A 230,686-nucleotide genomic window follows, 5' to 3' on the forward strand; every position below is an offset into this window, starting at 1 on the left:
GGTGTATTGCTTTTGGCCCAAGGCCAGCGGGGAGATAAGCAGTAATAGCGGTAAAGTAAAACGCATCCAGCGCATAAGGCGTCCCTGAATTATGGAATAAGGATGCTAGCAAGAGGAGGATTGCGCGGCAAGTAGCATATGCCTGAGTGATTACTATTGCTTAACTCTGTCAGCCTAAGGTTTTCGGAATATAAATTATCAACGACACTGACCCCATCGACTAGCATACATTAACGCATTGCGCCGATTTAGATTATCTGCAGCATAATTTAGACAGTTTAACGCCCAAATAAAATTCCCTCAGCGTAACATTGACAACTCTAGAGCCAACATCAATTCTCTGGTGATCATTTACAGCAACGCGAGGAAATTATGAATAAAAAAATATCAGTTATTGCCGCCGTCGTATTATCTATGGTCAGCGCAGCTGGGCAAGCTCAAGACATCGGGACTATTGCAACAAAAACAGTAGATACTTTTACTGAACTTGCCTCAGGGCCACATCATGGCTTTAGAGCTAACCATGCAAAAGGCACATTTCTGACAGGCAGCTTTACGCCCACTGCAGAAGCACAGCAGCTGAGTGTTGCACCGCATTTTCAAGCAACGGTTCCAGTTGTTGTACGGTTTTCTACTGGCACTGGTGTGCCTGCACTACCAGACGCATCTCCGCATGCACGCCCATATGGGATGGCCATCCGCTTTAACTTAGCCGATGGCGGCTTTACCGACATCGTCAGCATATCTCATAACGGTTTTCCGGTAGCGACACCTGAAAAGTTTCTGGAACTGTTAACTTTAATTAAAAATGCGCCAGCAGACACTGCCATACCTTCAGCGCTGGATAAGTTTATGGCTGCACATCCTGCGGCTGCAGCTTTTGCTGCCGCATCGAAACCGGTACCGGTGAGTTTTGCCAACCAACCGTTTTTTGGCGTTAACAGTTTTATCTTTGAAAACCATTCAGGTAAGCAGCAGTACTTCCGCTACCGGATAATCCCCAAAGCTGGTGAGAAATATATGGAAACGGCCGAAGCAGAAAACGCAGCAACCGATGTACTGATGCAGGAGATCGGTCAACGAGTGCAGTCAGCAGCTGTAGAATATATATTACAAGCGCAATTACCCAAGGACGGCGACCCGTTGTTGGATGGCAGCCAGCCCTGGCCAAATGACCGCAACATCGTAGAACTTGGAACATTGCGGCTAAACGCAGTACCGCAGGAGATATCTCACCTTGATAAACAAATGTTTAACCCTCTTGCTTTGCCAAAAGGCATAACGGCAAGTGCAGATCCAGTACTACAATTTCGCCCGGTAGTTTATGCAGTAAGTTTCGGCCGCCGCTTGTAAAAGCAAACCGCAGAGATAGTCAAAGCAGCACCTGATTAATCATCGTTGATCAGGTGCTCAAGCTCTTATCAGACTATAGTTATCGCTTTTGCGGCTTTCACCGCAAACGTTGTGCTCAAATAACGCAATACAAATACTTTGATGAAAAACCGCTAACGGCTAAGCAACCAAAGCCCCAGCGCGCTACTATGCCCAAGCGGCTTTGCAGTAATGTTGCCCTGCCTATCAATAACATAATAGATAGGAAATGCCTGAATCTGATAATCCGTTGCCATTTGCTGATTGCCCAGTAATACCGGCACCTGTAAGTCTAAATCTGCGATAAAGTTAGCAGCCTGCTCAGAGGAATCATATTGCATGGCGCTTAAAAACAACAAAGGCCGCATTCGCGGCCTTTGTGTTAAACACTCAACTCAGAAAAATTACTTTTTCTTCGCTTTCGGGTTTGGCAGGTCGGTGATTGAGCCTTCGTAAATCTCGGCGGCTAAGCCGATAGACTCGTTCAGCGTTGGGTGAGCATGGATGGTTAACGCGATATCTTCAGCGTCGGCACCCATTTCTACTGCTAAGCAGATTTCACCCAGCATTTCACCGGCGTTAATACCAACAATAGCGCCACCCAGAATACGGTGGGTTTCTTTGTCAAAAATCAGCTTGGTGAAGCCTTCAGTACGGGCAGAAGCGATTGCACGGCCTGACGCTGCCCATGGGAAGGTAGCAGTTTCAATTTTTAAGCCCTGCTCTTTCGCTTCTTTCTCGGTAACGCCTGTCCAGGCCATTTCCGGGTCGGTATACGCTACTGACGGAATGCAGCGCGGGTCGAAGTAGTGCTTCTGGCCGGCAATGACTTCAGCGGCTACATGGCCTTCGTGTACCGCTTTATGCGCTAACATTGGCTGGCCGATAACGTCACCGATAGCATAGATATGGCCAACGTTAGTACGCAGTTGCTTATCTACATTGATAAAGCCGCGCTCGTCTACGTTAACACCGGCTTTAGCGGCATCTAACAGGTTGCCATTTGGCTTACGGCCAACTGCTACCAGGATTTTGTCGTAACGCACTGCTTTTTCTGGCGCGTTTTTACCTTCGAAAGTTACGTATAAACCGTCTTTTTTCGCTTCTACACCAACAACTTTGGTAGACAACATAATGTTGTAGTTGTCTTTGTTGTACTTGGTGTAGGCTTTAACGATGTCAGCGTCAGCCGCTGGTACTAACTGATCAGCAAATTCTACTACTGATACTTTAGAACCCAGTGCGCGATACACGGTACCCATTTCCAGGCCGATAATACCGCCGCCTAATACCAGCATTTCGCCCGGAATGTCTTTTAATTCCAGCGCGCCGGTAGAATCGATAATACGGTCGTCATCTTTTGGAATAAACGGCAGTGATACCGGCTCTGAACCAGCAGCAATAATGGCGTGTTCAAAGGTAATTTTAGTGTCGCCAACCTGTAAGGTGTTAGCACCGGTAAATTTACCGTAACCGGTAACTACCTTCACTTTACGCATTTTCGACATACCGGCCAGGCCGTTAGTCAGTTGGCCAACTACTTTGTCTTTCCAGCTACGGATTTTGTCTAAATCAATTTTCGGCTCACCAAAAGTAACGCCGTGCGACGCCATATCGCGGGCATCGTCAATAACCTTAGCAACGTGTAATAAGGCTTTAGACGGAATACAACCTACGTTTAAGCACACACCGCCTAAGGTGCTGCGCGCTTCAACCAGGGTAACGTCCAAACCTAAGTCTGCTGCACGGAAGGCTGCAGAATAACCACCAGGGCCTGCGCCCACAACTACTACCTGAGTTTTGATATCGTTGCTCATCGTATTACCTTTTCATTGAGTCGGTGTTCTGACAGCGTCACTTTGTAGGGTACGGCTATCAGGCGAAAAAAGTGGCAGAATTTTAACATCCTGCCTGAGCGATGTCCCGTAACTTTTCAGCACGGGACACAAAATTCGCTCTTAGCTGTTACATAATGATCTGGCGAATATCGGCCAGATAGCTGGCCAGCGTCGCGGTAAAGCGTGCTGCCAGGGCGCCGTCGATAACGCGGTGATCGTAAGATACACTTAGCGGTAGCATCAGCTTGGGTTCAAACTCTTTACCGTTCCATTTCGGTTTAATGTCTGATTTCGACACCCCTAATATGGCGACTTCCGGCGCATTTACAATAGGCGTAAACGCCGTACCGCCAATGCCACCTAAGCTTGATATGGTAAAGCAGCCGCCCTGCATATCAGCAGCAGTTAACTTACCTTCGCGCGCTTTTACCGAAATGTCCTGCAACTCGCGTGACAGCTCGATAATGCCTTTTTTGTTTACATCACGTACTACCGGCACTACCAGGCCATTGGGCGTATCGACCGCTATGCCTAAATGCACGTATTTCTTCAGAATTAAGCTGGCGCCATCTTCCGACAATGAGCTGTTAAAGGTTGGAAATTCTTCCAGCGCCTTAGCCACTGCTTTCATAATAAACACCAGCGGGGTGTACTTCACGCCGAGTTTTTTCTTCTCGGCCAGTGTATTTTGCTCTTTACGGAAGTCTTCCAGGCCGGTGATATCGGCTTCATCAAACTGGGTAACATGCGGAATACGTACCCAGTTACGGTGTAAATTATTGCCGGATAACTTCTGAATGCGCGACAGTGGCTTGGCTTCTACTTCACCGAACTTGGCAAAATCAACTTTTGGCCAGGCAATTAAGTCAAAGCCCATGCTATTGCCTGAGCCAGTACCTGCAGTTGCACCGCTTTCAACCTGTTTAACCAGTTGCTTCACGTAGTTTTGCACGTCTTCTTTAACAACGCGGCCTTTGCGGCCTGTGCCGTTAACCTTGGCCAGGTTAATGCCAAACTCACGCGCTAAGCGACGGATAACCGGCGAGGCATGGGCATAGGCGCTGTTTTCAACAAAGCCATCGGCCGCTGTTGTAGAAGCTGAGGCAACTGGCGCTGTTGCAGTAGCAGCGGGTGCAGCTTCAGTTTTGGTTTCCGCTTTAGTTTCAGCTTTTGGCGCTTCAGTTGCTGCCGCAGGTGAAGCATCGGCTGAACCTGTGGTTTCAAACACCATTATCAGGCTTCCGGTAGAAACCTTATCGCCTACGCTGATTTTAATTTCTTTAACCTTACCGGCGAACGGCGCCGGCACTTCCATACTGGCTTTGTCACCTTCAACACTAAGCAAAGACTGATCTTCGCTTACCGTATCGCCAACTTTCACCATAATTTCAGTCACTTCAACGGCGTCACCACCAATATCCGGTACTTTTACATCTTGTACACTGGCGGTTTTGCTTTCAGTTTTGGCTTCGGTTTTAGTTTCAGCCTTGCTGTCTGCTTTGGCTTCTTCCTTTGCCGGTGCAGCATCTGCTTTGGCAGCGCCTTCGCCTTCAAAGGTCATAATCAGGCTGCCGGTTTTAACCTTGTCGCCTACTTTTACTTTAATTTCTTTTACTACACCGGCGTCATTGGCCGGTACTTCCATAGAAGCCTTGTCACCTTCTACGCTTAGCAGCGATTGGTCGGCAGCTACTTTGTCACCGACTTTTACCAGAATTTCGGTTACTTCAACTTCATCAGCACCAATATCCGGTACATGAATTTCAATAGTCATGTGTAATCCTCTTATGCGTACAGCGGGTTGGTTTTGCCGCTGTCGATGCCGAATTTCTTAAGCGCATCTGTCACTACGGTTTTCTTCAACTCGCCCTGCTTCACCAGCTCGCTCAGTGCGGCCACTACGATATAACCAGCGTTCACTTCAAAGTGGCGGCGCAGGTTTTCACGGCTGTCAGAACGGCCAAAACCGTCGGTGCCCAACACTTTGTAAGACGTAGCCGGAATAAAAGCACGTACCTGATCGGCGTAGTTTTTCATATAGTCGGTAGCAGCAATGGCTGGCGCTTTGTTCATTACCGTAGCAATGTACGGCGTTTTAGCCTTGGCATCCGGGTTTAGCATATTAAAGCGCTCAGCGTCCTGGCCGTCACGCGCCAGTTCGTTAAACGAGGTTACTGAGTACACGTCTGACGCTACGCCGTAATCTTTGCTTAAAATTTCTGCCGCTTTACGCACTTCATTTAAGATAGTGCCTGAGCCCATCAGCTGTACCTTACCGCGATCGCCATTTAAGCTTTCCAGCTTGTAAATACCACGGCGGATACCTTCTTCGGCGCCTTTTGGCATAGCCGGGTGATGGTAGTTTTCATTCATTACGGTGATGTAGTAATAAATGTTTTCCTGATCTTTACCGTACATGCGGCGGATACCGTCTTGCAGAATAACCGCCAGCTCGAAGGCGTAGGTTGGGTCATACGAAATACAGTTGGGTACTGTGCCGGCCAGAATATGGCTGTGACCGTCTTCGTGCTGTAAGCCTTCACCGTTAAGCGTGGTACGGCCCGCCGTAGCACCTAACAGGAAGCCGCGTGCCTGCTGATCACCGGCCAGCCAGGCCATATCGCCCACGCGCTGGAAACCAAACATAGAGTAGTAAATGTAAAACGGGATCATCGGTAAGTCGTTAGTGCTGTACGATGTGGCCGCCGCTACCCAGGACGACATCGCGCCCAGCTCGTTAATACCTTCCTGCAGTACCTGGCCACCCACGTCTTCTTTGTAATAGCTTACTACTGAGCGGTCTTCCGGCGTGTAGTTCTGGCCACCCGGGTTATAAATACCGATTTGGCGGAATAAACCTTCCATACCAAAAGTACGGGCTTCGTCGGCAATAATTGGCACTATTTGCTTACCGATATGCTCGTCTTTCAGCAGAATATTCAGCGCCCGCACATAGGCCATAGTGGTAGAAATTTCGCGTTTTTGCTCTTCTAACAAACCGTCAAAGGCGCTTAATTCCGGCAGCGTTAGTGGCTTGGTAAAGTTAGGCAGGCGCACCGGCGTATAACCGTGCAGCGCTTTGCGCCGTGCGTGCATATATTCCAGCTCTGGCGAGCCTTCAGGCAGCTTAATGTAAGGCAGATCAGCAACCTGTTCTTCGCTAATATAGTCTTCCAGGCCTAAACGCTTGCGCAGTTGCAGCACGTGCGTCATATCCATTTTCTTCACCTGGTGGGCAATGTTCTTGCCTTCTGCCGCTTCGCCCATGCCGTAACCTTTTACTGTTTTCGCCAGGATAACAGTAGGTTTGTCGGTGCATTCCTGCGCTGCTTTAAAGGCCGCAAACAGCTTAGATGGCTCGTGGCCGCCGCGTTTTAAAGCAAAAATTTCTTCGTCGGTCATGTCAGCAACCAGTGCTGCGGTTTCCGGATAACGGCCGAAGAAGTGCTTACGCACATAGGCACCGTCGTTGGCTTTGTAAGTCTGGTAATCACCGTCGATGGTTTCGTTCATCAGCTGTAACAGCTTGCCGGTGGTGTCTTTGGCCAGCAATTTGTCCCAGCCACGGCCCCATACTACTTTAATTACGTTCCAGCCGGCGCCACGGAATAAGCCTTCCAGTTCCTGGATAATTTTACCGTTACCCATTACCGGGCCGTCGAGGCGCTGCAGGTTACAGTTAATTAAGTAACACAGGTTGCCCAGTTTTTCGCGGGCAGCAAAGCTGATAGCACCGCGTGATTCCGGCTCGTCCATCTCGCCATCGCCCAAAAAGGCATAAACGCGCTGGGCGCTGGTGTCTTTTAAACCGCGGCCGTGTAAATACTTTAAAAACCGCGCCTGATAAATAGAAGCAATAGGGCCTAAACCCATAGACACAGTAGGGAACTGCCAAAACTCCGGCATTAATTTCGGGTGCGGGTAGCTGGATAAGCCTTTGCCGTCTACTTCCTGACGGAAGCTGTCCAGTTGCTCTGCCGTTAAGCGGCCTTCAACAAAAGCACGGGCATAAATACCCGGTGAAATATGGCCCTGGTAATACACTAAATCGCCGCCGTCTTTTTCGTTCGGTGCGCGGAAGAAGTGGTTAAAACAGGTTTCATAAAACGCCGCAGAAGACTGGTAAGACGCCATATGGCCGCCTAAATCCAGCTCTTTTTTTGAGCCGCGCAGTACAATCATAATGGCATTCCAGCGGATCACCGAGCGGATACGTCGTTCCAGGTTAACATCGCCGGGGTAAGCCGGCTCTTGTTGCGGTGGAATGGTGTTAATGTAGTTGGTAGTTACACCGGTTGGCATAGCAACGCCTTCTAACCGGGCTTGCTCCAGTACCTGCTCCAGCAGGAACTGCGCGCGCTCTACCCCTTCAGTGCGAACAACCGATTCCAGCGCTTCAAGCCACTCTTTGGTTTCCAGAGCGTCGATGTCAACTTTACTGACTTCAGACATATCGAGGTTTCCTTTGGTTATGCACGCCTGTGTTTTAAATGCACAGCTGCGTTAAAAATAATGATCAGCCTTGTTGGGTGCGCCGTAGCGAGCGTTCAATACGCGAACGCTCTTTACCTACATCCAGCAAAGCTTCTTCGATAAAGGCCAGATGGCCATTACTGGCCTGGCGCGCCTTCTCCGGCTCACCATTTATGACCGCTTGCATCAGCCGTTGCCGATGCGAATTCAGCTGGCCGACTATGCCTTCCTTCTGCTGCAGGGTTTCCAGGTTAACCCGGATATTCTGCTCCACCAGTGGCGTTAAGCCACGCACTAAATGCAGTAAAACCACATTGTGTGACGCCTCTGCCACTGCTAAATAAAAACTGCCTACTGCTTTGGCTTCTGCTTCCAGATCATTTAACTGCTGCGCATCACAAATAGCATCATAGTGGCGCTTAATCTGGTCAAAATCGGCCGTTGTGCCACGCAATGCGGCGTAATAAGCACATATACCTTCCAGCGCGTGGCGAAATTCCAGTAAATCAAACTGCGATTCAGGATGGCGTGCTATTAATTCAAACAATGGATCAGTAAGGCCGGCGGTCATATTGTCGCACACATAGGTGCCACCACCCTGACGGCGGCTAAGCAGGCCTTTGGCTTCCAGCTTTTGAATGGCCTCGCGCAATGACGGGCGCGATACGGCAAACATTTGAGCTAAATCACGCTCGGGTGGCAGCTTTTGGCCCGGTGCAAAACTGCCCTCCAGCAACATGTTTTCCAGTTGCTCAACAATGCGATCAGAGAGTTTAGCCGGTTTAATTTTAAAATCTGCCATGCCGTGTTGAGGTTTCCCGTGGGCTGTAAGCCTTTTTGTAAATTGGTATTACCAATTTGTTTTTAGTGGCGATAAGGTAACAGTTTCTGCTTAGCAAGTAAATAAAGCAGAGATTACCGGCAAAGGCAAAAGCAGAAAATAGTTAGAGTAATAACTCAGTATGCAGCCGCTGGCAACGCTGCCGGAAGAATTGGTCTGACCAGGCTAGTTTGACGGAAATTTTAAACTGATACAGGTGCCGCACGCATCGCTATGCAGCTGATAGCCTATATGCCATTTATCACACAAGCGCTTTACCAGTGACAAGCCAAGGCCCATGCCGGTGCTGTTACTGCCTTTAATGCCGCAGTCAAATATTTGCTGTTGTAGCTGCGCATCGATACCGCTGCCACTATCCTGTACCGTTAACACCTGAGCGGCAAAAGCGATGCGGATAACCCCTGCAGCGGTATAGTCAAAGGCATTACCTATAAGGTTGTTTAGCAGCATCAGTAGCGACGTCGGATCTATTGTCAGCTGTGCCGCTGGGGCAATATCCAGTTCGAGTTCAATCGCCTTGCCAGCTAACTTTATCTGCTGCTGTAATACGCTTTGTTCTACCACTGGTAGCAGTGTTACCGGCACTGGCGCTGGCAAATCTTCCCGCGCCAGTAGCATCAGGGTTTCGATAGTCTGGTTTATCTGCAACTGTGCCTGTTGCAAGCGTTCGACATACTGTAATTGCTGTGGCGTTAAAGGGCTATGTTGTAGCAAGGTAAGGGCGCCCTGCATTACCGTAAGTGGTGTACGCAGCTCATGTGACACATCCTGGGTAAATTGCTGTTCACGGCCAATAAACCCGGCCAGCCGCTGCCAGGCGGCTTGCAGTGCGCGCGCTAAGCGGCCAATTTCGTCGGCGGCAAAATTGTCGGCAAAACTGCTGGTAACTGGCTTGGCTGGCTGCAAGCCCGTGCTGTCAACCAACTGCGTCAGCTTATATAACGGTTTAAGCAGCCGCCTTGCCAATAAATAAGCAAAGACGGCAGAACACAGCAGTACAACGGCCAACAGCAGCATTAAAAATTCAGCCAGTTGTGGCCGCATCGCTCTGACTACCAGTTGCCCGGTTACATCTGCCAGCAAAAAGCCACGCGACAACCGGATAAGGTGGTAATGCCGGCCATTGTCCAACGCGAATTCGCTGCGTTCAGGCGCCTGTTGTAATCTGGTTTGGATCTGCTTTGGCAACGCTGAAATATCACTGGCATAAGTTACAAACTGCAGATGCGTCTGTATTGTGCTACCGGCTGCTAATTGTTGTTCAGCGTAAGCCGCTTCCGCTTGCAGTAAGGTTTCAAACAGTTGATCTTCGGTATGGTAAGCAAAAATAATGGCACTGACGCCAAACAACACCCCAACCAGCATGGAGCTGGCGATAAAGGTCAGCAGAATACGCCGTTGCAGCGATAACACTGTCATAGTGCAGGCTCTGTTTTTAACGCAAAACCCACTCCCAGCCGGGTTTCAATCATCACTGAAGCCCCATGCTGTTGCAAGGTTTTGCGTAACTGATACAGATGGGAGCGCAGCGCGTCTGACTCTGTTGGCTCATCGCCCCAGATTTTACTGCACAGTTCAGCACGGCTTACCGGCCGCGGGTGGGTTTCCAGCAGTATACTAAGCAACTTAAAACCTACCGGCTTTAGCGCCATCAGCTTACTTTCGCAGTGCACCTGATGCAGATGCCGGTTAAGCCTGATATTGCCCAGCACCAGCTGATGATGTTGCTCAAGGTAACGCCTGGCCAGCACCTGCACCCGCACCCACAACTCTGCTAAGTCAAACGGCTTTACCAGATAATCGTCCGCCCCGGCAGCAAAACCATCCAGCTTATGCTGCAGGCTATCACGTGCTGTTAACATCAGAACAGGAATATGCCGGTTCGCCTTTTGCCGCAGCAGGCTACATACGTCCAGGCCATCCAGCTGAGGCAGGGTTAAATCCAGCACTATCACATCGTAATAGTGCTGCAGCGCCAGCGTTGCTCCCTGACGGCCATTTACGGCGAAGTCAACCACCGCCCCCTGCAGGGTAAAGTAATCGGCGATATTGGCCTGTATCGCAAGGTTATCTTCGATAACCAGCACCGTTATCGCACTAGACTGTGTCATTACAACCAGGTCTCGAAATGTTGTACATAGTCTGCCGGCAACACATGGCCGCCCCCGAACACGTAATGCTGTTTATCAGTATTAGGCAAGGCATTAAACAAGGCTTTATTCTGCTTTTTACTGGCATATTCATCATCATTAGCACTAAACAATAGCACCGGGTTATCAGCCAAACCAGTTAGCATATTCAGCGGTGCCACAATTGCCGTGTAGTTGTTGATATGTGGCGGCACCACAGCGGCAACCCGTTTAACCCTGTCGTCTACGGCCGCCAGCAATAAGCTCACGTGGGCGCCCATACTGTATCCGGTTATATCAATCCGCTCAGCATCAAACTGTGGTTGTGTACTCAGCCAGTCCAGCAACACGCGATGATCGCGCACTGTATCAATCAGCATGGCTTCGTAGGGTTCACGCTTTCCCCACCAATGCAGATTATGTAACAGCTCGGCGATACCCAGATCAGGGTCTTTACGCTCACCGTGATTTCTGGCATCGATAGTCACTACGGCATAACCTTTTGCCAGTGCCATGGCAGTGATTTTGTCGGTGCTCTCCCGCGTTGGTCTGTCTTTGTAACTTTCATGCCACCAGCGTACATGAGAACGCCCCATGGCATGGGCACCTATCAGTACCGGCACTGGCCGGGAGATGTTGTTACCGGCTTCAGGTAAGCGCATATAGCCATTTACCCGGGCACCGTCAAAGCTGGTGTAGGAAAAGTGGTAGCCATTGCTGTCATCGCTTTGCAGTGTTAGCTCGACCGGCTGCGATAGCGTATACGCATAACGCTGGTTAATTTCAGTTGCGGTAACACTGTAAGGTTTTAAGCCAAATAAAGCATACCAGCCTGCGGCCAGTGCAGTAATAGCAGCCCCTAAGGTTAGCAGCATTTTTTTCACTCCGGTTTTGTTCATCTTAGTCACCTGTTTCAGGTTGTATTTAACGCAAAACCCAGCATGAGCTGGCAGTTGTGAAATCAACGTGAAATGGAAAAACCAGAATAAAAAAAGGCGCCCTGACGGCGCCTTATAAATAAACCAGTGTTTTAACCTAACCAGCCTGTCAACGTTAATATGGCAGTAAAGGCAAGGAAAAACAGCATATTACGCTTAGCAAGCTGTACCATATAACTGGTGTCGTCCAGCGTGTTAATACTTTCAGTTGGCAATGGCTCTGCAGCTGTGGCTACCTCTACGACTACCTGCTCGTTGCTGGCGGTAAAATCAAGAAAATATCCCAGCAAGGCGGTAGACGCTCGGGAGAAATGCCCCACCAGCGCAAAACCCAAACCAAATAACCGCGCCGGAAACCAGTTAGCCCAATGCGCTACATAATGCACAGCTTTGTTATCGTCGCCCAGACAGACAGCATAATTGGCGGCGTCTTCTTCTGCTACGGCTTCCTGTAAATGCCGCACCAGGGCATAGGTAATTACGCCAAAAACCCCCAGCAGTAAAAACCAGAACACCACAGCAGCGTAATAACGAAAATTCAGCCAGATCAGTAACTGGCCATAACTGCTTTGCTCACGCGTGCTGCCCATATCTGTACGTATTTGCTGCATGGCAATAAAAGCAGCTTCTTCGTCGCCTCTGTCCATCGCATTTAAATACTGCTTATATAACTGACGGTAATGCCAGCAACCAATAGCCACCAGCAATACCAGAGTGTTAACCACCAAACTCAGTAAATGGCTGTCAAGCAGGCACAACACCAGCATAACCACGCTACCTGGTAAAGCCAGCCACAAATATTGCCCCAGGCTATGCGCAGACAACCTGCTTAATGCAGAGCCCGCCGTAAAGCGCACATAAGCACGGCAATAGCCGCTGGCTTGCCATTTATTGCTACGCACAGCCAGGCGCTCAATAATTAATGCCAGCAACATACTGATTAACGTCATACAAACAACTCCTTTATCGCGCGCTTTAGCACACTCTTTTCCCGCACTCTTTATTGCACTTTTTTATTGCGCTTTTTTATTGCGCTTTTTTACACTCTTATTGCATGCGCTATTGCGTTACGGTAGCGCATCCAGTCAAACGCGATGCCGGGGTCGGTTTTACGCCCCGGCGCAATATCACAATGGCCAACAATACGGTCTGGTGTAATAGCCGGATACTGCTGCATTAAAAAACCGGTCAGCGTAATAAGGCTCTGATATTGTTGCTCAGTATACGGCAAATTGTCAGTGCCTTCTAACTCAATACCAATAGAAAAATCGTTACAGCGTTCGCGGCCGTCAAACTGGCTAACGCCGGCATGCCAGGCACGCCGGGCAAAAGGTACGTAATTAAAAATACGGCCATCGCGCCAGATCACGCAGTGCGCCGACACCCTAAGCCCCTGCAAACCGGTAAAACTGCTATGCGCAGTGCAATCCAAGTTACCCATAAATAAGGCATCAACAAAGCTTTGCTCAGGTATAGCCGCAAACTGCCCGGCCGGCAGGCTGATATTATGAATTACCAGTAAACTGATGCTTTCAGCATCGGGGCGCGCATCACAATGCGGGCTTGGGCGGGTTAACATGGCTGGCGGTTTAGCACTCATCGGAAGTTTTGCCTTTGCAGGTCTGTGCCAGTAAGCTATGGGGCTATTGTCAATGCTGGAGCCTTTTAATGCAAGCGCCTGAGCCAACGAACAAATATGGTAAGACCTTTGCTATTATCGCCTGGCTTATTTTAATGGCACTGCTGTTTGTATTTTTTCAGGACACCATCGGCAAGCAGCTTAACCCCAACCAGCAACTAAGTAGTGTACAGGGCAGCGCCGGTGAAATACGCACTGTGCTTATCCGTAATAAAAGCGGCCACTACGTTGGCACAGCACTGGTTAATAACAGCCCGGTAGACTTTATGCTGGACACCGGCGCCACCACTGTTGCCATAGCAGCCAGCACGGCAGAAAAACTGGGCATGCCGTTTGGTGCCGCCATACAGGTAAGCACTGCCAATGGTTTAACCACCGCCTATCGCAGCCGTATTGACCAGCTACAGCTGGGCGACATAGTGCTGACTAATATTCCGGCCAGCATTGTGCCCAACCTTAGCGGTACCGAGATATTGCTGGGCATGAGTGCGCTTAAACAGTTAGAATTCCATCAACAGGGCAATCAGCTCACCCTGATCCAACACAGATAAACGAGCACCACTAACTTTTGTATACACAACGACTATGCCAACTGATTACTCCACACTGCTGCAACAGGAAATTATCCGCTCGGTATCTGCTGCTCTGGCAGAAGATTTAGGCTTTTTACCCCTTAACGAAGGCGATATTACCGCCTCGCTGATACCGCAAAACCAGCAGGCCACCGCCACCATTATTACCCGGGAAAACTGCGTAATATGCGGCACCGCCTTTGCCGACGAAGTATTTCGCCAGTTAGGTAACAACGTTAAGCTGCAATGGCAGGTAAAAGATGGCGACAAGGTAGCCGCCAACACCACCCTGTGTACCTTAAGTGGCCCGGCGCGCATATTATTAACGGGCGAGCGTACCGCACTTAATTTTCTGCAACTGCTAAGCGGCACTGCTACTACCACAGCGCACTATGTGCAGTTTTTGCAAGGCAGCAATACCCGCCTGCTGGATACCCGCAAAACCCTGCCCGGCCTGCGTTTTGCACAAAAATATGCGGTAACTGCCGGTGGCGGCAAAAACCACCGTATTGGCCTGTTTGATGCCTTTTTAATTAAAGAAAACCATATCGCGGCTGCAGGCTCTATCGCGGCCGCAGTTGCCAGCGCCCGGCAAAACTTCCCCGGCAAACCGGTAGAAGTAGAAACCGAAAACCTGCACGAACTGCAACAGGCACTGGATGCCAAAGCCGACATTATTATGCTGGATAACTTTAGTACAGCCGATATTGTACAGGCCGTTAGCATTAACAACGGCCAGGCCAAACTGGAAGTATCGGGCAATATTACCAGTGAACGTTTAACTGAACTTGCAGCCACCGGTGTTGACTATATTTCCAGTGGGGCCTTAACCAAGCATGTACAGGCGATAGACTTATCGATGCGTTTAAGCATTAAACAGGAAACGCTGTAGCAGAAAATTATTCTATACTGCACACTAACTGAAAAAACCCGGAGACTATTATGCGGCCATCGGATGCATTGTCACACAACAGGGCACTTATACACACTCTGGTAGCACGCTATAACGCAACTAATCCGCGTATTTTCGGCTCCGTAGCCATGGCTAAAGATACTGAAGGTAGTGATCTGGATATACTGGTAGATACTTTACCGGGCACAACACTCTTTGATTTAGGCGAACTACAGTTAACTCTGGAAGAAGCTCTCGGCGTACCGGTAGATCTGCTAACGCCAGGCGACTTGCCAAAAAAAATACGCTTATCAGTACTCAGGCAAGCCATTCCGGTATGACGTCAGAAAGAATACTTACCTATGTTGAGCAAATGCTGGAGTCTGTATTTCTGGCTTGCTCTTACATTGAGGGTTTAGAAAAGTCAGACTTTTTGGCCGACAAAAAAACTCAACAAGCAGTAGTGCTAAACCTGCTTGTTTTAGGTGAAACCGCAACAAAAATACTACAAACCCAGCCAGATTTTGCTTCGCAACATGCTGAGATCCCCTGGCGAAGCATGAAAGGTATGCGTAATAGAATTGCACACGGCTATTTTGATATTAATTTAGATCTCGTCTGGGATACCACCAAACAAGCATTGCCCCAGCTACATTTGCAGTTAAAACAGTTAATAAGCAGCTTAAACTAGGGCTTGTTGATATTTCGAGATTAATACGCACCGTTAAATAAACTTCTGTTACAGTGTGCCTGTTTTATTACGCTGTAAAAGCTAACAGGAACACCCGATGCAGTTAACCGGTAAAGTGGTGTTCTGGCGCGACGATAAAGGCTTTGGCTTTATTGTATGCAACCAGACCCGGCAAAAACTGTTTTTTCATATCCGTGATCATGCCGGCACCGCAGGCCGCCCGCAAATGGGTGACACACTGCAATTTAGCGTAAAGCAGGATAAACAAGGCCGCGACATTGCCGCCCCCTGGCAGTTTGTTACAACCCAAAGCACTGCATCAGCTGCGCCACCTAAAGCCGCAGTGCATTCTGACAGACTTAGTATTCAGTACGCCAACCAGATAGCGCTGTTGTTTCGTATCAGTTTTCTTATTGCCGTTATTATTGCTCTGCTGTTTGGCCGCCTGTTGTATATTTTGCCGCTGCTGTACCTTGAAGCCAGCTTATTTACCTACTGGCTATACAAAACCGATAAAGAAGCCGCCATCGCCCGCCACGGCAACCGCCTTACCGAAGAAAGCCTGCAGCTGTTTAGCCTGATTGGCGGCTGGCCCGGTGCTTATATTGCCCAGCAACAACTGGCACATAAACGCAGCAAACAATCGTTCAGGCGTGAATTTGGCTTTGTTATTCTGGGTAATACCTTATTGGTTGTCTGGCTGTTATCGCCGTGGGGAGAGCAATTTTTAGCCCGTATGGCGCTATGGGCAGGGTAATTTAGGCCGGTTAACAATTAGCCCTCAGGCCCATCTGGCTTTTGCCGTATTAATAAAATCAAGCAGCAACTGATACTGCTGCTCTTTGATAATGCTGATAAGAATTGCCGGGCTGAAATTTAAATAATCATGTACCAAAGCGTTACGCATACCTATAATTTTGCGCCATTGCTGTAAATCAGCATTACTCAGCTCCCCCAACTGGTTCAGCTTGGCAAATACACTATAAGCATCTGCCGGTACCACTTTATCCAATTGTTTAAGCCAATGCTTAGCCACGCCGATACAAGCTTCGGCTAAAACCTGTAATTGCCGCTCCGCTGCACTTTGTTCTATGCTGCTCCAGGCGCGTTGCTGCAGAATTTGCTGCAGTTCAGTGAGTTGTTCTTCACATTCTGCTGTATGCTCGCTAATACTCTGCAAATAGTGTTTAAGCATAATTCGCCTGATGATATTGGTAATCCAGTTCCCATTTCGACATTAACCTTGCCTCTGCTAATAATCTTGCGGTGTCATCACGACAATACAGTACGGTATTATCTTCCAGCACACTGATAGCCAGTGGTAAAGGTACCTGCATTATATTAATCACGCTTAGTGCCGGGCAAGCTAATAGCTGTTGCCAATCCAGCGCTAGCAACTCTGGTTGTAACCGCCGCTCCAGCTCGTCAGTCGGCGAGCTGGCAAACAATACCGCCAAATCATAATCACTATCGGTCCGCGCATTACCGCGCGCACGCGAACCGTACAACCATAATGCCAGAATATTTGAATCGGCCGCTGCCATAGCAGCTAGTTGTAGAGTTATCTTGTCAGTCATAACAGCAAATGCCTGTGTTTTATCAAGCAGGTAAGTATGCTTATAACCATATCACATATTCCATTATTTAAGACCTCAAAACGGCCCGGCCTGCCTTAAACGCTCCATAGCAAGGGTTAACAGGAGAGCAGCTATTAATTGCTGTCATATACCACACAGAAATTGAAATATAGCCTCTTATAAAAACCTGCATAACAGTGGTCATTAACTTTGGCCAATAAAGAGCCTCCCACTTTATTTTCACCAAACTCCGTAACCTTTATTGCTTAATAAATGCACTATACTGTCGGTGGTTACACAGTAAATTGCGATAAACAAAACCTGTCTCAGCTGCGTAATCACTTTATTAGAGCTGTAAAACTAGTACTTTATTACTAATAAACATGGTACCAACCTTTATCAGGAACATCTAAAATATTTTTACATTCAAAGCATTACGTGTTTTATATAAATTTAGTTACATTTCACTTGCGGCTCTAAATAAATTGCTCAAAATAACATCTAGCCTTAAAGGCTAAATAAAAATCAGGAGAAGTTAAAATGACTAATATGAAACGTACACAACAAGGTTTTACCTTAATTGAATTAATGATCGTAGTAGCAATTATCGGTATTTTGGCTGCAGTAGCATTGCCAGCGTATCAGGACTATACCCGGTCAGCCCGATCTGCTGGCTTGGTTTCTGCTGCAATGTCTTATAAAACAGCAGTTGATGTTGCTGTTGGCACTGGCGCTATTACAACGGCCGCTGGCATTACTTTAGGAGCAAATGGCGTTCCAACAGCTGCTGATATGCAACGAGATGTGAACGTGGATTCTGCCGCGGTAGCGGCTGGAGTATTGACCATAACAGGCAGTGCCGCTGTAGGTACTGCCTCTAACACATTGACATTAACTCCCGCCATTGATGCAGCAAATTTGACCGTAACATGGACTTGGGGTGGTAACTGCGTTACGACTGGAGTATGTAAAGGTATACCTAACTAATAACCTTCGTGGCCAGATCCAGATGTTAAAAAAGCCAGTTAAACATGCTGGCTTTTTCTATTGCGTTGAACAATTGCCGCATTTAGCTTTCTGCAAAGTCTGGTCTATATACTACTTACTGCACTACCCCACTGACCTCCAAATATAACTTGCCGCAATTCCACTTATTATCATGCCGTAGGCCGATATAAAAAACCACGCAGCGAGTATCCAGTCTTTACGGCTCGCATATTTTTTTACCTCTACCGGATTTAACAATGGATCGCGGGAATTATTAAAACCGCATATGGGTAAAAATATTGCCCAGGCGTACCACATTACCCGCCAACCCGGCCCATCCCATTTGCTGATAGTGTCTTTTCGCGCTGCACGCATTTTTCGCTCTATCGGCCTCATACTGAACTGAGCAAATACCAACCAGGAAATGATGGCTGAAACAAGCAAAAATAAGCTTAGAAATGCAACTGACTGCTCTAAAACAGTGCGCTCAATCATTAGCGTCGACTCCGGATCACATCGTAACCCCAGCCTGACATATCCTTAAATGAACTATCCATTGTTTTTGATAACTTATAGCCAGCATATAAACCTGCTCCAATTAAGACAACCCAACCTACCGGGCCCAGTGCTAGCTTAATAACCTCTGGGATGAGATCCAGATGTTACAAAAGCCAGCTAACGATGCCTGTCTCTTATACACAAATCCCACCGGTATTGTCTTGATCAACTGAACCCCTTTTCTGGTTACCCGCGCTCTGCTTATAACGCCTTCGATTAAAACAGTGAAAATATAATTTTGGCTTGCAACTCGTATGAACAATACGCAAAATAACCAAATTTTTAACCAAAAAGTAAAATAAAAATTCACAAAAAAATAAGGGAAATACAATGCAAAATAAAGTTAGGCCAATTCTGATAAAGAAAAAAGCATCAAATGTTGCCTCTGGCAAATCTGATGAAGCGGTACTGGATGCAACATCAGTTAAGCTCGCCGCCGCACGTTCAAAAAAAGCCATAATGGACGAGGCTGTGCGCTCCAATCAAATATTTATCATTGAGGAGGACTAAGCCTTGAGCAAGGATGTTAAGGTATTTGCCTACAAGCCTTTTAAAGATTCGATTCCAGCCGAAATATACCAGGCTCTGAAAAATAAATTTATACACTACAAAAGCACTGGAGAAACGCCAACTGACTTTGGCAGGGATACGACATTTGACTTTCCGGCGCAGCTAAAAAGCTCTGGGTTGCGGCATATTCATATCAAGGATAATACGTCAAAGCGCTGGAATCTTAAAAAGTTTGCATTCGACAAAACCAGCAATACAGCACTTATATACTGCTCCAATTATTTCAATCCAAATTGCTATTTATTGATAGGTTTGCTGGAAAATGCCCATCAGGTGTATGAGAATAACGTACTTTATCTTTTAGAAATGTCCGATATTGCTGACCGCTTTAGCAATCGCAGTTTTTAAGGAGTAGAAAATGCATACAGAATTACCGTGGGAGTTTGAGCTACCCACAAAGCCAGGCATTTATTTTGTTGCTATTAAACTTGGGCCTGCGGCTGGTGTTTATGATTTTCTTTTATGGAGTGGCAACCAATGGGAAACAGACCAAAAAGGGCGGGTAATTGCTCATGTTGAAGCAAACAGGTTGAAGGAAGCATTGGATATTGCCTGGCCGGAAAAAAGCAGTGTTGAATACCAAAAAAAGCCAAATACAGAAACTGACGATGATTTATGGACCGAAGCATAACCCGTAAAGACGGAACCCTCAGGGTCAGATCCAGATGTTACATTAGCCAGCTAACCATGCTGGCTTTTTCTTTTAACGGCTCGCCCCCTTGAACCATAACTCAATGATGTGTACATTTAATACACACCCTCCCAACAGGATACAACTATGTTAAGCACTGGCCCTGAAGCAACTCACAAAAAACGCACAAATCTCTCTATCGACAGTCAGTTATTGCAAGAGGCAAAACAACTGGGTATTAATGTGTCGCAATCCGCCGAGGCCGGGCTTGCACAAGCTGTTAGTCAGCAAAAACAGCAGCGCTGGCTGCAAGAGAACAGCCAGGCAATTGAAAGCTCAAACGATTTTGTTGCCCATCATGGCTTACCGCTCGCACAGTACCGGCATTTCTAATGGCTCGCTTTGACGTTTATCTATCAGGTAGCGCAGGCCTTTTACTTGATGTTCAGACAAATTTATTAGCAGGCCTGAACACCCGGGTGGTTGTACCTCTATTACCTTTGGACACAGCGCCAAAAGCAGCGAAACGCTTAAACCCTATTTTTGATATTGAAAATCAATCGTATCTGATGGCGACTCAGTTTATGGCAGCCATTCCAGAAACCGAGTTAAAGCAGAAAATAGGCAGCCTGATTGAGCAGCAACAGGAAGTATCCGAAGCACTGGATATGCTGTTTGTTGGTTTCTAGAACCTTTAGAATCTTCGTAACCTTCGGGGGCAACTCCAGATGTTACAGACTATTACCCCCCCCCTTTTACTACAACTGTCCCTTAGCCGCTGTTTAACTTGAATAACCGGCATTTAGTGGCATAATCAAGCAATTCAGAGAAATCTTATTAGCAAAATCAGGATGTTTTCGTTTAATGGCCGTTACCACTACCTCAACACTTTTCAGGCGCCTGGTACAGCTTGGCCTGTTAAACTCTGAGCGAGCCACTAAAGCGGTTGCCGACAAAGGCGGCCAGTATAAAAACCTGCCTGAATTACTGATTAATGAAAAGCTGATTACCGCCACCGCATTAGCGCAAGCTGCGGCCGGCATTAGCCAGGCTATCAGCCTGGATCTGGAGCACTACGATGTTGCCAGCATTCCTGAAGATCTGCGCAACGAAAAACTCATCCGCAAAACCGATATGCTGCCACTGGGCAAACGTGGCCGTAATATTTTTTTGGCAGTGGTTGACCCTACCAATATTCAAACCATTGAAGATTTTGAATTTAATACCGGCTTAAATGCCGAGGTAGTGGTAGTTGAATACGACAAACTGCATAAGTTAATTGATAAGGTATTTGATAGCAGCCTGGGCGGCGACTTTGCCGAAAGCGACTGGGATTTAGGCTCTATGGGCATCGTTGAAACCGACGACGATGACAGCCCGGGTGCCATGCCCGATAAAGAAGACCAGCCGATAATTGCCTTTATTAATAAAATGCTGCTGGATGCCATACGCAAAGGCGCATCCGACTTACACTTTGAACCCTACGAAAAAGTTTACCGCATCCGCTTTCGTATTGACGGCATTTTACACGAAGTTGCCAACCCGCCAGTGGCACTGGCTACCCGGTTATCTGCCCGGTTAAAGGTTATGTCACGGCTGGATATTGCCGAAAAGCGCGTACCGCAGGACGGCCGTATTAAACTAAAGCTGTCGGCGAAAAAATCGATCGATTTTCGCGTTAGTACCCTGCCCACCTTGTGGGGCGAAAAAGTAGTAATGCGTATTCTGGATTCTGACAGCGCCATGCTGGGTATAGATATACTGGGTTATGAAGAACACCAGAAAAAGCTGTATTTAGACGCCCTGGCCCAGCCTCAGGGCATGATACTGGTAACCGGCCCGACAGGCTCTGGTAAAACAGTATCGCTGTATACCGGTTTGGCTATTTTAAATACCAGCGAAACCAATATATCTACCGCGGAAGACCCGGTAGAAATTAACCTGCCCGGCGTGAACCAGGTGCAGGTTAACCCGCGCGCAGGATTAACTTTTGCTTCAGCGTTAAAAGCTTTTTTACGGCAAGACCCCGACGTAGTAATGGTAGGCGAAGTACGCGATTTAGAAACCGCCGAAATTGCCATTAAAGCCGCGCAAACCGGCCACCTGGTATTGTCTACCCTGCACACTAACTCAGCGCCGGAAACCCTTACCCGCTTACTGAATATGGGCGTGCCGTCTTACAACGTGGCCAGTTCAGTGTCGTTAATCATTGCCCAGCGCCTGGCCCGGCGTCTTTGCAGCCACTGCAAACAACCAGAAATACTGCCCGAGCAGGAATTGCTGAAACAAGGTTTTACACCACAGCAACTGCCAACCGTTAAAGTGTTTAAGCCGGTAGGTTGCGACCACTGTACCAACGGCTATAAAGGCCGGGTGGGTATTTATGAAGTTATGCCGGTTAGCGGCAAAATGGCCGATATTATTATGCAGGGCGGTAACTCGCTGGATATTGCCAACCAGGCCCAGTTAGAAGGGGTTAATAACCTGCGCCAGTCGGGCCTGATTAAAGCAGCGGCCGGTTTAACCAGCCTGGCTGAGATAAACCGGGTGACGAAAGGCTAAGCACAAGTGACAAGTGACAAGTGACAAGTGACAACAGATTTTGACTTTTGGCGCTAAGGCGCAGCAACAGGAAACCAACATGGCTCAGGCACAACAATTTAAAATAAAAGAGCTGGAAGCATTTACCTATAAAGGCGTTAACCGGCGCGGTAAAAAAGTTGACGGTGAAATAAAAGGCACCAGTATTGCTGAAGTAAAAGCGCTGCTGCGCCAACAGGGCATTACCCCGTCGGGCGTTAAGAAAAAACCTAAATCGTTATTTGGCGACGGTAAACGCATTACGCCACTGGATATTGCTATTTTTACCCGGCAAATTGCCACTATGCTTGGCGCCGGTGTGCCACTGGTACAATCGATAGACTTAATTGCCAATGGCGCAGACAACAAAAGCCTGCGCACCCTAATGCAAAAAATTTCAGTTAAAGTGCAGGCCGGTTTGCCCTTATCAGAAACCCTGCGCGAGCACCCGAAATACTTTGACGATTTATACTGCGATCTGGTGAAGTCGGGTGAAGCCTCAGGCGCGTTAGATGCCATTTTCGACCGCTTAGCCATGTATAAAGAAAAGGCCGAAGCACTTAAATCTAAAATTAAAAAGGCCATGTTTTACCCGATAGCCGTTTTAGTTATTGCCGGTATCGTTACCTCTATTCTGCTTATTTTTGTAGTACCGCAATTTGCCGAAATTTTTGCCGGTTTTGGCGCACAATTACCTGCCTTTACGTTGTTTGTGCTGGGTATATCAGAGATGATGCAGGCTTATTGGTGGGTAGTACTGGCAGGCTTGATAGCCACTTTTTTTATGGTGAAAAAAGCGTATAGCAGCAACCTGATGTTTCGTACCTGGGCCGACGGCCGTATTATTAAACTGCCGGTAATCGGCAATATTTTAAATAAAGCTGCGGTAGCGCGATATGCCCGCACATTGTCTACCACCTTTGCTGCCGGTGTGCCGTTAATTGAAGCGCTGGAGTCAGCCGCCGGGGCTTCCGGCAACGAGGTATACAAAAATGCCATTTTATTTATCCGTGAAGAAGTCTCTTCCGGTAATCAGATGCATATAGCGATGAAGCAAACCAAACAGTTCCCCGAAATGGTTGTGCAAATGGTGGCTATTGGTGAAGAATCCGGCTCGTTAGACAGTATGCTGGCAAAAGTAGCTAATATTTACGAGCAGGAAGTAGACGACGCCGTAGATGGCTTAACCGCATTGCTGGAACCGATGATTATGGCCGTACTGGGCGTGGTCATTGGCGGCCTTATTATTGCCATGTATTTACCAATCTTCCAAATGGGTTCAATCATCTGATGCAGCAATTAGCAGAACTATTCAGCCTGTATCCGGCATTATTTATTACTGCCACAGCAATATTAAGCCTGATTATCGGCAGCTTTTTAAACGTGGTTATTTACCGCCTGCCCAAGATGATGGAAAACGAATGGCAGCAGGAATATAAAGCCTACTTTCTTTCCACCCCGGCTACAGCGGCAGCACCGGCTAAGTTTAACCTGGCGGTACCACGCTCAAGCTGCCCTGCTTGTAATGCACCGGTATCGGCGCGTGATAATATCCCCGTGCTTAGCTGGCTGCTGCTAAAAGGCAAATGCCGCAGCTGCAACACACCAATAAGCATACGCTACCCGGTGGTAGAAGCCTTAACTGCGGTACTGTCGGCTCTGGTAGCCTGGAAACTGGGTTTTGGTTTGGCGGCCGCAGTGGTTATTTTTACCACCTGGACACTTATCGCCCTTACCTTTATTGATATAGATAAAATGCTGCTGCCTGATCAGCTAACCCTGCCGCTGCTGTGGCTGGCGCTGTTATTCAGCCTTAGTAGTTCAGCCTTTGTTAATCCGGGGCAGGCTATTGTTGGTGCCGCTGCCGGTTACCTCAGTTTATGGAGCGTATACTGGCTGTTTAAATTGCTTACCGGCAAAGAAGGCATGGGCTACGGCGACTTTAAGTTGCTGGCAGTATTTGGTGCCTTGCTGGGCTGGCAACAGTTACCGCTTATTATTCTGCTGTCGTCCTGTGTGGGTGCTGTAGCAGGCGTAATACTGCTAAGTGTGCAGGGTAAAAATAAAGCCACGCCAATCCCCTTTGGCCCTTATATTGCTGCTGCCGGTTGGATAGCCCTGCTATGGGGCGAGCAGATAACCGGCACCTATTTGCGCTATTTGGGCCTGTAATGTCAGCTTTTGTTGTTGGCCTTACCGGCGGCATTGGTTGTGGTAAAAGCACGGTAACAGGGCTGTTTGCCAACCTGGGCGTGCAATATGTTGACGCCGACATTGTAGCGCGTGAAGTGGTAATGCCCGGCACGCCGTGCCTGGCAGCGATAAGCGCACATTTTGGCCCGGATATTTTACACAGCAACGGCGAGCTTAACCGTGCCGGTTTGCGCCAGCGTATATTTAGTAACAACGCAGATAAACTCTGGCTAGAACAACTGCTACACCCGGCCATACGGCAGGAGTTACTGACACAACTGGCTGCGCTGACATCGCCTTATGCATTATTAGTGGCGCCTTTGCTGTTAGAGAATAAACTTAACCACTATGTACAGCGGGTACTGGTAATAGATTTACCTGAAAACCTGCAGCTACAACGGGCTATGGCACGTGACAACGCCAACGAACAGCAGATAAAAGCCATTATGGCGGCGCAAATTTCGCGGCCACAACGGTTGAAACTGGCTGATGATATTCTTAAAAACGACAGCAGTATTGCTGATTTAACACCCCGCGTTGCTGCCTTGCATCAGCATTATTTGCAACTGGCCGCCAGGCTGTAAACGGGGCTTTCAGTCTGCTGTCACAACAGGTGTGACACAGCAAACTCATGACAGAACTTATCTACGAACATCCGCTTAATGAAAAACTGCGCACTTACCTGCGTCTGGAATATTTACTGGCCCAGCTGCATAGCCTCAATGATCTGGATTCTGAGTGGCAGCAGCAGGCATTCTTTAATGCGTTGTTTGATCTGATAGAAGTGCTCGACCGCAACGATATCCGGCCCGATTTAATTAAAGACTGCGAACGCTGCGAAAGCGCACTGGTAGCCTGGGCCAGTCACCCGTCGGTATCCGGCGACAAACTAAAACCGGTGCTACAAAAAGCAGTTCGCTTACAAAGCGAGCTGCTGCGCAGTGGTAAATTTGTTGGTAATTTAAAGGAAGATAAGTTTCTGTCGCCGCTGCGCCAGCGTTTTTCTATTCCCGGTGGCACCTGTTATTTTGACGTACCCCAACTGCATTATTGGTTTAACTTACCGCTGGAACAGCGCCAGCAAACGGCCGCAGCCTGGTGCCATGAATTTGGCTTGCTGTTAGAGGCCATCAGCTTTGTGTTAGGTTTTAGCCGGGAAAAGGGCCACTTTACTACCGTAGTTGCCGACAACGGCTTTTATCAAAGCAATACTGATCAGCACGAATTGCTGCGTATTCGCTACCCGATAGACGCCGGAGTTTACCCTACTGTAAGTGGCAATAAGTACCGTTATGCTATCCGCTTTATGCAGCTGTGTGACGAAGCCGGGCGCAGCAACAGCGACCAAAGCATCAGCTTTGAACTGGCCTGCTGCTAACTGCAGCACTTTGCTGCAAGTTGCCGTGCCGTGACAGCCTGAAAATGCTAACATTGGTACAAATTAAGCCGGAGCTAACGCATGAACGTAAAATGCCCAACCTGTGATAAAGATGTAGTCTGGTCGGCTGCGTCACCCTTTCGCCCTTTTTGTTCAGAGCGCTGCAAATTAATTGATTTGGGCGACTGGGCCGCAGAAAACCACCGTATACCCGACAAAACGCCAATAGATGCAGCCTTATCAGAAGAATATCTGGCTGAGCTGGAACAGGAGTTTATCGCACAGGATAACGAGTTTTTTAAGCATTAAACGCCAGCCAATAAACTGGCATTGCGACAGTATTACTCTGTTGCAAACAACTGCTGAATACGTGCCACTATCGGCTGATTGGCATCCGGAAACGGAATTTCTGTCAGCTCTGCCACTGTAACCCAGCGCAGTGGCTGGCCTTCCCGGCCGTGTGGTTCGCCACTAAAGCCGGTTACCAGCCAGATATCCAGCAATACGGTTTTCTCCGGGTAGGCATATTCTAACTGCATTAACGGGCTGCTTTGGGTCACACTTATTGCTACCTCTTCCTGCAGCTCGCGGTTAAGCGCCTGTGGCACTGTTTCGCCGGCCTCTACCTTACCGCCGGGAAACTCCCATTTACCGCCCTGATGCTGTTTGCTGTTACGCAGCGCCAGTAAAATTTGCTGCTGGCGCACTATTACCCCAACTGCCACATGCACGACTTTATTTTGCACTGTTGTTTGCATTATTACCCACCTGCCTGACACCCAAACAAAAGAGCCAGCCTAAGCTGACTCTGTGTTTATATTACTGTGTAACCGTTATACCAGCTTACCGTGGCACTGTTTGTACTTTTTACCTGAGCCGCACGGGCACGGGTCGTTACGGCCTACTTTGTCGTGCTCACGAAATACCGGGCTGCGTGGGGCATTTTCCGGGAGCTCGCCACCAACGTGTTCTGCCTCTGCGTGCTGATAGTCATGCGGTACTGCATCGGCTTTGCGACGTTGTTCTTCTACTGCATCTACGTCTTCTGCGGCCCGCACCTGTACGCGGCTTAATACGCCTACAACGTCAATTTTCAGGTTTTCCAGCATGGTTGAAAACAGTTCAAAGGCTTCGCGCTTGTATTCCTGCTTCGGGTTTTTCTGTGCATAACCGCGCAGGTTAATACCCTGACGCAGGTGGTCCATCGCCGCCAGATGCTCTTTCCAGTGTGTATCCAGGCTTTGCAGCATAATGGCTTTTTCAAACTGACGCAGTACCTGTGGGCCAACCATTTGTTCTTTATGGCTGTATGCCTGCTCAACTTCCTGCTGAATACGCTCGCGCAGTTTTTCTTCAAACAGCTTTTTGTCATCAGCCAGCCACTGCGCAACAGGCAGCTCAAGATTAAAATCGGCTTTTAAACGCTGCTCTAAACCCGGGATATCCCACATTTCGTCCAGCGATTGTGGCGGAATATACTGGCTGATCACACCGTCAATAACGTCAGTACGGATGGCACTGATGGTTTCGCTGATATCGGTAGCGTCCAACAGTTCGTTGCGTTGCTCGTACACCACTTTACGCTGATCGTTGGCAACATCATCAAACTCAAGCAGTTGCTTACGAATATCAAAGTTACGCGCTTCTACTTTGCGCTGTGCGTTTTCAATAGCACGGCTAACCCAGGGGTGTTCAATCGCTTCACCTTTTTCCATACCCAGGCGGCGCATCATGCCTGCCATACGGTCTGAGGCGAAAATACGCATTAAGGCATCGTCCAGCGACAGATAAAAACGGCTTGAACCCGGATCGCCCTGACGGCCTGAGCGGCCACGTAACTGGTTGTCGATACGGCGCGATTCGTGCCGCTCAGTACCGATAATATGCAAACCACCGGCGCTTATCACGGCATCATGCCGTACCTGCCAGTCGGCTTTTGCTTTGGCGATCTGTTCAGCGCTGGCGTTTTCGCCAAGTGCCGCCAGTTCTGCCTGTAAACTGCCACCCAACACAATATCGGTACCGCGACCGGCCATATTGGTGGCAATAGTTACTGTACCGGGCTGCCCGGCCTGAGCAATAATCTGGGCCTCATTGGCGTGAAACTTGGCGTTTAGTACCTGATGCTTAATTTTGGCTTTATTAAGCAGGCCAGATAAATACTCTGAGCTTTCAATTGACGCCGTACCTACCAGCACCGGGCGGCCGCTATCACGGGTTTGGGTAATATCTTCAATAATGGCCTGGTATTTATCTTCAGCATTTAAATACACCAGATCGGCCATATCTTTACGGATCATCGGCCGGTTAGTTGGCAGTACTATGGTTTCCAGGCCATAAATTTGCTGGAATTCAAAAGCTTCAGTATCTGCGGTACCGGTCATACCCGACAGTTTTTCGTACAGACGGAAATAATTCTGGAAGGTAATAGAGGCCAGCGTCTGGTTTTCGTTCTGAATTTTTACGCCTTCTTTAGCTTCTACTGCCTGGTGTAAACCTTCAGACCAGCGGCGGCCTTCCATAGTACGGCCGGTATGCTCATCAACAATAACGATGTCACCGTCTTTTACCACGTAATCAACATCGCGCTTAAACAACTGGTGCGCACGCAGGGCAGCATATACATGGTGCAGCAAGGTTATATTGGCTGCAGAGAACAGGGTATCGTGCTCGCCTATCATGCCTTGCTCGCGCAGCATGTCTTCTACTTTAATCTGGCCTTGTTCGGTTAAATAAACCTGACGGGCTTTTTCATCTACGGTGAAGTGGCCATCGCCATGCGCGCCCTCTTCGTCTTCTTTTTCCTGCTTAACCAGCTGTGGTACCAGCAGGTTAATTTGTTTGTACAGCTCTGAGCTGTCTTCGGCCGGACCGGAAATAATAAGCGGAGTACGGGCTTCGTCAATTAAGATTGAATCGACTTCATCGATAATGGCAAACGCCTGATCGCGCTGCACACGGTCTTGCGGTGAAAACGCCATATTGTCGCGCAGGTAATCAAAGCCAAATTCATTATTCGTGCCGTAGGTAATATCAGCAGCATAAGCTTTATGCTTTTCCGGGTGCGCCATGCCTGGTACGTTAACGCCAACGCTTAAGCCAAGAAAAGAAAATAGCGGTGCGTTGGTTTGGGCATCGCGCCGGGCCAGATAGTCGTTTACGGTGATAACATGCACACCTTTACCGCTTAACGCATTCAGATAAGCTGGCAAGGTTGCGGTTAAGGTTTTACCTTCACCGGTGCGCATTTCAGAAATTTTCCCCTGATGCAATACAATACCGCCCAGCAATTGCACATCAAAGTGGCGCATACCAAACACACGTTTACTGGCTTCTCGCACGGTTGCAAAGGCGTGCGGCAAAATGTCATCCAGCGTACTGCCGTTGGCCAGTTGCTGTTTAAACTCTGCGGTTTTTTGTTTCAGCTGGTCGTCGGATAAGGCTTCAAGTTCTGCCTCTAATGCATTGATCTGCTGTACTTGTTTTTCTAGTTTTTTTAAGAAGCGGTCGTTGCGGCTACCAAATAATTTGGTAAAAAGTTTTCCAAACATTATCCAAATACCATGTTAAGTTAAAACTGCAGTGCAGCCCCGGCGGCGCTATGCCCGGCCAGTAAAAAGTATGAAAGCTTCAGCATCTTACGCCAGATATGGTGCCCCACGCCAACGCTTTCAAGGTACAACATTCTCTGTATCTGAAGAAGCTGTTACACTGCACAGATGTTTTACTTGTTGCAGGCGCATAAAGGCAATGGCCCGTTATACACAAAAGCCTCTGGATATCAGCAAAGTGCTGGCGCACAGTACTCTGGCATCACAGCAGCAACAGGTAGGCCTGGTGCAACAACTGAACAAAGTGCTGGCTGAAGTATTACAGCTGGAGCAACTTAGTTTCTGTCAGGTCAGCTGTATTCGTGACGGTCGGGCGGTTATTTTATGTGCCTCGGCGCCCTGGCTGACCAGTTTAAAAATGCAGCGCGACGCCATTCTAGACAATTTTCGCCGAAAAATCTTGCCTGATTTAGCCGGAATTGAGATTGAAGCCTCACCTAACGGCCAGATCAGCAGGCTGCAACTGCCTGTAGCGCAGAAAAACAGTCATCAGTTGTCTGACAGCGCAGCCTCAGCACTGCGCCTGCTGGCTCAAAACAGCGAAGGGCCATTAAAGCAGGCGCTGTTAAAACTGGCACAGAACGCTGATACGCAACAGCCAAATAGCAAAAAAACAAAACCCGGTTAAACCGGGTTTTGTGTATAGCTTAAGTGCTGATTCAGGCCAATTGGGGTGCCAGATAAGATATCGGCATCTGGGCTTTGTCTTCAAAGGTAACAAATTCCCAGTTTTCCTGATTAGCCAGTACAGCACACAGTAGCTGGTTATTCAGCGCATGGCCGGTTTTAAAGGCTTTAAACTCGCCCAGTATGCTGTAACCGGCCATATATAAATCGCCGATAGCATCGAGAATTTTATGTTTAATAAATTCGTCTTCGTAGCGCAGGCCGTCCTGGTTTAATACCCGGTATTCGTCCAGTACTACGGCGTTGTCGAAACTGCCACCCAGCGCCAGATTATTTGCACGCAGGTATTCTACTTCATGCAAAAAGCCAAAGGTGCGGGCACGGCTGATATCTTTAATAAAACCAGCGGCGGAGAAATCCATTTGCATATGCTGGGTAGTTTCTGCAATCACCGGGTGGTTAAATTCAATGGCAAAATCAATTTTAAAGCCATGATGCGGTTTAAATTCGGCCCATTTATCGCCGTCTTCTACCCGTACAGATTTTTTAATGCGGATAAACTTTTTCGCCTGGCGCTGCTCTGCCACACCGGCTTCAAGCAGCAGATAAACGAAAGGATTGGCACTGCCATCCATAATAGGAATTTCAGCTGAGTCTACTTCAACCACCAGGTTGTCGATCCCCAGCCCGGCAATGGCCGCCATCAGGTGTTCAGTGGTAGATAAGCGCACGCCATTTTCATTAATTAAACAGGTACACATCACCGTATCACCTACTAACTCAGGTGTTACTTTGAAATCGACCACAGGATCGAGATCAACACGACGGAACACGATACCCGTGTTGTCCGGCGCAGGTCGGAGAGTAAGCGTAACCTTTTCGCCTTTGTGCAATCCCACTCCAATGGAGCTGACTGTTTTGTCGATGGTACGTTGTTTAATCATAATTTCTTCCTGCTCAAATAATAAGCAATCACAAAATGGTGGCGAAGCATAGCACAATGAGGCAATTATGCCAAATTCCACTGAACAGCAGCTTAACCCTGCTGTCGGCCCTGCCTGCAACTAAAACTGTACTGAGTACAGCCTTAGTCGGCTTGTTTGCGTAAAAACGCCGGTATATCAAAAATGTCGATATTTGCTTTGCTTTCTGGCTGTGCTTTCACGGCTGCCGTGGGCTGCTCTTCACGCATGGCCTGCGGTGCAGGTTTTTGCATGGTGTTACCGTGTTGCACGTACACAGGCATTGGCTCAGCGCGGTGGTTTTGCACCAGGCTGATATCCGGGCGGCGGTCTGCACCTATACCGGTAGCCACCACAGTTACACGCAGCTCGTCCTGCATGTTAGGGTCGATTACCGCGCCTACTACCACAGTAGCATTTTCAGACGCAAAAGCTTTTACGGCATTACCGACAATTTCAAACTCTTCGATGCTGATATCCAGGCCGGCAGTGATATTAACCAGAATACCCTTGGCGCCAGATAAATCAATATCTTCCAGCAATGGGCTGGAGATAGCCTGTTCGGCGGCTTCTTCTGCCCTGTCCGGGCCGGAAGCGCGGCCGCTGCCCATCATCGCAGTGCCCATTTCTGACATCACGGTACGTACGTCGGCAAAGTCAACGTTGATAAGGCCCGGCCGGGTAATTAATTCAGCAATACCCTGCACAGCACCCAGCAACACGTTGTTGGCGGCTTTAAACGCATCCAGCAAACTGGTGCCTTTACCTAACACTTTTAACAGTTTGTCGTTTGGAATGGTGATCAAAGAATCAACGTGTTTGCTCAGTTCCAGAATACCTTCGTCAGCATAAGCGGTACGCTTTTTACCTTCGAACGGGAAGGGTTTGGTTACCACTGCCACGGTTAAGATACCCAGCTCACGCGCTACTTCGGCGACAATTGGTGCTGCACCTGTACCTGTACCGCCGCCCATACCGGCTGCGATAAAAATCATATCAGCGCCCTGCAGGGTTTTCTTGATAGTTTCGCGATCTTCCTCGGCTGAACGGCGGCCGATTTCCGGGTTGGCACCGGCACCTAAACCTTTAGTAACATTAGCGCCTAACTGCAGCGTAATGTTGGCTGATGAATTACGCAGAGCCTGGGCGTCGGTATTGGCCGCAACGAACTCTACACCTTCGATATTGCTGGCAACCATATACTCAACAGCGTTACCGCCGCCGCCGCCAACACCTATTACTTTAATAACAGCTTCTTCGCTGTGATTTTCCATTAACTCAAACATAGCTCTCTCTCCGTTTCTACGCTTACTAACTTAAAATTCGCCTTTGAACCAGCTGCTGATCCGTTTGACGAAGCTACTTACTGAATCGCGCACATCAACAGATTTTTTCTGCTGGGTGCGTGCATCTTTACCGTACAACAACAGCCCTACCACGCTGGCATAAGCCGGGTCCTGTACGTACTCTTTTAAACCGGTAACATGCATAGGTTGCCCTACCCGTACCGGCATCTGAAAAATGTCTTCGGCAAATTCCACCGCACCTTCCATCTTGGCGGTGCCTCCGGTCAGTACGACACCGGCAGCAATTTGCTCTTCCAGGCCAGAGCTGCGAATTTCTTCCAGCACCAGCTCAAATAATTCCTGATAGCGTGGCTCTACCACTTCGGCTAGCGTATGGCGCGACATAGACCTTGCTGGTCTGCCACCAACGCTTGGCACTTCAATGCTCTCTTCTTTACCCACCATGCTGCGCAGCGCACAGGCATACTGCACTTTAATATCTTCGGCATGGCTTAACGGCGTGCGGAAAATTTTGGCAATATCGCTGGTAACCTGATTACCGGCTACCGGGATCACGGCGGTATGGCGCAGCGCACCATTGGTATAAATTGAGATATCAATAGTACCGCCACCCATATCCACTACACAGACACCCAGCTCTTTTTCATCATCAGTTAACACCGCAAAGCTGGAGGCCAGCGAGGTAAAAATAAGTTGATCGACCTGCAGGCCACAGCGTTCAACACACTTTTCAATATTTTTTGCCATGTCGTTGGCGCAGGTAATAATGTGCGCCCGGGCTTCCATCCGCACGCCAGACATGCCCACCGGGCTTTTAATGCCTTCCTGCATATCTACCGAGAATTCCTGCGGCAGCACATGCAACATGCGCCGCTCGGCCGAAATAGGCACAGATTTGGCAGCATGGATCACATTGGCAACATCTTCTGCGGTCACTTCTGTGTCGTTAATCGGTACCATGCCGCTTTCGTTCTGGCAGCGGATATGTTTACCGGTAATACCTAAATACACTGACGATACACGGCAATCTGCCATCAGCTCAGCTTCGTCAATAGCGCGCTGTACCGCCTGCACTACCAGGTTCAAATCGTTTACGCCGCCTTTATCCATACCGCGGGATACATGGGTACCAACGCCGACAATGCTCAGGCGGTCATCAGCGGTAATTTCGCCCACCACCGCTTTTATCTGGGCGGTACCGATATCCAGGCCAACAATCAGATCTCTATCCAACGACTTTGTCATGCTTTTCTCTTTTCTTCAGTGCTGTAACGCACTGCTATACCGGTGTCGTAGCGCAAATCTACTTCAGCTACGGCTTCGGTTTTGTGTTTACTGATCACCGGATACAACTCAATAAAGCGTTGTAACCGTTTTAAGGTATCTTCACGCCCCAGCTTTAGTGCAACACCATTGCTCAGGCTTACCTGCCAGGAAAAACGCTCGGTTAAACCCAGCGCCACGGCATTAAATTTATGCAGGGCCAGCAAGCCCTGCATATGGCGGAACATGGCAAGTGCATCCTGCTGGCTGCCTTCGGGGCCGGTTAGCATTGGCAATGCTGTTTTCAGCTGTTCTACGGGCGCCTGAAACACCTCGCCCTGTGTATTAAGTAATTGCTGCTGATTCCAGATTGCTACCGGCCGTTGTTCTGTTACCACCACAACCAGAGCATCAGGCCATTGTTTGCGCACGGCCACCTGATATACCCAGGGTTGCTGTAACAGGAACTGCTGCACCTGATCCACGTTCACGCTAAAAAAGTTACCTACGTATTGCTGTTGCAAAGTCTGGTGCAGTGCAGTGGCATCAATATGATGAAAATCACCGTACAACCGTACCTGACGCACCGGGGCACTTTGCTGGCTTTGCATCCAGTCGCTTATTTTCGTACCTGCCCACGCCAGCGCGGCTACCGCAGCAATAAAAAACAGCACTCCGGCATAAAATGCCGGGCGTTGTTTAAATTGCAGCTGAGGCAGGCGCCAGTTCATGGTTATTTTGTTCCTTCGGTCTGGTTAAGTATTGCCAGAACTAATTGCTGAAAACTCAGGCCCGCGGCTTTAGCCGCCATTGGTACCAGCGATTTTTCTGTCATACCCGGCACGGTGTTTACTTCCAGCAAATAATGTTGGCCGCTTTGGTCCAGCATAATGTCTACCCGGCCCCAACCTGATGCACCCACCGCATTAAAGGCTTTAAGTGCTGTGTCTTGCATGGCGGCGGTTTGCTCTGCGCTTAATGGCGCCGGGCATAAGTATTCAGTACTGTTGGCCTGATATTTGGCTTCATAATCGTAAAAGGCTCGGGGTGTGCGCATCTCCACTACCGGTAATACCTGGCCATTTAACAGAGCGACAGTAAACTCGCGGCCGTTTATCCAGCGCTCAACTAAAATTTCGCTGTCGTATTTCAGCGCGGCGTGAATGGCCTGTTCAAGCTCTGCTGCCGTGCTGGCGGCACTCATACCAATACTGGAACCTTCATTGGCCGGTTTCACCATAACTTTGCCGCCAAGGCTGGCCAGCAAACCGGCAAAATCAGTGTCGTTGTTGTGCACTACCGCAAAAGGCGCTGTTGGCAATTGCTGGGCCTGAAATAACCATTTACAGCGGATTTTATCCATCGCCAGCGCTGAGCCCAGTACACCACTGCCGGTGTAGGGTAAGCCCAGTTGTTGCAGTGCGCCCTGCATGCTGCCGTCTTCGCCGCCACGGCCATGTAATACAATAAATACCCGCTGTGCAGCACTGGCAGCAAGCTCAGCCAGCGACTGTGTTTGCGGATCAAAAGCAAAAGCATCTATACCGGCATCTTGCAGGGCTTTTAATACTGCCTTGCCAGAGCGCAGCGACACCTCGCGCTCGGCGGAGTTGCCACCAAACATCACGGCGACTTTGCCAAAAGCATTTACATTGATACTCATGCCTGTACTCCTGCGCTGGCTTTAAGTTGTTCAATATTCAGCTGCATAGCAGCCAGCTTTTTTACTAAAGTGCCGATATTGCCGGCACCTTGTGTCAGCACTACATCACCATCCTGCAACACGCCCGCCAGGCTGGCTGCCAGTTCGGCGGGCTCGGCAACATAAATTGGATCCAGCATGCCGCGGGCGCGGATAGAACGACATAAACTGCGGCTGTCGGCACCGGCAATAGGCGCTTCTCCGGCTGAATACACCTCAAGCAATAACAGCTTATCTACCGTGGACAGCACTTTGGCGAAGTCTTCGTATAAATCACGGGTACGGGTAAAACGGTGTGGCTGATAAGCCATAACCAGGCGGCGCTGTGGCCAGGCCGCCCGCGCCGCAGCGATAGTGGCAGCCACTTCAGTTGGATGATGGCCGTAGTCGTCCAGCAGCAACACTTTGCCGTTACCGGTATCAAATTCACCGTACTGCTGAAAACGCCGGCCTATGCCTTCAAACTTACTCAGCGCAGCCAGTATGGCCTGCTCACTGATACCTTCGTCCAGCGCCAGCGCAAAAGCAGCAGTGGCATTTAACGCATTATGTTTGCCGGGTAAATTCAGTATTACTTCACGCTGATTGCCGCTGCTGTCGCCGCTGGTGTTGCCGGTTATCACAAACCGGCTTTGGGTGCCGCTCTGGCTGAAATCGCTGATCACAAAGTCAGCATCGTCACTAAAGCCGTATGTCAGCACAGTGCGGCCGATTTGCGGGATCAGCGCACGCAACACCGGATCGTCGATACATACCACTACCACGCCGTAAAATGGCAGGTTGTGACAAAATTCCAGATAGGTGGCTTTTAGCTTTTCAAAATCGCCCTGATAGGTGTCCATGTGATCAGCTTCGATATTGGTGATCACTGTTGCCAGGGGCTGTAAATGCAGAAAAGAGGCGTCGCTCTCGTCGGCTTCGGCAATTAAATAACGGCCGCTGCCCAGCCGCGCGTTAGAACCGGCTGAATTAAGCAGACCACCAATAACAAATGTAGGGTCGGTACCGGCTTCAGCGAAAACAGACGCCAGCAAGCTGGTAGTGGTGGTTTTACCGTGCGTACCGGCAACAGCAATGCCATGGCGAAAGCGCATCAGCTCGCCCAGCATTTCTGCGCGGCGCACCACCGGAATACGTAACGCACGTGCGGCGGCAACCTCCGGGTTGGTGTTGCTAATAGCACTGGAAACGACGACTACGCTGGCACCGTCAACATGGTCGGCATTATGACCAAACAGCACACTGGCACCCAGTGTAATTAAACGCTCGGTAACAGCATTAGGCGCAATGTCAGAGCCCGATACGTTGTAACCTTCATTAAGCAGTACTTCGGCAATACCGCCCATACCGGCACCACCAATGCCGACAAAGTGAATACGCTCAACGCGGCGCATGGCTAGTTTTTTCTGTTGCGGCGTACTTATCATAAATTCTGTCCTGCTACTTGCTGACCTACTACCTGCTGACATAGCGCCACTACCTGTGCGGTTGCATGTTCCAGAGCACAGGCACGCGCTTTGACGGCCATTTGCTGTAACGGTGCTTTACTGTGTAACCATTGCTGCAGCAGCGGCAGCAAGCGTTGTTCTGTTAACTCGTGCTGCGCCAGCAACAAGGCTGCACCCTGTTCTGTTAACCAGCGGGCGTTAGCGCTCTGGTGATCGTCTATTGCGCCTGGCAGCGGCACAAACACCGCCGCCACACCGGCACAGGCCAGCTCACTAACCGTAGAGGCCCCGGCACGGCAAATTACTACGTCGGCCCAGGCATAGGCCTGCGCCATATCGTCAATAAATGCGCTGGCCTGGGCGGTTAAATTGGCACTACCCAATTGCTGATACTGCTGTTCTGTTTGCAGTTGCATGGCCTTACCGGTTTGGTGGCGCACTTCAAGTACACCGGTTTGCGAGGCTTTGGCAAAAATGGCCGGTAACTTATCGTTTAGCACCTTAGCCCCCAAACTGCCGCCCACCACCAATACTTTTAAACTACCGCTGTAATCATGTGCTGCGGCAATATTAATAAGCTCTGCCCGTACCGGGTTACCTACCAGCTGTTGTTTGCTGTTACCGGCAAAAGCCGCAGGAAAAGCCACCAGCACCTTACGGGCCAGTTTTGCCAGCAGCCGGTTGGTGCTGCCAGCTACGGCGTTCTGCTCGTGAATAAACAACGGCAGCCGTTTTAACCAGGCGGCCACACCACCGGGACCGCTGGCATAACCGCCAAACCCCAGCACCAGATCCGGTTGCACCGCATTAAGTACCTGGCGGGCCTGCAATAGTGATTTAACCAGCATCCAGGGCGCGGTTATCAGAGACAGCACACCTTTACCACGCAGCCCGGCAACATCAATAGTGTGAAATGGCCAGCCAAATTGTGGCACTAAAGTGGCTTCCATCCGGTTAGCTGTACCCAACCAGTGAATTTGCCAACCGGCAGCAGACAATGCCGTCGCTACGGCTTGCGCCGGGAAGATATGCCCGCCGGTGCCGCCTGCCATAATCAAAATACGCGGTTTAGTCATTACGGCCTCCGCTGATGGCGTGCTTGCCTTTTAGCCGCACCTCAAAATCTATCCGTAATAACAATGCGGCAGTAGCCAGCATAATAATTAAACTGCTGCCGCCAGAGCTGACAAATGGCAGCGTTAAACCTTTAGTAGGTAAAGCGCCGGTAGCCACACCAATATTTACCGCCGACTGAAAACCAATCCAGATTGCCAGCGCATAAGCTAAAAAGCCGTGGAAGCTCATATTTTTTGCCAAAGCACGCTGGCCTATCCACAGGGCGCGGTACACCAGCATAAAAATCAGCGCTAGCAGCAGGGTTACGCCAATAAAACCAGTCTCTTCGGCGATTACGGCCAGAATAAAATCGGTATGGGCTTCAGGCAGGTATTCCAGCTTCTGAATGCTGTTACCCAGGCCCTGACCAAACCAGCCGCCCCGGCCAAATGCCATTAACGACTGTGTTAACTGATAACCACTGCCAAAGGGATCAGCCCAGGGGTCTAAAAATGCGGTTACCCGTTTCCAGCGGTATTCGCTGTATACAATCAGTACGCCAATCGCCATTAACCCGGTAAAAATAAGGCCAAAGAACTGCCATAATTTGGCGCCTGCCAGAAACAGCAAGGCCACAGCTGTGGCAAACATCACAATTACGGTGCCTAAATCCGGCTGCATCAGCAGTAGCACCGCAAAGGCAAATAACACCAGTAAAGGTTTTAAGAAGCCTTTCAGGTTTTCGCGTACTTCTTCATGGCGCCGTACCAGATAACTGGACAGGTAAACAAAGAAAAACAGCTTGGCAGGTTCAGCCGACTGCAAACCAATAGGGCCAATGGCTAACCAGCGGGTACTACCGTTAACGTTACGGCCAAACAGTAATACTGCTACCAACAGCGCCAGCCCGGTAAACAGCAGCAACATATTGCTGTTGTGCCACCATTGTACCGGAATATTTAGTACGACCAGAGCTGCAGAGAAACCCAGCCCCAGGTACACCAGATGGCGGATAGTAAAATGCAGTTCATTGCCATGCAGCCGGGCAGCAACCGGCACCGATGCGCTGGTAACCATTACCACACCCACCGCCAGAATAAGCAGCAGCAAAGTAAGAAACAGCTTGTCATAAGCGGCGCCATCATCGGCATTCCACCAACTGGTAATAATGTGCAGCGGGTTTTGCAGCTGATTTCTCAGCGTATCCAGTGCCAGCTGTTTCATAGCACCTCCGCCTTAACAGCGGCGGCAAACTGCTCGCCACGGTCTGCATAACTTTTAAACATATCCAGGCTGGCGCAGGCCGGTGACAGCAATACCATATCGCCGGGCGCAGCCAGCTTTGCTGCAGTTTTTACCGCTTCCTGTATGGTTTTTACCTGAATACTGCCGGCTTTAAGCGCGGCTATCGCCGGGCCGTCCTGCCCCAGTGTAATCAGCTGCTGTACATCGCTGTCTAACACCGGCTTAAGCTCGGCCATATCTGCGCCTTTACCATCACCACCGGCAATTAAAATCAGCTTACCGGTTACAGCCGGGCGCAAGCCGGCAATTGCCGCCAGCGTAGCGCCGATATTGGTGGCTTTGGAGTCGTTGATCCAGCGTACGGCGTTTTTGTCGGCCACTAAAATGCAGCGATGCGGCAAAGATACAAACTGCTTTAACGCACTGATTAAACCTGCACGGTTGGCTCCGGCAGCCAGTGCTAAGGCGCAGGCTACCAGGGCATTAAATTCGTTGTGAGCACCAAACAGTGTCATTTCGCTAACAGGTAACAGCGGTTCACCTGCCACGTTTAACCAGCGCTGACCGTCAACAACAGTAATGCCGTAGGCAGAGTCAGCCAGCTTAATACCCAGCGTATGCGCGCAGTTTTCCGGTGTGGTGGCGCTGTCGGCTAAATTAAATACCGCCAGTTGGGTATGCTGATATACCCGCTGTTTAGACGCGGCATAAGCTGCCATATTCCGGTAGCGGTCTAAGTGATCAGCACTGACATTTAAAATGCTGCTGGCAACACTATGCAGGCCCGTTGTGGTGTCCAGCTGAAAGCTGGACAGCTCCAACACAAAAACATCAATGCCTTGCTGAGCTATAGCATCAAGCACCGGCAAGCCGATATTGCCCGCTGCCAGTGCTTTTATACCACTGCATTTGAGCATGGCTTCTACCAGCATTGTCACGGTAGATTTACCGTTAGAGCCGGTAATGGCCACCACCGGCTTATTATTAAAGCGGGCAAATAACTCAACATCGCCCAGCAGCTCAACGCCTTGTGCCACCGCAAAACGGATAGCCGGATGTGTTGGCGATAATCCGGGGCTTAAAATAATCATGTCCATCTTGGCCAGCCGGTTGGCATCCAGCTCGCCTAAATAAATACCATCTACCTTTTCAGCGGCAATTTGTTCAATACCGGCAGGTTTGCTGCGGCTGTCCATCAGCACAGGTTTAACGCCCAGGCTTAACAAAAAACGCACAGTAGCCAGACCTGACAGGCCCAGCCCTACAACTGCAATGCGTTTTTTTGCTAAATGCTGCATCATTAAACTCTGTGTCTCCGTTAATGTCATCGTTATCTCAGTTTCAGGGTGGCCAGGCCCACCAGCACAAAGATGATGGATAAAATCCAGAACCGCACAATTACACGTGGTTCAGGCCAGCCTTTTAATTCATAGTGATGGTGAATAGGCGCCATGCGGAAAATACGCTGGCCACGCAATTTGTAAGAGCCTACCTGCAAAATTACCGACAGCGTTTCCATAACAAAAACACCGCCCATAATAAACAGCACTATTTCCTGCCGTACCAGAATGGCAATAACGCCCAATACCGCGCCCAGCGCCAGTGAGCCCACATCGCCCATAAACACCTGTGCCGGATAAGTGTTAAACCATAAAAAGCCCAGACCTGCGCCCACTAAAGCCGCGCACACTACTACCAGCTCACCGGCGTAGGGCAGATAAGGGATATTCAGATAACCGGAGAAATTCACGTTGCCGCTGGCGTAAGCAATAATGGCAAACGCTGACGCCACCATAATAGTAGGTACTATGGCCAGGCCATCTAGGCCGTCGGTCAGGTTAACAGCATTGCTGGTACCGACAATGACAAAGTAACTCAGCGCAATAAACAATAAGCCCAACTGCGGCATAACGTCTTTGAGAAACGGCACCAGCAGCGCAGTTTCAGCCGGGCGCTCGGCGGTAAAATATAAAAAGGCAGCGGTAGCAATGGCAAACAGCGACTGCCAGAAGTATTTCCAGCGGGCTATCAGGCCTTTGGGATCTTTGCGGATAACTTTACGGTAATCATCTACAAAGCCAATCAGGCCGAAGCTTATCAGCACAAACAGCACTACCCAGACGTACTTGTTATCCAGATCGGCCCATAGCAAGGTGCTTAACAGCACTGAGCCTAAGATCAGCAGCCCTCCCATGGTTGGAGTGCCTTTTTTCGAGAAATGGCTTTGCGGGCCGTCGTTACGTACCACCTGGCCAATTTGCATCAGTTGCAAACGCGCAATAAGCTTAGGCCCCAGATACAGGCTTAATAGTAATGACGTTAAAATACCCAGTATGGCGCGAAACGTCAGGTAACTGAATACATTAAAAAAGCTGTAGTATTGGGTTAAATACTCGGCCAACCAAACTAGCATGGGCTGTTCTCCTGCTGACATCTTTCTAGCAAGTCTTGCACGACTAATTCCATTTTCGCGCTACGCGAACCTTTCACTAGCAGGGTGACTTCCTGTTGTTCTGACACTATCGGCAACAGGCGCTGTAACAGCGCCTGACGCGAACTGAAATGAGCACCTTGTCCATTGAACAAGTCACTGGCGCTCTGTGATAACACGCCAAGGGTGAACAACAGATTAATACCTGATTTTTTTGCGTATAAACCAATCTCTTCGTGGTATAAACGGGCATCTGCGCCCAGTTCAGCCATGTCGCCTAATACCAGCACCCGGTAGCCGGAATACGACGCCAGCAGATCAATAGCAGCCTTCACCGACTCGACATTGGCGTTGTAGGTATCGTCAATCAGCCGCAACTGCGGGTTAACCATTTTGATATTAGTGCGGCCTTTTACGGCCTGCATTTGTGCCAGCCCCAACTGAACATCGGTCAGTGTGGCGCCAACAGCGATACAGGCTGCAGCTGCAGCCAGTGCATTAGCGACATTGTGCCGTCCGGGGATTGTCAGTTGAATAAACTGGCGGCCTGCCGGGCAAATAAGCTCAAAACCGGCACAGCCCTGTGTATCCAGTACTATGCCCTGGGCATAATAATCGGCCGGCCCGGTAGCCGAAAACTGCATTACTGTTTTGCCTTCAAGCCGTTTTAACCAGTAATCGCGGTATTCACTGTCAGCCGGCAGTATGGCAAGGCCGTTTGCTGATAAGCCGTTAAAAATCTCGCCTTTAGCACGTGCCACACCATATACATCACCAAAGCCTTCTAAATGCGATGCCGCAACATTGGTAATAATGGCAACATCCGGCTTAGCCAGTGAGGTGGTGTAGGCAATTTCGCCCTGATGATTTGCCCCCAGCTCCAGCACCGCATAGTTATGTTTTTCTGTCAGGCGCAGCATAGTAAGCGGCACGCCGATGTCGTTATTAAAATTGCCCTGGGTCGATAACACCTGGCCACGGCGGCTTAAAATAGCTGCCATCATTTCTTTAACAGTGGTTTTACCGGCACTACCGGTAACCGCAATAGTTTTGGGCGCCAGCCTGGCTTTTACCGCCGCAGCCAGTTGCCCCAGCGCCAGACGGGTGTCTTGTACCACAATCTGGCTAATAGCTTCAGATACCTGATGCTCTGTAACTACGGCAACCGCGCCTTTGGCTTTAACTTCGGCAACAAAAGCTGTGCCGTCAAAATTCGGCCCCTTTAAGGCAATAAACAACTCGCCTGCACTGATACTGCGGCTGTCGGTACTGACTGATGTTACTGTGACATCGTCACCGTGCAGACTGCCGTTTAAAATTTCAGTTATGTCGGAACAGCGTAAGCTAATCATAATGACATCTCCGCAACCAGTTGCTGCAAATAAGCGCGCTCGTCGTACTGGCGAACTTCTGCGCCAATAATCTGTACTGTTTCGTGTCCTTTACCGGCAACCAGAACAATGTCGCCGGGCTGCGCACTGGCCAGCGCCAGCTTAATGGCGGCTTTACGATCTGGCTCTATCTGGTAACTGGCGTCCGGGCTCATGCCGGCGGCAATTTCTTCGCAAATTGCCACAACCTCTTCGCTGCGCGGATTATCGGCGGTAATAATAATATGGTCGGCAAACAACTCTGCCAGTTGGCCCATTAGCGGCCGTTTACCACGATCTCTGTCACCACCGCAGCCAAATACGCACCACAGGCGGCTGGCACAGTGCATACGCAGTGACTGTAATGCCTGCTGCAGTGCGTCAGGCGTGTGGGCATAATCAATAACAGCAGTAAACTGCTGTGGAAAAACAAACTGTTCCATCCGCCCTGGCACAGCTTTTAACTGCCCGGCTGCGGCAATAAGGCTATTCAGCGGCTGGCCCAGCATGTGCAGGGCGCCAATAGCGGCCAGCACGTTCTGAATATTAAACTCACCCAGCAGTGGCAGTTGCAGGCTGAAGTCACCTAAATGGCTGCTAAGACGGACCTGATAGCCATTTACCGTTGGTACCACATCTGAATACGCCAGATAACGCTCAAAGCCGTTACAGTCTTCTGCTTTGCCATAGACAAACAGCGGATTGACACACTGTGCCGCCAAAGCACGGCCAAATTCATCAGAAACATTAATAACTGCTGTCTGGCTCAGTTCCGGTTTAAATAACAAAGCTTTGGCTGCACCGTATTCGGCCATAGTGCCGTGGTAATCAAGATGATCGCGTGTCAGGTTGGTAAACACCGCCACATTAAAATGTAAACCGGCAACCCGTTGTTGTACTAACGCATGGGATGACACTTCCATCGCTGCCAGTTTAACGCCCGATCGAACAAATTCGGCCAGAATACGTTGTAAATCAACAAAGTGTGGTGTGGTATTAGGTAAGGTTGTCAACTGTTGGTAATAGCCATACCCCAGAGTACCGATAACCGCAGCATTAGTAGCCAGCAATTCTGCCAGTTGATTAATAAAAAACGCTATGCTGGATTTACCGTTAGTACCGGTAATACCCACCAGTTGCAGTTGTGCAGCCGGTTGCTGATAAAACGCGCCAACCAGTTGCGGCAGTATTTGAGTTAACTGCGGTAACACCAGAATGCGTTCGTCGGTGTAGCTGCCGTTGTCAGTTAATACCAGGGCAGCTCCCTGCGCCAGCGCTTTGCTGATAAACTGGCTGCCATGCTGCTGCACGCCAGGTATAGCCAGAAACACATCACCGGCACCCACTTTGCGGCTATCCAACTGTAATTGTTGCACCTGAACATCGGGAGCACTGATATTATAAGCAGCTAACCAGCTGCGGGCATTAACCGGCATTGCGGCCTCCCGTTACGGCAGAGAGTTTAGGCTGGCTGTTGCTATCCGGGGCCAGGTTAAGTAGTTGCATGGTTGCCCCCATAATATTGGCAAACACCGGGGCAGCAATTTCGCCGCCGTGATAAAAATCACCTGCTGGTTCGTTAATTACCACGACACATGCCAGCCTGGGGTTAGACACCGGGCCAACGCCAGCGAATGAAGCAACGTAGTCATCACCGTAGCCACCGGCTATAGCTTTACGTGCAGTACCCGTTTTACCACCAACACGGTAACCCTTAACCTGCGCACGGGTGGCAGTGCCGCCCGGCATAATATTAGCTTCCATCATTTCCAGCATGGCGGCAGCATGCTCGGGGGCCAGCACTTGCTCGCCCGGATGAGGCTGATCTGATTTTAAAATAGTCAGCGGCCGGCTGATGCCGCCATTGGCCATAGTGGCATACACCTTTGCCAGCTGGGCTGCGGTAACTGACAAGCCATAACCGAAAGATAAGGTGGCACGCTCAAAGTCGGACCAGCGCCGGCGATGGCTTAACATGCCACCACTTTCGCCATTCAGGCCAAGGCCGGTATCTATGCCCAACCCCATATTGGCGTACAGGCCAATAACATGCTCTACCGGCATATCCAGCACCAGTTTACTGACACCAATATTGCTTGATTTCTGGATAATACCGGTCAGGCTGAGGTTGTTATAGTTGTTGGCATCGCGCACCCAGCTACCGCCAATGCGCATATAGCCCGGCGACGTATTAACAACCTCATTTAGTTTGGCTGAGCCAAACTCCAATGCACTTAATACTGCCAGCGGCTTCATGGTTGAACCTGGTTCAAAGGTGTCGGCAATGGCGCGGTTACGAAACAGGTAAGACGGTGTATTACGCCGGTTGTTAGGGTTAAACGATGGGCTGTTTACCATCGCCAGCACTTCACCGGTTAATACATCCACCACTATAGCTGAGCCTGAAGTTGCACCATGTGCCAGTACGGCTTTTTTCAGCTCGCGGTACGTTACCGACTGAATACGCTGATCAATACTTAACTGCACATTACCCGGCGCCTGCGCCTGGGCCCGCTCAATCACTTCTATTTCCCGGCCTTTGGCATCTTTACGGAAAACTTTGCGCCCGGCAGTACCGGTTAACAGCTCATCAAAGCGTTTTTCAATACCTTCTACGCCAACGTCATCAACATTGGTAAAGCCCAGCAGTTGCGCGGTAACTTCGCCTGCCGGGTAATAGCGGCGTGATTCCTGACGAAAATAAATACCCGGTACTTTGAGTTTTTTCACATAGTCGACTACTGCCGGATTAACCTGACGTTGCAGGTAAACAAAACGGCGCTGCGGGTTGTCGCCAATCCGGCTTAGTAACTGTGCCGGTGTCAGTTGCAGTATTTCTGCCAGGGCATGCCAGCGCCGCTCATCGGCTGCGGCATTGCGCTCGATAACCACTTTGGGATCAGCCCAGATAGCCTCAACCCCAACACTAACGGCAAGTTCTTCACCGTTACGGTCAACTATCATGCCGCGCAGCACGCTGTTAGACTCTACCCGCAGGCTGCGGGCATCGCCCTGGCTTACCAGCATGTCTGGCTCTATTACCTGTAGCCAGGCAGCACGTACTACCAGGGCGGTAAATACGGCAGTTAAACTCAGCAGCACAAAAGCAAAACGCCAGCCCAACACTGAAGGTGATGTTCTGGCTTTAGCCTGAGGTACTTTCTTTGCCCGGCTCATGGCTGTGTCACCGCGACATCCCGCTCACCGGCAGGACGTAACATTTGTAATTTATTGCGGGCGATATCTTCTACCCGGCTGTGCTCAGACAACGCCCGTTGCTCCAGCAGCAGGTTGCGCCATTCAATATCCAGCTGATCGCGTTGCTGGTACAAACCGTCCTGCGCTATGGTGAGCTGCCGGTTTAAATGGGCAAAATGCACCACTGTCAATGCCGAGGCAATACAGGCCAGCAGCAACAGCGCCAGCCACTTTTGTGCCCGCCAGTCCTGGCCAATTAAGCGATGTAGGCTGATATTACTCATGACGCTGCTTCTCGGCTATGCGTAGCACTGCGCTACGCGCTCTGGGGTTGGCTTCAAGCTCTTGCTCAGATGGCATAATGGCTTTACCAATCAACGTAAGCGCAGTGCGCTGTTGCATTTGAGCCGCTGTCAGCGGTATACCGCGAGGTACAGGTTCACCTTTGGCATGGCGGCGCATAAACTGTTTAACCAGCCGATCTTCCAGTGAATGAAAACTGATCACCACCAGGCGGCCGCCGGGTTTTAGCACCTGCATGGCAGCTTGTAAGGCCAGGTTTACTTGTTCCAGCTCACTGTTAATGTAAATACGGATCGCCTGAAAGCTGCGCGTAGCCGGATGTTTTTTCTCTTTATTGCTTTTGGGCACGCTGTCACTTATCAGTTTTGCCAGCTGTGCCGTACGGGTTATTTGCGTTTCTGCACGCGCAGCCACTATGGCCTGCGCTATACGCCAGGCAAACTTTTCTTCGCCGTATTCCCGCAAAACAAAACTGATGTCCTCTACATCAGCCTCAGCCAGCCATTTGGCAGCACTGATGCCTGAGCTTGGGTCCATCCGCATATCCAGCGGGCCGTCGCGCATAAAACTAAAACCACGATCAGCGTCGTCCAGTTGTGGGGAGGACACACCAAGATCGAGTAAAATGCCATCGAGTGCACCGTTGATGTGCAACTGCTCAGCGATAGTTGCCAGGGCGGCAAAGGGGCTGTGGGTGATATGAAAGCGGGGGTCTGCCTTAAGTGGCTCGGCAGCGGCTATCGCGGTGGGGTCGCGATCTATAGCAAATAAACGGCCTTGCGGGCCCAATAAAGATAAAATAGCCCGGCTGTGGCCACCGCGGCCGAAAGTACCGTCAAGGTAGCAGCCGTCTGGTTTTATTGCTAGCCCGTCCAGTGCTTCTTGCAGCAGAACGGAAATATGCGCCACAGTAGTCATTTTACAGTGCAAAATCCTGTAATCGCTCTGACAATTCAACATCACCGGCCTGAGCTTGCTCTAATGCGATATCTGCAGTAAGCCGCTCATGCCAGGCAGTTTCATCCCAGATTTCAAATTTATTTAACTGGCCAACCAAGCGGATACCTTTGGTCAGGCCAGCGTGTTGCCTAAGCGGAGCAGGCAATAAAATACGGCCACTTTTGTCCATATCGCAATCAGTAGCATTACCCAGCAGTACGCGCTGTAAGCGGCGCTCCTGCGGATTTAAGCTGGACAGGCGTTTCAGTTTTTCTTCTATTTCTTCCCACTCTGCCAACGGGTACAACAATAAGCAGGGGTCGTGCAGGTCAATTGTACAGATCAGATGGCCCTGACAATCAGACAGCAGAAATTCGCGGTAGCGCGCGGGTAGCGCTAACCGGCCTTTCTCGTCCAGTGTCAACGTAAATGAGCCACGAAACATTAAGCTTCCTGAGTATGTTATTTAACAGCTTTGGCTTACGGGTAACCCAATTTGATCCACTATTACCCACAAATCCCCACAATGATACAGTTTAGGGTGCCCCTTTCCCCCTTGTCAAGGTAAAAACAGCGTGTATTGATCGATTGCAACCACAGTAAAAACAAGTGCTGTAGCAAAGGTGATGATTTTGGTGGAAAAAAGTGGAGCGTCGATCAGGCAGTGAGATCAAGCCAGCACAAACATAGCCAGGCTGATATTGTATTAGTGCTTTTTGCAACAGTGACTTGCCAAGTCAGAATAAATTATTCAATACTGAAGCTAAGTATTAATAACAAATTCCCGCTCACTGTAGCAGCCGGCAAAAAGGAAGATCGTATTATGGTGTGTTTACTGAAAATTCGCGGCATGCTGGAGCAAATGTCAGTGATTGAGCGTAAGCTGGCAGATTTTATTCTAGACAACGCACATTTGCTGCGCGATTACTCTTCGCAACAACTGGCCGACGCCGTGGGGATCAGCCAGTCGAGTGTGGTAAAGTTTTGCCAGAAGCTGGGCTATAAAGGCTACCCCGATTTAAAACTGGCGGTAAGTGAAGCGGTTATTACGGCATCGACCCTGCAACGTGATACCCATGAACATCAGCCTCAGCCCAATACATTACTGACACTGGTAGAGCAGCTGCAGTTTAGCCTGCAACATCATTTTCGTGCCTTGCTGGAGATTAACACTGAGAAAACGCTGCTTGATGTGGCCGATTTGCTGTCGCAGGCGGATAAAATTCTGATAGCGGGTTTTGGCCAGTCCGGCATTGTAGCCCATGATATGCAATACCGTTTGTTGCAACTGGGTAAGCTGGCTCTGACCAACAGCGATCCGGCCGTTACATTGCAGCTAACCAGTATGCTTAGCACTAACAGTGTGTTGTTGCTGGTGTCAGAATCTGGCCAGAATAACGATTTGTTGAAACTGGCCAAATTTGCCCGTCAGCGGCAAATCCGTATTGTCAGCCTTACCAGTTATAAAACCAATGCGCTTAGCCTGGCGGCTGATCTGGCACTGTTTGTGTTACATGGCGATGAAAATGTGCGGCTTAACCCGATATTGGTGCAACTGGCACAGCAGCACCTGTGCCATATTGTGTATTTACTGCTGTGCCAGCGGCTGAATAATGATTATCAGTTGGAAGAAAACAGCAAGCTGGCAGATTTGCTGGAAAAGCTGTAACAGGCTTAAGACAGCATTTCCAGGCCTTCTATAGCAGTAATGCCAAGCCCCGGTGCATCTTCAATGGTAATATCGGCATCATTAAACTTCACACTGCTTTTTACCGGATCAAACAGGCACAGCGACGGTCCGTCCAGGTCAATTTTGGTAATAACATCAGATTTTGCCACCGCCACATGCACGGCAGCCGCAACGCTGACACTGCCTTCAAGCATACAGCCTATCATGCACTGCATATCGTAAAATGAGCAGATATCAGCAATTTTAATGGCATTGGCAATGCCGCCGGTTTTCATCAGCTTAATATTAATAATGTCGGCAGCACGCATTTTAATAAGGTCAATGACCTCACGCGGGCCAAAGCTGCTTTCATCAGCCATTACCGGCGTATGCACACGCTCGGTAATGTACTTTAAGCCTTCCAAGTCATAGGCTTTAACAGGTTGCTCTACCAGTTCCAGCCGGACACCGGCGTCCTCAAGTTTACGTAGTGCATATACCGCTTCTTTTGCTGTCCAGCCCTGGTTTGCATCCAGCCGGATTAACGCTTTGCCTTCAACTGCGGCATAAATCGCTTTAACCCGCTCAATGTCAACACCAATATCTTTGCCTACTTTAACCTTTAAAGTTTCAAAACCACGGTCAATCGCGCTTAACGAATCAGCCACCATTTTGTCGATGTAATCTACGCTGATGGTAATATCCGTAGTTATTTTAGGTACGCCGCCGCCAAGTATTTTATATAGCGGTGCTTTGTACAGCTGTGCGAACAAATCATAAACTGCCATTTCTACCGCCGCCTTAGCACTGTAGTTTTTCATAATGCAGTTTTGCACAAGGCGGATAATATGATTTAAATCAGCTACTTCCTGCCCAACAATTTTCGGTTTAATCACTGTGCGGATAGCTTCAATAATAGAACCATGAATATCACCGGTGATCACTGCTGTGGCAGGCGCTGAGCCATACCCAATGTGACCGGTATCGGTTTCTACCATTACCACCACATCTTCGATGGTATTTACGGTGCGCAGCGCAGTTTTAAACGGGGTTTTCAGAGGCACACGTAACATACCCAGTCTGATATCAGTTATTTTCATAGTTGCCTCTGTTAACGCAGTGATTTAATAGCATAGAGCGCATCCAGATAAGATTGCTCCGGATTCGCATTTAATGGCAGTAATGGCGTAACCACTACACCGTTCAGGGTACCGACATACAACCCGCTATCGGTAGTTGGATACACCAGAGTATTTACATCGTGGATCATAAACGGCTGTTCATCCACCATGCCCAGATACAGTGATACATGGCCGGGAAAATACAGCAAATCGCCAACCTGTGCCTGTTGTATGGCCGTTAGCTTGTCATCCTTACTGCTTTGGCTGTCAAAGCGGATATTGCTGCCATAAGTTCCGTTGCCCTGCTGGCCGGAATTACGCGGCATTAAAAAGCCGAAGCTGCGAAAAATTTCTGAAATAAAGCCGGTGCAGTCGCGGCCATTGTAATCATGGCCCCAGCCATAGCGCTCACCTAAAAACTTAAACGCCTGTGCCACAACATTACTGGCAGTAAACGGCAGATACCCCTGATGCAAATCCTCTGATCGCGGAATAAGCGCAGCCGTAAAAGCCAGGCTGCCATCTGCACGGCGTAGCGGTAACTGCACTATATAGCTGGCTGCCGGGTTCTGACCATGCACTTTAAAACCGGTATCTGCTGCGCTAAGTTGCGGCAAACGAATGCCCATATCCAGCTGTAATTCAGAAATAGCAGAAATTTCAGGGTTATAAGCAGTACGAACCTTAGCACCGGTAGTAACAATAAAAGGCGCCTTAGCGGTATAGGCAAACACCTGCTCTTTGCTGCCAACAGCAATATCAGCCGCCCTTACCCAGCCGGTATAATTGAAACTGTGCACCAGCAGCCACTGTTTATCCTGGCTCTGGTGTAATACTGCTACGGCATCAGCCACAAACAGTGCGGTTTCGGCAAAGCGATCAAGGTCGGTATTTAACTGCGCATTAAAAACCCGGTCATCGGTAGGGAAGGCTCGCAGTGCGGTGCGTTTCACTACCAAGCCAAACTGTATTGCCGTTTTCGGCTTGATCTGTTTTTGTGCCAGCAATGCCGTGTAGCCTTGCCACTGCTTTGGTGTTACCTCTCTGCCATCTGCATAAAAACGTGGTGTTTCAGGTACACTGCTGACAGCCTGTAATATAGCCGTCAGCTCAGCTTTGCTGTAGTGCGCAGGCAGGTTTTGCAATAGCCGCATTTCACTCTGCTGGTTAAACGTTTGCTGGTTACGCCCGGCTATCTGCTCAGTACTTAACAGCAGTTTGTCGGCACCGGTGAGTTTCGTCTGCCAAAATGTGCTGTTCAGCTGTTCCTGCCGCAGCAAGGGTACATCGGTACTAAACTGTTCCTCAGCAACGGCTGCAACAGTAGCACTGCACCAGCAACACAGCAGTAATAACAGCTTTCTCATTCAGACTCCTGAAAATACGTTGTTTTTCAAGCTTTTTTCACTCACCTCTTGGCATAACCATACTGCCAAAGAATGAAATATTCCAATTATTTTGAAAAATCAGCATAAATTATTTTCAAAAGAAATAAAATATTGCTATGTTAATTTTGAGCAGAAAATAAACATCTGCCAACAAACATCAGAAACGGGCAATCAGAACCCGACAACCGGATAGCGATAAAAAATAAGACACAACTGTAAATCCAGGAGAGAAAGTGATGAAGTCAACACAGCATACCCTGGCTAAAAGCCGTCTAGCCTGCGCAACACAGCGCGCTTTTAGCTCACCGAAAACCGTATCGGCGTTTGTACTTGCTGGCATGTTAGCTTGTGCTCCGGCCTTAGCTCAGCAAGCAGGTGGTATCAGAGGTAAAGTAACGACCGAGCAAACAGGCATCTCAGTTGAAGGCGTTACCGTTGTAGCATCCAGCCCGGTACTGCCACGCCCGCGTACGGTACAAACCCGTGAAGATGGCAGTTTTAACTTACCGCTGCTGATCCCCGGCCGCTACACGCTCACCATTACCGCAGCCGATGGCTCTGTCAGAACCATGGAGGTTGATGTACTGCTGGACCAGACATCTAATGTGAACGTGGATCTGCAACCTAAAGTGTCTGATATTGAAACTATTCAGATTGTGGGTTCACCTTTTTTTGCTCAGCAGGGTAATTCCTCCCTGAGTAACTCACTGGGTTCAGATGTTGTTGAAGCTTTGCCAGTTGGTCAAACTTTCCGGGATATGCTGAAAATTATTCCCGGTGTGCAGTACACCGAAAACGGCACTTTAGGTCCGTCAGCTGGTGGTTCTGGTGCCCATAACAAGTATGGCTTCGATGGTGTAGACGTGTCTATGCCACTATTTGGTAACCTGGCTTCTGAGCCTTCAACACATGATATTGAAATGGTATCGATGGAGCGCGGCGGAGCCAAAGCAGTAGGCTTTAATCGCTCCGGTGGATTTGCCATTAACACCAAATCAAAGTCCGGTACCAACGAGTTTAAAGGGTCTGTTGAGTACAAAATAGAAAACAAAAACTTCAGTGCCTCACCTAAAGATGGCGTTGAGCAAGATGTTGACAAAACCTGGATGACTGCAGCCGTAAGCGGCCCGCTTATTCAGGATCAGCTGTTCTTCTATGGCTCTTACTATGGCCCGGAAGAAAAAGGTTCAAATAAGGTTACTGCGTACGGTCCAACCAAAGCCTATAAAAGCGATCGCGATGAGTACTTTGGTAAGTTAACCTGGGCACCAACCGATGATTTACTGCTGAATCTTAGCTACCGCGATTCTGATCGTATTGAAACAGGTAGTAGTATTGGCCAGTTTGAAGCTGACTCAGTTTCTGCAGGCTCACAGGCTACACAGAAGATTTTTACCTTTGATGGCTCATACATTCTGGGTGATTACACCACGCTAAGTTTTAACATTAATAAATTTGACTATAAAACCGGTGGCAAGCCCGACGTAGAATTAAGCGTAGTGCCTGAGTTGGGCGGCTCACTTGATATTACCAACTTGGAACAAATGGGTTACTTCAACGTACCGGATCTGCTGGCAGATACTGAGACAGATGCTGCCCGTTTTAATGTTGGTGCACAAGAGCTGATTAACCGCTACGGCTATACTGAAAATGGCGTAATGACAGGTGGTGGTGGTGTTGGTGCGTATTTTCAATACAATAATCAAAACTTCTTTCGTGACAGCTTTGAGTTGGCGTTAGACCATGAAATTATTGGTGATGTGTTAGTTCATTCAATTCATATCGGTTTGAAGTATTCCGAAGCAGAAGAGGAATTAAGCCGCTTTTCCAACGGCTGGGGTTCTATTAGCTACCATGGTGGCCGAAACACTGCCTTGGAAAGTGCGGTAGCAGACCTTGATCCTACTTCAGTTTATTATATTGCCACCACTGAACAAATGAGCTTTATTAATGAAGCTGGTCAGTCTGTGTCTGCAATCCACTCTTTCTCAAAATCATGGAATCTGGAAATTAACGATACCATTGAGCATGGCGATTTTACCTACAATATCGGTGTACTTATTAGTAAAGATACCCTGTACGGCCAAGGTTTACGTGCTAATGCAGCAAATGGTTCTGGCTGGGAAATTGCTATGGGCGAGAAGTACAAAATGTACTCTGTTGACTGGAAAGATATGATTCAGCCAAGGTTGGGTATCGACTGGAAGTATGATGGTAAGAACTCTGTGTTTGCCAACTACGCCAGCTATAACCCTGAAGCTAGTTCTCTAGCCCGTGCGGCATCATGGGATCGTAATACTCAACAATCATTAAAAGTTTACTTTGATGAAAACGGTAATTACCTGGATTCAGGCGCCGCCAGTGGTTCATCCGGTAAGCTATTTGCCGATAATATGAAGCCACACCGTATTGATGAAATTACACTGGGTACCACTAAGGCGATTACAGACCGCCTGCAGTTACGCGGCCATACCCGTTACCGTTATGGCTCGCATTTCTGGGAAGATATGCCTAACAATGGCCGTATTGCCGCTTATCCGGAAAGCAGCCAGGCACCTGGTGTGCCTGCACATATCGCGGAGAAAGGCTTGTATATACCTGATTTAGCAGAGCGCTATGACGGTATTGGCAGTCCATCGGGCGGTACCTATGTGATTGCTGAGATAGACGATGGTCAAACAAAGTACTGGGAAGTTAGCCTGGAGGCTGAATACTTTGGTGACCGTACCTACTTCAATGTTTCATATGTCTGGAGTCACTATTACGGTAACTTTGATCAGGACAACACCACCACAAATCCGGATCAAAATATCTTTATCGGCTCATCTAACTATGGTGACGGGCCAGGCCGTTATTCCTGGGATAACAAATACGGTACCTTGGCCGGTGATAAACCACACCTGTTAAAAGCTTTTGGTTATTACACTACAGATTGGGAAGCTAATATTGGTGCTTATTTTGTATACCAGTCTGGCCAACCATGGGAAAACTGGGATGGAGGTTACTACGGCTACAGTGCTGGCACCATCCGTTATTCTGAACCAGCCGGCAGCCGTCGCAGTGCTAGCCACTGGCAGTTAGATTTAAGCTACAATCAGAACTTTACGTTCGCTGATAAGTATGTGCTGAAGTTCCGCGCGGATCTATTTAACGTGTTTGATCGCCAGACAGGTTATCGGATAGACCCCCTGGTAACGTCAACCACATACGGCGAACCGACTAAGTTCTATAACCCTCGTCGCCTGCAGTTATCTGTCGGTTTCGATTTCTAAACCACCTGTTCCTGGTGATTTTTCAGCCCGCTTTATGCGGGCTTTTTTCTGCCGGTACACTATAGAAACAAAAAACCGCAGCCTGTTACCGCTGCGGTTTTTTAGTGTTTGGTGTGAGCCAGCCGTTAAGCCGGGTTCTGTGCTCTGTTGCCAGAGTGACAATCATTCCTCTAGGACTTAAGTCACCTTAAGCCTCAAGCAATCTACCCGCCCCCAACGCGGGCCGCGCCAAAGGGGGCCTATTTGATCTTGCTCCGGGTGGAGTTTACCGTGCCACGAACTGTTACCAGTCGCGCGGTGCGCTCTTACCGCACCCTTTCACCCTTACCTGATCCCGCTTACGCGGGCCATCGGCGGTTTGCTCTCTGTTGCACTGGTCGTAGGCTCACGCCCCCCAGGCGTTACCTGGCACCCTGCCCTGTGGAGCCCGGACTTTCCTCCCCCTGCTTGCGCAGGCAGCGATTGTCTTGGCCAACTCACGGCGGCGATTATACCGGTTTTATTCGGTTTCACCAGACAATTGCAGTGCCACTTTATATAAAGCGTTTTTCTTGCCAGCATGAATTTGTGCCGTTAATGCCGCAGCCTTTTTCAGTGGTAACTCGGTTAGCAACAGTTTAAGGGTATTAAGTTCAGCAGTGCTTACTTCGCTTTCCGCTTTGGGTGTGGGGGCTATCATTAATACCATTTCGCCCTGGCAGCGCTGCGGGTCGGCGTCCAACCAGGCAGTAATTTGCGCTGCTGTACCATATTCCAGATGCTCAAAAGTTTTGGTCAGCTCTTTGGCCAGCACCAGTTCGCGCTCAGCGCCAAACACCTGCACCACATCTTGTAGCGTGTCTTTAATCCGCCGCGCAGTGTCGTAACAAATAATAGTGCCGACACCGGCCGGGATATCTGCCAGCTGGTTTTGCCGCTGCTGGCTTTTGGGCAGTAAAAAGCCGATAAAATGAAATTTGTCGGTCGGTAAACCCGCGGCGCACAAGGCGGTAATTAATGCACAGGGACCAGGAATGGGGATCACCCGTACACCAGCCTCGCGGCACTGGCGCACTAAACTGTAGCCTGGATCGCTTATCAGCGGCGTACCGGCGTCAGACACCAACGCCACATGCTCTCCGGCCAGGCATTTCTGGATAATACTGGCAGCGCGTTGTTTTTCGTTATGATCATGCAGTGCTATGGTTTTGGCACTGATACCAAGATGCGATAACAAGCGCCCGGTATGGCGCGTGTCTTCAGCAGCTATCCAATCGGCCTGCTTTAAGGTGTCAATAGCGCGCTGGCTGATATCGTCCAGATTGCCTATTGGTGTCGCCACTACATATAAAAAACCGTTATCTTTTGCCATTTGATGATTAATGTACGCTATTTAATTGAGCTTAACCGGCAGTCTCAGTAAGATAAGACCATTGTTTCGCTATGGTACTGTGCATTGTGACTTCCAGCAAATTAAAGCCTTTGTTATTTCTCTGCGCCGCAGGCGTGTTAAGCAGTTGCGCGCAAGGCCCGCAACAACGCCAGACAGACACCCCTTTGCGCAGTGAAGCTGCTGCCGAAGGCGAGGTGAAAACCAGTGTTGCTGCCCGCCAGCTATACCAGCTAGCGGCAAATTATCAAGCCGAGCCGCAACATTATCATTTGCTTAAAGCAGCGCGTCAGGCTCTGATTGAGCAGGATTATCTGCTGGCACTGGCCATTTGTGAAAATCTGAAACAAAGCCCGTTTGCACAGATCCGTCAGCAAAACCTGCTGCCACTGTTACAGGCTTATATTGCAACCGGCCAACACGCCAACCTGAGCAACCTGCTGGAAAAAACCGACATAAAAGATGTTGCCCGCGCCGATCAGGCAGAGTTTCTCTGGCTAAGCGCAAGCTACCACAGTGAACAACGCCGCTACCTGGCTGCCAGCCGCAGCTTGCTGCAACTGGAACAATACAGCGATATCAGCACCCTTTACCCACAGTATAATGATTTACTCTGGCGTAATTTGAGCGCGCTTAGCGATAGCCAGTTGGAAAGCCTGAGGGTAAATGCCCGGCAAAATACACTGGCCTGGATTAATCTGGCACAGCTAAGCCGGCGCCATATTGGTAACCCGCAGGCATTGCAGCAGGCTTTTACTGACTGGCAGCGGCGCTACAGCAGCATGCCACAGTTACAGCAGCTTCCCGAAGCCGTACAGCAGCTGTTTAGCTTACAACCGTTTCAGCCGGCCAAAATTGCCGTGTTGTTACCGCTGCAAGGGCAGTTCCGCCAGCATGCTCAGGCTATTCAGTACGGCATTCTGGCCGCTGCCAGTGCCCATAATGCTGAATTAGTGTTTATCGACAGCCAGCAATCAGCCAATGCACTGCATGAGAAAATCAGTGCCCTGCAGGCAGAGTTTGTTATCGGGCCTTTGCTAAAAGAACAGGTTGACGCTATCAGTAATGAAGCAGACTGGCCCTGGCCGACGCTGTTTTTAAATACGCACGACTCAACTAAAACTAACACCAAAGATAAATTTTACTTTGCGCTTAGTATGGAAGATGAGGCCTCCCAGGTAGCTGAGCTGTTTCAGCAAAAAAACTACCGCCGCCCGGTGGTGATCAGTGCCGCTAACAACATCGCAGTGCGGATGCAGCAGCACTTTAGCCGCCAGTGGCAGCAACTGGGCCACCAACCGGCAGAAAGCTACCAGTTTAATAGTAAAGAAGATCTGGAAGCATTGATCGCCCGTTTACTGGAAACGGATCGCAGCCGCGAGCGCTTAAAACAAATTAATAGCCTGGTACCGCAAAAACTGGAAACCGAACCGCACAGCCGGTTAGATATCGACGCCATTTACCTGATTGCTGATCCGGTGCAAACCCAGCTGTTTAAACCCTTTGTTGATGTGTCTGTCAGCCCGACAGCACCAAGGCTGCCTATTTATGCCAGCTCGCGCAGCCACAGCACCAGCCTTAGCAGTACAGATTTACGTGATTTAAACGGCCTGACCTTTACCGAAATGCCCTGGATGCTGGGCGAGCAAAGCTCAGTTGAACTGCGCCAACAATACCAGCAACTGTTTAAAGAGCAGGATGAAACGCTGCAACGTTTATTTGCCATGGGATATGATGCCTATAAACTGGTGGGCAGCCTGCGCCAGCAACAACAATTACCATCTGCTGTGTTTCCCGGCCTTACCGGACAATTGCGGCTTAATGCTGATGGCAGCATAGTACGCCAGTTAAGCTGGGCCAGTTATCGTAACAGCCGGTTAACGCCGGTGCAGGAGCCCTGATTAGCTTATGAATAAACTGGGCCAGCTGTATGAACAACTTGCTCTGGCATATCTGCAACGCCAGGGGTTACAGCTGGTACAACAAAATTATCAGTGCAAAGCCGGTGAAATAGATTTAGTAATGCGCGACAGCAGCACGCTGGTATTTGTTGAAGTAAAATACCGCGCCAGCAGTGCTTTTGGTGGTGCCATTGCAGCGGTTACTGTAGCCAAACAGCAAAAACTGCTGCGCGCCAGCCGCTGGTATTTGCAACAACACAAATTAAGCGATACCGCATGCAGGCTTGATGTGCTGGCTATTGAAGGCCAGCCGCCATATCAGTATCAATGGATAAAAAATGCGATTACGCAGTAGTACAACAAGCAGGATACCCTGATGCAAGAGCATATTCGCCAGCTGTTCAGCGAAAATATTCAAACCATGATAGCCACCGGCGAAAGCCTGGCCGGCCCGCTGGAAAATGCCGCCTGTGTTATTGTTAATAACCTGATTAGCGGCGGCAAAGTTATTTGTTGTGGCGACGGCGCCACCAGTGCGCTGGCAAACCACTTTGCCCAGTTATTGCTGGACCAGTTTGAAACCGAACGCCCCACGCTACCCGCGCTGGCGTTACAACCACACAATCATAGCCTGCAACATTGCCACCAGCAGGATTATCTGGCGCGGCAAATTAAGGCTCTGGGGCAAAGTAATGATGTACTGCTGGTTATTTCGCTTACCGGTGCCGAACCAAGTTTGATAAAAGCCGTCGAAGCAGCATTAACTAACGACATGAAAGTAATAGCCCTGACGGTAGATACCAGTGGCGAGCTGTCAGGTCTACTGAACCAACAGGACGTAGAACTGAAAGTACCGGTACACCGGCCAGCGCGCATTTTTGAATGCTATACCTTTTTACTGCACAGTCTGTGCGAACTGATAGATATGACGTTGTTCCCACAACAAGGAGATTTATGAATACGCTAAAGTTAGTCTGTGCCTGCACCTTATTGGCGTTATTACAGGGCTGTGCCGCTGCCGTGGTAGCCGGTGGTGCATCAGCAGTTACATCAGCCAACGACAGACGTACCCTGGGTGCGCAAATTGATGACAAAAACGTAGTGCTAAAAGCTAAGCGTGCACTATCTGATGACGCCACCACAGCTGAAGGCAGCAATATTAACGTAACCAGTTATAACGGTGTATTACTGCTTACCGGCCAAACCCGCAGTGAAGCCATCCGCCAGCAAGCACAGGCGCTGGTTGGTAAAATTGATGGCGTGCGCGATGTACAAAATCAGATCCGCCTGGGTAACAACACCGCCATGACTACCCGCACCCGCGACAGCTGGATTTCTACCAAAGTAAAAACACAGTTGCTGGCAGATGAGCAGGTAAGCGGCCTGAATATCAAAGTGGTAACAGAAAACGCCGAAGTGTTTTTAATGGGTTTGGTTACCGAACAGGAAGCAGCTAAAGCGGTGGATATTGCCCGCCATGTTGATGGCGTAGCGCGTGTCGTGCGCGCTTTTGAAATCCGCCAGAACTAAACAAGTTAAGCTGACTATCAGTTTGTTCAAATGCCCGGTGTTGCAGCTGCAGCCCGGGCATTTTGCATGCTAACTCAGCACTCCTGTAACGCTTTTAACACCTTAGAATGAAACTCACGGTGCTTCATAACCAACATTACCACCACTGACGCCACCATAAACAGTATCGGATCGATAAACCAGGTCAGTGCCGATAATGAAAAATAGATCGAACGCAAACCATAGTTAAACGAGTGCCCGGCCTGATCAATAACTTTGGCAGCGCGATTGGCATATAGTTTTTGGTCGTCAGCAGTCATATCGCGGCCATCAGGCGCAGCACCAATTAATACACCACAAAAACCATACTGGCGTAATGACCAGGTAAACTGAAAAAAAGCAAATACAAAAATAAATGCCAGCAGCAACAGCTTCAGTTGTACCGAGCTTTCACTGTAGCTGGCCCAGGGCACCAGATTAGACAACATCAGGCTGAGTTTTTCTGCTGACGCCATCGCCGTGAGCAAACCCGCCAGTATCAGCAGAGTGCTGGAAGCAAAAAAAGTGACATTACGCTCCAGTGTGGAAATAAGCCCGACATCGGCCATTTTGTTATCACGTAGTAACATCTTTTGCATCCAGTCATTGCGTTTTCGCCGCAGCTCAAACGACAGGCAAGACACCACTTTCGCACGACGTTTGGCAAATAACGTATAACCGACCCACAGGCAAAAAAACCAGACAACGGCAATTACATCAATGCTACCAGCCATCAAAGACCCCTTATTTCAGCTGTTTATACCCTTCGTCTTTCAAGATGCACGGTTGTTGGCTGCGCTCACTCACCCCAATCACATAGTATTACTATGCTCATGGGGATTCATTCACTTGCCGCCTACGTGCATCTTGAAATTCATTGGGTATACAGCTTACGTTATTTTAGTTTTGCCTGCTGCCGGCGCTGGCGGTTAAATTGCCACGCATCAGCGGTGTATAACAGTAACGCCAGCCAAATTAAGCCAAAAGTAACAAAACGATCTGCCGCAAAAGGCTCGTGATACACCCAAACACCAAATACAAACATAAAGCTTGGGCCTATGTACTGGAAAAAACCCATAGTGGATAACTGCAAACGCCGGGCAGCAGCGATAAAGCACAACAGCGGCACGGTGGTAACCAGGCCGGCCGCCATCAGATAGCCATTTAGCTGCCAGCTGTTGGCTAATAAATTTGCCGCGCTGCTGTCAGCAAACTGCCACCAGTACCATAGGGCCAGCGGTAGCAATAACACAGACTCATAAAACAAACCGGTAATCGCATCTACCGCCAGTTTTTTACGCATCAAACCATAAATAGCAAAAGAGCCGGCCAGTGTCAGTGCTATCCACGGCAGTGAGCCAAAAGTGATCAGTTGGATCAGCACACCGCTGGTAGCAAGCGCTACCGCCGTCCATTGCATTTTGCGCAGCCGCTCGCCTAAAAACAGCATACCCAGCAGCACGTTAAGCAGCGGGTTAATATAGTACCCCAGGCTGGCATCCAACATATGATGATTGTTTACCGCCCAGATAAACAAGCCCCAGTTACCGCCAAGCAATAAAGCCGACAACAGCAACCAGCCAAGCATTTTAGGCTGGCGTAAAATAGCCAGCACTTTATCGCCCTGGCGTAGCGCCAGCACTATTAATGACAGCAACACAAAAGACCAGACAATACGGTGCAGCAGAATTTCTGTTGCCGGAATAAAATCAATCTGTTTGAAATATAGCGGGGCCACACCCCATAAACTGTAAGCACTGGCGGCGAAGATGCCCCCAAGTTTTTGTTCACGACTTAACGACATGCAGGCAGGCTCCGGTAGATGAAGCGCCATTATACGCCCAAATAAGCCCGTCCAGCAGCTCACTTAACGACAAAAATGAGCCAGTTGGCTAAAGCTCCGGCGCAGATAAGTTTAATTTACTGTTTCTGAACACCGCATTTGCCATTAGAATGGCGGCTTATTTCAGCTGCCCGATGGTATTAAGTGATAGACGTTCTGCTACCCCTGTTAAAACAAGCCTTTGGTTACAGCGAATTCCGTGACGGCCAACTGGACGTGATCCAGGCGGCCTTGCAGGGGCAGGACAGCTTTGTGCTGATGCCAACCGGTGGTGGTAAATCGTTGTGCTATCAATTACCTGCATTATTGCTGCCACAGATCACCTTAGTGGTATCCCCACTGATGTCACTGATGAAAGATCAGGTTGATGCTCTTCAGACTAACGGTATTGCCGCTGCATTTATTAACAGCAGCCAAAGCCGTGAAGAAATACTGCAAATATTTGCCCGGCTACGCCGGGGTGAACTCAAGCTGCTATACGTAGCACCCGAGCGCCTGTTACAACCACAATTTCTTGACCGCCTGCAGGATTTGGGGGTCAGCCTGTTTGCCATTGATGAAGCCCACTGTATTTCTCAGTGGGGCCACGATTTCAGGCCAGACTATATGGCACTGGCACTGCTAAAACAGCGCTTCCCGGCGGTACCGGTAATGGCCTTAACCGCCACCGCAGACGGCGCCACACGCCAGGATATTCTGCAACAACTGAACCTGCAGCACCCCTTAGTGTATCTGGGCAGCTTTGACCGGCCGAATATCCGTTACACCGTACAGGAGAAATTCCGCCCGGTGGAACAACTGGTCAGTTACCTGCAACAGCAGGACGGTGCCAGCGGCATAGTATATTGCGGCTCCAGGCGCAAAGTGGATGAACTGACCGAACAGCTAAAACAGCGTGGTTTTAACGCAGCCGCTTACCATGCCGGCCTTAGTAGCGAAGAGCGCAATAAGGTGCAGGACGCCTTCAAGCGCGACGATTATCAGTTGATTATTGCCACTGTCGCCTTTGGCATGGGGGTAAATAAATCGAATATCCGTTATGTGGTGCACTTTGAACTGCCCCGCACCATTGAAGCTTATTATCAGGAAACCGGCCGTGCCGGGCGCGACGGTGTTGCAGCTGAAGCCATGCTGTTATTTGACCCGGCCGATATAGGCCGGATGAAGCGCTGGCTGGATGCCGAAGAAAATGCCCAGCGCGCTGAAGTAACCTGGCAGCGCTTTTTAGCTATGGCCGCCTTTGCCGAAGCGCAAACCTGCCGCCGCCTGGTATTGCTGAACTACTTTGGTGAAGCCCGGCAAACCCGCTGTGGCAACTGCGATATTTGCCTGCAGCCACCACAGCAATTTAACGGCACTGAGTTGGCGCAAAAAGCCCTGTCCTGTGTTTACCGTGTTGGCCAGAGTTTTGGTATGCATCATGTTATAGATGTACTGCGTGGGGGCCAAAGCCAAAAAGTGCTGGAGCTGGGCCATGACAAACTGTCAACCTGGGGCATTGGTAAAGAATTAAGCCATGATTACTGGCTGAGTATTTTACGTCAGCTGATCCATTTTGGCTTACTGCAGCAGGATATTACTGCCCATTCGGTATTAAAACTACAGCCGGCAGCCCGCCCGGTATTGCGTGGCGAAACTGAACTGTCGCTGGCCGTGCCCAGGCTACAAAGTGTAAAACGCGAACCAGAACGCCTGAGTAAACAGCAATACGACCGCGCTTTATTTGCCCGGCTTAAAACCCTGCGTAAACATATTGCCCAGCGCGACGATGTACCGCCTTTTGTGGTGTTCAGCGACGCCAGCTTAATTGAGATGTGCCAGCAACTGCCAACAGACAATCGCAGCCTATTGGCAATATCAGGCGTTGGCCAGACAAAGCTGGCCCGTTATGGTGCTGACTTTATTGATGAGATCAGCGATTATCTGGCCGCAGAGAATCAGCCGCCGGCCGGTAAGCTGGCAAAATAAGCGGCGATATTCGCCACATCAGCATCGGTTAAACCTGACGCCATTGGTGACATGATTGGGTTTTTCCGCTCGCCATCGCGATAAGCCTTAATTGAGCTTTCCAGATATTTTACTTTTTGCCCGGCCAGATTCGGGTAGTCAGGAATAATAGAAATGCCATTCGCGCCATGACAAGCTGCGCACACTGCGGCTTTGGCTTTACCGGCCGCAACGTCAGCCGCATTGGCAGATCCTGCCAGCAACAAAAGCCCGCACATCAGTAACAGTGGTTTCATAAAGTCTCCGAGTTGTTGTTTTCTTATTTAGTTATAACCTAAGTTGCTGCTGGCTCAAACCAGATAAAGCAGCCTTTAGCTGATCCGCATCAAAAGCAGGCCAAACAATGTTTTTTGCTGACACCATAGCACAGCATATGTTACTGTTCACAGCTCATTTCATTAACATTTTAACCTGCTGCGGAGAAAGCTGTCAGTGAGAACAGGCACTTACTGCTTATTGCTATTGATCTGGCTGTGTACCCTGCCTGCCCATGCATTTCATGCTGAAGTTAACATGCTGCACAGCCCGCTGCCGGAACAGCAGCGCCTGCAGCAGGTTTATTTTCAGGTTACGCCGCAGCAACTGGGTCTGGACGATATCCTGGCAGATCCGGAAAAACAGCATGCATTTAGCTTACTTGCGCCCTCGCAGCAGGTTTTGTTTGCCGAACATCAGGTAGTATGGCTATTTGCCCGCTTGCAGAATAACAGCCATCTGCAACGCCAGGTAGTGCTGGAATATGATTTTCCGATGGCTGATAAAATTGAAATCTACCAGCGCAACAGACAAACGCAAGACGTTCGCCTGCTTAGCCGCTCGGGTAATGATTACCCCTACACAGAGCGTGCGTTACCCTATCGCAGTTATGCTGTCAGCCTGAACCTTGCCGCGCACGAACAAACCGATATTTTTATCCGCGTACAGGATGCCGCCATAATACCCAGTGACTTATTACTGTGGCGTTATAACAGTTTTATTGCTTACGCCCAAAAAAGTGCCATTCTGGATGGCCTGCTACAAGGCATATTATTGCTGCTGGCGTTTTATAATCTGGTACAATTTTTCCGCCTAAAAGCAAAAAATTATCTGTACTACAGTGCCTTTTTTGTCAGCTTTGCGCTGGTTATTGCCGTACTTAACGGTATGGCCTTTGCCATGCTGTGGCCAGGCCACCCGGAAGTCAATCAGGCTATTTTGTATATCAGTGTCGGTACAGCGCTATTGTGCCTGAACTTATTTATTCACCACGCGCTACAGCATTTATATACACCTTTGTGGCGCAGGCTGAGCCACGCCAGCAGCTTTGCCGCTATGTTGCTGTTGTTCAGCCCGTTGTATGCCTCTGGCCAGTACCGGCTGTTGTTGTTGTTTCTGGCTTTGGGCTGGGTACTTGGCAGTAATATTATATTAGCGGTCCGCTTTACGCTGGCAGGCCAGCCACAAGCCCGCTCTTTTGTCTGGGCTTGCGTGTTTACGCTGTGCAGTGCGCTGTTACTGACCCTAAGCCAGGCTGGTTATCTGAACACTGGCTTTGACTGGCTATACCTGCTGCAATTATTAATGTTATTCAGCCTGGCATTAACCAGCTTTGGTTTGCAGAAAATACCGCGTCAAAGCGATGCAAACAGCTTAAGTATTAGCCAGTTACAACAATACCATGATATTTTTCATAACGCTGTTGAGGGTATGTTTACCACTACTTTGGATGGTAAATTGTTAAATGCTAACAATGCCCTGCTGGGTATTTTGCGTTACGACACCCTGGATGAACTTAAACGGGCTGTCAGTGAAAGCGGTATGGCACGTTTTTATGCCGATCCGGCCGAACGGCAAATGCTGGTGCAGCAATTGGAACTTGGCAACAACAAAAGTTTTGAGATTCAGGGTTTAAGATCCGATAACAGCCCGTTCTGGGCCTTGATGTCGGCACGGCTGGCGCGTTCAGTGAATAATCGCGATGCTTTCGTACATGGCTCAGTTATTGATATTACCGAACAAAAACTGGCCCATGAGCAGTTGGCCTATCTGGCTAACCACGACAGCCTTACTGCACTTTATAACCGTTTTTATTTTGAACAGCAGTTACAGGCCGTATGCCAGCAAGGCGGCACTACGGCTGGCTGCATGCTGTATATTGATATCGATCAGTTTAAACTTATCAATAACAACTGCAGCCATAGTGCAGGTAATGCTTTACTGAAACAGTTGAGCGAAGTGTTTAAACGTACACTTGGCCGTAACGGCCCGCTGGCCCGGCTCGACAGCGACGAGTTTGGTGTTTTATTAACCGGTAAGAATGCTAATGAGGCCTTTGCTCTGGCCTACCGTTTGCTGGATGCTGTAAAAGAATTCCGTTTTATCTGGCAAGATAGCATTTACCCCATCAGCGTCAGTATTGGCATCGCTGAAATCAGCGGCAGCAATATTGTCGCCGATGATGTTATAAAACAGGCCGATGCCGCCTGCAGCATTGCCAAAGACAAAGGCCGCAACCGTATTCAGCTATTTGATAGTAACGATCTGGAAACCCAGCGCCATCAGGCAGAAATGCAATGGGTTGCGCAACTGCGTGATGCCATAGCACAAGACCGTTTTGTCCTGTACCAGCAACCCATTCAGGCATTAAAACAGCCAGGCAATGGTATGCATTACGAAGTGCTGTTACGTCTGCATGGAGAAGACAATAGCCTGATTGGGCCCGGCAGCTTCCTGAGCTCTGCCGAACGTTTTGGTTTGATGCCGCAAATTGACCTCTGGGTAATCCGCCATTACTTCCGCTGGTTACAGCAGAACCCGCAGCATCTGCAACAACTGGAACTTTGCTGTATTAATGTGTCTGGCAGCTCGCTGATTGACAGTGGCTTTAAAGACCAGGTGCAACAGCTATTTACTGACTATCAAATTCCTTATCAGCATATCTGCTTTGAAATCACTGAAAGTGTGGCCATTGTTAATTTACAAAACACGCTAAGTTTTATTCAGTTTTTTCGTGGGCAGGGCTGTTTATTTGCGTTGGACGATTTTGGCAGTGGCTTTTCATCTTACAGCTACCTGAAGCACTTTCCGGCCGATTTTATTAAAATTGACGGCCACTTTGTGCGTGATTTACTGGACGACCAATACGATAAAGCCATAGTAAAATCTATCCACGAGGTTGCTAAAGCCGTAGGTATGCGAACTGTTGCCGAATATGTGGAAACCCAGGCCGTATGCGATGCCCTGCAACTGCTGGGCATTGATTATGTGCAAGGCCATGCCATAGCAAGGCCGATGCCCTTATTAACGTTATCCGGGTAACCCTAATTATATTTCTCCGCGCCTATTGCTGACAGATTGAACAACTCAGTACAATGGCGCTGCAACATTTCGTTGCTCCTTAACAGGCAAACCCAAATTAATAGTTATTTCGTTCGGAGTCTTTATGCAACGGCTGCGTGAATTATCGCGTCGTGTTGAGGCTGTGTATGGCGAAATAGCGGAAACATTTTCAGTGTACCAACAACAGCGTGGCTTAAATTGTCGTTCCGGCTGTGGTGAATGCTGTTTGCAACCGACGATAGAAGCGACGGTGCTGGAAATGATGCCGCTGGCATTACACTTGTTTGATCAAGGTAAAGCAGAACAAACACTGACACAACTCGAAGAGTTAACAGAGCCTCAGGGCTGTTTTTTTTATCAGAAGCTGTCATTTGACGGCAAACAGGGCCAGTGCAGCGTATACCAGCAGCGGCCCAGTATTTGCCGCTTGTTTGGCGCTTCAGGCTATCGCGACAAACAGGGTAAAACCTCTTTGTCGGTGTGTAAGGTCATTAAAACTGACCGGCCACAGCCATATCAGGACACACTGATAGCGCTGGAGTCTGATCCGCCGCCGCTGATGATTATGGCTAAAGAGCAGGTAAACGAGCTGGACTATGAACTGGGTAAACAACATTTACCCATTAACGATGCCTTGCAACAGGCGCTTGAAAAAGTGTTATTTAAAGCCTGGTATAGCGGCATGAACGACGATCAGCAGATTGCATAGCGCCGGATTTAACAGCAGCCAGATTTGGCTGCTGTACAGTCTAAACCTGCTAGTTCCAGCCTTCCAGCACCACTTTACCAATAGCAGTACCGCTTTCCAGCAGTAAATGAGCCCGGCGCAAATTATCGGCATTGATAGTGCCCATCGTTTGCTTTAGCGTGGTTTTTATCTGGCCTTGCTGAATAAGCCTTGCCAAATCAGTTAGCAACTGATGCTGCGCATTCATATCCGGCGTACCAAACATGGCACGGGTAAACATAAACTCCCAGTGCAGCGAAATACTTTTTTGCTTAAGCGGCATAATGTCAAGGCCGCCAACCGGGTCATCTATCAACGCCAGCTTGCCCTGTGGCGCCAGCAGTTGTACCAGCTCAGCATAATGCTGGTCGGTATGGGTTAAACTGGCAACATGGCTTACACAACTTAAATCAAGTGCTTTTAACTGCGGTAACAACGGCTGGCTGTGATCCAACACGTAATGTGCCCCCAGATCGATGACCCATTGCCTGGTTTCCGGCCTCGATGCCGTAGCAATAATGGTTGCCGTGGTTAATTGGCGGGCCAGTTGCACCAGTACTGAACCTACGCCACCGGCCGCACCGGTTACCAGCAGCACCGGACGCGGATGCTTTAAACTTGGCTGCTGAATTTCCAGCCGGTCAAACAATAGCTCCCAGGCGGTAATGGCAGTTAATGGTAAAGCTGCCGCTTCGGCGTAACTTAAACTATCCGGCATCACTGCGGCCAGGCGTTCATCAACCAGTTGCAGTTCACTGTTGCTGCCGGGGCGGGTTAATGAACCGGCATAAAATACTTTATCGCCCACTTTAAATAAACTGACATCTTCGCCTACCGCTACCACTTCACCGGCTGCGTCCCAGCCCAGAACTTTATGTTGTCCGGCTTCGGGCTGAACCCGCTTTCTGATTTTAGTATCGACCGGATTAACCGATATTGCGTGCACCCGTACCAGAATATCCCGGCCACTGGCTACCGGATCGGCCAGTTCAATATCAACCAGCGCTTGTGGATCGGTTGCCGGTAGTGACTGCTGATAACCTACTGCTTTCATTTTTATTCTCCAAGTTTTGCTGCCTACCTTAATCTGCCAGTTGGTAGCGGTCAATTTTCTTTAGTAACCCCTGCCGGGATAACCCCAGTTGGCGTGCAGCCTGGCTTTTATTACCGGTACATTGCTCAAGTGCTTGTTTAATCATGCGTATTTCTAATTGCTGCACAGCCTGGTCTAACAATTGTACACCTGTCTCTGTTACCACTTGTGTAGTGTCCGAAGTACCGGCCTCCGGGTGCAACAAGCTGATATCTGCCATACTGATCACTCCGCCCTGTGCCACTGCGGCGACGCTTTCCAGTGTGTTTTTCAACTCACGGATATTACCCGGCCACTCGCGCTGTAAAAACCAGCTTAGTGCAGTGCTGTCCAGTTTTAAACGTTGCCCCTGCTGCTGCGATAATTGCTCAAGAAAAAACTGCAACAGCAGCGGTATATCCTGACTGCGGCTGCTAAGCGCTACGGTTTCCAGCGTAATGCCTTTAATACGGTAATACAGATCTTCACGAAACAGGCCTTTTTGTACCAATTGTGGCAAATTAGCATTGGTGGCAGAAATAAGCCGTAAGTCAATTTTCTGCTGCTCACGCCCGCCAACCGGGAAAAAAGTGCCTTCCTGCAACACCCGCAACAGCTTTACCTGCATCGGTAACGGCATTTCGCCAATTTCATCGAGAAACAAAGTGCCACCATCAGCCAGTTTCAGCAACCCCGGCCGGTCTTTATCGGCCCCGGTAAAAGCACCTTTAACATAGCCAAACAGCTCACTTTCGAGCAGGTCGGCCGGAATGGCGCCACAATGCACAGACACAAAGGCTTGCTCTGCACGCCGGCTCAGCTCATGCAATGCCCGTGATACCACTTCTTTACCGGTACCGGATGGCCCGGTTACCAACACCCGTACATCAGTAGGAGCAATACGCTGGATCAGCGTTCGCATAGCCTCCATCGCCGGTGATACGCCAATTAAACGCTGTACAGCGTTACTGGCCTGGCGTTGTTGTTTCAGTTGGCTAAGCTCTTGTTCAAGCTGATGCTTACCCAGCGCGCGCTTTATTACTACGGCCAGTAAATCCGGGTCGACCGGTTTGGCAATAAAATCCCAGGCACCAAGCGCTATGGCATCCAACGCCAGTTGCCGCTCAGCATGGCCGGTTAAAATAATTACCGGCCTGGCAATAAATTCCGGCAGGGCCTGTAGAGTGTGCTGCGGGTTAAATTGGGGCGGTAATGATAAATCAAGCAAAATTAAGTCAGCGTCAAATTGCTGTAATTGCTGGCGTGCCTCGGTTAAATCTGCCGCCGTGACGACCTGATAACCACTGTTTTGCAACCAGCTTTGCGCCAACTGGCGAAATGCCGGTTCATCGTCAATCAGTAATATGCGGCCTTTATTCATTTTTGCTGTCTTCTGTATTTAAATTAAAACGTAATTCAAAGCTGACCGGCCAGCCAAGATCAGTACGGTGGCTAATTTCGCCACCATGCGCCTGCATAATGCGCCGTACTATCGCCAGCCCCAGGCCGCTACCGCCAGCCCGTTTGCTGACAAAAGGCTGAAACAGGCTGCTATGCTGTTCAGGAGCAATAGCCGGGCCATTATTGTGTATATACAACAGCAACTGCGCCCCCTGTTGCTGCGCCTGCAGCTTAATAATGGCGCCATTCTGATTACGGCAAAACGCCAGCGCATTATCCAGCAGGTTTACGATTACCTGCTGCAAGCGGTAGACATCGGCGGTGATCAGCAGTTGTTCATCAACCTCTAACTGACAACTTACACCTTGCCAGTCGTGTTGCTGTATCAGGCTTTGCAACAGTGCATTAAGTGGTACTGTCGTTAATTGCAACTGCAGCTGGCCGGAATAACTCAGTAAATCGGCAATTAGCCGGTCGGCACGTTTTAACTGCTGCCGAATATGCCGGCGGGTATCGTCTGCCGTACTTGCTGCGGCCATGGCAATAATATTCAGCGGATTTCTCAGCTCATGTGCCATCGCGGCCGATAATGCGCCAAGCTCAACCAGATGCTGTTGATCCAGCCGTTTCCGTTCAGCCTCGGCCAGCTTTAATGATTGCTCCAGAATACGGCAACTACTCAGCAATAAGGCAGCAAACACCTCGCCTTGCAACCTGTAACCAGGCGTAACATCATCCCAGCCTTTGAGCTCATAATGCCAGCCTCCGCTGCCGCGCTGGCAGTGAATTTGCAGTTGGGCCGCCACGGCCTGAGTCTGCGGCAAATGCACAGCAACACGCATACGCAACTGTTGTGCTAATAATGTGCTGCCAAGCGCCGCCAACTCTGTCCAGCTTTCACTTTGTTGCAACTGCGAGCGCCAGCGCTCCAGCAAAGCTTCATTTAATGTAACGCCGGGATATATCAACCGCCTGGCAAGTGCCGCCACAGGCTGATAACAGGCGGCCGATAATAACAGTAACAAAGCAGAATACAGCCACAGCTGCCACGCCGGAACCGCCGACAGTGCCCGCATACCAAACTGCCCCAACATAGCGCTGACCAGTGCCATCAATGCCAGCACCACCAACAACATGCAAAACCACAACAATGCCTTATTGGCAAAAGCATTAATAGCCAGTACCTGATACCGCACCACACCATATACCAGCAATAACAGATAGCTGGGTAATAACAGCATCGGGTACGGATACCAGGTCAGGCCAAGAGACGGAAATATAAAACTGGTCGCCAGCAATAAGCCCCAACCACCGGCGATAAACATCGCACCGATAGAACGCTTGCGGTTACCGGAATGATGGCGCCAGCCATACAACAACACGCCATGGGCGGCAATACCCAATAACACGGTGTACACCAGGTTTAACCAGCCCAGCCCCTGAAAAGCAAAAAAGGCATTAAAACCGGTAGTAGCAATAATTTTACCACCGTTAAACAGCCAACTCAGGGCAATTAGCAGACAAGTGAAGCCATAGAGCACAGGGATCTGCCGTTGTAACATCTTTAGCCGTGATGACAATGGCCGGCCTGCTGCGACAAATTGCAAAGCAAAATGTAAAAAACACATTGGCATTAGCGGGTTTGCCAGTACCAATGCAATGCCCAACTGCGGCCACTGATGCAAAATGGCAATATGACCCGCGCACCACAAGGCCATCATGGCGGCAAACCCTGCCAATGCCGGCATACCCGTTTGGCGCTGGCCCTGCCAGAGTAACCAGCCAGCCAGTAATACCGCACAGCCACTGGTCAACAGCATGCTTATTTCAAATATTAAGTACAGTGGCACTGTAAACCTCGTTTACATTAACCTGAAGTGCGGATCGTAAACCTTGTTTACACGCCAAACAAGGGAAATATAAAAATTGATATAAATCATAAAGTAATAAGTATACTCACAAAGTGGTAAGCATCTTGCAAATCTTGTTGCATAAACCCAGTTATATAAACCAAGCAGATGTCGCAGTAAGAGAGTACGTTATGAATAGTAGTTTATTAATCACTGAAGTTTTGGCACTAAGCCTGATGGTGGCCGTAGCGCTGGCGCCTGCCCTGTACTGCTATTTGCAGCAGCGGAGACGCTGATATGGAACTGGATGCTGCGCTGTTATCCCGTTTGCAGTTTGCGTTTACCGTTAGTTTCCACATTATTTTTCCGTCTATTACCATCGGCCTGGCCACGCTGATTGCGATTTGGGAGGGCCTATGGCTGAAAACCGGCAACCCTGTGTATTTGCAACTGGCTAAATTCTGGATCAAGCCTTTCGCCATTACTTTTGGTATGGGAGTGGTATCGGGCATAGTGTTGTCGTACGAATTTGGCACCAACTTTTCTGAGTTTTCCCGCATTACCGGCGCAGTACTGGGGCCATTAATGGCGTACGAAGTATTGACCGCGTTTTTCCTTGAGGCTGGCTTTCTTGGCATTATGCTGTTTGGCTGGCAGCGCGTTGGGCCTAAGCTGCATTTTATGGCTACGGTGGTAGTAGCAGTAGGCACCTGGATTTCGGCGTTTTGGATTATTGCTGCTAACTCCTGGATGCATACACCGGCCGGCCATATTATTGTTGATGGCGTATTCCAGGTAGACAGCTGGTGGCAGGTCATTTTTAACCCGTCAATGCCATACCGCTTTACTCATATGTTACTGGCGGCTTTTATTACCGGCACTTTCGTTGTGCTAGCCACCAGCGCATGGCAACTGCGGCACAGCGAGCACAAAAATATGGCCCGCAAAGGCTTGTCGATGACACTGTGGCTGGCACTGATTTTAACGCCGCTGCAGGCTTATGTCGGTGATTTGCACGGCCTGAATGTAAAAGAGCATCAGCCGGTAAAACTGGCCGCAATGGAGGGTATTTGGGCCGAGCGTGAAGCCGGTGCGCCGCTGCTGCTATTCGCTATTCCTGACAGAGTGGCGGAAAAAAACCATTTTGAAATAGGTATCCCAAAACTGGCCAGCCTGATTTTAACCCACGACCCCGATGGCGAACTGATGGGCTTAAAGGCAGTACCGGCGGACGAGCGGCCTAACGTTGCTGTCGTGTTTTTCTCGTTCCGCGTTATGGTCGGTATTGGCGTGCTGATGATTTTAACTGCATTTGCCGGTGCGTTCTTACGCTGGCGCGGCACCTTATACCAGAGCCGCTGGTTTTTAACTGCCTGCAGTTATCTGGCGCCAAGCGGTATTATTGCCGTGCTGGCGGGCTGGTATGTGGTAGAAGTTGGCCGCCAACCCTGGCTGGTACATGGCCTGGTACGTACCATTGATGTGGTGTCGCCTCTGCCGGCAGAACGGGTGCTGTTTTCTCTTACCCTGTTTGTGCTGACATACAGTCTGCTGTTTGGTGTTTACCTGTACTTTATGCGCAAGCTTATTCGTAAAGGGCCGCCACCGATGGAAAAACTGTCACAGCAACTGATTGGTGTTAAAGCATCGGGCTATGCCGTAGCGCTGGCCAAACATATAAAACCGGAACAGGAGCAACGCTAATGGAACTACAAATAGGTCTGCCTTTGTTTTATTTCCTGTTGCTGGGTTTTGCCATTTTAATGTACGTGCTGCTGGATGGCTTCGATTTAGGCATCGGTATTTTGTATCCGTGGTTTAACACCGACGCTGAGCACGATCATTTAATGCGTTCTATTTCGCATGTCTGGGATGGCAACGAAACCTGGCTGGTATTTGGCGGTGTGATCCTGTTTGGCGCTTTTCCGCTGGCGTATGCCAGTATCGCTTCATTACTGTACCTGCCGATTATGCTGATGCTGATAGGCCTGATCTTTCGCGGCGTGGCGTTTGAATACCGCTTTAAATCCCATACCTCTAAAATATGGTGGAACCGGGCTTTTGCCATAGGTTCCAGCCTGGCAGCGTTTTGTCAGGGCCTGATGCTGGGTGTGTTAGTGCAAGGTGTTGATGCCGACAGCATAGCCTCGTCCAGCTTGCAGTGGTTAACGCCGTTTAGCCTGTTTACCGGTTTAGCCGTTATGGCAGGCTATGCTTTGCTGGGTTGTACTTACCTGACGATGAAAAGCAGAGGTGATATTCAGCAAAAAGCCGCCCGCTACGGCCAGCGCCTGCTGTTATTTGTGATGCTGGCGATGTTGTTAGTGAGTTTATTTACGCTTTACAAGCAACCGGAAATTCGCGAGCGCTGGTTTGGCGGCGCCCACAGCCTGATCCTGATGTTACTGCCGTTGATGGCTATACTGGCAGCCAGGCTGTTGTTCCGTGATTTAGGCCGGGTACAGCGCCAGTTTGCTGCCGAGGCAGATATCAGCATCCGCCACGAAAGCCGCCCGTTCTGGCTGGCAGCCAGTTTGTTTTTGCTGGCTTTTGCCGGTTTGGTTGCGGGGCTGTTTCCTTACTTACTGCCGCATCAGATCAGCTTTTATACCGCAGCAGCACCTGACAGCAGCTTAAGCTTTATGCTACCGGGCGTACTGATCTTTTTACCGCTGATCCTGGCGTATACCTTATGGGGTTATCATATCTTTCGCGGTAAGGTGGAAGACTATGAGGAGGGCTACTAATGGTAAAACTATCGCTGCCTAACGGACGGCCATTGCCTAAAATAGTCTGGTTTATTCTGCTGTATCTGGTGGGTTTAGGCAGCCTGACATTGGTTGCACTGTTACTGAAAAGCCTACTCTCCGGCCTGTAAACGCCACTGTGTCGTGCAAAAATAGTCGTTAATCGCAATTTCCGGCTATTTTTGCAGCGCCCCCTTGCGCAAGGTATTACAAGCGCTCATTATCAAATGACATCGTGTTACCTTAAAACGGTGTATTAAGTGAATGAGGTTGTATGCGCTGGCTAAGTAGTTTTGCCTTACTGTTGTATCTGAGTTTATTGTGCACGCCGCAAGCCTTTGCTGTGCATGATCAGCGGTTATCGCCGCTGGCAGATACTCAGTTTCATGCGCTTACACCGTCTACTTCGCACCACACAGTAACAACAGAACAAGACAGCACTGACGAACCACAACCTGTGCTGCCGGTTTCTGCCGGTACTACCGCCTTAGCTTTTTTCAGCACAGTTTATGCTGTGCGCAGTGTATTTAACAAAGCACCGTTCTTAGTTTCGCTGCAGGCCCGTGCCCCGCCGGTTTTGCCCTCACATTAAGTTTCAGCCAGAACAGCCTTGCTGTTCATAGTTAAATTATTTTTTAGCCGGTATGGCCTCTGCGTGCCGGCATGTGAGGAACACCATGAAAACATTAGCATTATACTCTGTTGAAGCCATTGATCATTTAGTACAACCTACAGATTTTGACGGTATGACATTAAACTCACCGGCACTGACCGTAGTGACCGACTTTAAACACAGCCAGCCTAATACTGTAATTGCATCTACCACAGCACGTGATGCGCTGGACATGATGCAACAGGAACAAACCAAGCTTAAGCTGGTAGTTGATCACGACGCCGAATTGGTGGGATTACTACACCTTGACCAGTTGTCAGATCAGTCGATTATGCGCCGTATTGCCTTTGGCGACAGCCGTGATGATATTACTGTAGCTGACTTAATGCGCCCGCGTGAGCGTATTAAAGCACTGGCGTATCAGCAACTGCAGCACTGTAGCATTGCTGATGTGGTTAATACGCTGCAATCAAGTGGTGAGCAACACTGCGTGGTAGTAGACCGTGAATCACACCAGATCCGCGGTGTAATAAGCGCGCAGGATATTGCCCGGCGTTTACGTATGCAGTTGCATATTCAGCAAGCCCCCACCTTTTTGCATATCTTCGACAGCTTATCTGCCTGATGCTAAAACGGCTGGCCTTAGCGCCAGCCTTTTTCTTTGCCGTATTACCACAGCATATTAGCTATGCCGCTTAAAACCTGCGCTTTGCCGCTGTGGGGTTTGTACTCACGTCTGGATCGGGTTAGGTTTAAGCAAAAATAAACTTAAACTACATTATCCGGGAGCATTATGCGTACATTTACCCGCTCAGCGCTGGTGATCGCCACCAGCTTATTACTGAGCAGCCCTGCCTTACTGGCTGAAGAGCCTGTTGCCGTATCGGGCGCAGCCCACGCCACTACAACAGCCAGCAGCCGTTATTTTGAGGCCGAAGATATTTTCGCACTGGAGTATGCCGCTGATGTGCAAATATCACCGGATGGCAGCAAAATTGTCTATGTACGTGCCAGTAATGACATTATGACTGACAGTACCCGCAACAGCCTGTGGTTAGTGGATGTAAAAACCGGCCAGCAATTACCGCTGTTTGCCGACCAGTTTAATTACAGCCAGCCACGCTGGTCTGCTGATGGCAAACAGCTGGCATTTATTTCTGACATGAGCGGCTCCAGGCAAATTCATCTGCACTGGCTGGCAGAAAATAAAACTGCCCAGTTATCTAAATTACGGCAAAGCCCGTCTAACCTGGTTTGGTCACCGGATGGCAAACAACTGGCTTTTACCATGAATGTCGATGCCCGTGAGGCCGCAGTAAAGCAAAGTGTTAAGCGGGTAAAAAAACCTAATGGTGCCAAATGGTCTGAACCTGCCGTAGTGCTGGACCGGGTGCGTTATCAGGCTGACGGCCAGGGCTTTTTAAAGCCGCAGTTCCGGCAAATATTTGTTCTGCCGGCCAGTGGCGGCATTGAACGCCAGTTAACTCAGGGTGACTTTAATTACGGTAGCGATTTAAGCTTTACACCGGATAGCAAAGCGCTGGTGTTTTCTGCCAACCTCGACCCCGACTGGGAATATCAGCCACGTGACAGCAATTTATATAAGCTGGATTTAGCCACAGAACAGTTAACAGCCCTTACTACTATGCCAGGCAGTGAATCATCACCGGTGTTTTCGCCCGACGGTAAACAACTGGCGTTTTTATGGCAAAACAATGCTCTGGTGCCTTACAGCAACAGCAAGCTGAAAGTTTTAAACCTGAGTTCAAACAACATCAGCGACATTGCTGCAGACTTTGATCGCAGTATCGACCAACCAAACTGGCTGAATAACTCCAGCTTTGTGGTGCAATACGATGATCGCGGTCAGCGCAAGCTGGCTACCTTGAGTAGCAGCGGCAAAATTACCGAGCTTACCGCCAGTTTAGGTGGTGTATCCCAGCCGCAGCCTTATTTAAGCGGCTCATACTCGGTGGCGAATAACGGCACCATCGCCTATACCCATGGCACCAGCCAGCGTCCAAGCGAGGTTGCCGTCCTGCAAAAGGGTAAAACTACGGTACTTACTGCCCTGAACGACGATTTGCTCGGCCATAAAAAGCTGGCACAGGTACATGAAATTACTTATAAGTCATCTTTTGACGGCGAAGAAATACAAGGCTGGTATATGACACCGCCGGACTTTGACCCGGCGAAGAAATACCCGCTGTTGCTTGAAATTCACGGCGGCCCGCACTTAGCCTATGGTGCCCAGTGGAGTGCGGAAATGCAGCGCTATGCCAAAGAAGGTTATGTGGTGTTTTATGACAACCACCGCGGTAGCTCATCGTACGGCGAGCGTTTTGCCATGTTGCTGCACAATAAATACAGCTCACCGGAAGACTACGCCGACCACGACAGCGGCGTAAATGCGATGCTGGCACTGGGTTTTATTGATGAAAATAACCTGTTTATCGGCGGCGGCTCAGCCGGTGGTATTGCTACCGCTTATGCCATAGGCCTGACCGACCGCTACAAAGCCGCAGCAGTGGTAAAACCGATTATTAACTGGTTAAGTAAAGTGCTAACCGGCGACACTTATACCTATCAGACCTTTCACCAGTTCCCCGGCGTGCCATGGGAAAATGTCGAGCACTACTGGCAGCGCTCGCCGCTAAGCCTGGTGGGCAATGTAAAAACCCCGACTATTCTGATCACCGGTGAAGCAGACCGGCGCACACCTATTTCAGAATCAGAGCAGTTTTATCAGGCGCTGAAACTACGCCGGGTTGATACTACTCTGGTGCGGGTACCGGGCTCACCGCACGGTATTTCTAACCGCCCCAGCCGGATGATTGAAAAAGTAGAGTATATGCTGGCCTGGTTTGAAAAATACCGCACGCCTTCTAACTAAGTTACGGCTTACAGTGCCGGCTAATCAGAGCCGGCATGAACCGGTTTAATTACTATTGTTGTTTGAATAAAGGCGGCATGCTACCTTGCCGCCTGTTGTATTTGCCGGAGTGCCTGTGATGGTGGCCAAGCTTATTATTTTTAGTATCCGCTCGCTTATTTCCCTGCTGCTGGGCGTGGCGCATGTGTATTTTGTGATCTTGTGTTTTGGTTTTATCGCTACGATAAACCCGGTACAACTGTGGATCATGGACTCCGATACCTTACGCGGCTCTGCACTGTTATGGCTTTCCATTATGGATTTAGTGCTGCATCTGCTGCTGGCGGTTCCGGTTGTAATCGCTCTGCTGTATCTGCAAACCCAGCTACGCCGTTACCACCTGTGTCTGGTTGCTGTGCCAATGCTGGGTTTTGGTTTATATAGTTTGTGGCTGTTGTTTAGCCAGCGGCACGAGCTTAGCCTGACCTACCTTAGCTATATCAACACCCTGCTGCCGGCTTTTGCATTACTGCTTGTTGGCTTTTTGGCGCTAAAACACTTTGGTCATATTAAACCTGCAGCCGCGTCCTTGCGGCTGTAACAGTTACGGTTTTAACACCCTACGACGTAAAAAAATAACGGTCTAATATCGCCAGCGTATCGCGGATATACCCCATGCGTTGCCTGATGTCGGCGCTATGTGGCCGGATACCAATTTTTGCCCCTAACACCGGCAAGCCTGCGGCATCGTTGCACGCAGCCAAACAACTGTGCATGGCCTGTTCTGTCATCCAGCTGCCGGGTTCACCATTTACTACCAGCCCGCTGCTCTGCGGTGGTTGATGGCTATCGCGCCAGGCACCGTATTCGCTATCCTGATCCGATACCCCGGAAAACATCAGCCCGCTTAGTACACCTGCAGCCTGTACTGCCTGAATATGCTCAACAGCACCTGCCACCCGGCGGGTTTCAAATACCGAGCGCCCCCAGTTAATTACCATACCTAATTGCTGCTCTTTGCCCAGCTCGGTATTTAACTGCGTGATAACGTCCAGCTCATCACTTAGTGCTAAAAAGCCTTTTGATGGTGTCTGGCTGGCAAGGTATGCATCGCAGTGTTCAATCACAATACGGGCGCCATGCCAGTTCCAGCTAAGCATAGTGCGCAGCGATGCCATCAGCGCCGATTTAGAGGATGACGCTTTATGCCTTGCCGGTGCCGTCTGGATTTGAATTGCAGTAACTGCCTGGCGCCCCAGGTGGGCATTTAATTTACCAATTGCTGTGCAGGCTTGCTGCATAAAGTTAAGAGCAGCCAGGCGCCCGGCTTCATCATCAGAGGCAATACCAAACATTGGGTTTTGCCCCAGTGCATTCATAATGCCGGGAATACAGGTAAATACGTAATGCCACTGCGGGTCGATATTGGCTAAAAACCAGTTGTCATCATGCTGATGCAAAGCACCTAAAAACGGGTGCTCCAGGCCTTTGATATTCGGCAGCGCTTTTAATTCGTTGTAATACGCTGTTTCCAGCATAGGATCCCAGCCACTATGGTTGGGAGAAGCGGCATAAGCGCCCAGATAATATTGCACAATAAATTTCCTTAGCTGATGCGGTAACTGACAAAAATACAGGCCGGATAAAACGCCAAGATTACCATGTTGCCAGCGTTTTGCCTGCAAAGGCCGCAGTATTTGTTGCCGGTGGCAATTTTAGCGGCCAAATAATAACGGCCAGCTAAGCTGACCGTTATATTAGAGAGGCTTGTTAAAAGCTGTAGGTTAGCCAGCGCGTTTACCCTGTGGCATAAAACGCAGCAGCAATAACATAGCTAACCAGTACCAGGCCAGCGCGCCACTGCTGTTTCTGGCCGGTGCGGCAATGCTGATACTGGCATTGGCCGTTTGGCTTTGCCCCAGAGCATCGGTTGCCGTTAAGCTAAGCACTACCGTCTGAGCAGCTTGCACTTCGGGTAGTGTAAAGCTAATTTCAGCGGCTGTTGGTTGGCTAAGTGGTACAGCAGGCCCGCTGCTTTGTTGCCAGTTCAGGCTGGCAGGCGTATTGGTTTGCGCCCGCAGGGTTACTTTATCACCCGCCTTACCACTTAGGCTAAACGCGGCTTCGCCATTAATTAAAATGGCCAGTGGCGGAATAATATCTATTTCCGGCGCATAAACTGCTTCAGTCTGGTTAGCCGCCAGCTGGTAATTAACTTTAAGCAGCACATTACCGCTGGCCTGTGGTGTGCTGGCAAAGTGCAGTGTCAGGTTTTTCGCCTCAGCCCCGGCTGGTTGCGCCAGCGCAAACGTAATAGCGCCAGCTTGCTGACTATACTCTGCACCGTCTATTGCACTGAGGCTAAGCCCTTCAGGTACAGCCAGGCTAAATGCTACAGAGCGCGCTGCAGCTGTATTGTTTGCCGCCAGCGTTAGCTGATAACTCAGCGTTGTACCGGCCCCTACTTTTTGCTGGCTCGTGCCTAATGCCACAACAGGCTCAGCAATGTGAATATCCAGTGCGGTCAGGCCAAAACGTTGCCCTATGCCTGTTTCAGCAGCGATGACGCCAACATAGTCATCACCCGGCTCGGCGTCCGCTAATTGCCAGCCAGCCCGTAACGAAAATTGCGATGCCGTATGTGGTACCACAGTCAGTGCCAGGTTGGCTTCATCTTTATCGCTGATCACCGCCACCGATAAGCTGACATCATCCATGGCACCGGGTGCTGAACCCTGAAAATTGTGCAGCGCAATATAGTACACACCGGGCGCAGGTGTCAGCAGGTCGCATATCTCATTGGAATCAACACCGGCGCTCATGCACAACAGATTGTGTATGTCATCAGCGGAACTAAGATCGCCATCCAGATTTTCATCCGGACCAATATACAAGTCTAAATCAGGGCTGCTGGTACTTTCTACTTTTACCCGAACCCGTTGCGTACTGTTGGTAACGACTAGCGGCAGTACAAAGCGGTTATCTTTGTTGTAAGCCCATTCCAGATCATAGGGTTGGGTAGTGGGCGCTAACAACTGAATATTATAGCGTTCAGGTTTTACCAGACCGCGGGCAAGCGGTTGCAGTTGGTTTATGTTTGCACCACTGTTAAAACCACCTAGCAGTGTTTCACCTTGCGGGCTGCTCACCGTCAGGCTGGCCTGCTCTGGCCCGGAGCCAGCGACAAATTCCGCTACCACAGGTAAAGTCAGGGTTTGCTGCGGATTGCCGTTACTTAACACCAGTTGGCCAAATTGCCATTTGCTGGCCGAGGTATGGCCTGAACTGGCGGTAATAGTAAGTACCTGAGTTTCCCCCTCTGCCAGGCTAAAGCTGGCAGGGCTGGCGCTAAGAGTGATATCGCCCAGCAACGTAGCAGTTCCTGTGCTCCAGCTACCACTTTCAGTAGCGGTAAAGGTGCGGGTCCATGAGCAGGTTAGCACGCAGCGGCTTTGTACCAGGCTGGCCAGGTTCAACTCGCCGGGGTTACCGCCAAGTTCAGGGTTCGCAGCCAGATAATTGTCGCCGCTTTCATTCAGCAATAAACCGGCATTTACCGCCTTATCTACCCGCATCATGCCAGCGCCCATATCAAAAAAACTGGCCTGTTGTTTGTTGCCGCTTAACTCATCATCTTTATAAGCCTGGCTGTTCGCGGTCATCATCAATGCTGATTGCGCCTGAGCCGGTGTCCAGTGCGGACGCACCGCCTGAATAAGCGCCAGCGCTCCTGCCACATGCGGGCTGGCCATAGAGGTGCCATCTAAAAAAGCGTAAGGTACTTCGTTTTTCTGGTTGCTAAACGGCTGATATGGCGTATAAGCGGCATAAATGCTGACACCCGGTGCGGCAATGTCCGGCGATAAGTAGCTATCATAAGGATAGCCGGGGCCGCGGGACGAAAACACACCGGCAATTGAACCCAGTTCATCATCCTGGATCAGCTCTGATGCACTGATACTAACCTGTTGCCCGGCATTTGCTGCCAGCCAGGTTAATAAGGTTTCACCGTCGTCTGCGCTGAGGTTAATGCCGGGCAGCACATGAAAATCATCATCTACACTGCTAGCCTCACCTGTTACGTTCATCAATACTAAACCCGCAGCACCACCGGCTTTAACATTAGTACCTTTTTCAACCCTGGCTATCTCACCGCGGCGGCAGAGCACAATTTGGCCATCAAAGGTACCGGCAGCAAAAGGCGTCAGGCAGTCGGCATCACCGTAATCAGCAGCATTAACCAGCGTTGCACTAACGGCGCCGCTGGCACTGCGGCCACTAAGCGCCAAACCATTAGCGGTAAGTGTTTTAGCCGAAAACGCACGGTTGTGGCTAAAGGCCGCAACAGTAGTAACCCAGGGTACATTTCCCGGTGAGCCTATCGTTTCGCTGTCAGGTCCGGCATTACCGGCAGAAGTAGCCACATGGATACCAAAATTGCGGGCATTAAGAAATACCTGGCCTTCCAGCGAGCGCCACGGGCTTTCTGCCGGCCCGCCGACAGAATAGTTCAGCACTTTTACACCATTGATGATAGCGTGCTCAACGGCATCCAGTAACAGCTCTGGGAGGCAGCCTGCCAGATAATCATCACCATTGCCCGGATAACATACCTGATACGATACGATATTAGCATGCGGCGCCATGCCGCTTATTTGCTCAAACAGGTATGCAGACTCTTCACCTACTGCATTGTAGGCCGGTATGTTTTTCAGTACGTTACCCGCTACAGTACTGGCCACATGGCTGCCATGGCCGTTAAAGTCGAAGCCGATTTGTAACCGGTCGCCCAGATCCGGGTACTGTACGGTATCTACCGGCACCAGCGAATAAGCATTGATAATATCGGGGTAACTAACAATACCAATCAGCTTGCTGTTACAAAACTGGCTGTATGTCTGGCAGTCGCCCAGATAATTGCCTTCACCCAGCGGGTTAACATGCTGATAACCATCTCCCCCTATAGCAGCAAAACTGGGATGATCAGTATTAATGCCGGTATCCATAATACCTACAACAACGCCCTCACCTTTGCTGGCAACACCGGTCTGGCTTTGCCAGATAGCCGGCGCACCGGTATAAGCCGGGCCGGAATCGGTATGCAAATAGTGAATTTGCCTTTTTACTACCGCTTTTACACCCGGTTGCTTTGCCAAAGCCGCAGCGCCCTGCGCCGACACCCTTACCGCAGCAGCGTTAACACTGTACTGGTACTGGAACAAGGTCTGTACCGGCTCACCAATATGGCTGCTGGCACGGCTTAGTACACGTGTCTGGTTAGTTCTAAGGCTACCGGCATAATGCTGTACGTTAGTCGATTTAGCATTAAGCAACTGCCCTTTAGCAGCAATACCTGCGGTAGCCACGGCAGGCTCGTCAAACAGGACAAAGTAAACATTATCGTCACGGCTGGACAGGCTTTTTTGCGCCGCTTTTGGCACATAGTTCAATTTATTCTGACCATCGTCAGGTTGTGCTGCCACGGCTGACAAACTCAGCACAGCAGCCAGTAATAAAGTTTTTTTCATTACAGGGATCCTTTATTAGCGGGGCCTGCAGCCCCGCTTAAATCAATTGTGGTGAGCGAACCTGCGACGTAGCGCAAGCAGTAGTATCAGCAGCATGCCGGGGCCGAAAGTACCGCTGCTGCTGCCGCTTGAGGGTGCGGCACTCAGGTTCAGGGAAAAGGCGACAGCAACCTGATGCCGGCCATCGCTGACATTAACCACAAATTCGTAGTTTCCGGCGCTGGTAATATTGCCACTTAGTCTGCCGCTACTATCCAGCGTCAGGCCTTGAGGCAAAGTGGCTGCAGTAAAGCTCAGTTCGTCTCCCTCTGCGTCATCAAACAGTGCAGACAAATCAAAGAGCAGGCTGGCTCCGGCAGTACCGTTTAGCGTTGTGCTGGCCGGGTTACTTAGTTCCGGTGGCGAAATATTACGGCTGTTTACCTTTATCAACACGTCAACGGCCGGGCTGATGTATATTTCAGAGTTATCAATCTGCCCAAACACCTTTAAGTGATAACTGCTGATACCATCAGCATTAAGTACAGAGGCATCATCAACCAGAATTTCACCCTTTTTGGTTACCCGTAGTGCATTGTCTGGCAGTGGGTTAACCAAATGCAGTGCATAGCCTTCAGCACCTTCGCTACCCGCCATATTAAAAAATGCATTAGATTCAAGCTGAATAACCCCTACTAACTGGCCGGGCTGAGCATTATCCATCACACTAAACTGCTGGCCCCGGCGCGGAGTGGCGACAAAGCCATGATCATTGCCTAATGTCAGAGCCGACCACATATGGTAATCCGCCTCTTCGGCCAACAGTACAAAGCCTTTACCGCACTGCCCCGCATATTCACAAAAGCCATCTACCACGCTCGTTAACGTAGCCCGCTCTCCCGGAGCCAGCGTTATTTCATTGCTGTAACCACTGACCGGTGTACTGCCCCCTTTTTCGCTTAAGGCAACATAGTTAGCCTGATTACTAATCACCTCTATCAGATTGCCATACCAGTCATACTCATAGCGTACTTCTACCGGCCCCATATTTACCGGGTTAAAAGCAATAACAGGTTCTCTGTTTGAAGCCGGCATCGCATCACGGTCAGTCTCTATCATGTAACCGAGGTTTTGATTCAGATCCTCCAGCGTCAAATCGTCACGCAGCAGTTCTTCCAGGCAGTAATCCACCATTAAGTTGCGGCTATCGGTAGCAAAACGTACCGGCAATTTACTGGTTTTCAGGCTGGCGGCAGGGTCGGCAGGGTTAATGGGAATATTCAGATCATGGTAGTAATTTACCGGTACCCCGGCTTCATCCAGGCTGATAAAACTCTCTAAAACCAGATCTTTATCTTCAATAAAAGTAAACAATTGCTGAATTGACATCCCCGGATAATCGGTCAGGATTTCATTACGCACAATAAACATATCCAGCGAACCGTTTAGCGTTTTATCAAAATAACTGCGAAATGGTAAAGCGCGCGGGTTAAAAAACGTGATAGCTAAAGTCAGCTTCTGGCCTGCTTCACAGCGACTGTCAGCTATTACCGCACTGGCCAGATTTTGCAGTACCATCCCGCCTTTAGCCCCCACTGTGCTGTCACGGGGTTGAACGTTACGTGCTACCACTGGCAGCGCAGTAAAAGTCATATCATAGGCTGAGATATTCTCAAACTCCTGTTCGCGGCTAAAGTAATTGCCGGGAAACAACGCTTCACCTAACGGGAAGTCAGGCCCGTCTGTAGTAAACGACGGCAATACCTCACGGTAGGTATTAAAATGTCTTTGAATATCGGCAGCAGGCCGTGGCCGTACTAACCAGGGCAGTTGAATAGCAGGGATATTGTCACCTGCGTTTAGCCTGAGGTAGCCATCCATTTCACTGGCACGCCACTGTTCGTGAGTGTAATCAGCTGCATCTATCAGTGGCCATTTGGGCAATAAGCTGCCGTCAATAGTTAGGGTAACCGGCACTGTTACCGCACGTTTGGCCGGAACAACCACCTCGGCTGGTAATTGCCAGCTTAGCGCCCGGCTATCAGGCCCGCCTTCCCGGCTATGTGCACTAAGCGTATAGGTTAACGGCTGTTCGCTTAGATTGCGGATATACAGCTCCCGGCGCAGCTCTAACTGCTTACCCGGCAATACTTCGGGGTTGCCTAAATGCAGGCTGGGTAAACCCGATGCCAAATCCCAGGCCACCGCAGGGCTGGCCGCAGCGGCGCTGCTATCTTCCAGGCCTGCGCCGATCCAGCTTATTGCGGCCAGTTTTTCTGCATCCGGAGTGTTTACCTGATTATTAGCTGTGTTTACCAGTAAAGCTTTTAGCTCAGTGCCGTTAAGCGCAGGCCGGGCACTTTTAAGCGCCGCCGCAGTAGCAGCAGTTCTGGCCAGTGCAAATACGTTATCGCTGGCTATGCCTTCACCCGAGCCGGTACCTACCAGTGCAATGTGTTGTTCCTGGTACAAACCAACAAGATCAGGTTTAATCGCATTTACATCGCCCCGCACAGGCCCATGCAATGAGTTAGCCAACACTACCGGCAGTTCATCCGCATCAGTGCCAGCCTGTGCTACACCTACAGCCAGAGCCGCCGGTGCTACAGCCTGAATAGGGGTCATATAACTGCTGCTATGTTCAGCAACCCCCTGAGGCACCAGTACCAGAGTACCTAACGCCGCCGCTTTTTGAATATTCTGTGCCATTACTGCGTAGGTGTCGGTCCAGACATCCTGCTCAGAATAAAAACCCGGCCCAAAACCAGCCAGATCCAGCACAATAATATCGGCTTTGTCGCTGGTATCACCATCGCGGTTTGGATCAAGCGCCCACTCCAGGGCATCTCTTAACTGGTCGGTATTAGGCCCAAGCGGGTATACTGAACCGCCAATACGTGATGCCCGGTAAATTTTACCAGCCCAAAGCTCGGCACCGGGTGCCAACTGATGAATAATCGAAGCCAGCGCCGTACCGCGGCCTCCGCTACTGCCACTGCTGTCCAGAGCCGAGTCGATCGGGTTCATATCCGCAACAATCATCCGCGGCTCCCGTTCACTGAAAAAATCCCAACCTTTAGTAACTACCTTTGTTGGAAAACCATCAAAAGGCACACCGGCATACTGCCAGGCCTTTTGATACGCCTCTGGCGTACCTACGCCTCCCAGGCTGGCATGGGTATAGTCAACCCCCGTTGAAATCAGCGCAATTTTCACGCCTTTGCCAACGCTGGCATCAGCTTTTGCGGCAATACCGGCAGAGCTAAACTGCGGCTTTGCAGACACACTTAACGGAGCCGGTAAAGGCAAGGCATCACTGGCAAGGCTGATACGCTTAACCCCCTCCATCCGGCTAACTTCCAGCGCCTGTGCTGCCGTCAGGCTTACCGTAATACTATTGCCCAGCAATTTGCTGCGGCCATGCAGCTCCACTTCAGCAAAACGTACATACAACTGCTGCAGTAAATCTTCCTGTTGCCGCAGTAATCCAGCCTGCGTATTCGGATTAACACTGCCACCTTCCACAGCAGGGGCTGCGCTGAGCTGCACAACATAGAGGCTTTGCTTTGCAGATTCGGCCTGCGGCCGGGTTAAACCTGCGTTGTTAGCAGGAACAGGTGTTGCAAGCACCGGCAAACTAAGCAGGCTCAACCCGCCAAGAGCCAGGTAGCGAGGCAACCAGGGAAATAACGCTTTATACATGACAGTTTCTCTTATCGTTATGGTTAATACCCTGCGGCCAGGGCAACAGGCAGAACTGTCAGGATTAATGCTCCGTTGCTATAACAAAGGCTATCTTTTGAACATTATTTATTTATCTTTTTTAAATTTATTCATCTAAAACAATAACATAATCAATTCAGGCAGTTCTGATCCAGGTTTACTAATATCCGACAAACGCAACTATTTGTAACTGCAATTGCTACTTTGTAACCGCAGTTGATACTGACATCTAAATGTAATAGAACGTATTGCAATAATAACAATCTGAGTCACGCCCTTGCCCCGCCACACCCGCACCAGTCAATACTGTTATCAGATAGGTCACTGGACTATTACTCCTGCCAAGCTACAGATCCACGGGCCAATGGGCCAGGTAACGCTGCCAGCCAAAGCTTTTGAAGTAATAAAACTACTGATCGCCCAGCCGGGCGAAACCGTAAGCCGCGACCAGTTTGTTGCTGCCATCTGGCGGGGCCATAAAGATGTGGGTGACAAAGCGCTAAACCAGGCTATATGGCAGTTACGTAGAGCCTTTGCCGACACCGGCGGCGACAGCGAAGTTATTGGCACCGTTGCCAGAATAGGTTATGTGTTGCTGCACAGTGTCACAGAAACGGCAGACCACACCGCTCCAACCCGCGCAGCACATAATCAGCCATGGTGGCTGCTGGCAGCTTTGGCACTGGTGCCGGTGGCAACAGTTGTATGGGCATTAAAACCACAAACGTTGCAGCCAACACCATTACAGCCGCGCCCGGTGATCCTTAGCCATTATAAAGGTGCTGAAGAAACCCCGGCTTTTACCGCCGATGGCCGCTTTATGGCGTTTCAATGGGACAAAGGCAGTGGCTTGCCGGGTATTTATACTGTTGATTTAGCGCAAACAGGCAGCGAGCCACGACTGGTATCGGCCGATGATGAATTTGGCGCCTCGCCGACATTCTCGCCAGACGGCAGCCAACTGGCCTACACGGTGATTAATGACAAAGACTGCCGCGTGAAAATTCAGCATTTGTCTGATGGCACCAGCCAGTTTATTGATAACTGCTACGGCAGAAATATTGTTAACACCTTAAGTTGGTCCAGAACCGGTAATCAATTGGCCTATGCCTATAGAAATACTAAGGGTGGTGTCAGTATTAAGGGCTACAACGCTGACAATGCACAGTTTAGCCAGTTAACGTCCGAGCAAAGCGACTTTGAAGATTACCCGCTGGCATGGGCCAACCACAGTGATACTCTGGCCTATGCCAGCCTGAAAGGTGGCCTGGGTAATATTTACCTGCGCACTAAAAATGGCCGGATCCGGGCGTTGCTGAAAGAACCGCAAGCCATCTACTCGCTGGCATTCAGCCCGGACGATTCTCACCTGTATTTCGGCACCGCTTGGCACTCTGAAGTGACCATTTTACAGGTATCACTCAAAGACGGCAGCATATCTCCTCTGTCATTTGAAGCCACCCCCGGCCGCATTGCAGTGCGGCCCGGCCAGCAACCGCAGCTGGTGTATCCACGTTATACCTCGATGGAACAGCTGGTTAAGCTGCAGCCAGATGGTACAACCAAGCCGTTGCCGTTTTCATATGGCCGCGAGCTTTATCCGCTATACTCGGCCAGTGCGGATAAACTGGTGTTCTTCAGCAATAAAAGTGGCAGTTTTCAGCTTTGGGCTGCCGCTGCCGACAGCGAATTTGCCAGCAAAATTGCCGATATCAGTGGCTCGGCTTATATACATGCACTGTCAAATAGCGGCGATAAGTTTTTGCTGCCGGTAAAACAAAACGGCGACAATTATTACAGCCTGTATCTGGGGAATCTTGACGAACAACCACTACAGCAACTACCGCAAATTAATTACCCGGCCAAAAACTTCAGCTGGGGAATTAACGATGACTCTATCCTGTTTAGTTCTGACTTAAACGGCCAATGGCAAATATGGCGCCACTATCTGGCTACCGGTATCCGGGAACAACTAACCTTAAGCGGCGGGCTGTTTGCGCAGGAGAACAATAATCACGAGCTGTTTGTTGTTAAACCTGACGGGGGAATATGGCGGCTGAGAACCGGCCAGCCTGCCGAACTACTAATAGAACAGCTTAGCAGCAAAGACTGGGGCAACTGGCTGTTGGGCGAAGATGGTATTTTGTATATACAGCGCACCGCAATAGCAGACCTGATAAAGCTGCAAAGCTGGACCGGCGAGCAACAACTTATTGCCAGCCTGCCACCGCGGACAATAAAACCGGGCCGTTCTATCACCCGGTTAGCGGATAACAGCCTGATCTTATCAATGTATCAGTCAAAAGAAGCCGATATTGTCGCTATTGACCTTGTGCAACCTTAATCTTCAGGGCTCGCTAATCATCGGGGGAGCTAAGCGTAAACACCAGGTGCTTGCGCATATCTTTTAGCACTATGCCCTTTTTCAGTAACAAGCCGCTAAGCCGCTTTTGCCATACCAGCAACTGTGGCTGTGCTGCATCCAGCATAGCTTGCTCAGTAAACTGCAAGCGCACCAGGAGCGAGACAGGAAAGGCTTCATACTCCAGGCTAAACCAGCACTGCACCGCGCCGGGTAAATCTGCCTGCGCCTGCTGCTCCAGCTTTGTTACCGCATCCAGCACCGCAGCCTGTTGTTTAAGTTGTACTACAGAGAGTTTTTTCATATTGATATTTACCTTAACAATACTGCCCTGCCACCCAACCAGACGCCCAGGCCCACTGAAAGTTATAGCCACCGAGCCAACCGGTTACATCGACCACTTCGCCGATAAAATACAGGCCGGGTTGCTGCTTGGCTTCCATGGTTTTTGACGATAAATAATCGGTATCAACACCGCCGATGGTCACTTCTGCAGTGCGGTAGCCTTCAGTGCCGTTGGGCTTAAATACGTAAGCATGCAGGTTGTCGGCAAGCTGCTTAATGCTTTTCGGGTTTAACGCTTTAAGCGGCTGGTTAGTAAACACCTTTAGCTCCAACAGCTTTTCTACCAGCCGTTTCGGTAGCAATTTAGCCAGCGCGGTTTTTACTTCCTGCTCGGGGTGGGCTTGTTGTTGGGTAGCCAGAAACTCAGCCACATCGGTTTGCGGCACCATATTTACAGTTACCTCATCGCCCGGTTGCCAGTAGCTGGAAATTTGCAGTATTGCCGGCCCGCTTAAACCGCGGTGGGTAAACAACATATCTTCCGGGAATATGGTACCGTTGGCTTCAGCCGTTACCGGTAAGGATACGCCGCTGATTTCCTCAAACACGGCTTTGTCGCTGGGTTGCCAGGTTAACGGCACTAAAGCGGCGCGCAGCGGCAGCACTTTTAAACCAAACTGCTCGGCCAGCTGAAAACCAAAGGCGGTAGCGCCTAAATTTGGCAGGCTTAAGCCGCCACTGGCCACCACTAAGCTGTGGCACTGGCGACTAAGCTCTGCCGTGGTAACGGTATATTGGCCATCGGCAAAGCTGACGCCGGTAATAGTTTGCTGCAGGGCAATTTGCACATTGGCGGCTTTGGCTTCGCTTAGCAGCATATCGACAATATCTTTGGCGGAATCATCACAAAACAGCTGGCCGAGGGTTTTCTCGTGGTAGCTAATACCGTGCTTTTGCACCAGGGCGATAAAATCCCACTGCGTATAACGGCTAAGGGCTGATTTACAGAAGTGTTTGTTTTGCGACAGGAAGTTCTCCGGCCCGGCATACATATTAGTAAAATTACAGCGGCCGCCGCCGGACATCAGGATCTTACGGCCCACCCGTTTACCATTGTCTAACAGCAACACCCTGCGGCCACGTTTTCCGGCTTCAATAGCACACATTAAGCCAGCTGCACCAGCTCCTATTATTATTACATCCCACTGCTGCATAGCGCTTGCACACCTGGTATTTGCAAAGGCGCTATTGTCGGCGACATTGGCTGTGGGCGCAATACTGTAAAATATTATGACACTTATAAATGCCATTTAAGCATAATATATAACTAAAAATTATTTGTTACACTTGTAACTATTTGTAAAACAACTGAGCCTGATTAACCTTTACAGAGATATTTAACAAATTGTAAAAATTAAAATTAAACCTTTTTCAGAAACAATCATTTACAACCTTACCTTTGTTAGAAAAATGCGCAAAATACCACCAGTTTACTTCTCGATAGCAGCCAGCTAAAAATCAACCCCTGGCTGGACGACGTTCCACCAGACACCAACTTCCAACAATAATCCAGGTTTTAATAATAATATGAAAAAAGCATCCTTTAAATTATCCGCGCTGGCTGTGCTGTGTCTGTCTGCCGCGTTTTTATCTGCGTCCAGCATCGCAAACGACTCTGACATAACCGAAGGCCCGGCTACCCGTTTTATTATCAAGTACAAAAGCTCCGCCGCTGATATTAGCTCAGCATTACCAGCCAGTGCCAGCCAACAGATCAAAGCAGAACGTATGGCACAAAAAGCACAGCGCCTGAGTAGCCGTGCCGGCGAGAATATGCGCTTTGTCCGCGATATGGGGCTGAACAAACATGCAATATTCCGTGCCGAGCGCAAATTATCCAGACAAGAAACGCAACGTATGCTGCAACTACTGGCGCAGGATTACGAGGTTGAGCTGGTAGAAGAAGACGTGATGTTACAGCCTACAGCCACACCAAATGACACCCAGTACGGTAATCAGTGGCATTACTTTGAAGCCACCGGCGGCCTGCGTGCGCCAGCAGCCTGGGACAATGCTACCGGCCAGGGCGTGGTAGTCGCAGTGCTTGACACCGGTTACCGGCCACATGCCGATTTAAATGCCAATATTCTGCCCGGTTATGACATGATCTCTGACAGCTTTGTTGGTAATGACGGCAATGGCCGTGACAATGATGCCCGCGATCCGGGTGACTGGACCAACGCCGGTGAATGCGGTAATGGCCAGCCTACATCATTTCGCGCTTCCAGCTGGCATGGTACCCATGTCGCTGGCACCATTGCCGCAGTAACTAACAATAACAGCGGTGTTGCTGGTGTGGCTTATAACGCTAAGATCGTGCCGGTACGGGTGCTGGGTAAATGTGGTGGTTATACTTCAGATATTGCCGACGGCATTATCTGGGCATCCGGCGGCACAGTATCCGGTGTACCGGCCAATGCCAACCCGGCCAGCGTCATTAACATGAGCCTCGGCGGCAGCGGAGCCTGCTCCAGTACAACGCAAAACGCCATTAATCTTGCCCGCAATAACGGTGCTGTAATTGTGATAGCAGCCGGCAATGACAACAGTAACGCCAATAACTTTAATCCGGGTAATTGCGCTGGCGTAGTAAATGTAGCTGCAACCAATCGCAGCGGTGGCCGCGCGTATTATTCCAACTATGGCACCTCGGTTGATGTGGCCGCCCCCGGCGGCGCGATGAGTTCGGCTAATGATCCTAACGGCGTGTTGTCAACCTACAATACCGGCTCTACAACACCGGGCAGCGACAGCTATGGTTACAGTCAGGGCACCTCTATGGCAGCTCCGCATGTGGCCGGTGTAGCCGCTTTAATTAAGCAGGTAAAACCGTCAGCCAGCCCTGACGAAATAGAACAGATCCTGAAAAACACCGCCCGTAGCTTCCCTGCGGCGTGTTCAGGCTGTGGTACCGGTATTGTCGATGCCAACGCAGCAGTGTTGGCGGCTCAAGGCTCTGGCAGCAGTGGTGCCAGCAGTACGTTGAATAATCTCAGCGCGACCAGCGGCAACTGGTTACATTATACGCTGGCTGTTCCGGCGGGCATGGCCACCTTAAACGTGACAATGTCCGGTGGTACCGGTGATGCAGATCTGTATGTACGCCGCGGTGCCCAGCCCACTACCAGCAGTTATGACTGCCGGCCTTATAAAACAGGCAACAACGAAAGTTGTGCCTTTACCAACCCACAGGCTGCAACCTGGTATATCAGTATACGGGCATACAGTACTTTTAGCGGCGTAACCCTGGTTACTGAATACAAACCGTAATATTGTTTGGCAGGTAGCTATTGTATGGTAAGTCACAAGGCCAGCATACGCTGGCTTTGTTTAACCGTTTAACTGCTGGTTGTAGCCCTGCAGCAAGAGGGGCCAGTGTTCTGGCTGCCAGCTAAATTCAGGATGCAGAGCACGTTCTTTATTTAAAGATCGTAATAAGCGGGCTAGATTAGCCTGTATCCAGTCTCCTGCGGTACGCCGCTGACATTTATCAAAATCGATCAGCCATACCTTCCCCGTGTTATCCAACATGATATTGCGACAATTCAGATCCGAATGATACACACCAAGCTTATGTAATTGTGCAATCGCGTCACCAACAGCGCACCATTGCTCTGCTGTTATACCGCCCTGAAGCAAAATAGCTGCAAGGTCTTTGCTATCAGGGATCAGCTCAATTAATAAGTCTGCCCTGTAAATCAAACCACTGCGCTGATAACGCGCAGCTACCGGCCTTGGCACTGCCAATCCCTGCTCACGCATCCAACTTAACAACTGATATTCTTGCATAGCGCGGCTGTTGGCTACCGGCTGCAACCAAAACTGGTCATGTAATATTTTACCAACCAGGCCACCGCGATAGTAATGCCGCAGCACCAATTTATGCTGCTGATATTTCACGAAATACGCCGTGTTTCGCCCTTCAGAGCTGCCAATCACTGCCTGTTGTTCTAACCACCAGTCACTCTGAAAATGTTGTGTTGAAATCTCTTCGAAAAACGCCGGATCAAACCAGAATATTTCTGTACCCTGCTGTTGTTTGACAAGCTGCATCTGTGCTCCGGTAACGGTTTGTATAGCCCGCAACGTGCGCGCTGTTGCGCCCTGCTGCTGTAAGAAAAAGGCTTGCGCCCGCAGCCCCTGCGCCTGGCGAGCCTTGGCGTCGGCCAATAATAGGCGACTATTGTCTAACAACTGACGGCTATCTGCCACCAAAGTTACCGCCTGTTGTTGCTGCAATTGCCGGTAGGCCTCTTTAAAGTTAAAAATATGCGGCCCGCTTTGCACTGCTTTAGCAAAGCAAATGGCTTCTAATGGGTTATGGCCACCACGCGGTATCAGGCTGCCGCCAATAAAGACCAAATCGGCCAATTGATACCACACCAGCAACTCTCCCATCGAATCGCCTAAAGCAATATCGATATCTATCGAGGGCTGCGTGGATGGTTCAGCCAATATAGCTCTGCTACGCCGCCATAAGCTTAGGCCTGCCTGTGTAACCATCTCCGCAACTTTGTCAAAGCGCTCTGGATGGCGCGGAACCAAAAACAGCAGTAATTGCGGAAATTGCTGCTTTAATTGTGGATAAAGCGCCAGTAATTGTTCATCTTCACCGGCATGGGTACTAGCCGCCACCCATACTAAACGCCGTGCAAACGCCGGTTGGAAATGTGTGACCAGCGCTGATGTCGTCGCCGGAATAGCGAGCTCAAATTTTAAATTACCGCTTACCTGCAAAACACCGGTATAGCCAAGAGCACGAAAGCGCCGGCTACTGGCGCGATCTTGCGTTAGCAACAAACTAATATTACGCAGTAGAGGTTTGCTGATAGCTGCGAAGCGGCGATAACCTTGGGCTGAACGCGCAGATAAACGGGCATTAACGACGACGACCGGAACAGCCTGCTTAGCACAGGAATGTAACAAATTAGGCCACAACTCAGTTTCCAGGATCACCAACAACTCTGGCTGTAGTGCCTTTAAAAAACGCCTGATAGCGCCGGGGTAATCCAGCGGTAAATAACAATGCTGTACACTATTGCCAAAGCGGCTTTGGATTGTGGCGGAGCCGGTTGGCGTAGTGCAGGTTACTGTGATGCTTTTTCCCGGGTACTGCTGCTGTAACTGTTGAATCAATGGGGTTGCCGCGATTACCTCGCCGACCGATACCGCATGCACCACTATGCCACCGGGTTGTAGCTGTTTCGCCTTTAATCCAAAGCCAAAACGCTCCGGCAAACGCTGCCGATAGGCTGGATCTTTGCGCGAGCGCCAAAAAAAATAAGCAAGTAGCCATGGGCAAGCAAAATACAACAGCACGCGGTATAAAAACAAAGTTACCACCGTCACCTAAGCACCTTTGCTACCATGCTCTGGCCGCACCAACTTCATAAACAAGGCTTCATACTGCTGATTCATACGTTCACGACTAAATTCTGTCAAGGCTCGTGCACGCCCGGCATCTGCAACGCTTTGCAATTGTGCGCTGTGTTGCAGGCAGTATTTAATTCGTTCTGCCAACGCACAGGCGTCATTCTCAGCCACTAAAAAACCATCTTCGCCCTCATGCAGCACTTCCTGAATACCCGGCACCGCAGAGCCTATGGCGATGCAACCTGCGGCCATACCTTCCAGTAGCGCAAGCGGCATCCCTTCATAGTGTGAGCTAAGCACTGCCAACTGGTTTTGCTGCAACAACTCAGGCACATTACGCACAACCCCTAAAAATTGTACTTGCTCAGCAATACCCAATGTGACGGCTAACTTTTCCAGTGGTTTGCGATGCAAAGACTTACCGCCTCCCGCCAGTAACAGTTTAGGGGTTAAACCTTGTTGCTTTAACAACGATAAAGCCTGCAACAATGTAGCGTGATTCTTTTGCTTAGAAAAACGCGACACCATAACGATATTAGGGCTGCGCTCAGCCAAGGGAGGCACAGCCGCACGAAATGGCGCAGTATTAATGCCATTAGAAATTGCATGGCAACGTTCGGCTGGCATACCTTGCGCTAGTAGCACAGCTTTTACCCCCTCTGAACAACCAATAATGGCCGCAGTTCTGAGGCTCAGCCAGCGTGATTGGGCTAAACGCCAACGGTTATAGCGTTCTTTGGTATTATGCTCAACGTGCACAAGCACAGGCACCTTTGCCAGTAAGCCAGCGTAACGTCCCCATAAATGCTCACTAAACCCATGCGCCACCAATACATCAGGTTGTACCTGCTTACACAGCTTTACCAGCGCAAGAATGGTTGCTATTTTATTCCAGCCAGGCACTACCGCAAACGGTATACCTTGTTGTTGCAGTTCGGTGATACGGGCAGGGTCGCCCCGACGCTTTTTACGCAACACCAGTATGGGATTAATGTGCTCTGACGGTAATGCCGCTCGCACTAGCGAAATAGCAACCTGAGTAGCGCCACCGGAAAAACCGCCAGTAACAAAATGCATTACTTTAACCTTGGGTACAACAGGTGCAGAACCAATAGAATACACAGTTACTCCGTTAACTTACGGGCTGTCAGCAGCGACTTAAGACCATAGGTCTTTAAATTAAACAGCTGGCTTTGAAAAAAATAGCTTACCCTGTTCATTAGAAACAACCTTTGGTTTTTATCAGCTTTATCAAGGGTATAAATACTACTATCAAAACTGTGTTCTGGGCAAAATGGCTGGGGTGAAATCCCTAAAGCTTTAATACCTAAATCAAAGTGATACTGTAGCATCACATCAACCGGCCGGTAAAATGGTACGGCTTTCTCCAGTAGCAAATTAGCCCCCGCCAAACTTACAAATTGTGCGACTGTAGACACTGGGTGCTTTTTATAGTGTACCAGCGAAAAACCACCACCAAGCGGCTGACATCGCATGACCGGCTGCGCTTTATTTGGCATAGCCAGCTTAATATAATGCCACTTCTCGGTAAGTTGAGATATCTCGCTAAGTAACGCTGACAGGTTACTTTTCACTACAAAATCATCTTCCAGAATTAGTGCAAAATCGAGCTGTTGTGCCACAATTTCCTGCCAACACCATATATGACTAATATAACAGCCCTTTTCACCAGGCTTGAGTATTTTGTGGTAATACTGCTGATTTAGGCTAAACGAATAATACTGATTTAGCTCAGCTTCGCTCATTTGCCGCCCATCAGCCGCACTAACCCTCTCTATCGGTAAATCAGGCCAAGGCGCTAATTGCTCCAGCGCATGCTGGTATCGCTCAACTGAGCGATCCAGATTAATAATAAATATTTTGTATTTCATAGGCGGCCTTACTGCCACATATCCTTAACCCATTGCACCGGTAGTACCCGTCGATACCACTTACCACTTACCCCTGCAATCACATCTGGTGGGTTGGGTTTACCATGAAAAGCAACAATTTTCGCGCCTTTAGGGATAACCGCTGGTTTAAACCAGTTCATAATGCCTTTAGGTAAGCAATGCCGTTTAAAGCTCACACACCAGCCTTCTGGCCAATATTGCAACTTGCCTTGTTTGGCAAGATTTTGCGTCACAAACTCTTGCTCGTTACGCACTTTCGCCAGCTCACGCTCTTTGTGGTTTTTAAGTAAGTCAATTAAATCGCTGTGGGCACCTATCTCGTAGCGATAAACCGAAGTATTACCGGTATCGTCTGATTTATCCCACTCTTTGATAACGTAAAACTCACCTTTAGGTTCAAAGAAACTATCGATATTATCAACAATCACGACGTCTAGATCGATAAACAGTGTAGTGCCGGTTAAGTCATATAAAGGGTCAGCAAAACTAGTGACTTTTAACCAACCATGGCCGAAACTCCAGGGTTGGCGCTCATCAAAATCTTTAAAACCGACCAGAGGGATCTCTTTGACTTCAATGTTGCCATTTATACCTGCGGCATCATCCGTCAGACAAATAAAGCGAAATGGCAAAGTCAGATTACGGCTAACCATCGAATGTAGCTTGTTAACATACTCTGGACCATACTTCTTGCCCCATTTAATACATAACACATTTACTGTTGTCATAGAATCCTCGGTTTAAGACAGCGCGGTCAATTCCCGTCTGCCGCACCATACTTAGTTAATTTTCCCGAGCGTTTTTTGCTAAAAATACGCTGCTGCTTGCCTTTAACAAAAGCTGTCAAACTGCTTTTGCTAAAATAGTATCGCAGTTGGGCAAAAACTCTGAATTTATTTTTAAAACTACGCCGGTTAATATCCAGTTGCAGGTAGAGCTCAGCCAATTTTAAAACATCATTTTCAGGATGTAACTCCGGATTCCGTTTATATAGCTCTCCCCCTAACGGACGTGTATGTACGACAGCAACGGCATCAATCACAGCGATACGGGCATCGGGTTCCAGCAAATTCGGCCATAAATTATCCAATCCCCAACCCGATGGACTCTGTATAAAAGTATGCTTTAGCTTCGCAAGAGTCTGGCAGGAAAACACGGGAGCCATCACCTCCACAAAATTAGTTAACCTTAGCAGCGTATTTTTTTGCTGTAACAAACCGGAATGTGAAAAATAGGAATTCATCGTTAATGCTGGTTGTGCCAGTGACAAATCAAAGGCTAATATAAAACTAAACATACGGTTGATATCATTAGCATTAATCAGCAAATCGTCATCCGGAAACCATACGGCCTGATACTGGCTTATTTGTGCCCAGTTTTCACCAACGATACGTGCTATCTCTGGCCATTTACCCCCTTTAGCCTGCTCATAATAAGTAGCCTGCTCACGATATTTATCAGTTTCATCACCAAAGTAACTGAGAAAAATATCAAACAGGGGCGCACCACCTTTCAGCCAGTGAGAGTGTAAAGAACGGTCGCCCACTCTGGCGATAATTAAAAAAGGTTTCATAACAAGTACCCGTTACAGAGGAGAAATAATAAACGCAGGCACGACCTGCTGCTGAGCATGTGCCTGCAAAAAAGCGTCAGCCGTTTGCAAAGCTTCATCAATAGTGACATCCATATCAAGGTAACGATAAGTGCCTAACCGGCCAACGAAAGTCACCGCGCGCTCTTGTTGTGCCAAAGTAACATACGCAGACAATAGCTGTTTATCATTAACCAGCCTTACCGGATAATATGGCTCATCCTCTGGCTGCGCTTGCCTGCTGTACTCTGCAAAACAAATAGTATCCTGATGCTGCTCCCAAGGGGTAAAGTGCTTATGTTCACTGATCCGAGTATAAGGTACATCGGCATCACAATAATTAACCACAGCTCCGCCCTGATAATCCCCGGTTGCTCGGATCTCACGAAAGTCCAGAGTGCGATAGGGTAAACGCCCCAGACGGTAGTCAAAGTAAGCATCTAACGGGCCAGACCAGAACACATGAGTAAACTCTGAGCATTGATCGCGACTTAGTTTCTGCTGCAAATGCACTTTAATATTTGGATGATTCAGCAGTTTCTCTATTATCGGTGTATAACCTTGCTCAGGCATTCCCTGAAACTGATGATTAAAATAATTATCATCATAGTTAAAACGCAGAGGTAAGCGTTTCAGAATGCTGGCTGGCAATTCAGCCGGTGACAAACCCCATTGTTTCTGTGTGTAGCCGGCAAAAAAGGCGTTATAAAGCGTTTTACCAACAAACTTCATGGCTTGCTGTTCAAAACTGACAGGCTCTGTAATATCTTGATCTGCCTGCATACAAATAAACTCCTCCGCCTCTGCCGGAGAAAACGCTGTACCAAAAAACTGATTAATCGTATGCAAATTTATTGGTAACGAATATATTTTCCCGCCACTATTCGCTTTTACTCTGTTCACGTAAGGTTTGAAAGATGCCAGCTTATTTACGTACTGCCAGACATGCTCTTTGTCGGTGTGGAAAATATGTGGGCCATACTTATGCACCATAATACCTGTACTGTTGTCTCGGGATGAAAAACAATTCCCTGCAACATGCGCCCTTGGTTCAAACACATCGACTTTAAATCCGGCATTTGCCAGTTTATTGGCAATAATTGCCCCAGAAAAACCTGCTCCGGCTATTCCTATTGAGTTAGACATAAAAATCCGCTACTGAATTATGTTCAAAATAAGTTAACTTTTCTATCGATGATAGCCATAAGCACGCAAGAAGCGCCCTCTTGCATCAATATCAACAGAAATTTAAAAGGCAGCAAAAAAGGGCTTTGCCGCCCGCTAGCGTTATTTTATTCCAGCATCAGGTGCCGTCTATAGACAGTTACAAATTAACACCTTAATAATAAAATTTGGGCAAAAAACAGGCAGGAGCATAAGCAATACTTACCTTACAGTAGTGTTAACCAAGTATCCTCCCCTCAATTAACTATTCGCTATGAAGCGATACCATGCCTCTATCAAATGTCACTCTTAAATGCTTCAAGAGATAAGTGCTAAATACGCATTGGCACTGTGTTCGGGTGAAAACAAATTGGCTTTAGGCCAACTAAACTGAGGTGCAGGCTGTCGCAGAAAATCAGCTAATTTCCGGGCTAAATCTTCGCCACTGCCTGCAACAGCTAACCAATCAGGTTGCCAATCTGCTAAAATTTCTTTAGGTCCATTTGGGCAATCGTTCGCAATAAAGGGGGTGCCTATTAATAATGATTCAACCATCACATTAGGCAAACCTTCATAGTCTGATGATAAAACTACGCAGCGCGCATGTTTCATATAACGATAGGGATTAGATTGAAATCCAGCCACCACAACTCTATGCTCCAGACCGTATTTCTTGATAAGCTTCGTGAGTTTGTTACTTTGCTTAATCAACAACACTAAAATTTCAGGCCCTGTTAATTGAGCAAAAGCTTCAAACAAACGGTCATGCCGTTTGGCACGGCCAAAGCGGCCAACATGCAACAGATAAGGTTGATTGGGAAACGGATTTTCACCTTGTTGGCTCTGAGCAATGATCTCCTGCGCATCAAACGGGTTATAAATCACCTGACAACTTTTTACAGGCAACCATGGCAAGGTGAATTCAGATGCAGAACCTTGAGATACACAAATAACATCTTTATTTTTTAACGCTTTCAGTCGTTGTTTCAGTTTAAAATATTTAAAAGGTCCCCGTGATTTCTCGCATAACAATTCTTGTTGGATAGAGTTGTGATGCACATAAAATACCGGACAGGTGAAACCTGCTGCTGCTACTATCGCATTGGTTACTTCTAAATGGGAAAATATGACATCAAAAGCACCGTGCTCCTGCTCAATGTTCGCGATTGCTTGCTTCAGTAAATAAATTACCTTGCCCCGCTTAAAAAAGCTATCTAAAGACTTACTGCTTGCAACAGGTAACATTGTTACCTTGGTCGGGTCAACATTCCCGTAATCATTTTTCTGGCTCAGTGTAATTAAATGCGCAGACGTATCTGGGACGGCATTGAAAGCTTTCAACATCCGCAGCACTGCCATTTCTGCCCCGCCACCATTCAGCGAACTGATGACAAGTAGCACTCTCTTAGACATAGTTACAACTCGCTCTACGTGTCCTACTGTTGAATACATTAGGTGTAGCCTACCAAAGGCATACACCTTCCCGTTATTTTCGCAAAAAACAGGTTATTTACTAAATACTGCTAACCATCAGAAACATTGCTTCTGAGCTAATTCACTATGGGAACTATTACAGCGCTGCCAATACCACTTCGGCTTTACTGACTTCAAAAGTTTTCGGGGCTTCTACATTTAACAGTTTAACTACGCCGTTTTCAACGATCATGGCATAGCGCTGTGAGCGTACACCGCCAAAGTCACCGGTTTCCATGGTCAGGCCAATCGCTTTATGAAAGGCAGCGCCACCGTCGGCTAAAAACACAATTTCTTCGGCATTCTGGCTTTTGGCCCAGGCACTCATCACAAAAGCATCATTTACTGCGGTGCAAACAATGGTATCAACGCCTTTGGCTTTAATCTGGTCGGCCAGCGTAATATAACCCGGTAAGTGCGCAGCTGAGCAGGTAGGTGTAAAAGCACCCGGTACAGCAAACAATACCACTTTTTTGTTAGCAAAAATCTGGCTGGTGGTAGGGTTCATTACACCTTCTTTGGTCAGCTGCGAAAAACTCACCTCAGGTAACTTGTCGCCGGTTTTTATCATGTTATTTCCCCTGTTTAATTTATCTGTTGTTAAAAGTATCACTAAATTGCTGCATTAATATACACATCAAAGCGGTTATTCTTACCGCTGACAGACATTGTTGGTACTTTTTGCGCTAAAAAGTCAGCATAACCGGGCCGTTTTACCACCACGCGTTTTTGCGCCAGCATAAGTGCCGGCGCCAGTAAGGCATCAGCATCGGTATCACTGCCCACTACATCATGAAAAGCGCGCATTTCTTTTTTCACCAATGCCGTTTTATCCCGTGGCGGAAACATCGGATCCAGATACACCACATCAACTGCCGGATGCTGCTGCAGAGCATCCAATGCACTGCTATGCAGCAGTTGCATACGTTCGCCCAGCCAGTTAAGTTCCGTTATAACCGCTGCCCGGCGTAAACCATCAAACAATAAAGCCGCCACGACAGGGTTACGCTCAACCAGGGTTACCTTAGCCCCCAGGCTGGCCAGTACAAAAGCATCCCGGCCCAGGCCCGCAGTAGCATCTAATACGGTGAGATCGCGTTTTTTGTTCAACCCACAAGCTTTGGCAATCGCCTCACCTTTGCCACCACCATGCAAGCGCCGGTAACTGGCGGCACCACTGGCAAAGTCAACCAATATATCGCCTTGTTTGGGTAGCTCTGTGTGGCGCAGTACCAGCGCATTATCCTGCCAGGCCAGGTGCCAGCCACTGGCTTTAGTGGCTAAGGTTAAACCAAACTGCTGACAGAGGCTGGCAGCATAGTCTGTATTAAGCTCAGGGCTGTGTAGTAAATTCAGCGGCATTATTGCTGCATACCAACAATATTTTCGCCAACACTTAACGCAATAATCTGGCTGATGTGTGCCAGACTGCGGCCTGATTGCTTATGCCACAGATTAAACTGCTGCTGGATCTGATTTAAACTGCGTTTGCTGTTTATGCCGCCATCAAATATGTGAGTGGCCCGCAGGTAAGCTTCAACATCAGTGCTTAAAATAAAGGTATCTTTACCAATAGCCCGCAACGCATAAGGCCCGGTATTGCCACCCAGACGGGCGCCATGCTGCTTAAGATAAGCCCATAAACCGACAATATCAGATGTTGGCCAGTCGGCAATAAAGCGGCCGAAGCTGCCGTGTTTGCGGGCAATATCATCAATCATCATCGCATTGTGGCGGATGGTAAATACTTTGCCGGCGTTGCGGATAATACGTTCATCACGGGCTTTAGCCTCAAGCATCTCATCGCTCATCAGCAGCATTTTTTCGATATTAAAATCGAAAAACACTTCACAAAAGCCCGGCCACTTTTGCCGCACCACGCGCCAGACAAAACCAGACTGAAACACTTTTTTGGTTAGCTCGCCCAGCAGCAGGTTGTCTGGTATGGCGGCGATATCATCGCTGCCGGCACTTTGCCCCAGCAAAGCTTCAAGCGCTACAGCGCCGCCTTTGCGCTCACAGGCACGTTGATAAATACGATCAAAGGGTTCAGCGGTAGTCAAAGTTGTACTCATCTTCAGTGAAAAAATAAGGCAACACGGTAACGGTTGCCTTTATGCTTATATTGTAACCGTTGCTGCAGGTTAATAGGCTGTGGTTTCGCCACCCTCTTTTAGCGTACAAACGCCGTTTTGCAGCACTACAGCTGGTTTGGGCACTACCGCACAGTCAGACATCAGGCCAATGCGCTCGTTCTCTGCTTTGGCAGCAGAGTTATACCTGGCTATCAGAGCCATAATTTCAGTTTCATTGCCGCCTTTGGTAGACACTGCTATGTAGCTGGCCGGGCCGCCACAAGGTTTGCTGCCAAAGCCTACTACCCGGCACTGTTCAACATTATCTGCTTTTGCATCGCCAACCAGTGCCATAATTTCAGCCCGCATGGCGCTGAGGTTTACTTCATCTGCCATTTGTTGCTTCCTCGCTTTTACCGCACTTACCGGATCTTTGCTTGGGTCTATCGGTTCTATTAATGGTTTGGGTGGCAACCGCTCTGCAGTGGTATCACTACCTGCCTGGCCCTGCTGGCACGCTGCCAACGTTAAGGCCGCCATGATTGCTATCAATACCTTAGTGCGCATATTTATTCCTCCGCGTTCGGCTTCAGCTTGGCAGAGCTGGTCTGAATTCGCAATAAATTGTTAAGTTTAAATTAACCATGCAGGTATTAACCGGCAATGCCCATATGGCGTAGCAAGGCTTCATTAGATGGCTCACGGCCACGGAAACCTTTAAATAACTCCATTGGCTCGGCACTGCCGCCGCGTTCTAAAATCCAGCGTAAAAAATCGCGGCCGGTGTCGGCATTAAAAATGCCTTCTTCCTCAAAACGGCCAAAGGCATCCGCAGATAACACTTCAGCCCACAGGTAGCTGTAATAGCCTGCCGCGTAACCACCGGCAAAAATATGGCTGAAACCATGCTGAAACCGGTTAAAGCGCGGCGGTATAATAACCGACACTTCATTGCGTACTTCATCCAGTAGTTGCTGCACACGACCACCCTGCGCCGGATCATACTCAGCGTGTAAACGAAAATCGAACAAGGCAAATTCAAGCTGACGCACCAGAAACATTGCCGACTGAAAGTTTTTCGCTGCCAGCATTTTATCCAGCAAGTCCTGTGGTAATGGCTCGCCGCTTTCATAATGGCAGGAAATAATGGCCAGGGCTTCACTTTGCCAGCACCAGTTTTCCAGAAACTGGCTGGGCAGCTCTACTGCATCCCAGGCGACACCGTTAATACCCGCTACAGCGGCTGCATCCACTTTGGTAAGCATATGGTGAATGCCGTGGCCAAATTCGTGGAATAACGTCACTACTTCATCATGAGTAAACAGTGCTGGCTTGCCACCCACCGGCTTATTAAAGTTACAGGTTAAATAAGCCACCGGCGTTTGCACGCTGCCATCGGGCAAAATACGCCGGCCCTGGCAATCGTCCATCCAGGCACCGCCGCGCTTTTTCGCCCGGGCGTATAAATCCAGATAAAAACTGCCGCGCAAGGTGCCTGTGGCATCAATAATGTCGTAAAACTTAACGTCGCTGTGCCATACATCTACACCGTTGCGCTGCTTTACTTCTACGCCAAACAGCTTATTAAGTACGGTAAATAAACCAGCTACCACTTTGTGCTCAGGGAAATATGGCCGCAGCTGTTCATCAGAAATAGCGTATTTGGCCTGTTTCAGCTTTTCGGCATAGTAAGTAATGTCCCAGGCCGCCAACTCTGTTATACCGTATTCGCTTTGGGCAAACGCACTTAGCTCGGCTAAATCCTGCTGCGCCTGAGGCCTGGCCCGGCGGGCTAAATCCTGCAGGAAATCCAGCACCTGCGCCGGGCTTTGTGCCATTTTGGTTGCCAGTGATTCTTCTGCAGCATTGTTAAAGTCCAGCAATTGCGCCAGTTCATGCTTAAGTGCCAGGGTTTCTTCAATAATAGCGCTGTTATCAAACTGGCCGGCTGTCGGGCCCTGATCCGACGCACGGGTGCAGTAGGCGCTGTATAGCTCTTCGCGCAGTGCACGTTTGTCAGCATAAGTCATTACGGCAATGTAGCTGGGAAATTCCAGCGTAAATACCCAGCCTTCCAGCCCACGGCTTTGTGCTTCTTCAGCGGCAGCCAGTTTGGCATCATCCGGTAACCCCATCAACGCTGCTGCGTTGGTAATATGTTTAAACCAGGCCTGGGTTGCATCCAGCGTGTTGTTAGAAAACTGCGAACTTAAATCGGATAAACGGCTTTGAATTTCGCCGTAGCGTTGTTTCTTTTCGGCTGATAAGCCAATACCCGACAGCTTAAAATCCCGCAGCGCATTTTGAATCACTTTTTGTTGGGCCGCAGTTAGCTCCGCGTACTGCCCGCTTTGCGCCAATTGCTGGTACTTCTGGTACAGGCCCTCATGCTGGCCCAGCCAGGTACTGTACTCAGACAATAATGGCAGGCAGCTTTCATAAGCTTCCCGCAGCTCAGGGGTATTCACTACCGAGTTCATATGCGACACCGGCGACCACAATTTACTTAAGCGCCCACTGTCCTGTTCCAGTTGCTCTATCAGTGTGTGCCAGCTAACGTCCGGCAGTGCTACCGCAGCTTCAACCGCAGCCCGGGCCTGTGCAATAGCCTGCTCAACCGCAGGTTTAACCTGCTCTGGCGTAATCTGGGAAAACGGCGGTAAATCCGCAAACGATAACAAGATATTCTGGGTAGCAGACATGGCAAACCTTAAGCAAAGTGACAAAGAGTAGTCATAATGTTGGGGCAAACACCGCTATTGTCAATGCTAAAACGACCTTATTGGCAGTAACTAATGCTGTTGGCTATACTGTGCAAAATTTGTTAATCAAAGGAATGAAACCCAAATGAAAATACTGCAAAAAACCGCTGTCAGCTGCCTGTTATTTACCTGCCTGAACCTGACCGCCAGCGCCAATGAAATAGACGAAGCCATAGCAGCTGCTACTAAACACTATAAAGCCGGAGAGTTGTCGCAGGCGATATCTCAGCTGGATTATGCCAGCACCTTAATCCGCCAGGAAAAAGGCGAGCAGGTAAAACTGGCTTTCCCACCGGCCCCCAGTGGTTGGCAGGCGCAGGATGCCAATGCTGAAGTAGCCGCAGCAGCGATGTTTGGCGGCGGTATCAGCGCCTCACGCAACTACTACAATGACAGTGACAGCATTGATATTGAACTGATGATGGATTCGCCCATGTTACAGGCTTTTGCCATGATGCTGAGCAACCCGTCGATGATTGCCATGTCAGGCGGCAAACTAACCAAAATTCAGGGGCTGCAGGCTGTGCAACGGGTAGATGGTAATAGCCTGGAAATTCAGTTTGTCACCCAAGGCGGCGCCATGATTACCGTGCGCGGCAATAACGCCAACCAAAGCACCATGTTAGCGCTGGCCAACAGTATTGATTTAAAAAAGCTGTAACGACGGCCCTACGCCCTGTCGCCGGTATAGCTCAGTCTGGCAACAGGGCTTGTAAAACACCACACTAACCCCTATAACCGCAGTAATGTCTACTTTGCGGAATTGTCTGATGTCTCGTCATTTTAACTATCTGTCTATTGGAGGCGGCAGCGGCGGTATTGCCAGCGCCAACCGTGCGGCTATGCGTGGTGCCACTGCTGCAGTAATTGAAGCAAAAGCTGTCGGTGGTACCTGCGTAAATGTCGGTTGCGTGCCGAAAAAAGTAATGTGGTACGGCGCCCATGTTGCCGAAGCGCTCAAATACAGCCCGGCTTATGGTTTTGACATCACACAAAACAGCTTTAACTGGGCCACGCTGGTAAAAAACCGCGAAGCTTATATCCAGCGCATTCATGGCAGTTATCACAAAGGCTTTGATACTAATGGCGTAACTTATATTGAAGGTTTTGCCCGCTTTATTGACGAGCGTACCATTGAAGTTAACGGCGAGCGTATTACTGCCGATCATATTACCATCGCCACCGGCGGCCGCCCGGTCCTGCCTGATATTCCGGGCGCAGAGCACGGTATAGATTCAGACGGCTTTTTTGCCTTAACAGAGCAGCCGAAAAAAGCACTGGTAATAGGTGCCGGTTATATTGCGGTAGAAGTTGCCGGTGTATTGCATGCACTTGGCACAGATACACACTTGCTAATACGTGGCGATAAACCACTGCGCAGTTTTGACTCTGACATTACCGATATGCTGCTTGAGCGGATGACACAGGACAAACTCAAACTGCATAAGCAAACCAACGTGATTAAAATAGAGAAAATCAGCGATGGTAACTTAATCGTGCATTGTGATAACGGCGTTGAGTTTACCGGCGTAGACTGTGTAATCTGGGCCATCGGCCGTGAACCTGCCAGTGACAAACTCAACCTGGCAGCAGCCGGGGTAACAACAGATAAAGATGGTTTTATCAGTACCGATAAATATCAGAATACCAATGTAAAAGGCATTTATGCCGTAGGTGACGTTACCGGCGAAGCACAGCTTACCCCGGTAGCCGTTAAAGCCGGCCGTTTATTAGCAGAGCGCCTGTTTAATAAAAATATGCCCGATGCACATATGGATTACTCATTGATCCCAACCGTAGTGTTCAGCCATCCGCCTATCGGCACTATCGGCTTAACCGAAGCAGAAGCCATTGAAAAGTATGGCGCAGCCAATGTAAAAGTGTACCGCTCTGGCTTTGCTGCTATGTATAACGCCATAACCGAGCATCGCGCTCTTAGCCGCTTTAAACTGGTATGCACAGGTAAAGACGAAAAAGTCGTCGGCCTGCACGGCATTGGCGAAGGTATGGACGAAGTGCTGCAAGGCTTTGCAGTCGCCATAAAAATGGGTGCCACCAAAGCTGATTTTGACGCCACTGTGGCACTGCACCCTACCAGTGCAGAAGAGTTTGTTACGCTAAGAGGCTAGGCAGGAAAGCGCAAACTTGCCGTTATTTACTTATCTGATGTACTCAACAGAGAACTGCGGCTCGCTTTGACTACTCAGCACAGTTGCCATAACCGTATTTTGCCAATCGAAATAGGGGTTAAATGTCAGGCGGGCGTGGATCTTGCCATCCTCACTATAACCCCAGTCTGAATACCACACTTTAGCCCCTTGCTCACAAGCCTGCCGCCTGGTGCTGTTAAGGCCGTTTGCACAGATGCGCTGACTGCCCTCTCTGCCGTATAGCGGATTGTCTGGTGCAAACAACAAACCCATATGCGAAAACTGGCTAATACGCTCTTGCGGTAGCTTATCCGTGCGGATAAAAATGCGCTTTTCATCGATAAGGTTGTCTGGTTTTGCACCGTACCATATCAGCCGGCTTTGCGCATGCACGAAGCGCTGCTGAAATACATCCAGCAGGTAGCGGGTATTAAGCACTGAATCATGTTCTGCTACAACCATAAACACCGGTTTGTTGTATGGGCGGTCCAGCAGCCGGCGTGCAGTAACACTGGTGCGGTAAAACTGCGCAAAGCCGTTTGCCGGTACATTCAGATAACGTAGCGGAGTTTGCATGGCATCTCCCTGCTCCGGTGATCTTAGCCACGGCCGCACTTTGGCAATAACAGGGGCCAGCCAGTCAAGCGATGTAGTTTTAAAAGCAGGCGAAAACAATACCAGCCCGGCCACATCAGGGTGGCGATAGGCGTACTCTAATGCCAGATTAGCCCCTGTGGAAAAGCCTCCGAGAAAGATCTCGCCGTCCACATCGTCTTGCAAAACCCTGGCTTGCTGATAAACCACATTTTGCCATTGTTCGGCAGTGGCGCTAAGCATGTCATAGGGTGTAGTGCCATGGCCAGGCAGTAAAACAGTACGGACAAGAAACCCCTGTGCCGCCAGCTCCCGGGCAATGTCATGGAACGACCATGGCGAATCCCCCAGCCCGTGTACCAGCAAAATGCCCCGCTTTGGCGCTATATTCTCAGGCTGGTTAACCGGCCACCATTGCCGGGGAGCATTCCAAAACAGTTCTGCCTCTTTATCCGGCAACTGAAAACTACGCTGCTGCCACATGCTTTTGCGTGTTTCATTCTGGTAATCATTAAAACTTACCGCTGCTACCGGCTGCTGAATTTCTTCAAGTGAGGCGCATGCTGACAAAAACATAAAGCTAAGCGCCGACAGCACGCTTAGCATAAGCAGGCTAACCAGCCGGACACGCCCGGCCTGTTGTGTTAACGGCAAATAAGGCGCGCTTGTTAGGTGATAAATTAACGTGCTCATGCTGAAATCCGGATATAACCCTTAAGTTAAAAGCTATACGTTGTGCACAGGCACACCGTTGGTTGTCTGCAACTGCAACCGGAGCATCAACCCCGGTTGCATTTTATGGGCTGATAACACCCAGCCATGTGCCAGAGCAATTTCACGGCAAATGGTCAGGCCAAGCCCGGCTCCGGTATCACGCTTGTGTGCACCGCGCCAGAAGCGGTCAAACAACTTTGGTAATTGTGCATCTTCAATGCCCGGGCCGTGGTCGCGCACGGTAATATTGTCTGAGAACACATCTACCGACACAGTGCTGCTTTCAGGTGCATGTTGTATGGCATTTTCCAGCAGGTTTTTTAGCAACGTAAACAGCGCACCTTTATCAGCCTGCGATATGACGTCGGAAGCATGCAGTTCCAGATTAAGCTGCACCAGTGCGGCGTCTGCCATACGCTGCAAATAAGCAACTGCCTCTGCTACCTGTTGCGGCACATTAACCCGGATAAACTTATAGTTCTGCCGTTCACTGGCCTCTGCCAGCAATAACAATTGCTGCACCTGGCGCGACATATAGCTGACATCATGCAGTAACCAGTTGCGCGGTTCTGTCTCTGGCATCAATTCAAGCTGGGCGCGGATTAATGCCAGCGGGGTTTTTAGTTCATGCGCGGCGGTGGCCAGAAACTCCTGCTGTACACGATAACCTTGTTCCAGACGTTCCAAAGCCTGATTAAAGCTGTTTACCAGCGGGATAAGTTCAGTTGGCACCCCTTTAACCGGCAAACGAATATCCAGAGAATAAGGAGAGATAGTGGACGCAGACCGGGATATCTCTTTTAGCGGCCGGAGGGTATAGCGCAACGTGATGTAAGCACACAAACCAAAAGCAAGCAACAGCACCACGCTAAACAGCGCAACACCCGCTCCCACCAGCGGCAGGGCAATATGGCGATGCATAAGCTCCATAAATCTTGTGCTGGCGGTAAGCTGCAAGTGCCAGATTTTACCATTGTGTATTATTGGCTCAGTTGCCCCATGCATAGTCAGCCCGTTATGCTCAAAATCAAACAGGCCACGCACCGGTCTGGGTGACGCTTTGCCCTCAGGCCAGATAGACTCGCCGGTACCCGATTGCAACACCACATTACCGGCTTCGTCCAGTATACGATACGCCGTTTCACGCGGGACACTTTCAAACAACCAGGTCACATCCTCTACCTTCGCAGCAAATCCAACCGGCATACCATTGTCGTCGTACCTGATATCATCAGATATCCCTGCCGCTGCGTCAGCCAGATCCATTCTGGCAAGCGTATTATCGTGCAACACCCAAACCGCAGCCAACACCAGCAATATTACGCTCAGAATCATCCCGGCGAGATACGACAGTAGCACCTGCAGGCGTAAACTATTGAAATGAAGCATCGTTACGAAGCGCATAACCTATACCTCTTATATTTACTATCCGCTGCTGCGAACCAATGGCCTGCAGTTTGCGTCGCAGCCGGTGTAGCACTACATCCAGTGCGTTGGGCGTAACAGCCTCACTAAAGCCCCAACCGGCGGCTTCAAGCGCACTGTGGCGCACAGATTCATTACATCTGCGTACCAGTAACAGCATAATTTGCAGCTCGGCCTGCGCCAGTGTCTCGCTTTTACCATTGCAGCACATAAGGCTGTCAGCCGGGCGCAAGGTTAAATCGCCACACCGGGGTTCCAGTGGCCTTACTTCAGCCGGCCGGCGTAGTAGTGCCCGCACCCGCGCCAGCATTTCTTCCATGGCAAAGGGTTTGGCCAGATAATCATCGGCACCGGCATCCAGCCCTTCTACCCGATCATTTAGTGCCGTGCGCGCAGTCAGTACCAGACAGGGAATAGTATTGCCAGCCTCACGTAAACGCCGCAACAGCGATAAGCCATCACCATCCGGTACGCCACGGTCTATCACCAGTGCCTGATAAGGCACCTGCTGTAAAGCTACCCAGGCATGGTCAATGCGGCTAAATACATCGGCGACAATACCAGCCTGTGCCAGCCCTTCGCCTATCAGCCGGGCTAAGCGCTCGTGATCTTCAAGTAACAGGATGCGGTTCATCAGAAACGGTATATATAACCGAGTATCACCCGGTTTTCTGTTGAGCTGTCTACCAGAGGGCTGTCTTTTATTTCTGCTGCCAGGCTGGTAACGCTAACATCCAGAAACACAAAATGCTTTTGTTTAAACATATAACCTCCACGAGCGCCAACCTCAAAATTTACTGCCGACTCCCCCTGATAATAAGCCCGGTCAGCCGTTACTTCATTGGCGCGCACGCCATAGTAGTAATCAACATACTTTTTATCCAGTAAGCTCACTACCAGCCGCGGAGTAAACGTAAACTGCTGTCTAAAATGCCAGGTTCTCTCTAAACCCAAATTAACTGCGCTACCTTCGCTGTCTCCCACCACTTCAGTAGTATATTCAGCACTAATATTAACCAGGCTGTTTTGCCATTCTGCTTTAACTCCGGTCCAGAAACCACCGTCGCGATCTTCCATACCGTTAAGGATTGGCGCATCGCTTTGTTTATAGTCAGTAAAGTCGTATCTGCCGAGAATACTGAAATTAATTTTATTCGACTCGCTAAACTGATAACCCGGTAACTTTACGGCTAACTCTGGCCCGGCCACCCGGATATAGCGGTTTTCATAGCTTAGTATCGGCAGTACTCTGTTGTTGCGGTCAATATCAGTGTAAGCCTGCTGGCGGCTGCCTGCTGCCACACCCAATCCCCATGAAGTCCCCTCATCCGGTTGCTGTGCAGCAACAGTTAAAGGTAAGCCCGCAAGCAACATAACCAAAGCAGCTGCTTTAACATAAAGCAGGGTTGAGATACATAAGCGCATAAATCAGTTCCTTTCAGATGATATTTATGTAAAAGAACCACCATCATCCACCGCCTGACTTACTTAAAACTTACCAAAACTTTTTTTTGCTGTTTTTGTGTCAGTAAGTTTGCTGAAAGACAACTTACCGGAAAATAGCTGCTATGCCCGATCGAATAAGGAAGCAGAATATGAAAAGGTCACATCAGGTTGTTTTAATAGCCACAGTGTTTGTGGTGGCCATTACTGCGGCAATAGTCATCGCTGCTGATACGCCAGCAAACAACCCCGGCATTGCAGCCGCTAAGCCAACGTTGACAGTTAACCTGGCAACACCGCAACTTATAGCATTACCTCTGACAATATCAGCCAATGGCAGTATCAGTGCCTGGCAGGAAGCCATTATCGGTAATGAAACCGACGGCTTAAGGCTGGCACAAGTCAATGTAAATGTTGGCGATGTTGTACAGCGTGGCCAGGTGCTGGCGACCTTCGCCGCAGATACTGTTAAGGCAGAACTGGCCCAGAGCCAGGCTGCCGTAGCAGAAGCCGAAGCGGTACTGGCTGAGGCTGCCGACAACGTAAAGCGTGCTATTGAATTGCAACGCAGCGGCGCGCTGTCTGCACAGCAAATTCAGCAATACCGCACCACAGAGAAAACCGCACAGGCCAGGCTTAAATCGGCACAAGCTAATCTGGATACACAACACCTACGCCTGAAACAAACGCAGGTACTGGCACCTGATAACGGCATAATTTCTGCCAGAGCTGCCACTGTCGGAGCTGTGTTGCCGGTAGGCCAGGAGCTGTTCCGGCTGATCCGCGGCAGCCGGCTGGAATGGCGGGCTGAAGTGTCCTCCCAAGATTTGGCAAAACTGCAGCCGGGGCAAGTGGTACAGGTTACACCGGCCGGCGGTAACACCATCACAGGTTCACTGCGAATGATAGCCCCGGTCGTCGATACCCAAACCCGTAACGCTTTGGTCTATGTTGACCTGCCCGCCGATAGCACCACCCGGGCCGGCAGCTTTGCCCGCGGCCAGTTTGACCTGGGTACCGCTGAGGTACTAACACTGCCGCAAAGTGCCGTGCAACTGCGGGATGGGTTTAGCTATGTGCTGCGTGTAGGCCCGGATGGCCGCGTCAGGCAAACCAAAGTCAGCACCGGGCGGCGTACTGCTGATTTTGTCGAAATTACCAGCGGCATTACTCCGGCCGATCAGGTAGTTGCAACGGGCGGAGCCTTTCTCGGCGATGGCGATTTGGTGCAGGTTGTCTCCCTCCTGCCTGCCACACGGCAATCTGCAAAACCCAGCGCGACAACAGCGGCGCTAACCGCTTCATCAGACGAAGCGATGTAGCCGGAGTATAAAATGAATTTAAATATCTCTACCTGGGCCATACGTAACCCTACGCCGGCTATTCTGCTGTTTATTCTGCTGACCTTTGCCGGAATTATTAGTTTTCGCGCGATGAAAGTTCAGGATTTACCTGATCTTGATTTACCCACTGTTACCGTAACAGTAGAGTTACCAGGGGCTTCTCCGTCGCAACTTGAAACCGATGTAGTGCGTAAAATCGAAAGCTCTCTGGCTACCGTACAGGGCGTTAAACATATTTACAGCAACCTGACCGACGGTGAAGCCAGTATTTCGGTAGAGTTCCGGCTGGAGCGTCCGATACAGGAAGCCGTTGATGATGTGCGTGATGCGGTATCGCGCATCCGGGCCGATCTGCCATCAGATTTGCGCGATCCGGTAATAAAAAAGCAAGAATTGTCCGGCTCACCTATTCTGACTTACAGCCTGAGCTCAGCACAGATGGATAACGAAGCTTTATCCTGGTTTGTTGATAACGATATCAGCAAAACTCTGCTGGCAGTTAGGGGCGTAGGTGCTATTAGCAGAGTGGGTGGCGTTAACCGTGAAATACGCGTTGATCTGGATTTTGCCGCCCTGTTGGCATTCAATACCACTGCCGCCGATATTTCACGCCAGTTACGGTTGGTACAGCAGGAAGCCGCCGGTGGCCGCGCCCATTTTGGCGGTATGGAACAATCGGTAAGAACCATTGCTACCGTGCAATCGGCTGCAGAATTCGCAGCAATGGAAATTACACTAACTGATGGCCGCAGGCTGCGGCTGGATCAAATAGCCACAGTGTCTGACACCGTGGCTGAGCAACGTTCTGCGGCCTTTCTTAATGGCGAAGCTGTGGTCGGTTTTGAGATCACCCGCGCCATCGGTTACGGCGAAATTGAAGTAGCAGAAGGGGTACGGGCGGCGCTGCAACAACTGCAAGCACAGCGGCCGGACATCAGCGTAACAGAAGTGTTTAACCTGATTGACCCGGTAGCAGAGAATTATGCCGGTTCCATGCAGCTATTGTATGAAGGTGCCTTGCTGGCGGTACTGGTGGTATTTCTGTTCTTACGCGATTGGCGCGCTACCTTTATTTCTGCGCTGGCACTGCCTCTGTCTATCATTCCCACCTTTATGGTGATCCACATGATGGGCTTTTCGCTCAATACCGTCACCTTATTATCGTTATCTTTGGTGATTGGTGTGTTGGTTGACGATGCTATCGTTGAAATTGAAAACATCGAGCGCCACTTGCTAATGGGCAAAACGCCGTACCAGGCAGCTATGGAAGCTGCCGATGAAATAGGTCTGGCAGTGGTTGCCACCACCTTTACACTGATAGCGGTATTTTTACCCACCGCCTTTATGAGCGGCGTAATAGGCAAGTTCTTCGTACAGTTTGGCTGGACAGCCGCCATAGCAGTGCTGTTTTCCCTGCTGGTGGCCCGCATGCTTACGCCAATGATGGCTGCGTACCTGCTGCGCTCACCTCAGCAGCAGGTTAAACCAGAGCCGGGCTGGATCCGCCACTACCTTAATCTGGTGAACTGGTGTTTGCAGCACAAAAGCACCACCCTTGCTGCTGCATCAGTATTTTTTGCTGGCGGCATTATGCTGGCAATGGTGCTGCCCGGCACCTTTATGCCGGCAGATGATAATCAGCAAACCCAGGTTAGGCTTACACTGCAGCCTGGCACTAAATTGCAGGACACCATCGCCCTGGCTGAACAGGCACGCCAGATACTGCAGCAAAATGAGCATGTAAAACAGGTTTACACTGCTATTGGCAGTAGCAGCTCGGGGGCATTCAATGACGCAGGCAGCACAGCCGCCAGTGTGCGCTCTGCGGTACTGACGCTTAGCCTTACCCATCGGCATCAGCGGGCTGGCTTACATAAACAACAAATTGAACAGCAATTGCGCGAAATGTTAAGCACCTTGCCAGGTGCCAGGGTTAAAGTCGGTATGGGCGGAAGCGAAAACTATATGCTGGTGCTGGCTGGCGAAGATAGCCGTATTCTACAGCAACATGCACTGCAGGTAGAGCGCGAACTGCGCACTATCCCGGGCATTGGTGCCGTTACCTCAACGGCCAGCCTGGTAAGGCCGGAGCTGATTGTTACCCCTGATTTTGCCCGCGCAGCCGACCTTGGTGTGACCTCTTCGGCCATTGCCGATACGCTACGGGTTGCCACCGCCGGCGACTATGATCAGGACTTGCCCAAACTGAACCTGAGTGAACGCCAGGTGCCGGTAGTAGTGCGCCTGAACGATATCGCCCGCGAAGACTTTGACACCTTTAAACGCTTACCCATACCCGGTGCCCGCGGTCCGGTAGCACTGGAAAACGTCGCCCGCCTGGAAATAGGCAGTGGCCCGGCTGAAATTGCCCGTTTTGACCGGATGCGTAATACTAACTTTGAAGTAGAGCTAAACAACCTGCCGCTGGGTGTGGTTGAGCAGGCTGTACTAGCGCTGCCAAGCCTGCAAACCCTGCCGCCCGGTGTGTTCCAAACTACATTGGGCGACGCTGAAATGATGGGTGAACTCGCCAGCGGTTTCGCTGTGGCCATGTTAACCGGCGTGATCTGTATTTATATGGTGTTGGTATTGTTACTAAAAGATTTTATTCAGCCGCTAACTATCCTTACCGCGCTGGTTCTTTCTGTACCGGGTGCCTTTCTGGCGCTGTTTTTAACTAATGCCGCCCTGTCGTTACCGGCGATGATTGGCTTAATTATGTTAATGGGCATCGCCACCAAAAACTCTATTCTGCTGATTGATTACATCATCATTGCCAGACGCGAACACCAGCTAAACCGCTGGGACGCCGTTATCGACGCTTGCCGCAAACGTGCCCGGCCAATAGTGATGACAACCATTGCCATGGGCGCCGGCATGATGCCGATCGCCTTAGGTATGGGCGGCGATCCCAGCTTTCGCGCCCCGATGGCAATTGTCGTTATTGGCGGCCTGATCACCTCTACCTTTCTCAGCCTGCTGGTAATACCGGTGGTGTACAGCTGCGTAGATGATGTTTTGCAATGGCTAAAACCACAGCTACGCCGGGTATCATTGCTTAATAACGCTTAACAACTGGCAAAGCCAGCAACGGATCTGTTTAACTGCAGAGTGCAGAGAAACCATTATCGATGGCAAAGCCCTGCGCTTTGCCCAGCAACACGGCCAACACACGAGACAAAACCAACCAATTGACATAAATTAAAAATATAAATAACATAGGTGCTCAACAATAAGGAGATAAAAACAAAATGAGAAGTATTTTTAGTAAAATGTTATTTTTAATTTCAATCTTATTACCCTTCCAATCCAGTGCTGCTTGGTTTGGAGAATATGATACCGACTTTGATTTTAATTTTCTAAACCCTTATTTATATGTTCATTTTGGAGGCATGGAGTCTGGGAGACAGATGGATATGTTTTATTGCACAGATATGAGCGAACGCAGAGTTCCTGGAAAGCTTATAGAGGGCGTGTGCTATGTTGAGTGGAAAGGAAAAGAGCATGCAAACCGTTCTTTTTATGTGCTTAAAGGTAATAACTATGAGGCTGTGAGGCTAACTGCTGCCAACAAAAATTTTATTTTACAGAATGGCGTTACTCCCGGAACTATTGATGAAGGAAATTATGTGTATCACTGTTCCATATTAATTAATGACAACCTTAACAGAACGCTTGGTAAATACATTCCGAGTAGAGACGGATGTTATTACAGCTGGCATGGCAGAGGACACTTCAAACATATGAATGACAATTCAGCAACACTACATGTTCTTGTGAAACGTTACATTCCATAAGAACATACTACATATTTTTTCTAAACTATGGCTGTGTATCGAACAGATTTACAGCCATCATTTAATATAAAAATCACATCCTTGATAGCCATTACAAATCTTGAGATAGGCGTTTAAGAGACTTAGAAATACCCCCTTCAATTCAACAGCCTAACCCTGAGCAAATAACTGCTGGCAGTAATATACAGCCAGCTGTTGTCACGGCTTAACGCCACATTGGCCGCGGCTACGCCGGTTTGTATTGTGCCAAGATGTTCGCCCTGTGGCGATAACACCCAAACACCACCCGGCCCGGTGGCAAGCAATACGCCTGATGGCAGCACTTTTAAGCCATCGGGCAGGCCGCTGGCAGTTTTAGTGGCTGCAGTGGCATCAAAAAACAGCTCGCCAGTGGCCAAACTGCCATCGTCGTTAACGGCATAACGCCACCACTGTGCCGCTGCCGGATCAGAATTGGCAACATACAGCCATTGCCCGTCCGGAGAAAACACCAGGCCATTAGGCCGCGTTAAATTATCAGCTAACAGCGTGATCTGGCCATCTGCGGCCAGCCGGTATACGCCATTTACGCTTTGCTGTTTTTGCGCTGAATCATCACCGCCTTTTAAGCCATAAGGCGGATCAGTAAAGTAATAAGCACCGCTGCTATGCTGCACCAGATCATTCGGGCTATTAAGCAATTTGCCCTGATAATGGCTCACCAGGGTCTGATAACGCGGTAATTTACCGGAGGCGTCCTGCAATACTGCCAGGCGCCGGTCGCCATGCTGCGCCAGCACTAACTGGTTATCAGCATTAAAAATCAGGCCGTTGGCACCTTCCTGTAAGTTATTGTCCGGGTACAGGCCAGTGTAACCGGATGGCTGCAAATACACCGTTAAGCCCTGTGTTTTATTCCAGCGGTAAACGGTATTTTCGGGCACATCAGAAAACAGAATATCGCCGGTTTCCGGTTCGGCTACCGGCCCTTCTGCCCAGCGAAAGCCTTCGGCCAGTTGTTCCAGCATTGCATCTGCAGCCACTACCTGTTGCATCTGAGGCTTTAACATTAATACCGGCTGTACCGGCCAGGGCGTGTTAGCTGCCAGCGCCGGGGCAATAAGTAAACACAGTGCAAAAGCTGAAAAACGCATAAAAAGTCCGCTAAGTCAGAGCAAGTGCTTACAGGCTAACATTAGTACCCGTTTGATGAAATGCTCAAATTTGCTGTTTTGTTTATGTTTATTAACACAACTGCGCTTGTTCTTCCGGCCGCAACGTTAATACTTCTACCCCGCTCTCAGTTACAGCAATAGTGTGCTCCCACTGTGCCGATAATTTTTTATCGCGGGTTACTACTGTCCAGCCATCTTTTTTGGTTTTTACTTTAGCACTGCCCTGATTCAGCATGGGCTCTATGGTGAATACCATACCGGGCTTTAACTGCATACCGGTTCCGGCGGCACCATAATGCAGCACCTGCGGTGCTTCGTGCATTTCACGGCCAATGCCATGGCCGCAATATTCGCGCACCACGCTATAGCCTTTGCTGCGGGCAAACTGCTCAATAGCAAAGCCGATATCGCCTAAACGGGCACCGGGTTTTACCGCCTTAATACCTAGCCATAGCGCGCTGTAACAGTCATCTATTAACTGGCGCGCCGGAAAACTCAGCCCGCCAATGCCGTACATTTTGCTGGAGTCGGCAATAAAGCCGTGTTTTTCCAGCGTAATGTCCACATTAACAATATCACCGTCTTTCAGCACCTGTGTAGCTGATGGCACGCCATGACATACCACATCGTTAACCGAGGTATTAAGCACATAAGCAAAACCATACTGGCCTTTGCTGGCCGGGCGCGCCTGTAATTCATCAACTATATAGCGCTCGGCTAAATCATTGATCTGCAGAGTAGACATACCCGCTACGATGTTGTTGTCCAGCATAGCAAATACTCTGGTCAGTAAGCGGCCGGCTTCACGTTGCAGCGCCAGCTCGGCGGCAGTTTTAAGCTGAACGCCGCTCATCTGTCTCTCCTGCCAGCTTAAACTCTGCCTGCTGCAGCAACATCTGCACTAATTGCTGATAATTGTGCGTTGGGTGCAGCTCGGCCAGCATGCCCATTTTCAACCAGAATTCGGCCTGTGCATTAATAGAGCGCGACATAGCGCCGCTGGCTTTACGAATTTCTTCATGCAGTTCATCTGCAATTTTAACAATACCCAAAGTGATACTCCGCTACTAAGGCTTAATATACGAAGTATATATAAATCATATAATCCGGTAAAGCCAGCTTTGTCATTCCAGTTGCCCTGATTTTCAGTTGCGCTTTTGATTTAAGTTGCACTGCGGCAGTTATTTTCGCAAAGTAACCGGCTTAGTATTTAAGTGTGAGAGCAAATGCCAATGGCTTCAGAACTGCGCACCCTGCTGGTAGGTTATGGTTATGCCGGTAAAACCTTTCATGCCCCGCTGCTACGGGCAACACCGGGCCTTAAGCTAACGCATGTCGCGTCATCGCAGGCGGCACAGGTTCGGCAAGAGCTGGGGATTGATATTACGGTACTGGCCGATTACACCGCCGCCGTGCAACTGGCAGAAATTGATCTGGTGGTTATTGCCAGCCCGAACGACAGCCACGCCCCACTGGCCGAACTGGCACTGCGCGCCGGTAAGCATGTCGTGGTAGACAAACCCTTTGCGCTTACCTTTAAAGAAGCCAAAGCTTTAACGGCGCTGGCTACAGAGCAAAAATTGCTGCTGTCGGTATTTCATAACCGCCGTTTTGATGCCGATTTTCTCAGCCTGCAGCACCTGCTAAATAGCGCTCAGCTGGGCCAGGTAGCGCATTTAGAGTCACGCTTTGACCGTTTCCGGCCGCAGGTACGCCAGCGCTGGCGTGAACAGGCCGGGCCTGGCGCCGGTTTATGGTTCGACTTAGGCCCACACCTGCTGGACCAAAGCCTGGTGTTATTTGGCCTGCCACACAGCATTACTGCCAGCTTAAAAATGCTACGGCCAGAAGCCACCGCTACCGACTGGTTCTCGGTGTTACTGGATTACGGCCACTTTAGCGTAACTCTGGGTGCCTCTATGCTGGCCGCTGCACCTGCCCCACGCTTTACCTTGCAGGCCCAACATGGCAGCTGGCAAAAGTTTGGCCTGGATATACAGGAAGAGCAGCTAAAGCAAGGTTTAACCCCTGCTGATACCGGCTGGGGCATCGACCCCAAACCCGGCTTACTGTATCAGGCAGATCACGTTACCCCCTACAGCACAGCAGTAGGTTGTTATCAGCACTATTACGCCGCCATTGTTGCGGCTATAAATGGCAAAGGCGCAAACCCGGTACCGCCACAGCAGGCCTGTAGCGTAATGCAGTTGCTTGAACTGGCTGAGCAATCGGCAGCGGTGGGAAGAACATTGCCAGTTCAGCCGTTATAGCTAACACTAAAAAGCAGCGTTATTAAATAAGAGTGTTATTACACAAGGAGATACTATGGCCCGTTTTGCCCTGCATAACCTGTATTTGCTGCCGTTACTATGTACGCCGCTATTGGCAACAGCGCAATTTAACCAATGTGACATCGACGCCCCTGCGGCAGTTTACGGTGCCCAAAACTGGCTGGAAATGGGCCATCCGCTCAATATGACTATAGAACGGCTTGGCCGCTTGCCAGACAGTGCCGGCGCTAAACTGATCACATTGGCGTATCAGGGCTGGCAGCAAGGCAAAGCCGAACAGCAAATCAACACCGAAGTTACCGCACGGTGTAAAACCTTTACTACCGACGCGCTGCTGGCAGATGTAATAGAAAGCCCCTGGCCGGTGCTACGCACAGTATGCGGCGATGCCAGTGAAAACCTGGTAACGGCGCTAAACGACACCGGTGGCGTTAATGCCAGTGCAGCTGCAGTGCTGTTTTATCTTAAAGGTGAAGAGCCAGCGCCGAATTTACTGCCACTGGCCGAACAGGCTGTAGCACTTAAACGGCAAAATCGCGCCGATATGCAACTCCTTGAGCAGTTGTATGCCGGCTGTGCTGCAAAAACCGATGCCTACAAATTAGCGCTGGGTAAAGAAATGTATGTTGAATAGCCGGCACTGTATAAAGTACTGATTAGCTACCGGCTTAAATCGCTGATACTGCCATTGCTTAAATCCAGCCTAAAGTGCATATCGCTGTCACCATGGCGAAAGGCCTGTAGCAGCTGAAACAAGTCACCAAACTGCCGGGCAAAGCTGTCGCTGTTGCTGCCGGTTTCAGCTTCAGCTTTCGCTGCCAGTAAACGTGTAAGCAGCTGATACTGCGCCAGCCGCAGTGGGCTGATATCCTGCAACGCCAGGCTGCCGGCATTACGCAGCCGGTAAAAATCTACCGCTAAATCAAAGCCATTCCAGTTGGCAAAATCCTCTGCTACCAGGCCAGCCTCTGTTGCCAGAGCATCAGCAGCCGTCGCCGCTTGCTGCCAGTTCTGGCTTTGCTGCAAAGTGACTAACTCTGCCAGTAGCTGCGTTAACTGCAATGGGCTTTGCAGTTGTGATAACACCAGCAGTTGCCAGCCATTTAATGCCAGCAGGTTGTCACGCAGTGGCGCGGGCCAGTCTTGCGGTAAAAAGCGCTGCCGGGTTAATTCACTAAGGTGCCAGTTGGTAAATTCGCGGTAATTATTTGCCGTTAAAATCGCTTTATTCCACAACGGTGCGCCCTGCTGCGCCAGAGTGTTATGCTCTTGCAGATAATGTTCAAACAGCTCGTTATAACGCGGAATATCGTGCAGCACCACGGTTTGCACTTCAACGTTGTGCTGCGGTTTTATTGTTACCAGCTTATAGGCCGGTACATAAGCCGCCAGCGATGGTGCCTGTACATTTACCAGCACTTTACCATCGGGGCTACGGCTGATGCCGGTGTCGTTAATATGCATATGGCCGCCAATATGCAGCTTTAAACCGGTAGCGGCCAACATATTACTGACACTGTCGGCCGGGCGGCGGGCCAGCTGAAAACTATCGGCGCCAAACTGCATGGCTATCGCATCCGACTGGCCATTATAAAACTCGCTCATCGGGTAATGGCTAAAGGCAATCAGAGTTTTACCGGCTTGCTCAGCGCGCTGTACTACCCGGGTTATCCAGTCTGTTACCTGGGTTTTATGGCTGAACATGCGGTTATAACCGGCGTTGCCGGCCCCGGCATAACCGTTGTCACCGGCCTGCGGCAAATAGACATTGGCATCTATTGCCAGCAACCATAGCCCCTCTACCGGCTCTACCAGGTAACTGCTGTCGGGCACCATACTGCACTGGCTGTAACCTGGCTGCTTATAGCGCCCGCCGGTACCTTGCAGGCATATTTCATACTGGCGCTGAGTGTATATAGCCTGTTCACTGGCCTGGCTGAAGTGATAATTACCTTCGTTGTAATTGCTGTACGGCGTTTCCCAATACAAATAACCCGGCTGCGGGTAAAAACCAAACGGCGCCAACTGCGCCATAATCTCTTTATAGCCCAGCTCTTTTACCTCTTCGCTGCAAATGGTACTGAGTTTGCTGTGGCGTTGTACTGCGGGTAATTTACCGGAACACGCAGCACTGCCGGGGCTGTAGATGGGCTGCTCGTAGCCATTAATCCCTAAATAATCACTTTTACCGGCCGGGCGGCTAAAGGGGCGTACCGGGTCATGGTTACCGGGGGCGGCAAAAAACTGCATGCCGTAAGCGTTGCTGTAATGCTGCAAAATAGCCGCCAGGCCACGAATATGCAGCGGCTGGCCATCGTCGCTAAAATCGCCCGGCAGGGCTATCAGCTTAATGCCACGCGCGGCGGCATCGTCCAGTGCGGCCAGTAAAGCAAAGTAGTTTTCATTAAATAACCGGGTAGATTTAAGCTGGGCTGCCATGCTGCGGATAGTGGCGTGTTTACCGCTTAGGCTGTTAGGTAAACCGGCAAAGGCGCCATCGCTGAAATTAGCGTAAATATCGTGGAAATGAATATCCGGCATAAAAGCGATTTGCAGCTGTTGCCCGGCGGCTAAATCAGCTGTTGGTAATGCTGTTGATACTGATGTTAAAGCTAGTGTTGGGTCTGGTTGCTCAGAGCAGGCGCTGATCCCCAGCACGATACCTGTTGCCAGAAAAAAACCGGGAAAATGCTTAAACTGCATACTTTTGCCCACTGCTATATAGATTAAAACAGTGTACCGCCAACGCTGTAACCGCAAAGCTACAGCGCCGGGGTGCTTATTGCGCTTAGAAATCCGCGCGGATACCTAAACTGATCCGGCGACCGGAAAACTCATTCATTACCGGGAACAACGGGCTTAACGTATAACCGGTAGCTTCTTCGTCGGTAATATTAATACCTTTTAAGCTCAGCTTGATATTGTCGGTAAGGTTATAGCCAATAGCGATATCTATCTGGCCATACGCATCACGGTATACCGGGTACATATTCAGGTGGATATACTCTACGTATTTATCTTTGTAGTTATAAGAAATGCGGGTATCGAAGCGGTCATTCTCATAATACAGCGTAAAGTTGTAGGTTTTATCAGCCAGGCCTTCCGGCGGGGTGGGAATATCCAAATCCGAAGCGCCGGTTAACGAGTTATCCAGCATGGTGTAGTTGCTGTTAATGCCAAAACCTTCCAATGCCGGATGCAGCACATTCAGCGGCAGTTGGGCAATCAGCTCCAGCCCGGTTACCTTGTACGAGCCTTCAGCATTTACCGGCTGGAAAACATCAAAATCGTAGTAACCATCTAAAGTGCCGTTGGCATTGCGTTTTTCAACGTTTTCTACCACACCGGTCAGGGCTTCACGCACCACACCGTCAATTTCTTTCCAGAAGTAAGACGCCGCCAGAATACCACCGCTTTCCAGATACCACTCCACACCGGCTTCCCATTGTTTGGCCGTGGTGGGTTTAAGATCCGGGTTACCGTCTTTAAAGCGGAATTCACTCCAACTAACCGAGCGTTTGTATGCTATATCGCCCAGCGCCGGGCGCATCAGGGTTTCTGAGGCTGCAGCGCGCAGTAATACGCCGTCTGCCAGCTCCACTGTCATATTCAGGCTGGGCAGTAAGTCGTTATAACTGCCTTTTTTCGAAATTGGCGTATCGGTGTAACCATTAGAGCCATCTTCGTTTTGCACCTGGTGGTAACCAAAAGACAATACCGAGGTATCTACCGCCCGTACACCGGCATTCAGAGTTACCGGCAGGCCGGCCAGCTCAAAGTCCAGGTTTGCCATACCATACAGGCTGATAACTTCTTCATCTACGCGGTAGTAGTCGCCCTCGTTAAACGGCGTGCTAAAACCGGCGTAGCGGAAGGTGCTGCGGGCGTAGTCGTTAGCTACCTGCATCCAGTTCAGATCTTTAGCTTTGTACGCACCGCCTGGCACTATATCCGTTACCCACTGCAATTCGCTGTCGGCCAGAGTACGGGTATTTACCCAGGATGCATCACCGGCAGCCGGGCCCTGAATTTTAGCACTGCCAAACTGACGCTCTTTTGATTTATCAGTGTAACGCACACCAAACTGTACACTGCTCAGAGCTGGCATAAATGTCAGATCCAGCACTTTTTTAAAGTCGAGCTGGGCGGCATATTTATCGTCAGTCACCCGTTCCAGCTCGGTTTCGTATGCCTCAAACAAGTAGCTTTGCGGCGAGTTGTACATATCAATACTGGCCGGGTTAGCACTAACAATGGTTTCACCGCCGCTTGCTGTCCAGCGTGTGCGTGACGGTGCATAGGCCACATGCTTCAGGTTGGCGTAATCCCGCTGTTTTTTCGCCCCCGAGTAACCTATCAGGCCGTTGATATCCCAACCATTGGTTTGCCAGTCCAGCGTCAGGCTGTACTGCGAGTAATCGGTTTCGTTAATGCGCTGTTTGCTTAAAAACTCGTGCTGCGTAGCGGTGTAAGACACATCGGTCAGTACTACTATGCCGTATTGCGCTAAGGTGGTGTCGTCGTAATCGTGAATGGTTTCCAGCGTACTGCGGCTGGAGGCAGAATAAGCTGCCGCATCGTATTCATCTTCTGTTACATCGTAGCCGCCTTTCATCGCATCAAAGGTCAGGCTGAAATCATTGCCTGGTTTGTACTGCAGCGATGCAGTAGCGCCCCATTTATCCTGATCATTCAGGTATAGCCGGTCGCCTACTTTGTCCTGAAAGATAATCCGGCTGGTTTCGTTTTTATCTCTGCGATCTGCTACCACTATACCGGCATCACGTTCCAGCACGGCAGCGGCCTGATCAGAGCGTACACCGGTTGCTTCCAGAAAACGGCCCATTGGCCTGAAGTTAATACCGGAGTTGGCGTCGGTCCTGTTAGTGCGGGTAGCTTTAGAAAACGAGACCAAAGCGCCCCAGTCACCAAATGTGTCGCTGGCTAAAAAAGAAAACTTAGGGTCAATTTCTTCAGAAATAGAGTTGTGCGCACCTTCTGCCGATACAATCAGCTTGCGCTCGCTGTAATCAAAGGGCCGCGCGGTTGAGATCATTACCGAACCGGCAATACCGCCTTCTTCATCTGCTGCCGTTGGCGATTTTTGCACCGTAACGCTTTGAATAATTTCTGAGGCAAAAATATCAAATTCCACATCGCGGCCACCACTGCCTGATGCTGTCGCCAGGTTATTTATCGACACATGGGTAAATTCACTTGGCAGGCTGCGTACGTTAATTTTACTGCCCAGGCCTTTATTGCGTTCTATGGTAACGCCCGGCATCCGCTGTAGCGCTTCAGCCAGGTTTTGCTCAGGAAAGTCGGCTACGTCGGTAGCGACGATAGAATCAGAAAAACCGATATTGGTTTTTTTCAGATCTACGGCTTTTTCCAGGCTGCGGCTATAACTGCCGGTAACTGAAATCACCTCAACAGCTTGCTCTGCGCTGTTGTCTGTAGTTTGCGCCAGCACTGGTGCAGCAGCCACCAGCGCAGCACTAATTAAAATGTGCTGTACTGCACGGCTTAATGGTTTTTGTTGTAATTTGCTGATGTCGTTGTGTTTAAAAGAGGACTGCATCTGTGTACCCACTGCTAATAGCTATCGCCGACCCGGCCGCTATAACAGCAACCTGGCCTGGCGCGCACGGTTATTATCGGATTGGCTAGTGCTCCTGAGCCACAGCAACTCAGGTAAAAACCGTGGCACTGCATCCTGCCATCAGGAACGCCGCTACACTACAGCAGCTATATGATGGTTTTCTTACAGTAAAATTAATGATTTACGACAGCGAAGTGCTCCGGCAATCCGCAGGCAGCTGGCTACTCGGCCCAGCGTTGACGGATAGCCAGAATGTCTGGCAGGTGTTGCTCCAGCAGATCGACCAGCCGGGGCTCAAAATGCCGGCCTTTTTGCGTCCGCATATACTGCAGTGTTTCTTCAATACTCCAGGCTTGTTTATACGGCCGCGCACTGGTTAGGGCATCAAATACATCCGACACCGCCACAATACGGGCTTCAAGCGGAATAGCCTCACCCGCCAGGCCATGCGGATAACCGCTGCCATCCCATTTTTCGTGATGATACAGCGCTACCACTTTGGCCATACGCAGCAGCTCAGAATCACATTCACCGATAATTTCTGCCCCTATCAACGGATGCTGTTGCATTTGCTGATACTCTTCTGCGGTAAGCTTGCCGGGTTTTAGCAAAATACTGTCGGCAATGCCTATTTTGCCAATATCATGCATTGGCGCAGCATGCAGCAAGTCTTCCGCTTGCTGCGCAGATAAGCCGTAAGCCAGTGCCAATACCTGAGCGTAGTGGCTCATACGCATTACGTGTAAACCGGTTTCGTTGTCTTTATATTCTGCCGCCCGGCCCAGCCGCTGAATAACCTGCAGCCGGGTTTGTTTCAGCTCGTCGGCCCGTACCAGCGACAAATGAGTTTTTACTCTGGCCCTAACCACAGCAGGCGACACCGGTTTGGTAATGTAATCTACCGCCCCCACTGCAAAGCCTTTGGTTTCGTCTACTTCGTCTTTTAGCGCGGTAACAAAAATAACCGGCAGCCGCTGGGTCGCCGGGCTGGCTTTTAAGCGGGTGCATACATCGTAGCCGGTCATGCCCGGCATCATTACATCCAGTAAAATCAGGTCCGGTTGTTGTTGCTGTACCAGTTGCAGCGCTTCTTCACCACTTTTGCCAAACAGCAGCCGGTAGTCGTCCTGCAGTATAGTGCGCAGCACCCGCAGGTTGGTTGGCTCGTCATCTACCAGCAGCAAGGTTTGCTTATCAGCCATTAGTGTTGTCCTGTGTTGATATGCTGTTGCAACTGCTCCAGCACAACTAAAGCATGGCTGAAGTCAAAATCGTTTACTGCATCCAGCAACAATAAGACCTGTGCCTCATGCGTTCCGCTGTAATTTTCCAGCTGTTTTAGTACTTCATCATCCAGCTCATGACGCTGCAGTGCCTGTTGCAGGGTAGTGAGCAACGCGGCAAGGGTATTATCGTCTAACTGTTGCAGTGGCTTAGCTGCGCCGTTACCGGCCTGTTGTTGCAATTGCTGGCAGGCCGCCTGATATTGCGGCCAGCTTTGCATAATCTGTTGTAAGGTTTTATCTGCCCGCTCATGCTGTTGCTGCCGGGCAGCCTGTTCTAACTCAGCACAGAGTTTACTCAGCTGTTCCAGTGCCAGGTTGCCACTCACGCCTTTAATGGCATGCGCCACTTTTTGCAACTCGTCAAAGCGCTGCGCCTGCAGATACCCGGCGGCTTTTAGCAGCATGGGCTGTTGCTGTTGCAAAAATTGCTCAAGCTGCGGCTGATAGTGTGTTACCGAGCCCCACAGTTGCATGGCCTTTGTCATATTCAGCAGTTGCAATGGCGCAGGTTTTGCCGCTGCGCTAACAGCCGCGGTACCGGTAGTAAGTTGCAGCACCCGCGCTATTTCACTACTTAGTGCAGTAAAATCAACCGGTTTACTGGCAAACCCCTGCATACCGGCTTCTTTGGCGGCAACTTTATCTTCGTCCAACACGCTGGCGGTTAAGGCAATAACCGGCAATGGCTTACGCTGCTGTGCAACTTCCCACTGACGGATCAACCGGCATGCCTCTAAACCATCCATTACCGGCATCTGAATGTCCATCAGTACCACATCAAAATGCTGCTGTTGTACCGCCGCTACTGCTTGCTCACCATCTGCCACCGCCACCACAGTATGCCCGGCGCGCTCCAGCATCAGTTGCAGCAATTCCAGATTTTGAACTATGTCGTCGGTGATCAACACAGATAACGCCGGTAAAGCCAGCGTGTGGTCGGTATGGTGTTGCACCTGTGCCACACCGGGTTGCAACGGCACAGTAAAGCTAAAACAGCTGCCCTCGCCTTCGGTGCTTTGCACACTAATCTGGCCGCCCATCAGCTCAACTAGCTGTTTGCTGATCGTGGTGCCAAGCCCGGTGCCACCGAAGCGACGGCTCATTGAAGCATCGGCCTGGGTAAAAGCATCAAAAATGTATGGCAAACGCTGCGGTGAAATACCAATGCCGGTATCAATAATGCTGAATGTCAGCTCTGACGGTGCGGTTAGCTGCACTTTTACCCTGACACTGCCCTGTTCAGTAAATTTAATCGCATTGCCCAGCAGGTTAGTCAGCACCTGGCGTAACCGGTCAGGCGCACCGTAGTAGAACTCGCCTGCTGCCGGGTCCAGCTCCAGCGTGAGCTGCAGCTGTTTTTTGCGGGCCTGCAACCACAGGGTAGATACCACAGTATCCAGCAGTGCAGGTAACGAAAAATCGGTATACTCAAGCTCCAGCTTGCCTTTTTCCAGCTTGGCACTATCAAGAATATCATTTAGCAGGTGCAATAAAGAGCGCGCCGCACTGTGGATGGTTTGCAGGTGCTTATGTTGCTGCGGGGGTAAATCTGCCGACAACATTAAATCGCTAAAGCCAATAATGGCATTCATGGGTGTGCGGATCTCATGGCTCATATTGGCTAAAAAAGCGGCACGGGCTTCAGCGGCCTGTTCTGCCGTGTCTTTGGCCAGCATCAGCTCTTGTTCCATCTGTTTACGCGCGCTGATATCCATTAAAAAGCCGTCTAACCAGATAATATCGCCGCTGTCTGATTTTATCGCTTCGCCATGCTCTAAAATCCAGCGCCAGCTGCCATCCTGATGGCGGATACGGTATTCCAGCGTAAAACTGCCCTGATACAAGTCCAGTTGGGTAGTGGTAGCTTTATCGGCCGGGTGCACTAAATCAGACCAGCTGCGTCTGGGCGACGGCAGCATAAAATCGCTGGCCGGATAACCGGACAACAATTCAACGGCATCGCTGATAAACAGCATGTCCCAATTGTCATTGTGCAAACAACGGTAAGCCGCACCGGGAATATTGCTAATTAACGAGCGGAACTTGGCTTCATTTTCTTTGGCCAGAGATTCTTTGGCATTAACCTGCAGATTTAGCTCGCGGTATTTAAACAACAAATTCACTGCCACCACCAAACCTGTGATCATCAGTGTAGTAAAGGCTACCGCCAGTGCCAGTTGCCAGGAAATATCATTGTTGTCGTTTATCGCGGTAAAACCCGGCGGCGGTACAAAACGGGCAGCCGCCATACCGGTATAATGCATGCCGCTTATTGCAGCCCCCATAACCACACTGCTTAGCAACGTAAGCCAGTGCGATGCCAGATTAAAACGGCGCAGGCCAAAACGAACCCACAGCGCAATGATGGCCAGTACCACTGCCACCAGAATAGACAGTAAAAACATCGGCAAGTCGTAACGCAATGCCACCGACATTTGCATAGCGGCCATGCCCATATAGTGCATGGTACCAATACCGGCCCCCACCAATACGCCGCCGCTCAGCAGTTGCAGGCTACGCAGCTGTTGTTTACTGATCAGATCAAGCGCCACCCAGGAGGCCGCAATACTGGGTAACATAGATAAAAAGGTTAAACCGGGCTGATAACTGACATCGGTACACAACGCAAACGCCAGCATCCCGATAAAATGCATTGACCAGACACCGCCGCCCAGTGCAATACTGCCGCTGCCCAGCATCAACAAGCGTACGCTTTTTTTCTTAACGCTGATGGCCTGGGCTGTAATATGAATGGCAATAGCAGAAGAAAATACTGCAATCAGAAAAGACAGCAGTACCAGGCTGGGATCATAACTGCCGGCAAGCAGTAAAGGATCGGCCGGATGCTCAAACCACTGACTTAACCACTGCAACATCTCTACCCCTACTGCCTATGCTTTGAGCAAATGTTAACAGATTACAGCCAGCCAAGGCTATGTCAGTTGCGCTGGTATAGCAGTATCCTCCGTCAAATAACGGCCCAAATCGCTTAAAGTGCTACTGGCAAGCTTATAACCTCAGCAACTGGCACAGTTTCTGCTTTATTTCGGTACAGGCAAACCTCTATCTTAAGCGGAGCACAGCAAATGACAGTGTCAGGCCTTAGTATTAATAACTACCAACTGCAATATCAGTTGCTAAAACCCGAAGCAAAAGCCGCTGATGGCAGCACCCAGCGGCAGGAAATTGCCGCCATAGCTGCGCCAGCGGCAACTGTGGCAACACAACAAGCACCACAGCAGGATGAAACCAGCAAACAGCAGGAGGCATTTTTAAGCCAACTAATGGATCAGATGCTGGCCAACCGCATCGGGCTGGATAAACAAAAATACGATGAAATAAAAGCGAAAATGGAAGAAGCCCAGGCCGAAAAAGACGCCCTGCAACAGCAACCACAAAGCCCGGAGCGCGATGGCAAAATAGCTGCACTGGATGCCAAGCTGGATAAACTCGGCAAAGCGTTGGAAGGCCTTATTGAACAAGCCAACCGCAACCGTGAAAACAGCGAGCGGGAAAAGCAGAACACCGATGCCGTGGCGCAATATCAGCTAACAGCGGCAACCGGTAAAGAACCGAAGCTGTTTTTGTAAAACAGCGCTCAAAATTGTCTGGCAGAAGGTGTAACGCACCATTAGCTGCCAGATCAAGTTTGAGCCATTACACATTAGTACTATCTGAAACACCGGATATTTTCTGTTACCCAGGCTTTAAAAGATTTTGCCGGCCGGCCAATAATCTGCTCCACCGTTGGCGTAATAGTGAAACCTTGCGCCGGGGTATTGCCATACCACTGATATAAGTAATCCATAGTGGCTTGCGGTAAGCCCCACTCTTGCCACCTGGCCCGGGTTTGTTGCTCATCCAATTCAATAAAGGCTATATCCCGGCCTAAGGCCGAGGCAATTTGCTGCACTTGTTTTTTTGGCGTAAGCACTTCCGGCCCGGTTAGCGTGTAGATCTGTTTCGCATGTCCGCCGTGCAGTAGTATTTCCGCAATTACCGCCCCGACATCGGCTTCATGAATTGCAGCTGTCGGTCTGTCGCCGAATGGCTCCCGCACCTGAGCCTGATGTTTAACCGATGCTACCCAGCCAAGCGCATTCGCCATATATTCCTGCGGCTGCAAGATGGTCCAATCAAGGCTGCTGCGCTTAATGGCTTTTTCAAGCGAGCTTTCGTTGCCTTCGCCATTCCAAAGCACAGTAATGCGCTCAACCCCAGCCTGTTCTGCCAGCTTAACCAACTGCCCGCCATTGGCTAAAGGCGTGTAACTTTCGTCACCAAAGGATATCAGGTGCAGGCCTTTTACCCCTTTAAGCGCATCTTTTAATGTATCCGCCTGGTTAAGATCGCCGGCAACCACTTCTACACCCTTTGCCACCTTAACTGCAGCAGGATCTCTGGTTAACAACCGCACTTTGCACGGTGCTTTTAACAGCATTTTTATAACCTGGCCGCCAATGGTGCCGGTGCCTCCTGTGACTAAAAATATCGGCTCTTTCATGCTTTAAACCCTTGTTGTCGATTAAATGCCTATGCTGTGTGCCGCAATCTGCGACATTACAGCTAACAAGCGTAAAAGCTAAACATAAGTTGAGGTCAACTATTGGAGGCAACACAACCGCCGATGTTGTTGCTATGCCACCAAACTCAGAGCGCAGCCGCCCGTCGTGTGACCTCGGTTTCAGTCAGGCCAAGTGCTTTTTTTCAAGCGGCCGTCGCGGAATTTCTCATACCCGACACGGCCAAACGCAACACTATACGGGCTAATAAAGCCGAACATGTCCACATACTCAGTTTAAAGCGCCGGTTTTAATGACAGTAACTGCCGCAGCCGTGCGCTGCGCAGCCACAGCCCGCCCCACATCAACACAGCCAGGTAAACGCTGAACAGGATATGGCTGAACAGCGGCATTTCGGCGCGGATCTGTGTCGCCATAGCACCGCCAAACAATGCCATCGTCAAAATAGCACCGTGAATACTGCTGCGCGGCCACAGATAAAGCAGTACACACAACAGTTCAATAGCGCCAATCAGCAAACCATAGCCAGCAGGCCAGCCCAGTTGTTGCAGGGTTTCTTCAACCACTGCGGCGCCCATCAGTTTAGGGCCTATAGATGCAGCCAGCATAAAGAGGACGAATAATCCCGACATCAGGCGGCCCAGCCATAAGCGTTGTTGATCATTCATTGTTGTACTCCTTTGTGCACTGACACCCGTGTTTCAGGTTTGGAATTCGGTGCCGCTGCTAAGGCCAGCGTATGGGCCACCAGTGCATTGGCATGGCCATGGCCGAGGCCATATTCGGCTTTCAGCCAGGCAACCAGCGCCATATGTTTGAGTTCAGGTCGGCTCTGAATCAAGCTGATCCAGTCGCTGATCGGCCGCCCATATTGACGTTCAATTGACGGAAAATAAGAAGCCGGGCCTTTGACAGCCGGGCCTTTCGCCGGATTTGCTGCACTTTTTGTCATGATGTTCTCCTTGCTGAAATGATGCAGGCTGCTGCCCTGACGGGTTTAGCGGCACTGTTTTTAACCCGATGCCGTTGCCTTCTCCGGCCTGTTGATTTATCTTACCATCAAGATAATTTATTTTATCTTAATGTCAAGATATTTATCTTACCGTTAAGATATTAAGGAACTAAGCATGCCAGATGACAAACCAGACCATGTGGAAGCCCGCCAGCGGCAATGGGCACAGGAACTGCCGACGGTAGATACCCGCGGCATGGCGGTGCTGGGGCGAGCACGCTGGATCAGTATGCAGGTGCGGCCGCCGATAGAAGCAGTGTTTGCCAAACATGGCATCGACACCGGCGAGTTCGATGTGTTATCCACCTTGCTGCGCGCTGGTCCGCCTTATCAGTTAAGGCCAACCGAGTTGTTTCAGTCGCTGATGATTACATCGGGCGGTCTGACCAACCGCCTGACTAAGCTGGAAAAATCGGGTCTGATCGACAGGCCGGCCAACCGGGATGATGCCCGCAGTCTGCTGGTCCGGCTGACCGAAAGCGGCCGTCAGACTGCGCAGGCAGCTTTTATTGAAGATATGCAGGTGGAAGCTGCCTTATTGGACGGCCTCAATTCAGCAGAATTTGCCCAGTTGGCCGCCTTGCTGAAAAAGCTGGCACATTCAGTGGCAGAAAAATGCGCGACGCAGTCAGTGTATTAAAGCTGTTGATCAGGTTGCGGTAAAACTAATGCAGGTATTTGCCGTCGTCTTACCGCTAACCAGCCTGCGTATGCCAGCACAGCGGTGCTTATAGCACAGCTGCGCCTTTAACTGCGGTGTTCAGCAATTCATTGCGCACAATTTCTGCCCCTGCCGCTAAGGCATTTAGCTTGCCGGTGGCAACATGGCGGGATAATGGCGCCATACCACAGTTAGTGCAGGGGTAAAGCTTGTCGGCATCGACATATTGCAGCGCTTTTCTCAGCGTTGCCGCTACTTCCTCCGGCGTTTCAATGCTATCGGTTGCTACATCAATGGCGCCTACCATCACTTTTTTACCGCGGATAAGCTCCAGCAGCTCAAGCGGCACATGCGAGTTATGGCACTCCAGCGATATAATATCGATATTAGATTGTTGCAGCTTGGGGAATACCGCTTCGTATTGCCGCCACTCAGAGCCCAAGGTTTTTTTCCAGTCGGTATTGGCTTTAATGCCATAGCCATAACAAATATGTACCGCCGTTTCGCATTTAAGCCCTTCGATGGCGCGCTCTAAACACTTAATGCCCCAGTCATTAACCTCAGCAAAAAACACATTAAAGGCCGGCTCATCAAACTGAATAATATCCACACCGGCAGCCTCTAAGTCTTTTGCTTCCTGGTTTAGTATTTTGGCAAATTCCCAGGCCAGTTGTTCGCGGCTTTTATAATGGTCATCGTACAGGGTATCGATCATTGTCATCGGCCCCGGCAAAGCCCATTTTATTGGCTGCGTGGTTTGCGCCCGTAAAAACTTAGCATCTGCAACAAACACCGGTTTGGGCCGCGACACCGGGCCCACCACCGTTGGTACACTGGCATCATAGCGGTTACGGATTCTGACCGTTTTACGCTGGTTAAAATCCACACCGCTTAAATGCTCTATAAAGGTGGTGACAAAGTGTTGCCGCGTTTGCTCGCCATCACTGACAATATCTATGCCCGCCAGTTGTTGTTGCTGCAATGACAACCGCAGCGCATCCTGTTTGCCATCAGCCAGTTCGTCACCCTGCAATTTCCACGGTGACCACAGTGTTTCCGGCTCTGCCAGCCAGGATGGTTTAGGTAAACTGCCTGCCGTTGACGTAGGTAATAATGTTTTCTGTAGTAAAGGCTTGTTCATAATAAAATTCTGCTATCCAAATGATGAATTAAGCGTAGTTAGCCGACCATTGTTCCAAAATAGCCCGGTGCGGTTTAATAAAGTGCTCTTCAGCAAACCTGCCCTGGGCTATAGCTAACTTGCTGCGCTCTTCGCGGTCGTACACAATTTGCGTGATGGAATGATCCGGGTTTTTTAAATTGGGTTTATAGCTTTTGCCGGCTACCGCATTGGCGTTATAAATTTCCGGCCGGTAAATCTTTTGGAAGGTTTCCATCGTACTGATAGTGCTAATCAGCTCGAGGTTGGTGTAATCGTTAAGTAAGTCACCAACAAAATGAAAAGCCAAAGGCGCCACACTGTTTGGCGGCATAAAATAGCGCACCTGCAAACCCATTTTTTTAAAGTATTGCTCGGTTAATGACGACTCGTTTGGCAGGTATTCCACCCCCAATACCGGATGCTGGTTTTCCGTACGCTGATAGGTTTTGTTATCCGACACACTCAGGCAAATAACCGGCGGCTTGCTAAAATGCTGCTTGTAAGCCTCTGAGTTAACAAAATATTTGAACAGCTTGCCATGCAGCTCGCCAAAGTTCTCCGGAATGCTGAATTGCGCTCGCTGCTTATTATGTTCCAGCAGCAATACGCTAAAATCATAGTCCCGCACATAAGAGGAAAAGTTATTGCCAACAATGCCTTCAATGCGCTCGTTGGTTTTATGGTCAACAATATTGGTTTTTAATACTTCAATCGACGGGAAGCTTGAGCCATTGCCATCAATATCCACATCAACAGAAATAATGTCCAGCTCAACAGCGTAGCGATCACCTTTGGGGTTATCCCATTGCGCCAGTGCGTTAAAACGGTTGTTAATCATCGTTATAGCATTACGCAAATTCTGCTGGCGGCACTCGCCCCGTGCCAAATTGGCAAAATTGGTGGTAATGCGGGTGCTGTCTGCTGGCTGATAATGCTCATCAAACCGGATACGTTTAATGGTAAAACTGAAATCTTTGTTCATGCTCTGCTATCCCCTGTGCTAACCGTCGATAAAAACATCTAGACGTCTAGACTTAAAGCCATGTGTAATTTATACACCCGGGACTGCATGAATAAAAATGATATTATTTCATTAACCCATGAGCAGAACTCATAGTTAACGCGTGTTGAACGCTTAGCACCGAGGGTTTATAAAAAAATTCGTGTGGTACAACAACTAAAATTAACTTATGTTTAACGTTAATTATCCATATCAGCAAAGGAACTGTTATGAACCTGGCTCATCAACATGCCGAGAATAAATACCAATCATTGAGAACACATGCCATCGCGACAGCTCAAGCTGCGCTACCACAGAGCTTTCAGGATTCAGTGTCACTAAAAAATATTGATACCGAGGCGTTACAACAGGCCAGAATCTGGGAAGCTCGCAGGCAAATGTTGGGAACTACAGTGCCATGGTCTTTTGTCAGAAGTTATCCTGCGTGGAGCGCTCGTCACCCGAACAGACTGGATGTTGCCACCTGGAGCAAAACGACACTTTGCGGGCTGGCTATTGGCATTCCAACGAAAACCGGAAAATCAATGCGGCTTGATGTGATAGAAGCCAATCCTGATAAAACACTCCTTTCAGGCCAGGTTTTTACTGTTGCGATGATAGCCTTTCAAGCATATGCTCGCGCTATAGGCGCCACACAAATTAAAATTATGCGTCCGCTAAATCAAAAGCTTATTTCGCTGTACCAGCAAAAAGGCTTTATTTATCAGAAAAGCAAAGGTAGCAACCCCGAGCATTTATGGAAATGGTTATGAGTGACAAAAGCCCCGTAAAACCCAAACTGGTGCATTGTAAACAGCCTGAAACACGCCCTGAACCTGGCACTCCAGAATTTGATGCCTGGCTACTTAAGCGCGCCAAAGAAGACGCTGCTAAGTATTTAACGGATGAGTACGATTTGGGTGATGATGAACGCGGCATACTTGCCGGTGGTTATGACCGTTTATTGATGTCTGATGAAGAGCTTGCTGAGGAAGAAGAAGCCATGGAGCAAGCACAAAAGCAGGAACGGCGTAAACACCTTAAGTCTGTTGATAAACCTCGGGGATCAGAATAACCCCGGGGTTACACTAATGACTCCGGGAGGCTAATGGCTTCCCCTGAGGCCTACAACCTGAAATCAGCACAGTTAAATATCGCTCTGCCGCGACTAACTTATGTCATCGAGTGCAGGCCAATTAAATTGCCTTCACAGTCGCGCACCACAGCGCAAAAGCCATGTTCACCAATCGACATTTTCGGCTGCTGTATACTGCCGCCATTGGCTTTTGCACGCTCTGCCTGTACTGCACAATCTTCGCAGCCAAAATACACCAGAGTGCCACCGCCGCCAGGGGTAAAACCGGCCATTTTTACCAGGCTGCCACCAGCACCGTAGTAGTTCATGCCGTTTTCTTTATCCATCGGAAAAAACCACATCTCCATCTCAAACTCCGGCGTGGGTGATGGCATAGGTTCCAGCTTGATATCAAACAGCGCCTGATAAAATGCTTTGGCGCGTTCCATGTTTTCTACGTAAATTTCAAAATGCACTACCGGGTTAAATTTCATCGCGTTGCTCCTAAAATTGGCTATACCCTGCCACAGCCAGTTGATGCAGCAGTAAAGATAGCAGTGATTGATTCACGGTACTTAGTCGGATGGGGAAGGAGAAGATCGACAAGCTTCTGGCAGAATTTTACTGATTTTAGGCCAAGCAGTTGTTTTGTATTAATTTATCAGATGTATCTTGTGTTCTGGCCACTTCGGCGCCAGCGACCAAGCACTTATACTGAGAGCTGATGCAAAGAGCGAAAAGCAACTGAGTAAGTTAGTTTTGTTATGCCCTTGATAATTCCAAATTCGAAAATAGTACTTTCATCAATAAGATTAGCATGTATGATGCACAACTGTTCATTTTATGTACTATTATTGAGTATAGCTTCGCCCGCTAAGGGCTATGTTGAAACTAACTAAACTGTGAAAACTACCACTCACACAATCTAAGGACAGTTTGTGATTAACAAAATATTTTTTACACCCGTTCTATCTTTTGGGCTCCTACTGTCAGCATGCGTTAGCATTCCAGAAAAAGTTCCCGAACTTATCACAATCTCAAGTAACCAAATTGAGAATCAATCGGCATATGCAGCCAGAGAATGGGAGAAAGCAATTTCCGCATCTCGATCTGCCTATCAACTGTTAGAGCTTATCCAACCCCTGCTTCAAGGGCTCGACCCATCTACACTATCTGACGATGAAAAAAGAGCATTAAACAATTTCACTATTGCAATAGTGACAGTAAAAAGCCAGCTCAAAACAAATATCGACAATGCTCACTTACCGAACAACCACCTACAAAACATAACCAAGATTACCGGAGCAATTAACTTAGCAAATGAATATGTTTCAAAAGCCGTAGATGAAAATAGTCGCATCGAGGCTGTCATTAAGAATATTAGTTCACTCAAAACTGAAATAGAGGATTAGTAAATGGACGCAGCTATTAAAGAATTATCTGATCAAATGCATAAGCTATTTTTGGAAATCATGCAAAAAGATCCTTGGGAGCCAGGATATGGCGAAGTGGTTGCAATTCACGAATTCCTATCAAAAGTTCTCAGAGACAAAGCTCAAAAAGGTATGGACGAATTTTCCAGTTATCTGACAACAGCAGCTGAAGAAATTAATGAAACTTGGCAAAGCAATAAATCCATGCTCAAAAATTGGAGCACCCAATTAAAACCCGTTTTTGAAATAGTCGAAAGAATTACTAAAAATGCAGTTCCTTTGCTGCGTTTAATTCTTTAAAAGAATCGACTTTATAACCCATGGAATGGCAATAATATGGAAATCTTATCATCAAGTACTTGGCTGTTTTATGCCACGAAAGATCAGCGTGGAGCAAAATGGTTAGATCAAGCGAGAGAAGGCAGTTTTGTATTTTGGCGGCATGGCTCCGATGCGCATACTCGCTCAATGCAACCAGGAGATACCGCAATTATTTACATTGCGGGAGAAAATATTGGTGAAGGACAAATCGTTGCCATCGGCTTAATTCCTTCTGTACGCCGACCATTTATTTTGGACAATAAATATCGGGTTCAGCGTATCCCATGTTTATTAGTCAAAGACCTTCGCAATCAAAACTTGACTTGGCAAGATGTCAGAAGATTTGTCGACGAAACTCCAACCAGCAATCAAGGCGCAGTGCATCCAGTTAAATCAAATGTTGTCGCGGTCATTTCTCAACTTACTCAGACTCCATTACCTCTTTCATCGACAAACTATAAGGAACTGTTGTTAGATGGTCATTTATGGAACGAACTTCAGAGATACTCTGACTACTTCACGATATTTCCGGATTTCATTACCCGAAATAAGCGCAAAGCCATAGAACTGAACAATGAAGACCAAGTTACGAGCGAGTCAGAATTTGACTCGATAATAAGAACTAGCCTGGAGAGTTTCTCATCAGAAACACATGAGAATTTTAAGGATCCCGTTAAAAACGCACTTTCATCCAAAATACATAGTGTAAATCCGGAGCCCTTTGAAACTTCATTTTCTACGCCAGGGATTATCGCAGCGCGGAGTTTCCCCGATACAGTAGCTCCCCGAACAGATGAATACACAGATGTAGATAATGAAGCTACTGCATTTGCGAGACTGATTGCCTCTGAAGAATCTAAACCTCCATTAGCTATTGGTGTTTTTGGGCGTTGGGGCAGTGGTAAAACGTTCTTTATGACTAGAATAGCGCAAGAGTTAGACAAAATTAAAAAGGCTAAAAATGATGATTTTAAAAGAGGTATCGTACAAGTTGATTTTAACGCTTGGCATTACATGGAAACCAATGTTTGGGCAAGTCTTGTAGATGTTATTTTTAAGGCCTTGGATTCTGAACAAAGTAAGCAAGGAAATAATAATCAGGAGTCCTTGTTTGATAGACTCTCAACGGCACAAAATATGCGCATGGATGCCATTGTAAACTTGGCTGACCGTCTTCATCAAACTAGTGAAGCCAGAAAAAATTTACACAGTGCACAACGCGAATTCGAAGAAAAAGGCCCCAACGGAGATGCTCTTTGGCGTACAGTTGCTTCTAGTATCGCAGAGGAAAACGGAGAAAAAATTAAAGATGCCGCGGTTATGCTTGGTTTTGAGGGTATAGATGTTAACGGTAGGTCAGTTCGCGAAGTAACGGCAGATCTTCGGAAAAGTATAACTGGCGGAACAATTGCCATCCGAGTACTACGAAATAAGTTTACCGACCCCAAACTGTTACTGTTACTCTCAGCCATGTTAATCGGTGTTCCCTTAGTCATAAATGGCATAATGAATGAATATGAGAATTTCCTTTCTACTTTATTTGCGATTACTGCAGCTTGGGGGGCACTGGTAGCAAACGCTGCGCGTAGAGGACTAAAATTATTACACCAGTTAAGCAATACAATAATGACCGCAGAACAAAACGCTCTAAATACACATCATAATGAAGTAGAAGCAGCAGAATCTAAACTTAGTGAAGCAAAACAAAGCTTGCAAGCAGCCGAAGAGAATGTTGTAAGTGCATTCCAAGCACTAGAGGAAGAAAGCCCTGGCTCGAGATTAGCTTCATTTATTCGACAACGAGCGGAAAGTGAAGATTACAGTAAACATTTTGGAGTAATTGCCACAATTAGACGTGATTTTGAACAACTATCGGAGCTTATGAGGACCGCAGAAAACCCAACTGACCAAGACAAAAATAATAAATTTCGTAATGAAATGAATAATAGGATTGAAGCCTTTAAAGTCAAACATCCAAATCTTTTTCCCTCTGAAAATAGTACGCAAAAAAACAGCGAATTTGATTCCTCTATGAATGAAGAAATTTTTGGCATACAAAAAGCTGTAAAAAAACTTTTAAATAGCTTAGACGATAGAAAAACAGTAAACAAACCATTTACTCGCATTGTCTTGAAGATCGACGATTTAGACCGGTGTCCTCCTGAAAAGGTTATAGACGTTTTACAAGCAGTTCATTTGTTTCTTAACTTCCCTCTCTTTATTATCTTGGTATGCGTGGATGAGCGTTGGTTATCAACCTCTCTAAGCGAAAAGTTTTCTAACTTGGTAAATGGTAGTAACGGTGCAACTACAAGCGATTATTTGGAAAAAATTTTTCAAATCCCATACTGGACGCAGCCAATGAATGAAGAGGCCACAAGCAAACTTGCAGGGTACCTGCTTGCAGATATTGCTGTTGAACCTGAAACACCACAAGATAGAAATTCAGCCATTGATATAAAACCAAGTTTAAAATGGAATACCGACCCAAGTATGGAACAAGATGTATACGCAAGCATGGAGCTAAATATTGACGCAAGTGAAACTCCAGAGAACTCCCTACATAAAGACCTAATACATCAACAAATACTAAAACCCGAAAAAGCAGACTATTCACCTTTAACACTTACCAATGATGAACTGAAAACAGTTCAGCGTGTTGCTGCTCTGGCAGGTGATACCCCCCGACGTACGCTACGATTTATTAACGTATACCTATTGCTAAAATCAACTAACATACTTAGCCAAGGAATTCAAATCACTGAAAAAGATAGCAAAAGTTTTAGCTATCAAGCCATGTTGATTCAGCTAGCTTTGGCAACTCGGGCTGATAGGATCTCACATTTTTATTTTGCGGCATTGGATAGCTATATACAGGGAGAAGTTTCTAAAGACCAGCTTAGCGCAAGCAAGTTTTTAAGCAGTATTCTTGCAGAGCTTGACAATTCGCTAAGCACTATGAGCCACAAGGACAAAAACATTTGTAGAAAAGTAGTTGATATGTATCTAGTTATAAGCATTAACACTACTGGAGCTACTAAAGATAAAATCGTTGCTTTATCAAAATCCGATGCCGACAAACAATTGATGGCTGATATCCTTCATACAGAAAAACCAGCACGTAGATATACATTCATACCTTCTTAAAAAGAAAAAATAAATCAGTTAAATTTAAATACTTCACATTTAAAACAATTCAATACAAAATTAGGAAAATCAAACCACCACACAACAAAATTGATCAACATTTTCTCAAAAATAAAAAAACAGGAGAACTTGGACATGTGTATCACTTAAAAACATGAAAACTTCAATCAATACCACTAAGAAGGCCAACTGACAGATGAATGCAAAAATCAGCGTAATAAAAACAAAGAAATTGGAGCTGTCAATTTCACTGATAGCGATTTTAATTTCATTCATATCACTGTACTACTCTATTTTCTACAAATCCCCTTCACTTAAAATATTAATTAGAGATATTAATTTACATGGTTACATATCACATTGTAAAAATGAAAACCATGAAGGCATCTGCTTGAAATTTGAAACAGATGCAAAAGTTTTACTATTAAATAGTGGTAATACTACAACAACATTTTACAATGCCGTCGTAAACGTACCAGATCCCAAGATTTTTATCACACAAGGCTGCAATGGAGAATCTGGAAGCAATATTCCTACGTCCAAAGACATTCTTATAATTTTACAACCAAAAGAAGGAAAGGTAACAAATTTTAAGTCAGCATCGCATGAATTTATAGATGATCCAAAAAATTATGACTTTACTTTTACCGATAATGATTACAAAATTTATTTATGCTTGGAAACTGTTTCTATCGACCATATCGGAAGAGAACATAAATCTAGAGCATATCTTGGTGAGTTTTATATAGAACGAGATAAAGAACAATTCCTAGTACATACGTCAAACGATAACTACATCAACATTGAATCAATAAAATAAATATAGCTCAGTAGTTTTAGATTACTTTATATATAGTTCAGCGTACAAAAGCTGACCGCTCGTAAATTTTATGAGGAAGGTAAAAAGACACTGTGGTGTGACAGCAGAAAGTAAATAGATGTCGCGGAGCGGCAAAAAAGTTCAGCGTGCCAAAGCTCCAAGTATACAACTTTTTATCTTGCCTCCTTAGCCATTAGCTGCAGACCACTCACACAGCAACTCGTGCAAAACTCTTAGCAAGCAAACTTTATATCTACGATGAATTAGTTTGGAGCGGAATAGTAACTTACTAAGAATATTGGTTCCCAGAAGCAGACTCCAACCGACACGAAATTAACCATGCAGACTTTAAATCCACTGCATCTAGCACTTTCGTCACTCAGGCAATAAGCTAATACACCAAAACTATATCTGCACCAACTAAGGCTTTTTGCTTAATAACACAAACCCGGCAAAGTACACGGCCAGTGCTATAAGCGGCAGGGTGAAGATCCAGTAGCCGCTGCTGTCTGCTTCATTTTGGTAGTTAATAATGCCTAAAATTATGCCCACTATGCCCGAGCCGGGTAACCATAGCCAGGCGCTTAGCATATAGGCGTGCAGTAAGCGGCTGCGGTGCTGTATGCCCATCGACGTATAAAAGCCTATAGCAAACACGATATAAGCGGCAAAAAAGGTGGCGATGCAGGCGAAGATGGTCCAGCCTAATGTCATATCCTGTCCTTGGTTGGTTAGGCCTTTAATGGTGCTTAAAGGCCTTAAGTGGGTACAGCTGGCGTTATTTTGCGATACTTAGCGGCAGATGTAAAACACTGTAGCTTAGTTACACTCAGCTATTTGCCAGCCGCAGCCTGGGGCCAGGTTAACTTTGTGATACGCTCTGGCCGTCCTGCAGGCGCTCGGCACCGCGGGTTACTACCTTTTCACCGGCCTGCAGGCCTTCATCTACCGTAACCCAATCACCCTGGCCATCACTGATTTTCACAGCCTTGCGCCTGGCAATGTTATTGTTATCTACGGTAACAACATAGGTGCCGTCACTGCGTAGCAGCACCGCATCGCGGTGTATTGTTATCGCGGCCTTGCTATTACGGGTGGCAACTTTTACGTTAACCAGCTCCCCTGCCAGCCACTGCGTAGATGCGGCTCCCAGTTTTAACCGCAGTTCAGCACGCTGGCTTTGCGCATCGGCCGCCGGGATCACTGCTGTTACGGCTGCACTGCCCTGATATTGCGGGTTACTGATCTGCAATATATCGCCCGGTTTTACATAACGCAGATATTGCAACGGCACATAAGCGCGCACTTCCAGCTGATAAATATCCTGCAGCCGTAATAACGGCGTGCTGCGGGAAACATCGCCGCCGGCTTCACGCAACCGCTGGGCTACCACACCGGCAAAGGGCGCGGTAACCTGGGTGCGGCTTAGCTGATCATCCAACTGGGCAATACGGGCAGCGATGATATCGGCATCGGCCTGAGCCAACTGATAATCGGAGCGGGCTTTATCCAGTTGTAACAGCGAAACACTCTGGCTTTGCTGTAAATTCTGTAGCCGCTGATACTCGGCCTGAAAATAGGCGGTTTGCAATTTAGCGCGTTGCCACTGTGCCGTTAGTTCGGCTTTTTGCAACTGCAACGGCACCGGGTCTAATTGTGCCAGCAAGTCGCCGGCCTGTACCAAAGTGCCCGCTTCGGCAACCCAACTTAGCCTGCCATCAATGCCGGCGGTTATTTCGGTATTGTTGATACTGTATACAGTGCCGGCTGCATCTATTGTTGGCACTTCATAAGATAACCGGGTTTCACTTAACTGCACTGATGTGGGTGCTGGCGTGGGCACAGCAGTTTGCGCTAGCAGGTTAAAGCTGCAGCACAGTGTGATAACCAGCATAGACTTACGCATGATGAGATCCTTGAGCCGAAGCAGATAAAGTTGCAGGTTGAACCACCTCAGGCCGCTGCATTTGCAGCACCGCTGGTAGTAAGATCAGAGTAAATATGGCGCTGATAGCCATACCGCCCACTATCACCGTAGCCAGGCCGCGATAAATTTCAGCACCTACGCCGGGGATTAACATCAGCGGCAGCATACCGAATAAACTGGTCAGCGTGCTCATATACACTGGCCGGGCGCGCAGCAAAATGGCTTGCCGCACGGCTTCTGGCCGGCTTAAACCTTCACGCTCACTACTGCGGGTTTGATCGACCAGCAAAATGGCATTATTTACCACCAGGCCAAGCAAAATAATAAAACCAATCATTGTTAGCAGATCCAGCGACTGCGGCGTAAACAGGTTTACCAGTGCCAATGCCATAACACCGCCGGCAATGGCCAGCGGCATAACCAGTAATACCAGCAGCGCATCGCGTAATGATTTAAACAGTGCCGTCATTAATAACAGCAAAATCAGCAGCGCCAGCGCGAAGTTCAGCAACATCTCGTCAATGGCAGAATTCATCTGGCTGGCATTACCACTTAGCTGCAGGCTGGCGCCATCAGGCAATACCCGCTGCATGGCGGGCATAACGTGTTGTTGTAACAGCTCCATGGTTTCGTCCAGTGACATCCCCTCCGGTGGCCGTACAATTAAACTGATAGTACGTTTGCCGCCAATACGCCGTAACTGCGATGGCCCGACCGTCTGGCGGATCTGTGCCATATCTGCCAGTGTTTGCACGCCCGCGCGCGGTGTTACCAGCGGCATGGCCGCCAGCTGCTCTGGGGTGTGCCATTGCTGGGCGCGCAGAATAACGTCCATTCTGTCATTGCCATCAAAATACTCTGAGACAAATAAACCGCTGGTAAAAGAGCGTACATAGTTAGCCACATCGGCGCGGTTCAGGCCTGCCTGGCTGATGGCTCTGTCGTTGGGCAGCAATTGCAGTTCTGGCTCAGCCATGTCCAGCGCGGGTATCGGCTGGGCACTGCCACCGGGCAGGTGTTGCTGTACTGCTGTCACACCAATGCGTGCTACCTGCAGCAATGCCGCTAAATCCGGCCCTTGCAGGTTCAACTCTACACTGCGGCCATCGCCACCGCCTGATACGTTAATCATTGAGCCGCGAAATAAAAATACCTGGGTGTCGGGAATACCGGCAAAGACGTCGTTACGTACTACGTCCATTAACTCCTCTACCCGTGTCGGGTCGGCCGCGTAAACAAAACCACCACTGGCATTGGGGCCAAAAGTATAAAAGTTATAGCTTTTAATGCCCGGTAACTTGCCACCGCTGTAATATGGCTCCAGCCGCTGTACCACACGGTTAGCCAGTTCCTGTTCCAGAAAATCAATATTACCGCCCGGTGGCAGGCTAAATGAATAAAAGAAGCCGTCTGTCGGCGCCCGTGGCATAAAGTCAGTGCGCGGCATCAGCAGCAGTGTCAGCAGCACCGATCCCAGCGTCAGCCCTGTTAACCAGCTTAAGCGCTTAACGCTGTTATTGGTCAGGCGCATAATCAGCTGACTTAAGCGTTGCCAGTAGTGTACAAAAGGGTCGGTGCTGACGCTGCGGCCCAGCCAGTAGCGGCTGGCCAGCGGAATAACGGTAGTGGCGGCAATAAAGCTGCTGCATACCGCCACCGATAACGTTAGTGCCAGATCAGAAAACAGCTGGCCTTCGATGCCTGCCATAAACAGAATAGGCAGAAAAATAGCTACTGTTGTTGCAGTAGAGGCCAGCAAAGCCCCACTAACCTGGGCCGCGCCGCGCAGGGCGGCCTTTTTGTCGTCCAGGCCTTCGCTTTTTAGCCGTAGAATATTTTCCTGCACTATGATGGCCGCATCCAGCACCAGGCCGACAGCAAACGCCAGCCCCGCCAGTGAAATAACATTCAGGCTGCGCCCCAACAGCTGTAATGCCAGCAGCGCAATAGCCAGCGACAGCGGAATGCTCAGCGCAATAATGGCGGTAGCGCGCCAGCCACGCATAAACAACCACAGCAAACTCAGCGCCAGCAGCACGCCTAAGCCCAGGTTACTTTTTACCAGCGCCAGCGCATTACGTATGTGTACGGAAGCATCAAAGCTTAAATCCATTACCAGGCCGGCTTCCAGTAACGGCCCTTCGTTCAGTTCACGCAGCGCCAGATTAATGTCATCAAGCAGCGCCACTGTATTGGCATCGTTGTTACGCGCTATCGTAATGTAATAGGCATGGGCGCCGTTACGCAGTGTAAAGCCGGTACGATCACTAAAACCGGTTTTTACTGTGGCCACATCACGCAGGTAAATTGGCCGCTCGCCACTGTAGCTGATGATCATATCCAGCAGTGATGCCGGGTTAAACTGGCCGGCAAAACGCACGGTATACTGGCGTCGGCCAACATCGGCAAAACCACCTGAGGCATCGGTAGCGGCACGAATTTGCGCTGCCATGTTATTTATATTCAGCCCCAGTGCGGCAGCGCGTTGCGGATCAAAGGTAATGCGCAGCTCACGCGGACGCTGGCTGTTTAAATTAACCTGGCCTACGCCCTGAATACGGCTTAACCGCGGGTAAACCACGTCTTCAATCAGTTGCTGGTACTGCGCTACATCACGCACATTGTTACCCGGTAACGGCCGGATCAACAGCGATGCGGCATTCGGCGTATTCTGGCCACCGCCGGCGACAACGGTAGGCTCAAGCGCATCAAGCGGCAGTGCCGGTGCCTGGTTCAGGTTGTTAATAACATCCAGTGTTGCCTGCTGCATGTTAGCGCCAACGTCAAATGTCAGTGTAATAGAGCCAAAGCCACGCTGGATATTGGTTTCTACCTTAACCACACCTCGGGTATTTTTTATGGCGTTTTCAATCGGCTCAATAATAACGGCTTCGACTTCCTGTGGCGCTGCCGAGCGCCAACCGGTAAAAACAGAAATTTGGGGTTGTTCAATGTCAGGCGTGATCTGGATCGGCAATTTTAGCAAGCTGATCACGCCAAACAATAAGATAAGCACAGACAGCACTACAATACTGGCCGGGCTTTTTAATGCCGCGCGGGTTAAATTCATATAAGGCAATTCCATGCACTGAAGTAACAAAAATCTATCCTGAGGCAGGAAAAAAGCTATGCCGATAGGTTAAGCGGAGGCAATTTTGCGCCAGGCGGGGCGCTATTAATAAAGACTTACAGGCTGTAACAACCGGTTACAGCCTGTAGTGGCGTTTAATTGGTGGTGTTTAATTACCGCCGCCGAGTTTATCCAGCAGCTTGTCTTTTAACTTATCTTTGGCCTGATCTTTTACATCCGCCATTTTAGCGCTAAGCATAGTTTCAATGCTGCCGCTGATGTCGGCCACTTCACCGTCTTGCTGGGTCAACAGTGCCGCCCAGTCCTGCTGGCCGGCCAGGCCGGTTTGCAACTGGCTGTTTAGCTTTGCCTGTAACTCAGCCTGATAAGCGGCAACTTTTTGTTTGGCTTCACCCAGCAGCGCATCGCCGAGTATTTTGTCTAACGACGAGCGGATACTCACCTCTGGCGCACTGATAAGGCCGGTGGTGGCGATATTAAGCGGAATTTGCTGTTGCTGGTTAAGCAAGTTTGCCAGTTGTTGCAGGTACTTATTGCCGGTGCTGTTAAAGTTAGCGGCGTTTAATACCACGCTGGCTTGCTGGGTGATTTGGTTATCAGTAAGGTTTAACTTACCGCTGGAGCTGATTAAACCGGCAGCTAAATCGAGCGCAGTATCACCTTTGCCTAAGGTAAGCGGCTGTAGGTTTAAGCCGTCCAGTTGCCAGTTCAGGTTAGTCACCATTTGCTGCAGCACAGCAAAATCGCCACTGAGGTTAAACGCGGCCAGTTGCGGCAGTTGTTTTACATCCAGTGAAAACCTGGTGGCACTATTGATCAGCGCATGCTGGGCAGTAATATCCTGCAGTGCTATGGTGGCCTCGCCGCCGCCAATCAGCCAGTTAACCCTGGCCGTTTTTACCCAGAAATCCGGATAAGGCTGGCCCGGTAATGGCAAAATACGGTTTGGCAACACTACTTCCGGCTCAGCTGTTGCACTACCCTGCCCTGATGACAAACCGCCTTCCGGTATATAAGGTTTAGCCAACTCGTACAGGGTTTGTAACTGCGCTACGCGCTCGCCCCAGACATCGCCGAGTAAAATCTGGCTGATACCAGCCAGGCCGCCGTCACTCAGGTTAGCCAGTTGCTGCATTTTGGCGTAGTCGGCTTTGCTTGCGGCCTGCAGCTCTTCTACCGCGCGCTGCAGGCTGTTTTTGCTGTGTGTTAGTTGCTGCTTTACCTGCTCTACTTTGGCTTTTTCGCTGTTAAGTTTATCTTTCAGTTGTTGCAGTTGCTGCGCCTTAGCAGCTAAATCGGCAGCGTTGGCAACTTTACTGTCGGTTAAAGCTTTAATATCGGTTTGGTACTGCGCCAGCGAGTCTTTGCTGGGCAACTGGGTTTGCAGCGTTTTAAGTTGTTGCTGCTCAGTAGCAGCAAGTTGTTTTAGTGCTTCAGCTTTGGCTGGCGTTTGCAGGTTAGCACGGGCGATAAGCTCATCGGCATCTGGCAAGTCTACCTGCAGCAACTGGGCAATATCGACTTTTTCACTGTCGACGCCAGGCACGCGGTATACCTTGCCTTCACGGCTACGCTCGGCGCCATATTGCAGGCCATCTACCGTTAGCTCGTCAATAACGTAATAGCCTAACAATGCCGGCCATACTTCCAGTGCCGCGCGGGCATGGCCAAAACTGAGGCTGTTGTGGGTGGGTTTTGCGGCATCAGTTATTTGCAGGTTATTAATACGCAGCGCCAGCGGTGCCAGCTCAAGCGATACCTTGCTGATATTTACCTCAGCCCCGACGGCTTTTTCCAGGCTGTATACCATGCCCAGGCGAATGGCCGGGCCGGCTACCAGATAAACCAACGCCAGCAGAGCAGCAAAGAAAACAATAAACACTAACCAACCGGATTTACGGATCATGCGCAGCTCCTTAATTCAATTTTTCGTACAGCGCAAACAGCTTGCTGGCTTTTAACATTTGAGTGAGCTTCCATTTTTGTACGCTGCTCATCACACGGCTGCGGTATTGCATCACCAACACTTTGCTGAGCCAGGCTACCGGCAGCAGTAATATTGCCCCCAGCACAAAAGCCCCCAGAGTTAAGGTGTGGTGTAAATGCAGCAGTTGCAGCGTTTCGGTGTTGGCCAGCAGTTTAAGCAGGCTTTCGTTTTGCGCGTATTGCCAGGTCAGGTTTTCCAGCGGTGTGGCAAACAGCAGCATTAAGCCTTCTGTAAGGCCCCACACCACAATAAAAGTAGACAGGTTAATGGTTAGCAGACAGACAATAAGTACGATAAGCAGTGTCAGTAAACCAAACGGCAGTATGCCGGCAAACAGGCCCAGTGCAATAGCCCAGCCAATTTGCCAGGGTGACGCTTGTGAGTTCAGTACTTTAAGAATTTTAGCCAGTATGGTAAGCATAAAAACTCCGGTAAACAGGCTGTATAAGGTTGTTATAGAGGGTTGCTATATAAGGTAACAGCCTGACAGCATTTTGTCAGGCGTAAAACAGTGCAGCAGTGCTGAAAAATAACCTGTTGAAAAATAAAGGCGCTGTAATAAGCGCCTTTAACAACCCGCGTATGGCTGAGTATTATGCTAATGCAATAAAGCCAAAGAATGCCAGTACCGCAGCCGCAAACGCATACGGAAACTGTGTAATAGCGTGGCTCATCAGGTTACAGCCTGAACCCTGCGCGGCCAGCACGGTAGAATCACTGTAAAAACAGGCCTGGCTGCCAAATGAGCTGGCCGATAACAGGGCACCAATTACCAGTGGGATGTTGGCTTCAACCGCAAACGCCAGTGGCATAACAATAGGAATAGACACCGCAAAAATACCCCAGGACGAACCGGTAGCAAACGCCAGTACTGCCATGGATAAAAACACCAGTGCCGGTAGCATTTGTGCGCTCATATAAGGCGCCAGATTCTCAATAATAAACTGTGGCAGGCCCAGTTGATCGCAGACATCTTTAAACACAAAAGCAGCGATAACGGTACAAATGGCAGGCAACATGGTTTTAAAGCCGTGGATCATTACATCCATCATCTCTGAAATATTCATCAGCCGCTGTACCAAATACAGCGGTAATGTCAGCAGGAAAGTCATTAACAGGCCTTTCCATACATCAATTTCAAACCAGATGGTAAAGCCAACCAGCATAATCATTGGCAGCAAAAAGTTATGTAACTTGCCGGTATTGCGATTGCTCTGCTCAAACTCTTCATCAAACGACTGCACAGCAAAATCATCAGCTGAATGTGTGTCTTGTGCAGTAGTTGCCGAATTAGGTGCATCTTCTGCCGCCACCAGTGATTGCTGCGCTGCCAGTTCAGCCTTTTTCATCGGGCCAAATACCGGCACTACGCCAATAATAACCAGAATAACCATAATCATTGCCAGCCAAGCGTACAACATATAAGGAATGGCAGAAATATAAGTTTGAATACCGCTGGCGTCGCCTGCCGGAGTTACATCATTAGCTACCAGCAAACCACCAAAGAACACCGCCCAGGTAGAAATGGGAATAAGCACACAAATAGGTGCGGCGGTAGAGTCGACAATATAGGCCAGCATCTCGCGTGATACTTTGTATTTATCGGTAATGCGCTTCATGGTTTCACCCACTGTCAGCGCATTTAAGTAGTCATCAACAAAAATAACGATACCCAAAAAGCAGGTCATCAGCATGGAAGACTTACGCCCGGTAGCCACGCGTTGTGCGGCGCGGCCAAAAGCAAAAGCCCCGCCAGTGTGCACCAGCAAGGCGATAAGTGAGCCAAAACCACCACACACCAGAATTAACCAGCCAATGGTTTCGTCCTGCATTACCCGCAGTGACGTGTCGGCCATATTGCCTAAAGCACCCGCAGGCGACAGCATTAACATACCGGCAATAGCGCCCATGATCAGCGCCAATATCGGCCGTTTTAGCCAGATAGCAATAGCCAGTACTACAACAGGGGGTATTAAACTTATGATGGAAGGTTCGATAGTGACAACGTCGGCGGCCGCTTCGGCCGCCGCTGCAACAGGTTCGGCGAGGCTCTCTACCAGGGTATCTGCTGACATCATTTATTATTCTCTGAAAAAGTCCGGCAGGCCGGATAAAATTAAGTGAACCGTTGCAGCAGATAACCAAACTCAACGGAGCGTTTACTTGCTATATCAGCCGTGCTGCGCTGAAAAAGTAAGCGCTAAACACCAGACTTTACTGCATAAATAAGCAGTGCAAGTGTATTTACAGCCAGTTGCCGAAATACCGCGCAATCATAGCAAAAATTATTTTTTCTACAAACGGAATCTTTCTGCCAGCCCTTGGCAGGTAATGCTTTGCTGCAGCTCGCAAGCAAAAAAAACCGGGCACTAAGGCCCGGTTTTTTGGCACAAGTGCTATTACAACGCGGCAATCTCGGCTTGTTGAGCTTGCAACTTAACCACGGCTTGCTCCAGTTCGGCTTGCTTGGCACGCTCTTTTTCCAGTACCGCCTCCGGTGCTTTGGCAACAAAACCTTCATTGCCAAGCTTGCCAGCCACACGGGCCAATTCTTGTTGGGTTTTCTCCAACTGCTTGGCAATGCGGCTTAGCTCAGCGTCTTTATCAATTAAACCGGCCATTGGAATAAGTAAATCCATGTTGCCGATTAACTGCGTGGCGCAGGTAGGTGCTGTTGCACCGGCTGCCAACACGGTGATGTGTTCCAGCTTGGCCAGATTCATTAAAAAGCTTTCGTTTTCGCTTAAGCGGCGCTGCTCTTCGCTGCTGAGGTTGCGCAGTAATATGCTAAGCGGCTTACCCGGCGCAATATTCATCTCGCCGCGCACGTTACGAATGGCAGTGATCACCGCTTTTAACCATTCCAGATCATTAGTTGCCGTAGCATCCACCAGGCTGTCATCCACTTGCGGGTAGGCTTGCAGCATAATGCTGTCAGCGCTGATGTTCGCCAGTGGTTTTACCGATTGCCAGATGGTTTCAGTAATAAACGGCATTATCGGGTGCATTAAGCGCAGCAGGCTTTCCAGCACGGTAACCAGAGTATGCCGCGTTGCACGTTGTTGGGCATCGTTGCCTTTAAACAGCACCGGCTTGGTCAGCTCTAAATACCAGTCACAGAACTGGTTCCAGGTAAATTCGTACAAGGCGGTGGCCGCTAAATCAAAGCGGTAGGTATCAAAGTACTGCCGCACTTGTTTAATCGTTTGCTGGTACTGCGCCAGGATCCACTTATCGGCCAGCGATAACTGCATATCGCCGCCGTTAAAGCCGCAATCCTGGCCTTCGGTGTTCATCAGTACATAGCGGCTGGCATTCCACAGTTTATTGCAGAAGTTACGGTAGCCCTCTAAGCGCTTCATATCCCAGTTAATATCCCGCCCGGTAGACGCCAGCGCGGCTAACGTAAAGCGCAGCGCGTCGGTACCGCTGGCGCTGATGCCGTCAGGGAATTGCTTGCGGGTACGCTCAGCAATTTTTTCAGCTTCTTTGGGCTGCATCATATTGCTGGTGCGTTTGGCCAGTAACTCGTCCAGCGTAATGCCGTCGATCATATCCAGCGGATCAATAACATTGCCCTTGGATTTTGACATCTTGTCGCCGTTTTCATCGCGGATCAGCCCGGTAACATAGACGGTTTTAAACGGTACCTGCGGCTTGCCGTCTTTATCTTTAATAAAGTGCATCGTCATCATTATCATTCTGGCGACCCAGAAGAAAATAATGTCAAAGCCGGTTACCAGCACATTGGTAGGATGGAAAGTACGCAACGCCTCGGTATCGTCCGGCCAACCCAGGGTAGAGAAGGTCCACAGCGCTGAGCTAAACCAGGTATCCAGTACATCGTCATCCTGTTTCAGTACTATGCTGTCATCCAGTTGATGCTTAGCACGCACTTCAGCTTCATTGCGGCCAACATAGACTTTACCGTCCTGATCGTACCAGGCCGGAATACGGTGGCCCCACCATAACTGGCGTGAGATACACCAATCCTGAATGTCGCGCATCCAGCTGTAGTACATGTTTTCGTACTGTTTGGGCACAAATTCAATCTGGCCGCTCTCTACCGCTTCGGTGGCGGTTTTCGCCAGTGGCGCAACCCGCACATACCACTGATCGGTGAGCAGCGGTTCAATCACCACGCCGCTACGATCACCGTATGGCAGGGTGTTGTTGTGATCTTCGACCTTTTCCAGCAAGCCGACCGCATCAAAGGCGGCGACAATAGCTTTACGCGCGGCGTAGCGGTCCAGCCCCTGATACTCTGGCGGAATAACACCAACCAGCGCCGGGTTTAATTCACCATTGCTGTGGAAGCCCTCGCCTTCGCTGCGGATAGTGGCGTCCGGTGTCATCACGTTAATCATTGGCAGCTGGTGGCGCTTGCCTACTTCATAGTCGTTAAAATCATGGGCCGGGGTAATTTTGACGCAGCCGGTGCCTTTTTCCATATCGGCATGGTCATCGGCCACTACGGGAATACGGCGGTTTACCAGTGGCAACAGCACTTCTTTGCCAATCAGTGCTTTATAACGCTCATCTTCCGGGTTTACTGCAACACCGGTATCACCGAGCATGGTTTCCGGCCTGGTGGTGGCTACTACCAGATAATTTTTACCATCGGCAGTAACGGCACCATCAGCCAACGGATAGCGCAGGTGCCACATCTGGCCTTTTTGTTCTTTGTTTTCTACTTCTAAATCAGAGATGGCGGTGTGCAGTTTCGGATCCCAGTTTACCAGGCGTTTGCCGCGGTAAATCAGCTCGTCCTCATACAAGCGCACGAATACTTCCTGCACCGCATTGGATAAGCCTGCATCCATGGTAAAGCGCTCACGCTGCCAGTCTACCGAGTTACCTAAACGGCGCATTTGCGAGGTAATAGTACCGCCCGATTCTTCTTTCCACTGCCAGACTTTTTCAATAAAAGCATCGCGGCCCAGTTGGTGGCGGCCGGGTTGACCTTCTGCGGCCAGTTTACGCTCTACTACCATTTGGGTGGCAATACCGGCGTGGTCGGTACCTACCTGCCACAGCGTATTTTTACCCTGCATGCGCTGGTAACGGGTCAGGGCATCCATAATGGTTTGCTGAAAGGCATGGCCCATATGCAGGCTGCCGGTAACATTCGGCGGCGGGATCATAATGCAGTAGTTGCCGTTGCTGTCATCGCCGTGTGGCGCAAAGTAGCCTTTAGCCTGCCAGGCGTTATACATCGCCTGCTCTATTTCACTGGGGTTAAACGTTTTTTCCATGATAGTACCTGTGCTCAGTTGGCGTTAACGGTTTGCGGGTTAACGCCCAACTGACGATATTGCTTAAAACGCTCCCGCGCCTGAGCTTTTAGTTGCTCGGCGGCGGGAACAAATTCGATGATTTGGCTAAAGCGGTTGGCAAAAGCCGGAATTTCAGTGGCTAAATTAATCAGCACCTGGCGGTTTTGCCGTGGCGCCTGCCAGCTTATTTCTACCGGCGCACCGTATTTCGGGCCTTCACCGCTCAGGTTATGTGGCACAAAGCGCTGCGCATCAAACTGCCACAGCAGTTCGTCAAATGCTTCGGCCTGTTGCTGGTCGGCAGTATAAACGAAAACCCGTTGTTTGGCGCGGTACAAGTCGGCACACAGCCGGCAAGCTAAAGTAAAATGAGCTGGCGTGCTGCTCAGCTCATTTTGTATTGCTTGATCTTCTGCCGGCGTGTCGCTTAGCAGATAAAAGCTAACTTGCATTAATGATCCTGTTGCTGACCAACCCGGTTAATTAAAAACTGAGTTAGCAAAGGCACTGGCCGGCCGGTGCTGCCTTTATCTTTGCCACCACTGCGCCAGGCGGTACCGGCAATATCCAGGTGTGCCCAGTTATATTTGCGGGTAAAGCGCGATAAAAAGCAGGCTGCAGTAATAGTACCGGCGGCGCGGCCACCTAAATTACTAAAATCAGCAAAGGGGCTTTCCAGCTGATCCTGATAGTCATCCCACAATGGCAGGCGCCAGGCGCGATCGCCACTTTGCTCTGACGCATTTAAAATTTCATGTGCCAGCGGGTTATGGTTACTCAGTAAGCCGGTTGCATGCTTACCCAGGGCAATAACGCAGGCACCGGTTAAGGTGGCTACATCTATTACCAGTTCCGGGTCAAAACGCTCAACATAGGTTAATGCATCGCACAGCACCAGGCGGCCTTCAGCGTCGGTATTTAATACTTCTACTGTCTGGCCCGACATAGTGGTTAAAATATCACCCGGCCGGTAAGCGTTAGCGTCTGGCATGTTTTCAGCGCCAGCCAGTACCGCAACAATATTAATTGGCAGGTTTAAATTGACTACCGCATGCATAGTACCCAGCACAGAGGCGGCACCACACATGTCGTATTTCATTTCGTCCATGCCATCGCCCGGTTTTAAGCTGATACCACCAGAGTCGAAGGTTAAGCCTTTACCTACCAGCACGACCGGCGCGCTGTCGTTACCGGCGCCGTTGTATTTAATTACTGCCATACGCGGGCCGTTAACCGAACCCCGGCCTACTGCCAGATAAGAATTCATACCATGTGCGGCCAGCTCTTCCGGGCCTAATACGTCAACGCTGATTTTGGCTGAGCTTTCGGCCAGCAGCAGTGCCTGGTCGGCCAGATACTGCGGCGTACAGATATTCGGCGGCATATTGCCAACATCTTTACACTGTTTAATACCGGCTGCGATGGCTAAACCATGCTCTACGGCTTTTTCACCAATGGTCAGGTCGCGTCTGGTTGGCACATTAAACACAATTTTACGCAGCGGGCGGCGGGTTTCATCTTTTTTGCTTTTTAAACGGTCAAATACGTACAGGCAGTCTTGCGTGGTTTCTACCGCATGGCGCACTTTCCAGTAGGTATCGCGGCCTTTTACGTGCAATTCAGATAAAAAGCACACCGCTTCCATTGAACCGGTTTCGTTTAACGTGCTGATCGTTTTGGCAATAATCTGCCGGTACTGGCGTTCGTCCAGTTCACGTTCTTTGCCGCAGCCTACTAATAATACGCGTTCACTCAGTACGTTAGGCACATGGTGCAGTAACAGCATCTGGCCTGGTTTGCCTTCCAAATCACCACGGCGCAGTAAGTTGCTGATATATCCTTCACTGATTTTATCCAGTTGTTCTGCTACGGCGGAAAGACGGCGTGGTTCATACACGCCAACCACAATGCATGCACTGCGTTGTTTTTCCGGACTTCCGCTTTTTACGCTGAACTCCATACTAACTCCTGATTCTAATAGACTGTGCTAACATAACCGGCACATACATGGCCAAATTCTACCGTGAATTTATAAAAAAGCTCGGTTTTCTGCGCCGTTTGGTCGATAATAATTGCTATAAATATCAAGTTTACTGAAAAATCGCCAGGGTTCCAGCAAAAAGGCAGGTTTTTAGGAGGCGTTTTGATTATTTTTCGTTACCTGTTAGCTGAGGTATTTAAGTCACAGCTGGCGGTATTTGTCATTCTGATGGCTATTATCATCAGCCAGCGCTTTGTCAAAATTCTGGCCGATGCATCTGAAGGTGAACTTCCCGGGCAACTGGTTATGAGCATAGTTGCGCTGAAATTGCCGCAACTGGCCGTTATCATTCTGCCGCTCAGTGCCTTTGTTGGCATCTTGGTGGCGTATGGCCGCGTATATGCCGACAGTGAAATGACCGTGCTGCACGCCACCGGCGTAAGCGAATGGTATGTTACCCGCCTTACGTTATTATTGTCGCTACTGCTGGCCATAGTGGCAGGCTCAGTTACCTTATATCTAAGCCCCTGGGCTACCGAACAGGAATACCGCTTGTTAGAAAAAGCCGATGCCAATGCCGGGCTTATCTCTTTGGTACCGGGACGGTTTCAACATACCTCAAACGAAAATGCGGTGATCTTTGTCCAAAGCATTAGCCGTGACAATGGCGAATTGCAAAAAGTATTTGTGGCACAGAATAATGCCCGGGACACTCAGGGTGGCCATTCTATCGTGTATGCCATGTCAGGTAATGTTAAGGAAGATATCAGTGGCGCCCAGACAATGCAGCTTGAACAAGGCCGCCGTTATGCCGGTGACGTGAAATCATCGGCCTTTGAAATTACTGAATTTGCCCGTTACCAGATACAGATCCGCGAGCAGGAAGTAGAACAACGCAGACGCAAACTTGGCAGCCTGCCAACAGCCGAGCTATATGGCATGGACAGCAACGAAGCTCTCGCCGAGTGGCACTGGCGTATTGCCATTCCGTTATCTATTCCGCTGCTGGCGTTAATCGCAGTACCGTTAAGCCGGGTTAATCCACGCCAGGGTAAGTTTGGCCGCTTATTACCGGCCTTGCTGCTGTATTTGGGGTATTACTCTTTACTGATTATCGCCCGCTCTGCACTGGAAGACGGCAAGATCCCGCCAGCCCTGGGTATGTGGTGGCTGCATCTGAGTGCCCTGCTAGTTGGGGTAGTGTTAATTATGCGCCACCGTTCCAGCGCACAACGTTTTCAAGCCTGGTTAGCGGGTAGAACTTAACATGCTGAAAATTATTGATATCTATATCGGCCGCACTATTTTAACCACCACAATGCTGGCATTAAGTGTGTTGCTGGTTATTTCGGCCATGTTTAAGTTTATTGATCAGATGCGCTCTGTGGGCCGCGGTTACTACGACATGGTACACGCCGCGCTGTATACACTTTACAGCGTGCCCGGCGATTTAGTCACTTTTTTTCCGATGGCAGCATTAATAGGCGGTTTAATTGGCCTTGGCATGCTGGCCAGCAACAGCGAGCTGGTGGTTATGCAGGCCGCCGGTTTATCGCGTTTTAATATTATCAGTTCGGTAATGAAAACCGCTGTTATCATGATGCTTATTATAATGGCAGTAGCCGAATGGGGTGCACCAGTAAGCGATCGTGCCGCCCGTGAACTGCGCACCAAAGCTATTTCAGACGGTAATCTGTTTGCAGCGCAACAAGGCATCTGGGCCAAAGACGGTGATCAGTTTGTCAATATCGGCAAGGTAGATGATCTTGGCAACCTGACCGATGTAATAATTTATCAGTTTGATACCGATCTTAAGCTGGTGTCTATCGTCAGCGCAGATAGTGCAGTATATCGCAGCGATGCCTGGCAGTTACAACAAGTGGTACGGCAGGACTTTACTGCCGACAGAATATTAAAACAGTTAACAGCACAGCAAAGCTGGCGCTCTTCATTAACCCCCGACAAACTAAGCGTAGTTACCATAAAACCGGAAATGCTTTCGCTAACCGGTTTGAATGATTATGTAGACTATCTGCAACAAAACGCTCAGGAATCCAGCCGCTATGAACTGGCATTCTGGCGTAAAGCCCTGCAGCCCCTGACAATAGCCGCAATGTTGCTAATGGCATTGTCGTTTATTTTCGGCCCGCTAAGAAGCGTAACGATGGCGGCAAGAGTGTTGATGGGTATTCTTACCGGCTTTGCCTTTTATATGAGCAACGAAGTATTCGGCCCGGTAGCGCTGGTGTATCAGCTGCCACCGCTGGCTGGTGCCATGGTACCCAGCCTGCTGTTTATCGGCCTGTCGGTGTATTTTATGCGGAAGAAAGTCTAACGCGCAGAAATAAACCAGATTGTGCTAAGCCAACCGTTGAAGGCATAGATGCCTGACAAATTCGCAGGGAGCGAATTTGAACAGCGCCGCTGGTTCGCAGGATGAACGCCAGGGAGGAGGTTCATAATCGAGCCTGTAGGGACATATTTACGGCGTGTTGGCGTGTACAATCTGGTTGTTATGTTTTACCTCGCTGCCTTATGCAGGTTTAGCAGTTTACTTTGCTCTTTTGTCAGCACCACTACCTGGGTATTACTGAGCTGATCCTGCAACGCCAGGCCTTTACCCCAGCGCAGCCAAAGCCATAAATTACCGAGGCCAAAGAGCGCAGTAACTGAACGCACCACTGCCTGTTTAAAGCTAATGGCCGTACCATCCTGTTGCACCAGAAACAAGCGCCAGGCCCGCATGCCCAAAGTTTGGCCGCCTTTATACCAGAAATACAGGTAAAACCAGAAAAACCATAATACCGAGTACAACTGAAACCAGATTTTATGCCGGGTAATAAAATCGGCATGATCGGTATAGTTAGCCAGCGAAATTACACCAACGCTGTTTAACAGTGCCACCAGCAACAAAGCCAACGCCATGGCCGCCATCCACAGTGCAGCCAGAATTAACCAGTCATACATAATAGCCGCCAGACGGCGAATTAAACCCGCGCGGGGTGCATTAGCAAACATAAGGTTGTCCGATAATCAAAACCGCGCAAGTGTAGCATGCAGCAATGCTTTTTCGAAGCTGCTGCAATTTTGTCCAACTAAAAGCCAGACGGATAAATTCGCTTGCGCTGCCAGAAACGCATCGTATAATGCAGGCGTTTACCTCCAAATATCCCTCAGTGCCTGGGTGGCGAAATCGGTAGACGCAGCGGATTCAAAATGCAATGCGTCTTTGATAGTGGTAGACATAACACGTTGAATAGTCTACGATTCAACTGTTATTAAAAGTGCAAAAAGCTTGCAAAGATTTGCAAAGTTTTCAAAAGACCTCTCAATGCCTGGGTGGCGAAATTGGTAGACGCAGTGGATTCAAAATCCACCGTTAGAAATAACGTGCCGGTTCGAGTCCGGCCCTAGGCACCATTATTATCAATAGGTTATACACGATACTATTGGTATTATATAACAACCCCTTGAAGCGTTAATCTAGTTTGCAAATGAAATTCTCTTTAGATTTAGACGAGATTCCATCAGTTGAATATATTTTTCATCCTGATCACAAAGAATAGATTTAAACCCCTGTTCCTTAGCTACTGCTCCAGTTGTTCCAGAGCCGGCCATTGGATCAAAAACTAAATCACCAGTCTGCATGGTGATTTTGAATAGTGGTTCATATACCTTGATTGGCTTCTGTGAAGGATGCCCGGTCTGCTCTTTTTTGCCAATAAATCCGATATTAAGAGGAACCTCTAATACGCTGGTAGGCCCCGGAATATAGCGTAACTTTCCCTCACTTTTCTTTTGTAATTGTTTTTCGTTTAAAAATGGCTCAAGGTACATTTTGCTGTTTGGTTTAGACAAATGCAGACATGTTTGTTGGGCGGATCGCCAACCTCTAATAACAGATGGGTTGTTTTTATAGAACCAAGTCAGCCAACAGTTGTACTGGAGTGGTTGAGGGATTTTACTTATAAACAGTGCGACAATTTCCGGAAAACCCCAAAGATAAACATGTTCAGATGTATCTGCAGCTTCTTGTAAAACTTGGCAAATAAAGTCTTCATAATCATCTCTGACTCCACCAATGCCTTTGTTGTACCAAGGATCTAACATGCTTACTTTAAAGCTAAACCCTAGAGTTTTCATAAGGCGGTACGATTCTAAAACATCCATTGGTGGCAGTATTGCAGTGCCTTCAGCTTCTAGGGATGCAGAAATGGCTTTTTTTAAGTCTTGAATATTAATGTCAGAGAATTTGTTCACATTCATATTTTTAATTAAGCTTATATTTTACTGAATATTTTTTACTTGAAAGGTGAATCCGCTTTCACGATTAGCTATCCATTCAAGTCTGGCTTTGGTGATATCACTGATTTTTCTAAATCCGTGTTTGAAAGCTAAATGGTCAGTTTTGATGGTTTGATCTTGCTCCATCAATATAACTTTTCTTTTTCCTTTGTCTCTTTTATTCAAATTGTGAGCAGCGTGAGCAGTCGTACCTGTCCCTGCAAAGAAATCTAGAATTAGGGCCTGCTCATGGGTGTGGCTTTCGATTAAGTCTTCAATTAATGATATTGGCTTAGGGGTTTCGAAAATTTTGTCTCCATAAATTTCTTTAATTTCGTTTGTCGCTCGCTCAGTCAAGTATCTATTATCTATCCATAAGCTTTTAGGCTTGACTCGCTTTGACATATCGAAATAGTTCTTAACGTAAACCACTCCTTTTGCGCTTGCATAAAGTTTCCATGACTCTTCCCGTGCTTTATCTTTGCCCCAGAGCCATCTCCTTTCTACACCTTTACTATCTACAGGAAAAACCTCTTTTAGATCGTCACTTAATCTTTCAGTAAAAACATTACCGTTTCTATCGAAATAAAGTGGGAAGTACATATTAGGTCGATCTGTTCTTAAGCTGGCATCACCTTTTTTTCTGAACAAACCATCAATTCTGTATTTTCCATGGGTATCAGTTTTGTCGTAGGATGCATCGTCATTCTCTAGGAACCCTCGAATTTTTGATTTCTTCGACTTGCCATAAACCACTATATACTCGTGATTTGTAGCAACATTCCCTCTCGCACTTTTTCCATTGTTACTTCTACATGTTGCTATGCAACTAATAAAATTCTCTTGCCCAAAAATTTGATCCATTAGAACTCGTAAATACGGCTGCTCATAGTCATCTATGCTGATAGCTATTATTCCTGTTTCAGCAAGCAGTGAATTAACTGTCTCCAGCCTAGGACGCATAAACTCCATCCAACCCAAGTGAGTTCCCCAAATGTTATCTTTTTGGGATACCCGCTGATCTTCATAGATGAATTTACTGCCAGTGTTGTATGGCGGATCGATGTAACAAAGGTCTACTTTACCTACGAATTCGTCTGCAATTTTTTTCATTAAATGTAGGTTATCTCCAACGTAAAGAACGCACGTGTCCCCTGAAGGTAAGTGAGCTAGAGGCACTTCCAAAGCATTTATTTCGCAGTGAATATCCGTTTCTTCTATCTGATTGATCTGGTTAAGCATATTGCATTTACTCGATTTATTTGGTGTTATCATAACAAAGAGCCAAGTGAATAATAAGGAAATCCGGAAATGAGCAGTAATCCATATCCGAAAGGCAGCATTGACAAGATTTATGGTCAGAGAAGTATCAAGGCCAGATTAGAGGCCTTCTTCCTTGATAATATTGGAAAAACGGTCACTAGGGAGATGATTGTCGAAGTTGCTAGAGACCCAAAGACTGGTAAAGATCCCGAAAATTGGCACCAGCGCTTATCAGAACTTAGAACCGATTCTGGTTATACAATTTTATCAGGCAAAGACCGTAGGTTTTTGAGCGTTGCTGAGTATGTATTAGTAAATAATGAAAAAAGAGCAACAGCCGGTAAACGAGTTTTGCCAACGAAAGCAACATGGTCGTTAGTTTTAGAGAAAGCTAATGGTAAGTGCCAATGGACTGAAGGTGGACACCACTGCAATCTTGCAAATGGTGACATTGATCCTGTTGGTGGCGGTACAGTTAAGCTAACTCCTGATCACATGCAACCGCATTCCATAAATCCCAATGCTGATCCTGAAGACCCAACTCAATGGCAAGCCCTGTGCGGTCGGCATCAAGTAATGAAGAAAAACTATTGGGATTCGAGAACCGGAAAAATTAATACGATAGCTGTTATGCAGTCTTTACCTCAAAAGGAAAAGGAAAAAGCATATTCATTTCTAAAAGAGTACTTTGGGGATGAATGAACCAAACTTTAGCCTAGCCAGCCGAATTGCTGGCTATATTTTCAGGTTGCTACTTAAACCTTACTATCCAATTTAATGCTGAATGTACCTCAATACTGTCCAGCCGCATAGATCGATAAACTCAAGCATATCTAGCCCCTGCTGAGCCTGTTCGATTCTACCCAAATAGCTATGCGGCTTGCCGATGATCTCACTAAGATCGCGGATAGTCAGGCCTTTAACTTCCGGCTGTTCGTGTAACCAGCGACTAAGAGCCGCACATTTGGGAATCGTCCATGCCGTGTATGGGGAGCTCGGCATGGACTATCAGTGTTAGAAAAAGTTGAATTGATTTCAGGATAATATATGTATAAAGTTGACGGACATTCTAGCTGTTTTGTGGCTGCAGCATTAGCAGAAAATAACAAAACATGCGTCTTCTGGCATATAGAGCATGTTTTGCATTAATAGCTAATTACTCAAATACCTGAAATTATCTGTTTTAAAATATACGCCAATAACTTCTTCTGGCGCTCTTTAAACCAAACTTCATTAATATTAACCTTATATCGCTCCATGTGCTTTCTCACCGTTTTTAGTGATAAAGTTCGGATTTGCTGCTTATTCCCCAATTTTATACGGCGTTTCTCACCACTCAAATCATCGTTAAATTCGAATTCATATGCACTAGCAGATAGCTCTAACATTGCTTGGAACACTCCAACTCTCAAAGCTCTGTTTTTTGCCTTCAGAGAATCTAGCTCTCTATAGGCTAGCGGACTATAAACCTGAGCCGCCTTAAATATATACGGAGCGTTAGCTAGGTCTTTTAGCTTTAGTGTAGTTCCATTTTTTTGTGGTTTATAAACACGCTCAATTCGAGTAACATCGATTGGTTTATTATCAGGACCTATTAATGAACAAACATGTTTTTGGCAAAGATCGATTTTCTTCTCATTTTTGTCATATATTACAAAGTGAGAAGTCAATTCGGATCCTACATACAGTGTTTTGGCAAATAAAGCATCCGTATTATCCTCCTTCGGCCAGAAAGTATAATTCTCCACTTTTATAGAGTCTATTATGACCATTGGTGTCACCACACCAATTAAATCTACGGCCATATCCAATCGAGTTACATTGGCATCCAATAAAGATGAACTAAAATTGTTGAATATTTTAGCTTCACGCAATTTTGAAAATATCATTTTCAGATCTTTTCCAGAGAATCTCGCAGGATTGAAAGATATCCGCACTGGTCGTTGTTTTACAGCTCTAGCCGTGCCTTTTAGTCCATACGATATGTATATTGGTGAACTACAACCTTTAATGAAAATATGCTTTGTGTTCTTGTAAAGGTTTCTTATCCTACTCTCCTCTTTATATTTTTTTTCCTTTTTTTTATTTTCCTTGCTTTTAACAGCTGGTTTTACTATCAACCCTGATTTTGACCAAGAACTTTTTGAACTAAGGTAACCTGAAAGCCTATTGAGTTCATCTTTGGAAGCTTCTATAGTAAAGCTCAGAGAATCTGCTATTGGAAGCATACCCCATGCTTCTGGATGTGATAGCTGTCCAGCAACTAAATTATGCGCATGGTACAGATTACGTGCTTTTATAAGGTCATTTGGATCTACTGTCTTATGAACCACCCCTATAGATTTAAAATCTTCTTGATTTACTCTGGTTTCAGAAATAAATTTATTCACTACTTTTGTTTTATGCATGTTATTCATACTATTTCTGTAATTAGGTAACACCTCTACGAGGCATTCAAAACTTGGAGAAAATATAGCATTGATATATAGAATGTCTTCTACTGTAGTACTATTACCAGATTTTACTAAATTTACTTTTTTCATAAAATATCCCTCATCAATTCATGGTTAACTAAAAGTCTTTGTTTAATCTAAATACAACAAGAGGTTTTCTGTCGTATTTAGACGAACTATACGCTCTTATAAAAAATACAAATCCGACAGAATCATTGGAGATAAAATTTCTAAGAAGTATTTCTCAAATGCGAGGATTCACGCGACTTGCAGCGTTGCTGTTCGTAAAAAACTTGTTTTTTTAAAGAGAAGATGGGATATTTCTGAGAATTCCCTAAGAATTATTTACAGCATATAATGCTATATGCCATTGTTTTAGTTGATTTATTTCAGACAAATAGGCCGCGCGAAAAATGTCGGGAAATCTGCAGTATGGTACGGAAAGAAATCCTATAAGATTAATTAACGATAATTCTCCTCGGGCGTTATTCGAAGTTTGCCCTTCTCTGGAGCTTGCGATCTTAGAAGCCGTAAAAGGGATAGATTTAGGAAAAGTAAGAGGCCGAGATGACGTAGACCTAGATATGGCTTACGTGCTTAATCTTATTAGCAACCCTAATCTCGATGATAAGACGGTTCGGCTAGGATGCTTGCTCTTCTCTGACCATCAGTATAATTTTTCTGATGTAATATACGACCTGACAAATAACGACGAAATCTCATGTTTGGATGACGTTGGAGAGGATGGTTTAATTTGTGTAGGAACGCCGAGAAACTTTTCTTGTTTGGAAATGCCTTTATCCAGTCTTTCAAAAAAGTTGGCAAAGCATGGTATCCAAATGGATAGAAGTGAAATACTGCGTTCTATGAAAATCCTTCACGAATTTTACTACATTACTTCAACAGATATTTGCTATGAAAACAGCTATTTATCTAAAAGCACAGGCTGCGTGAAACTTAGTGATAATACAAGACTGGTTAATGTGCATATTACTACCTCCATGATTAATAAGTGCATATCAGGTAAATGGCCATCGGAGACTATAAATGTTGATGATTTTATTAGTTAACTTTTCTCAGCAGTATTTACGCTTTTTGTTTTTAAACAACTATGGCAATTTACCTAGGTTGCCATAGTTGTACAGCAACCTAGACTTGAAATTAAAATTTTTTTACCGTTCGAATACTGCGCTCAGCGTCAATCCCCAACCATGCACAGAGTTCTAAAAATTCCAAAATGTCTAACCCGCGCTGGGCCTGTTCTATTTTACCAAAGTAGCTATGCGGCTTACCGCTAAGGCTTTGCATCTCTCGCATTGTTAAACCTTTAGCCTGGCGTTGTTGTCGCAGCCACTTGCCAAGTGCTACGCGTTTTGGGCTATTTTTTAAGTCTGCAGTGCCACGGTTGGGAGTGTATCGCTTAGTCATGATAGTTCTACCTCATAAACTGACATATGTTGCCAGTAGGTCAAAAAGTTTTCTTCCCAGATTGGATAAATCATCAGGGCGGTTTCAATCGGGTAATAGCCTGTTATGTCCTGAAACGTGCCGGCCTGAAAATCAAAGTCCAGATCTTTAACCAGCTCTGAATCTAAGCCCGCACCAACAAACCGAAAGTCAGTGATGTAGCACAACTTCCACTGAGAGCCCCATTTCTCCAGTCTGATTTCAACAGGGTGATAACCTCCCTTTTCAGCTGAATAGCTGGGATCTCGGAAATTCAGTACTGCCGTGTTCTCATTCGATTGCTGGTAGCTGGCCAGTAACGTACTGATGGCGTCAGCCAAATGGCTACTTACAGGCAAAGCTAGGCCCTCGTATTGGATACGCATTGTTTTTACTCCAGGGATTAGGTGTGGTGGTTAGTCGAAGATGTAGGGGAAGCTTTTCTTCATGCTACTGAACTGATTTAAGCCAATAACCACATGGTCCAGAACCTCGATATTCAGTAGCCTGGCAGCTTCAATCACTGTTTGAGTGAATTTTATATCTGCACTACTGGGCTCTGAATGGCCTGACGGGTGGTTATGGATCAGCATCACCACCTTTAGGTTGAGTATAATGGCCGTTCTGAGCACTTCGGCTGGCCGTACACTGACGGCATCTGTACTGCCTGTTGCCACGACCTCAAAACAGTTAATGTCATGCTGCTTTGTCAGATTAACAACGATAAATACCTCTTTGGTTTCAAGCTTCAGGTAATCAAAGAGCTTTGCGATAATTTCAGGTTGTGTGACGCATTTACCGGTAATATCGCAGTCCACTTCTTTAAAGCGGTACTTCACATCAATTTCGCGCAGGGTTGTCATAATCAACCTCCCAAACCCTTAAAACAGACTGGCCGATGGTTAGGCGGCCAAGGCTCGTTACTCTTTGGATGCCGTAGCAGCTGCTTTAGGTTTTCGTAATTTTGGCGGTTTTGGCGGTGACAGCAACAGGATGTGCGGATCCAACTCCCCTTTCTCTACAGCTTCAATCAGCGTTTTAATGATGGCTGGCAGGTCCTCTTTTTTGCCGACATCAATAGCCGCTTTGCCTTTGTCTAGTTCCAGCGTTTTAAGCCCAACTTTTATTTCAAAGTAGTAATGCTCTTTGTCATCAAAGTACCAGGGCCGCACGGCTTTGCGTTTACGTACTGTCGTGCGCTCACCGGTATCCGGGTCTTTGACACGCTTGTCTTTAAAAACTTCAAACGGTTCATTTTTTAGGTTGCACTGCACCATCATCAGCTGCTCTTCCAACTTTTCAATTAGCTTCATGCGCTTGCCGAGAATAGGTGGTTTGGGCTCAATTTTTGGACGAGCGATAACCTTGAGTGAACTCAATAAAGTAGTCATGTTATTTCCTTTTTGTGTGATTGGTTAAAGCGGAGCTGTTGCTCTATTGCACAAAGCCAATCGTGGGGTTGGTGTGTTTTCTTTGGTTTTCTTCTGCCAATATGGAAATGGCAGAAAGTCGGTGTTGCTGCTTCGGCTGAAATAGCATCCGGCGCGAGAGAATTGCAAAATCGCCCGGAGTGAGTTTGCTCAGTCGTTGCAGTTGCTGACTCTCATCAGCAGTTAGCTTAGAAACGCCCAGGGTGCGCTTGTACAGCATGTACACTTGCTCAGCTGTCAGATAGTCGCATTCAAGCTTGAAATCGAACCTACGAAGAACGGCTTTGTCTAGCAGTGTTTCGAAATTAGTCGCAGCAAACAGCGGCTGAGTAAAACACTCAATCTGAGCGAGCAGCTCGTTCACAACTTGACGTTCATGCTGCAAGCTCAGCTGGTCCCTGCTTGTCAGTAGGCTATCCACTTCGTCAAGCAGCAGGAACTGGTTTTGCTGTTCAGCCTGATGAAATAACTCGGCAATCCGCTGCTCTGAGCCGCCAACATATTTATCCAGCACATCTGAGCTCAACACGCGTTTAAGCTCCCTCTGATTTTGCTGTGCTAAGTGATGGGCGAAGGCCGTTTTGCCAGAGCCAGGCGGCCCACTAATGAGCACCCGCACTGGCAAATCATTTGCCACTGCCTGGCTAATTTCTTTTAGCACCGTTACAGGTTGTTTGATGTTCAGTAAATCGATATTAAATACCAGCTGAGGTTGATAACGTGAAGTGTCATCCCATAGCCCACATGCGCTAAGCGTGTGTTCTATCACCTCCCCAACAACCCTTTCTGCCGCCTTACGTGTAAAACCGAGCGTTTTAGCGATATAGCCTGCGTTAGCGATAATTGCCGGTGTCAGATTTTTGGTTTGGCCTAACTGCTGATGAAATCCCTGCGTCACTGATAGCCCTTTTAATGTGGCTTTGCTGATAGCCGCAAGCGCTGCTTTTTCCGGTGATTTGACTTCTATCGCTAGCTTAAAACGTCTTATGTAGCTGTCTTCTAGTTGATCAATATGGTTGGTTATCCAGATACACGGCACCTGATTTGTTTCCAGCAGCCTGTGAACTGTCTCTTTTGAATAGTGTCTGTCAGCATTACTAAAGAGGCTTTCGCATTCATCCACCAGCAATAGCGTGGCACTTGTGTCTTTCAGTAACTTCTGGATTGCAGCGACATACTGTAGCCGCTGGGTATCAGCACTTTTTGCACCAAACTCATTGCTGACTTTGCCATCTTCAATCAGCAGGTTCCTACCTTCGTATAAGGTAAGCTGAAGCTCTCTTGCCAGCACCCTTGCGAGCTCAGTTTTGCCGCTACCCGCTTCACCATACAGCAGAATATTAACCCCCGAGTGCGCGCTATCTGCAGCTTCAGCCAGATAACCCAGCAGCAGTTCGGTATCCACATAATCAAATTGCGAGCACGACAACGTACTTGCAGGACTTTTGGATAATACGTTCTGCAGCAACGATACTTTTGAATCAATACGCTGTGTGGTCACCACCGATAAGACTGCTAAAGGTATCTCAATATCTTGCGGCTCTGTCACCCATACACGGCTCTGGAAAAAGCCTTGTGCATAAAGCTTATTCAGCAAGTGCGCAACTTCTTCAATCTGCATGCCGGATAAGGAGGCTAACAGCCACTCTAAAGGCTTGTCTTCAAGTGGATCATCGAGATTGATAATCAACCGTTTCAGGCCATAGTTGATGTTGATTACTGTAATAAATTCCAGCACAGGGGCAAACTCAACCGGCACGCCAAACAGATTGCAGAGTACTTTTATATTGGCTCTGAGCATTGCAGTCTGTTCAGGCCGGGCATCCTTTCTGTCTATGTGCTGCATGACGTGCCGACAAGTCATGCGTGTTATGCCAGCAGCAGAGCGCCCTGAAATGTTACGCAATATGTTCTTGTTAATCGGCAACTCATTAATGGTATCGCCGAGATATTCAATCAATTTTCGGGTGTAAAACATCGACAGAAAATGGTGCGGGTTAGACGTCTGATCAGTTCTTTCTGGCATCATGAGGTTGTGTCCTGGCATCGTAGCTAAGGGCCACTGCCGCGCGTTGCATGAATTGATGATCACGTTTATCGTAAGTCGTGGTGGTGCTGATATCCGCATGACCGGACATCTTTCTCACGGTATTGATATCCACGCTTTGCTCAAGCAATCTGGTAATAAACGTACGGCGCATATCGTGTGGTGAAGCGTTGGGAATGCCAATCGCAGCCAGTTTGGTTTTGATAAGCCGATAAATAGCTGAGACGGAAACGCCCACATCCGTCACCACCCTGCCATTTTCATAGGTCTTACAAATCAAAAAGCCATCCTGCAGTTTTCGGACAGCAAGCCATTGAGCCAGGTATTCCTGACACCATTTAGGTAGAAAAAGGAGCCGACTCTTATTGCCCTTCCCGTGTCGAACTAACAACGTATGCTTGCGCCGATCATAATCATCCAGGATCAGTGCAACTAACTCACTTCGGCGCAAACCTGTACCAAGCAGCAATGCAAAAACCGCCAGATTACGTTTTGCACTGACTGATCTTCCGTATTCTAGCAACCTGAATAACTGACTAACCTGCCCAGCTGTCAGTGGCGAGCCTTGATATTCAGGAGACTTTAGCTGGCTGATAGTAGAAAGATATGCAACATCACGCTGCTCCGCATTCCCGGTCATCACTGCCACTTTCATAATGCCTTTGATTGCAATCATCGCCCTATTAATAGAACGGGGTTGCCAACCTGCCTGAACAAGTACAGCCCTGATGAGCAGTGCCTGCTGATAATCGATTTTGGCAAAATTAGAGCCGTATTCGTCTGGCCAGCTCATCAGCCTTGCGATGCTTGTAAGCTGAGAACGAATAGAATTGCGACTGTTAGGCGATAAGCGGCCTAGATACAGCGCGCAGGGGCAAGCTGTACTCATTGAACACCTCATAGTAATTAGCAAAGGAGAGAATGTAATTTCTGTTTTAAATCAATTGGATGGTACAAAATAGGGTATAGAAATAACAGGACAAACCCTATCGCCAATTGTTCAGTAAAAAAGTCAGATATTAAGCTCTGACGTGGATAGACAGATATTGTCTATGAAGGATATGAAGGTGCTTCCTAGTAAAGCTATCACAACAAAATACGGATTATAATCCGTGGAAATATAGTCCTCAAATTTCCATAGTGCACTTCCGCCAAGTAAAGGAAGTGATATGTCTGAAACTGCTAAAAAGTTAGGTATAAAACTAAGAGCTCGTAGAACTGAATTGAAGCTGAGTCAGGACGAATTAGCTCTTAATGCAGAGATCGACAGAAGCTATATCGGCCGGATAGAACGCGGAGAAGTAAACATAACTATTGATATTCTCTATAAAATAGCTTTTTGCCTGCAGTGTCATCCTCGTGACTTCCTGCCTTAATGCAATCTCAAACACGTCTTTATTTTAGTTACAGCTAATTCAAAGCCCTAACATTCTGTATTGAAGTGAATTGCCTCACATTCAGGAACTACGTATACTCAAAAATGAGGACTATAATCCTCATTTTAAAATACTACTTTCTATTAATTGATGTGGGGTATGGGATGAAAGATAAATCACTAAAAATTATTTTCACTGGCGCGTTAGCGCTAACTCTATTTGGTTGTGGTGGCTCTGATTCAGGGGATAACGGTAGTCAAGAAACACGTTTTACAATTACTGCAAGTGCTCAAGACGGCGGAACGATAACCCCCTCAACGCAGCAAGTGGTTATGGGGCAAACCGCTAACTTCATGTTGGCGGCTGCAAGTGGTTATAGAATTACCTCAGTAACTGGCTGCAATGGCTCATTGAACGGGAGCAATTACACGACAGGCGAAGTAATCGCAGATTGCTCGATTTTGGCGAGCTTTGGGCCAGAAAGTTACATCGTAGAAGCCCAAACATCGCAAGGTGGCTCAGTAGAGCCCGAAGGATTAACAGTTCAACATGGGGATAGCGCTGAGTTTACTGTAAAACCTGAACTTGCTTATCAAGTTAGCGATGTACAAGGCTGTAACGGAAGTTTGGCTGGCAACATTTATACAACCGGAGCAATCGTTTCTGATTGCAAAATCAGCATCACCTTTACTCCCCTTGCCGGAGGTGCGGTATTGGGGCGTTACTTCGACAATAACGATGGCACTATTACCGATCCACAGCGTAAGCTTATGTGGATGCGATGCAGTTTTGGCCAAACCTGGCAAAACGAAAACTGTACGGGCAGTGCTGCTTGGGCCTCCAGTGGATATGCTCTCAATCTAACGGCTTTTTATAACGATGGGCAATACAGTGACTGGCGTTTCCCTACCTTAGAAGAACTTAGAAGCCTTGTGTTTTGCTCTTCAGGTACTCCGAGTTATTGGCTCGAGTCAGACTTTGCATCTCAATGTACCGGTAATTCCTCCTCCCCTACCATTGTTGGGAATGTATTCCCAAGCACTCATGCTGGCGCAAATACTTACATCACTTCGACCGCAGAGGGCACCGGTTCTGGCCGACTGTTCTACCACGTCAGTTTTGCTAATGGTGTTGTTCATGGCCCAAATCAAGCTCATGGCATCCATTGGCGCTTGGTTCGAAATACAGATTAACAACTGACACTGTTACCAATATAAAGAGGCCAATTATTATGCAAAAAGCTATCAACTACTGTGCGCCAGCAAGCTTAAAGGTATTCAGATACTGGAAGTTACTGGCACTATCATGCTTCCTTACCGGGTGTGACACTTTTTCAGAGCAATACAGCATCGAAAAAGTAAGGCATGCTTACTATGAGGAAATGCAACAACTCTCTATAGGCTCAGCTTTTGATAGTTGGTCTTTGTGCTCAGAACGAGCGTGGACTAGAGAAACAACGCCAAGGGGCGAAAAGCATGTTGTGTTTAACTGCACTATTGCGCCATCTACGTTGTTTAAAGTCATCGAATTTTATACGCCAGTTAGTAAGCCTTTAAAAGGTGATGAACCCTACCTTCAGATACAAGTTGCTAAATTTCATGTTAACTGGTTACTCAATAACGACGGTTCATTTAGTGATGGGCAAGGTGTGCTTACGGTAAGATGGCAGGATGGAAAGGAAGACTATACTGCTGTTCCGTTGTATCCGCTTGTTCTTCAAGATGTGTACTCAGATAACTATAACTTCTCAACTGCGGCATTTGGTCAGAATGTCCGTACGTACTATAAAAATGCAAAAACGGTGTCTAACTAATTGCAAGACACAGAAACACTTGCAAGTTGCATTTTTGTAAAAACCGTTTGTTGTAATAACAAGAGATAAGTGGTTAGCGTTGCCTCAAGCGTCAAACAACACTTGAGCTCGTTAATGAATTCGGAAGGTTCTGAGCGTTCGATACGGGTGCAAGCCATTAACATAAGCTTTGTCTTCTGCCAGGAAGTGGCTAAGCTCGTGTTAATGGCCTTCACTTCAGGACGTAGTTTACGCTGGAGAACTCTAATCGGGAATGCGCCTAGTTTAAGGGATGCTTACACTATCGCTAATGAATATATCGACCCTTAACGATTTTTGTATTAATGCCACAGTTATCCTGCTCTAGAGCCGCCTTTGGACATTTCATTCTTTTCCCTAAATCTCCTGAGGGCGTTTTCTCAAAACATGCCCTGACAGAGGTCAGCTCGCTATTCTTGCAACGTAAGACTACTGAGCCATCATCTTCTTGAGAAATTGAAAAGGCTGCACGAATCTCTTTTGAGCTGCGTGTGTTACCTACTGTGTTACTTAAAAATGAGGGATTGCGAAGTTGGTCACTAGCTACAACTGTCGCGATATAATAATCATTAGGATTTAAATCACTGCATGTACCGTGTTTTTTCCACTCATGGTCTGTAAGAAACGCATGCCCTGGCATGCGGTCTATCAATGCTTGGTGGGTATCTATGTTTAGGTCATCAAGCTTTAGAGAACATGCATTTGCACTACCGCAGTATGGGTTGGTAGTACAATTCACTAAATGTCTTCCATCGTTTCTATTCGGCCAGAGCCCATGAATAGCCAGGTCAGATGTTGACCATTTGGAAGCCAGCGGTCGACATTCTGATGGCGTATAATTTTTGCTACCACAAAAAGCAGGCATCCAGGACATGTCAATCAGCCAGTAGTCCCAATTTCCCTCAACTAGGGTCTCTTCAAATGGAATTGATTTAGAAAGCTTTGATAGATTTTCGTGAGACCAGCTCCACCAACGCTCAGGCATTATCGCAACTTGAACATCGCAATTATTATCGTCGTAGACATAATCAACAAATAGTTGCCCATCTTTGGTAAGTTTTATACTAATGTCATCATCACCTACAGAATCTGGATTGTCGGCCATCCAACCGTCCCATTCAAGTGGACCGGCAATGCCACACCGATCAGTTCTCAACATGGCACTCGGAGTAATCCCTGCGTTAATAAATCGTTTTACAGTAACTGCTCGAGGGTGATCGTAGAGGTTTCCTGCAGAAAAAATAACTGCCCGAGGAAGAACAGCTTTAATAAAAGCTGAAGAATTTGAATTGTCAGCTCCATGGTGTGCTGCGATCAAGACGTCAGCTCTGATACTGCGTTGTCCAGAGTGGTGGTCAAGCAGATACTTTTCATCTGCGATTGGTGTGTCATATTCTTTGGTTCTACTTGATGCTTTTTTGCCAACAGCATCACCAGTGAAAAGCACGCTGTTACCTGAATAATCCATTCGGACAACTAACGACCCAGCATTTCTATGCTCACTGGAATTAGTATGTATATGCCAACTATCAGGCGGTGCAGAAAATCCGCTGAGTAGGGTGAAAGTAGCATTCCCTAATTTCCATTGATGTCCATGCTGTAAACTTGGTTTTTCTGCGAGACTTGAGACGGTTGCTTCCGTGCGGCTAAGTGCCAATTGCATGTTATTCCATGCTTGAGTGGGATGGTATGAACGATCATAACCGGTGTGAACAACTTCTCGTATGTCAAAGTTTTCAAGCAGCCATGGCACTGCACCAATGTGGTCTCCATCGGTATGACTAATAAATAAAATGGCTATCTGAGCATTTGGTGGTAAGGCTCGTTGGAAACTCTGAATAGTGGGTGTAGTTTGATTTGGAAAATTCCCACTACGTCCGGCATCAAAAATGACATATTCATTGTTTGGAAGCTTGATAATCGTTGCCAATCCCGCACCAATATCCAGTACTTTTATTTCTACATCTGCTACCGCTCTAAAGGAAAGAACTGTCAAACACAAACATACGGTAAATATATATGCTGCTCGTCGCTTCATAGCAAGACCTCCGCTGTCTACGCTGCTCATGACTGAATTATTAAATAAGTATTGGAGAAATGTAGGCGGTATTTTTAGGAAGTCAATTTAGTTAAGTTGTATCCCCCAAAATTGTTACGGAACAAGATTTGCAAATTTATAATATGGTGTCTACTTTAACTACTCGTAAGATCGAATAAATAATATATTTATAAAACCGCAGCAGACGTTTCCTTTTTAGTCAGTAGTTCGGTGGTATGGATTAAACGTCAAATACTACTAATAGACGAAGAGGTAAGTTATGTGTACTGATCCAAACATGTCTAGCGCACTAATAACAGTCATTTGTGATTTGAGTGATTTCTTATTGCGCTATGCATTGCTTTTAACTGCCACTAGTGTACTGGCCATGGCGCTTCTAGAAATGTGGAAGAATATCTTTAATAGCAGGGAAAAGTTCCACATGCGTCAAATTCACAGATGGATTACTAAAGCACAGTTCCCTCTTGAAACATCACAAAATCAGTCTGAGCATCCCGTAGAATTTCAAAACAATGTATATCGGCAACTTATCTTGCTTACTACTGGCGAACGTCTTGATGCTAGTTACACCCTAGGCAGGACTAAAGACGTACATTTTCAACTAATGCCGGAAAATGCTCTGTTTGCGCTTGAGCTTGAAAAAATGATGGGCCAGATCCAGGAAGCGGCGGATTCAGCACTCTCAGACCCAAACCTTTACCCTCAGCTGTATCAATTTCTCACCCAAGGCGCTCATAAGGAAGATATTTTACAATGGCTTACGGATTCAACATTTACCCCTGCTGCAAAGAACCATGAGCACCAGGTCATGAAGAGGCGTGCAGATGTATTTAGCCGACTGAGCAAGCTTGCGAAGCGGAGATTAGACAGTCTGCAAATAGAAATGAAGTTTCTATGGAGTCATAACAATCAGAAATGCTCACTTATTTTGGGAGGCGTCCTGCTTTTTATTAGCCTAGCCTACCTTGAGCTTACAACAAATGAAGCAATTGAACCTTTGGGTTGGTTACGAATACTGATCGCATCCCTGATCGGTGGCATAGTCGCCCCTGTTGCGAAAGATTTAGTAGTAGCACTTAAAAAGGTACGTCAAGGTGGCTAGATACGTTGGTGTTCCTAAAGGTTATCCCTCGGGGGTGGTCTATCAGCTCCGTCAAAGTTTTGAGGGAGGGGGACTTCGGCAAAGGTTGTTGGTGGAACCGAGTAATAAAGGTTTAAATCGGCGCGAGATAGTTATTTTGGTGCATGGATTTAATAACCATTACGGCGAAGCCGCTGTTGCTTATGAGGGGTTTCGCAAACGGCAATACAACCTGAACTCAAGTCTGCAACCGGCGTCTCTTCAATCGATTTTGGCTGACGTACATTGGCCGGGAGATGCTGCTTGGGGCTTGTTCGATATTGCTGATTTTTTGGTATATCCTTATGCAGTTGGTACAGCTAAGAAAGCTGGTGCAATACTCGCTGAATTTCTTATGCAAATGCCAAACCTTGAAATTGTACACTTCATTGGCCATTCCCTCGGCTGCAGAGTAGTACTCGAAACAATTAGGAAACTTGGGGGTCGGCCACAAGTCGGGAAACTATGTTTAATGGCAGCCGCTGTGCCTGTTTTTCAAGTGGAATACGGGGGGCGCCTTGCTTCAGCAATAGCCCGTGCTAAGCATGTATTAGTGCTTCATTCTAGCAGCGATTTAGTTCTGAAAGCGGCCTTTCCTCCCGGCCAATTTGCAGCGGGGCGTGGTGAGGGGGTTTTTCCTGTGGCACTAGGTCGTGATAAACCACCACCAACGGTTGCGGGAATGTTGAGTGAAAAAGAGGTTGAGAGGGCAGAGCATAGTGATTATTGGGGTCATAAACTTACTAAGCCATCACAGGATGCTGCAGCATATACTGCAGAGTTTATAGGCTTTGACATCAACTTCAGAAACATCGGGAAACGTAATTCAGCTAAGGCTATGAAATCTTGTGCATCACGTAACGTAAGTTGTGAAAGTAGAACTCTTGGTTGATATTTTGGTTCATGATTATTATCTGTCTTAGCCCACTTGTATATGTGTGTTTTTACAATCCCTCGATCTGGATGAGATTTGCAATTTAAATACCTTATGAAGAAAGCACCTGTATATACCAACCTATTTTTAGTTTGCAGTGCATGTTTTATCTATTAATGCCCCAAGACTCGTCAGTGCATCCGTATAGCAATTGTAGGCATCACCGACTTGATACCATTGGTTACAACGGTAACCAGGTAGCATTAACACGATCAGCTTTTTACTAGTGTCGGGTTGTAGTTTAGCCAGTGACGGCAAATCCCGGCCAAGGCCGTTCCACACCTTTAGCATGGCAACAGCCTGCTGCTCTGTAACCCTCTGATTATCCATATTCAGATCCAAAAAGTGAATTATTGGTTAAAAATAGATTTACAAATGATTGATGTCAACCTCCGTAATAACTAAAATACTTCCACCTGCTGAAACAAATGAGGGAGTGAACTTCATGATGAAACCGAGCACTACACACAATTTTCCGACTTTGCCTATGCCGCAACGTCCTTTAAATCCCAGCCCGCTCGAAATGGTTATTTATAATTATGAACTCAAGGCTCGGGCGTTTCACATTGAACGAAATAAGGCCACTCCCGCCAATGAATGTGAAAAAGCACGACAAGCTCGGATTGCAAAATGCGAAAGAGACTGGGAACATCTTCGAATAGAACGCAGAAAGATTGGAGTTCAGGTTAAATTACATGAACATCTGCAGTCATATAGAGACGCATGTTCCTCTATGTCTCAGGAAGAATTAGCTAGAGAAAAGCATCACCCCACTAAAACGTTGAGAAAAAACCTGTTTGCTGCCGGAGAGCCGAAGCCTAGCCCAATACATGAAGCCCATCACATAATTCCAGGCAAAGGAAGATACTTACAGTATCAAATGATGATTTGCCGTCTCAATTTACACTCGTATGGGATTGGTATTAACGATCCGAAAAATGGTATGTGGTTAAGAAATTATGAGAAAAATAAACCTGATGATTGGGCTACGCCTGAAGCCTCTGGTCATCGGTCATTACATTGCACAGAGTACGAGCATTGGATATCACAGAAGTTTATGAATGATAACGTACCCGAACATGTTTATGTAGGCTGGCTGAAAGATGTAAAACGGCGATTAAGGTACGGCGTTTTTTCGTTAGATGATGCGGGCTCCGGAGTTCGCTCATGATATTCAGAATTGCAGCCCCTAAAAATACTCACGAGCTTATCGATTTTGATGTTATTTCAATGGCTAAAATGCTTGGAGATAAAGACTTCAAGTTAGTGAGACGGCTTTCAAACTCAAATGTAAGCATTTTGGACAGGTGGGTGAAACCCAGTTGTGGTTTCAATAAAAAATATAAGAGTGAACCTAGTGATGTTTCGCTTTGGGGGAGTTTCTTGCTTTTGAGTCCATTAGCTTATGAGTCACTATCCCCTGATTTATCTGCTCATGGTGAGTTTTTGCCTATTGATTTGAATGGCACAGATTGGTGGTTGTTTAACTGTCTGGAGTTAGGCAAAGAGTCTCTTGCTGACTGTGTTAGCCATGAGGCTGCACACTCAACTGAGTTAGAGAAATTAGTTTTTGATGAGCGCGCGCTGTCTGGCAAGCTAATTTTTAAATCTGAGCTCGAAGGATGCAAAACTTTGTTTTGCGATGATCGCTTGAAGATTGCGGTTACTCAGCTACCCGTGTGTGGGGTAAATTTCAATAACAATTTGGTAGAGCAATTTTTAGTATTGTGATGTATTGGTAGTCCAAATAGGCATATGGTTTGATGAGGACTTGTTGGGTTGGTCTTAATTTCATCTGACACTTTTCATGATCGAGCTTGATCAAATCTGACAGTCCGCTTAGTGCCCAGGCTGTGTAAAAACTCGTTTTTTGTAGCATCTCAGTATTATCCCAGGCCTGTGATGTAAGAATTTCTCTGGTGTTGACCGTACAATCTGATTTGTTTTCTGTCGGTTTGGGGGCTTTAAAAGCGGGGGGGGATTCGGTGCTATTGCATGGTTTTCAGGGGGCTAAAGCGTCTATATCCGCCAGCCCCAGTGCTCTTGCAGCTTACTGGCGAGTCCTTCAGTACCCCAGATTGATATCATCCGTTTCAGGTTATAGGCCAGTACATGCAAATTTATTTCGGTGCTGACATTTTTCAACCTTCGTGTCAGTAAGTGAGTCGCACCCATCCACATTTTAATTGTTCCAAACGGATGCTCTACCGTTTGCTTTCGGATAACTGCTGTTTGTGGAAGTGCATCAAGCCTGGCTTGCATATCTTCCATTTCAGCTTCATGAACCCATCGTCTGATACGTCTGGGATCTCGCTTGGATGTTGTGCATTTTGACCGTTGGGTGCAATCTCGGCAGGCGATATTATTAAAGTACATTTGCAGTTCCAGCCCATCTTCAACTGCTGTAAACCTATTCTGAAGCTCGCTGCCAGCCGGGCAAATATAGACGTCCTTTTCGCGGTCATACCTAAACAGCGAACGGTTAAAAATGCCTTTACGATCAGCGCCGGAAGTATCACCCTTTGGCACCAGCGCCACAGCACCGGTATCGAGTACTGCTTTGATATCACTACGGCTGTAATAACCTTTGTCGGCCAGTACGGTTATGTTCTCTCTGCCAACGGCTTCCTGAGCCAATGTTGTCACGTAACTAAGTTGGCCTCGATCTGTTGTATTGGTCACTTCATGTGCCACGATCAGGTGATTCTTCGTATCCACAGCAGTCTGCACGTTGTAACAGACTTGTCGATTCATGTTATTTGTTTTCATTAACCGGGAATCTGGATCGGTTAAAGACAGTTGCTTGTCTGGCTGTTGCTCAACTGTTTGTTGGATGTCCTGAAGTTCACCCAAACGTTTTTTTAACCATGCAAGTTTAGTTGCGGTTAATTCTGCACTGGTATCAGGTTCTGAGCTTTTGTCAGCGTCGTCCAGCTTATTCAGATAATTGCTGATGCTTAACTCAACCCGCGCAATATGGTCTTTCGCTTTTTGAGGCGTAAAGTTGTTGGCTTTACTGTTTACTGCTTTGAACTTGCTGCCGTCGATGGCAACAACCACATCCGTGAACATTTGCATCTGCCGACACAAGTCGATAAAAGCCCGGCAAGCATTCTTGATACCTTTACCGTTACTTTTTCTGAAGTCTGCGATGGTTTTAAAGTCTGGGGTTAATCTCTCCAGTAACCACATCAGCTCAACATTCCGATGTGCTTCTTTTTCTAACCTGCGGGAGGATTGAATGCGATTGAGGTAACCATAAATGTAAAGCTTTAACATGGTAGCCGGGTGATATCCTGGCCGCCCTGTCTGCTTAGCGCTGACTCGCTCGAAACCCAAAGAATCAAGTTGTAGACCATCAACAAAGATATCGACTACCCGGACAGGATTGTCTTCAGTAACGAAGTCATCCAGCGCTTCAGGGAGCAAGGTTACTTGATGTCTGCCTTGGCCTTTAATATGGTGGGTCATATCAGCACACTTTGTTCTAATTCGTATGCTATTAATTTTAGTAAAGTGGCAGCTAACCGCCTGGCTTTATCAAGAATGATTGATCATATAAATCTGTTGCTTAGACCAAAAGGTGATCAGCAGTTTTCACACAGCCTGGGCCAAAAGCAGACTTTTGCCTCGCTTCAACCGTCAGTCATGCGCTTTTCCGCTGTTGATAAATTTATAGCGCGACTAATTAAATCCTAAGTTGCTGCGTGTGAGTTAATTTAAGAACAACTTGCTTATTGCCAGTATAAATCTTTGTTTGACATAAATTTAGTTATTTCATAAAGATTAGTTGAAATAGAGTTACGTCAGGGCTAGTTTGGTATGGATAAAAATTCGGAAAGATAGCAGAACAACGCACGAAGTTCGGGCTGACTATCTTGTAAAAAATTCTTGGCCGGACGCTGGGAGAGTATGGATGCGAGATTTGAAGTATTTGTTAAAGCAGAGCTATGAAAATAGCAGGGCTCTGATCATAGGTATAAATAAATACCTGAAGAGCCCGCCGCTTGGCTATGCAGTAAATGACGCAAAAGAGATGAAAGATATTCTTATTGATGAGTTAGGCTTTGAAGCTGAGAATGTTATTTATCTTACTGATAGTGAAGCAACTAAATCTAACATTCTAAAATCATTTCTTTCCTTTACGTCTGAAAGTGTAAAGGTCGACGACAGGTTACTTATTTTTTTTGCCGGGCACGGGCACACAAAGACAGGATCTCGGGGAGAAGTTGGCTATTTAGTTCCTTACGATGCTGACATGAGTGATTACTCAACATTCATACGATGGGACGAGCTGACAAGGAATGCAGAATTAATACGTGCGAAGCATATATTATTTATTATGGATGCATGTTATGGCGGTTTGGCCGTAAATAGGGATATACAAGCTGGAAGCTCTCGGTTCCTAAAAGACATGTACCAGAGATTTTCTCGCCAAGTAATAACTGCTGGAAAAGCAAATGAAGTGGTATCAGACTCTGGCGGCCCAATACCGGATCATTCAGTTTTTACTGGTCACCTTATAGAGGGTATTCGGGGCAAAGCGGCAAATGAACATGGCGTAATTACAGCAAGCGGCCTTATGGCCTATGTGTATACAAAGGTAGCCAACGATCTCAGCTCTGATCAAACTCCGCATTATGGGCAATTCGATGGAGATGGTGACTTTATTATTGCCGCTCCAAATATTGGAAAGCTCTCAGATGATGAGAAGAAAGACATTGATGAACTTATATCAATTCCTTATGTTGAGGTCATTAGGAGTGAATTAACACTGGATGATAAAGTCGAATACATTAAAGAGCTATTATCTTCACCAAAGTCACACATTAAGATCCATGACTTTTCTATAGAAGAAGTACGACTGTTTCTTGCGGGGACTAGCGAAGATAATTTTTCCGTGAGCGGCAGCTATAGCGATGAGGAGCTTCTAAATAGAATTTCCTCTTATGAAAAATACACTAAAGATCTCGGAGCAATATTTGCTGTAATAGCTTATTGGGCTACTGAATCAGAACTTGATGTTCTAAGAAAAACTATATCCAGAGCCAGCGATAGGCTGATTGGATCTCAAGGGGGATTAAATATTTGGTTAAATTTGAGGTGGTATCCTTTACTATTGCTGTTGTATCAAGCCGGTATCGCGGCAGTAGAAAGTAAAAACTACCAAACGCTGTCGACAATTCTCTACACAAAATTAGGTGATTCAGACTACGGTAACGATGAACTATTCTTTGCTCAAAAACTATCTAGTGGAATTGGTGAGTTAACCAGGAATGAAATATTTAAGCGAATTCCAGGGCACGAGCGACAATATACACCCTTAAGTGAATATTTGTTTAAGCAGATTCAGCCCGTAATAGATAACTTGTTTTTTTTAGGAAAGGGTTATGAGACAAGTTTTGATGAGTTTGAAGTTTTGTACGCTTTAGTGATAGCTGATCTTAGACTGCAAGCTGGGCATAATTGCTGGGGGCCAATCGGTAGGTTCGGATGGAAATTCTCGAACAGAGGTGACTACTCTCCGTTTGTTAGGTTAACCAAAGAGGCAGCCTCTTTGAAAGACAATTGGCTACCAATCAAGGCTGGTATGTTTGGAGGTTCATATGAGCGGTTTGAAAAAGCAGGAAGCGAGTTAAGGCAAACCCTCGGACGACTTAATTGGTGGTAGCACTTATAATGGACGTGTTCAACCAGCATGTTCAAAAGATCACCCTACCTGTGCTGTTATGCGTTATATGGAAGGATTTTAATCTTGTACCAAGTTAGATACTGGAATCTTCTGAAAGAACTGAAAGCCCAGGTTGCATATCTACATGGGTATGCTGCGAGTGACGAGCTGTTCGATAAATCAGTAAACATTTTTTTAGCTGTTACTTCGTCTGCTAGCATTGCAGGATGGGCTTTATGGAATGAATATCAGCTGGTTTGGGCTTGTATAATCGCTGCATCGCAAGTAGTAACAGCGGTTAAACCCTTTCTTCCTTTTAGAAAAAGGTTAAAAGCTGTCTCAGATTTAAATGCACAAATGCAGGCGATTTTTCTGGAAGCGGAGACTGGGTGGTATAAGGTTGCTGAAGGCTGCCTTACTGAAGAGGAGATTCACGAAGAAACAGTGAGGCTCAAAGGAAGAGTTTTGAGTGCAGAAAGAAGTTCTTTGAATGGCCTAGTTCTTCCAAGAAAACGAAAATTAAAAGAAATTGCAGAAATTGCAGCAGACGAATATTTTACGGTCAATTACTTAGGAGTAGCATGATGAGCAACAAGCCATCTCAAGATAAAAGGCGTGGGGAAATTACACCTAATACTGGTCGAAATTTGCCTAACATGACAGTGAAGACTCCTATGCCGCCAGTCAAACCACCAAAGTCTTCAGGTTCAGGAAACGGCAACAATCAAAATAGCTAACAAAAAAAGGCAGCTGACGCGTGCCGCGAAGCTGCTTTTGCCGTTATCCTTCTAGGGAGTATTGTGTACCTATTAGATAGATCAAAATTGATTCCTGGAGACATCATTCTCACTCGTTCGAATGAAAAGAACAGCTCTCTTATTTGTAGAATCACTAACTCAGAATACTCACATGCGATTTTGTATGTTAGCGAATCGAGCTATATTCATTCTGATCTCTATGGGGTTCATTCTGGTAATACACAACGTTTACTAATAGATGAGCCTCAATACGTAAAAGTTGTGCGAGTGGACGATCCTGTTGCAATAGAAAAAGCATTAACTTATGCACGGCTACAAGTTGGAGCCTCATATTCTAAGGTTAGTGCTGCCAATGCGTTCGCTAAAGTTTTTACAAAACTGGATGCGAAAAGGCAGTTTTGTTCCCGCTTAGTGGCAAAAGCCTTTGAGTCGGGAGGTGTAAGACTTGTTACAAACAGTGATGCATGTTTGCCGCAAGAAATCGCTGATTCTAAATTTGTACATGAAGTGAAAGATTGTGTGTATCAAGCTGAACAAAAAGAAATCAAGTTTGCCAACAGTTATGACCCGATAAAGAAGCAAGCTGAAATTACAAACAGTATACTCAAATCTGCTAGAAAGTTGTTAGGAAACGAAATTCAATCACTTTCAGATATTACTTCAGCTCTGATCGCCGACCCTAAATACGATAATGAGATCACAGAAATTTATGAGTACTCTGGCTACTTAACCATGTGGAAATATGAGCAAGAACGAAATCCATGGCGATATAGCATTGACTTATTTAAGGCTTTGCCATTGTCTGAAAGTGAACAATATGCACTAGCTACGAAAGAGCTGGAAACTGCTAATAGGCTACTTGATTTTTACAAAAGTAACTTTGAACAATTTTTTTATATCAAAGAGTTATATGGTTTGAAGTATGCTAGCCAACAATTTTTCTTATACAAGAAGTTAGTTGAAAATGCTCTTGATCATAAGTTTACAGCCGAAGAAATTCTCGGAAAATAACCCTAACAAACTGGTTAAGAGAGATGCGCAACGCGTGGCACTTTTACTTAGCGTTGCTCACGCTTTGGCATTAACTTCCGCTTTTCGCTCATAACTGTCTGTCGGGTTAGATTGGAACCTATAGGCTAAACTGTCAGATCAGATATGAGCCACTACAACTTAATGAATATCTTAAGTTCAGTGTAAGTGCTTCATCTAACGATGGCCCAAGGCTAAAATCCCTAGGGCCATGTTCAATTTTTCAGCAACCCAGCTTAGCTTTCAGACCACCAACCTGCCCCTCCACCGCGGGCTCTTTGTATGAAGGTAAACTCGGCATTATATTAAGGCCGGTTCGGGACTCTACCTGATTAATGGTGACTTCACGCGGACAGTAGCTGGCAGAACGACTTAGGTTCTGCTCCATAATATATGCGGAAGCCTCAACCCAGCCTGCGTTATCCGTAATAACCACTTTAAAATAACCTGACGGAATAGTATGGCTCTCATCTGCGCCAGGCAGTGTGCCAAAATACCACTCGTACAGTGGACCTGTAACCACATACACGTCCTGGCCCGTGCGGGCCAGGTTTCTTACTGCAGTCTCTAAGTTAACCCATGCGCCTTGGTTTAGGTTGGCAGATTGTGGTGTGATGTTAGACAGGTAATTTGTCATCGCCCAGTAAGCGGTATTACTGAATGCGGCAAGCGGCACTTGATGGCCGCGGTCAGTACCCAGCACGGCATTGGCGTCAGTGTAATCTGCCGGCTCAAGGGTGTAGGCAGAGTTAATGTCAGGGTCAGCTTTCCAAGTACGGGTGCGGGTTGGGCCATCAATCGTATTCTGAGTCACTTTGTAAGCGACCCAGTTAGCGAATTTTGTGCTGTTATTGTTGTGTAAGGTGTAGATAGGACGTTCAATTGTTTGTCCAGATTTACCAGTCGGGCAGCCATAAGCACAGTTCGCAGCGGATACCATACCGGTAAAGACGAAAGACAGTACTACTAACGTAAAGGTAATTGTGGTTTTCATTGTGATGCCTTCTTTTGATTAACTACACGGCATCGTGCATTCCATTTATTACCGTGTTATGACCAATTTCCGACCAAACTTTAATGAATACCACTAAGGTGTTAACAAACACACGACCATAACAGCAAGCTCTAGAAAGTTGATATGCGGCTAAGTGAATAAATTCCATGCAAGTAGTTTAAGATTATTAATACACGCTGAATAAATAAATTAATAATAGGCATCCTAGATATTTTAAATCTTTATTTTAATTGAGAAATTGATTACGCTCTATGGTTGATTTATTGAAGGAAACAACCATGTCAATTTTATTAGATAAGCGTGAATTAAAAAAAGCAGCAAAGGAACTGACGCTGGTTAAACTAACGGAAGTAATCGAAACGCTAAACAGTATCATAGCTGAACGGCAGAACGAAGTTGAGGTGATTAACCAGTTAGAGCAACTGGCAAAATCCCAGGGATTTACCTTAGAACAGCTAGGCTACAAATTAAATAATGATGCTGTGGCAGAACTGCAACAAGATTCTGAAAAAGTTGATAAACGCCCAACTAAGCCAAAGTTTAAGACTATAAACAAAGACAGCCAGTACTTCTATGTCGAGAACGGCGAGCTACACTTACTGCGCACTCACACAATGAAGAAAGGTTTGCAGGATCGTGGTGTTGATGTAGTGCCAATATCCAAGGTCGATAAAAAATACGCTAAACAAGTTGATACATTGATCGCAGATGCCTCTGAACAAGCTTTAGATAACTACAACTCTAAGGTAGATGCCTGGAATGAATGGGCAGCAGCTAATGGCGAAGAAATCCTGACTAAGAAATAACACCTGATATTCGAAGCCCAGCCAGACTGGGCTTTGCTCTTACCCCTCTCTGCTGCAACATGACTAAGCATGTTACTTATCTATCTGACGAGCTTTAAGCTAGCACGCGCTCGTCTGCATAATCTGCAATAGTTACGACAATGTAAATTTTAACTAAAGTAGTGACAACATGTTGAAAGTTAACTAAGTTAGATACATATGCAGCACTTTGTCTCTAAATAAGAGCAAAATTTGCTCTTTAATGCATATTAAAGTGCCATTATGGTGGTTTACATAAGTTAAAATTAATTTTCTATTTAATGCTAAATTCCTTTCTGAGTATAACCCCGCTCACAACGAACATTAAAGTGCCTATTATTAGAGCAATGAAAACCCAAAATGCAGTATTACAGTCAAACTCTTCTACGTGTTCAGCCGTTTTTTTCATGATTGGATACTTAGATGACACTAAAATTATTGGTACAGATAATATCCCAAAGAATATGCCTGCAATTTTTTTTGGCCAATGTATCTTTGTCAAAATATCAAATCGTAAATGCGCTCCGGTGGCATAAACCGAAGTATTTTTAGAATCATCTTTTGTTTCAATTTCTAACGAACCAAATTCATTATATATATGATTTTTTGTTAGTGCTTTAACTTGAAACGATGTCTGCGAGTAAGGCCTTAGCTTAATGCGCTTCTTGTTGGGAATAATATTTTCAGAGCTCTCAATCAATAGCTCTCTATTTTGAACTTGACTGTCGTGTGAGCTTATGTAGTGAATGTCTAAAAATATTTTAGCTTCATCATATGTTTCTAAAAAGCTAACAGTTGAGCTATTTCTGTCTTGATTAGATAAGAATTTTACTTTTTTTGTCTTCAAAAAATCGTAATAAAAGTCAATCCTCCAAAATGAATCTCCGCAAAATTGGAGCTTTTTTAGCTCTTCAACAATTAGTGACCAATTATCTTCGTCTCTAGTTGCTTCATTTAAAAGTTTTTCAATTAATGAGTTTTCTTCTATATATGTATGCCAAAATTTAAGTGGTTTTCTGTCACCAATTATTGTCCTAAATTTTTTTTCATAAAACCTATAAGACTGCAAATCTGGGTAACCAAGTATTTCAATATCATATATTAGTTTCGACTTGGTTGGATCTTCATTGTTTTCAATTTGTTTGGCAGATTTCACTTTTCCAAGTCGAAAGGGTACGATAACTGCTATGTCTTCTTTAATGCGAGACTTGGCTTTGTCGAATTGAGACTGTTCACCGTAACAGAGTAATACCTCTATATGGTCAATTTTTTTGTTTCTAAGTTTATCAAATAGTTTCAAACTTTCGGGATCGAAGTACTTCCGCGAGTAGTCATACCGTAATACGGTTCCTGCAGGACTAGCGAGAACGTTATGTAGATCTGCATAATACTCAGGTTCTAGGCATGTGTCCCAAACTATAACAAAGCTCATCTTACTCTCCTTGTTCACTGCAATCTTTTTAATTCCGAATTTTTCCACCACTCGAAAAGGTCGTTCCAGGGTATGGACGCAGGAGTTTCATTGTCATCGATATTACCTTGAACCAATTTGCTTATGTAATCATTTCTCAAAAGTCCAATGTAAATTCCCCTATTCACGGTAGGAAATATGCTTGTTGAAATCCCGCAGAAACTAAACGCTCGATTTAAAGCTGCCTTTGCAGAGTTCATTTTTTTAAAGGAAGTGCTTCCATTGCAGAGCGCCTTAGCGATATCCATACTCTCTTCCGACACCATTAATACAGGGCTATCCTTAGTAATAGCTTCTCTCTGAAAAATCCAGTGTTTAGAGTTTCTCCTGCTACCGTTGTTAAATGAGGGGTTGAACCAATGCGAATGTGCATCAGATTGATTTCTATCATTCTCAATAAGAATTGGGTGAAGGCTGCCAAATATTGGATTTTTTTGTTTCACACTTCTAAGTAACGAGTTCAACGAAGTCCGGTCAAATAAATGAGCGTGTTCTCCGAAACCTGCAGATGATATTGCTGCTAATAGAGGTGCACGCCTTGTTTTTTTGTAATGATTGACGATTACATCTGAGAAAACGGATAAAGCGAAGAGCTTGGTGAGCCTGATATCTCCAAGTAAGTTATAAGGAGGAGATGCGGCAATACAATTCAGTTGGACGATAGATTTCAAAGCTTTATCTTTTTTGTCTTTTGCCGATTTTTCACTGGAATTGGACAATGGCCACCCGAATAAGTTATCCCTTACTCCGCTAGAGTAAGCAGTAGAACCAACGCCCAGGATGCCAACAACATGCTTTCCATCACTGTCCTCATGGTAAATAATTGCGTCGCATGTTTTTCCAATACTCCTATGACTCGGGATATTTTGATGCTGTCTAACGTAGAAATGAATGTCTTTTTCAAACTCTGTTGATACTGGCTCAATTACAAGATTGAGATTTTCTAAAGGCATTGGTTGATTAGATAGAAGTTTTTTATTATGCAATTCTTTTTCTATTTCAATTAATTTTTCTGCATTAAACTCTCTATTTTTAGCTTGAAGTTGTCTAAAGCCGTTATTTAATTTCCTCTTCTGTTCTGCGCTTTCTTTATCACCATCAATGTCTTTATAGCTTAGAAGTCCGTCCTTACCTGCATTTAATATCTCAAGTTCAATACCGAAGAAACTCAGATCTTCAATCAAAGACTCAAGAAATTTCTTTCTGTCGCTCAAGGATGGTGGAATTAAAGTTCTATACGATGATTCTTTGACAAAATCTTCTGCAGAAAATAAATGCTCTGATTTAACCCATATTATCGTACCCGGCTTATTGCAGTATTTAACCGGTTTCTTTAACAATCGAGGATTTTTAAGTATCCAAGAATAAGTATTTTTATAAGGCAGTTTTTTGGTATCCTCTTCATCCCTGTGAAATTTAAAACCGGCTGCCAGCTCTTGAAGAGTAAGAGGCCCGCTACACCTTACTATGTCTATCACACCATAGATTAGACTTTCGCCTTTTATGCCGCTTTTAGTAATTCCTACTGTTCCGAAGCAGCTTTCAGGGACTTTATTACCTCTTACTTCCCAAGTTTTATGGCCGCTTAAAATCAAACTTGCCCAAGGGTCCCGTACTTTTAATAGTCTATAAACAGCAATTTTTTCATCCATAAGGTAAGTCCTTGAAGAGCTGGGCATTTACACACTACTTATATTAGAACGCAGATAATTAATCAAATTTTATCAGACAGTGTAAAAAGTAGAGGATAATTCGCATATCTGACAAGTGTATATGGGTCATGAATTTATCGTTTAATGGAGTGCAGAGATAAGGCGGCTATGTGTAAAGCTTTTGAAGGATGAATTATTAATCCCTCTACATTCATTCAACTGACAAAGGATTTGAGCCAGAGCATCTGAGTTTTCTAGTGCTTTAAGCATGCCAGTTATCACCGTAGTTTCAAGTTTCTTAATCTCGTTTGGGCCGATTTTACCTGCTCTTGATTTGATTAATTTCATTCGCAGCTTCACCATAATTGGGAAGCTGCAAAACTGAGGTGCATAGACGTCAGTCAGAACTTTTGCATAGTGCAAAAAATCTGTGACTGTATGGTTGTAAGTTATGTCGTCTTATTAATTGTTTAAGGATGACTAAATATCGTCTATCACTGGGTGAAGAGGAAATGACGATAGTGAGTGCAGTAAAATCTGCCGTCAATTTGCCATGCTTTTTACCTCTGGTGAACTCCCATCCCTGTTTGATTAGGGTCTTGATAAATTTATCGACGTCTTTGTCGGCACAATAGGTTGCCATTCGTATACTCCTTAACTAAGCCTACTGAGAGCAGGCTGTGAAGTTTTTACTTGGCGGACAGTTATGTCAGAGTAGGAGCATCAAGATCCAGTACACCAAATGTTTTGAAGTTTTAATTATGGATTACGTAAGAGCTTGCGGCGCGTTTGCACAGCAGCTTCATGGTCAATAGGTAATTTTAATTCCTGACGCTGACAAAGCAGTAACCACCACTCAGCGGCAATGATTCCGCGTTTTATGTCTTCTAAAGTTTGTGTTGGTGATGATTGGCGTCGAACCGTTTTATAAGCTTCCTTAGCAATAGCACGTACATCTGGATCCGGGTCTGATTGCTTAACGAAGTTAACTGTTTTGTGGACTTGCCCATTCAAGTCATATCCAATTTCACTCAGGACTTTCAAATACCCTTGTCGCCAGGCCGAGGACTGCTCGACGGTTTGAGTTGAATCATACTGACCATCATTGGCTTTCTCACCTTTGCGCAGGCGCAACCGACTCAGGCAAAATTCTGCTATTTGTTTTGAGAATTCTATATAAAAAGTCTCTAACGCTGTGACTAAATGTTGCTCAGGACTTGTGCGTCGTTCAAAATTAAAAAGATCTCTGCATAGCTCCTTAAGGGGTTTATACCACAAGCTGTCAGGCTGACCATTACGATAATTAAGGCCCTCATCGGAAAGCGAAACTTGTGACGACCTCATAAGCATAAGGCGGTGCCGTAACGACTTTTGCTGATTCACCTCGTCCATCCACCCCAATAATGTTGTTAACTGTGCTTGATAGACCTTCGTTTGTTTCTCGGTAGCAATTTCCTTGCTCAGTTCACCACGTAAAAAGCCAATACTGTTGTCTATATATGGCAGTAATTCTGCAGCACTGCGACTATCTCGAGCTGCAATAGTCCAGGTAGGTAATAAGTATTTGGGGAAATTGCTTATTGAAACCAAGTTAAAGAATAGGTTGTTCCACCACTGCTTGTGCTCGCGCCAAAACGCGACTACCTCATCCGTATCGACATTTCTCGGGAAATCCGGGAATGGAGCCACGAGCGATAGCACATTCAGTTGCTGCTCGATCCTCAATGCTTGCAGCGATTTTAAGAAGAGTGATTGCCAAGGTTTGTATGTAGCCCCAAAACACCACTTACACTGTTTTTCTAGCCGGCGAGTTGCCTTGTAACTACTGTTTTCTAGAGCGTCATTAATATCTCTATCAATGGTGTACTGCATCCAAACCTCATGATTTAATGGTGAGAGTTTGGTCATTAATTCATTCAGGTATATCTGCTGGTTTACTAAATGCCGTTCGTTGCATTCGCTTTGTGGCAGATGAGCAAGTTCTCTCCAATCTGAGGAGTGTGAACTGTAGTGAGCTTCCAGTCCTTCAGCCCACTGATTCTGAATATCATCTGAGGCATTGCTTAAATCGACATTGGTGTAGCACAGTAGCTCAAAAACTTTTCTTTGTTCTTTTAACCATGAATGAAACTGAGCTTCGCGTTCATCACCCTTGAAGTCCACCGCTATCGATTGCAGGCCATAAAGCATTATTGTAACTTGGTCAAAAAGTGGATTATGAACAGTATGGATAAGTCCCAACTTAGCGTCATACTCAACCCATGCTTTCAAAAATTCCATCCCTTTTAAAAAGCGATAAGTTTGTTGGGTTGGTGGTCCCTCACGAAAACGCGTATTAAGTATCGCCGACAGATCATTCGCGTCAAGACGCAACTCAGTTGGCTGGATTCTGTGCGTATGTTCACTTCGGCAAACTATCGCGCAGAAAAAACGCCAAAGCGTATCTGCTCTCTTTTCAGGACTTAACGATTCAAGAGTTGGAGTATTGAAAAAATTCTCTGTGAAATAGTCATTCCCATAGACAATTGAGACAAAGAGCATATTGCCAAGCCCTAAGTCTTTTCCCAGTCCGGATTCATACAAACTAAAGGGAGAGTTGCTGCAAAATGCTCGTACAGCGTCAATTGCAAATTCGAATATTGGGTGACGTTCGCTTATAGAGTTATCTTGTAAAAAACAGGCGACAGCAAGGTCAAATTTAAAACTCATTGCATCAGATTTTAAGAATGCTACAAGCTTTTCGAGATCGCTTTCAAAAGGTTTAGTTGCTGCTAAGGCTTTTTCTATAGAGGTGACTTCACCCAAAGATTCTCGCCAGTTCGTAGCGAAATTTTTCGTTAGTAAAGCGCTGAAAGTGTCACTGACGGTTGATTCATCAAGGGCTTGCTTGAAGCGTTCTTCAGGAGTTGATTTTTCATCAAGAGATAAGCCGGCTAATGCCGCATCTATTTTGCACATTTTTTGCTCCAAAATTTCTAGGCTCAGATTTATATGTTAGGTATACCGGAATATTCCGTTCTGGCAGCAAATCACCCTGTGCAATTGCGAGGGCCGGAAAAATTTGAGTATCAGACTCAGTAGCCGACTGCTAGACGACCAAATAGTATGGAAAGATTTTTATGCGGTCAATCAATTGTTTGAAAAATAGCTTGGCTGTAAAGGTTTAGGTAGCGCCAAAACCAGTTTTGGTATGTCGAAAAACGCCTAACTTCGTTAGTAGAGCTTAGTAGCCACTATAGTTGCATTAATGTAAATTTTAACTAAAGTAGTGACAGTCTAATGAAAATTAACTAAGTTAGATACAAGCAGGGCAGCATGTTGCTAAATCAGTGATAATTCTGAACGTTAACATCTATTAAAGAGCAAATATGCTGATAGCAGCACTTAGAGCTGCAAGTTCAAATTTTTTTTGATTACTATTCATGTTGTCGTAGATGCATAAAAAGCGAAAGTATTAAACTCAGGAGTTAGTTAGCGCAATGCGCTATATGTATTATGAGCAAATTAAATAGCTTAGATGACGAACTACTCAATTCAGATCTTCCACTTCACGGTAAAATGCTTGACTACTTATCTTGGGCTTATTCGGACTTATGCGACGATGTGAACAAGGGCATATTCGCAGAATGGTTGGTAGCAAAAATTTTGGGGCTCAATAGTACTAGACGCTACCTATGGGCCGACAGCGATCTAAAAAGTGAGGATGGGGTTAGAATTGAAGTTAAAGCCAGTGCATATTGGCAGTCTTGGAAGGCATTGAATCCTGATGGTACTACTAAAGATCTTTCCAAGGTCGTATTTCAACCGGATAATAAAATCCGGTTTTCGGGTTTGATTGCTAAAAACACAATTGACAACCACAGCCAGGAATTTGGGGCACTCAAGTCAGACTACTACTGTTTCTGTTTCCATACGGAAAAAAATTATGATGCTTGGAACGCAATGGATCTATCGAAATGGGAGTTCTATCTCGTTGTTGCTGGAGATATCAAAACCAAAAGCGTTAGTCTGAAGTGGCTAAGAGAAAACGGATATGGGCCTTTTTCACCAGCTGAGTTGCGTAATTATTGGACGTCCTGCAATCTCAACAAGGTTAACGAGTGCCTATGAGATTGGGGAAGTCCAGTAGATAGTGAAAATCACAAATAGAATTCCGCACTGATCTATATTTAATTGTAGGATTGATACATAAAGTTTGCAGATTCATAAAAAATATTCTATACCTTTCATAAATGTTGTCTGGTCATGAGATATTACGTTGGTATAGAGCCTTAGTGTGGACTAGAATTATGAATGCAGATGCAAAAGATGAACTCAAACTAACTCAGGAAATTATTACAACACAAGAACTGCTGTGCTTTAAAATATTCAGCTGGGCTATGGGCTTAATTACAGCTTTAACTATAGGAGCTGCGCACAAGAGAGTGGACATAGACATATGGCTATATCTATTCGCTGGTCTATTCATTACTTTTACTTTTTTTAATGTTGCAAAAAGCCATTGGGTCGCTTTTCAAAAGGCTGTGTCACATTCAGAGAAGATAGAGGCGAGTTTGATAAGTAATAGCTATGGCTCATATGGGATAAACAAAACATTAAGAGATGATAGCGTTGATGTTAAATTGACATTTAGGTTTTACGGGCCATATCTTGTTCTTGTTGCAATCGTTATTGGTTATTTCATCTCTGAATCTCCTATATTAATAACATTTGCTAAAGCATGCTTCTGAATGTTGATCGCATAACTGGTAATGCCCCCTAAAGATAACTGACGCCAAAAATAGAACTCTTCTATATTACGCGATGCCTGCAATGTTTAGATTTCTGCCACACGACTAATTAGCTGCTTAACAATGGGTATCAACACAGCAATTGATTACATTGCATAATTGTGATTTTTAACTAAAGTAGTGACAAGCTGCTCGCAGTTATCTAAGTTAGATACAGAACTTGCAGAATTTCTCTGATACAGAGCAAAATCTGCACTTTAATGTATATTAAAGTGCAGAATAGATAAGTGTCTAGACAACTCTGGTCGATTCAGTTAGGGCGCTAAAGGCGCATACGCGATGTTAGAATGTTAGGCATCAAAGGGAACTTATGTCTGGAATTATTATTAAATCTGAAGAGTATTTGGAACGCTTTGATAAAATTCAAAAAACTGAGTCATTCAAAGCTACGAAGTTACTCGTAGCCAAAGGTAAAAGAGTTAGAAATATTTTTAAAAAGCATACTCTGCCAACGGGTGAACAGTGTGATTTTATAAAAGAATTTATCTTGGAAATAGAAGAGTGGAAATATGGCATGGAAGCTGATAATTGTAATCCATATTATCAGCGACATGTGGCAAAAAATTGTGCCGCTTCTATCGTAATTGCTCTTACTAAGGTTCACATATCTATTGCTAGGAATGAACCTGATGTAGTAGTGCTTAGCCACCTTAATTATTTAAAGGGAATGGGAAGTGTCAAGGAAGGAGCTAATACTTCTTCTGCCAGACAAAAGATGGCTTCTTCAGTACTACGTCTAATATATCCGGAAAAGTATGGAGTGGTAGATTGGCGTGTTGCTGCGGTTGTTAATGCTGAAAAAGGATCCAGAAAAAAATTAAGAGAAAAGTATGACGTAATCAACGCAGAGCTGTCATCAGAAATGTTTGAACTATATAGGCAAGAGTCTGAGGCAGTATATCGAGAAACAGGGAAGAATATTTTGCCGGGTGACATAGAGTCAGTTTTATTTTACTTGTCTCTCGAACTGTATCCACCGAAAAATGCATAACAAGCCACATTAGTAAACAGCACACCATTGGTTGCATGAAAGGTTGCCAGTAAACTAGAAGCAATTCAAAAGGCTAAAACGTGTTTAATGTATTGGTGGCAATTCATGCTTTTGCAAAGCATAGTAACCAACATATCCGAAATAAGCGGTAAAAGCGGTAGCGTCGCTATAATATGCTCCACTGTACTAAGTATCAAAGGAATTTCAAAAATGAATTGGCTGTTTCATTTCAAAAAAATCATCAAAAAGTTAAACCTGACTAGTCGAGCGAAGAGAAAAAACACCGCTGACCAATTTAAAGTCCACTATCGTAAGCTGGGATACGCACTAGGGTACACCAAAGCAAAGGATGAGCTTACTTCTGTTATAGAACATGCATATGCGAAAGAGCCAGAATATAGTGAAATTCATCAAGATCATGTAGTTCCAGCTTCACTCATAAGTTTTCAAAGGGAAGACATTATCTCGTTTCACAGACAGGTCTTTGGCGACAAACCAAAAGACAGGCAGCCCAACGAGGACCAAATAAAGCTAATATTCTCTCAATCCAGAAATACACTGGCTATTGCTGGTGCAGGTTCAGGCAAAACAACATCGCTCATTAACCGCCTTCTCTTTTTACATCTGAAATGTAAAGTTCCGCTAGAACAATTAACCGTATTCTCATTTACACGCGCATCGGTAAGTGATTTCAGAGAAAAACTCATTGAAGTCTTCAGTGCTAATGGGATAGAAGTAACGAAAGATAAAAGTGAACAGATCATAAGAACCTTTCACTCGAAAGTATTGGAGATGTCGAAAAATTCTTTTATGAAGGGGAAGTTTAGAATTTTTGAGTTTCTCAAAGACAAAATTGACAAAGATCTCGAATCTAAAGATGACGAAGCCCAATACAAGGCTGCACTTAAAAAAGCTAATGAAGAACTTGTAGTTGTTTCAGAGTTAAATAACGCTCAGAGTGATTTACTTTTTGAGGCGCTTGAAAGATGCTATTGCGAGGACAGCACCTTTAGAAGAAAAATAAACAGTTTAATTCTAGAAAAACTTAAATTAAAGATGGGAGAAAATGACCCAAGCTTAGACCCAAATATAATAAAAAAAACAAACGCTTTTGAACAACAACTAGTCCCTTTCATGTCAGGTTTTTTTAATTTAAATGAAAATGCTAAACCTGGAAAACAGCTCGATTTAAGCAGATCCGATTTCAACAAGTTAATTCTAACAAGTGATGCTTACTATCCTGCCCACAATATTCATATTATTTATGCACCAAACAAAACATTACTTAAAAATAAAAATTTGGACAGACAGCTTGATGTTGATGGCTTTAAGCAAGGGATAGGCGCCTTAGCAAAACGCAAAGCATTTATTGGAGTGAATTACGCTAGCGATAGAGTTTTTGTTGTAACAGAGCAGCAGGATGTTTCAGCTCTCGAAAGTCTACTAAGCAACGCATCTACAAATCGAGAAGCAGATCAAGAATATATGGCTTGTCCGAGATTCAGCGCAAAGTTTGACGGTGACTATACTTTTAAACCTATCACTGACGTGTTCTTTGAAATTGCTACCTTCTCAGAAAGTGTTGGTGTGAAACCAGAACATCTTGCTCCTCATACTGGAAAAACCCAAATGAGCAAAACTGATAAGTTGTTGCTTGAGGCTGTGGGGCCATTTTGGAAAATGCTCGACAAAGTTCTTGCTGAGGAAAATATCATTCGTTTCAATAATATGTTTCAAACATTTTCCACACCTCATAACCGAGCGTTCAAAGCGTTGTCTCCCAAAGTAAAATACAGCCTTACTAACATCATCATCGATGAGTTTCAGGACATATCACCTGAAGTAGCTAAGTGGGTCCAAGCTACACTACGTACTCTTACTCAAGAAGGGATTAAGACCTCTTTGATGTGCGTAGGTGACGACTTCCAATCCATTTACGGATGGAGAGGTAGTTCGCCAGAATTCTTATCTGACTATGAAAACAGATTTCCATCTGAGAATATTTTTAAAGTTTTTATGAGTCAGAATTATAGAAGTTATCAATCTATCGTTGACACGGCGGAGAGTTGTCTTAAATATCAGAGAGACTTCGAGAAGGCTGGTAAGTGCCAACTCAATGACAACCGACCTAGACTTTCATTCCAACAATCACCAGCGTCAAAAAATAAAGGCATAAATACTACAATAATTCCTGCATCGGAACTTCTTGTAGATATTCAGAAAAAACTACTTGATGAAAATAAGCCCGGACGAGATACGGACCTCCTAGTGATGGCCAAGACAAATAATGTATTAGACAGCTTAAAAAAAATGTATGAAAAAAATCTAAAAGTCCAAACGAAAACAGAAAGCGGTGTTGAAATTAAAGTTCAGTTCCAGACATTTCACCGCAGTAAGGGACTTGAGGCAAGATACTGTTTATTGGTTGAGGATTGTGAGTACGACAATCAGCACCATGCAAAAAACTATCTTTACAAGCTCGCTGGCTTTAGTAAAACCTTTGATGAATCACAAAGTGAAGAAGCGATGCGTTTGGCTTACGTTGCAATTACCCGCGCAAAGGAAAAGGTATGGTGGATTACATCTGAGGGTGTAGATGGTAGCTTTGTGGTCGCCAAGAGCTATGCAGAAAAACACGGACATGCACTAAAAAAAGAAACACTATTACTTTTGGCTTAGCAAAAATACTATGCGACTTTGCTGTTATCAATATAACTATTGAGCTACACTTTAACATTGATTAAAGTGTAAATTAATAATTTTTAGGAACTATTCACTATTTAACTTCCAAAAATAAGTTGATATTGTATAATTGGTTTTATTCACGTTGTTTATTACGCAATACAATTCCGAAATCACATTAAGAATAGAACAGTATTACTTAGATATTAATTAAAACCAGATGGTTAAAATAGTGTTTTGCAAAACACTGGGAATCCCGGAGAACACATTGAATATGAATAACATCATCAAAAAGTCAATTAATCATGAATTAAAATATGACTTCCATTTTATTGATATAGAAAATCACGTACCTGAAGAAATTTGGAAAGATAGGAATGGTGAATTTATAAATATGGAAGATATGGGATTAGACCATCTGAATGCTTGCATTCATATTGTTAAGAAAGCGATAGGCAGATTAGCCGAATCTGCAAAAAGAAAAGAAGTAAAAGAAATGATAATACCACTTGCTGAAAAAAAACTGAGAGAGCTAAATTTTATTTTCAGTAAAAAAAAGATACAAGATTAACCTCAAGTCGAAATTATGATATTCGTAGGTATTAAATAATACAATACCATTTAATATCAAGATATAACTATAAAGCTTTTACCGCATTTACTTTAAAAACTTACATGCAACTTAATGACAACAAAGAAATTCAACCTTATTTTGTAAGAATGCGCTCTTATTGAGCCCTACAATATTAGATAGATTAATGAGTGTCGATCAAATTGCAAGATCCCACTTATCTAGTTTAATTAGAGCTGAGAAAGAAGTATGGAAAAGAAAATTGGAAAACATGCTTGCATCAGTATGGAAAATATTATTATTGATTATTTCGTTCACGCCATCAGAGATCTATGTGACAAAGACAGCACTTTCAAAAATAACATCCCAGGTTTTCTGCTCTCTCCTAAAATAATAACTTTTTACTGGTTTAACAACCATATTGCTATATCATTCGAGGGGGATGCTCACAAAAAAAATCCGATGGCAAAATCCAAGCCACAATTCATTCATCAAGCACTGTTCTCAGAGAATGAGAAAACATATGTATTTAGTGCTGTTTCAGGGCTAGATCTTAAAAAATCGAGCAGCAATAATGAAATTGAAGCAACAGTATCATTGGAAGTGATCTCTGGCAACATAAGTAGGCGAGGATTCTTATTTTCAGAATCTTCATTCACAGAACTAAAAAATCTTGGCTGGCGTATTGAAGAACTCAACACGACAGGACTTATTTTGAGATTTCAAGAGCATGCAATCCCTGTTGATAGAGCATATAATTTTCAAAATATATTTATATTTCACAACGCCACAGGTTCTGGCGTCTCATCATGTCATATAAAATGGCTGGAAGTAATTCCATACAGGTTAACATTCAATGATAATGGTGAAATTAATGGCATTTATTCCAGTCGCTCTTTAATTGACAATGCTGCACTAAATGCTGGTTTAAAAAAGTTTTTCATTCCTACTTCCTACGAGCAACTAAAGTTTAAAACAATAAACCGTTTCATTGAACTTTGGGGATATTCTTCTACAAAGGAAACGACGATTACTCGGTTCCTTGAAAAGGATAGCCACAAATTCATACTAACTATGAATTTTGGCGCCAAAGATATCCACACCGAATTAATCTGCTCAAAGTTTGATGGCTCAAACGAATCAATTCGCCCAGACTTCTTTATTGAAAAAACTAATGGATTTTGCGATATAGTTGAATTCAAACTTCCCCGAGTCACAAAGCCGATTATTGTAGGGAATAATAACAGAAGGCGGTTTGCCAGTTGGTTCAACACGCATCTGGCACAAGCTAAGGCATATCAGCGGTACTTTGCCACCCCGGCGCATCGGAAGGAGGTACACAAAAAGTACGGGATAATGGTCGATAGACCTACAGTTACCCTCGTAATAGGTAGAAGGCTTGATATAAATACTGATGAAGTAAGAGAAATGATGTCGGAGTTCCAAGGAATAAACATAATCAGCTATGATGAATTAGTGGATGGTGTAGTAGCTCAGCTTTATCTGTGATCAAGAGAGAAGTACGCTCTAGAATATTCCGAACTGATATTCTAAACAGTGTCGCCACTGAAAAGAAAGGTTTCAATGAGCTACTTAGAAAATATGAACTCCCTCCATAGCTCATCGAAAAACTTAATTGGCTATATTTGATATGCATTAAGTATCAAGGATTTGAAAAATAGATGGCTACAACTGAGACAGTAGAAGACCCATTAAAACTATTAAGTGATATTACATTACCTGATCCTAGACAAAAGCATTTTACGGGGTCACTAAGAGATCGCCATGCAGTACTTTGCCGAATTAATCTACATGAAGGTGTGCCGGTTGAGGTTCGGCAGTCATTTGAAACTGCAAAAAATTTATCACTGTATACCTGGTTCGTATATAGGTTTCATCAGGTTTCTGAGTTGATGGCTTATGTGACATTAGAAATGGCTTTACGAAATAGGTTCTTGTTAGATTATTCAGACTTACCTGTCCCAACTTTAGCAAAACTTTTAAAACTTGCCAGCGAGAAGCAGTGGATAAAAAATGATCGGTTCCCGAGCTTATTATCGAAGGCAAAGCAACACGCATGGGATTTAAAAAATTTTAAATTAGCTTCTGAACATGACTTTGAAAAAGAACCCGAAATGAGGTGTGTTGGACCAACAGATACCGAGATTGCCGAGGCATTGGCTGAAATTGACTTAGTTGGTGGGATAACAAACACGGCCAACAAATTACGCAATGATCTTGCACATGGGTCTACAACTCTTCATCCGCAAAGCATGTCTACGCTTAAAACAGTATCAGAAGTAATAAACCAGCTGTTTGAAAAGCTCTAAAATATGGGACATCCGTGTCCACATCTTTTATCTGGTATGGCAACTAGGACTGCAGTAATAGCACCCGTCAAATTTATTACCAGGAAACTTCCGATACGCCTCCTGAACAGCCGACTGACAAGTGGCATGCTCACCAAGAGAAACTCGATTTTCTGCATTAGGTAAGTACTGACACGTATTTTCATTGTGAACTTCATGTTCGCCAGTTGATTGAGGATTCTTGTTAACTATATATTTAGCCATTTTGGGCTCCTAAATTGTACAGATTAAAAATAAAGCCCCCTCAGAATTCAAGGGGCTTTTGGTGCAGATCAATTGGGAGTTGATCTGTAATGTTCAGGAACCTTCGTACCATCTTTTTTGGTATGCGCTGGAACGTGAACTTTCTTTTTACCGCTCTGTGTTTTAGCCATGCTAAAAACTCCTGGCTTGAAAGTTAATATTTGGCTGATACAATTCAGGTCCCACGTCAAAGGGAGTAGCAGCCGCTTAGGTTGAAACTTTGACCTATAACCGTTTCGACGGCGGTTATAGGTCTAACCACACACCTGAAACACAATATATAGTTTATTGCACTCCGGCAAACACAAGATAGTGTGTCTAATTTGATTTGGCAAGGCTTTTGACTGGTAAAATAAACAGTAGTATTTTCGTTAATGTGAGTGAACACTAACTTGTTAACATCTGTGCTTAAAAGACGCACAGGAAAGGCAAGTGTTTGTGTTGGATCTAATCAATCTATCAAAAATTTTCTAATGCTAAATTGGTCTAAAAAGCACATTCAACTCTTTGTTTTTAAGACCGTATTTCGAAAGGAAGTTTGTTTGGGAGCTAGCCTAAGCTGTTTAGGCACTATTTTGAGAGGTAGCGCCTGATTCAAAGCTCAGATGCACTTCCTGCGTTTATAATTTTGCTCCCATTGTAGATAGCGTTTTGCCCACCTCTCGGCAACTGAATCACTGTATTGCCATTTTTTCTCGACTTCTTCTTTCTTGGGCAAAATAACACCTGATAGTTGCTGGCTGTACATCCTAGGGATGGCATGGCTGTAGTGCCTTTCTATCATCTCAATGCTTGTACCACACTGGCGAGCCAGTACATCAATTGGTACTGTTTGAGCGACCAGCTCCCACGTGATATATGAGTGTCTCAGGGAATACAGGGTTCTGATACCTTGCGAAGCTTGTTCTAAGTCCGATATTTGTAATGCTTGCTTAAAATGCCGGCTGATTTCATTTGTGGTACTGCCATCAGGCAGCCTAAAAAGCAGGTCGGTTGCTTTTCGGTTTGGGAACATTTGTGTTAATCGATATATAGACTGCTGTAACGGCTTTTTACATACGACTTCACGCGTTCCTGTATAAAGGGTGGTCTTACCTTTGCGTACAGTGATATAGAATGTTGCAACGCCACTTTTATGCCTCTCGATATGGATGTCACCCCATGTCAGATTATCCATCTCAGTACCGGGCCGCATACCGGTGTATATAACAAACTCAGAATACTCATATGCCAGTAACCGGATGTCTTTAGTTACCTGTTTGCGACTGTTGTCTTCCATATCGCTCAGCGTTTCTAATATTTTTTCATACTCTTCAGGGGTAAATGCTGCTCTGCGAGAGTGAGAAACACCGTTGGTTGATAGCGATGGCACCTGCATAGGTAACAGCCATTTGTTTTCGACAGCTTCTTTGAACACCATCTGCATTGCGGCGTTATGTGTAAGCAAGGTGGACTTAGAAGGAACCTTTTTCATTAGGTTAATACGCCAGGTATCAAATTCCCGGAGTTTCTCTGCATCGACAGAGGTAATATAAGTGCGGTCAAAGAATGGGATGTGGTAACGTCTCAGCACACCAACATAGTCATTGAACACGGCTTTACCGGTGCCGCGTTGCAGCTCGGTCTCCATGTGCTGAATGGCTTTTTCAGCGACGTCACGAAACCGTTTGCTAATGGTAAGAGTATTGTTCTCTGCTTTAATCTGGTGCTCTATAAACAGGCGATGGGCAGCGTGGATAGCTTTATCTTTATCAGTATGCTTGGTGGCTTTGGCGTACCATTTACCATGCAGGACAAAACGAGTGTACCACTTCTTGCTATTGTCCTGTAGGTAGATATAGTGTTCATCGGATAAATTGTGGCGCTCTAATTGTTTGCTCATAGATTACTGTTTCTGAAAGTTGATTTTGCAAAGATTTTGCAAAGTGTCTAGTTATCGCTTATAACTCATTGTATAGCAACAAGTATAGTACACACAAAACTTTCAAAATCCGCCGGGGGAAACTCCGTGTCGGTTCGAGTCCGACCCTAGGCACCAAATATATCAATAGCTTACTTCATCTTATACACTTATCAGTTCTGTTTTCACAGCAGCTACTGCGCAACTTCTGTTAGCATTTTTATCACTCTGTGCCACACTTGTTTACTCAAATGCGTACCGCAGGTGCCCGATGAATCGGTTTTATATTACATTACTGCTGTTGGTTACAGTATTTTGTAACCCCCTGCCTGCCCAGACTGACACAGTGCTGTTGTCGAGCAGCAATTATTACCCGCATTATGCGGAAGATCTGCCACAGCAAGGCACTGTAAGCGAAATAATCCGCCAGGCATTTTTACTGCAAGGCATAAGTATTGAAATCGATTTTATGCCCTTTGCTAGGGCTTATCGCGAAAGCCAGCAGGCAAATTATATTGGCCTGGTAGCGGCCTGGTATGACGATAAACGCGCTGAGCACTTTTATTACTCCCAGCCTTTATATGCAAACCAAATAGTATTTTTTAAACGTAAAGATATCACGGTCAGTTACCGTGATTATGCCGATTTGGTGCAGCAAAAATTACGTATGGCGGTGGTGCAGGGCTACCTGCATTTGCCTGGTTTACTGGAAAGTGGCATTACCACCGTGCAGGTAGCAACCGACGAACAGGCATTTCAAATGCTGGCACGGGGCCGGGTTGATTTAGTACCGGCAGACAAACTTAACGGCCTTTATTTAATTGACGAAAAATTACCGCAATACGCCGGACAATTAGACTGGATGACACCAGCACTGGAACAACGGCCAATGTACCTGCTGTTATCGAAGAAAGACCCACGCTCAGAAATGCTGATACAGCGGTTTAATACCGGCCTGCAGCAGTTACGCCAATCGGGCCAGTATCAGCAAATTATTGATAACCTGCTCCCCCTCCCTGACAGCAAAAAATAAACTTTAATTGACATTTTTGCATCAATTTGGAACAATTCACCAATTGTAAATTTATTGTTTATATAAATCTGCTGTTTTAACAGCAAAGCAAGGTGGCAGGATGCTGGACAAACAATACAGCGGCGTAGTACTGGAAGATAAATGGGGTAATACCTATTTATGCAGCAACAGCTTGCTGGCCTATTCAGATTTAGGGCAGGATTATCTGTGGAAAGTACAGGACAGTATATACGGCAGCTACTTTTTACATGACTTAGAACCCCACTGGGACTTACGCCGGATATGGGGCGAGATGTACCAGCACGCCAGACCATGGGAACATAACTTAACCAAATATACCGACTTTCAGCTGCGTGACAGCCTGCTAAGCCTGTTTGCTGAGCGCAAAATGTGGGTATGGCAACTGACCGAAGGCTGGAGTAAACCACCTACAGACAACGGTATAGGCGACGGCGGCTTAGCCCCGGCGGCCAGTAGCAACACCAGCACAACACCGGCAGGAAAAGCTAATAAACCCGGTGGCGGTGTTGCTGCGGAACAACCAGTTGCAGCCAAAGCAGCAGTTCATGGAACGAAAGCTGTGCCTGTAGCTGTAGCCAAACCTGCAGCATCAAAGAAAGTGGAACCTGAAAGTCTGGAACACGCCCAGCAAATTCTGGCCGAACGTCGTAAGCAAATAGAGCAATCTGGCTATCAACCGAAGTATTCAGATGCAGAGCTACTAGCCATAGCGGAAGCTGGTGATATTGCGAACGATCGTTTTCATGTCCGTTTGGTATTCAATAATGCTGAAAAAGCCATGGGTTCAACTCTCGGATTTAGACGCAATTCAGGCAGAGCACCTTATTGGGCTACGACTTTTGACATGGCTGAAGCAGCTGATACCGATCCAGAATTACTGGCTTGTATTTTGGGTATTGAAAACTACTCCCCAGACAGCGAATTTAGTCTTGTTATTATTGATACTCATAATCTGCCACCTCAAGCAGAAAGGCAGAGTTTTGTACCAACATTCGATAACATGACTGCGTTTTGTAACAGTGAATTCACCGTTGAAGAATTGGGCAACCTTCAAGACGTGTCGGCAGTTCTAAATGAAGAATGTGCTGAAGAGTATGCTGCGTTTATGACTGAATATAAGGCTACCGGGCAAAGCGAGCATGATCCAGATGCTGTGAAAAGGTATCTTAAAATCACGGGCGCAGATAAGCAGGCTACAGAGAAAATGGTACTGCGGCACAAAGTACAATCCGAATGTGGTGCAAATACCTTGTTCTCTGGCAATGGTTTAACGAAAGTGAATAACAAAAATCGTTATGCTGAGGATGTCCCACAACAATTTGGCGTGGCCGAAACCTTTACTTTTGAGCGAGATCCTCTGACGCTTAAAGAGCTAAGCCCTTCTGTTGCAATGATTCCAGCAAAACCTATAAAAGGCTAATAAATGTTGCTTAACACAAATAGTTTACCCTCAGGCTATAAGAATATTGCTGAGCTAGATTATCTCTTGTTCGCAAAGCAGAGATTATTCATTGTTTCATCAGATAAAAAATTAGTATTGATCAAAAAAGCCCCCTCGCCTTACCCTAATTATGAAGACGAGCCAGGACTTCTGGTATATCAAACTGAATTCCCAAGAACTGCTGCAGCCTGGATAGTTGATGCAATCGAAAACAGATTGTGGCGCTCGGCAGCGGAAGGCGGTGAGCCTTCCGGTAAAAACTCTGTAACTGAATCTGTCGCTGGTGAAAAACTTACGTTACGCCGCACCATGGCAGTCGGTGACGCCCGCGAGAAAGGCTTTATATTAATTAACGCCAGCCGTAAAAGTGTAAATTTTGATGAAGATTATCAAGAGATCGAGTTTTCAGATCGCTTGCTAAAAGAAGGTGGTTTACTGGATGTGCTACGCAAACTGTAATGGCATTAATTATGGATTACCAAGCACTTTACACTGCGGCAAACAATGTTGTTGTCGCTATCGATATTCGGACGCTGCAACATGCATCGCCAGATATACTCGCGTCGATTAAAAATCAGATGATTTTCATTCGCGACAATGCCGCGGCGGGAAGGAATCCCTCTGATGAATTGGCACCAGGGGCCAAATTTACTTATGCAATTTTGGCATCACGGGAGTTCGCAAGCCCAGAAGAATTGGTGCTACAAGATTTAATAGACAAAGTAACCAGCATCCTGATTAGAAAATGATACTTCAATCAAAGTGCCTACTCCTTGCTATCAGCCCAATCAAGAAGCTTGTTTCTATGCGTAGCTTCCTTGTATTAATGATTATGCTTGTTGGCCTGCTTAGCAGCTGCAAGTCAGAAGGAAAGGATATGAAAGCCGAACTATTTTTCTCTGCTGAGATGGTTAATTTACTGCACGCAATTCAGCGCAAAGACGAAAAAACAGCAACATCGCTTATAGAGCGCGGTGTTAATCTGAATGTGCAAGGTGATGAAGGTATCACCCCCCTGTTATGGCTGATTATGCAAAAAGACCCTGCAGCGGTGGAACTTGCACTGCAATTGGGTGCCGATGCCAACTTTCCGGCGCTGGTAAAGATTAACCGTGAAGGCCCCAAACCAGCCCAACCACTGGCCATTTTAGCCGGTGATGGTGACAACAAGTTATTTAGCCTGTTGTTAAAATACGGCGCTGATCCTGACTCAAGAGATGAATCAACCGGGCGCCCGGCCTTATTTAACATTGTAGGACACGACAACTGGGAGCAGTTTCAGCTTTTGCTAAAAGCCGGCGCAGACATTAATGCACGGGATAACACCAACCGTAATGCCGCATTGTATGCCGCCACCTTACTGAAATATGATTTCGTCGTTAAACTGCTGGAACTTGGTATAGACTTCAAAGAGCCCAACAAAGGCGGCGTTACTCTGGCTCACGCGATAGAAACCGTATTTGAAGATAACCGCAGAAATTCAAATTTTAAAATAAGCGAAAACGTGTATACCGCTAAAAAAATGCTTGAAACAAAAGGCGTTACTTTCCCCCCACCAACACCCAAAGAAGTTAAAGCACAGCAGGGTATAAAGTAGCTGCAGCTAAGTTACAGCCACCTTAACTGCGTGGAAATAATACCAGATGATCCAAATCGAGCCGGATGCCAATTTGCTCGCCAATAGCGTGGTTATGGTGGCTGAGTGCTAAGCATTGCACCGGCTCGCCACTTTGCAGTTTTAGCTGATACATAATGTGCGAGCCGCGAAAGGCTTTATCTGTTACCTGCGCAGTAATACCACTGCTGTCGTCGTGTACTATGTCATCCGGCCGGATCAGCACGTCTACTTTATCACCCGGTTTTGCTGTGCTGGCATAACGCTGACGAAACAGCCCAAGGCTGGTTTGCACCTGTTGTGAATCGAGCATAGTACCGGGTAACAGCACACCACGGCCGATAAAGTCGGCAACAAAACGGTTTTGTGGCTTGTGGTATAGCTCATACGGCGTAGCCCACTGTTGCAGGCGGCCATGCTCCATTACGCCTATCATATCGGCCATGGCAAAGGCTTCGTTTTGATCATGCGTTACCATTACCGCAGTAATATGCAATTGTTGTAAAATTTGCCGTATTTCACGTGCCAGGCCTTCACGCAGCTCGGTATCCAGGCTGGAGAAAGGCTCGTCCAGCAGTAACACTTTGGGTTGTGGTGCTAATGCCCTTGCCAACGCCACACGCTGCTGCTGGCCGCCGGATAACTGATGAATATAACGCTGGCCCAGATCAGGTAACCCAACCAGTTGCAACAGCTGTTTTACCTTAGCCGCTTTAGTTGCCTTTGATGTTTTCAGTAAACCAAAGCTGATATTGTCGGCCACGCTAAGATGGGGAAATAACGCAAAATCCTGAAATACCATACCAACATGGCGCTGCTCTGGTGCCAGTTGCACAGTTGCGCTGCTAACCGGTTGCTGTTGCAGGCTGATACTGCCCTCGGCTACCGGCTCAAAACCGGCAATGGCACGTAATAAAGTGGTTTTGCCGCAACCGGACGGGCCAACTAAACAGCCTATCTGGCCCTGTGCTAATGACAGACTAATGTCTTTCACCACAGTATGGCCAGCGTACGCTACCGCTACCTTTTGTAAATCCAGCATTAAAGTTTTCCTTTCAAACTCGAATCTACTGAGCGCGCCAGCAGGATCACCGGCAATAAACTTACCAGCACAATAGCCAGTGCAGGCAGCGCTGCATCAGCTAAACGCTCATCTGATGCCAGCTCATAAGTACGTACCGCCAGCGTATTAAAGTTAAAAGGCCGTAAAATAAGCGTGGCTGGCAGTTCTTTTAATACATCAACAAACACCAGCAGTAATGCCGCCAGCACACTGGAGCGCAGCAGCGGTACATGCACCTTTTGCAATACCTGTAACGGCGTATAACCTAACGAACGCGCAGCGTTATCCATACTGGGCTTGATCCGCTCCAGCCCTGCTTCAACACTGTGCAGTGACACCGCTAAAAAGCGCACACTATACGCCAGCAACAACGCAAACAAAGTACCGGAAAAAATAAGCCCGGTGCGGATACCAAACCATTGCTCAGCCAGTAAATCGATGCGGCCATCCAGATACGCCAGCGGTAACATTACACCAATCGCAATAACGGTACCTGGTACGGCATACCCCAACGCGGCCACACGCACCGGTGCCTGCACCAGTACATCAGCGCGCAGCCGTTTACCATAGGCAAACAGCAAGGCCAACAATACAGAAATAACCGCCGCCATCGCTGCCAGCGAAAAGCTGTTCCATACCAGTTGACCAAACTGCGGCGTAAGGGCTTGCGCATAATTGCTAAATGCCCAGCTAACCAACTGTACTGCAGGAATAACAAAACCAAATAATACCGGCAGCAGGCATAGCAGCAGCAGTAACACCTGGCGCCCAACGCTAATATTACGCCTTGGTGCAGCGTTATTGCGCTGGCCCTGATGATAGTAACGGATTTTACGCCGTGACCAGCGCTCCAGCAGCAGCAACAATAAAACAAAACCGGTTAACATAGCCGCCAGTTGTGCGGCAGCCACCTGATTTCCCATACCAAACCAGGTACGGAAAATACCGGTAGTAAAAGTCGTCACACCAAAATACTGTACTGTGCCGTAGTCAGCAAAAGCTTCCATCATTGCCAGGGCAGTACCGGTTAAAATAGCCGGGCGTGCCAGCGGTAATGCAACTTTCCAGAAGTGCTGCCGTGGCGTTAGCCCAAGGGTGCGGCTGGCTTCAAACAAGGAGGCCGATTGCTCACGAAAAGCACTGCGCGCCAGCATATAGACATAAGGATACAGCACCAGCGACAGCATAATAATGGCGCCACTGAGCGAGCGTATTTGCGGAAACCAGTAATCGCCATAGCGCCAGTCGAACTGAGCCCGTAGCGCAGTTTGCACCGGGCCGGCAAAGTCGAGCATACCGGTGTAGGTGTAAGCAATAATATAGGCAGGCATAGCCAAAGGCAGCAGTAACAACCACTCCAGCACACGCCGGCCAACAAACTGATATTGGCTGATGATCCAGGCAGATGCCGTGCCCAGCAATAAGGCTCCTAAACCTGTACCACCGGCCAGCACCAACGAATTGATGACATAGTCGGCCAGTACGGTCTGGCGTAAATGCTGCCAAACCTCAGGTTGTGGGTTAAAAACACTGGCAAAAATTACCAGTACCGGCAGCGCCAGCACTAGGGCTGGCAGCAATACCGACCAACGCCAGACGTCACGCCAACCATGCTTCATCCGGCGCCTACCGCATTACAACAAATTGAATTCAAAGATTATTTCCAGCCAGCGCGATCCATTACACGAATGGCTTCAGCGTTTAATTGCCCTAATTTGTCCAATTGTAACTGGTCTGCTTTAAATTCACCAAAACCTTGTAAAATAGCACTGGCTTTAACACCTTCGCGCACAGGGTATTCGTGGTTTACCTCGGCATACCATTGCTGTGATTCTGCCGTTGTCATATATTCCAGCAATTGAATAGCCTGTGCCTTGTTTGGCGCATATCTGGCCACGCCGGCACCTGAGATATTAATATGAGCGCCACGGCCATCCTGATTTGGCCAGAACACTTTTACTTTCTCTGCTTCTGCTTTATCACGCGGGTCGGCCAGCATACCGCCTAAGTAATAAGTGTTGGCAAGGGCTATATCACATACACCTGCTGCTGCCGCTTTAATTTGATCACGATCCCCTCCTTTTGGCGGCATCGCGAAGTTGGCGACCAGACCTTTGGCCCAACTCTCTGCGACAGCAGAACCATCATGGGCAATTAAACTGGCAGTCATCGACTGGTTATAAATATTGTCAGACGAGCGCACACAAATACGGCCTTTCCATTTCGGGTCGGCTAAATCTTCGTAAGTTGACAGCTGTTCTGGTTTTACTTTGCCGGGTACATACATAATGGGCCGGGCACGCATGGTAAGGCCATACCATAAGCCGGCAGGGTCGCGTAGCGCCTCCGGAATAGTGTTGCTTAGCACATCTGATTCCACGCTTTGCAACACGCCCTGCTCTTTGGCACGGTATAAACGGCCAACATCGGTGCTAATCAGTACATCAGCCGGGCTGTTACGGCCTTCACTAACCATACGGCTAATCAGCTCATCAGGCTTACCGGTGATCAGATTTACTTTAATGCCGGTATCGGCGGTGAATTTATCCAGCAACGGTTTAATCAGCTCTTCCTGCCGTGCTGAATAGATATTGACTTCAGCTGCCTGCGCCGCTGCTATATTCATAAATGCGCTGGCAATACCTGCGCCAAGTAAAGTTAATGCATAAGCTGATTTCATACTGCCACTCCCAAAAGTGTTGAGCTAGAAAAGACAGGCTATATAAGCATAAATACGAATTATTCTCAATGAGATAAGGGGCAGACAGACAAAAAAAGGCCGTTAAATTTGCTTTAACGGCCTTTGCTATAACGCTAAAACGAACTAATGTCTGGCGGTATTAGTGATCATGCGCTTCGGCAGGCTCAGCAATACCCAGCCATACCAGCTTATGCGGCATAAAATTAAGTTGCTTGGTTGCCACAACCTCGGCATCAGCCGTGTCTACTGTCAGCAGTGTCCGGTCAATGGGGTTAATAACATAGACTTTGTCATCACTGGCAGAAATAGCCAGTTCAAACCGGCTGCCTTGTGGCATAGCGGTAACATCGGCAGTGGTTAGCTGAACTTTGGCCGCAAACTCAAACGCGGCTTCGCCGGTGCCTTCATGCTCATGGCCGTGATAGTTCAAAATGGTTAAATAACCCAAACTGTCCAGCAACACAAACTTACTGCCTTTGTCGGCAAAACCATAACCGGTTAGTGTTGCACCAGCTGTCGCTTGCCAGTCTATTAGTTGCATTTCGCCGTCGTGGGCGTGAATAGCAAAAGCACTGGTACCGGCAAAACCAACAAAGTGTCCGGCATGCATATTACCCACTAAAGTACCTATGCGCATGCTGCCGGTAATATCTGCAGTATTAGCCAGTTTGCTGGCAGTAAAGGTTGTGCCTGCCTGCTCTATCAGCAATACACCGTCGGTACAGCCAAAGCTGATAAAGTGTTCGTTTTGCGCGCTGCCATGCAAGCCAGGGCATAATTCGTCAAATACCAGTTCCTGGTGATAGTGGTCACCATGTTGCTCGTATACGGCTACTTTGTCTGGCAAGGTGGTTGCACTGTTGGCATCACGCACTGTTGATAACAGGTAATCACCGCGTGGCTGGGCTGCGCCGTGCATATTAACGCTGTAATTTAACACCGGATAACCATTGCTGTCGGTAGTAATATCTGCGTCGGTAATTACCGCTACCGCAGCGGGCGTGCTGCTGGCGGCGTCACCGTCAAAAAACACCGCTAGCTGGCTGTCACTGGCGGTGATATGTGTTGGCCGGCTATTGCTTAAGACAAAGCTGACTAACTCAGGATCTTGCTGGTAGTCATGCAGGTGATCAACATGATCTTCCTGATACAGGCCGCCATCGATAAATTCGACTCTGTCCGTGGTGCGTTGTATTGCCAGCGCATAACGGTGCGCTGGCGATGCGGCCAGCGCTGATGGAATATCCGCCACAGCAAAACTGTCCAGCAGGCTGCCATCACTCAACTCGTAAACTGACAACAGGTTTGAATCTTTGGCAGAAATAACCAAACGACCAGCTGCGCTAACGTCATCATGGTCATGATCGTGATCATCTTCCACCGGGATAGGATCTTTTTCGACAATATTGGTTGTGCTGTCACCACAGGCACTAAGTAAGGATGCACCGATCAGCAAGGCTGCCAGGCTTAATTTTGTTTGTAACATTACCACTCCTTGTTATAAGTAAAAGGTGCAACAGGCCAGGAACCAGAGTTAACCTGCTGCACAAAAAATCAAAAACTACCGCGTATACCCACGGCTACCGAGCGGCCGGGTAAAGGGGTTAAATCTTTTAAAAATGAGGTGTGTACCCGAGCTTCTTCGTCAGTCAGATTCTGGCCTTTGATATAAGCCGTTAACTGCTGGGGCCCCAAATCAAAGCGGTAACTGACACTGGCATCGAGCAACGTATAACCTGCTGTGGCTTGCTCCAGTTCAGACACTTTGTCTTGTTTAAAATAACGGGTAGCGCGTACATCAGCGCTTAGTGCATCCAGCTCGTAAGCCAGTTCTGCGGCCAGCCGCAGTGGTGGTGTGCGCGGCAGATCGCCGCCATCCTGGATCCGGGCCCGGATATAATCGCCCTGTAAGGTTAGTTTGAACGGATCATTAATCTGCCAGCTAAACTGTGCCTCCAGGCCATGCAAGGTGACATCAGCAGTGGTAAACAGATACACCGGCAACTCGGCGTCGTGGCTATGGCCGTGGTCATCATCACCGTGGTCGTGGCCCCCGTGATCATGACCGGATTCGGCAAACAGGCCGGTATTTTTCTGGTAATAGTAGTTGTCTATGCGGTTGTAAAAGGCATTCAATACAAAACCGGTATTACCGCTGAATTTACGCAGCGTAATATCCAGGTTGTTCGCTACTTCCATTTCAATTGGCTGGGTGTTCAGCACAAACTCATCGTCATCCAGCACAAACAAGGCTCCAACTTCATAAGAAGCTGTGCCGATATGTGCGCCAAACGATAATAATTCTGACGCTGCAGGCGCACGCTGTGAACGTGATACCGACAAACCAAGGTTATAGCCTTCGGTAAAATCCCACACTGTGCCGGCCGACACACTGTAAGGCGTAAAACGCTGGCTGACATCAAACACCCGGATAAACTCAGCACCGTGGTCATGATCGTGGCCATCGTCATCATGGCTATGGGCGCCAATATCAGGCAGCAACACATCGGCAGCGTCAATCGTTACCCGCTCTACCCGTGCACCTAATTGCACTAACCAGGGGCCAAAATGCCGCTCTTCCATCCAGCCCAGTGCCAGCATTTGCGTTTCTGATGGCGGGGTAAACGCTTCTTCGCCCACAGCTTCAAAATCACTGAATTTATAATGCAAACTTAAGCCACCGCGCCAGTCCTGATAAGGCCGGTGTAACAGCTCCAACCGGGCTTCCTGGCTGCGGTTTTTAAACCTAGTACCTACTGCTCCCCCTTCGATTTCGCTGTGCTCATAGTCGGTAAACGCCAACCGGGTATTTACTGTACGGATAAGGCCGGAGGAGAAGTTCAGCTCACTTAGCAACTGATAACGGTTTTGCGTTAAGTCAGCATAAACCTGCTCGTCGGCCGCGTGGTCATCGCCTTCTTCATGGCCACCATGCGAATGGCCGGGAATACCATATTCACGCTCTAAACGGCCGTAAGACCCCCCCACATAACCATTGTCGAGTAAATAACTCCCACCCAGGGTAAAACCTTTAGCGGTTGCAGCACTGCTGGCTACACGACCTTTTACTGCGTCGTCATCCGGTTGTGCTTCAGCAAAGCCCGGAATACGGTAATCGTCGCTGTCGCGCCAGAAACCATCAACATAGAGACCAATATTGTCAACGCCGGTAACCAGTGAACCTGCGGCCAGCTTTTCATTATTTACTGATTCACGCTGTAACATCCACTCGGCGCGGGTGCTATTGTTGGTAGGAATACGCTCATCTACTACGTTAACCACGCCGCCAATAGCACCGCTGCCGTAAAACAGCGTAGCCGGGCCACGTAGTACTTCAATCTGGGTAGCGGTGCTGGCCTCGCTTGCTACGCTGTGGTCAGGGCCAACGCGTGATGCATCACCGGCATCTAAGCCGTTTTGGGTAATTAAGACCCGCGGGCCATCCAAACCGCGGATAATAGGACTACTGGCAACGCCGCCATAAAAATTAGAATGCACGCCTACTTCGTTTTTAAGTGTATCGCCCAAGGTTCCGGCCTGACGCATTTTCAGTGCATCACCGGCCAGTACACTGACCGGTATAGCCGACTCGGTGGCGGATGCATGAAACGGGCTGGCTTTTACATCTATCACTTCTATTGTGCTGTTAAGCAACATCAGGCTGACATTACTCAGCCCCTGCTGCGGCACAGTGAAATGGAAATTACGGTGAGCATAGCGCGGTGCTTCAATATGCAGCTCAGCATCCTGCATTAGTAATTGGCTTACACTAAAGCGGCCAGCCTCGTCAGTAATGGTATGTTGGTTTTCACCCACCACCGTAACTTTAGCACCAGCCACAGGCTTGCCTGTGCTGTCGGTAACCACACCGGAAATAGACTCAGCACTTACCTGGCCGGATAACAGGCTACCAGCTACCAGACAGGCCACTATCGTTTTCTTAAACATCTTATTCCCCATAAATACACACGCATCGCAACTGCAACAAAGCGCAGCAGCATTTGACGGCCTAATTGTTATGTTATAACATCTTCCAACTTTTTGTTATGTTATAACATTATTTATCGCTATTGCAACGCTGACAGGCAAATAAGGTTGTTTTGCCCCAGCGACTTACCAAAGGAAGCTTATGAAAGATCTTATTGCCGCCGCCTTATCAGGTTTGTGCGTGGTGCACTGTATAACTACACCACTGTTACTGGCGCTGGGCAGCTCGGGCTTGCTGCTGGGTGTATTTAGTTCAGAATGGTTTCATTACCTGATGTTACTGCCCATCAGCGCCATGCTGGCCTGGAGTCTGCCCGGTGGCTGGTGTGTACACCGCCGTAAAACCCCTTTTGTACTCGGGCTTAGTGGCTTTTTATTATTAATTGCCTCGCTATTTTCCGGTCATGATGCCGAGGCTGCATTGGCGGTTACTGGCGGCTTACTGTTAATTGGCGCCCATTTGTACAACAGAAAACTGCTCCATAACCTACAGGTCGCTGAACATGCAGCACGCTAACCCCACAACAGATAAACGCCTGCCGGTTACCGTGTTATCCGGCTTTCTCGGTGCCGGTAAAACTACTTTGCTCAATCATATTTTGCACAACCGTGACGGCTTGCGCGTAGCAGTTATTGTTAACGATATGAGTGATGTGAATATCGACGCCAGAGAGCTGAACACTGATGTCAGCTTAAACCGCGCCGAAGAAAAACTGGTAGAAATGAGCAACGGCTGTATCTGCTGCACGTTGCGTGAAGATCTGCTGTTAGAAGTGGGCAAACTGGCCAAAGCCGGCCGCTTTGACTATTTGCTGATCGAATCAACCGGTATTTCTGAGCCACTGCCGATTGCTGAAACCTTCACCTTTGAGCATGAAGACGGCCAGAGCCTGGCCAACATTGCCCGGCTGGATACACTGGTAACTGTGGTTGATGCGGTTAACTTTATGGCCGATTTTGAGGCGGCGCAGGATTTAGCCGAGCGCGGCGAAAGCCTGGGCGAAGACGATGAGCGCAGTGTAGCTGATTTACTGATCGAGCAGGTCGAATTTTGCGACGTGTTAGTGATCAGCAAAACCGATCTGGTAACAGAGTTACAATTACAACGTCTTAAAGCCATTTTGCGCAGTTTAAACAGCCGCGCCCGTATTGTTCAGGCGCAGCAGGGCAAGGTTGAACCAGCGCAAATACTTAATACCGGACTGTTTAATTTTGAGCAGGCGCAACAGGCCCCCGGCTGGTTGCAGGAGCTACGCGGCGAGCACAAACCGGAAACCGAAGAATACGGCATTAGCAGCTTTGCCTTTACTGCCCGCGCTCCGTTTCACCCACAGCGCTTTCATGCCTTTTTACATCAGAACTGGCCCAGCGGCCGCCTGCTGCGCTCTAAAGGTTACTTTTGGCTGGCCAGTACCCCCCAATACGCCTGGTTGTGGCATCAGGCTGGTGGCATTGCCCGTTATAATATGGCGGGCTTATTCTGGCAGGCCGTACCGGCAGAGCAGTGGCCGCAAGAGCCGGAGCTACAAGAAGCTATTATGCAAAGCTGGACAGAGCCCTACGGCGACCGGCGTCAGGAACTGGTGTTTATTGGCCAGCAGTTGGATAAAACCGCTATGCTGACCCAGCTTGAAGCCTGTCTGCTAAGCGCTGACGAGTTGGCATTGGGTGAGCAACAATGGCCGCAGCTACCCAGCCCGTTTGCACAGGAACAAACGGCATGAGTGCTTTATCGTTTTCTGAATTTAAACCGCTAAACAATCTTCCGGCGCGTCAGCTTAGCGATAACAGCGCCGACGTATTGCCACAGATATTTGCCCCCGATATCAATCTGGTGAGTTGGCAGCGCGCGGCAGATCCGCTGATTAGCGCCTACTGTGCCGGCCTTACGCTGGCAATGCCGTTAAAACGTATTGTTAATATAGATACCGTACAAAGCGATATTGCCGCAGCATTACCAAGAGTATTACTGACGCTGGACCCAATATATCGCTGACTGAACCAAATGCAAAAAGCCGCTTGGCAGCGGCTTTTGGTCAGGCGTTAACTGTTACTCTTCATCATCGTCCAGATCCAGTTCGTCTTCGTCACCTTCAAAGTAGGTGCCCCAGCCGTCGTACTCAACTTTATGCTTGTGCGCCAGCTCTTCTAATTTAATGGCATCAGCAACAATGCTATCTGCATCCAGAGGCTGTTCACGAATAGCGTCAAACACCCAGGCGCTGCCGCCTTCTTCAAACTCGACTTCTTCGGCATCAGTTACTTCATAGCCCAGCTTAAACAGCTCTACCGCCAGCTTTTCCAGCTTGGCGAAGTCTTTGTCGTAAAAGTGATGCTCAATAGTGTAAAGCGCATCCGGATCGCTGCCATCTTCTAATAAGGCGGCGATGGTGTCTTCGGTAAATTCCTGCCAGTTTTCCATAAAATTACTCTTTAGCTGCAATATTTCTGGCAGTGTAGTCGTTGCCCAGTTCGCTATCAAGTAAAGCGATTTTCTGTAGCATCTGTTGGTGGGTATTTTCGGCAAACTGGCGGATATTAAGTTGCTCTGCCGGCAGTTCCAGAGGCGCCATCAGCTCTACAATCACTTTGCCGTTGTTCCAGCGGTTTAGCTTAAACTGACTGTGGGTGCTGCTCATGCATACCGGCACCAGAGGCACCTTTGCTTCCAGCGCAATGTGAAAAGCACCGGCTTTAAACGGCAATAAACCGCGGCCGTAACTGCGCGTACCTTCAGGGAACATCCATACCGAGATACTATCACGGCTGATACGCTCGGCTGCGCCCAGCATAGCGCCCAAAGCGCGGCTTTTATTTTGCCGGTCTATCAGTATATTGCCGCTCAGCCAGTACAACTGGCCAAAAAACGGGATGTACTTCAGGCTTTTTTTTCCAATAGTGACTGTACGTGGTTGTACCCCATTACTAATAGTGAATAAATCGAGGTTATTCTGGTGGTTAGCAATATAAACATAGGGTTTACCAGGCTCGATAGCTTCATGGCGGCGAACTTCAACACTAATACCGCAAATACGTGACATCCAGCCATACCAACGGGAAAATACATAAACATTATTCGGATGAAATGGCCGCACCAGACAAATAAGTAACCCCGCCAGGGTGCTGATAATAAAAAACAGCACCAATAAAATTAACCTTACTACCGCTATCACTGCTATCTCCGCTTTACCGCCACAGGCAGTTGTTGTCACCGGCACAAAAAAGGCGCCGTAAAAAAGGCGCCCAGTATAGCGGCTTTACTCGGTACTGCTGGTTTGATCACTGCTGGCTTCGGCTCCCTGGTTAACCAGTACTTCATCAATACGCTGTAAGCCCCGTGGTAACTTATTGCCACGCCGGCCACGTTCACCATGGTAATGCGCTAAATCGTCTGCTTTTAGCCCTAATTTACGCTTACCCGCCACTAAGGTAACGCTGCCATCTGCCGGCACTATCGCCAACTGACAAACGTACTCTTCACGGCTGGCAGCCCGGGCCGATGGTATAGACATCAGCTTATTGCCTTTACCTTTACTTAATTTGGGCAGGTCGGCAACCGGGAATACCAGCATGCGGCCTTCATTAGAAATACACAACACCAGATCCGTTTCAGGCTGCTTTACCACTAACGGCGGCAGTACTTTAGCCCCCACCGGTAAACTTAGCACTGCTTTACCGGCTTTATTACGGCTGAGTAAATCACTATATTCGGCAACAAAACCATAACCGGCGTCAGACGCCAACAACAACGCCTGTTTTTCATCGCCCAGTAACACATGATCAAAGCTCTCTCCTGCCACCACAGCAAAGCGGCCACTTAAAGGCTCGCCCTGGCCGCGGGCAGAAGGCAGTTCGTGCGCTTCAGTGGCAAAACTGCGCCCGGAAGAGTCTATAAATACCGCCATCTGGTTTGACCGCCCTGTTGCCAGGGCCTTGAAAGCATCACCGGCCTTGTAACTCAGGGCATTGCCATCAACGTCATGGCCTTTGGCACAGCGTACCCAACCTTTTTCCGACAACACTACGGTAACCGGTTCACTGGGTAGCAGCTCTTTTTCACTTAACGCTTTGGCTTCACCGCGCATAACTATGGGGCTGCGGCGCTCATCACCATATTTTTCAGCATCGGCTAACAGCTCGTCACGAATGAGTTTGGTCAGCTTTTTCTCTGAGCCTAAAATGCTTTGCAATTTGTCCCGCTCTTTGGCCAGTTCGTCCTGCTCGCCACGGATCTTCATTTCTTCCAGTTTGGCTAAATGGCGTAACTTCAGCTCTAAAATGGCTTCAGCCTGGCGTTCTGTAACGCCAAAAAAGGCTATCAACTCGGCTTTAGGATCGTCAAAGGTACGGATAATACGGATCACATCGTCGATATTTAAAAAGGCAATTAATAAACCTTCCAGTACGTGCATACGATCCAGCACTTTATCCAAGCGGTGCTGCAAACGCCGGCGCACAATGTCACGGCGGAATGTTAACCATTCGGTCAGAATTTCCAGCAGGTTTTTTACCCGTGGCCGTTGGTCCAGGCCAAGAATATTAATATTAACCCGGTAGCTTTTTTCCAGGTCGGTGGTAGCAAACAGATGCTGCATTAACTGTTCAACATCAATACGGTTAGAACGCGGCACTATCACAATACGGGTTGGATTTTCGTGATCCGATTCATCGCGTAAGTCGCTGACCATGGGCAGTTTTTTTGCCTGCATCTGCGCGGCTATCTGCTCCAGCACCTTAGAACCCGACGTTTGATGCGGCAATGCCGTGATCACAATATCACCGTCTTCCTGGCTGTACACTGCGCGCATTTTTACACTGCCACGGCCGGTTTCATAAATGGCAGCAAGATCAGCTGCCGGGCTGATAATTTCAGCATCAGTCGGGTAGTCCGGGCCTTTTACATATTGCATTAAGTCCGTTACGCTGCTGTGCGGGTTATCCAGCAAAGCAGCACAGGCATGGGCTATTTCACGCGCGTTGTGTGGCGGTATATCTGTCGCCATACCCACGGCGATACCGGTAATACCGTTCAGCAATATGTGCGGCAGGCGTGCCGGCAGTACTTTTGGTTCTTCCAGCGTGCCGTCAAAGTTCGGTAGCCAGTCGGTAGTACCGGCGCCAAGCTCAGACAACAGCACTTCGGAGAAGCGCGATAACTTGGCTTCGGTGTAACGCATCGCAGCGAAAGATTTCGGATCGTCCGGCGCCCCCCAGTTACCCTGACCGTCAACCAGCGGATAACGGTAAGAGAACGGCTGAGCCATCAATACCATAGCTTCGTAGCAGGCACTGTCGCCGTGTGGATGAAATTTACCCAGTACGTCACCGACAGTACGGGCAGACTTTTTATATTTAGCCAGATGCGACAAACCCAGCTCAGACATGGCATAAACAATACGCCGCTGTACCGGTTTTAACCCATCACCTATATGTGGTAAGGCACGGTCCATAATAACGTACATGGAGTAATTTAAGTAAGCTTCTTCGGTAAAACGACGCAGTGGTAACTGCTCAACACCATCTTGTGAAATTACGGTTTCTGTCATAGCTTATCCTGTCTGCTCTGAGGCATTACCGGCTACAGAGCGGTTTTTCGCTTTATGCCGGGTGAGTTGCCACAGCAATAAAATCAGTAATATTAACGTTGAACAGCCCAGAATGCCGAGCCACAACAGCTGCACCTGGCGTTCGCGCTCAGCCTGGTTTAGCCGCAGCGCTTTTAGTTCATTATCCTGCACCAGCAAGCGGTTGCGTTGCTGTTGTTGTTCGTGATCAAAGTTAAGCCGCATTTGCTCTATCGCCAGCTCATTCTCTTTGTTACGCACATTCTGAAACAGTAAAACAAAATCATGCAGTTGCCGGTAAGCCCGGTCAAACTGGCCCTGTTCAGCCTGTAGCTCGGCTTTTAAATACATAATACCAAGCCGGATTGGGCTATCATCTTCAACCCCATCATTGTTTAAGCTTTGCTCAGACAGGATTAACTGCTGCATAGCCAGCGAGCTTTGTTTTAATTTCTGATAAATAAGCGCTTTTTCGTAATAATGAGTAGCAATATGTGCTTTGGACTGCAACTGCGGCAGATACTCCTCTGCTTTGGCAATATAACTTAGTGCTGCATCACCGCTGTTACTCTGGCTACTGGTGATCGCCAGACCAAGATAGGCATGATACAAATTCACCTTATCTTGCGACTGCTGACTTTTTTGCAGCATTTTATTGTAGTGTTGCAGTGATAATTCGTACTGCTCTAAAAAGCCGTAGGTACGGGCCAGATTAAACAATACGGTGATTTGATTTTTCTGCCAGCCCAGTTGTTCATATAATGTCAGCGCGGTTTGCAGCAACGGGATACCGTCTTTCTCGTAAGCCAGTGACGCATAAAGTAACCCCAGTTCGGCGTTAGCTTCGGCCAGCACCTCGGTATCATCCAGCCGTTGTGCGCGCTGATAGGTATCTTTTAACAACGCCAGCGCCTGCTGGTTCTGGCTCCGGTTGCTAAACACTGCAGCCTGATTAATCTGGCCGAGCAAGATAAGTTTTTCATCATCAAGCAGAGTAGCCAGTGCTATACCCTGTTCATAATGCTGCAAAGCGCTGGTATCGTCGGCCTGCATTTCTCTGGCAAAGCCCAGCGTATATAACAGCTCCACTTTAGACAATGATTGCAACTCACCTAACAAGGCCAGCCCTTGCTCTGCCGCTTGCTGCTGCTCCTGATGCCGGCCCAGTGCGGCAAACAGTGCAGCTTGTTCGGCATACCACTGCGCCTGCACCGGCTCAGGTAAGCCAGGCAAATCGGCCTGGTGTTGCTGCAGTAGCGCCAGCATCTGTTCTGGCTGCTGGCGTTTCTGTTCAACCACCTGCTGCAACCAGCCAGGTAGTGGTGCACTATACAATCCCTGACTAAACAACAGAGCACTGCCCAGAAGTATTACTGTAATGTGTTTTGTCACCGTTATAGCGCCTTATTATTGTTACTGCAGCCTATACAGTAATGGCGGCTTTATCGCCTTTTAATTCCAGCCAGTCGCGCCGGTCTGTGGCGCGTTTTTTCGCCAGCAGCATATCCATTAATTCCATCGTTTGTGTTACATCATCTACCGTAAGTTGCACTAAACGCCGGGTATTGGGGTCCATGGTGGTTTCACGCAACTGCAACGGATTCATTTCACCCAAACCTTTAAAGCGCTGCACATTAACCTTGCCGCGTTTTTTCTCTGCTTCTATCCGGTCCAGCACACCATTTTTCTCATCTTCATCCAACGCATAGTACACATCTTTACCGATATCAATGCGGTAAAGCGGCGGCATGGCAACATAAACATGGCCTGCTGCTACCAGGCTGCTGAAGTGGCGCATAAACAATGCGCATAGTAAGGTGGCAATGTGTAAACCATCAGAGTCGGCATCGGCTAAAATGCAAATTTTACCATAACGCAACGCGGTTAAATCGGCACTGTCAGGGTCCATGCCGATGGCAACAGAGATATCATGTACTTCCTGCGATGCCAGGATCTGGCCCGATTCTACTTCCCAAGTATTAAGAATTTTACCGCGTAACGGCATTACTGCCTGAAACTGACGATCCCGGGCCTGTTTGGCACTGCCCCCTGCAGAATCGCCCTCAACCAGAAACAACTCGGTGCGGTTAAGATCCTGCGCTGAGCAATCTGCCAGCTTGCCAGGTAAAGCCGGGCCTGAAGTAATTTTTTTACGCACAACCTTTTTTGCCGCTTTCAGCCGCTTTTGCGCATTATTAATACAAAAATCAGCCAGGCTTTCGGCAATATCAGTATGTTCGTTCAGCCATAAGCTAAAGGCATCTTTAACAATACCTGAAACAAAAGCCACCGACTGGCGCGACGACAAACGCTCTTTGGTTTGACCGGCAAATTGTGGATCCTGCATTTTCAATGACAAAATATAAGCGCAGCGATCCCAGATATCTTCCGGCGACAGCTTAATACCGCGTGGCAACAGGTTACGAAACTCGCAAAACTCGCGCAGCGCCTCAAGCAAGCCCTGGCGTAAACCATTAACGTGGGTACCGCCCTGAGCAGTAGGAATAAGGTTGACATAGCTTTCAGTTACCAGCTCGCCGCCTTCAGGCAACCACAACAGCGCCCATTCCACCGCCTCGGTGCTGGCACTAAAACTGCCGGTAAACGGCTGTTCTGGCAGGCAGATATAATCTTTTACCGATTCAGCCAGATAATCTTTAATACCGTTCTGATAACACCACTGATATTGCTGCTGGTTTACTTTGTCATCAAAGCTCACGGTTAAACCCGGACACAACACCGCCTTGGCTTTTAGCACATGCAGCATGCGGCTGACAGAAAACTTTGGCGAGTCAAAATACGATGCTGTTGGCCAAAACCGCACCCGGCTACCGGTATTGCGCTTGCCGACTGTACCGGTAATGCTTAGCTCAGACACCTTGTTACCATGCTCAAACGCCATTTCATAAATATTACCGTCACGGCGCACAGTCACGTCAACCCGGCTGGATAGCGCATTTACTACCGAAATACCCACACCGTGTAAACCACCGGAGAACTGATAGTTTTTATTGGAAAACTTACCGCCGGCATGCAGGCGGCAAAAAATCAGCTCTACGCCGGTAACGCCCTCTTCCGGGTGAATATCCACCGGCATACCTCGGCCATTATCTATTACTTCCAGTGACTGATCGTCATGCAGTATCACCTGCACGGTATCGGCATGGCCTGCTAATGCTTCATCGACACTGTTATCAATAACTTCCTGGCCAAGATGATTGGGCCTGGTGGTGTCGGTATACATTCCGGGGCGACGTTGCACGGGTTCAAGCCCGGTCAGTACTTCAATCGAATCGGCGTTATACTGTTGTGATGTCATAGTCTCGGTCACTGGCTGATAGGATTAAGCGCGTTTTACGCGAGTTGGCAAAAATTGGCAATAGTCGCAAGCTGCGCGGCATAGCCGACATAACTGTGATCACCACCTTCGCTCAGTTTTATTTCTGCACCCTGATAGTAATCAAGCGCTAAGCGGTAATCTAACACTTCATCACCGCTTTGCAACAGCACCAGGTAATTCTGCGGCTGCTGTAACCGCGCAGGCATCAGTTGCTGCAATGCAGCCATGTGCGCTGCAGTTACATCATAGTGCTGTTGTAGTACCGGATGATAATAGCGACCCAAATGCTGATTTAATACAGTGTGCGGTGCCACCGCCGGGTTAATCAGGCAGGCGCGGCAGTTAATTTGCTCAGCTATGCAGGTAGCCAGAAAGCCCCCCAGCGAGCTGCCAATTAATGCCACATCACGCCGCTGGCCTATATGTTGCTGAATAAGCGCCAGCGCAGCGGTCGGCTCATAGGGCAAATCCAGCGCGCTAAAATCGGTACGCGGGTAATATTGCTGAAAAAATGTTTTAGTCTGCACCGCTTTGTCTGACAACGAAGAGCTGGCAAAACCATGTAAATACACTACTTTTTTATTCATTCTTACTTCTTCGCGGTTAAATCAAGTTGGCGGAACTGCCAGCTTACCTTGCCCGTGGCAGAAAAAAACCAGTCACACCACTGTGGTCCGCCGTTGACGGTTTGCCAATCGGGCGTTGGCAAAAACTGCACTGAGCTGGCCGGGCAGCCAACAATATCAATATCATGCTCACGCCGATGATAAGCATAGTGCGCATGGCCGTGAGCAATACCAAGAACACGTGGCTCGGCAGCTATAGTCTGCCACAGCCCGGTTTGATCCAACTGGCCGTGTTTATCAATAAAGCAATTAAGTGGCCGCGGGTGATGATGACAAAACAGCCACAGTGCCTGCGCAGTGCTTTGCCGGCATTGCTCTGCCAGCCATTGTTGCTGTGCTAGCGGGAAAACACCGGCAGGCGTCGGCCCCTTGGTATCAAGCAGCAGCAACTGCCAGTGCGCCAGTTGCAGGCTGCGTTCAGGCCGGAACGGCGCTTGCTGGCATAATACCTCAAGCCGGGCAATATCATCATGATTACCGGGCAAACAAAATACCGGGCAGCTAAGCGGTGCCAGCAACCGGGCCAGCAGTTGGTAAGATTCTGCACTGTGATCCTGGGTAACATCACCGGTTAGCAGCACAGCATCAGGTTGCTCTGCTGTTAGCGTATCGACAATAGCGGCCAGGTGCACAGCCGGCTGTATCTGTTGGTAAGTATCGCTAGAAGTGGCCAGCAAATGGCAGTCGCTCAGCTGGGCAATACGGTATGCCGGTTTAGGGCTAAAGCGGTACTGCATCAGGCGAACGCTAACTCGCGGTTTATATAACCCTGGCCGGCACATAGCTTTAACCAGTCGCGTAGCAGCAGGTTAATCTGGCGTTTCTCATCCGGTAACAGCATGTCCAGATTAGGGTAGTCATAACGGGCTTTAAAACCACTGATCTGCTGGCAGGCCAGCACTTCGGCAACCCGGGCGTCATGATACAGCCGTACCACAAAGCTGGGGCGGAAATAAACGTCACGTTCGTCTGTCAGCTCAATGTGTAATGTGGTAGTAAAGCGCGCCACATCAGTAACACTAATGCGATAGCAATGCAGATCCGAAACCTGAATTACCGTAGCCTGGCCTGTTTTTGCATCTTCAGCCAGATAGCGGTTCAACTGAGCATAGTTACGTTCGCACAGCGCCAGGAAATCCGGTAATTTTGGTACATATTTCTGGCGTTTAAACCACACCCTAGCCTCCCCAGGCTTGTTTTACTTTGTCCAGATTAAGTGCCAGCCATTGCAGGGCAATGACACTGGCAGCATTGTCAATTTTTTGCTCAGCCAACAATTGCATTGCAGCGTTGCGCGGCACCACATGCACTTTAATATCTTCATGCTCTTCTGCCAGGCCAAATACACCGCTTTGCACCGGTTGCGTTATCCGGCCTAAAAACAGCTGAATGCGTTCGGTAGTGCCACCCGGGCTGGATAAGTAGCTAAGCATAGGCCAAAGTTCGTCGATTGTTAACCCTGCTTCCTCATAGGCTTCACGTTTTGCTACCTGTTCAGCGCTTTCGCCGGGTTCAATCATACCGGCAACTGCTTCCAGCAACCAGGGACTGTGGCTGGTAGCTGCGGCACCGGCACGAATTTGCTCAATCAGCACCAGCTCATCTGTTTGGGCATTGTAAGGCAGCACCACCACCGCATGGCCACGCTCAAAAATTTCGCGCTGAATCGGTCCGCTCCAGCTACCGTTAAACAACCGGTGGCGTAAGGTATAACGCTCCAAGCGGAAGAAACCCTGAAAAACCGTGGTTTTGTCGAGAATCTCCAGATCCTGCTGGCCAAATGATGGATACTCGCCAAAGTTGAATTTAGACATAACGGCACTCACATTCTGTTACACTCTTGCGTGTAACTTTACGGTTTAATGATTACTTAGTTTACAGTAACAGAGTATTATTCGTGCAATTTCCTTTTAGTTGGCCAGGATTGGTAAAAATGAAAAAAACCTTAATAAGCACCTTGTTAGCCTCCACTTTCGGCTTGCTAAGCCTGCAAGCCACTGCAGCAGATCTGCAGGAAATTTATCAGTTAGCTGTACAGAAAGACCCCACTGTATTACGTGCCGCAGCCACCCGTGATGCCGCCGCATTAAGCATTGATGTCTCACGTGCTGCTTTGCTGCCAAGCGTTACGGCTACTGCCGGCTTTGGTCGTACCGATCAAGCAAGTCGTAGTTTTGATGGCCCTAACACCACATCAGCCAGTGTGGCTTTACAGCAAACGCTGTTCAACTGGGGTGACTGGAAGCGCTTATCCCGGGCTGAACAGGTTGCCTTGCAGGTACAGACTGTGTACGACAGCGAAATGCAAAACCTGATTGTGCGGGTAACAGATGCTTATTTTAATGTTTTAGGTGCCTCTGACGATCTGGGTTTTGCGCAGGCAGAAAAGCGTGCTATTGAGCGCCAGCTAGAACAAACTAAACAACGTTTTGCTGTTGGCTTAACCGCCATTACCGACGTGCATGAAGCTCAGGCACAATATGACAGTGCAGTAGCACGTGAAATAGCAGCAGAAAACGAGCTGGAAAATGCGCGTGAGTTTTTACGTGAAATTACCGGCCAGTACCATGACAATTTATCCCAGCTAAACACCGACAAATTTGCCCCAGGCTCTCCGTCTCCTGCATCAGTACAGGATTGGGTTAAACAGGCACAAGATTATAACCTGGTACTGAAAAGTCAGCGTGTGCTACTGGATATTGCCGATAAGGATATTGACCTGGCGCGTTCAGGCCACTACCCAACGCTGGATTTAACCGCCAGAATGGGAACATCTAAAACCTCAGGTTTTGATCGCGGAGACAGCAGCGCTGTAGGAATCGATCTAAATGTTCCCATTTACAGTGGCGGTGGGGTGTCGGCTGGGGTAGAAGTGGCGAAAGCTAATTATGTTGAAGTTGGCCAGACACTTGAGCTGAATCACCGCGCGGTAATTCGTCAGGTTCGGGTATCATTTAACGGTGTAAATGCGCAGATCTCCTCCATCCGGGCATTAGAGCAGGCTGTAGTATCTGCTGAAAGTGCATTAAATGCCACTGAAGCAGGTTTTGAAGTAGGTACACGTACCATTGTTGACGTACTACAAAGCACCCGTAACCTGTTTGAAGCGCGCCGTAATTTATCCAGTGCACGCTATGCTTATATCGTTACTATGCTGCAATTAAAACAAGCTGCCGGTAGCTTGTCTGAGCAAGATTTGACAGCAATTAATCAGGCTCTGACTAGCTGATTTAAGTCAGGTTCACCGCGCCTGCGGTGAACCTCTTACCAGTTTTCACTATTCCCGCCGTCAATTTTCGTTACAATAGCGCATTATTTTTTTGTTGAGGATATGGCGTGGTTCAGGCTCCGCAATTCAACTGGCGTTTTTTATTACCGCAATACTGGCTGATTTGGTTCGGTGCCGGTTTGTTATGGCTGCTTAGCTGGTTGCCTTACCGGGTGTTAATGATATTAGGTTCAGGCTTTGGCAGCTTGCTGTATAAAGTGCTGAAATCCCGTCGCAAGGTGGCATTGCGTAATATCGAGTTGTGTTTCCCCCAGATGCCGGAAAATGAGCAGGTAGCGCTGGTAAAACGAAACTTTGCTGAAACCGGCAGAGCACTGTTTGATACGGTGATCGGCTGGTGGTGGCCGCAGTGGCGGATACGCCGCATTGCCCACTTTAAAGGTTACGAACACATTGCCGCCGCCCGGGCTGAAGGTAAAGGTGTACTGTTACTCGCCCCCCACGTATTGCATCTGGAAGGCGTGTGCCGCGCTTTTGGTCTGACGCATCCCAGTATTGGTTTTTACCGGCCCCACAATAATCCGTTACTGGATTACCTGACTTACCATGGCCGCAGCAAAAGCAATAAATACATGATCGGCAAACGCGATGTAAAAGGCCTGATCCGGGCGCTGAACCAAGGCGAAGTGTGTTTTTATCTGCCGGATCAGGATTATGGCCGTACCAAGGCCGAATTTGTGCCGTTTTTTGCAGTAAAGGATACCGCCTCAACCACCGGTACTTTGCTATTTGCCAATGCGGCCAATTGTGCTGTAATACCGGTTATTACCCAACGCCTGCCAGGTAGTCAGGGTTATGAAATAGAAGTACAGCCTGCGCTGGAGCCGTTTCCTACCGGCGACGATAAAGCGGATGTTACCCGGGTAAATCAATGGGTAGAGCAGGTTGTACTGCGCGCACCTGAGCAATATATGTGGTTACACCGGCGCTTTAAAACCCGGCCGGATCCCGATGCACCGTCATTGTACAAAGGAAGCTGAATTATGTGGTTCTGGTTTCGTAGCATAGTGTTGCTGCTGGTGTTGGGTGGTTTCGGCTATTTGCTAATGACCAAGCCAGATTTTCTGATCCGTAAAGATTCCGTCAATCAGGCCGCTGACGGTTTCAGCCAGTTTTACAGCAAAATCCGCGGCTCTATTGCCGATGGCGCCAGAGAGTTATCCAAATTCAAGTTAGACCTGCCCGACACCAGTGATAAGCTGACGCTGCAATTACAGCAACGGGCTAAAGTTGTAGTACCGGGCGCACCGAACTGGCGTGGACAGGTCATTGACCGCCGGTTTCGTGAAGGTGATACCGTTAAAACCAAATTGTCTGAGTATGCCAGAGCAGAAAACATAGAGCTGTTTTGGACCTTGCCACGCGATTATGTAGTTAAACAGTATTTTCAGGTCGACAGCAGCCTTATTGACACGGTGTATCAGGTGGCACAGGCTATAGCACCGGATTTTCATTCACCGGTCATCAGCTTTTACTGCCCGCGTGAACGGGCCGCAGTGATCACAGACAAAGCCAACGAGCATCTGAGCGAACATTGCATCCCGGCTAATACCAAACCTAAAACTGATTAAACAGCTGTCGCCAGCATTGTTCTACCGTCTGTTTTGCCTGCGCCAGGCTGTCTTGTGCTGGCAGCGTTGCCGGGGCCAGCGTCTGGCGGTGGCCCACTCCACGCAATAACTGATAAGCCTGTTGCAACGCCTGCACTTGTTGTGGCGGTAGTAAACCACATTCTGCGGCGGCATCCAGAATACGGATATTGTCACTGTAACGATATAATTGCGCATGTTCAGCAGCATAACCCAGCACCAGATACTGACTGATAAACTCCAGATCAACGATCCCTCCCATGCTGTGTTTCGGATCTGCTGTGGCTGCACCATGGTGCTGACGCAATTTTTCGCGCATTTGCAGCACTTCTTCGCGTAATGTTGCCAAATCACGTGGTTGGCTTAGTATCTGCTGGCGGATATGTTCAAACTTCTGCCGTATTGCGGTGCTGCCATAAATGGCACGCGCCCGCACCAGTGCCTGATGCTCCCAGGTCCAGGCTTCCTGCTGCATATACTCAGCGTAAGTCTGAATATGGATTGCCAGTAACCCCGAGTTCCCTGACGGCCGCAGCCGGGTATCTATTTCATACAACACACCACTGTTAGTGCGGGTAGTACACAAATGCAGCACCCGTTGCACCAGTTTTAAGTAAAACTGCCGTGAATCAATGGCACGCTCACCCGAAGTAGCTTGCTGTGTATC

202 protein-coding genes, 1 tRNA gene and 1 other RNA gene (1 of these 204 cut by a window edge) are annotated in these 230,686 nt (G+C 47.7%); 86 read left to right on the forward strand and 118 right to left on the reverse strand.

From position 1 onward, the window contains the following. The first annotated feature begins 372 nt into the window (after positions 1 to 372). Positions 373 to 1,353: a catalase family peroxidase gene (locus J3B89_RS06860; RefSeq protein ID WP_215396766.1), complete on the forward strand. Its 981-nt coding sequence runs from the start codon at positions 373 to 375 to the stop codon at positions 1,351 to 1,353. A 152-nt stretch (positions 1,354 to 1,505) separates the two neighbouring features. Here the strand turns inward: J3B89_RS06860 and J3B89_RS06865 are convergent, their stop codons facing one another. From J3B89_RS06865 to ampD, 10 genes are all read right to left on the reverse strand, one after another. Next, on the reverse strand, positions 1,506 to 1,739 hold the full coding sequence (locus J3B89_RS06865; RefSeq protein ID WP_215396767.1) for a TlpA family protein disulfide reductase: 234 nt from the start codon (positions 1,737 to 1,739) through the stop codon (positions 1,506 to 1,508). Positions 1,740 to 1,775: 36 nt separating this feature from the next. Continuing rightward, positions 1,776 to 3,188 (reverse strand): dihydrolipoyl dehydrogenase, encoded by a 1,413-nt coding sequence (lpdA, locus tag J3B89_RS06870; RefSeq protein WP_215396768.1) that lies wholly within the window; start codon positions 3,186 to 3,188, stop codon positions 1,776 to 1,778. 148 nt (positions 3,189 to 3,336) lie between these two features. Beyond that, complete coding sequence (aceF, locus tag J3B89_RS06875) at positions 3,337 to 4,983, reverse strand: pyruvate dehydrogenase complex dihydrolipoyllysine-residue acetyltransferase (protein ID WP_215396770.1); 1,647 nt, start codon at positions 4,981 to 4,983, stop codon at positions 3,337 to 3,339. Between the two features lie 11 nt (positions 4,984 to 4,994). Then, complete coding sequence (aceE, locus tag J3B89_RS06880; RefSeq protein ID WP_215396773.1) at positions 4,995 to 7,661, reverse strand: pyruvate dehydrogenase (acetyl-transferring), homodimeric type; 2,667 nt, start codon at positions 7,659 to 7,661, stop codon at positions 4,995 to 4,997. 64 nt (positions 7,662 to 7,725) lie between these two features. Continuing rightward, a complete protein-coding gene (pdhR, locus tag J3B89_RS06885; RefSeq protein WP_215396774.1) occupies positions 7,726 to 8,484 on the reverse strand; it encodes a pyruvate dehydrogenase complex transcriptional repressor PdhR in 759 nt (252 codons plus the stop codon). A 204-nt stretch (positions 8,485 to 8,688) separates the two neighbouring features. After that, positions 8,689 to 9,942, reverse strand: a complete 1,254-nt coding sequence (locus J3B89_RS06890) for a sensor histidine kinase (protein ID WP_215396776.1) — start codon at positions 9,940 to 9,942, stop codon at positions 8,689 to 8,691. Further along, entirely contained in the window at positions 9,939 to 10,634 is a 696-nt protein-coding gene (locus J3B89_RS06895) for a response regulator transcription factor (RefSeq protein WP_215396778.1), read from the reverse strand. The genes J3B89_RS06890 and J3B89_RS06895 overlap by 4 nt, the downstream gene beginning before the upstream one ends. Continuing rightward, a complete protein-coding gene (locus J3B89_RS06900; RefSeq protein WP_215396779.1) occupies positions 10,634 to 11,551 on the reverse strand; it encodes an alpha/beta hydrolase in 918 nt (305 codons plus the stop codon). The genes J3B89_RS06895 and J3B89_RS06900 overlap by 1 nt, the downstream gene beginning before the upstream one ends. 131 nt (positions 11,552 to 11,682) lie before the next feature. Continuing rightward, the gene (ampE, locus tag J3B89_RS06905; protein WP_215396780.1) at positions 11,683 to 12,540 is read right to left on the reverse strand and encodes a regulatory signaling modulator protein AmpE; all 858 of its coding nucleotides are present in this window, start codon (positions 12,538 to 12,540) and stop codon (positions 11,683 to 11,685) included. An 89-nt stretch (positions 12,541 to 12,629) separates the two neighbouring features. Next, positions 12,630 to 13,190: a 1,6-anhydro-N-acetylmuramyl-L-alanine amidase AmpD gene (ampD, locus tag J3B89_RS06910; RefSeq protein WP_215396781.1), complete on the reverse strand. Its 561-nt coding sequence runs from the start codon at positions 13,188 to 13,190 to the stop codon at positions 12,630 to 12,632. A 68-nt stretch (positions 13,191 to 13,258) separates the two neighbouring features. Here ampD and J3B89_RS06915 point away from each other — a divergent pair, with 68 nt between their 5' ends. From J3B89_RS06915 to J3B89_RS06935, 5 genes are all read left to right on the forward strand, one after another. Beyond that, on the forward strand, positions 13,259 to 13,780 hold the full coding sequence (locus J3B89_RS06915) for a retropepsin-like aspartic protease family protein (RefSeq protein ID WP_215396782.1): 522 nt from the start codon (positions 13,259 to 13,261) through the stop codon (positions 13,778 to 13,780). 34 nt (positions 13,781 to 13,814) lie between these two features. Next, positions 13,815 to 14,693 carry a carboxylating nicotinate-nucleotide diphosphorylase gene (gene nadC / locus J3B89_RS06920; protein WP_215396783.1) on the forward strand — a complete coding sequence of 293 codons (879 nt, stop codon included), beginning with the start codon at positions 13,815 to 13,817 and terminating at the stop codon, positions 14,691 to 14,693. A 50-nt stretch (positions 14,694 to 14,743) separates the two neighbouring features. Further along, positions 14,744 to 15,034, forward strand: coding sequence for a nucleotidyltransferase family protein (locus J3B89_RS06925; protein WP_215396784.1), 291 nt, complete (start codon positions 14,744 to 14,746; stop codon positions 15,032 to 15,034). Further along, positions 15,031 to 15,384: a HepT-like ribonuclease domain-containing protein gene (locus J3B89_RS06930; protein WP_215396785.1), complete on the forward strand. Its 354-nt coding sequence runs from the start codon at positions 15,031 to 15,033 to the stop codon at positions 15,382 to 15,384. The genes J3B89_RS06925 and J3B89_RS06930 overlap by 4 nt, the downstream gene beginning before the upstream one ends. Before the next feature lie 97 nt (positions 15,385 to 15,481). Further along, positions 15,482 to 16,141 carry a DUF1294 domain-containing protein gene (locus tag J3B89_RS06935; RefSeq protein ID WP_215396786.1) on the forward strand — a complete coding sequence of 220 codons (660 nt, stop codon included), beginning with the start codon at positions 15,482 to 15,484 and terminating at the stop codon, positions 16,139 to 16,141. A gap of 24 nt (positions 16,142 to 16,165) precedes the next feature. Here the strand turns inward: J3B89_RS06935 and hepT are convergent, their stop codons facing one another. After that, a complete protein-coding gene (gene hepT, locus J3B89_RS06940) occupies positions 16,166 to 16,579 on the reverse strand; it encodes a type VII toxin-antitoxin system HepT family RNase toxin (RefSeq protein ID WP_215396787.1) in 414 nt (137 codons plus the stop codon). Continuing rightward, on the reverse strand, positions 16,572 to 16,961 hold the full coding sequence (gene mntA / locus J3B89_RS06945) for a type VII toxin-antitoxin system MntA family adenylyltransferase antitoxin (RefSeq protein WP_215396788.1): 390 nt from the start codon (positions 16,959 to 16,961) through the stop codon (positions 16,572 to 16,574). The genes hepT and mntA overlap by 8 nt, the downstream gene beginning before the upstream one ends. A gap of 540 nt (positions 16,962 to 17,501) precedes the next feature. On the opposite strand from mntA, the gene J3B89_RS06950 reads away from it, so the two are divergent. Beyond that, the gene (locus J3B89_RS06950) at positions 17,502 to 17,948 is read left to right on the forward strand and encodes a pilin (RefSeq protein WP_285895594.1); all 447 of its coding nucleotides are present in this window, start codon (positions 17,502 to 17,504) and stop codon (positions 17,946 to 17,948) included. A gap of 123 nt (positions 17,949 to 18,071) precedes the next feature. Here the strand turns inward: J3B89_RS06950 and J3B89_RS06955 are convergent, their stop codons facing one another. Then, complete coding sequence (locus tag J3B89_RS06955; protein WP_215396789.1) at positions 18,072 to 18,443, reverse strand: hypothetical protein; 372 nt, start codon at positions 18,441 to 18,443, stop codon at positions 18,072 to 18,074. Positions 18,444 to 18,836: 393 nt separating this feature from the next. On the opposite strand from J3B89_RS06955, the gene J3B89_RS06960 reads away from it, so the two are divergent. The 11 genes from J3B89_RS06960 (at position 18,837) to yacG (ending at position 26,167) form a co-directional block, all read left to right on the forward strand. Further along, a complete protein-coding gene (locus J3B89_RS06960; protein WP_215396790.1) occupies positions 18,837 to 19,016 on the forward strand; it encodes a hypothetical protein in 180 nt (59 codons plus the stop codon). 3 nt (positions 19,017 to 19,019) lie between these two features. Then, positions 19,020 to 19,424 carry a type II toxin-antitoxin system YafO family toxin gene (locus tag J3B89_RS06965; protein ID WP_215396791.1) on the forward strand — a complete coding sequence of 135 codons (405 nt, stop codon included), beginning with the start codon at positions 19,020 to 19,022 and terminating at the stop codon, positions 19,422 to 19,424. 10 nt (positions 19,425 to 19,434) lie between these two features. Further along, on the forward strand, positions 19,435 to 19,707 hold the full coding sequence (locus tag J3B89_RS06970; protein ID WP_215396792.1) for a hypothetical protein: 273 nt from the start codon (positions 19,435 to 19,437) through the stop codon (positions 19,705 to 19,707). Positions 19,708 to 19,854: 147 nt separating this feature from the next. Next, the gene (locus J3B89_RS06975; RefSeq protein WP_215396793.1) at positions 19,855 to 20,100 is read left to right on the forward strand and encodes a type II toxin-antitoxin system CcdA family antitoxin; all 246 of its coding nucleotides are present in this window, start codon (positions 19,855 to 19,857) and stop codon (positions 20,098 to 20,100) included. Beyond that, the gene (locus tag J3B89_RS06980; protein ID WP_215396794.1) at positions 20,100 to 20,396 is read left to right on the forward strand and encodes a CcdB family protein; all 297 of its coding nucleotides are present in this window, start codon (positions 20,100 to 20,102) and stop codon (positions 20,394 to 20,396) included. The genes J3B89_RS06975 and J3B89_RS06980 overlap by 1 nt, the downstream gene beginning before the upstream one ends. Before the next feature lie 175 nt (positions 20,397 to 20,571). After that, positions 20,572 to 22,269, forward strand: a complete 1,698-nt coding sequence (pilB, locus tag J3B89_RS06985; protein ID WP_215396795.1) for a type IV-A pilus assembly ATPase PilB — start codon at positions 20,572 to 20,574, stop codon at positions 22,267 to 22,269. A 79-nt stretch (positions 22,270 to 22,348) separates the two neighbouring features. After that, positions 22,349 to 23,578, forward strand: a complete 1,230-nt coding sequence (locus J3B89_RS06990; RefSeq protein ID WP_215396796.1) for a type II secretion system F family protein — start codon at positions 22,349 to 22,351, stop codon at positions 23,576 to 23,578. Then, entirely contained in the window at positions 23,578 to 24,459 is an 882-nt protein-coding gene (locus J3B89_RS06995) for a prepilin peptidase (RefSeq protein WP_215396797.1), read from the forward strand. Before J3B89_RS06990 ends, J3B89_RS06995 begins: the two co-directional genes overlap by 1 nt. Beyond that, positions 24,459 to 25,064, forward strand: a complete 606-nt coding sequence (gene coaE, locus J3B89_RS07000) for a dephospho-CoA kinase (protein WP_215396798.1) — start codon at positions 24,459 to 24,461, stop codon at positions 25,062 to 25,064. Before J3B89_RS06995 ends, coaE begins: the two co-directional genes overlap by 1 nt. A gap of 47 nt (positions 25,065 to 25,111) precedes the next feature. Continuing rightward, the gene (zapD, locus tag J3B89_RS07005) at positions 25,112 to 25,858 is read left to right on the forward strand and encodes a cell division protein ZapD (protein WP_215396799.1); all 747 of its coding nucleotides are present in this window, start codon (positions 25,112 to 25,114) and stop codon (positions 25,856 to 25,858) included. Positions 25,859 to 25,939: 81 nt separating this feature from the next. After that, complete coding sequence (gene yacG / locus J3B89_RS07010; RefSeq protein ID WP_215396800.1) at positions 25,940 to 26,167, forward strand: DNA gyrase inhibitor YacG; 228 nt, start codon at positions 25,940 to 25,942, stop codon at positions 26,165 to 26,167. A 32-nt stretch (positions 26,168 to 26,199) separates the two neighbouring features. On the opposite strand, the gene mutT is transcribed toward yacG, so the two are convergent. Continuing rightward, on the reverse strand, positions 26,200 to 26,616 hold the full coding sequence (gene mutT / locus J3B89_RS07015; protein ID WP_251372269.1) for an 8-oxo-dGTP diphosphatase MutT: 417 nt from the start codon (positions 26,614 to 26,616) through the stop codon (positions 26,200 to 26,202). 75 nt (positions 26,617 to 26,691) lie between these two features. After that, positions 26,692 to 29,409 carry a preprotein translocase subunit SecA gene (secA, locus tag J3B89_RS07020; RefSeq protein ID WP_215396801.1) on the reverse strand — a complete coding sequence of 906 codons (2,718 nt, stop codon included), beginning with the start codon at positions 29,407 to 29,409 and terminating at the stop codon, positions 26,692 to 26,694. Positions 29,410 to 29,608: 199 nt separating this feature from the next. Between secA and J3B89_RS07025 the strand changes: the two genes are divergently transcribed. After that, complete coding sequence (locus J3B89_RS07025; protein WP_215396802.1) at positions 29,609 to 30,097, forward strand: DciA family protein; 489 nt, start codon at positions 29,609 to 29,611, stop codon at positions 30,095 to 30,097. Positions 30,098 to 30,128: 31 nt separating this feature from the next. On the opposite strand, the gene lpxC is transcribed toward J3B89_RS07025, so the two are convergent. From lpxC to mraZ, 16 genes are all read right to left on the reverse strand, one after another. Next, positions 30,129 to 31,040 carry a UDP-3-O-acyl-N-acetylglucosamine deacetylase gene (gene lpxC / locus J3B89_RS07030; protein ID WP_215396803.1) on the reverse strand — a complete coding sequence of 304 codons (912 nt, stop codon included), beginning with the start codon at positions 31,038 to 31,040 and terminating at the stop codon, positions 30,129 to 30,131. 143 nt (positions 31,041 to 31,183) lie between these two features. Then, on the reverse strand, positions 31,184 to 32,344 hold the full coding sequence (gene ftsZ / locus J3B89_RS07035; RefSeq protein ID WP_215396804.1) for a cell division protein FtsZ: 1,161 nt from the start codon (positions 32,342 to 32,344) through the stop codon (positions 31,184 to 31,186). Positions 32,345 to 32,374: 30 nt separating this feature from the next. Then, on the reverse strand, positions 32,375 to 33,610 hold the full coding sequence (gene ftsA / locus J3B89_RS07040) for a cell division protein FtsA (protein WP_215396805.1): 1,236 nt from the start codon (positions 33,608 to 33,610) through the stop codon (positions 32,375 to 32,377). Then, a complete protein-coding gene (locus J3B89_RS07045; protein WP_215396806.1) occupies positions 33,607 to 34,359 on the reverse strand; it encodes a cell division protein FtsQ/DivIB in 753 nt (250 codons plus the stop codon). Before J3B89_RS07045 ends, ftsA begins: the two co-directional genes overlap by 4 nt. A 2-nt stretch (positions 34,360 to 34,361) precedes the next feature. Beyond that, positions 34,362 to 35,291 (reverse strand): D-alanine--D-alanine ligase, encoded by a 930-nt coding sequence (locus tag J3B89_RS07050; protein ID WP_215396807.1) that lies wholly within the window; start codon positions 35,289 to 35,291, stop codon positions 34,362 to 34,364. After that, a complete protein-coding gene (gene murC, locus J3B89_RS07055) occupies positions 35,288 to 36,757 on the reverse strand; it encodes a UDP-N-acetylmuramate--L-alanine ligase (protein ID WP_215396808.1) in 1,470 nt (489 codons plus the stop codon). Before murC ends, J3B89_RS07050 begins: the two co-directional genes overlap by 4 nt. Then, positions 36,754 to 37,854: an undecaprenyldiphospho-muramoylpentapeptide beta-N-acetylglucosaminyltransferase gene (gene murG / locus J3B89_RS07060; RefSeq protein WP_215396809.1), complete on the reverse strand. Its 1,101-nt coding sequence runs from the start codon at positions 37,852 to 37,854 to the stop codon at positions 36,754 to 36,756. Before murG ends, murC begins: the two co-directional genes overlap by 4 nt. Then, a complete protein-coding gene (gene ftsW, locus J3B89_RS07065; protein WP_215396810.1) occupies positions 37,847 to 39,058 on the reverse strand; it encodes a putative lipid II flippase FtsW in 1,212 nt (403 codons plus the stop codon). Before ftsW ends, murG begins: the two co-directional genes overlap by 8 nt. Further along, positions 39,055 to 40,407, reverse strand: coding sequence for a UDP-N-acetylmuramoyl-L-alanine--D-glutamate ligase (gene murD, locus J3B89_RS07070; RefSeq protein WP_251372270.1), 1,353 nt, complete (start codon positions 40,405 to 40,407; stop codon positions 39,055 to 39,057). The genes ftsW and murD overlap by 4 nt, the downstream gene beginning before the upstream one ends. 2 nt (positions 40,408 to 40,409) lie before the next feature. Next, entirely contained in the window at positions 40,410 to 41,492 is a 1,083-nt protein-coding gene (gene mraY / locus J3B89_RS07075; RefSeq protein ID WP_215396811.1) for a phospho-N-acetylmuramoyl-pentapeptide-transferase, read from the reverse strand. Further along, complete coding sequence (locus tag J3B89_RS07080; protein ID WP_215396812.1) at positions 41,486 to 42,862, reverse strand: UDP-N-acetylmuramoyl-tripeptide--D-alanyl-D-alanine ligase; 1,377 nt, start codon at positions 42,860 to 42,862, stop codon at positions 41,486 to 41,488. The genes mraY and J3B89_RS07080 overlap by 7 nt, the downstream gene beginning before the upstream one ends. After that, the gene (locus J3B89_RS07085; RefSeq protein WP_215396813.1) at positions 42,859 to 44,316 is read right to left on the reverse strand and encodes a UDP-N-acetylmuramoyl-L-alanyl-D-glutamate--2,6-diaminopimelate ligase; all 1,458 of its coding nucleotides are present in this window, start codon (positions 44,314 to 44,316) and stop codon (positions 42,859 to 42,861) included. The genes J3B89_RS07080 and J3B89_RS07085 overlap by 4 nt, the downstream gene beginning before the upstream one ends. Further along, positions 44,306 to 46,057: a penicillin-binding transpeptidase domain-containing protein gene (locus J3B89_RS07090; protein WP_215396814.1), complete on the reverse strand. Its 1,752-nt coding sequence runs from the start codon at positions 46,055 to 46,057 to the stop codon at positions 44,306 to 44,308. Before J3B89_RS07090 ends, J3B89_RS07085 begins: the two co-directional genes overlap by 11 nt. Further along, positions 46,054 to 46,362 carry a cell division protein FtsL gene (gene ftsL / locus J3B89_RS07095; protein ID WP_215396815.1) on the reverse strand — a complete coding sequence of 103 codons (309 nt, stop codon included), beginning with the start codon at positions 46,360 to 46,362 and terminating at the stop codon, positions 46,054 to 46,056. Before ftsL ends, J3B89_RS07090 begins: the two co-directional genes overlap by 4 nt. Next, on the reverse strand, positions 46,355 to 47,299 hold the full coding sequence (gene rsmH, locus J3B89_RS07100) for a 16S rRNA (cytosine(1402)-N(4))-methyltransferase RsmH (protein ID WP_215396816.1): 945 nt from the start codon (positions 47,297 to 47,299) through the stop codon (positions 46,355 to 46,357). The genes ftsL and rsmH overlap by 8 nt, the downstream gene beginning before the upstream one ends. A gap of 1 nt (position 47,300) precedes the next feature. After that, positions 47,301 to 47,765 (reverse strand): division/cell wall cluster transcriptional repressor MraZ, encoded by a 465-nt coding sequence (mraZ, locus tag J3B89_RS07105; RefSeq protein ID WP_215396817.1) that lies wholly within the window; start codon positions 47,763 to 47,765, stop codon positions 47,301 to 47,303. Between the two features lie 378 nt (positions 47,766 to 48,143). Here mraZ and J3B89_RS07110 point away from each other — a divergent pair, with 378 nt between their 5' ends. Continuing rightward, the gene (locus J3B89_RS07110; protein WP_215396818.1) at positions 48,144 to 48,989 is read left to right on the forward strand and encodes a MurR/RpiR family transcriptional regulator; all 846 of its coding nucleotides are present in this window, start codon (positions 48,144 to 48,146) and stop codon (positions 48,987 to 48,989) included. Between the two features lie 5 nt (positions 48,990 to 48,994). Here J3B89_RS07110 and J3B89_RS07115 read toward each other — a convergent pair whose 3' ends face one another. Both J3B89_RS07115 and J3B89_RS07120 read right to left on the reverse strand, forming a co-directional pair. Further along, on the reverse strand, positions 48,995 to 50,089 hold the full coding sequence (locus J3B89_RS07115) for a dipeptide epimerase (protein ID WP_215396819.1): 1,095 nt from the start codon (positions 50,087 to 50,089) through the stop codon (positions 48,995 to 48,997). An 11-nt stretch (positions 50,090 to 50,100) separates the two neighbouring features. Then, on the reverse strand, positions 50,101 to 51,477 hold the full coding sequence (locus J3B89_RS07120) for an NlpC/P60 family protein (protein ID WP_215396820.1): 1,377 nt from the start codon (positions 51,475 to 51,477) through the stop codon (positions 50,101 to 50,103). 257 nt (positions 51,478 to 51,734) lie between these two features. On the opposite strand from J3B89_RS07120, the gene J3B89_RS07125 reads away from it, so the two are divergent. After that, entirely contained in the window at positions 51,735 to 54,770 is a 3,036-nt protein-coding gene (locus J3B89_RS07125) for a TonB-dependent receptor (protein ID WP_215396821.1), read from the forward strand. Positions 54,771 to 54,880: 110 nt separating this feature from the next. Here J3B89_RS07125 and rnpB read toward each other — a convergent pair. Both rnpB and rsmI read right to left on the reverse strand, forming a co-directional pair. Then, positions 54,881 to 55,249: RNase P RNA component class A (rnpB, locus tag J3B89_RS07130), an RNA gene on the reverse strand. A gap of 20 nt (positions 55,250 to 55,269) precedes the next feature. Continuing rightward, on the reverse strand, positions 55,270 to 56,121 hold the full coding sequence (gene rsmI, locus J3B89_RS07135; RefSeq protein WP_215396822.1) for a 16S rRNA (cytidine(1402)-2'-O)-methyltransferase: 852 nt from the start codon (positions 56,119 to 56,121) through the stop codon (positions 55,270 to 55,272). Positions 56,122 to 56,207: 86 nt separating this feature from the next. Between rsmI and J3B89_RS07140 the strand changes: the two genes are divergently transcribed. Genes J3B89_RS07140 through dolP form a run of 4 tightly spaced genes read left to right on the forward strand, consistent with a single transcriptional unit; the run spans position 56,208 to position 59,570 of the window. Beyond that, positions 56,208 to 58,040: a penicillin-binding protein activator gene (locus J3B89_RS07140; protein ID WP_349814199.1), complete on the forward strand. Its 1,833-nt coding sequence runs from the start codon at positions 56,208 to 56,210 to the stop codon at positions 58,038 to 58,040. A gap of 7 nt (positions 58,041 to 58,047) precedes the next feature. Beyond that, positions 58,048 to 58,395, forward strand: coding sequence for a YraN family protein (locus J3B89_RS07145; RefSeq protein ID WP_215396824.1), 348 nt, complete (start codon positions 58,048 to 58,050; stop codon positions 58,393 to 58,395). 21 nt (positions 58,396 to 58,416) lie between these two features. Beyond that, positions 58,417 to 58,998 carry an SIS domain-containing protein gene (locus tag J3B89_RS07150; protein WP_215396825.1) on the forward strand — a complete coding sequence of 194 codons (582 nt, stop codon included), beginning with the start codon at positions 58,417 to 58,419 and terminating at the stop codon, positions 58,996 to 58,998. Continuing rightward, positions 58,995 to 59,570 carry a division/outer membrane stress-associated lipid-binding lipoprotein gene (dolP, locus tag J3B89_RS07155; RefSeq protein WP_215396826.1) on the forward strand — a complete coding sequence of 192 codons (576 nt, stop codon included), beginning with the start codon at positions 58,995 to 58,997 and terminating at the stop codon, positions 59,568 to 59,570. Before J3B89_RS07150 ends, dolP begins: the two co-directional genes overlap by 4 nt. Positions 59,571 to 59,644: 74 nt before the next feature. Here dolP and J3B89_RS07160 read toward each other — a convergent pair whose 3' ends face one another. Next, the gene (locus J3B89_RS07160) at positions 59,645 to 60,322 is read right to left on the reverse strand and encodes a DUF599 domain-containing protein (protein WP_215396827.1); all 678 of its coding nucleotides are present in this window, start codon (positions 60,320 to 60,322) and stop codon (positions 59,645 to 59,647) included. 161 nt (positions 60,323 to 60,483) lie between these two features. Beyond that, complete coding sequence (rarD, locus tag J3B89_RS07165) at positions 60,484 to 61,392, reverse strand: EamA family transporter RarD (protein WP_215396828.1); 909 nt, start codon at positions 61,390 to 61,392, stop codon at positions 60,484 to 60,486. Between the two features lie 183 nt (positions 61,393 to 61,575). On the opposite strand from rarD, the gene recQ reads away from it, so the two are divergent. Further along, positions 61,576 to 63,399, forward strand: coding sequence for a DNA helicase RecQ (gene recQ / locus J3B89_RS07170; protein ID WP_215396829.1), 1,824 nt, complete (start codon positions 61,576 to 61,578; stop codon positions 63,397 to 63,399). Here the strand turns inward: recQ and J3B89_RS07175 are convergent. Further along, the gene (locus J3B89_RS07175) at positions 63,369 to 63,674 is read right to left on the reverse strand and encodes a c-type cytochrome (RefSeq protein WP_215396830.1); all 306 of its coding nucleotides are present in this window, start codon (positions 63,672 to 63,674) and stop codon (positions 63,369 to 63,371) included. The two genes, recQ and J3B89_RS07175, sit on opposite strands and share 31 nt — an antisense overlap. 196 nt (positions 63,675 to 63,870) lie before the next feature. On the opposite strand from J3B89_RS07175, the gene J3B89_RS07180 reads away from it, so the two are divergent. Beyond that, positions 63,871 to 66,735, forward strand: coding sequence for an EAL domain-containing protein (locus J3B89_RS07180; protein WP_215396831.1), 2,865 nt, complete (start codon positions 63,871 to 63,873; stop codon positions 66,733 to 66,735). Between the two features lie 124 nt (positions 66,736 to 66,859). Beyond that, the gene (locus tag J3B89_RS07185) at positions 66,860 to 67,465 is read left to right on the forward strand and encodes a YkgJ family cysteine cluster protein (protein WP_215396832.1); all 606 of its coding nucleotides are present in this window, start codon (positions 66,860 to 66,862) and stop codon (positions 67,463 to 67,465) included. Between the two features lie 49 nt (positions 67,466 to 67,514). Here the strand turns inward: J3B89_RS07185 and J3B89_RS07190 are convergent, their stop codons facing one another. The 3 genes from J3B89_RS07190 to J3B89_RS07200 are packed head-to-tail and all read right to left on the reverse strand — an operon-like array spanning position 67,515 to position 71,776. After that, positions 67,515 to 68,537, reverse strand: a complete 1,023-nt coding sequence (locus J3B89_RS07190; RefSeq protein WP_215396833.1) for a zinc-binding alcohol dehydrogenase family protein — start codon at positions 68,535 to 68,537, stop codon at positions 67,515 to 67,517. A 28-nt stretch (positions 68,538 to 68,565) separates the two neighbouring features. Then, positions 68,566 to 69,936 carry a sigma-54-dependent transcriptional regulator gene (locus J3B89_RS07195; RefSeq protein WP_215396834.1) on the reverse strand — a complete coding sequence of 457 codons (1,371 nt, stop codon included), beginning with the start codon at positions 69,934 to 69,936 and terminating at the stop codon, positions 68,566 to 68,568. Further along, positions 69,929 to 71,776: a sensor histidine kinase gene (locus J3B89_RS07200; protein WP_215396835.1), complete on the reverse strand. Its 1,848-nt coding sequence runs from the start codon at positions 71,774 to 71,776 to the stop codon at positions 69,929 to 69,931. Before J3B89_RS07200 ends, J3B89_RS07195 begins: the two co-directional genes overlap by 8 nt. 327 nt (positions 71,777 to 72,103) lie before the next feature. Here J3B89_RS07200 and J3B89_RS07205 point away from each other — a divergent pair, with 327 nt between their 5' ends. From J3B89_RS07205 to J3B89_RS07230, 7 genes are all read left to right on the forward strand, one after another. After that, positions 72,104 to 73,510, forward strand: a complete 1,407-nt coding sequence (locus J3B89_RS07205; RefSeq protein ID WP_215396836.1) for a cytochrome ubiquinol oxidase subunit I — start codon at positions 72,104 to 72,106, stop codon at positions 73,508 to 73,510. After that, positions 73,510 to 74,553: a cytochrome d ubiquinol oxidase subunit II gene (gene cydB / locus J3B89_RS07210; protein ID WP_215396837.1), complete on the forward strand. Its 1,044-nt coding sequence runs from the start codon at positions 73,510 to 73,512 to the stop codon at positions 74,551 to 74,553. The genes J3B89_RS07205 and cydB overlap by 1 nt, the downstream gene beginning before the upstream one ends. Continuing rightward, positions 74,553 to 74,684: a hypothetical protein gene (locus J3B89_RS21375; protein ID WP_259238050.1), complete on the forward strand. Its 132-nt coding sequence runs from the start codon at positions 74,553 to 74,555 to the stop codon at positions 74,682 to 74,684. The genes cydB and J3B89_RS21375 overlap by 1 nt, the downstream gene beginning before the upstream one ends. Before the next feature lie 143 nt (positions 74,685 to 74,827). Further along, the gene (locus tag J3B89_RS07215) at positions 74,828 to 75,145 is read left to right on the forward strand and encodes a hypothetical protein (RefSeq protein ID WP_215396838.1); all 318 of its coding nucleotides are present in this window, start codon (positions 74,828 to 74,830) and stop codon (positions 75,143 to 75,145) included. An 85-nt stretch (positions 75,146 to 75,230) separates the two neighbouring features. After that, complete coding sequence (locus J3B89_RS07220) at positions 75,231 to 75,791, forward strand: CBS domain-containing protein (protein ID WP_215396839.1); 561 nt, start codon at positions 75,231 to 75,233, stop codon at positions 75,789 to 75,791. 168 nt (positions 75,792 to 75,959) lie between these two features. After that, positions 75,960 to 78,059, forward strand: a complete 2,100-nt coding sequence (locus J3B89_RS07225; protein ID WP_215396840.1) for a S9 family peptidase — start codon at positions 75,960 to 75,962, stop codon at positions 78,057 to 78,059. Between the two features lie 115 nt (positions 78,060 to 78,174). Beyond that, a complete protein-coding gene (locus J3B89_RS07230; protein ID WP_215396841.1) occupies positions 78,175 to 78,639 on the forward strand; it encodes a hypothetical protein in 465 nt (154 codons plus the stop codon). Positions 78,640 to 78,658: 19 nt separating this feature from the next. Here the strand turns inward: J3B89_RS07230 and J3B89_RS07235 are convergent, their stop codons facing one another. From J3B89_RS07235 to J3B89_RS07245, 3 genes are all read right to left on the reverse strand, one after another. Further along, positions 78,659 to 79,633 carry a DUF4862 family protein gene (locus tag J3B89_RS07235; RefSeq protein WP_215396842.1) on the reverse strand — a complete coding sequence of 325 codons (975 nt, stop codon included), beginning with the start codon at positions 79,631 to 79,633 and terminating at the stop codon, positions 78,659 to 78,661. 189 nt (positions 79,634 to 79,822) lie between these two features. After that, on the reverse strand, positions 79,823 to 83,566 hold the full coding sequence (locus tag J3B89_RS21380; protein ID WP_215396843.1) for a S8 family serine peptidase: 3,744 nt from the start codon (positions 83,564 to 83,566) through the stop codon (positions 79,823 to 79,825). A 42-nt stretch (positions 83,567 to 83,608) separates the two neighbouring features. Further along, on the reverse strand, positions 83,609 to 87,247 hold the full coding sequence (locus J3B89_RS07245; protein WP_215396844.1) for a putative Ig domain-containing protein: 3,639 nt from the start codon (positions 87,245 to 87,247) through the stop codon (positions 83,609 to 83,611). Between the two features lie 298 nt (positions 87,248 to 87,545). Between J3B89_RS07245 and J3B89_RS07250 the strand changes: the two genes are divergently transcribed. Next, positions 87,546 to 89,612 (forward strand): winged helix-turn-helix domain-containing protein, encoded by a 2,067-nt coding sequence (locus J3B89_RS07250; protein ID WP_215396845.1) that lies wholly within the window; start codon positions 87,546 to 87,548, stop codon positions 89,610 to 89,612. Between the two features lie 13 nt (positions 89,613 to 89,625). Here the strand turns inward: J3B89_RS07250 and J3B89_RS07255 are convergent, their stop codons facing one another. Together J3B89_RS07255 and J3B89_RS07260 are read right to left on the reverse strand one after the other, a co-directional pair. Further along, entirely contained in the window at positions 89,626 to 89,934 is a 309-nt protein-coding gene (locus tag J3B89_RS07255; protein WP_215396846.1) for a hypothetical protein, read from the reverse strand. 13 nt (positions 89,935 to 89,947) lie between these two features. Continuing rightward, a complete protein-coding gene (locus J3B89_RS07260) occupies positions 89,948 to 91,129 on the reverse strand; it encodes a BaiN/RdsA family NAD(P)/FAD-dependent oxidoreductase (RefSeq protein WP_215396847.1) in 1,182 nt (393 codons plus the stop codon). A gap of 373 nt (positions 91,130 to 91,502) precedes the next feature. Between J3B89_RS07260 and J3B89_RS07265 the strand changes: the two genes are divergently transcribed. Continuing rightward, positions 91,503 to 93,245, forward strand: a complete 1,743-nt coding sequence (locus J3B89_RS07265) for a S8 family peptidase (RefSeq protein ID WP_215396848.1) — start codon at positions 91,503 to 91,505, stop codon at positions 93,243 to 93,245. Between the two features lie 60 nt (positions 93,246 to 93,305). Here J3B89_RS07265 and waaA read toward each other — a convergent pair whose 3' ends face one another. The 12 genes from waaA to prlC form a co-directional block, all read right to left on the reverse strand. Then, entirely contained in the window at positions 93,306 to 95,324 is a 2,019-nt protein-coding gene (gene waaA, locus J3B89_RS07270) for a lipid IV(A) 3-deoxy-D-manno-octulosonic acid transferase (protein ID WP_349814200.1), read from the reverse strand. After that, positions 95,325 to 96,470: a glycosyltransferase gene (locus J3B89_RS07275; RefSeq protein ID WP_215396849.1), complete on the reverse strand. Its 1,146-nt coding sequence runs from the start codon at positions 96,468 to 96,470 to the stop codon at positions 95,325 to 95,327. A gap of 2 nt (positions 96,471 to 96,472) precedes the next feature. Continuing rightward, on the reverse strand, positions 96,473 to 97,240 hold the full coding sequence (locus tag J3B89_RS07280) for a glycosyltransferase family 25 protein (RefSeq protein WP_215396850.1): 768 nt from the start codon (positions 97,238 to 97,240) through the stop codon (positions 96,473 to 96,475). Between the two features lie 8 nt (positions 97,241 to 97,248). Next, a complete protein-coding gene (locus J3B89_RS07285) occupies positions 97,249 to 97,989 on the reverse strand; it encodes a hypothetical protein (RefSeq protein WP_215396851.1) in 741 nt (246 codons plus the stop codon). A 26-nt stretch (positions 97,990 to 98,015) separates the two neighbouring features. Then, positions 98,016 to 98,834, reverse strand: a complete 819-nt coding sequence (locus J3B89_RS07290; protein WP_215396852.1) for a DUF707 domain-containing protein — start codon at positions 98,832 to 98,834, stop codon at positions 98,016 to 98,018. A 12-nt stretch (positions 98,835 to 98,846) separates the two neighbouring features. Further along, positions 98,847 to 99,998, reverse strand: coding sequence for a UDP-galactopyranose mutase (gene glf / locus J3B89_RS07295; RefSeq protein ID WP_215396853.1), 1,152 nt, complete (start codon positions 99,996 to 99,998; stop codon positions 98,847 to 98,849). A 336-nt stretch (positions 99,999 to 100,334) separates the two neighbouring features. Beyond that, positions 100,335 to 101,429 (reverse strand): glycosyltransferase, encoded by a 1,095-nt coding sequence (locus tag J3B89_RS07300; RefSeq protein ID WP_215396854.1) that lies wholly within the window; start codon positions 101,427 to 101,429, stop codon positions 100,335 to 100,337. 157 nt (positions 101,430 to 101,586) lie between these two features. Next, positions 101,587 to 102,060, reverse strand: coding sequence for a peroxiredoxin (locus tag J3B89_RS07305; RefSeq protein WP_215396855.1), 474 nt, complete (start codon positions 102,058 to 102,060; stop codon positions 101,587 to 101,589). Positions 102,061 to 102,101: 41 nt separating this feature from the next. Beyond that, a complete protein-coding gene (locus J3B89_RS07310; RefSeq protein ID WP_215396856.1) occupies positions 102,102 to 102,851 on the reverse strand; it encodes a class I SAM-dependent methyltransferase in 750 nt (249 codons plus the stop codon). Then, positions 102,851 to 103,552, reverse strand: coding sequence for a DNA-3-methyladenine glycosylase I (locus J3B89_RS07315; RefSeq protein WP_215396857.1), 702 nt, complete (start codon positions 103,550 to 103,552; stop codon positions 102,851 to 102,853). Before J3B89_RS07315 ends, J3B89_RS07310 begins: the two co-directional genes overlap by 1 nt. A gap of 81 nt (positions 103,553 to 103,633) precedes the next feature. Then, the gene (locus J3B89_RS07320; RefSeq protein WP_215396858.1) at positions 103,634 to 104,131 is read right to left on the reverse strand and encodes a hypothetical protein; all 498 of its coding nucleotides are present in this window, start codon (positions 104,129 to 104,131) and stop codon (positions 103,634 to 103,636) included. A gap of 86 nt (positions 104,132 to 104,217) precedes the next feature. Beyond that, on the reverse strand, positions 104,218 to 106,266 hold the full coding sequence (gene prlC / locus J3B89_RS07325; protein ID WP_215396859.1) for an oligopeptidase A: 2,049 nt from the start codon (positions 106,264 to 106,266) through the stop codon (positions 104,218 to 104,220). 145 nt (positions 106,267 to 106,411) lie between these two features. Between prlC and J3B89_RS07330 the strand changes: the two genes are divergently transcribed. Together J3B89_RS07330 and gorA are read left to right on the forward strand one after the other, a co-directional pair. After that, the gene (locus J3B89_RS07330) at positions 106,412 to 106,987 is read left to right on the forward strand and encodes a hypothetical protein (RefSeq protein WP_215396860.1); all 576 of its coding nucleotides are present in this window, start codon (positions 106,412 to 106,414) and stop codon (positions 106,985 to 106,987) included. A 109-nt stretch (positions 106,988 to 107,096) separates the two neighbouring features. Beyond that, entirely contained in the window at positions 107,097 to 108,455 is a 1,359-nt protein-coding gene (gene gorA, locus J3B89_RS07335; RefSeq protein WP_215396861.1) for a glutathione-disulfide reductase, read from the forward strand. Between the two features lie 30 nt (positions 108,456 to 108,485). Here gorA and J3B89_RS07340 read toward each other — a convergent pair whose 3' ends face one another. Genes J3B89_RS07340 through J3B89_RS07355 form a run of 4 tightly spaced genes read right to left on the reverse strand, consistent with a single transcriptional unit; the run spans position 108,486 to position 112,634 of the window. Then, positions 108,486 to 109,763 (reverse strand): alpha/beta hydrolase, encoded by a 1,278-nt coding sequence (locus tag J3B89_RS07340; RefSeq protein ID WP_215396862.1) that lies wholly within the window; start codon positions 109,761 to 109,763, stop codon positions 108,486 to 108,488. Positions 109,764 to 109,796: 33 nt separating this feature from the next. After that, complete coding sequence (locus tag J3B89_RS07345; RefSeq protein WP_215396863.1) at positions 109,797 to 111,188, reverse strand: sensor histidine kinase; 1,392 nt, start codon at positions 111,186 to 111,188, stop codon at positions 109,797 to 109,799. Next, entirely contained in the window at positions 111,157 to 111,843 is a 687-nt protein-coding gene (locus J3B89_RS07350) for a response regulator transcription factor (RefSeq protein ID WP_215396864.1), read from the reverse strand. Before J3B89_RS07350 ends, J3B89_RS07345 begins: the two co-directional genes overlap by 32 nt. Continuing rightward, positions 111,843 to 112,634: a MipA/OmpV family protein gene (locus tag J3B89_RS07355; protein ID WP_215396865.1), complete on the reverse strand. Its 792-nt coding sequence runs from the start codon at positions 112,632 to 112,634 to the stop codon at positions 111,843 to 111,845. Before J3B89_RS07355 ends, J3B89_RS07350 begins: the two co-directional genes overlap by 1 nt. A 170-nt stretch (positions 112,635 to 112,804) precedes the next feature. Here J3B89_RS07355 and J3B89_RS07360 point away from each other — a divergent pair, with 170 nt between their 5' ends. From J3B89_RS07360 to J3B89_RS07370, 3 genes are all read left to right on the forward strand, one after another. Continuing rightward, the gene (locus tag J3B89_RS07360; protein WP_215396866.1) at positions 112,805 to 113,974 is read left to right on the forward strand and encodes an efflux RND transporter periplasmic adaptor subunit; all 1,170 of its coding nucleotides are present in this window, start codon (positions 112,805 to 112,807) and stop codon (positions 113,972 to 113,974) included. Positions 113,975 to 113,986: 12 nt separating this feature from the next. Further along, positions 113,987 to 117,067 (forward strand): efflux RND transporter permease subunit, encoded by a 3,081-nt coding sequence (locus J3B89_RS07365; protein WP_215396867.1) that lies wholly within the window; start codon positions 113,987 to 113,989, stop codon positions 117,065 to 117,067. 179 nt (positions 117,068 to 117,246) lie between these two features. Further along, entirely contained in the window at positions 117,247 to 117,792 is a 546-nt protein-coding gene (locus tag J3B89_RS07370) for a DM9 repeat-containing protein (protein WP_215396868.1), read from the forward strand. Positions 117,793 to 117,929: 137 nt separating this feature from the next. Here J3B89_RS07370 and J3B89_RS07375 read toward each other — a convergent pair whose 3' ends face one another. The 3 genes from J3B89_RS07375 to J3B89_RS07385 all read right to left on the reverse strand — a co-directional run bounded on the left by J3B89_RS07375 (position 117,930) and on the right by J3B89_RS07385 (position 119,998). Beyond that, positions 117,930 to 118,925, reverse strand: coding sequence for an SMP-30/gluconolactonase/LRE family protein (locus J3B89_RS07375; protein WP_215396869.1), 996 nt, complete (start codon positions 118,923 to 118,925; stop codon positions 117,930 to 117,932). A 91-nt stretch (positions 118,926 to 119,016) separates the two neighbouring features. Beyond that, entirely contained in the window at positions 119,017 to 119,799 is a 783-nt protein-coding gene (gene map, locus J3B89_RS07380; RefSeq protein ID WP_215396870.1) for a type I methionyl aminopeptidase, read from the reverse strand. After that, complete coding sequence (locus J3B89_RS07385; protein ID WP_215396871.1) at positions 119,780 to 119,998, reverse strand: ParD-like family protein; 219 nt, start codon at positions 119,996 to 119,998, stop codon at positions 119,780 to 119,782. Before J3B89_RS07385 ends, map begins: the two co-directional genes overlap by 20 nt. 180 nt (positions 119,999 to 120,178) lie before the next feature. On the opposite strand from J3B89_RS07385, the gene J3B89_RS07390 reads away from it, so the two are divergent. Together J3B89_RS07390 and J3B89_RS07395 are read left to right on the forward strand one after the other, a co-directional pair. Beyond that, a complete protein-coding gene (locus J3B89_RS07390; RefSeq protein WP_215396872.1) occupies positions 120,179 to 121,216 on the forward strand; it encodes an oxidoreductase in 1,038 nt (345 codons plus the stop codon). A gap of 55 nt (positions 121,217 to 121,271) precedes the next feature. Continuing rightward, positions 121,272 to 121,871: a hypothetical protein gene (locus tag J3B89_RS07395; RefSeq protein WP_215396873.1), complete on the forward strand. Its 600-nt coding sequence runs from the start codon at positions 121,272 to 121,274 to the stop codon at positions 121,869 to 121,871. A 26-nt stretch (positions 121,872 to 121,897) separates the two neighbouring features. Here J3B89_RS07395 and J3B89_RS07400 read toward each other — a convergent pair whose 3' ends face one another. From J3B89_RS07400 to J3B89_RS07415, 4 genes are all read right to left on the reverse strand, one after another. Then, positions 121,898 to 123,940: a metallophosphoesterase gene (locus J3B89_RS07400; protein ID WP_215396874.1), complete on the reverse strand. Its 2,043-nt coding sequence runs from the start codon at positions 123,938 to 123,940 to the stop codon at positions 121,898 to 121,900. A gap of 85 nt (positions 123,941 to 124,025) precedes the next feature. Further along, positions 124,026 to 126,818: a TonB-dependent receptor gene (locus tag J3B89_RS07405; RefSeq protein WP_215396875.1), complete on the reverse strand. Its 2,793-nt coding sequence runs from the start codon at positions 126,816 to 126,818 to the stop codon at positions 124,026 to 124,028. 242 nt (positions 126,819 to 127,060) lie between these two features. Next, complete coding sequence (locus tag J3B89_RS07410) at positions 127,061 to 128,041, reverse strand: response regulator (RefSeq protein ID WP_215396876.1); 981 nt, start codon at positions 128,039 to 128,041, stop codon at positions 127,061 to 127,063. Then, complete coding sequence (locus J3B89_RS07415; protein WP_215396877.1) at positions 128,041 to 131,001, reverse strand: MHYT domain-containing protein; 2,961 nt, start codon at positions 130,999 to 131,001, stop codon at positions 128,041 to 128,043. The genes J3B89_RS07410 and J3B89_RS07415 overlap by 1 nt, the downstream gene beginning before the upstream one ends. A 210-nt stretch (positions 131,002 to 131,211) precedes the next feature. Between J3B89_RS07415 and J3B89_RS07420 the strand changes: the two genes are divergently transcribed. After that, entirely contained in the window at positions 131,212 to 131,715 is a 504-nt protein-coding gene (locus J3B89_RS07420; protein ID WP_215396878.1) for a hypothetical protein, read from the forward strand. A gap of 80 nt (positions 131,716 to 131,795) precedes the next feature. On the opposite strand, the gene J3B89_RS07425 is transcribed toward J3B89_RS07420, so the two are convergent. The 3 genes from J3B89_RS07425 to J3B89_RS07435 form a co-directional block, all read right to left on the reverse strand. Next, positions 131,796 to 132,629 (reverse strand): NmrA family NAD(P)-binding protein, encoded by an 834-nt coding sequence (locus tag J3B89_RS07425; protein WP_215396879.1) that lies wholly within the window; start codon positions 132,627 to 132,629, stop codon positions 131,796 to 131,798. A gap of 294 nt (positions 132,630 to 132,923) precedes the next feature. Beyond that, complete coding sequence (locus tag J3B89_RS07430; RefSeq protein ID WP_215396880.1) at positions 132,924 to 133,316, reverse strand: DoxX family protein; 393 nt, start codon at positions 133,314 to 133,316, stop codon at positions 132,924 to 132,926. After that, positions 133,313 to 133,600, reverse strand: coding sequence for a DUF4287 domain-containing protein (locus J3B89_RS07435; protein WP_215396881.1), 288 nt, complete (start codon positions 133,598 to 133,600; stop codon positions 133,313 to 133,315). The genes J3B89_RS07430 and J3B89_RS07435 overlap by 4 nt, the downstream gene beginning before the upstream one ends. Positions 133,601 to 133,775: 175 nt before the next feature. On the opposite strand from J3B89_RS07435, the gene J3B89_RS07440 reads away from it, so the two are divergent. After that, positions 133,776 to 134,300, forward strand: a complete 525-nt coding sequence (locus J3B89_RS07440) for a MarR family winged helix-turn-helix transcriptional regulator (RefSeq protein WP_215396882.1) — start codon at positions 133,776 to 133,778, stop codon at positions 134,298 to 134,300. An 88-nt stretch (positions 134,301 to 134,388) separates the two neighbouring features. Here J3B89_RS07440 and J3B89_RS07445 read toward each other — a convergent pair whose 3' ends face one another. Next, positions 134,389 to 135,462 carry a methionine synthase gene (locus J3B89_RS07445; protein WP_215396883.1) on the reverse strand — a complete coding sequence of 358 codons (1,074 nt, stop codon included), beginning with the start codon at positions 135,460 to 135,462 and terminating at the stop codon, positions 134,389 to 134,391. A 28-nt stretch (positions 135,463 to 135,490) separates the two neighbouring features. Then, complete coding sequence (locus tag J3B89_RS07450) at positions 135,491 to 136,465, reverse strand: DUF1852 domain-containing protein (protein WP_215396884.1); 975 nt, start codon at positions 136,463 to 136,465, stop codon at positions 135,491 to 135,493. Between the two features lie 248 nt (positions 136,466 to 136,713). Here J3B89_RS07450 and J3B89_RS07455 point away from each other — a divergent pair, with 248 nt between their 5' ends. Both J3B89_RS07455 and J3B89_RS07460 read left to right on the forward strand, forming a co-directional pair. Continuing rightward, positions 136,714 to 137,256, forward strand: a complete 543-nt coding sequence (locus J3B89_RS07455; RefSeq protein WP_215396885.1) for a hypothetical protein — start codon at positions 136,714 to 136,716, stop codon at positions 137,254 to 137,256. After that, positions 137,253 to 137,558, forward strand: coding sequence for a hypothetical protein (locus tag J3B89_RS07460; protein WP_215396886.1), 306 nt, complete (start codon positions 137,253 to 137,255; stop codon positions 137,556 to 137,558). The genes J3B89_RS07455 and J3B89_RS07460 overlap by 4 nt, the downstream gene beginning before the upstream one ends. Before the next feature lie 98 nt (positions 137,559 to 137,656). On the opposite strand, the gene J3B89_RS07465 is transcribed toward J3B89_RS07460, so the two are convergent. Continuing rightward, entirely contained in the window at positions 137,657 to 138,052 is a 396-nt protein-coding gene (locus J3B89_RS07465) for a VOC family protein (protein WP_215396887.1), read from the reverse strand. A 444-nt stretch (positions 138,053 to 138,496) separates the two neighbouring features. On the opposite strand from J3B89_RS07465, the gene J3B89_RS07470 reads away from it, so the two are divergent. From J3B89_RS07470 to J3B89_RS07485, 4 genes are all read left to right on the forward strand, one after another. Continuing rightward, positions 138,497 to 138,970, forward strand: a complete 474-nt coding sequence (locus J3B89_RS07470; RefSeq protein WP_215396888.1) for a hypothetical protein — start codon at positions 138,497 to 138,499, stop codon at positions 138,968 to 138,970. 3 nt (positions 138,971 to 138,973) lie between these two features. Then, entirely contained in the window at positions 138,974 to 139,291 is a 318-nt protein-coding gene (locus tag J3B89_RS07475) for a hypothetical protein (RefSeq protein ID WP_215396889.1), read from the forward strand. Positions 139,292 to 139,327: 36 nt separating this feature from the next. Continuing rightward, positions 139,328 to 142,459, forward strand: a complete 3,132-nt coding sequence (locus J3B89_RS07480; protein WP_215396890.1) for a P-loop NTPase fold protein — start codon at positions 139,328 to 139,330, stop codon at positions 142,457 to 142,459. 196 nt (positions 142,460 to 142,655) lie between these two features. Beyond that, positions 142,656 to 143,279, forward strand: coding sequence for a hypothetical protein (locus J3B89_RS07485; protein WP_215396891.1), 624 nt, complete (start codon positions 142,656 to 142,658; stop codon positions 143,277 to 143,279). A gap of 420 nt (positions 143,280 to 143,699) precedes the next feature. Here the strand turns inward: J3B89_RS07485 and J3B89_RS07490 are convergent, their stop codons facing one another. The 9 genes from J3B89_RS07490 to pepA all read right to left on the reverse strand — a co-directional run bounded on the left by J3B89_RS07490 (position 143,700) and on the right by pepA (position 157,520). Beyond that, positions 143,700 to 143,993: a hypothetical protein gene (locus J3B89_RS07490; RefSeq protein WP_215396892.1), complete on the reverse strand. Its 294-nt coding sequence runs from the start codon at positions 143,991 to 143,993 to the stop codon at positions 143,700 to 143,702. Between the two features lie 148 nt (positions 143,994 to 144,141). Continuing rightward, on the reverse strand, positions 144,142 to 145,185 hold the full coding sequence (locus J3B89_RS07495) for an efflux RND transporter periplasmic adaptor subunit (RefSeq protein ID WP_215396893.1): 1,044 nt from the start codon (positions 145,183 to 145,185) through the stop codon (positions 144,142 to 144,144). After that, a complete protein-coding gene (locus J3B89_RS07500) occupies positions 145,178 to 148,276 on the reverse strand; it encodes an efflux RND transporter permease subunit (protein ID WP_215396894.1) in 3,099 nt (1,032 codons plus the stop codon). Before J3B89_RS07500 ends, J3B89_RS07495 begins: the two co-directional genes overlap by 8 nt. A gap of 169 nt (positions 148,277 to 148,445) precedes the next feature. Further along, complete coding sequence (locus J3B89_RS07505; RefSeq protein WP_215396895.1) at positions 148,446 to 150,203, reverse strand: TIGR03545 family protein; 1,758 nt, start codon at positions 150,201 to 150,203, stop codon at positions 148,446 to 148,448. Between the two features lie 10 nt (positions 150,204 to 150,213). Continuing rightward, positions 150,214 to 150,705: a TIGR03546 family protein gene (locus tag J3B89_RS07510; RefSeq protein ID WP_215396896.1), complete on the reverse strand. Its 492-nt coding sequence runs from the start codon at positions 150,703 to 150,705 to the stop codon at positions 150,214 to 150,216. Positions 150,706 to 150,877: 172 nt separating this feature from the next. After that, positions 150,878 to 152,362: a Na+/H+ antiporter NhaC family protein gene (locus J3B89_RS07515; protein ID WP_215396897.1), complete on the reverse strand. Its 1,485-nt coding sequence runs from the start codon at positions 152,360 to 152,362 to the stop codon at positions 150,878 to 150,880. A gap of 321 nt (positions 152,363 to 152,683) precedes the next feature. Further along, on the reverse strand, positions 152,684 to 155,539 hold the full coding sequence (locus J3B89_RS07520) for a valine--tRNA ligase (protein ID WP_215396898.1): 2,856 nt from the start codon (positions 155,537 to 155,539) through the stop codon (positions 152,684 to 152,686). Positions 155,540 to 155,553: 14 nt separating this feature from the next. Continuing rightward, a complete protein-coding gene (locus tag J3B89_RS07525) occupies positions 155,554 to 156,012 on the reverse strand; it encodes a DNA polymerase III subunit chi (RefSeq protein WP_215396899.1) in 459 nt (152 codons plus the stop codon). Then, positions 156,012 to 157,520: a leucyl aminopeptidase gene (pepA, locus tag J3B89_RS07530; RefSeq protein ID WP_068233569.1), complete on the reverse strand. Its 1,509-nt coding sequence runs from the start codon at positions 157,518 to 157,520 to the stop codon at positions 156,012 to 156,014. Before pepA ends, J3B89_RS07525 begins: the two co-directional genes overlap by 1 nt. 183 nt (positions 157,521 to 157,703) lie before the next feature. On the opposite strand from pepA, the gene lptF reads away from it, so the two are divergent. Together lptF and lptG are read left to right on the forward strand one after the other, a co-directional pair. Beyond that, the gene (lptF, locus tag J3B89_RS07535; protein ID WP_215396900.1) at positions 157,704 to 158,807 is read left to right on the forward strand and encodes an LPS export ABC transporter permease LptF; all 1,104 of its coding nucleotides are present in this window, start codon (positions 157,704 to 157,706) and stop codon (positions 158,805 to 158,807) included. A gap of 1 nt (position 158,808) precedes the next feature. After that, positions 158,809 to 159,876, forward strand: coding sequence for an LPS export ABC transporter permease LptG (gene lptG / locus J3B89_RS07540; protein ID WP_215396901.1), 1,068 nt, complete (start codon positions 158,809 to 158,811; stop codon positions 159,874 to 159,876). Between the two features lie 185 nt (positions 159,877 to 160,061). Here lptG and J3B89_RS07545 read toward each other — a convergent pair whose 3' ends face one another. Then, positions 160,062 to 160,559, reverse strand: coding sequence for an RDD family protein (locus J3B89_RS07545; protein WP_215396902.1), 498 nt, complete (start codon positions 160,557 to 160,559; stop codon positions 160,062 to 160,064). 315 nt (positions 160,560 to 160,874) lie between these two features. On the opposite strand from J3B89_RS07545, the gene J3B89_RS07550 reads away from it, so the two are divergent. After that, positions 160,875 to 160,961, forward strand: a tRNA-Leu gene (locus tag J3B89_RS07550). A gap of 63 nt (positions 160,962 to 161,024) precedes the next feature. Here the strand turns inward: J3B89_RS07550 and J3B89_RS07555 are convergent. Together J3B89_RS07555 and J3B89_RS07560 are read right to left on the reverse strand one after the other, a co-directional pair. Further along, a complete protein-coding gene (locus J3B89_RS07555) occupies positions 161,025 to 161,807 on the reverse strand; it encodes a DNA methyltransferase (RefSeq protein WP_215396903.1) in 783 nt (260 codons plus the stop codon). A gap of 21 nt (positions 161,808 to 161,828) precedes the next feature. Further along, positions 161,829 to 162,938, reverse strand: a complete 1,110-nt coding sequence (locus J3B89_RS07560) for a site-specific DNA-methyltransferase (protein WP_215396904.1) — start codon at positions 162,936 to 162,938, stop codon at positions 161,829 to 161,831. Positions 162,939 to 163,136: 198 nt separating this feature from the next. On the opposite strand from J3B89_RS07560, the gene J3B89_RS07565 reads away from it, so the two are divergent. Beyond that, positions 163,137 to 163,790 carry a KpnI family restriction enzyme N-terminal domain-containing protein gene (locus J3B89_RS07565; protein ID WP_215396905.1) on the forward strand — a complete coding sequence of 218 codons (654 nt, stop codon included), beginning with the start codon at positions 163,137 to 163,139 and terminating at the stop codon, positions 163,788 to 163,790. 458 nt (positions 163,791 to 164,248) lie between these two features. Here the strand turns inward: J3B89_RS07565 and J3B89_RS07570 are convergent, their stop codons facing one another. After that, on the reverse strand, positions 164,249 to 165,631 hold the full coding sequence (locus J3B89_RS07570) for a hypothetical protein (protein ID WP_215396906.1): 1,383 nt from the start codon (positions 165,629 to 165,631) through the stop codon (positions 164,249 to 164,251). 323 nt (positions 165,632 to 165,954) lie between these two features. On the opposite strand from J3B89_RS07570, the gene J3B89_RS07575 reads away from it, so the two are divergent. Further along, entirely contained in the window at positions 165,955 to 166,611 is a 657-nt protein-coding gene (locus J3B89_RS07575) for a hypothetical protein (protein ID WP_215396907.1), read from the forward strand. 91 nt (positions 166,612 to 166,702) lie between these two features. Here J3B89_RS07575 and J3B89_RS21195 read toward each other — a convergent pair whose 3' ends face one another. Genes J3B89_RS21195 through J3B89_RS07605 form a run of 6 tightly spaced genes read right to left on the reverse strand, consistent with a single transcriptional unit; the run spans position 166,703 to position 171,257 of the window. Then, positions 166,703 to 166,969: a helix-turn-helix domain-containing protein gene (locus J3B89_RS21195; protein WP_251372271.1), complete on the reverse strand. Its 267-nt coding sequence runs from the start codon at positions 166,967 to 166,969 to the stop codon at positions 166,703 to 166,705. Further along, positions 166,966 to 167,373, reverse strand: a complete 408-nt coding sequence (locus tag J3B89_RS07585) for a DUF2787 family protein (protein ID WP_215396908.1) — start codon at positions 167,371 to 167,373, stop codon at positions 166,966 to 166,968. The genes J3B89_RS21195 and J3B89_RS07585 overlap by 4 nt, the downstream gene beginning before the upstream one ends. A 30-nt stretch (positions 167,374 to 167,403) precedes the next feature. Further along, positions 167,404 to 167,850: a JAB domain-containing protein gene (locus J3B89_RS07590; protein ID WP_215396909.1), complete on the reverse strand. Its 447-nt coding sequence runs from the start codon at positions 167,848 to 167,850 to the stop codon at positions 167,404 to 167,406. A 57-nt stretch (positions 167,851 to 167,907) separates the two neighbouring features. Beyond that, positions 167,908 to 168,378, reverse strand: coding sequence for a DUF6641 family protein (locus J3B89_RS07595; RefSeq protein ID WP_215396910.1), 471 nt, complete (start codon positions 168,376 to 168,378; stop codon positions 167,908 to 167,910). Positions 168,379 to 168,421: 43 nt separating this feature from the next. After that, on the reverse strand, positions 168,422 to 170,446 hold the full coding sequence (locus tag J3B89_RS07600; RefSeq protein WP_215396911.1) for an AAA family ATPase: 2,025 nt from the start codon (positions 170,444 to 170,446) through the stop codon (positions 168,422 to 168,424). Beyond that, positions 170,427 to 171,257, reverse strand: coding sequence for a tyrosine-type recombinase/integrase (locus J3B89_RS07605; protein WP_215396912.1), 831 nt, complete (start codon positions 171,255 to 171,257; stop codon positions 170,427 to 170,429). Before J3B89_RS07605 ends, J3B89_RS07600 begins: the two co-directional genes overlap by 20 nt. Before the next feature lie 376 nt (positions 171,258 to 171,633). On the opposite strand from J3B89_RS07605, the gene J3B89_RS07610 reads away from it, so the two are divergent. The 3 genes from J3B89_RS07610 to J3B89_RS07620 all read left to right on the forward strand — a co-directional run bounded on the left by J3B89_RS07610 (position 171,634) and on the right by J3B89_RS07620 (position 173,653). Continuing rightward, positions 171,634 to 171,840: a helix-turn-helix domain-containing protein gene (locus tag J3B89_RS07610; protein WP_215396913.1), complete on the forward strand. Its 207-nt coding sequence runs from the start codon at positions 171,634 to 171,636 to the stop codon at positions 171,838 to 171,840. A 164-nt stretch (positions 171,841 to 172,004) separates the two neighbouring features. Beyond that, positions 172,005 to 173,033, forward strand: a complete 1,029-nt coding sequence (locus J3B89_RS07615; RefSeq protein ID WP_215396914.1) for an Lcl C-terminal domain-containing protein — start codon at positions 172,005 to 172,007, stop codon at positions 173,031 to 173,033. A 38-nt stretch (positions 173,034 to 173,071) separates the two neighbouring features. Further along, positions 173,072 to 173,653, forward strand: coding sequence for a hypothetical protein (locus J3B89_RS07620; protein WP_215396915.1), 582 nt, complete (start codon positions 173,072 to 173,074; stop codon positions 173,651 to 173,653). Positions 173,654 to 173,939: 286 nt separating this feature from the next. Here the strand turns inward: J3B89_RS07620 and J3B89_RS07625 are convergent, their stop codons facing one another. Further along, the gene (locus J3B89_RS07625; protein WP_215396916.1) at positions 173,940 to 175,709 is read right to left on the reverse strand and encodes a ribonuclease T2 family protein; all 1,770 of its coding nucleotides are present in this window, start codon (positions 175,707 to 175,709) and stop codon (positions 173,940 to 173,942) included. Between the two features lie 280 nt (positions 175,710 to 175,989). On the opposite strand from J3B89_RS07625, the gene J3B89_RS07630 reads away from it, so the two are divergent. Together J3B89_RS07630 and J3B89_RS07635 are read left to right on the forward strand one after the other, a co-directional pair. Continuing rightward, the gene (locus J3B89_RS07630) at positions 175,990 to 176,832 is read left to right on the forward strand and encodes a hypothetical protein (RefSeq protein WP_215396917.1); all 843 of its coding nucleotides are present in this window, start codon (positions 175,990 to 175,992) and stop codon (positions 176,830 to 176,832) included. Positions 176,833 to 176,923: 91 nt separating this feature from the next. Next, the gene (locus J3B89_RS07635; RefSeq protein ID WP_215396918.1) at positions 176,924 to 177,742 is read left to right on the forward strand and encodes a DUF726 domain-containing protein; all 819 of its coding nucleotides are present in this window, start codon (positions 176,924 to 176,926) and stop codon (positions 177,740 to 177,742) included. A 129-nt stretch (positions 177,743 to 177,871) separates the two neighbouring features. Here J3B89_RS07635 and J3B89_RS07640 read toward each other — a convergent pair whose 3' ends face one another. Then, positions 177,872 to 178,114 carry a hypothetical protein gene (locus J3B89_RS07640; RefSeq protein WP_215396919.1) on the reverse strand — a complete coding sequence of 81 codons (243 nt, stop codon included), beginning with the start codon at positions 178,112 to 178,114 and terminating at the stop codon, positions 177,872 to 177,874. A gap of 115 nt (positions 178,115 to 178,229) precedes the next feature. On the opposite strand from J3B89_RS07640, the gene J3B89_RS07645 reads away from it, so the two are divergent. Beyond that, positions 178,230 to 178,955 carry an AHH domain-containing protein gene (locus J3B89_RS07645; protein WP_251372272.1) on the forward strand — a complete coding sequence of 242 codons (726 nt, stop codon included), beginning with the start codon at positions 178,230 to 178,232 and terminating at the stop codon, positions 178,953 to 178,955. Next, positions 178,952 to 179,515: a hypothetical protein gene (locus J3B89_RS07650; protein ID WP_215396920.1), complete on the forward strand. Its 564-nt coding sequence runs from the start codon at positions 178,952 to 178,954 to the stop codon at positions 179,513 to 179,515. The genes J3B89_RS07645 and J3B89_RS07650 overlap by 4 nt, the downstream gene beginning before the upstream one ends. 288 nt (positions 179,516 to 179,803) lie before the next feature. Here the strand turns inward: J3B89_RS07650 and J3B89_RS07655 are convergent, their stop codons facing one another. Beyond that, positions 179,804 to 181,255, reverse strand: coding sequence for an IS1182 family transposase (locus J3B89_RS07655; RefSeq protein WP_215396921.1), 1,452 nt, complete (start codon positions 181,253 to 181,255; stop codon positions 179,804 to 179,806). A gap of 445 nt (positions 181,256 to 181,700) precedes the next feature. Between J3B89_RS07655 and J3B89_RS07660 the strand changes: the two genes are divergently transcribed. The 3 genes from J3B89_RS07660 to J3B89_RS07670 all read left to right on the forward strand — a co-directional run bounded on the left by J3B89_RS07660 (position 181,701) and on the right by J3B89_RS07670 (position 185,224). Next, the gene (locus J3B89_RS07660; RefSeq protein WP_215396922.1) at positions 181,701 to 183,455 is read left to right on the forward strand and encodes a caspase family protein; all 1,755 of its coding nucleotides are present in this window, start codon (positions 181,701 to 181,703) and stop codon (positions 183,453 to 183,455) included. 84 nt (positions 183,456 to 183,539) lie between these two features. After that, complete coding sequence (locus J3B89_RS07665; protein WP_215396923.1) at positions 183,540 to 184,040, forward strand: hypothetical protein; 501 nt, start codon at positions 183,540 to 183,542, stop codon at positions 184,038 to 184,040. Positions 184,041 to 184,255: 215 nt separating this feature from the next. Beyond that, positions 184,256 to 185,224, forward strand: coding sequence for a YiiX/YebB-like N1pC/P60 family cysteine hydrolase (locus tag J3B89_RS07670; RefSeq protein ID WP_215396924.1), 969 nt, complete (start codon positions 184,256 to 184,258; stop codon positions 185,222 to 185,224). Between the two features lie 241 nt (positions 185,225 to 185,465). On the opposite strand, the gene J3B89_RS07675 is transcribed toward J3B89_RS07670, so the two are convergent. Then, positions 185,466 to 186,236 carry a DNA/RNA non-specific endonuclease gene (locus tag J3B89_RS07675; RefSeq protein ID WP_215396925.1) on the reverse strand — a complete coding sequence of 257 codons (771 nt, stop codon included), beginning with the start codon at positions 186,234 to 186,236 and terminating at the stop codon, positions 185,466 to 185,468. Positions 186,237 to 186,535: 299 nt separating this feature from the next. Here J3B89_RS07675 and J3B89_RS07680 point away from each other — a divergent pair, with 299 nt between their 5' ends. Continuing rightward, positions 186,536 to 187,063 (forward strand): H-NS family histone-like protein, encoded by a 528-nt coding sequence (locus J3B89_RS07680; protein ID WP_215396926.1) that lies wholly within the window; start codon positions 186,536 to 186,538, stop codon positions 187,061 to 187,063. 292 nt (positions 187,064 to 187,355) lie between these two features. On the opposite strand, the gene J3B89_RS07685 is transcribed toward J3B89_RS07680, so the two are convergent. The 4 genes from J3B89_RS07685 to J3B89_RS07700 form a co-directional block, all read right to left on the reverse strand. Then, positions 187,356 to 188,513: a hypothetical protein gene (locus tag J3B89_RS07685; protein WP_215396927.1), complete on the reverse strand. Its 1,158-nt coding sequence runs from the start codon at positions 188,511 to 188,513 to the stop codon at positions 187,356 to 187,358. Between the two features lie 14 nt (positions 188,514 to 188,527). Then, complete coding sequence (locus tag J3B89_RS07690) at positions 188,528 to 190,204, reverse strand: Druantia anti-phage system protein DruA (protein ID WP_215396928.1); 1,677 nt, start codon at positions 190,202 to 190,204, stop codon at positions 188,528 to 188,530. A 141-nt stretch (positions 190,205 to 190,345) separates the two neighbouring features. After that, positions 190,346 to 190,552 (reverse strand): hypothetical protein, encoded by a 207-nt coding sequence (locus J3B89_RS07695; RefSeq protein ID WP_215396929.1) that lies wholly within the window; start codon positions 190,550 to 190,552, stop codon positions 190,346 to 190,348. Positions 190,553 to 190,963: 411 nt separating this feature from the next. Next, positions 190,964 to 193,162, reverse strand: a complete 2,199-nt coding sequence (locus J3B89_RS07700; protein WP_215396930.1) for a hypothetical protein — start codon at positions 193,160 to 193,162, stop codon at positions 190,964 to 190,966. Between the two features lie 537 nt (positions 193,163 to 193,699). On the opposite strand from J3B89_RS07700, the gene J3B89_RS07705 reads away from it, so the two are divergent. The 7 genes from J3B89_RS07705 to J3B89_RS07735 all read left to right on the forward strand — a co-directional run bounded on the left by J3B89_RS07705 (position 193,700) and on the right by J3B89_RS07735 (position 201,568). Continuing rightward, positions 193,700 to 194,314 (forward strand): hypothetical protein, encoded by a 615-nt coding sequence (locus J3B89_RS07705; RefSeq protein WP_215396931.1) that lies wholly within the window; start codon positions 193,700 to 193,702, stop codon positions 194,312 to 194,314. A 179-nt stretch (positions 194,315 to 194,493) separates the two neighbouring features. Beyond that, on the forward strand, positions 194,494 to 194,934 hold the full coding sequence (locus J3B89_RS07710; RefSeq protein ID WP_215396932.1) for a hypothetical protein: 441 nt from the start codon (positions 194,494 to 194,496) through the stop codon (positions 194,932 to 194,934). Between the two features lie 370 nt (positions 194,935 to 195,304). After that, positions 195,305 to 195,985, forward strand: coding sequence for a hypothetical protein (locus J3B89_RS07715; protein ID WP_215396933.1), 681 nt, complete (start codon positions 195,305 to 195,307; stop codon positions 195,983 to 195,985). Positions 195,986 to 196,195: 210 nt separating this feature from the next. Beyond that, a complete protein-coding gene (locus J3B89_RS07720; RefSeq protein WP_215396934.1) occupies positions 196,196 to 198,664 on the forward strand; it encodes a UvrD-helicase domain-containing protein in 2,469 nt (822 codons plus the stop codon). A gap of 277 nt (positions 198,665 to 198,941) precedes the next feature. Next, complete coding sequence (locus J3B89_RS07725) at positions 198,942 to 199,238, forward strand: hypothetical protein (RefSeq protein ID WP_215396935.1); 297 nt, start codon at positions 198,942 to 198,944, stop codon at positions 199,236 to 199,238. Positions 199,239 to 199,487: 249 nt separating this feature from the next. Beyond that, the gene (locus tag J3B89_RS07730; RefSeq protein WP_215396936.1) at positions 199,488 to 200,747 is read left to right on the forward strand and encodes a Shedu anti-phage system protein SduA domain-containing protein; all 1,260 of its coding nucleotides are present in this window, start codon (positions 199,488 to 199,490) and stop codon (positions 200,745 to 200,747) included. Positions 200,748 to 200,920: 173 nt separating this feature from the next. Beyond that, entirely contained in the window at positions 200,921 to 201,568 is a 648-nt protein-coding gene (locus J3B89_RS07735) for a hypothetical protein (RefSeq protein ID WP_215396937.1), read from the forward strand. Positions 201,569 to 202,451: 883 nt separating this feature from the next. Here J3B89_RS07735 and J3B89_RS07740 read toward each other — a convergent pair. Beyond that, positions 202,452 to 203,732: a tyrosine-type recombinase/integrase gene (locus J3B89_RS07740; RefSeq protein ID WP_215396938.1), complete on the reverse strand. Its 1,281-nt coding sequence runs from the start codon at positions 203,730 to 203,732 to the stop codon at positions 202,452 to 202,454. A gap of 289 nt (positions 203,733 to 204,021) precedes the next feature. Between J3B89_RS07740 and J3B89_RS07745 the strand changes: the two genes are divergently transcribed. The 5 genes from J3B89_RS07745 (at position 204,022) to J3B89_RS07765 (ending at position 207,842) form a co-directional block, all read left to right on the forward strand. Further along, a complete protein-coding gene (locus J3B89_RS07745) occupies positions 204,022 to 204,783 on the forward strand; it encodes a substrate-binding periplasmic protein (RefSeq protein ID WP_215396940.1) in 762 nt (253 codons plus the stop codon). 100 nt (positions 204,784 to 204,883) lie between these two features. Beyond that, entirely contained in the window at positions 204,884 to 206,224 is a 1,341-nt protein-coding gene (locus tag J3B89_RS07750; protein ID WP_215396941.1) for a hypothetical protein, read from the forward strand. A 3-nt stretch (positions 206,225 to 206,227) separates the two neighbouring features. Then, a complete protein-coding gene (locus tag J3B89_RS07755) occupies positions 206,228 to 206,704 on the forward strand; it encodes a hypothetical protein (RefSeq protein ID WP_215396942.1) in 477 nt (158 codons plus the stop codon). Continuing rightward, the gene (locus J3B89_RS07760) at positions 206,704 to 206,994 is read left to right on the forward strand and encodes an immunity protein Tsi6 family protein (protein ID WP_215396943.1); all 291 of its coding nucleotides are present in this window, start codon (positions 206,704 to 206,706) and stop codon (positions 206,992 to 206,994) included. The genes J3B89_RS07755 and J3B89_RS07760 overlap by 1 nt, the downstream gene beginning before the upstream one ends. A gap of 128 nt (positions 206,995 to 207,122) precedes the next feature. Then, positions 207,123 to 207,842, forward strand: coding sequence for an ankyrin repeat domain-containing protein (locus J3B89_RS07765; protein WP_215396945.1), 720 nt, complete (start codon positions 207,123 to 207,125; stop codon positions 207,840 to 207,842). A gap of 22 nt (positions 207,843 to 207,864) precedes the next feature. Here J3B89_RS07765 and J3B89_RS07770 read toward each other — a convergent pair whose 3' ends face one another. From J3B89_RS07770 to J3B89_RS07790, 5 genes are all read right to left on the reverse strand, one after another. Beyond that, the gene (locus tag J3B89_RS07770; RefSeq protein WP_215396947.1) at positions 207,865 to 208,902 is read right to left on the reverse strand and encodes an ABC transporter ATP-binding protein; all 1,038 of its coding nucleotides are present in this window, start codon (positions 208,900 to 208,902) and stop codon (positions 207,865 to 207,867) included. Further along, the gene (locus tag J3B89_RS07775; protein WP_215396948.1) at positions 208,902 to 210,542 is read right to left on the reverse strand and encodes an ABC transporter permease; all 1,641 of its coding nucleotides are present in this window, start codon (positions 210,540 to 210,542) and stop codon (positions 208,902 to 208,904) included. The genes J3B89_RS07770 and J3B89_RS07775 overlap by 1 nt, the downstream gene beginning before the upstream one ends. Before the next feature lie 38 nt (positions 210,543 to 210,580). Beyond that, complete coding sequence (locus tag J3B89_RS07780) at positions 210,581 to 211,603, reverse strand: Fe(3+) ABC transporter substrate-binding protein (RefSeq protein ID WP_215396950.1); 1,023 nt, start codon at positions 211,601 to 211,603, stop codon at positions 210,581 to 210,583. A 160-nt stretch (positions 211,604 to 211,763) separates the two neighbouring features. Next, positions 211,764 to 213,110, reverse strand: a complete 1,347-nt coding sequence (locus tag J3B89_RS07785) for a 5-methyltetrahydrofolate--homocysteine methyltransferase (protein ID WP_215396951.1) — start codon at positions 213,108 to 213,110, stop codon at positions 211,764 to 211,766. Positions 213,111 to 213,178: 68 nt separating this feature from the next. Continuing rightward, the gene (locus J3B89_RS07790; RefSeq protein ID WP_215396953.1) at positions 213,179 to 215,572 is read right to left on the reverse strand and encodes a TonB-dependent receptor; all 2,394 of its coding nucleotides are present in this window, start codon (positions 215,570 to 215,572) and stop codon (positions 213,179 to 213,181) included. Between the two features lie 181 nt (positions 215,573 to 215,753). Here J3B89_RS07790 and J3B89_RS07795 point away from each other — a divergent pair, with 181 nt between their 5' ends. Genes J3B89_RS07795 through J3B89_RS07805 form a run of 3 tightly spaced genes read left to right on the forward strand, consistent with a single transcriptional unit; the run spans position 215,754 to position 217,607 of the window. Continuing rightward, entirely contained in the window at positions 215,754 to 216,128 is a 375-nt protein-coding gene (locus J3B89_RS07795) for a MerC domain-containing protein (RefSeq protein WP_215396955.1), read from the forward strand. Then, positions 216,115 to 217,335, forward strand: coding sequence for a zinc metallochaperone GTPase ZigA (gene zigA / locus J3B89_RS07800; protein ID WP_215396956.1), 1,221 nt, complete (start codon positions 216,115 to 216,117; stop codon positions 217,333 to 217,335). The genes J3B89_RS07795 and zigA overlap by 14 nt, the downstream gene beginning before the upstream one ends. Beyond that, positions 217,332 to 217,607, forward strand: coding sequence for a hypothetical protein (locus J3B89_RS07805; RefSeq protein ID WP_215396957.1), 276 nt, complete (start codon positions 217,332 to 217,334; stop codon positions 217,605 to 217,607). Before zigA ends, J3B89_RS07805 begins: the two co-directional genes overlap by 4 nt. Before the next feature lie 54 nt (positions 217,608 to 217,661). Here the strand turns inward: J3B89_RS07805 and rraB are convergent, their stop codons facing one another. Genes rraB through nudF form a run of 9 tightly spaced genes read right to left on the reverse strand, consistent with a single transcriptional unit; the run spans position 217,662 to position 226,955 of the window. Next, positions 217,662 to 218,033 (reverse strand): ribonuclease E inhibitor RraB, encoded by a 372-nt coding sequence (gene rraB, locus J3B89_RS07810; RefSeq protein WP_215396958.1) that lies wholly within the window; start codon positions 218,031 to 218,033, stop codon positions 217,662 to 217,664. A gap of 4 nt (positions 218,034 to 218,037) precedes the next feature. Beyond that, positions 218,038 to 218,829: a 1-acylglycerol-3-phosphate O-acyltransferase gene (locus tag J3B89_RS07815; RefSeq protein WP_349814201.1), complete on the reverse strand. Its 792-nt coding sequence runs from the start codon at positions 218,827 to 218,829 to the stop codon at positions 218,038 to 218,040. Between the two features lie 39 nt (positions 218,830 to 218,868). After that, positions 218,869 to 221,157 (reverse strand): DNA topoisomerase IV subunit A, encoded by a 2,289-nt coding sequence (gene parC / locus J3B89_RS07820; protein WP_215396959.1) that lies wholly within the window; start codon positions 221,155 to 221,157, stop codon positions 218,869 to 218,871. Positions 221,158 to 221,160: 3 nt separating this feature from the next. Continuing rightward, complete coding sequence (locus J3B89_RS07825; RefSeq protein WP_215396961.1) at positions 221,161 to 222,567, reverse strand: tetratricopeptide repeat protein; 1,407 nt, start codon at positions 222,565 to 222,567, stop codon at positions 221,161 to 221,163. Positions 222,568 to 222,598: 31 nt separating this feature from the next. Beyond that, positions 222,599 to 224,494 (reverse strand): DNA topoisomerase IV subunit B, encoded by a 1,896-nt coding sequence (gene parE / locus J3B89_RS07830; protein ID WP_215396962.1) that lies wholly within the window; start codon positions 224,492 to 224,494, stop codon positions 222,599 to 222,601. A gap of 35 nt (positions 224,495 to 224,529) precedes the next feature. Continuing rightward, positions 224,530 to 225,102, reverse strand: coding sequence for a YqiA/YcfP family alpha/beta fold hydrolase (locus tag J3B89_RS07835; protein WP_215396964.1), 573 nt, complete (start codon positions 225,100 to 225,102; stop codon positions 224,530 to 224,532). A 2-nt stretch (positions 225,103 to 225,104) separates the two neighbouring features. After that, entirely contained in the window at positions 225,105 to 225,878 is a 774-nt protein-coding gene (locus J3B89_RS07840) for a metallophosphoesterase family protein (RefSeq protein WP_215396966.1), read from the reverse strand. After that, on the reverse strand, positions 225,878 to 226,318 hold the full coding sequence (locus J3B89_RS07845; protein ID WP_215396968.1) for a DUF1249 domain-containing protein: 441 nt from the start codon (positions 226,316 to 226,318) through the stop codon (positions 225,878 to 225,880). The genes J3B89_RS07840 and J3B89_RS07845 overlap by 1 nt, the downstream gene beginning before the upstream one ends. Position 226,319: 1 nt before the next feature. After that, the gene (nudF, locus tag J3B89_RS07850; RefSeq protein ID WP_215396969.1) at positions 226,320 to 226,955 is read right to left on the reverse strand and encodes an ADP-ribose diphosphatase; all 636 of its coding nucleotides are present in this window, start codon (positions 226,953 to 226,955) and stop codon (positions 226,320 to 226,322) included. A 119-nt stretch (positions 226,956 to 227,074) separates the two neighbouring features. Here nudF and tolC point away from each other — a divergent pair, with 119 nt between their 5' ends. From tolC to J3B89_RS07865, 3 genes are all read left to right on the forward strand, one after another. Then, positions 227,075 to 228,370: an outer membrane channel protein TolC gene (tolC, locus tag J3B89_RS07855; protein ID WP_215396970.1), complete on the forward strand. Its 1,296-nt coding sequence runs from the start codon at positions 227,075 to 227,077 to the stop codon at positions 228,368 to 228,370. A gap of 107 nt (positions 228,371 to 228,477) precedes the next feature. Beyond that, entirely contained in the window at positions 228,478 to 229,410 is a 933-nt protein-coding gene (lpxL, locus tag J3B89_RS07860; RefSeq protein WP_215396971.1) for an LpxL/LpxP family Kdo(2)-lipid IV(A) lauroyl/palmitoleoyl acyltransferase, read from the forward strand. Between the two features lie 3 nt (positions 229,411 to 229,413). Then, positions 229,414 to 230,001: a TcpQ domain-containing protein gene (locus J3B89_RS07865; protein WP_215396972.1), complete on the forward strand. Its 588-nt coding sequence runs from the start codon at positions 229,414 to 229,416 to the stop codon at positions 229,999 to 230,001. On the opposite strand, the gene glnE is transcribed toward J3B89_RS07865, so the two are convergent. Next, positions 229,988 to 230,686, reverse strand: partial view of a bifunctional [glutamate--ammonia ligase]-adenylyl-L-tyrosine phosphorylase/[glutamate--ammonia-ligase] adenylyltransferase gene (glnE, locus tag J3B89_RS07870; protein WP_215396973.1) — the 3' end only. 2,109 nt of this gene lie beyond the right edge of the window; the window shows 699 of its 2,808 coding nt (coding positions 2,110-2,808); its start codon lies off the right edge, out of view — the gene reads right to left on this strand; it ends in the stop codon at positions 229,988 to 229,990. The two genes, J3B89_RS07865 and glnE, sit on opposite strands and share 14 nt — an antisense overlap.

This window comes from Rheinheimera oceanensis (assembly GCF_018831085.1).
Taxonomy (GTDB): domain Bacteria; phylum Pseudomonadota; class Gammaproteobacteria; order Enterobacterales; family Alteromonadaceae; genus Alishewanella; species Alishewanella oceanensis.

Excerpts from the sequence above, each read along its gene's own strand:
- J3B89_RS06860 (WP_215396766.1), top strand. The coding sequence starts at position 373 with ATGAATAAAAAAATATCAGTTATTGCCGCCGTCGTATTATCTATGGTC.
- J3B89_RS06865 (WP_215396767.1), bottom strand. The coding sequence starts at position 1,739 with ATGCGGCCTTTGTTGTTTTTAAGCGCCATGCAATATGATTCCTCTGAG.
- lpdA (WP_215396768.1), bottom strand. The coding sequence starts at position 3,188 with ATGAGCAACGATATCAAAACTCAGGTAGTAGTTGTGGGCGCAGGCCCT.
- aceF (WP_215396770.1), bottom strand. The coding sequence starts at position 4,983 with ATGACTATTGAAATTCATGTACCGGATATTGGTGCTGATGAAGTTGAA.
- aceE (WP_215396773.1), bottom strand. The coding sequence starts at position 7,661 with ATGTCTGAAGTCAGTAAAGTTGACATCGACGCTCTGGAAACCAAAGAG.
- pdhR (WP_215396774.1), bottom strand. The coding sequence starts at position 8,484 with ATGGCAGATTTTAAAATTAAACCGGCTAAACTCTCTGATCGCATTGTT.
- J3B89_RS06890 (WP_215396776.1), bottom strand. The coding sequence starts at position 9,942 with ATGACAGTGTTATCGCTGCAACGGCGTATTCTGCTGACCTTTATCGCC.
- J3B89_RS06895 (WP_215396778.1), bottom strand. The coding sequence starts at position 10,634 with ATGACACAGTCTAGTGCGATAACGGTGCTGGTTATCGAAGATAACCTT.
- J3B89_RS06900 (WP_215396779.1), bottom strand. The coding sequence starts at position 11,551 with ATGAACAAAACCGGAGTGAAAAAAATGCTGCTAACCTTAGGGGCTGCT.
- ampE (WP_215396780.1), bottom strand. The coding sequence starts at position 12,540 with ATGACGTTAATCAGTATGTTGCTGGCATTAATTATTGAGCGCCTGGCT.
- ampD (WP_215396781.1), bottom strand. The coding sequence starts at position 13,190 with ATGAGTGCTAAACCGCCAGCCATGTTAACCCGCCCAAGCCCGCATTGT.
- J3B89_RS06915 (WP_215396782.1), top strand. The coding sequence starts at position 13,259 with ATGCAAGCGCCTGAGCCAACGAACAAATATGGTAAGACCTTTGCTATT.
- nadC (WP_215396783.1), top strand. The coding sequence starts at position 13,815 with ATGCCAACTGATTACTCCACACTGCTGCAACAGGAAATTATCCGCTCG.
- J3B89_RS06925 (WP_215396784.1), top strand. The coding sequence starts at position 14,744 with ATGCGGCCATCGGATGCATTGTCACACAACAGGGCACTTATACACACT.
- J3B89_RS06930 (WP_215396785.1), top strand. The coding sequence starts at position 15,031 with ATGACGTCAGAAAGAATACTTACCTATGTTGAGCAAATGCTGGAGTCT.
- J3B89_RS06935 (WP_215396786.1), top strand. The coding sequence starts at position 15,482 with ATGCAGTTAACCGGTAAAGTGGTGTTCTGGCGCGACGATAAAGGCTTT.
- hepT (WP_215396787.1), bottom strand. The coding sequence starts at position 16,579 with ATGCTTAAACACTATTTGCAGAGTATTAGCGAGCATACAGCAGAATGT.
- mntA (WP_215396788.1), bottom strand. The coding sequence starts at position 16,961 with ATGACTGACAAGATAACTCTACAACTAGCTGCTATGGCAGCGGCCGAT.
- J3B89_RS06950 (WP_285895594.1), top strand. The coding sequence starts at position 17,502 with ATGACTAATATGAAACGTACACAACAAGGTTTTACCTTAATTGAATTA.
- J3B89_RS06955 (WP_215396789.1), bottom strand. The coding sequence starts at position 18,443 with ATGATTGAGCGCACTGTTTTAGAGCAGTCAGTTGCATTTCTAAGCTTA.
- J3B89_RS06960 (WP_215396790.1), top strand. The coding sequence starts at position 18,837 with ATGCAAAATAAAGTTAGGCCAATTCTGATAAAGAAAAAAGCATCAAAT.
- J3B89_RS06970 (WP_215396792.1), top strand. The coding sequence starts at position 19,435 with ATGCATACAGAATTACCGTGGGAGTTTGAGCTACCCACAAAGCCAGGC.
- J3B89_RS06975 (WP_215396793.1), top strand. The coding sequence starts at position 19,855 with ATGTTAAGCACTGGCCCTGAAGCAACTCACAAAAAACGCACAAATCTC.
- J3B89_RS06980 (WP_215396794.1), top strand. The coding sequence starts at position 20,100 with ATGGCTCGCTTTGACGTTTATCTATCAGGTAGCGCAGGCCTTTTACTT.
- pilB (WP_215396795.1), top strand. The coding sequence starts at position 20,572 with ATGGCCGTTACCACTACCTCAACACTTTTCAGGCGCCTGGTACAGCTT.
- J3B89_RS06990 (WP_215396796.1), top strand. The coding sequence starts at position 22,349 with ATGGCTCAGGCACAACAATTTAAAATAAAAGAGCTGGAAGCATTTACC.
- J3B89_RS06995 (WP_215396797.1), top strand. The coding sequence starts at position 23,578 with ATGCAGCAATTAGCAGAACTATTCAGCCTGTATCCGGCATTATTTATT.
- coaE (WP_215396798.1), top strand. The coding sequence starts at position 24,459 with ATGTCAGCTTTTGTTGTTGGCCTTACCGGCGGCATTGGTTGTGGTAAA.
- zapD (WP_215396799.1), top strand. The coding sequence starts at position 25,112 with ATGACAGAACTTATCTACGAACATCCGCTTAATGAAAAACTGCGCACT.
- yacG (WP_215396800.1), top strand. The coding sequence starts at position 25,940 with ATGAACGTAAAATGCCCAACCTGTGATAAAGATGTAGTCTGGTCGGCT.
- mutT (WP_251372269.1), bottom strand. The coding sequence starts at position 26,616 with ATGCAAACAACAGTGCAAAATAAAGTCGTGCATGTGGCAGTTGGGGTA.
- secA (WP_215396801.1), bottom strand. The coding sequence starts at position 29,409 with ATGTTTGGAAAACTTTTTACCAAATTATTTGGTAGCCGCAACGACCGC.
- J3B89_RS07025 (WP_215396802.1), top strand. The coding sequence starts at position 29,609 with ATGGCCCGTTATACACAAAAGCCTCTGGATATCAGCAAAGTGCTGGCG.
- lpxC (WP_215396803.1), bottom strand. The coding sequence starts at position 31,040 with ATGATTAAACAACGTACCATCGACAAAACAGTCAGCTCCATTGGAGTG.
- ftsZ (WP_215396804.1), bottom strand. The coding sequence starts at position 32,344 with ATGTTTGAGTTAATGGAAAATCACAGCGAAGAAGCTGTTATTAAAGTA.
- ftsA (WP_215396805.1), bottom strand. The coding sequence starts at position 33,610 with ATGACAAAGTCGTTGGATAGAGATCTGATTGTTGGCCTGGATATCGGT.
- J3B89_RS07045 (WP_215396806.1), bottom strand. The coding sequence starts at position 34,359 with ATGAACTGGCGCCTGCCTCAGCTGCAATTTAAACAACGCCCGGCATTT.
- J3B89_RS07050 (WP_215396807.1), bottom strand. The coding sequence starts at position 35,291 with ATGAGTATCAATGTAAATGCTTTTGGCAAAGTCGCCGTGATGTTTGGT.
- murC (WP_215396808.1), bottom strand. The coding sequence starts at position 36,757 with ATGATAAGTACGCCGCAACAGAAAAAACTAGCCATGCGCCGCGTTGAG.
- murG (WP_215396809.1), bottom strand. The coding sequence starts at position 37,854 with ATGACTAAACCGCGTATTTTGATTATGGCAGGCGGCACCGGCGGGCAT.
- ftsW (WP_215396810.1), bottom strand. The coding sequence starts at position 39,058 with ATGAAACAGCTGGCACTGGATACGCTGAGAAATCAGCTGCAAAACCCG.
- murD (WP_251372270.1), bottom strand. The coding sequence starts at position 40,407 with ATGACATTAACGGAGACACAGAGTTTAATGATGCAGCATTTAGCAAAA.
- mraY (WP_215396811.1), bottom strand. The coding sequence starts at position 41,492 with ATGCTAGTTTGGTTGGCCGAGTATTTAACCCAATACTACAGCTTTTTT.
- J3B89_RS07080 (WP_215396812.1), bottom strand. The coding sequence starts at position 42,862 with ATGATTAGCTTACGCTGTTCCGACATAACTGAAATTTTAAACGGCAGT.
- J3B89_RS07085 (WP_215396813.1), bottom strand. The coding sequence starts at position 44,316 with ATGCCGGTTAATGCCCGCAGCTGGTTAGCTGCTTATAATATCAGTGCT.
- J3B89_RS07090 (WP_215396814.1), bottom strand. The coding sequence starts at position 46,057 with ATGAGCCGGGCAAAGAAAGTACCTCAGGCTAAAGCCAGAACATCACCT.
- ftsL (WP_215396815.1), bottom strand. The coding sequence starts at position 46,362 with ATGAGTAATATCAGCCTACATCGCTTAATTGGCCAGGACTGGCGGGCA.
- rsmH (WP_215396816.1), bottom strand. The coding sequence starts at position 47,299 with ATGACTACTGTGGCGCATATTTCCGTTCTGCTGCAAGAAGCACTGGAC.
- mraZ (WP_215396817.1), bottom strand. The coding sequence starts at position 47,765 with ATGTTTCGTGGCTCATTTACGTTGACACTGGACGAGAAAGGCCGGTTA.
- J3B89_RS07110 (WP_215396818.1), top strand. The coding sequence starts at position 48,144 with ATGGTGTGTTTACTGAAAATTCGCGGCATGCTGGAGCAAATGTCAGTG.
- J3B89_RS07115 (WP_215396819.1), bottom strand. The coding sequence starts at position 50,089 with ATGAAAATAACTGATATCAGACTGGGTATGTTACGTGTGCCTCTGAAA.
- J3B89_RS07120 (WP_215396820.1), bottom strand. The coding sequence starts at position 51,477 with ATGAGAAAGCTGTTATTACTGCTGTGTTGCTGGTGCAGTGCTACTGTT.
- J3B89_RS07125 (WP_215396821.1), top strand. The coding sequence starts at position 51,735 with ATGAAGTCAACACAGCATACCCTGGCTAAAAGCCGTCTAGCCTGCGCA.
- rsmI (WP_215396822.1), bottom strand. The coding sequence starts at position 56,121 with ATGGCAAAAGATAACGGTTTTTTATATGTAGTGGCGACACCAATAGGC.
- J3B89_RS07145 (WP_215396824.1), top strand. The coding sequence starts at position 58,048 with ATGAATAAACTGGGCCAGCTGTATGAACAACTTGCTCTGGCATATCTG.
- J3B89_RS07150 (WP_215396825.1), top strand. The coding sequence starts at position 58,417 with ATGCAAGAGCATATTCGCCAGCTGTTCAGCGAAAATATTCAAACCATG.
- dolP (WP_215396826.1), top strand. The coding sequence starts at position 58,995 with ATGAATACGCTAAAGTTAGTCTGTGCCTGCACCTTATTGGCGTTATTA.
- J3B89_RS07160 (WP_215396827.1), bottom strand. The coding sequence starts at position 60,322 with ATGGCTGGTAGCATTGATGTAATTGCCGTTGTCTGGTTTTTTTGCCTG.
- rarD (WP_215396828.1), bottom strand. The coding sequence starts at position 61,392 with ATGTCGTTAAGTCGTGAACAAAAACTTGGGGGCATCTTCGCCGCCAGT.
- J3B89_RS07175 (WP_215396830.1), bottom strand. The coding sequence starts at position 63,674 with ATGAAACCACTGTTACTGATGTGCGGGCTTTTGTTGCTGGCAGGATCT.
- J3B89_RS07185 (WP_215396832.1), top strand. The coding sequence starts at position 66,860 with ATGCAACGGCTGCGTGAATTATCGCGTCGTGTTGAGGCTGTGTATGGC.
- J3B89_RS07190 (WP_215396833.1), bottom strand. The coding sequence starts at position 68,537 with ATGAAAGCAGTAGGTTATCAGCAGTCACTACCGGCAACCGATCCACAA.
- J3B89_RS07195 (WP_215396834.1), bottom strand. The coding sequence starts at position 69,936 with ATGAATAAAGGCCGCATATTACTGATTGACGATGAACCGGCATTTCGC.
- J3B89_RS07200 (WP_215396835.1), bottom strand. The coding sequence starts at position 71,776 with ATGCTGTTGACCAGTGGCTGTGCGGTATTACTGGCTGGCTGGTTACTC.
- J3B89_RS07205 (WP_215396836.1), top strand. The coding sequence starts at position 72,104 with ATGGAACTGGATGCTGCGCTGTTATCCCGTTTGCAGTTTGCGTTTACC.
- cydB (WP_215396837.1), top strand. The coding sequence starts at position 73,510 with ATGGAACTACAAATAGGTCTGCCTTTGTTTTATTTCCTGTTGCTGGGT.
- J3B89_RS21375 (WP_259238050.1), top strand. The coding sequence starts at position 74,553 with ATGGTAAAACTATCGCTGCCTAACGGACGGCCATTGCCTAAAATAGTC.
- J3B89_RS07215 (WP_215396838.1), top strand. The coding sequence starts at position 74,828 with ATGCGCTGGCTAAGTAGTTTTGCCTTACTGTTGTATCTGAGTTTATTG.
- J3B89_RS07220 (WP_215396839.1), top strand. The coding sequence starts at position 75,231 with ATGAAAACATTAGCATTATACTCTGTTGAAGCCATTGATCATTTAGTA.
- J3B89_RS07225 (WP_215396840.1), top strand. The coding sequence starts at position 75,960 with ATGCGTACATTTACCCGCTCAGCGCTGGTGATCGCCACCAGCTTATTA.
- J3B89_RS21380 (WP_215396843.1), bottom strand. The coding sequence starts at position 83,566 with ATGAAAAAAACTTTATTACTGGCTGCTGTGCTGAGTTTGTCAGCCGTG.
- J3B89_RS07245 (WP_215396844.1), bottom strand. The coding sequence starts at position 87,247 with ATGTATAAAGCGTTATTTCCCTGGTTGCCTCGCTACCTGGCTCTTGGC.
- J3B89_RS07255 (WP_215396846.1), bottom strand. The coding sequence starts at position 89,934 with ATGAAAAAACTCTCTGTAGTACAACTTAAACAACAGGCTGCGGTGCTG.
- J3B89_RS07260 (WP_215396847.1), bottom strand. The coding sequence starts at position 91,129 with ATGCAGCAGTGGGATGTAATAATAATAGGAGCTGGTGCAGCTGGCTTA.
- J3B89_RS07265 (WP_215396848.1), top strand. The coding sequence starts at position 91,503 with ATGAAAAAAGCATCCTTTAAATTATCCGCGCTGGCTGTGCTGTGTCTG.
- J3B89_RS07280 (WP_215396850.1), bottom strand. The coding sequence starts at position 97,240 with ATGAAATACAAAATATTTATTATTAATCTGGATCGCTCAGTTGAGCGA.
- J3B89_RS07285 (WP_215396851.1), bottom strand. The coding sequence starts at position 97,989 with ATGACAACAGTAAATGTGTTATGTATTAAATGGGGCAAGAAGTATGGT.
- J3B89_RS07290 (WP_215396852.1), bottom strand. The coding sequence starts at position 98,834 with ATGAAACCTTTTTTAATTATCGCCAGAGTGGGCGACCGTTCTTTACAC.
- glf (WP_215396853.1), bottom strand. The coding sequence starts at position 99,998 with ATGTCTAACTCAATAGGAATAGCCGGAGCAGGTTTTTCTGGGGCAATT.
- J3B89_RS07300 (WP_215396854.1), bottom strand. The coding sequence starts at position 101,429 with ATGTCTAAGAGAGTGCTACTTGTCATCAGTTCGCTGAATGGTGGCGGG.
- J3B89_RS07305 (WP_215396855.1), bottom strand. The coding sequence starts at position 102,060 with ATGATAAAAACCGGCGACAAGTTACCTGAGGTGAGTTTTTCGCAGCTG.
- J3B89_RS07310 (WP_215396856.1), bottom strand. The coding sequence starts at position 102,851 with ATGCCGCTGAATTTACTACACAGCCCTGAGCTTAATACAGACTATGCT.
- J3B89_RS07320 (WP_215396858.1), bottom strand. The coding sequence starts at position 104,131 with ATGCGCACTAAGGTATTGATAGCAATCATGGCGGCCTTAACGTTGGCA.
- prlC (WP_215396859.1), bottom strand. The coding sequence starts at position 106,266 with ATGTCTGCTACCCAGAATATCTTGTTATCGTTTGCGGATTTACCGCCG.
- J3B89_RS07330 (WP_215396860.1), top strand. The coding sequence starts at position 106,412 with ATGAAAATACTGCAAAAAACCGCTGTCAGCTGCCTGTTATTTACCTGC.
- gorA (WP_215396861.1), top strand. The coding sequence starts at position 107,097 with ATGTCTCGTCATTTTAACTATCTGTCTATTGGAGGCGGCAGCGGCGGT.
- J3B89_RS07340 (WP_215396862.1), bottom strand. The coding sequence starts at position 109,763 with ATGAGCACGTTAATTTATCACCTAACAAGCGCGCCTTATTTGCCGTTA.
- J3B89_RS07345 (WP_215396863.1), bottom strand. The coding sequence starts at position 111,188 with ATGCGCTTCGTAACGATGCTTCATTTCAATAGTTTACGCCTGCAGGTG.
- J3B89_RS07350 (WP_215396864.1), bottom strand. The coding sequence starts at position 111,843 with ATGAACCGCATCCTGTTACTTGAAGATCACGAGCGCTTAGCCCGGCTG.
- J3B89_RS07355 (WP_215396865.1), bottom strand. The coding sequence starts at position 112,634 with ATGCGCTTATGTATCTCAACCCTGCTTTATGTTAAAGCAGCTGCTTTG.
- J3B89_RS07360 (WP_215396866.1), top strand. The coding sequence starts at position 112,805 with ATGAAAAGGTCACATCAGGTTGTTTTAATAGCCACAGTGTTTGTGGTG.
- J3B89_RS07365 (WP_215396867.1), top strand. The coding sequence starts at position 113,987 with ATGAATTTAAATATCTCTACCTGGGCCATACGTAACCCTACGCCGGCT.
- J3B89_RS07370 (WP_215396868.1), top strand. The coding sequence starts at position 117,247 with ATGAGAAGTATTTTTAGTAAAATGTTATTTTTAATTTCAATCTTATTA.
- J3B89_RS07375 (WP_215396869.1), bottom strand. The coding sequence starts at position 118,925 with ATGCGTTTTTCAGCTTTTGCACTGTGTTTACTTATTGCCCCGGCGCTG.
- map (WP_215396870.1), bottom strand. The coding sequence starts at position 119,799 with ATGAGCGGCGTTCAGCTTAAAACTGCCGCCGAGCTGGCGCTGCAACGT.
- J3B89_RS07390 (WP_215396872.1), top strand. The coding sequence starts at position 120,179 with ATGGCTTCAGAACTGCGCACCCTGCTGGTAGGTTATGGTTATGCCGGT.
- J3B89_RS07395 (WP_215396873.1), top strand. The coding sequence starts at position 121,272 with ATGGCCCGTTTTGCCCTGCATAACCTGTATTTGCTGCCGTTACTATGT.
- J3B89_RS07400 (WP_215396874.1), bottom strand. The coding sequence starts at position 123,940 with ATGCAGTTTAAGCATTTTCCCGGTTTTTTTCTGGCAACAGGTATCGTG.
- J3B89_RS07405 (WP_215396875.1), bottom strand. The coding sequence starts at position 126,818 with ATGCAGTCCTCTTTTAAACACAACGACATCAGCAAATTACAACAAAAA.
- J3B89_RS07410 (WP_215396876.1), bottom strand. The coding sequence starts at position 128,041 with ATGGCTGATAAGCAAACCTTGCTGCTGGTAGATGACGAGCCAACCAAC.
- J3B89_RS07415 (WP_215396877.1), bottom strand. The coding sequence starts at position 131,001 with ATGTTGCAGTGGTTAAGTCAGTGGTTTGAGCATCCGGCCGATCCTTTA.
- J3B89_RS07420 (WP_215396878.1), top strand. The coding sequence starts at position 131,212 with ATGACAGTGTCAGGCCTTAGTATTAATAACTACCAACTGCAATATCAG.
- J3B89_RS07425 (WP_215396879.1), bottom strand. The coding sequence starts at position 132,629 with ATGAAAGAGCCGATATTTTTAGTCACAGGAGGCACCGGCACCATTGGC.
- J3B89_RS07430 (WP_215396880.1), bottom strand. The coding sequence starts at position 133,316 with ATGAATGATCAACAACGCTTATGGCTGGGCCGCCTGATGTCGGGATTA.
- J3B89_RS07435 (WP_215396881.1), bottom strand. The coding sequence starts at position 133,600 with ATGACAAAAAGTGCAGCAAATCCGGCGAAAGGCCCGGCTGTCAAAGGC.
- J3B89_RS07440 (WP_215396882.1), top strand. The coding sequence starts at position 133,776 with ATGCCAGATGACAAACCAGACCATGTGGAAGCCCGCCAGCGGCAATGG.
- J3B89_RS07445 (WP_215396883.1), bottom strand. The coding sequence starts at position 135,462 with ATGAACAAGCCTTTACTACAGAAAACATTATTACCTACGTCAACGGCA.
- J3B89_RS07450 (WP_215396884.1), bottom strand. The coding sequence starts at position 136,465 with ATGAACAAAGATTTCAGTTTTACCATTAAACGTATCCGGTTTGATGAG.
- J3B89_RS07455 (WP_215396885.1), top strand. The coding sequence starts at position 136,714 with ATGAACCTGGCTCATCAACATGCCGAGAATAAATACCAATCATTGAGA.
- J3B89_RS07460 (WP_215396886.1), top strand. The coding sequence starts at position 137,253 with ATGAGTGACAAAAGCCCCGTAAAACCCAAACTGGTGCATTGTAAACAG.
- J3B89_RS07465 (WP_215396887.1), bottom strand. The coding sequence starts at position 138,052 with ATGAAATTTAACCCGGTAGTGCATTTTGAAATTTACGTAGAAAACATG.
- J3B89_RS07475 (WP_215396889.1), top strand. The coding sequence starts at position 138,974 with ATGGACGCAGCTATTAAAGAATTATCTGATCAAATGCATAAGCTATTT.
- J3B89_RS07480 (WP_215396890.1), top strand. The coding sequence starts at position 139,328 with ATGGAAATCTTATCATCAAGTACTTGGCTGTTTTATGCCACGAAAGAT.
- J3B89_RS07485 (WP_215396891.1), top strand. The coding sequence starts at position 142,656 with ATGAATGCAAAAATCAGCGTAATAAAAACAAAGAAATTGGAGCTGTCA.
- J3B89_RS07490 (WP_215396892.1), bottom strand. The coding sequence starts at position 143,993 with ATGACATTAGGCTGGACCATCTTCGCCTGCATCGCCACCTTTTTTGCC.
- J3B89_RS07495 (WP_215396893.1), bottom strand. The coding sequence starts at position 145,185 with ATGCGTAAGTCTATGCTGGTTATCACACTGTGCTGCAGCTTTAACCTG.
- J3B89_RS07500 (WP_215396894.1), bottom strand. The coding sequence starts at position 148,276 with ATGAATTTAACCCGCGCGGCATTAAAAAGCCCGGCCAGTATTGTAGTG.
- J3B89_RS07505 (WP_215396895.1), bottom strand. The coding sequence starts at position 150,203 with ATGATCCGTAAATCCGGTTGGTTAGTGTTTATTGTTTTCTTTGCTGCT.
- J3B89_RS07510 (WP_215396896.1), bottom strand. The coding sequence starts at position 150,705 with ATGCTTACCATACTGGCTAAAATTCTTAAAGTACTGAACTCACAAGCG.
- J3B89_RS07515 (WP_215396897.1), bottom strand. The coding sequence starts at position 152,362 with ATGATGTCAGCAGATACCCTGGTAGAGAGCCTCGCCGAACCTGTTGCA.
- J3B89_RS07520 (WP_215396898.1), bottom strand. The coding sequence starts at position 155,539 with ATGGAAAAAACGTTTAACCCCAGTGAAATAGAGCAGGCGATGTATAAC.
- J3B89_RS07525 (WP_215396899.1), bottom strand. The coding sequence starts at position 156,012 with ATGCAAGTTAGCTTTTATCTGCTAAGCGACACGCCGGCAGAAGATCAA.
- pepA (WP_068233569.1), bottom strand. The coding sequence starts at position 157,520 with ATGGAGTTCAGCGTAAAAAGCGGAAGTCCGGAAAAACAACGCAGTGCA.
- lptG (WP_215396901.1), top strand. The coding sequence starts at position 158,809 with ATGCTGAAAATTATTGATATCTATATCGGCCGCACTATTTTAACCACC.
- J3B89_RS07545 (WP_215396902.1), bottom strand. The coding sequence starts at position 160,559 with ATGTTTGCTAATGCACCCCGCGCGGGTTTAATTCGCCGTCTGGCGGCT.
- J3B89_RS07555 (WP_215396903.1), bottom strand. The coding sequence starts at position 161,807 with ATGAATGTGAACAAATTCTCTGACATTAATATTCAAGACTTAAAAAAA.
- J3B89_RS07560 (WP_215396904.1), bottom strand. The coding sequence starts at position 162,938 with ATGAAAAAAATTGCAGACGAATTCGTAGGTAAAGTAGACCTTTGTTAC.
- J3B89_RS07565 (WP_215396905.1), top strand. The coding sequence starts at position 163,137 with ATGAGCAGTAATCCATATCCGAAAGGCAGCATTGACAAGATTTATGGT.
- J3B89_RS07570 (WP_215396906.1), bottom strand. The coding sequence starts at position 165,631 with ATGAAAAAAGTAAATTTAGTAAAATCTGGTAATAGTACTACAGTAGAA.
- J3B89_RS07575 (WP_215396907.1), top strand. The coding sequence starts at position 165,955 with ATGTCGGGAAATCTGCAGTATGGTACGGAAAGAAATCCTATAAGATTA.
- J3B89_RS21195 (WP_251372271.1), bottom strand. The coding sequence starts at position 166,969 with ATGACTAAGCGATACACTCCCAACCGTGGCACTGCAGACTTAAAAAAT.
- J3B89_RS07585 (WP_215396908.1), bottom strand. The coding sequence starts at position 167,373 with ATGCGTATCCAATACGAGGGCCTAGCTTTGCCTGTAAGTAGCCATTTG.
- J3B89_RS07590 (WP_215396909.1), bottom strand. The coding sequence starts at position 167,850 with ATGACAACCCTGCGCGAAATTGATGTGAAGTACCGCTTTAAAGAAGTG.
- J3B89_RS07595 (WP_215396910.1), bottom strand. The coding sequence starts at position 168,378 with ATGACTACTTTATTGAGTTCACTCAAGGTTATCGCTCGTCCAAAAATT.
- J3B89_RS07600 (WP_215396911.1), bottom strand. The coding sequence starts at position 170,446 with ATGATGCCAGAAAGAACTGATCAGACGTCTAACCCGCACCATTTTCTG.
- J3B89_RS07605 (WP_215396912.1), bottom strand. The coding sequence starts at position 171,257 with ATGAGCTGGCCAGACGAATACGGCTCTAATTTTGCCAAAATCGATTAT.
- J3B89_RS07610 (WP_215396913.1), top strand. The coding sequence starts at position 171,634 with ATGTCTGAAACTGCTAAAAAGTTAGGTATAAAACTAAGAGCTCGTAGA.
- J3B89_RS07615 (WP_215396914.1), top strand. The coding sequence starts at position 172,005 with ATGAAAGATAAATCACTAAAAATTATTTTCACTGGCGCGTTAGCGCTA.
- J3B89_RS07620 (WP_215396915.1), top strand. The coding sequence starts at position 173,072 with ATGCAAAAAGCTATCAACTACTGTGCGCCAGCAAGCTTAAAGGTATTC.
- J3B89_RS07625 (WP_215396916.1), bottom strand. The coding sequence starts at position 175,709 with ATGAAGCGACGAGCAGCATATATATTTACCGTATGTTTGTGTTTGACA.
- J3B89_RS07630 (WP_215396917.1), top strand. The coding sequence starts at position 175,990 with ATGTGTACTGATCCAAACATGTCTAGCGCACTAATAACAGTCATTTGT.
- J3B89_RS07640 (WP_215396919.1), bottom strand. The coding sequence starts at position 178,114 with ATGGATAATCAGAGGGTTACAGAGCAGCAGGCTGTTGCCATGCTAAAG.
- J3B89_RS07645 (WP_251372272.1), top strand. The coding sequence starts at position 178,230 with ATGATGAAACCGAGCACTACACACAATTTTCCGACTTTGCCTATGCCG.
- J3B89_RS07650 (WP_215396920.1), top strand. The coding sequence starts at position 178,952 with ATGATATTCAGAATTGCAGCCCCTAAAAATACTCACGAGCTTATCGAT.
- J3B89_RS07655 (WP_215396921.1), bottom strand. The coding sequence starts at position 181,255 with ATGACCCACCATATTAAAGGCCAAGGCAGACATCAAGTAACCTTGCTC.
- J3B89_RS07660 (WP_215396922.1), top strand. The coding sequence starts at position 181,701 with ATGCGAGATTTGAAGTATTTGTTAAAGCAGAGCTATGAAAATAGCAGG.
- J3B89_RS07675 (WP_215396925.1), bottom strand. The coding sequence starts at position 186,236 with ATGAAAACCACAATTACCTTTACGTTAGTAGTACTGTCTTTCGTCTTT.
- J3B89_RS07680 (WP_215396926.1), top strand. The coding sequence starts at position 186,536 with ATGTCAATTTTATTAGATAAGCGTGAATTAAAAAAAGCAGCAAAGGAA.
- J3B89_RS07685 (WP_215396927.1), bottom strand. The coding sequence starts at position 188,513 with ATGAGCTTTGTTATAGTTTGGGACACATGCCTAGAACCTGAGTATTAT.
- J3B89_RS07690 (WP_215396928.1), bottom strand. The coding sequence starts at position 190,204 with ATGGATGAAAAAATTGCTGTTTATAGACTATTAAAAGTACGGGACCCT.
- J3B89_RS07695 (WP_215396929.1), bottom strand. The coding sequence starts at position 190,552 with ATGAAATTAATCAAATCAAGAGCAGGTAAAATCGGCCCAAACGAGATT.
- J3B89_RS07700 (WP_215396930.1), bottom strand. The coding sequence starts at position 193,162 with ATGTGCAAAATAGATGCGGCATTAGCCGGCTTATCTCTTGATGAAAAA.
- J3B89_RS07705 (WP_215396931.1), top strand. The coding sequence starts at position 193,700 with ATGAGCAAATTAAATAGCTTAGATGACGAACTACTCAATTCAGATCTT.
- J3B89_RS07710 (WP_215396932.1), top strand. The coding sequence starts at position 194,494 with ATGAATGCAGATGCAAAAGATGAACTCAAACTAACTCAGGAAATTATT.
- J3B89_RS07715 (WP_215396933.1), top strand. The coding sequence starts at position 195,305 with ATGTCTGGAATTATTATTAAATCTGAAGAGTATTTGGAACGCTTTGAT.
- J3B89_RS07720 (WP_215396934.1), top strand. The coding sequence starts at position 196,196 with ATGAATTGGCTGTTTCATTTCAAAAAAATCATCAAAAAGTTAAACCTG.
- J3B89_RS07725 (WP_215396935.1), top strand. The coding sequence starts at position 198,942 with ATGAATAACATCATCAAAAAGTCAATTAATCATGAATTAAAATATGAC.
- J3B89_RS07730 (WP_215396936.1), top strand. The coding sequence starts at position 199,488 with ATGGAAAAGAAAATTGGAAAACATGCTTGCATCAGTATGGAAAATATT.
- J3B89_RS07735 (WP_215396937.1), top strand. The coding sequence starts at position 200,921 with ATGGCTACAACTGAGACAGTAGAAGACCCATTAAAACTATTAAGTGAT.
- J3B89_RS07740 (WP_215396938.1), bottom strand. The coding sequence starts at position 203,732 with ATGAGCAAACAATTAGAGCGCCACAATTTATCCGATGAACACTATATC.
- J3B89_RS07745 (WP_215396940.1), top strand. The coding sequence starts at position 204,022 with ATGAATCGGTTTTATATTACATTACTGCTGTTGGTTACAGTATTTTGT.
- J3B89_RS07750 (WP_215396941.1), top strand. The coding sequence starts at position 204,884 with ATGCTGGACAAACAATACAGCGGCGTAGTACTGGAAGATAAATGGGGT.
- J3B89_RS07755 (WP_215396942.1), top strand. The coding sequence starts at position 206,228 with ATGTTGCTTAACACAAATAGTTTACCCTCAGGCTATAAGAATATTGCT.
- J3B89_RS07760 (WP_215396943.1), top strand. The coding sequence starts at position 206,704 with ATGGCATTAATTATGGATTACCAAGCACTTTACACTGCGGCAAACAAT.
- J3B89_RS07765 (WP_215396945.1), top strand. The coding sequence starts at position 207,123 with ATGAAAGCCGAACTATTTTTCTCTGCTGAGATGGTTAATTTACTGCAC.
- J3B89_RS07770 (WP_215396947.1), bottom strand. The coding sequence starts at position 208,902 with ATGCTGGATTTACAAAAGGTAGCGGTAGCGTACGCTGGCCATACTGTG.
- J3B89_RS07775 (WP_215396948.1), bottom strand. The coding sequence starts at position 210,542 with ATGAAGCATGGTTGGCGTGACGTCTGGCGTTGGTCGGTATTGCTGCCA.
- J3B89_RS07780 (WP_215396950.1), bottom strand. The coding sequence starts at position 211,603 with ATGAAATCAGCTTATGCATTAACTTTACTTGGCGCAGGTATTGCCAGC.
- J3B89_RS07785 (WP_215396951.1), bottom strand. The coding sequence starts at position 213,110 with ATGTTACAAACAAAATTAAGCCTGGCAGCCTTGCTGATCGGTGCATCC.
- J3B89_RS07790 (WP_215396953.1), bottom strand. The coding sequence starts at position 215,572 with ATGTTTAAGAAAACGATAGTGGCCTGTCTGGTAGCTGGTAGCCTGTTA.
- J3B89_RS07795 (WP_215396955.1), top strand. The coding sequence starts at position 215,754 with ATGAAAGATCTTATTGCCGCCGCCTTATCAGGTTTGTGCGTGGTGCAC.
- zigA (WP_215396956.1), top strand. The coding sequence starts at position 216,115 with ATGCAGCACGCTAACCCCACAACAGATAAACGCCTGCCGGTTACCGTG.
- J3B89_RS07805 (WP_215396957.1), top strand. The coding sequence starts at position 217,332 with ATGAGTGCTTTATCGTTTTCTGAATTTAAACCGCTAAACAATCTTCCG.
- rraB (WP_215396958.1), bottom strand. The coding sequence starts at position 218,033 with ATGGAAAACTGGCAGGAATTTACCGAAGACACCATCGCCGCCTTATTA.
- parC (WP_215396959.1), bottom strand. The coding sequence starts at position 221,157 with ATGACAGAAACCGTAATTTCACAAGATGGTGTTGAGCAGTTACCACTG.
- parE (WP_215396962.1), bottom strand. The coding sequence starts at position 224,494 with ATGACATCACAACAGTATAACGCCGATTCGATTGAAGTACTGACCGGG.
- J3B89_RS07835 (WP_215396964.1), bottom strand. The coding sequence starts at position 225,102 with ATGAATAAAAAAGTAGTGTATTTACATGGTTTTGCCAGCTCTTCGTTG.
- J3B89_RS07840 (WP_215396966.1), bottom strand. The coding sequence starts at position 225,878 with ATGCAGTACCGCTTTAGCCCTAAACCGGCATACCGTATTGCCCAGCTG.
- nudF (WP_215396969.1), bottom strand. The coding sequence starts at position 226,955 with ATGTCTAAATTCAACTTTGGCGAGTATCCATCATTTGGCCAGCAGGAT.
- tolC (WP_215396970.1), top strand. The coding sequence starts at position 227,075 with ATGAAAAAAACCTTAATAAGCACCTTGTTAGCCTCCACTTTCGGCTTG.
- J3B89_RS07865 (WP_215396972.1), top strand. The coding sequence starts at position 229,414 with ATGTGGTTCTGGTTTCGTAGCATAGTGTTGCTGCTGGTGTTGGGTGGT.